Source organism: Bacillus sp. AFS017336, from assembly GCF_002555445.1.
Taxonomy (GTDB): Bacteria; Bacillota; Bacilli; order Bacillales; family Bacillaceae_G; genus Gottfriedia.
The window spans coordinates 57672-281832 of the sequence record NZ_NUCO01000003.1 but is presented as its reverse complement, the minus strand read 5'-3'; the positions used below and the strand labels follow the sequence as shown (position 1 = coordinate 281832).

Sequence of the window (224161 nt, the reverse complement as noted above, 5' to 3'; positions counted from 1 at the left end):
AACTTTATGGGGTCACTTCATTTAGATGTGTTTTTCTAAAACTTTGTTATTTTTCATAAATTATTTAGTGATCTTCCGATTGTTTCCTTCCACAAATAATTCATGATTTGTTTACTTTAAATAGATCTAATTGAAGATCATCTGCTGGAGCAACTTCTAATATATTACCATCACTTATATCAATCGCTAGCTGATCCACATATTCGATTAGATGTTCAGGTTCGCTTTCTTTTATCACATTACTAAAAACTTCAATATTTCCATCCTCATTTAGTACATCCAAGCTTTTAATTTTAACTTCTTCATAAGGCAAAATATTCATTTCATCAAGTTTATCCCACAATGATTCTAAAGCCACTTTAGGATTTGTGTAAAAATCTCTACCTCTTACTCGCCAAAATACCCAACCAAGATTTTCTAAAATAAATTGACGATTCATATCATCTTCCCATTTGTCGATACCGTGGAATCTTTCTCCATCACACTCGACAGCAAGGCGACTTCGCATTCCTTCTATGACTAAATCAATTCGTCTTCCTGCAATTGGTACTTGAGGGACAACTTTATAACCTTTTGCCATTATCATTTTTGCAACTTCAACTTCAAATGGCGATTCGCATTTGCTTAAAATGTCTTCTTTTTCTTGATTAACTCTAGATGGAGATTGACAATATCTTAGTAATTCGTGACGGAAATCTGATTTACTTAAATCTTCTAATTTAACTGAGTGATATAATCTCATTTGATTTCTAGCACGGCTTGCTGCAACGTTAAATATTTGCTTATCGCTATTTTTAGTTCGAGCAGTGTATTTTCTATTTGGTGCGATTACCATAGAAATGAATATAATGTCACGTTCGTCACCTTGGAAAGTATATGCATTACCGCATCTAATTCCACGATTAACAATTTCTCTTTCACCAATCTCATTTCTTAATAATTTTTCTATATATTCCGCTTGCTTCGTTCCTTGTAATGCTATTACTCCGATTGACTGCTTTTTCATTAATGGATCTGCAATTACATCTTTAATATCTTTAACAATTCTTTCTGCTTCAGGAATATTTACTGCTTCAGTTGCATCATTACAGAATCCATTCTGCACTTCAATCGCCATGACTGGAGGATTAATCATTTCATCCGGATTAGGCATTCGTAGAGGTATCATTTTGCCTCCGTAACTAAAATCATTACTAAATTGAATAATTTCAGGTACACAACGGAAATGTTCTTTTAACATTAAGCTACCAGTTTTAGGGAAGATTTGTTCTGCTATTTGATAAAGTGATATTTCTTTGTCAAATAAGCGACTATTTGGTATATCATGTAAATATTGATCTACTAAATTATTTATATCTTCAATCTTACTTCCGATAGCGTATGGGCTAATTTGTTGATCATCACCAACTACGACTACTCTTTTTGCGCGCATTAATATAGGAATTGAGAAAATATCACACTGACTGCTTTCGTCGACAATTACAACATCAAACTTTTCATTTGTTACAGGGAAGTTTTCTAATACTTGTGCGACAGGCATGATCCATACTGGTATAGCAATTTGTGCTTTTTCCATTTCTTTTTGTGCATTTTGTAAATAGAGAGAAGCATTTTTGCCTCCACCCTTACCATATTTCGCAATGTAATTTTTCCATGCAGACAATGCTCTTTTTTGTTCCTCTGTTATATGTTGAATTTGATATTTCCAGCTTGATTTAGCTACAATTTCTTTCGTATACTTTCTTTGCTGTTCTTCTTCTTCTTTAATTTTCTTTTCTACTATTTCTTGATTAAAGTCGTCATACTTATGAAGCCAAGTTTTTAAACCTTTTAATTTCCATGCTTCCAAGAAATCAGTTGGTATATCAATATCGATTCCTAAAAGACCTTCGAAATAATTACATGTTATTGGTGCAACTTGTTCAGCTTTTTCTAGTAAAGCTTTAAGTTTAAAAGCTTTATTCTGAGTATTACGTAAAGTATCTAATTCATTTAAAGAGTTAATCCATTTGTTCTCATCTTTTGTAATTAATGCATCATAAAAACTCTTCCAAATCAAATGCAATGTAGGATTATCACACTTTCCTTTTAGAAATAGTAACTTATCATTATAATCATCTGTCCAATTTTTTAATTCTAAATGTTCAAATGCTCTTTCGACTATGTCAAAACATTTTACGAATCCATTTAAATCCTGGCTTAGTATTAAATTTTTCAGATCAGTTGAATTTACAAACTCTCTTAATAAATTAATTTTTTCTTTTAATTGTAAAACTTTAAAAATTATAGAACAGTTCTGGTCTAATTTATTGATTAACATTCCACTATTTTCTATAAGTGGCCCATTAATATCCTTCATTGTGTTATTCCACTTACGAATAACCGTTTCCATTAACTCTTCGAACTCAATTTTCTTTTCAATAATTTGAACATCTTCAATTGTTGTAATTGGCTTATTATTAATGACATTTTCCTTAAATAAGTACTTAACATCTCTTCCAGATACCATAAAGTATAGAAAATTAGTTTTATTTTGAAGGATTGCATCTTTTGCTTTTATAACATCAGTTTTAATTTGATATAAAGGCTTATTAGGTAACGTAAAATCATATGGTTTTAAGATCTTTGAGATACTTAAAAGATTTTGAATATCTACTTGAAGCTCATCATAAAATTGTTTCCAATTTTCTTCGCGCATCCCACCTGCAAAGATATCTTCTAAAATGATTAAATTTACATTATTTGAGAAAAGATCTTTATCTTTAATAATATCCTCTAACATTTCTTTAGAATTGTTTAGGAATTCTATATCGTATGGGATTTTATAACTTTCCATTAAATCTTGTATATCCTGAACTTTTAATTGAAGTGAATGACCGATTTTAATAAACTCCATAAATTCATTAGAGTTTTGGATTTCATCAACTTGCGGAAGTGAAAATTCAATTAAGTTATAGTCATTTTTTAAAAGTTCGCCTCTTAATCTCCATAATTCTGTGAATTCATTACTATTTAATGGGAATCGTGTATTTAAATCATATTCGTCTAGAACCCAACTTAAATCGACTACACTTTGTTTTAAAATTTTTGCAACATCAGCTCGGTTTACATTCATATCATCAACAACAATTTCTTCGTTTTCTTTAATGACATAGTCTTTAAGCTGATTTCTATAAAGCGCTGCATTTTCATAGCTTTTTTGCAGAGCTTTTTTAAGATTATTAATTTCTTTTTCAAGAGTTTCTACATGTAGATTTCCTAAGTTATCAGAAATCGAACGAATCGATAGTTCAATATCTTTTAAAGAATCCCTCGTCCCACCAAGTACAGATACAGCAAGTGGTTTTATACTATCAGGGAATTTTTGCTTTAATACTTTAAGTGCACTTTCTTTTTGACTAGTAATTAGAACTTTTTTACCATGAGCAAGTAAGTGTGAAACTAAATTCGTAATCGTATGACTCTTACCCGTACCAGGAGGACCTTGTACACTTACACCATATGAGTTTGCTAATCTTCTAGCTATTTCTTTTTGATCTTCGTTTGCAGGTAAAGGGAAAAATAAATTATTATCGATGCTATCCCACTCATGGCTATCTTCATTTTGACTTACTTTTTCCCCTACAATACTTTTAATAGAAGCTGTTGGCTCAATTACACCCTCTTCAATTTTATCGATAATATTTCTTAAGTCATTTTTAAGTACTTTAAAATCTTGTTGTCTTAAATAAACTGACCATGAATCTACAATTTGCGGCACGTCGCCAGCTTTTACAACTTGATTTTCGTTTAGATAAAACCGACCCTTTGAATCAAGTAAATTTACAACTTGTTTTAATGTATCGGTAGCAAAAGAAATATTCTCTAAACTTGGTTTGTGCTTTTGTATTTCATCTACAACATTTTGAATGGAAACACCGTTAGGAATCGTAAACCCACTGAGCAAATCCAATTCCACTTGATACCCCTTGTTTTTAGGGTAAATATTAAAAATTCCTTTTTTTGAATCTAATTCAAGATCAAGGGAAGCTGTAATAAAAGGATGGTTAATCGTAAACTCTTTTTTCCATAATAATTGTCCAATACCAAATACTAATTCAAATTTATCACTTTCACGTTCTAAACTTTGATAAATTTTAAATAATGTATCATAGACTTCTTGGCCCTTTAGTTTACGTAGTAAAACTTCCCTCCATAATTGCCATCTTACATTCCATTCTGCATGGCTTTTTACACGCTCTTTATCGTCACTAAAATTAATTATTCTATCATCTTCTGTGGTAAATGAATCATTAAAATTAATTCTTTCGACTTTTGGGTTATCAATCTTTTGATCCTTTACTAGCCATTCTATTAAATTTTCTGGGATATCTGGTGGCGTTTTTTCCTGTTTAGAGATTGTAATTTTCCGAACTTGTATCCATACCTCTTCATCATCATTTATAAAAGTTTGAACGCCCTCAGCTTCTTTAAAATCACTTTGATTCATAACAATATTGTGTTCAGATACTTGGCGTATTACTTTACTGTTTAGATCGCTTAATTGCATTAAATATTGAAAAAGTCTTTTTACTTTAGTATTTTGCATGCCTTCTCTTTCACCTCAAAACTATTAACTAAAGAATGGACTCCTAAGAGCCCAAACTAACTTTCATACACTATCTTATACAGACTTTTTATTCTTCAGACTTATATTTTCTTCTTCATTGCGAAATGGTGCTTCATTATTTTTAAATATTTTTCTACATCAAATAATAAAAATCTATCCGTTAAGTAATTATCATCAACTAAATAATTTTTTTAGTTCATTAATTTGGAAATTCTTATTTGGATAAATCCATTTGATATCATCTTTATACGAGCATCCTTTTGAATATAAAAATTATTATAATTTATTTGACAAATTGATTTTAACACAGTTAAACGGTTTTAAGTAGGTCAATAGCGCTAATCATTGTGCTAATTAATGGTAAACAAAATAGTAAGCGTATTATACTCTTAATTCGTAAATATAGATTTAAGTCACTTTACTATGGAAACATAAAACCCGTTCAATAAAACGAACGGGTTTTCTTAAAAGGGATTGTCAATATCATTTTTTAATTCTACAAAATCTTCATTTATGCTCCAATACATACTTTAATAATATTCTATCTTTAAACCCTCCACGCTCTTCCTTCTTTTGAAGTCGAACTTTCTCGATTTCTTCCATAGAAATACCTTTCGTTTCAGCTATAGCATAAAGCACTTCCAAAATATCAGCTATTTCTCCAACAGTTTCTTCTGGTGTTGCATTATAAAATTCTTCAAGTTCTTCATTTAACTTTTCATTTAGTTTTTCTATGTATTCTTTTTCACTTAGGACTTCTGTCTCATATGTACTACCTGATTTAGTAATAATGTTTGGAATTTTATCTCTCACTAATTTGTTATAATTTTTTATAGTCATAAAGAACCCTCCTTTTCCACATAATTAGTATAATTTATATTTATATGAAATTATTTCTTTAGCTTTAATATTTTTAGAATTGGTCTTTTAAAAGAGAATTGTCTTAGTTAATAGTAAAAAGCATTGTTTTTTCAAATATTGAAAGATTATGTACAACTTTATTTTCTAGTGGTGATAAAATGAACGATTACTTAAATCAATGGCATAAACTAATACTTAATTGTAATTTCGATAATACTTATAAAATGGTATGGGGAAAAGCATTAGTAGAGTTATCATTAAATGTTAGTGATGACTATGAAAATGATATTGTTGTATTTGACTTCAAAGATATTGCAGTACTTTGCTTAAAATATTATTGGAATCAAATTATATACTTCAACTTAATACAAAGTGCAAATATAAAAAAGCCTCCTGAAATAGTTGGAATAACTAAACAATTAATTAATGTGTATTTTGAAAAAAGAGGCTCAGTTCAACCGGTAAGATTTGAAAAGATAGATTTTGATTCAATCGGTTTAACTAATAATTATTTTACATCAGTTAAAAAAATAATAAAAACGCTAAAACAAGACATATGTTGGCCGTTTATGAATCTTAACAGTAATACTTACGAAATTTATAACTTGGATCGTATTGAAGGAAAAGTATATTTTACTAAACAAAATGCTATTCTACTTAAAATACATAACGATTATTTATTTACAGTAATTAATTACAGATGGACACAAATGTTAGAAGGGTTTAATTATAGCCCACGTATCTCTCGTAAAGTAAGAGCCATTGATGAAGATAAAATTAGAAGATCTTCCTTAAAGAAGTTTCATAAATATATTGATTTAGTATTTGAAGATGGTATCCGTAAGTGTTTTTATTGTGGTGAAGCAATAATTGAAAATGACTTATCAGTAGATCATGTTATTCCGTGGTCTTATATGTTTTCTGATGACTTATGGAATTTAGTTTACTGCCATAAAGGAGAAAATTCTGAGAAGTCTAATTGTATGCCGTTAGAAAATGATATTTTAAGGTTAGAGGAACGGAACAAAGTTTTACTACAAGAAATTGATAAAAATACAAAAGATTTTGATTCAAATTGCAATTGAAAAGGATTACCTAAAACAATTTTGGATTTCATTTAATGAATAAAAAATATATCATAAAAAAACCGTAAATGTTTGGAGTTGTCAAACATTTACGGGGCATTTCCAAAAATAAGTAAAATCCTTAAAAACATACATATTTAAAGGGTAACTTCAATTGAATTAATTATTTACTAATGTTTTATTGCTTGAAGTATCTTTATTACTCATACAGTTTAGAAGTTTATCAATCATATGATAACCAAATAGAATATTAAAAGGTATTTCAATTATTTCTTTTAATAAATTCTGGTACAAATCATGTACATCTGATGATGCTGGTGAATACATCGTCGGAATATCAAAAAGATAAACTACTCCTGGTTTATTATCATAACTTTCCACCTTATGAGTATAATGAGGAGTTACTGCAAAAAATAAAGCCACTAATGCATTGTAAGTTACATCTAATAACCTACTTGGAAACCCTCCATGTTGAGCATCTATAGCAGTTTCAAAGTATGAGACATCTTCTGCATATTTCCTAGAAAACATGGAGTTCAGTATATTAATCTCAATATTTTTTTCATTATCTAAATCAAACATCCTAAAAATATTTGGTTGACAAGAAGTATTCCCAAAATCTTGTGCTTCTCCTCTATAAACTAACAACCCTTTTTTATCCATCTGTTCTTTCAAATCGTATATTTCCGATATGTATGTTGCAACTATTGAACCGCTTACTTTTTCTTTTAATATCTTTTCCATACTACTTCATTCCTTCATAAAAATATAAAAACCAAAATTGAAATATAATTTTTAACACGTAATTAAAAATCGAACTACTCAATTCTACCATTTTTTACATAAATTAACAGTTTTTCCAATTTAAAATTTTCATTTTTATAAATTTACTAAAAATTTTCATAACATGTATTTGTAAAACGCAAATTATTAGTTTAAAATCTATATTTTTCAATGATTGACAGCTAGTTCCATTTTATTCTCTTTGAAGTTCCAACAATCTAGCTCTCAACTTCGAATCACTAGTAGAGACATACAACCCACGTATCCCCCTCTTCATTAGAACATTAAGCGAATTTAAAATAATCTTCTCCTTAATACTCTCACTATCTTCAAACTCATCTTTACCCCTAAAAGCCTCAGTATCCTTATAATTTTCTGTAAGAATTTTTAATTCATCTGTGCGTTCATCATACGAAATTGAAGGTCCAAGAATTACACCAACATAATTTAAATCAAAACCTTGAATTGTATAAATAGATCCTACTTCTCGAATTGTGTCTGCTTCTTCTGCCCATGTAATATTTCCGTAATCACCATTCCAAGGGAGTTTTAAATCCCCCTCTTCAACATAATACTGTTGACCGTCTTTCTTATGTATGAAGTCGAATGTAGATACTATTCTTGCTAAACCAACTTTATTATTCATCTCCTGTATTTTTTCATACATTTTTGCTGCTGACTCAAATATTCTAAAATCATAATTAGGATCGCTTGGTATTTCAGTAATCTTCTTTTCAACAAATTTATCAATCCAATTAACCATTGCATTACTTGCTTTCATTCGGAATTGGTTAGTTAACTTGTAAGTCGGTTCAGAATTAATACCTTTAATAATTGATTGAAGCTTTTCTTCATTCCAGTAGCTCTTCATCTTCAATACTTGTTTATCATCATAAACAGCAATAATAATTTTACTATGGTTAATAATTTCTTGTAATTGATTTTCCTCAACAAAATTATTATATGGATCGGGCTTTGTTAATAATAAATGCGCTTCATCTATTAATACTATGTCTGCCTTTTCCATCGATTTTTTCCGTTGATTAATAAAGGATGTTGGCTTTTCAAAATTTTTCTTAGTGAGAGCTTTCACCTTTCCAGCAATTTTCTTATATGTTTTTAACATTTCTGAATGATTAACTAATAAATAGTTATTCGTATTTTCCAAAACAGACGATTTTTCCCTTGATAACTCTTGAATTTTATTAAAAACTGAACTTAGTACAACACTTTTTCCAACTCCAGCTTCCCCCTTAATTAAGAAAACAAAGGGTTCATTATCAAGTATATGATTTTTACATACTTCAATTATCTTTTGCTGGAGCTCCAATTGTGCAATCGATAATTCTTTAAAGGGTGAGAGCTTGAATAAATCTTTATTTTCAATGGTACTTCTCGAATTATCTACTATTTCTCTAATTAAAAGTTCATCCCAAATGCTATCAAATAATTCCTCATTAAAGAATTTTTTTTCATAATAATTATGAGTTAAACTATTACTTGTTTGACTCTTGTTTTGTAATTTGTATCGTTCATCCGCAAGAAAATAATTGATTAACTTAGTTTCAATATTGTAAGTTGCTGATTGATTAAACCTTTCATGAATAATCAAAGACATCTTAGTTAATGACTTTCTTTCACTATTATTCAGATGATCCCTCATACGATTTCTTACTGCAACTGTTTCACCAATATAGACAGATGTATCGTTATTTAAAAAGTAGACTATTGGATAGTCAATATAGTAATCATTAATATAATCTAACGATGACCTTTTAAAAGGAAATGTTTTTATGTCTACCTTACTCATTATGTATTCTACCTACCTCACACCTACAGGTTTAATGTAGTTTTAATTACTATTATTTTTTCACAGGATATTTAATAGCATTTTTCTCCATTTTCTTAAATGCTTCCTCTTCCAAATCAATGTTTAATTTATCTGCTAACTGAAGTAAATATATAAATACATCTGCCATCTCTTCTTTAATATTTTGCATAGATTCAGTAACGGCATCCTCACTAGTTTTCCATTGGAAATTTTCTAAAAGTTCATTCGCTTCTAAGGAAATGGATATGGCTAAATCTTTTTCATTGTGATAAGCTGCCCATCCTCTCTCGTCTCTAAAATCAATAATTTTTTTCATTATATCCTTCATTAATAGCCCACCTAGTAAAATTCATTTTTTTAAATATAACTTATTTTATCATTTGCATTAATATAAATAAAAGTTGTAGTATCATGATCAAATAGCTAAAAACATGATTCCTTTATTTTAATGCTTTATAATTCTAATCAGAAAAAGGCTATTTTCCGTTAAATATAAAACGAAAAATAGCCCAGTTATTTCATATGCGTAAATTTTATGTTTAAATCAAAATTGATTTAACTTGATTTGTTCTCACATTTATTCCAAATTGCTGTTCATTAACCATAATCATATCTTGTACTTTTTCATTTAAATTAACAGTGTAAACCTGCTCAAATTCACCATTAAATTCAAAAACAACATTCTGTAGTTTTTCCAACGGATTATAAAAACGTAAAACAAATCTATCCTCTCTCTCAGCCTTCTTCAAAGTACTCAAAACCACACCCGAAGACCTCTCCCTCAAAAAACTAAATTCTAAAGGAGTCACCACCCCAGACCCATTCAACTTCATAGCATCAAAAGGAATCTTAATATAACCTACAATCGGAGTTAAATACTCCTTAGCAATCCGAGCAACATTCTCTTCCTTATTATAAGTAGCAATCGCAAACTCCAAAGACAACTTCCCAATCATCTGAGAATCCGGAGTAGCCAACTTAATACCAGAAGGGCGCCCAGGTCTACGAACCATCTCTTCCTTCCCAAGAAAACCAACACTTCTAAACAAAGTAATCGCTATCGTATCAAACTTTCTACCAATAATTTCATACTCTCTCGTACTATTCGTTAATACACTAACTCCATATTCCTCATTCGATAAAGCTACATAGCTTAACATAGGGTAAATTGGATCTGGTCGTTCATCCCAAACCTCTTCCTCCCACACATGAATTGCATGATCTATAACGCCTCGTTTAATTGAACCAAATTGATTATCTGATAGTGAGAAAACTGACGCAATATTAGTTGGAACTAATACTCTAAGTCGATGATCCATTGCTTGATTATCTATTTCAAATTTTACATCGAGTCTAGGTTTATCTTTTGGAACATTCACTACAATATGAACATCTACTTCGCCATCATAAATTTGTTCTTTGCGTTTTTCTAAGTTTGACGGGACAGGTAGTGTATATTTAATATCAATCATTGCCCCATATCTATTTTGCTGAACTTTAATATCCGCGTAAACTGAATAGCTATAAATTAGCCCTTCGTATTGAAGTGGAGAGAAATCATATTCATCCCCATCATCTCCACCGTTTTCTAAAAGTAGAACATTTTTAAAGCTTTGTTTAAGTTGCTTGTCATAGATCTCCAATGTTCCATTTGAATTAACAACGATCTCATAATAGTCTGTTTCGATCTTATTTGTAACACAAGTTACTCTATTTTTGACTTCATCACTTTTCTCTACGAAATATGTCTTATAGCCCATTGATGGAATCGTATCCTTTAATTGAATTGTATATTCAATAAATGGATCATAGTTTCCGTAATGAACAATTTGACGATCTATTAAGCCTGGGTCAATGATCTTTCTTTCGATAATTTCGTAATCTATTACATTAGAATTATGGTCAACTAGCTTAAATGATTTTAGTTTTGTCATAACACTTGTTGTCACAACTTCATTTCGCTCGTAAGGAAGTAAGTTAAAAAGTGTAATTCGATCATGTTCAATAGAAGTATCCATCGAATCAACAATCTTCCGTTTATAAAAATTAATTAATTGATCGACTTTTTCTTCTGCTACATAAAAACGGTTTAGAATTTCTCTGTGTACTTTATCAGAACAACAACAGCCGATACTATCATGTGCATGGTTTTTCAAGATTTCTTTCCAAATTAATTCAATTAAGCCATGATGATATTCAAATCCAAGTCGATAGGCTATCGATGCAAGTGGTTCTAAAATATTGGTAATTTTATTTTCAATTCTTGTATTTGCCGCTTTAATATCCATTCTAGTCGAGTAAATACTGCGATGAACACGCATGTACTTCCCATCTAGAAATTCGCCTTTTAATGTATCAAGTTCTGGTTGCTCTTCAAGATTTCCAAAAATATTTTCATATTTACTTAGGAAGAATTCACGTTCCGGATATAGTTTTTCTAGCTTTTCGATGATCGTAAAAATATTCTTTTGAATGGGCATTTGATCATGCCCATTCGGTAAAATAATATGCTCCGTCGTTGCTCCATGATCAAGTACGGTGAAATACTTATCAATTCTACTTTGCAGTACTTTTTCATCCTCAGGTAAATATTTGCCAATCGCATAACCAAGTGGAAACAATTGAACTAACACCTTTGATCCATCATCTGTCTCCCAATAAAATTCAGTTTTATCAGTTCCATGACGTTCAGAAGTACCGCGCCAAAAGATTGAATATTTAATATCAAAACCATTTAAGATCATCGGCATTTGAGCTGATTGTCCAAAGGAGTCTGGAAGATAACCAATTTTCATCGGTTCTCCAAATTCTTCGCAGTCTTTCATTCCGTATAACAAGTTACGGACGATTGACTCACCACCAACAATCATTTCATCAGTTTGCGTATACCATGGGCCAATAATTAATCGACCTTCTTGAACTAGTTTTTTTACTCGTTCCTTATTTTCAGGCTTTACAGCAAAATAATCTTCTAATATAGCTGTCTGTCCATCTAACACATAGAAAGGATAGTTTGGATTTGTTTCAAGCATCTCCATAATTTCTTCCATATTATTGACTAATAGAATTCTAGATTCTTCAGTTGTAAAATACCATTCTCTGTCCCAATGCATATGTGGAACGATGTGAACTTTTTTCATTTTGCTCCTCCGCTCTTATGCTGCACTTTGTTGTGATGCTTTTACTTTTATGTCTTTTACGATTTTTTGTTTTCTTGTCATGATTAATAGAATTGTTGAAATTACCGCTCCAATTAATGCCGCACCAAGCCAAATACTTGCTGCTACTAAAGCTGGTTTCCCTTGTAGTAAAGCTAATGAGAAAATTCCTGCTCCTGGTACATTCAGTCCAATATTAAAGTAAGCTACAATAGCTCCTGTTACAGCTGAACCAGTAATTAATGATGGAATGACTCGTAACGGATCGTTAATCATAAAAGGAATTGCACCTTCCGTTATTCCCGCTAATCCTAGTAACCATGTTTGTTTACCAATTTCTTTTTCTTGTTCAGAGAAATAGTGTTTACATATAATAGTTGCTCCTGTTACAGAGAAAGCCGAAACCATTTTTACTGATGCAAAGGCTGCGTAAGGTACAATATTTCCACTCGCCATGGCACCAATACAGAACGTGTAAGCTGCTTTGTTTACTGGACCTCCAAGATCAAAAGAAACCATCGCTCCTAAAATTGCACCAAGAATAATTGCATTTGTTCCACTCATTCCATCTAGCCATTCAATTAGTCCCTGGTTTAAGAGAGCTAACGGCTTACCAATTACAAATAACATGATTGAGCCAACAACAAGCGTTCCGATTACAGGATAAAACCAGAAACTTACAAAGCCTGCGAAAGTGCCTTTTGGTTTTACTTTAGCTTTTAAATATTTTAAGAAGTAACCTGCTAGTAAACCGCCTAGCATACCACCTAAAAATCCACTACCAATTAAATTTGCCGCTACCCCTGCTGCAAAACCTGGGCCTAATGCTGGTTTATCAGCAATCGAGTATGCCATATACGCTGCTAAAACTGGAATCATGATTTGTCCTAATAATGATCCACCTAATTGGCGTAATAACCATAACCATGAGCCTTCCGCAGCATATGTATCTTGAAGTCCAAATGCTTGAGCAATAAAGACCGCCGCCGCTAACGTCATACCACCTGCTACAATGATAGGGATGATATGCGAGATTCCTGTTAATAGAGAATCCTTGACTTCTGTTTTGATTGATTTATCTTCGAGTTCATGAACTAATTCTTCTTTATCGCTCATGCCTGTTTTAGGCTTAATTTCCGCTTTTTGCAATGCTTGTTCTAAAATTCCTTTTGCGTTTCGAAGTGGAGATACTACAGATGTTTTAACTTTCGGAAGATGACTAAATCGTTCTTCATCTTTCACCGCAACATCTACCGCAAATACAATCGCGTTAGCCTTCCTTATCAAATCAAAACTATGTCGATCTTCAATTCCATTTGCGCCTTGTTTTTCTACGAATACATTAATTCCTAATTCATTTCCTGCTCTGACTAGCGCTTCCGCTGCCATGTAAGTATGTGCAATTCCAGCTGGGCAAGCTGTTATTGCTAACACAATTTTATTACTTTTTAACGAGATTGATGGAATAGTAGATTGAAATGGCGAATCAAGTCGTTCATATAGTTCTTTATTTGTCCTTGAAAAAAGTAGATTATTTTTATACTCTTCATTTGATAGTCGCGTAACCAATTCAGACAATAAAGTAAGGTGAGTTGTGCCACTCTCCGATTCTGGAATCGCTAACAAAATAACTAACTCAACTTGGTTCTTTGGGTCAGTACTTTCCCAAGAACTTATCGGGTTCTCAAGCGTTACGACTGCAAATGAAGCTTCATTTACAGCAGAAGACTTTCCATGTGGAATCGCAAGACCACCTTCAAACCCAGTTGGAGATAAAGCTTCTCTTTCCATTACTGCTTTATAAAACTCTACTTCAGAATTGATTTTTCCTTCTGATGCTAATTTTTTAACTAAAAATTTTATGATCTCTTCTTTAGATGCAAATCGCTCTTTCGTACTTACTAAACTTTGAGAAGTTAACTTTTTCAACTGCATTTTTGTAACCCCTTTCATTTATTAGTGGACTACTTTGACTTCATGATAGCAAAAAAAAAATAAGAAGATTGATTCTTCTTATTTTTACACAAGTTTTATCAACTTTTTATTTTTCATGTGTATTTATACACATCAATTTGATGCCTTCCAATAAAACTCAGATAATGCTCTCAGGACTAACAACAAAGGAGTTTTATCAGTAATATTGTATTCATTTAATCTTTTATTAGGAGAATAACAATACAAATTCACATCCGCTATTTGTTGTAATGAATTTTTACTAAAATGCGTAAGTGAGATTAATTTTATTCCCTTTTGTTTTGCTAAATTTGCAACATCCAATACTTGGGCCGTTTCCCCGGATAGTGAAATTAAAAACAGTACATTATTTTCGCTCGATTCAAGTTTAGAAAGTTCATATACTACATCGTGACGGTGAAAATAATACTCAGCTTGTTTACCAACTACTTTAAGATTTTTTACCATCATTTCACAAAATGGTGCACTATCCCCTACTCCAAAGAAAAGTACTCTACGTGCTTCTTGAATTAATTTGGTCGTAATAGCTAGCTTACTCTGATCAATTAACCCAATTGTTTTATGAACGTTAAATGTTAGACTATCCTCTTCTGTATATACATTAATAAGTTCCTCTTTCAAACTATTCTTCATTTGAGAAAATCCATCAAAACCTAATCTTTTTGATAATCTCGTAATCGTATTCGGAACAGTGAAAAGTTGAGAAGCCAAATATTGTATAGAGTTGCCTATTACTTTTTCTTTGTTATTAAGAATAAATTCAACGATTTGATCATCAGTATCACTAAGCTTATATTCGTATTTTTGAATCCTTTCTTTGAATTGTAACATTCATCAAACACCTCTTATTTACTAGAATCCACTAAAATGGAAGGTCCTCCTCATCAATCCAACGTTCAGAATCCATCGGTTTTTCTTGATTTTTGGGATCTCTTTTTAATTCTTTAGAGTGGACAGGGTAATTTGTTAGGACCTTATCGAACTTCTTCTCATATAGATCACGAATCCATACTTTTACAGGTGCTTTCCATTGCTGATTAGGCGTAGGGATATTTTTAATTAAGCTCTTGGGTGTCATCCCCAACTCCTTAGCCATTTGTATATCAGTCGCATTCAAACGACATCGTTTTTTAGCCTCTTCCCAACCTAGTATATTCTTTTTTGTTGCCATACCTTTTTTACCATCCTATAAATTATGTATTTTCAGTTAATATTCTTAATTCTATCATATGGCAACTATATTTTATTCTGAATTTATTGAGGGTAAAAACAAAGAAATTACACAGAAACTTAAATATTTTGGTATTTATAGCGATATTGAACGAGGTTATAATTATGGTAATAATGAGAGGATGTGAATAATGACATGAAATGGGAAGATGTAAAAAAATTGTATCCAAATCAATTTGTTAAACTTAAAGTCTTATCGACCTATATTAAAGATCATCAAGAAATTATTGAGGAGGTAGCCATAATAGCACCTGTATTGGACGAGTTGGCAACGAAAGAACTGTTAAAGTCTAAAGGTGATGAATTGGTTTATCATACAATTCATGAGAGTATTATTCTTAAAATCCGGCAAGATGTAGGGTTAAGGAGATTTGACTACCATGTTAATCAAATTTAAATCCAGGTTACTTCTAGTGGGTATCACTTTAACATTTAACGAAAAAGAGTAAAGTAATTGAAAATATTGTGTTGGACACGGGAGCATCCAAAACGCTTTATTCCAACTAAAGATGGACAGACAAGATTAAGAATAACCCCAAAACCCTTCTGCTCCATGAGCCTCATCATAGAATAACCACTTTTTTGTTTATATTTTTTATCGGTTTCAATAATGTATATTTAAACGAAAAACAACAAAAATTTATGTATCCTCGATATTCCCTCTCGACAATACTTAGAAACGACAACGACAAAAAATCACCCGCTCTCCGCCAATTCTGGCTAAACTCTGGTGATTTTTTTATTTTAGTTATTTCGTAAAAGGAATAAGCTAAGATTATTATTTAAAATGAACAAGCGCGCTAAAGAAAACTCGCCGATTGGAAAGAGAACAACCATAAATTGTTCTCTCATTTTTATTTTTTACTTAACAACAAAATAACGTACTCGATATTGTTTAAATTATATAAAGGTTCAATATATGCGGTTTGATTTAGACCTAAATTATCGATTTTAACATCTTTTACTTTACCTATTTCAATATCTGGTAAATAAATCCCACCAAGACCAGAGGTAACAATGATTTTTCCATTTTTTAATTTATCATTAACATTGAAAAGAGTCATTTTTAAATACCCAGTTTTCTCATCTGCGCCCTTGATTAGACCTTGTAATTTATCATCATCTTTTGGTTGAACTGATATATAAGATGTATAATTTGCCGCACTTAATAAATCCACTTTCGAACTATTTTTAGACACTTCAATCACTTTGCCTACTAGCCCTTGAGAGGTAATTACATTTGTATTTATTTTTACGCCATCGTCAGAACCCTTATTAATATAAATAAAGCTATTCCAGCTTTCATTATCTCTTTGTGTAACGACTGCTACAGCAGTATTGTATTTTAGATTCTCTTTATTCAGTCTTTCTTTAAGACTTTTTAACTCTTTATTTTCTACGCCCAATTCAATATTTTTCGCATTTAAAGCTGTTTCATTTCCCATTTTTGCATTTAAGTAATCATTCTCTTTTTCTAAAGTAAGCAAATCATTAATATTACTAGTGTGATTTTTGAATGTACTGCTTTTCGTAAATAAATAGCCACTTCCAATTAGAATAACGACTAAAGCCAGAAATATATATTTTTTCATTATAGTTTATCCTTTGATTTTAATTATGAACTCATTCTCCTACACTTTAGAATAACATGAAAAATATTCCAAAAAATAGAGTTAATATGACAATATTGTGTTTAATATTACGTATTATACTCTGAATTAACTAAAATAAAAAATCAAAGGAAATATAAGTCACTTAATTTATCTTCATTGATCTGTAAAAACGGCACGGAAGTTTGTTTATAGTAGAAGTTTTTCAACTGTTGGAAGATCTGCTGGAGCCCATTCAAGTTCTTTTAAATCAGAAATCTCTTTCCATTCAATTTTTGCATGCTCATTAGCTACAGGAATTCCCCATTTTATTTTCGCTTCATATGTAATTAAATTTACCATTATATTTGGATACTCATGGATTACATCTTCAATCAATTCAGAAACTGTAATTTCACAACCTAATTCTTCTTGTATTTCACGTACTAAAGCTTCTTCAGGTTTCTCACCCTTCTCGATTTTTCCACCTGGAAATTCCCAACTATTTGGTTGGCTCATTTCTGGTGAACGTAAGGCACAAAGTATTTGGTTTTGATCGTTTCTGATTACAGCTCCTACTACTTTTACTTGTTTTTTCAATTTTCTCATATCCTTTTAAATATTTATCTTAAATTGATTATATATTGTTTATGACTTTCATCAATCGGGTTTACTAACATTGATAGTTTTATTAACGAGCTTTATCTACAATCCGAATTGCTTTATCAATTTTAGCTAAAGTCTTTTCCATTCCAAAATTTATTATTTTTGTATTCGGCTGGGTAGATTTCTTCTTTTTCTTTCGTTTTAAACCCATAAAACACACCTCCAACACTTCTGTACTTTTCATCTACTATTTTAACAAAGGAAAAATAAAGATTACTTCTAAAATAAGTAAATAAAAGGAACAATTTATAGATTATATCTTTATAAGAATAAACTGTTCACTCACCCCTATCTAGGCGAATGCATATATTGTTATCCAATATCTGTAACGAAAGGGGGCTATTATCATGCATGTTGATTTAACAGCCATACATTGGCTTTATGTAGCATTTATAGGTTTAATTATTTTATGTTTAATTCTTAGACGTGACACCAGCCTCGTCTGCCTAGTTGGAATTTTCCTACTTGGCCTAGTAGCAACTGAGTCACTTTCAAGTTCAGTTAGTATCTTATTTTCAAGTTTCATATACGCCATCACTCAATTACTTTCCACGATTTAAGTCATCTCGATTATCGTTTCGATGAGTAAAGCATTAACTGTAAGTGGAGTGCATCAGGCGCACATTAGTCCTTTTACAATGGTGCTGAGAAACGCCACTTTATCATTTTGGACAATTGGTATTGTAATGATGGTTGTATCTTGGTTTTTCTGGCCATCTCCTGCAGTAGCCTTAATTGGTGCAGTTTTACTTCCAGTTGCATTAAGAGTTGGGTTGCCTGCGTTGGGAGTTGCGATGGCTAAGAAGTGGGGACTTTCGAAGTTACAAACTGTAAATTCTTTACTAAAGAGATTATTAGAAGAGAAGACTAAAAAGAAATAATTAAACTCACGATTTCTTAACATCCTCTGATGAGACAAAACCAAGAAACCAAGTAGTTATAGTATTTAATCACGGGATTACTGCAAGGCATTGTACACGTATCACACTCTATTGAAATGAAACAAAGAAACTTTAATTGAATCTTTTTAAGAAAAAAAGTATCTACTACTCAACCAACAAAATAAATCGTTGGTAAAATTAAGTCACATACCTTTTAGTTCACAGTTTTTTTAGTTAAACTTTGAAAAAGATATAGGCTGCCCAAAAGACAGCCACTTTTCACTTAATAACATTATGTAATCTGTCGTATTAAGCGTTTATAAACTTCATTATTTCTTCTTTAAGAGTATACTTCTCCACTCTTGCAGTATTATTGAATATCTCTAGAATCTTATTTGCATGATTTTGCATTTGTACTAATTGGAATTCGTATGCGTCTTTTTCTGCTTCAAGACTAAAATATGTATCAAGGTTCCCATCAATCTTACCAATCTCTTTTTCCCCTTGAAATTTACTATTTTTAATTTGCCAAGCATGTCGAACTTCGTGAAATATGTTCCCTATTAAATTAAGAATCTCAAGTGGATCTGAATTTAATTTCTCATAAAAAAACAAAAAGATTTTGATTTTCTTCTTATCACCAAGTGTTAACCCACCTACAACAATATCACCTTTTAGTATTTGATCATACGCTTCTTCTGTTAAATCAGGCTTTTTATCTCGTTCATAGATTAACCTTTCTCGATCTTGATAAGGATCTATTGTAAATCCTAAAGATTTATATTCTTCATCTAACAGATCAATACATCTAATTATCTTTGCGCGCAGTCCTTGATCCAAGTTACTTCTGATATTCACTTAAAATCACTCCTTCTATCTTCATTATAAATTTTCTCTTTATAAAGAAACTCCGTTATTCAGTTTACAATAAATTTTAGCTATTTTAATATTATAGATTTATATATTTTTTTTAGTTAATAAGACTTTTTTTATTTGAGTTAATAAATTTATATTTAGTGAAGCCTTAATATTAAACTGCAATAGAAGCCTAATAAGCCTTAGTAGATAATAAAATCAATTTCTATTCAATATTCAATAAAAAAATGATTAAAAATTTTTTAAACGAGTGTTTTTATGCCAAATGCCTTTACTGTTGACAGCTTGTATTCACGTAAGGGCGTGTATAATGTTATAAATGTACCTGAAGAAAGGCAAAGAGGAATTGGAATACTGGTTACACCACTTTTAATAATGATATTTATATATTTGTAAATTTGGTGATGATCGTGGTTTAGTAAAAATACCCATTCTTTAAGAACCCCTAAAATTCAACCCATGGTAGACCCAAGCTGAGATTTAAATACATAAGCAGCGTTTATCAAAAATAGTCTGCCAGATACTCAATTGAACAAAAATAGGGAAGCAGAAACTTCCCTTCAATAGCTTATTCTATAGAATACCTTTTAACGTATTTCTAAAGTTCGAACTAAATACTTCTTTATTAACAGCATCTATAAATAACTGAAGTAATTCGGTCTCATTCAGATCAAGTGGGCGTAATATTAGTCTTTCGTTATTATTCTTATTTAGTTTATAATAAGCAAACCTAATTTCATTTTGACCTGTTGATTTCACCTTTATTTTTTCAATTGTACTAATTTGATCTTTAGTTACCAATCTACCCTGTTCTAAAAGTTCACAGTATTCCGTCTCCTTAAGTACAGGCTTCCTTTCTTCTATATTCGCTTCATCAAGATTGTCTACAACTTTCATATCTAATAAAAGTTTTGCTATTGCTACATTTATTAAAGAGTTCTTTGGAACATTGATTTGATCACCTAGTACATCTAACCCATCTACTAATGTCTGACTAAGATACATATTGAACCGTTGAGTTTTATCTACATTTGCCATTTTAACAACCCCTTGTGTTAGTTTAGTTCAACGTGTTGATTTAACACCCAATGACACATTAGCACATAATTGGTTTCAAATCAATAATTTTCCAAATAAAAAAAAGAAAAAGGCTATTACCTCTTTCTTAATATTTTGGGTTTTATTTCAAATTTTAAGTTAGTCATGTACTTTCTAAGAATCATAAATATTTTATTATTAAACCTAGTACCAATTCATACTAAACTACTAATTATAATAAAAAGATTTATGTAATTTCAATGTCAATATTTTATGAATAAAAATGTATTCAAAATTGATGATTTTTCATAAGAAATTTTAAAAAAATCTAAAACCCAAATAAACTTTTAAGCAGCGCAAGAAGACCTGTAAGACCCGCAGACACAAGTGCTGCTTCTAAATGGGATGGAAATCGTTCTGAGAAATTATCATCTTCTTTTAGACTTTTTTTTGCTTGTTCAATTGATTCTTCAACGTCTCTGACTTTAGTACTATCCAGCGTTACTCTATCTTCTTTAACTTTTTCTTTTACATCGTTAGTAAATTCTACGGCTTGCTTGGTTACTTCAACAGGTTCTAATAATTTTAAAAAATCTAATAAGCGTTTGTATTTTTTAGCTTTTTCTTTTATAGTATGCTCTGCATACTCACCCCAGTTTTCATCTTTAGATATTGCATATTTACCCCAGTTTTCAACACTATCTAATAATATATTTTTTCTTATATATAGTTCTGATTTTACAATTGAAATTAGTCTAGTTTTTATTTGGACTGTAACTTCTGGTAATGAAGTATGTTCAGTAGTTCGATTTCTAATTACCCTTTCCCAAAGATCAATGAAGTTATCACCACGTAACGTATCAAGTCTATACTTAAATTCATTTATATTATGTTGGCGAAAATCATTATTAGTTGGATAAAAACTTGGTTTGAGAATGTCTTCTCTGGTAAACTTTTTTATTAGATAATTTTGGCTATCAGTTGTATCAAAATTATCAATAAAAGATTCTGCAAATAAATTTTTAAGATCTTTTGTAAAATTACTCATTATGTGACCCCCATTTTTTAATAATTATCAATAAAACGTTACCTTATTTTGGTAAGTAAAGTACAGAGACTAATGAAGGACTTTTACAAAAATTGCAATTTTTTTTAGTTAATCAAGCAGAAAATCACTTAACTTCTCAAATTATAAACTAAGCTTCAAAAAAAATTTTATAATATAGTGTATATTTTACTTCTACTAGCAGGTTATATATATCACCCCCGTCCTCCTATGGAGGCCACTGAAAAACAGTCAATTTTATTTACTGTTATCAACATGTGAAATAAAAAAGGCGATTTTTATTTTTCTTCCTTCATTAAGGTCATTATTCGTTTTAAATTAACTGCGAATATGGCCATTGCCCCTAGCATTTCCAACCCTAATAGACCCGAGGAATTTGCTACATTGTACTCGTGTCTGTGTTTTAATTCACTATTTTTTGCTTCAATTTTATAGCGCTCTTTTGATTTTTCTTTGAAATATTCGCTCTCTTGAAATTGTGCATGTTCTTTGTGTTCAGTTGACTTAATTGTTACACTATACGTTTTACTTTTGGCACCTTCTTTATAACATCCATCTTTAAAGGCACATTTTTTACACTTTTCAATATCAAAGTAATACATATCACGTGGATTTTTTTTCTGATTTTTTCTTTCTAGTCTTCTTTTTCGAATTGCCATATGACCTGCCTTACAAACGTACATCCCCGCAGCCTTATTGTATTGAAATTCGTCTTCTTTTTTACGTGTTCCATGTGTAATCGTTGGGTTTAATTTCGAAACTAATTGTAACTCATTTTTATTTGCGTATTGAAGATTATCAATCTCTGAATAGGCTGTATCACCAATGACTGTATCAATTTGCATTCCTGTTCCACGGCTTTTTTCAATTAATGTTTGTAGGTATTTTCCATCATTTTTTTCACCAGTAGTAACCAATGCAGCTGTAATAAGACGCTCTTCGTTCATCGCAATATGTGTTTTATAACCAAAGAATGAGGTATCAGCTGATTTGTGACCAATTCTTGCGTCAGGATCCTGTGAAAATTCTAGGTTACCTTCGTAATCTTCTACAACTTCTTTTAGATAGTTCAGTTTTTCTTTTACTTTCGGATATTCACGAATCGCTTCTTCTTTTTCAACAGCTTGAATGACTTTTTCACAATAGGCAAGTTCTTCAACAATGTCATCAGTTGTTGGCTTTTGAGGAAATTTTTCTTTCATTCCCTCGTTGATTTGATAGACAGATTTTCGAAGTAGTTTAGATTTCTCCATTAAAAATTCTTTTGGTGACTTTTGATTAAATCGTGATCTTGTATGAGTTGCATCCACTATAATGGAAGTACTATTGATTAGTTCTTTTTCGAGTGCGATTTCGACTGTTTTATTGATCTGCATGTCTAATAATTCAACATCTTTTAGACGAAGCTTACGAAATTTCGTTAAAGAACTTGAATTGATCACTGATTCTTCTGGAGCCATATCAAGGAAATATTTAAAAGACATATCATATTTTGAACGTTCAACAACATCTACGTCTGATAAATCATAGAACGATTTTAGTAACAAATATTTGAACATACGAATAGGCGGCACTGCATTACGGCCGTTATCAAGGCAATATTTATTCTTTAATTCTTCTAAAACAAACGTAAAATCAACTAATTCATTTATTTGACGTAGCATATTATCTTTCGGAACAATTAGATCGTATAAAGCCATGAAAGGGCTAAGGGTAAAAGATTCTTGATTTGAGATCATTCGAGACACCACCGTTACTTGATACAATAATTATACAAGAAAAAAGTGAAGGCTTCCTCGATAAAATCGAGAAAGCCTTCACTTTTTAAACCACGAGGACTTTTTCAGTGGCCTCCCCCTATGGTGGGGGGCTTTATCTGCTATCATACTATTGATCTAATGTCATAGGTCGCAATCTTGAACAATTACCATTCATTACATTTTTATGTACAATTTGCTTTCCGTTGTCGCTGGTATCTTCATTTCATCCTCTTGTCTGTGGTTGTGCCTGCCTTTTTTCTGTCACAGTCACTATGTTAATCTCTGGTATCGTTAGACTGTTTTTCTTTAACATATTCACTCGCTTGATTTAACTTAAAAATATAAATACCCCATCAATGTAAGTAACACTACATTAATGGGGTATTATTACGGCCTTCTTTTTGTTTATTTAAGCACACCTTTTAAAATAAATCCAAAGGCGATTCCAAATAGCATTGGTGTTAACGTTCCAAGTAAAAAATATTCTGCCCAATCTCGATCATCCATTTGCTTAAATCTTGCAATAGATTTCGCTGTTACGATAAATGCAATTGCTGGAAACGCGCCATTATAAGTTAGTAAAACTACTAAAATCCTTTCAATATATCCAATGACCTTTCCTCTTGTTAAATCATGGTTTTTAATAATCATATAGTTATATTCTTCAACTAAACTTTTTGAGAAAATTTGACTCCCTTGTGCGACATCTTCTTTCCTCTCATTTTTAAATAAATACTTCCCCTCAAAAGTCGCTAATTGATTTGGCATACTTCCTAAAAGAAATTTTATAATATGACCACTAACACTTGTAGTTAAAATCAGTATTATTACAATCGTTATAAACGTATTCATTTGATTTAATTGGTACCCATTATTTGTAAATATCTCTATTACTCTATTAATAAAGAAACTAAATTTCATACCAAAATATAGTTTACAAATAACGATTATTGTTAAAAGGTGCAATAATTGATCGATAATAAAAAAATACAAATCGCTATTAAAATGTTCAAAATATTTCCGACTCTTTCCTAAATCTAAAAGTTTAATCTTTATGTAATCTATTAAATAATGCAGTACTACTATTGAAAGAACTGGAAGCAAAAATAGCATCGTGAAATTAGAAAACTTATATTGCAATGACCATATTAAGCCAAGTGTGATTAGCGTTAATATAAAGTGATGCATTATATGAAGGTTTAAATATTTATTCTTATTCCGAACCATTTTATCCGTTTGAAAGTAAAAATCAGCTATTAAATGTGATAGAACTAAGCTTAAAATAATCATATTTTCATTTTCCTTTCTAAAGGTAAACCAAATTACAATAATTCAACAATGTTCTCACTTATTAAACTTTTAATTTTTATATTTAAATCATTGCTAATAGTTTTCAGGTCTTGCGTTTCTTTAGGATTTGTTCGTTTTTGTATCGAATTAAGTACTAATTGAATTTCCTCAAATGTATTCAATATTTCTCCACTATTCCCTTTTCTAAAGTGGCTGGAAATCGTTGCAGGAGTTTTATCTAAAATTGAAGCAATTTTCTTTTGCTTCATAAATATTAAGTACATTGAACAAATAATCCCCTGTATCTCAGTTTGATTCTCAATTAATGTATTTTGTAATGTTAATAACAAATTAAACATCATTTCAAACTCAAAAAGATCGTTCTCATTATTTAAATCGGTTAATTTAAAACTAAACTTAGGTCGATTTGAGATTCTTTTTAAACTCTCATTTGCTAAACGTGCCTTTTTTAACAAAGGATGAATCCATGTTTCTATATCAATTTCATCTAATTCCAAATTTATATCTCCAAACGTTAAACCAAAATACGGTTGATTGTCTTTATATTTCCAAATTCGACTTATATAGAATGCAAGCACATATGCACTAGAATAGTGATTACTAACTAATAATATTTCATCTCCCATACGGTGCTTTACGATTGTTTTTACAACCCCGTCTGTCCACTCGTTAATCATTTCAACTATTTCTTTTAAATACATAGATAATTCTTGACCAAATACCTCATCATAAGATGAATTACTAACATCCATAATAAATATAGACACAGGAGTTTTCATAAAAATTCCATCCTTTTCAAATTAAGCATTAATAATAAATCAAATTAAATGAACTAATTATTTATAAATTAGACTATTTAATCTAATTATATCTTAATAAGATAGTATAACCAAATTTTTCTGGTAGGAATCTATTTAAGTAATTGTGAAATTTCTATGAAACTCGACCAAAATTCATTTGAAAAATAGTCGTAATTGAAATCATAATTATAAAAAAAAGAACTAACCACACAAAAATAATTAATATTTTTTGTTTGATCAGATCTCAATTAAATTTATATTTACTTACTGATAAACCTTCACACAAATCCGACTCCTCAAAACATACTCCTCATCAAAAACACTCAACCTAATAAACTCATTAACAGAAGTAACCTTTTCAATCCACACTTCCTCATGAGTAGCAGCTACCTTCAACTCATCCCCATGCCAATTAAACGAAAACTCTAAGCTCTCCCAATCAACCGGTATCCTAGGTGAAATTCTTAACTCTCCATTCAACATACGGACTCCCCCAAATCCATTTACTACGCATTGCCAAATCCCACCAAGTGATGCTGCGTGAATCCCATGATCGCTCGTTTTCATATTAGGTCCAAGATCTATTTCCGCTGCACGTCTAAACAGCTCATAAGCCATTTGGTCATCCTGCATATCACATGCCAACACACAATGAGTCGATAATGATAAAGAAGAATCATGCAATGTCTTTGGTTCATAATAGTTCCAGTTAGCCCTTTTGACATCCTGATTAAATAAATCTTCCAGCAAATAAAACAAAATCATAATATCAGCTTGCTTAGAAACTTGAATTTGATTTACTTGATCTAGATTGTAATCCTTAAACATTGAACCAATATTTTCTTGATTTTTATATTTTGATAAATCTATTGTTTTTAATGTTAAATATGTATCATCTTGTGGAATTACTTGATCCTCTTCCCGAGGGCTCGGTAAATAAATTTTTCTAGCCTTTGCTTCCCAAATTAAATAGTTCATTCCTAAATCTAGTTTTCTACTAAGCTCAGAAAATAAAATTGGTTCATTTTTCTCAAGTTTATTGTAGTATTCCATTGCCTTTTTTATATTCCAATAAGCCATATAATTTGTAAATGCATTATTGTCCACGTGCTCTTTATATTCATCTGGACCAACAACTTGATTAATATGGTACTCCTCCGTTTCATCATTCCATTCTAAACGTGAAGACCAAAAGATTGCTGTGTCAAATATGATTTCATAACCATATTTCTGCATAAAATCAACATCGTTTGTGATTTGGAAATATTGCCATGTTGCATATGCAATATCAGCTGTAATATGTTGTTCAATAAAACCTGACCAAATTTTTGTAGCTTCACCAGTTATAATATCTGCAGCACCCCAAATTGGCGTTACCTCTCCATCTTCTAACCAGGCAGATTCCCACGGATACATCGCACCTTCATACCCATTGTCCTCAGCTTTTCTACGAGCACCTTCAATCGTATGATAGCGATATTCTAATAAACTTCTCGCTTTCGTTGGGTTCGTATAAATAAAGTATGGTAGGACGAAAATTTCTGTATCCCAAAATGTGTGACCTTTATAGCCTTCCCCTGTTAATCCCTTTGCTCCAATATTCATTCGGTTATCGTGTACAGGTGTTGAAACGGTCAAATGATACTGTGCAAAACGAATCGCCAATTGATCAAAGTCATTATTTGAATTGATCGTAATTGGCGCATTGTCCCAAACTTGTTCTTTCCAAGCTTTTACATGGTATTGAAACAGTTCATCATAACTTTGTGTTCCCAATTCTTTTATATGATTTAAGGATTTAGTCATTAAACGATCCAAGCAATAGGATTCTTCCATCCACTCTCTATCACGGCTTGTGAACACATTCGTAATTTTTTCAAATACGATTTTCTCGCAATTATTCAGCTGTATTGGTTTAAACTCTTGAAAAATCTTCCGCCTTTCCATCGAAATCATTGCATCACTCTCGATGTCTTCATCACCTATTTTCACTGAATGGTAAGTATTGAAAACGAAGTCAATTTCTGACTCGGTTGTTGTTTGTACTAATTGCATATACTTCCCATCGTACAAACGTTTTTGACCTTCAGTAAAATGCTGTGCACCGTTATTTGTCACTTGTGCATTAATCCCAGAAGTGACTACTACCTCAGCACAATTATTCAAAGGAGTAATTTCAACTTTTTGAGCAATTACATGCAGATCATCCAATGAAACAAATCGTCTAAATACTAGATCAAATACACTACCTAATGGTGAAACCCATGTAATTTTGCGAACTAATTCAGCATTTTTTAAATTCAATGAACGTTTATATTCAACGATTTTTCCTTGTTTTAAATCAAACACTTCATTATTTAATTTCAGATCAAACCAAAGAACATCGGCTGCATTTGGAAGCTCGGTCACCTCATTTTCATCAAACTTATTAAACGTACCCGCAACAAATAAATTACGAGTTTCGTTTACATACCGTTCCTCCATCGCCGCACGCTGACCCATATATCCATTCCCTAAAGCAAAAATAGCCTCACATTTCCTTAAAAACTCAGGATGAAATTCCGTCTCCGTAATAATCCAATTTTTGTATTCACCAGAACCGCTTTGATAATCCATAATCTTATTCGTCATCAACATACTCCTAACTTTAAATTAATCGATAAAATCAAATTCATCTTAATCAAAACGTTTTGGAATAACAATGGATATTTATTGAACTTTTTAATTTTTACTGTTATATAATTAAATTATTAACAAACAAAACGTTTTGGGAAAAGGTGAAAAACTATGACTCTACTTGATCAATTTATTGCTAGTTTAGGTTTTCAATTTTCAAAAATAGCAAGTTTTCGATTTCAATCTTTTTGGAAATCTCTGTTCTATTTGCTCATTTTGATATTACTTTCAGGCTCTATTATTGCTACCACAAAACTTTCAAAATCGGAGTCGATTAAAAATCAGATTCAAAATTTGCCGAGTGATTACATCATCAATTCAGAAGGGGCTACATCATTAAACGAAGTTCTTCAAATCAAATTACCTCAAGTCAATACAGTCATTGTCTTAGGAGAAAACTTCTCACAACAAGTCTCTTTACAAGGCTTTAAAAATGTAATTTATTTAGATGCGAAAAGCTGGTCGGTTGGTAGAGTTGGTTATCCAACAAAACAATTGAACTATAAAAACTTCCCTTTTTTGAAAGATAAAGAATTAACTAAAAGTGACCTTATTCAAATTAGTAAAAATCTCGACGAAACAATAATAACTTTTACTCCACTTTATCAATATGTTCATCTATTTTTAAATTTGATTGTTCACTTACTTCTCATCAGCATACTCGCTTTCGCAGGAAGTAGTTTCAAAAAACTTCTTCCAATTACATACAAAGAAGTTTGGATTATTACCTGTTACGGTATAACTGCTCCAATTCTCGTTAAAACTTTCATCGAACTCTTAGGATTTACAATTCCGATGTTAACAACTTTTTACTGGATTGTAGTCGCCCTCTTTTCAATATTGACTATTAGATATATTCATCTTTCAGAAGAAACAGTGAATCAAGCATCATAAAAAAAAGAGATTGATCAAATATCGATCAATCTCCTTTTATTAAAGTCGCAACGGATTCCCTTAAAATCAAATCATTTTTTACTTCAATGACTCTTTCTGAATCTTTCTCTTCAAAAATATCAATTAACAGATTTGCTGCAGCAACTCCCATCTTATAAGGGTATTGCCCTACTGTCGTCAAACTTGGTGTTACGTATTGTGACAATAGAATATTATCAAATCCAATAATCGATAATTGTTCAGGTACAGCTAAATTTAATTCCCTTGCCGCCTGCAGTGCTCCAAGCGCCATTACATCACTTGCACAAAAAACTGCTGTTACTTCAGGAAAATTCAAAAGTAATGTAATCATTGCTTGCTTCGCTTTATCTTCTTCAAAATCTCCGCTTACAATCAATTCTTCACGTAATTCGATACCGTGTTCTTTTATTGCCGCTTCATATGCTTGTTTTCGAACTTTACTAACATGAGCGTGTTCAGTTCCGTTTAAATAAGCAATGTTTTTATGACCAACTCGAAGTAAATATTTTACTGCATTTTTAGCACTTTCAAATTGATTTGATGTGACGTAACCGTTCTGCTCTCCTTCACATGGTATATCAATTAACACACAAGGTGTCGAGCTATTAACTGCTTCTTCCAAATATGGATCATTCATTTTTAACCCTTGAATAATAACTCCATCTAACTGTCTTTCGGCACAAATTTGTTTATACGTTTTATTTCTTTGCTTTGTTGTTGTCGTACTTAATAACACAAATTCGTATTCAGTTTTCGCGAGATAATCCGATACCCCACATAATATTTCAAACATAAATTGATCTTTAATACTCTCACGTTTTATATCCGACACAATGAATCCAATTGTTTTTGATTGTTTCATGACTAAACTACGAGCCAATATATTTGGGCTATATCCTAGTTCATCTGCAACTTGAAATATTTTAATTCTCGTTTCTTCGTTTACATCTGAATAGCCATTTAATGCTCGTGAAACTGTCGTAATTGAAAAGCCAGTTGCTTTAGAAAGATCTTTTAATGTAACTGCCAATGCTAACACTCTCTTTTCAAATTAATCTTGTTATTTTAAGTAAATTTACCTAAAGGTTTTGAACCGAAAATTTTTACTAAATTATCATTTCTATACTTACTAGAATAAATGATTTCATCGTATTCTTCAATGACATCTATTTCATTTTGTAAAAAAATAGACATAAATTCGCGAAATATCCGAAACGTTTTGGATATATAATGAAGTTGCTTAATGACAGTGATTGCGTTTTCAATCCCAGCATTTTAAGCAATTAATTTTTTACTAAAACATATATTTCAGGAGGTTTTTTTAATGAGATTTTGGAAACCTGCAACAACTTTATTAGTATCCTCAATGCTTCTAGTTTCTGCTGGATGTGGTAACAAAAGTGACAACGAAACTAAGGATTCAGGCACCAGTTTAAAAGGGAAGACAATCTCGGTTGGTTCGTGGAAAGGAACGGAAGCCGAAGTAACAACTTGGGATAAAATTCTTAAAGACTTTGAAACAGATACTGGTATTAAAGTTCAAAAGAAAATTTATAACGACTACGCAACTCAATTACAAACTGACTTAATCGGCGGTACTGCTCCAGATGTATTTTATGTTGATTCAATGTTAGTTCCAGAATTATCCGCACAAGGTGTATTCGAACCTCTAGATAGCTACATTGATAAAACAAAAGATTTTAATAAAGATGATTTCTTCAAACCAGCTTATGATGCTTTCACAGGTAAGGATGGAAATCAGTATGGTATCCCGAAAGATTTCTCAACATTAGGCCTCTATTATAATGAAGATTTACTGATGAAAGCTGGTATAACACCTGATGATATTCCAACTGATTATAGTAAATTACCTGAATTCTTAAAAAGCTTACAACAAAAGCTTCCTAAGGGCGTTGCAGCAGGTACAACAGCAGCTGAGTTAGCACGCCATCTATTTATTCTCCAATCAAACGGCACTGATATTACCGATGACAAAGGCTATGCAGTTTTAACAAAACCTGATCAACTCGCTGCAATTGAGCCACTAATTACAGCATACAAAGATGGATCAATTAAACGTCCTGCTGACCTTGGACAAGGCTGGTCTGGTGATTCATTTGGAGCAGGAAAAACAGCTTTAATGGTTGAAGGAAACTGGGCAATTGCTCACTTAAATCAAAACTTCCCTGATGTAAAATTCGGTACAAAAGAAGTTCCTAAAATTAATGATAAAAATGGATCAATGATGTTTACAGTAAGTTACTCGATGAACTCAAACTCAAAAGAAAAAGACGCTGCATGGGAATTCATTAAATACGCAACTGGTAAAAAAGGAATGAAAACTTGGTCTGAAGGTACTAGAACATTACCATCAAGAAAATCAGTTTCAGAAGAACTAAAATTCGGTGAAGATAAAATACTTAGCCCATTTATTGCCGCTGGTACATACGCAACGCCATGGCAAAAAGGTGACACACTTTCAATCATCGCACGCGAATATAACAATATGCTTCCATCTGCTTTAAAAGGTGAAATGACTATGCAAGAAGCTATGAAAAAAGCAGAAGATGCTGCAAATAAAGATATTAAAACACAGTTAAATAAGTAAATTAAAAATCACTTGAGGGGACAGATTTAAAAGTCAGTCCCCTCTCCCTTTATAAGAAAATTTTAGTAAAGGAGTACATTATGTCTAGTACCGAAATCAGTTCACCTAATCGTTCAAGGTCAAGAAAAGCAAAAGTAAAATATAAAGCCCATGAAACAATCCAAGGTTATGGTTTCATGCTTCCAACTTTAGTCGTTTTACTTGTTTTTACTTTATTACCAGTTTTATATTCTCTATTTCTATCCTTCACAAAAGTAAATTTATTCGGCGGAATTAGCTATGATTGGGTCGGCTTTAAGAACTATTCAAATGCTTTAAAAGATGAAAGATTATGGATTGCTTTTAAAAACACTCTACGATATGTAGTGTTCGTAGTACCGATTCAAACCGCAGTTTCACTTGTCATCGCCGCAGTACTGAACTCAGGCATAAAATTTCAAAAAACATTTAGAACAATCTTTTTCTTACCTACCCTTACCTCAAGTTCAGCACTAACAATGATCTTTATGTTCTTATTCAGCCTAAATGGTCCATTTAATAATATACTCGTCAAAATTGGCATTCTAGCTGAGCCAGTTAACTTTATCAACGAAACGAACTTTGCATTAACAACCATTATGATCATGAATATATGGTCAACCGTTCCTTTTTTCATGACGATTTATCTAGCAGGACTCCAAGACATCCCTCATTCACTTTACGAATCAGCAGAGATTGATGGAGCAAACGCGTGGCAAAAACTAATTAAAATTACAATTCCAAACTTAACACCTATCACAAACTACGTGGTATTGATGGGAATCATCGGGACATTCCAGCTATTTGACCAAGCTTATATCATCTCAGGTGGATCAGGTGGACCGAGCAATGCAACACTAACATTTTCACTAATAATCTATCAATATGCATTTAAAACAATTGGCACAATGGGCTATGCATCTACCCTAGCCATCCTATTAACGATCCTTATCTTTGCAGTCTCAATGCTCGCCCGCAAATTAAACAAAGAAGAATCTTTATATTAAAGGAGTGAAAAGTGTTGAAGAAAATGAAATTCACTAGAGTATTAACCTATACCGTTCTAATCATCTATGCCCTAGTCACACTTTACCCATTCCTTTGGGCAGTTCTAGCAGCATTCAAACCATACAAAGAAATCGTCGGTGGAGGTCTAGCCTTACTACCAAACGAACCTACTTTTGACAATTTCAAATATATATTCACAAGAGACCCATTATTTACAAGATGGATCTTCAACTCATTCTTAATCGCTACAATTGGAATGATCGTAAATGTCATCCTAAACACAATGTCCGGCTATGCCCTCGCTAGAATTCGATTCCCAGGAAGACACTATATCTTCCTACTAATCTTAGCCTTAATGATGGTACCCGGACAAATCCTATTAATACCAAACTATCTCATTATGAAATCACTTGGATTACTTGATAACTACTCATCATTAATCATTCCAGGTGCAATTAACTTCGCCTACATATTCATGATGAGACAATTCTTTGTAAACTTCCCAAAAGAAATCGAAGAAGCCGCCTATGTTGAAGGCCTTAGTAAATTCGGTACGTTTTGGAGAGTCGTATTCCCCGTTGCAAGAGCATCAGTTGCAACACAAGCAGTATTCGTATTTTTAGCATTCTGGAACGAATTCATGAAACCATTGCTTTATATTACTTCACCACATAAATACACATTAACTCTTGGACTTCAATCATTTCAGAGTCAAAATGTTACTCAGTGGAATTACATAATGGCTGCTTCGGTAGTTTCAATCATTCCAATTATTATTATTTATATCTTATTAAATCGATACTTTATGCAAGGCTTTAGAGTCGGCAGTGATAAATAAAATGGAGGCATTTTTATGGGGAAAATAGAGGCAGTAATTTTTGATTTGGATGGTGTTATAACAGACACGGCGGAGTTTCATTATATTGCTTGGAAGAAGCTTGCAGAAGATTTAGGGATTTCGATTGATCGGGAGTTTAATGAAACTTTGAAAGGTGTCAGTCGAACAGAGTCTTTGGAGAGGATTCTTGAGCTTGGTAATCGACAGAATGATTTTAGTGCTGAGGAAAAAGATGAGTTGGCGACTAAAAAAAATCTTCATTATGTTGAGTTATTGGAGCAGATTACGCCTGCTGATTTGCTTCCTGGTATAGAGTATTTTTTGAAGCAAATTAGATTAGCAGGTTTGAAAATTGGTATGGCTTCGGCTTCTAGGAATGCTTTTTTGGTTGTTGATAAGTTGGAGATTGGTCATTATTTTGATTATATTGTGGATGCTGCGACTGTGAAGAATTCTAAGCCTGATCCTGAGGTGTTTTTGCGGGCTGCGGAGGCTTTGGGTGTTTCTCCTGATAAGTGTGTTGGGATTGAGGATTCTGTGGCTGGGGTTGAGGCTATTAATAGTGCTGGGATGTTTTCGGTTGGGATTGGAAGTTGGGAAATTCTTAGTCAGGCTGATTTTGTGATTTCTTCAACTATATTTTTAGCTTTCGATAAACTAAAGAAACAGTACGTTTTATTAGAAAAGAATAAAGATTTTTAAATGCTCGAATGAAAATTCGTAAAATTAAGAAGTTTAGTATGTAGATTTAATGTTAAGCACAATGAAAACAAATTTCTATCGATTCCTGTATAGTTCATTCGTAATAGCTTAGTTAATCCATCTGTTACTTCTATTTATTCAAATCATGTATAGCCAAATGAGAAAGATTTGACAGCTGATATAGAATTTTTACCTATAATAAAGGAAGAATATAAAGAAATGCAGAGAGTAAATCAGAGTCCATTTCTTAATATATTAAGTTCAATATTAAGCCTAAAATTAAACAAAAAAAGAAAATAAGAATGCTTTAAAAACTCTGACAACAAAAAGTATGAAAGTGATTGGCACTCCTTGGAATATATGTAAGCTATACTTTTTCTATCCGCCGAATATATAGACAACCGAGTATGCGAAAAAAGAGCGCGTTCCAATTAGGAACTCGCTCTTTTTTTCTAAAATTAATTTTGTAATTATTGAAAGGAATAAAAATAATCATACTACCTATTATAAATAACAAAACTTTATATAATAGATTTAAAGATAATATATTTATATTCCTAGAAATACCCTTGGCCATCCCATTTTAAACCATGATAATCATTGCCAAAATTCCCCATAAGTTTATTTGTTAGTTTACATATATCATCAGTCTCTTTAAAATTGGTTTACTTTCCCAAATATGAGATTCTAAGAAGACTTGACTAATGTAGCTTTAAGAAGTAGGATGTGTTTCTCTTTCATACTTTTCAATTTCTTGTTTAATATGATTAAAACTTTGTTCTATACTATCCTTTTTGGAATTAAAAATTCCTTGGTATTCTTCCATAGACGTATATTTTCTAAAACGTTCTTTAAATAAATTAATTTCCGATATATCTCCACCAGTTCTCATAAGACATTCCATACGAATTAATAATGATTCCATAGTAAATATAAAAAGTTGTGTATTGCTATTAGTAAAATATTGTTCATAATTATTAAGTAACTTTAGTGCTTCTTCTGGCTGATCTTTTTTAAAATACCGCGAAGAATATAAATTAAATTGGGCTCTTAAATAAGAATCAATATCTCTTGGGTGCAACTTTAATATTTCTTTGCATTTATTTATATATTTCAAACATTCTTCTCGATTTTTCCCAGATAAGTCACCAACCTGTTTAGTATAGGAGTTAAACCTTTGTTTAACTAATCTAGGTTCATTATGTGTGAATGAATCAACTTTATCATATTCTTTTAAAATTGTAAGTAATTTACATGCTGCTGTTTTAATATCTATATTTACCTCACCTTTTTTTAATATTGGGATTCTTTTCTCCATATGTTCATAGAACTTAAATAAGTCTCTTTGTCTTATTTTAATTATTTTTCTACTTAGAATTTTTTTATTAATACTTAGTAGAGCGCGTAAAACTATTATTATAATTTGTTCTTGTTTACTCCTTTCACTTTGATTCTTTAATTGATTTTGAACTTTATCCAAATATTCAATATGACTTACTAATTCGGTATCATTAATATTGGTAAAAATTTTAAGAAGTTTATCTAAATCAGGTTCACAAAAGAATGAATTTATTAAATACTTTTTATCACCATTCTTTTTATATATTGAAAGATAAAGTTCTGAGAGTAATTTTCCTAATGAAACTTCTTCATCAAATTGAATTTCAAGAATGCGATCTTTTAATTCCTCTAATTTCGGGTACCATTCCAAATCTTTTAATTTGAAGACATTAAAAATTTCAGTTGAGTAGTTTCCATCCATATATTCAATATATAATTCATTAACATAATATTTATCTGAAGAAGGAATTGGTTGCAAAAATCCGATATTGGTAAAAGTTGTAGATCTTAAATTGTGTTCACCTAGCTTTTTCAAACCTAATTCATTCCGTAGGTATGTAAGAAATTCTTCGTTTATTTCACTTATATTCGCTTCTGAACAAATATAACAAAGAATGGATAAAAATATTTGAGACCCTTCTGCCATACTTTCAATTGTATTTTCAAAACAAAATACTATAAATTCTTCTCTTTGATCATGTAGTTCACTTGATACAGTAGAATACACTGTATCGTATCCTACTCTTATATCTAATAATTCCTTTCTAGTAGATTTTAAAGTATTACAGAAAGCAATAATAAGTCCTGGATTCCCTTCAGTATATTTCTGAATCCACTCCCAATCTTCCAAAGTAATTTTCTTTTCATATAATATTTCTGCATTTAAATAACTCTCAATTAAATCTTTTGTATTTTCAAGATTGAACTGAAATAATGGTAGTTTTGCTTCCCTATCTCCAAGTCCATATCTGCTTGTAATTATTAACCTTGATGGTTTAGTGAAATTATTAATAAATTTTTGAGCGATTCCAGTAAATTCAGATAAATTACTCTTTACAGTCTCAGTTTCTAAATTATCCAATATAAGTAATGATTTTGTGGAGAAAATCTCTTTCCAGACTAATTCTTCTATATCACAAAATTCTTTTTCACTAATGTCAATGTCCATAAATGAAGCCATTCTAAAAATTAAATCTTTATGATTACTTATTACCTTTTCAAACCTACGTATCGCTCCATGTTCAAATACAGTATTTTTAAAACTCATAAAATAGATTTTTTCAAATGGTTGGTCTGGGGAATTTACTAAGTCCTCGATTAATTGAAGTACTAATGCAGTTTTCCCAAGACCACCATGGCCAATTATAGACACAGGAGTAGGTTTTGTTATTTCAAATTTAAGCTCCTTTAGTTCTTTGCTTCGACCTATAAGTCTATCAAAGTTTTTACCTACCGGATATTCAATAAACACTCTAGGAATATTAAATTCATTAATATCATTTGTTAAAAAAATATTCCATTTTGTTTCATAATTACCATCTTCTAATCCTTTGATAAACTTATTACATAAAACAGTAATTTGTTCCATTTCATCTGAAGTGATTGACCTAGAGTGCATTATATTATTTCTATGTTTTATAAGAACAGAAACATTTGTCTTCTCAGTGTAATTATATTTTTTTTGTTTAAACTTTTTACTTTTTACAAAATCGACTAATTCACCAATATGTGAATATTTTAATAGAGTTTCATAACTTTCAACATTATCTTCACCATTTGCTAAAGCTATTTCTTTCAATCTTTCTTTAAACCCAACATTCATATCGTCAATATTAGAATAAAATGATATGTATTCTCTAATTAAATTTTCAAGAAAAAAAATCATTTTGTATCCATCAACATTAATAATCATCTTATATCTCCTTTCAATGGTAAAAATTCACATTCTTATCTAATTCAACATTTTAACACAAAATATTACAACTATTTTAAATTTTTTAAAATTTCATACTATAAATTGTTACAAACGTAACTGCATTTTATAAATTATTATAGGATTTTAAAAACTTTAACAAATGTTAATTTATTTCATTTCAGCGTTCATCCACCTTTTTTAATATTTTACTTAAGTGAAAAAGACTAGCACCCGTATGTGGAAAGAATTCAAATAAGTATATTGCTACCTTGTACAGAGGTATGTATTATTGCAAGAGTAATCGCAACCGGTATTGTAGTGAGAGAATGATTACCAGGGGCATATAGTTGCCGATTGCTAAAATTATCTTGATCGTTTTGAAAAATCAAAAGATACATTAACAGATGCCAAAATTAGAGAGGTTTCTGGAATCGAAGTAGTTTTTGGGGTAACTGGATTTACTTTTGCAAATTACGAAAATGGTTTAAAAGTATGACAATATATAACAAAGCATAATCTTTAATTGGTTTGTTTGCATTAGCTATAAATCTAGTATTTATTTACAATAATAGGCCGAGAATTATTCTTGGCCTCATAAACTTTATCTAGTGTAAAAACGCAATATCCAAACACAAACATAAATTCAAATATTACAAATCAATCTTTAGGAATATATCACCAGAAACTTGCATTACAAAATAAGAAATCAATAAACTAACTACTAAGTGATAAATAATCGACACCAAATTAATATCTGCCTCCGAATATAAAGCCAAATATCCTGGCACCCATTCCTGAATCCCAGAAATTCTAGTACCCAATGACAATATAACAAAAAGAACAATTCTAGAAATCGTCGATACAATTGCACTCTTAGTTACAGAAATACTCATTACTACAAATACCGAAAATATTAGATAAAACAACACCGCTAGACTAGCAACGATTAATGATTTGTTATCACTATTAAGAATGATTCACTCTTTAGTTGCATAGCTTGCCCTTCTTACAAATAGTGCGTAGCTAACTATCGTTATGATTAAAAAGGAGATAAAATAAATTAGAATAATTCCAAGCATCGCCGTAAATTTAGCAAAAATCAATCGTCCCCTATCAGCAACTCTTGTTACCTCTAGTAGTATTTGTCTTTCAATTCGTTACGAGCCAATTAGACTTACTCCTACATACATAAATAATATCAACGGAATTCCAATTAAGAAAAGTAGCTGCCAAATTGCACTAGTATATTGGATCGAGTCAAACTTACAACCAAAGAAGCCCAGCTCCTTCAAGTACCTAAGATATTTTCAAAAACAAAAGTCCTACTTAGTACTCTAGTAGGACTTTTTATTAATAATCTATTTACAAACATCCAAAATTTAGAGTAGTTATCATCGTACGCAATAGTCTTTTTAATTTGTTCTTCTAATATTCCGGTTAATCCATACTATGTTGGGGCTGACCCTAACAAAATACGAGTAACTATTAATATTTAAGAAAGAAAAACCCATCTAATCCCAAATTAAAATATTATGAATTCAATATAAGGTAAAAGATAAGTAATTCCTCCAATTACATAAATACATGCCTTCATAATCTTATTTTCTAAATAGTTATATAGTAAATTTTTCAAAGGTATTAGTATCCAAAGAAGCATAAATGAGATTGGAAATCTGATCATTATTTGGAAACTTAATAAAATAAATATTAGAACTAATATTAATTGGCAAACGTACTTCATCTTAAAATAAATTGATAAATTCACCTTAAACATCAAGTTTTTTTTCAAGAAATCCATTTCATATTTATTCAATTTTGTTAAGATGTTGTCGATTACAAACAAAATAATAAATATTATACCTATTTGATAATATACGTTACTCAATGAAAGAAATAATAGATTTAATATAAGGATAAAAGTAATACCGAAAATAATATCTCTGTGATAGTACCTCATTTTTAATAGTTCTTTTATCAAATAAAATCTATATTCGGGTTCGTAATTCTTATATAATAATTTTGTTTTAGAGGTATTTTTTCTTGTGGAGGATAATAATATTTGTTGGGCTTCTACTATTTTACTAAAATTTTTATTTAATAAACCTTCTCCTACTTTAGACATCAATAGATAGTAATTGTACAATATCGAGTAATTTAGATTATCTATTTTCAACATCTGAATGAATAATAGTAGAGAAATAATTAATGGGATCAAGATAGAATCTAAATACATAGAAAGAAATGAAAGAACGACAGAAATCATTATAAATACAGAGAATATTAAATTTTGATATTTATATCGCATAAAACAAATTAGATTAATCATGCTATTTATCAACAATGCAATGATCATTCCATTACTTATCGTTTTCATAAAAAGAAAATAAATTAACAAAAAGATTAAACTTGGTAAAATCATTTTACTTATTAAATAAAATTTAAATTTATTAAAGTCAAAATATTTATATTGAAAAACATACATAGGTATATTAATAATGGGATTGTTTTGAAATATCTTTAACACACCATATATATAAATAGCAAACGGTAAATATAATTCGATATATGTATCATAATACTTAATTTCATCTCTAATAATTAGACTTAAAATTAATGTACTAAAAACAAATAAAAAAGCATTTAAAGGATACTTTTTTATTGTCCTAACTATCTTTCTTTTTTGATTAAGCAATATGAAGTAATAAGGTGAACTAATCATAGCTATCACCAATTAATTTAGAAATTGTTTGTCGATTCATTTCATTGGGGCTAAAGCTAAGCAACCTCGAATCTTTTATTATCAAATATTCATTACAAATTTCTTCTAAACTATCAATATCATGACTTGAAACGATAATAATTTTATCTTTACTCTTTTGTGAAATTAACATTTCTTCTAATATATTTACTTGTACTGGATCGAGCGTAATAAATGGTTCATCTAATAGCAAAAGTCTACTTTCTCTTAAACAGCCAAAAACAATTGCAAATCTTTGAATAGTTCCTCTCGACAAAGCATATGGAAAATAATTAATATATTCTTCTAACTTAAAAAGTCCAACAATCTCGTCAATTTTTTGTCTTGCAATTTCTTTTTTATAACCCTTAAGTCTACATAAAAATAACATTTGTTCATACATAGTTAAATCTTGAAAAAATGAATGCTCATCACTAATAAATGTAGCGTCCAAGTCAAAATAATCCATATGATTTATTGAAGTATTATCTAATAATAAATCACCTGATGATTCTATTTTTAATCTCATTATTGTTTTAAGTAAGGTTGTTTTCCCTGAACCATTCCTACCTATCAATCCATAAATTTTATTAGTATTGAATTGAAAATTTATTTTATTTAATATGTATTTTTCTTCATATTTTAAGGTAACATCTCTTAACTCAAGCATCTTATCACCATCTTTATTTAATTTTGAAAAGAATACTATTTTTACTTATCCAAAATAAAAAGAACTGCACTTAGAAAAATAATTGGTTAATATCATAACTTATGTTTTTGTTAATCGATGATATTGAACATATATATAATCTCGTGGATTTTTTAGTAAACATTTACATCATTATCTTAACATTTCAAAAGGTAAATATTGCTAATACTCCTTGTCATATTTGTGAATAATTTCACATTATTACTTTCACGCTCTTTCTATTACTTTGCATTGGATTCTAATAAAAGCCCAAGTTCTTTAGAATTTCTTAAGTATTTAACTTTATACTTAATTAATCGAATCTCCATCTTTTTATTTATTATTTTAAAATTCGTATTTTACATAAAGTTTTTTGCCACAAAAAAACAAATTGTTTACAAGTTAGAAACATCCTATGACATAAATAGAGACAATTAAAAAGTACGATACAAATATAAGATTTCAGGAGAGTGATATGAGGAAAAAGAAAGTTGGAGTTCACAGATTTAATAACCTATAAATATATACGTAAATAAGGAGAGAAACCATGTCTAATAAGATTATTTGGGTACTTCTGGGAATGTTTTTAGTTCTCTTACCAACAGCAAATGCAACAACTTTTAAAGTAGGTTTTAACAGTAATAAGTTCTCTCATTATATAGATGATCTAAATTTAAATACTTCCCATTCTACTTATGGTCAGACAATTGATGTAAGTTTAACGACGAAGAAAAATGTTGATACAGTTTCGTTATCATTTTTAAATGGTACGAATCAAAAAAATGTTACTTTATCTAAAACATCCGCGCATCAATTTTCGGGGAAAATAAAGATTACAAGTTCATTTACTAAAGGTGAATATAAACTTAAATCAATTAAATTTGATCATAAAAATCTAGTAATCTCTAATAAAAAAATCAAGTTTGCTATTTTAGATTTACCGACTCCAAACATTGATCCAGTTACAAATCAATCAACAGCCATTAATGGGTCATTTTTATCAAATAGTCATGTAGAAGTGTATAATGATTCTACACTAATTAGCACTGTGAAAACAGACGAAAATGGTGAATTCAATTCTGTAATAAAACCAGTCAAAGAATTTACCAAGTTAACAGTCATTGGTGTTAGCGAAGGAATTCAAAGTAAACCTATTACAATCGATGTAAAGGATACGATTGCACCAATCATTTCTTCTGTTTCACCTTTAACAGATCAATCTCAGTATGTTAATGGACAATCTGAGCCTTCTGCATCTGTAAAAATTTATATGAATGAAACACTAATTGGTGAAAGTATCGTTAATTCAACAGGAAAGTTCAATGTTAATATCGGTAAACAAACAGCGAATTCATCACTTAAAGTAATTGTTGTTGATCAAAGCAATAATCAAAGTAAACCATTTACTGTACGAGTATCGCATTACACCCCACCAGTAGTACAAAATCCGGTGAAAAGTAATTCATCTTTATCAACTGGACAACTGATAATTATCAATTCGCAGACAAATAAGCTAACTTACTATAATAATGGTGAAATTATTAAAACCTTTAATGTTGCAACAGGCAAGTCGGCAACTCCTACGCCTACTGGAAAGTTTACAATCGTAAACAAAATTAAGAACCGCCCATGGTACAAAGGGAATATTCCTGGTGGTGACCCTAGAAATCCACTTGGAAAACGTTGGATGGGATTAAGTGTTGGTGCTGCATATGGAATTCACGGAAACAGTAATGAAAGTTCAATTGGCAATTCAGTAAGTTCAGGTTGTGTTCGTATGCATAATAGTGATATTCAATGGCTATTTGAACAAATTAATGTTGGTACAACAGTTATTATTGCTAAATCTTCAAATTCTAATATGGCAATTGCCCATTTTTATGGTATATCGATTGCATAATAAAGAAGAGGCTGTCTCTTTGGTCGGTTTTGTGACTAAGGGACGCCTCTTTATTTGAATAGCTATGTGTGAAATGTACTAGTAATAGTCGTCATTTTCATAAATTCCAATTACTTTTTGTTTTTCCAAAAAGTATAAAGAAGTTCATTATGCTTTTCTTCTAAGTTCGGAATTTTGTAGGTTTCCTCTGCTTTGTCTGAAAAGATTGAAACTCTAACATCACCTGTTGCATTTTGTCTTTGCCAGTATGATGATTTAATCTCAAACGATTGGAGATGCTCCATTGGTACGAAACGAGTGGTTGTTTGAAAAATATTTGTTTTACGAATGACAGATATTGTATCAGAAAACGTCAGTTGATTTTCTTTTCTTCTATAGAAAGTTTGATAGAAAATTATTACAAGTACGAGTAAGATCAAATGAACGTATTGAAAAAGGTTAATATCTAAAACAGCTACACTAAGCCATCGAACGACCTCAATACAAAATACCCAACTGCTCATATAAAAAAGACCACTACGCCAAGAGTAGGATGTTGAACGACTAGTGATGTGCTGATCTTGAAGGATAAAAGTTGGAAAGTGATCTCTGAGATAATCATTTAAATTATGTTTAGAAAATAAAGGTTCAATTATCAACACTTCTCCACTAGTATTATTAGTTCCCAGCGTTTCAAGCGATAATGAAACTTTCTTAAATATGCGAGTAAACCCATTTTCACGAATTACAATAGAGCGAATCTGGTGTTCTCTCACATGGATTTCTTTAACTTTGTAAATACCTTGGCGAACACTCCAAACGGATTCACTAACTTTTCGTTCATAAAATGCATGATATAAAGTGCATATGACAAAAGCAATTATAAGACTTACTAAAAGATAGAATAGGATTGCAACACCAATTGTCATTATTGAAGAAGGATTTTGAAGCATTTTAAGTAACTCAAGACTAGTCGTTTTCAAGTCTTTTATTCCTCCAGATGAAGAATTCTTATCTGGTTTCCATCGATTATACATATTGGCAATGAAGCCTAGGACTGACCACGCTGTAGATATCCCGACGAGCATCCATTTCCAACTGGAAACTGTTAGTATACAGTATTCTACAAACGAGAAACGATTTAATTGAAAACGCTTAGGCTTAACCTCTGTACGTTCAACAGCATTTATTTTATGATGAATTAATTTTTCAATCCCGTGGAACTGTCGCATTGAGATTGTAAATTGAACCGAATCTTTTCCAACGATTTCAAAGGTAACCGTTTGAAGACCGAAACGTGAGCGTAACAATGTAGTTTCTAAAGACAAACTTTTTATATTTTCATACGGAATAATTTGTTCTTTTTTCACAAAATATCCACTTCGATAATGTAAAGTATTCTCATCGAATGTTCCAGTTGTTGTATACCAATTAAGACCGGCAGTCCAAATTATGAATAAGATATATAAAAGAAACGCTGTAAGAATATAAGGCTTATAATGGGAGCTCGAACTAATTAATCCCAAAATCAGCATGAGTAATGGATAAATTTTATTTTTGATCTGTGAATATGTAAAGTAAACCGATTCAATTGGATGGTTTTTTACAATCATTGCGTTTGTTCTCCATCCTTAGGTAATTCACGAATCTTCTCAAAAATGGCCGAACTAATTCGATCAGCTTCTGTCTCCGTTACAGCACAGATCACATGAACATCCCCAGCTGTATGAATCGTAACTTGATGCAAGGAAAACATTCGAGAAATAAATGTTTGATCGCGCTCAACATGTTGTACTCGATTATATGGAATTAAACATTTAGAACGATACCAACCCTGTTTATTAATTTGAATGGAATCAATATTTAAATTATAGGTAAGATTCTTAAAATGAAGATAATCACTTACAATACTAGATAACAATTTCCACAAAAGATATAGTATAACAATGAAACATACTTTTTTGACGATTGGATAATTAAATTGAATAAAGACTACAACTGTTATCACAAATGGAATGAATTGAATAATAATGGTATGGATTATTTCAATAATCACCGTAAGTGGGTGAACAGATTGAAACGTTTCTTGATTGTTTTTCATGAATAGTTTCCTTTCTATCATTCTTATACCTTAGTATATAAAATTTGTAAAAAAGAAAACATAACCAAATAATGGAGAAAATTCTCTTAAAATATAATATTAGGGGGAAATGTATTCTAGCAATAAAAAAAGAAATATAAATCAAGTATCTTCTTCAACGGACCCCTAACATTCCACTCACAATGCATAAGAGTTAATCGATTTCAATCATCTTTCACCATTTCACCGTTAAGGCCCCCAATTAAACTACTAATAATTTAAAAAATCCACTATCTTCCTATTATTTAACACTGGCTATCCCCCACCAATTCTACTAAAATAGAAATATTGTAATAAAATGTAAACTAGCTATTGGAGGAGTATTGTGTCAACTTATAAATCACAGCTGAAACGCATCGTAGAAGGGTTAAAACATACTGATCCAGCGATTCGTTCCGGTGCAATTCATGACTTAATCGTACTATCAGATGTAGATAACTTACAATTTAATTTATTTACATTAGAATGGTTAGCAAAAGAAGCTGCTTATCCATTTCCAAAGCCAATTCAAGTGTGGGATGAACCAAGTTATCATCTGATCAATTTCATCACTGATTTCCATTTACCTGAATTAACTGAGTGCTTAATCAAATATTATCCTGAATATAGTAAGGCTGCTAAAGAGGAAGTCATTCGATACATAAGCGATTTTGATGGAGAAGAGTATGAAGTTGCTATCTTGGAGTTAATCGAACAAGATATTCAACAAAACCAAGTTGTTTTACCTTTAGAAGTGTTGTACGACAATCCTGGCATTGTTATTAAATTATTAGACAAGCATACTCATTTATTTGAAGTAGAGGAATATAAAACTACTTTTTACCGCCTGCTGTCATTCTGTTTAGATAAAGGTTATTTAGATCGGTTCAAAGTAAAATACATTGCACCATTATTATTAGCAGATTATCAAAAGCTAAAAGAAGAATTTGTAGCTTATCAAAATGATTATGATATTAAGTTTGTGTATGGTTCTTGGAAAGAAACTTACTTACAAATTCGCTCGATCATGTCAATCTATCTTTCTTTAATGGAGTATTATTTTAATGACGAGATGACTCCTGTTATAAAAGAAGCGATGTCATTTCCAGACCCGTTTATTCGAACAAGTGCGATTATCGCCGCTCTTCAAAGAGACATTGACGTAACTGAAGAACTTATGATGGATTGCGCTACAAATATAGAATCGACTGAATATTTCTATTGGGAGTTACTTAGAATTCGAAAAGAACATCTATTCCCTATTAAAGAGAAAAAACAAGAATATTTTGCTAAAAGTCATTTATTCCTACATATCGTGCAAGAACATGATTTCATACCTGAACAAATCGATTTAATCAAAGAGCTTGATATTGAAAACACATATGATCAACCCGTACGTTATTACTTAACTTCAGTTTCATATGATGACCAAATCATTCCAGCTTGGGTAGGTGCTTACTCTTTAGAGGAAGATAATGACTCTATTCATATGTGGGATGGTACTTATATAGAAGATGGACAGTTTGGTGAGAAATCAATTGAAGAGCATGTACAACAATTTATGAACAGAAGAGATTCTGAAAAAGAAGCAGATGCATCCATTGTTTACTATAAAGGGAAACCAAAAACAGGTATATGGATCTACGTTTTGTACGCTATGCTAGCAATTAGAGGTTACCGAGCATTTTCAACAATGGACCCGGTCTATCTCACTTTAGTAAGTATTTTCGCAGTTTTAATCGTTTCATATCATATTTATAAAATCACACAATTAAAAAATAAAATCGAAATCATTGGTGATGTTGTACGCTATACTAAGAAAAATACTTATTCTCAAATTTCACTAGAAGACATTAAAAAAATAGCAGTTCAAAAAGCTGACATGAAAGCAAGATTCCTAGACCGTCGTTCAAAAGTTGTAGTCATTTACAACAAACAAAATAAAGTAGCACTAGAATTCCCATTAGAATGTGTTTCATATGATGAATTCTCATTTGTTATTAATCAATTGACGGATCATTTAAAAGAGCAACCACATATTCAGCAACAATAATTAAAAGAAGAGATGCCGTTTTAATTTAACGTCTTCATATTAAATTGCTAAATGTAGTAAAAGAGGAAGTGAATATGCTTCCTCTTTTTAAATGGTCTCAATATCCACCCCAAAATTGATACTTATACTTATTAAAATCCATTTGATGCTTCAAATATTTTTGGAAAAATCCCATCTGATCTTGATTAATTTCAAAAGTTCCAATAACGGGATGATTGGTCGATAAATTAAAAATTCTACGATACTCATCGAGAGAAATACCTGTAAGTTCTTCGTCTCCCACGATTATTTCATCATCAATTTCATTCCATTCAATCATCCTAGTCGTTTCTTCTTCAGTGAAATAATAAGGTGATTGTTGAATTCGTTCTGCAAACAGTCTATTATTTTGAGCATATTGCATAGCCGATAAACAATCAACATACGAACCAATATACATATAGTAATCCCAACCAAAATGCACAAAAAATTTGTCCTTTAAATACAACTCACAACCTAGGAAATTTCGTAAAACCATTTTACAAATCAGGCGTATCTCGCCAATATTTACCACCATATCTTCATTAAGTATCAATTCGTCAAACTCTGTTTCGTATAAAGAAGATTTCTTATCTTCTTCAGAAATATTCAAGATTGATAGCTTTAAAATTCGCAATGAGTTAATACCACTTTCCTCTAAGAAATTAATAATAGTTTCAACATAGGCAGCTTCAACTTGAAGATATTCATCTAATGTAAATTCTTTCCCATAAATGATTTTTCCAATTTCAGAAAGACAAGTCCACTCTTCTGTTAGGGAATAGGAACCATCTTCATTTCTAAAATCAGGATTGTACTTTGTAACGCGCCACTGATAATTTATTTGATTAGTCAACTTGCTCCTCCTCAATTCATCTTTATTAAATAGTATCATTAATATTAAATTTTTTAAGTTTAATATATTATTACTACTTTAAATAAAATCTTATATATTTATCATTCATTTTCACTATAAAAATAGCAGGTTAATCAGAAGGCGCATTATTTTTAATGCTAGATCTAATCAAAACTCAACAATAGTCTTATTTTAACAATAAAAATAGACAGACCTGTAATTTGCGATTTGGTCTGTCTTTTGACTTAATTTATTCGAAACTCCATTTTCCTATTTTTCGTCGCCATTCCAATTGACTCATAAAAATGGATTGCATTTTGATTACTCTCAGAAACTCCTAACTCAATGCTATCAACATTCAATTCCTTAGCGAAATTAAATACAAATTGCATAAGCTTCCTTCCGATTCCCATTTTCCTTTTCGCATCATCAACACATAAACTATTTACAAGTAGAATCTTTCTCGCATTAACAAATGAATTTTCATGTACTTCTTCTTCCTTTAATACTGCCACTCCTACTATTTCCGCTCCTAAAATGGCCACATAGATATGTTGTTGCTCATCTTTCAGTTGATGATGAAAATCCTCTTCCCCTACTGGAGTCGAGTTCTCTTTGTATAGGTCAGGTCTCTCCAAAACGTGCAAATCATGAACTTGTCTAAATAAAGATAATAATGAATCGTAATCCTCATTTTTAGCATTTCGAATATGAATCTCCATGCTTCTCACCTCTTCAGTTGTTTATCATTTCACTTAAATATTATCTTATCCTAAAGAATTCAAGACAAACTTTTTAGTTTCATTGATCATTCTATTCATTATAAAAGCCTTTAAAGTAACCGTTCCTTTTGAAGTATTTATACGCTTTTTCATGTTTATTTTTCATTTCTTTTAGACCCTTATTTAAGTAATCTAATGTTTGTTTAGCAAATTCTCCATTTCCCTTCGAGTCACTATTACTTGCATTCATCACATCCATTATATAGGCATCTTTAGAAGCAAAAGCATAATTAATCCATAATATCAGACCTTTATCAGGGGTCTTTTTAAATTTGAAATTCTCTAGTAATTCATCTAACTTCCCTAAATCTTCCATCGCTTTTTGTGCCAATTTCTCTTTTTCATTTGATTTATTTAACTGTTTTAAATCAGCTTTTACAAGCAGTAAAGAAGAACTTATTTTTTCTACTTTATTTTCATTCGTTTTTGATATTGGATATGAATTCGATTTTTGATAAATAAAAATACCTATTCCAATCATAATGATCGCAAAAAATATGACAAATATTTTAGTAGTTTTCATGCTACAACTATTCCTCCGATTTTTAATATGACCCCACAAAATACCAATCTTTATCTAACTTTTCAATTTGTTTAAAGTCACCGCCAAAATCATTTAAGGACGGCTTCGCATGTGGAGAATAGACAAATCCAGAGAAATTGTCTAGTACGCCTCGAAAAGTATAGAATAAGATTTTTATATTATTCCCATCTCCTTCAACTACGATATCTCCACCACCTTTAGATAGCGGAGCATATTTCTTTGGAAGGTGGATTAGCGTTTTGTTATATGAGACATTGGGCTTTAGTGATCCATTCGATACCATCTTCACTACTTTTTCTCTTTCAGATTTATGTTCTTTAAATGCTGCGTTTAAAACGATTTGATTAAAAGGTACGAAAATTAATAATAAAATAGTAATAATTTGTACTACTACCGGCTTCCAATTCTTATTTTGAAATAAGACGATGAAACTGATAACTGTAACAAATAAAAAAAATCCAAATACAATTAACAAAACAAAAGGCATTAGAAATACTGTTAAAATGTCCTCTATGTGCCACTGTGTAAATTCAAAAATGATAACGATTATACTACTAATAATTGATAATATTAATAAGAAATTTTTCTTCAACTTCATTAAACCTTCCTCACTTTTATAGGCTTTCATTCTATTAAAAACGCATCAAAAGGAAGAACAATAATGTTCTTCCTACATACACAAGTCTTGATTTTGCAAGCAAACTAATTAGTTGATTTATTTAATTGATCTATTCCCTTTTCAATTGAAGTATATAGCAGACCTGCTACTACTAATCCGATAAAGGAAATTACTGCTACTAATATTGTGTGTAGTATATGATTCTCCACAAAAGTTGCTAAGAATCCAATACTTATAGCGATTAAAATTAAAATTGAAACTTTATAACTTCTTTTTAATTGTTCCAAGAACATTCGCCTCTTTTCTAACGATCAAAGATGCTTGTGTATGTATATGTAGTTTATCTTGTCCTCAAACAAATGGATACATTTTTTTCCAATTTTGTTATTCCTCTAAACCTTCTTCTGAAATTTGCTTACCATTTTTATCAAAGTATTCATAATTAAATTCAAATCCACTGTCTTTTCGTTTAGGCATATTTTTGAATTTAATATTTTTTTCTTTATTTCCTTTCAATTAATGTGACTGATTAATGATTAAGTATAGTGCGAAAAGTATAAGGACTGAAAAGACTAAAACTCCTACTTTGGATTTAAGCATATTACTACTCCTTACTCGAAAAATGAGATTTTGATTTCCCTAATAAGATGACTTCTACAATACTATTCAAATACCCTCTAATACTAAGTTGGCTTATTTTCAGCCTAATATATATTAAAAATTAACTTCCGTACGATAATAGGTATAGTAAAAAGACTGCATTTAAACAGTCCTTTAAAATTAATTATCTTCAATGATGTCCAGAATATGATCTTCCAATATTTCTTTAATTGGTCTAATGAAACTTTTTCCTGCTCCCCAACCAAAATCAAATAATCCTTCTCCATTACCAGAGGAAATACATTTCACATATGTCACACTACTAAAGTCATCAATTGTAACGGTTAAAGTTGCGGTACTATTATTCCTAAAAAAGAATTTCTCGAATACTAGAATTACAATTTCTTTCTCACCAGCTACTTTACGATCCTGAAAAATCAAATTAGATGTTAAATCTGAGTCTTCCAAAATAAATTTAGCCGCTTCATCTGGCTTTACATTTACGGTGAATTCTAAGTAATGTTTCATCGTGTTTCCTCCTATATATAAGATTTAATTTGAAACAGTGACCAAGTCATCCATCGTTAGTAATGAATGAAGAATTAAACCCGCTTCGTATAAATTTTCTTTCCCATTTTGTTGGCGATCAATTACACATAGAACATCTGTTACATTTGCACCAACTTGTTTTAAATCTTCAGCACTAAGTTTAATCTGTCCTCCAGTTGTGACTACATCTTCTATAATACAAACCTTCTTACCTTGTATATCGGCACCTTCTGCAAGTTTACAAGTTCCATAGGCTTTAGCTTCTTTTCGTACAAACACTACTGGAATTCTCGTTTTTAGAGATAAAGCAGTAGCAATCGGAATCCCACCCATCTCTAAACCTGCCAATACCTCAGTTCCTTCAGGTATATAACTTGATAGTTGCTCAGCTATTTCTTTTAAAAGTTTCGGATTCGATTCAAACAAATATTTATCAAAATACTCATTCGATACTAATCCCGACCTTAATGTAAATTCACCTGTTAAATGGGCAATGTTGTAAATTTCCTGCGCTAATTGAGCTTTATCCAATATTGAGTCCCCCTTAAAAGTTAAAACATTTACTTTCATTTAATTTTAGCGATTCTTCTGTCTAAGTTTCAAAAGCAAATTATCCTATTTTAGTTGAAGTGAAAAAGACGAAATTTTCCCAAGTTACAGTTAATGAAGTTGATATATAATTGAGTAATGAACAATATTATTTATTTTTCTTTTCATTTACATTAACTTTTACATTTTAATGTATAAATAAATATAAATTTATGGAGGGATTAGATCTGTCGTTATTAAAGAAATATATAAAATGGCTTTTTAAAAATAATGTTAGAAAATATGATTTAGCTGAATTCCTGACTGAGATGACTTTCCTTTTGATATTTTTTTTGTTGCTTTCGCATATGAAGATTTCTTTTAAATTATTCTTATTACTGTGTTTTTTAATGGTAAATCTAGCTGTATTGTGTGAGGATCATACTAGAAAAATATTAGGTAAATTTAATGTGCCATTTCCAAAATGGATCAGTGCTTTGATGTTTCCAGTATTTTTGATTTTCATTTTTATCTATAGACATTAATTTTAAAAATTATATTTCATAGTTTATTGGACGCATTAGTTACATAGCATGATTGTATAGACACAGACATATTTTTTATTCAGATAGAAGGGATTGCGTTAAATGACATTTAGCAATCGTTTTTTCAAGAACAGGGTAAAGACTATCGTAATTACTCAAATGATATTGGGAATTCTAATCACAGTATTTTTTATTTTTTCTTTAAAATCATATCCAGTTAATTTTTTCTATTCTGGTCTTATAGGAACAACCCTTGCGTTATCTATGTTTTTATCGGGAATAGAGCAATATATTTTAAAAAAGAAAAGTCGGTCAATTGCCTTCTTTGTCTTATCGATAATTATAATTTTAGTTGCAGCACAATCCTTTTACATATCACAACTACATAGGTAACTATTATTATGCTAACACCGTGCGTTAGTTACATAAAATCTAGAATGAATTTACATGATTCAATGCATAACCATGTGCTGTATTAAAACACATAAAATACAAAACAGTGAGAAATGAATGCTTCTCACTGTTTATTAATTAATTCAGCTGTTTTACTCATTTGTAGTCTAGAAAATTTCTTTGATTGATATTCGCTAACAAATGTAGAACCTAGTAGTAATGCCCCACCAATCATTTGAACAACAGTCATTTGTTCTTGTAAGATAACCCCTGAAATCAATATAGCTACAAATGGATCGACATAGCTTAACATAGCAATGCTCTGCCCCTTTAAATTTTGCATCCCCGAGAAAAATAACCAAAATCCAACTCCGGTGTTAATAATGCCTAATAGGATAATAAAGAGTATAGATGATCTTGGTACTTCTAAAATGCCAAATCCCTCCGTAAACAGTACATAAGGCAAAAGAAGTATCGCAGTTATTCCAAGTTGGATGATTGTAATCTCTAACTTGGCTATGTGTTGAATAAATTTATTCAATAACATTAATGCAGCATAAAATGCTGCTGCAACTAATCCAAAAAAGATTCCAAGTAGATCGCCTTTTCCAGATGCACTTATACCGTTTCCAACAATCATTATCATCCCTACTATTGCAACGCCAATGCAAATAACCTTTTTGATAGATAATTGTTCTTTAAGGATTACAGGTGAGAGAATCATAACAAATACTGGTGCAAAGTAGTACGCTAATGTTGCATTTGTGACTGTCGTATAGTCGTATGATTTATAGAGGAAAATCCAATTTCCACCTAGTGCAATTGCAGAAAGCAATATGATGGAAGCACTTGCTTTTACTAATTTCCACGGAATACTTTTTTTCATCACAAAAAATACAAACATTAAAATACACATCCGATTGAACTACTTAGTAAAGCCGTCTCACTTGAAGATAGATCAATAGATTTTACAACTAAACCTATTGTGCCAAAAATAATCATTGATAATATAAACTGTATTTTAGATTTCATCGGTCAATCCAAGTACTTTCCCCATAATCATCACTACCCCATCCCTTTCAAACTTGAATTTTGAATAGGGTTAGCATAGCATAATTATATATATTACAAAATTGAATGTTTATCATGTTATCTATGACAAAATCGAATGATAAGGAGGTCGAGTTATGAATATCCAAAAATATATGGCATTTGTCAAAGCTGTTGAGCATGGAAGTTTTACAGGAGCTGCTGATGCATTAAATTATACTCAGTCTGGCATCAGTCGTATGATTAGCGATTTAGAAGCTGAATGGGAAATTACTCTTTTTGAAAGAGGACGTACAGGGATTACTTTAACATCTGATGGTTTAAAATTATTGCCTCAGTTAGAACGTATCTGTAATGAACATGAAATTTTACGTATGCAGGTTGAAGACTTGCATGATATGAAATCAGGAATGATCCGGATCGGAACTTTTTCAAGCGTGGCAACTCATTGGTTACCCAATATGATTAAATTCTTTAAAAAGGATTATCCAAATATTGATTTTGAACTCCTTTTAGGCGATTATTCTGAAATTGAAAACTGGATTGTAGAAGGACGTGTTGACTTTGGATTTTTAAGGTTACCGACAAAAGTAGAAATTGAAACAATTTTTGTGGAGGAAGATCGTTTGCTTGCAGTAATTCCTAAAGACCATCCACTTGCTAATTGTGACAAGTTTCCACTCAGCGAATTAGAGAACAGTCCATTTATGTTACTAGAAAAAGGAGGAAAAGCAGATATATCGGAAATTTTTGAAAAAAATCAAATATCACCTTTAATACATTTTACAACATGGGATGATTATGCGATCTTATCTATGATAGAAAATGGTTTAGGCATTAGTATTTTACCAGAATTAATTTTACAACGTATCCCTTACAAAGTAATATCGAAAGAGCTAGAAGTACCTGCCTTTCGAAATATTGGGGTTGCTATGCGAGAGGAAAAATCACTGTCACTTGCAGCCAAGAGATTTTTAGAATATTTATCCTATAGAAGATTAACAATTGAACAGTCTGATTAAATCACATGATGCTTATGAAAAGTCAGTTCTTTAGTATAACTAGAAAATCGGCTGAAAAGTCGATTTTTTTATTGAAGTAAATAGTAGATTATCTGAAAGGAGTTTATAAAGAATCTAGCGAATATACTACTATTATTCTATTTCAATTTTGGTTTTAGAAAGAGGGAAAAATTTTGAAACTAAAATACAAACAACATTCAAAAGCAAAGTTGGTTGGATATAGTATTTTATCAAGTATTTTTATATTTTTCTTACTCATAGTATTTTTGGTATATGCAAATTGGGATGTATTCCGTTATACATATCTTTTCTTCTTAATACCTTTAATACCGATCATGATTCTTTTTTTGTTATTTATTCCAAAATCTTTATTTTTTATCAGACTTAATTCTATTGATTATTTGAATTTAGAGAATAATATACTCACGATCCATCATCAAGGTATATTTAGTTCAAGAAAAGAAATAAAAGTTGAAGAAATAGAAAGAGCATATGTTATTAGTGAAAAATTTATCTTAGCAATGCATTCTGAGGAAGAAGTTGTTATTTACATTGATAATCTATTAATGAAAGATTTTGAGAAATTGATAAAGGAATTAAGTAGCTCTTTCACTATTACTAAAAATTTTGATTTATTGTAACTAAAATAAGGATTTGTTGCTCAATCAAGGACTGCTCAGGCGTTTCTAGTTCTTTAGTTGTATAACAATCGACTGCTTCGGGGATCATAGGACATTAAAGTAAATCGTAAAAGGCTGTATCAAAATAAATAGTGACACAGCCTTTTACTTTATTTTACGATACTGATCACAAAACCATCGTACCCTTTAGTACCAACTGTTTGTATAGCCGTAGATTCAATACGAGGTTCATTTTCTAATAGTTCCATAAATTTACGTACACCTTGGACTCGGTCATCCTCACTATTTTCGTCAATAACTTCACCATTTCGAACGACATTATCGCTGATGATTAGTGCCCCATTATTTGCTAATTCTAATGCCCATTTTATGTAATGGGGATTATTTGGTTTGTCTGCATCAATAAAAATTAAGTCAAAAGATTTTCCTTTTTCTTTAAGGGTAGGCAAAGTTTCTAATGCTTTTCCTACTATGACTTCGACTTTGCTCGTACAACCAGCGTTCTCAATATTTTTTTTAGCTATTTTTGCATACTCCGGTTCAATTTCAAGTGTGTATACTTTACCAGTTTCAGGGAGTGCGCGTGCGAGCCATATACTACTATATCCACCTAGGGTACCGATTTCTAATATGTTTTTAGCTCCTTTAATTTTCGCTAATAGGTATAGAAGTTTACCTTGTGTTGGTGAGACATCAATTTCTGGAATACCAGCCTCTTTATTGGCTTTCAATACTCCTTCAAGTGTTGCATCAGATGGTATTAGTTTATCTATAAAATATTCATCTACATCTTTCCAAACATCATTCATCATAATGGTAACCTCTTTTCTATATTTTCTAATTCTTCTAACAAAAGTGTATAATAAAATAAATCATAATAAAAATATATAATTTTTATTTATCCATAACTTTAAGTTATAGGTAGAGGTGAAATGATGAATATACATGGGTTAAAATTATTTTATCAAGTAGCACTCACAGGTAGTTTCACAAAGGCAGCTAAATTGTTGCGTATTAGTCAACCTGCAGTTTCTAGCCAAATTAAAAAGTTTGAACATGAAATTGGCGTTCCTTTATTTAAGCAACAAGGTCGAGGAGTTGTATTAACTGAATTCGGGATCGCATTAGCAGAAAAAGCAAAAAATCTTGTTACTCTTGAAGAGAATATTGAATCATTTATTGAGGATTATAGACTTGCCAAGAAAGGAACAATTAAAATTGTTGCTACGTATCTCCCTGCAAATTTTTTAATTCCTAAATGGGCAGCTACGTTTAAAAGTGCAAATGAAGATGTAAATTTAGTCATTACAACCGCTAATACGAAAGATGCATTTGAGCAACTCATACATTATAAAGCCGATATTGCAATTTATGGTGGTGGGGTATCGGAAAGACCAGAAGAAGTAACGTGGGAAGATTTATTTGAAGATGAACTTTGGTTCGTTGTATCTCCTACTCATCCGTTTGCTAATAAAACTATCTCATTAGTCGAGATGGTTAAAGAATCATTTATTATGCGTGAAGAAGGAAGTTCGATGAGGGATCAACTTTTTTCTTTATGTCAAACTCACCAAGTAAGTCCACCAAAAATCTCCCTTCAATTTAGTGGGATTAATGAAACAATTCGTTCCGTAATGGCTGGATATGGCGCAAGTTTTATTTCATCTCTCGCTGTTAGTGAGTATGTAGATAATGGACAATTGGCACGAGTGTATGTACAGGATATACATATAAAAAATAAAATCGCTATTTGGACAAGAAAAGCTGAGAAGCATAGCTTACTTGTGGAAAAATTCATAGAAATTGTTAAAAATAGTCTGTGAGTTGAAGAATATAAATCCCTTTTTTTGTTTGCAATTTTTCAAAATAAATTGCATCGCTCGAATTGAAAATTGCAATGAAAGGTCGGCCACTAATGATTACTATTTTCGCATCAGTTTGGCTAGACCAAAAGCTGCAGCTGCTTTTAATATAATAAAATCTTGAACAACAAAAAAGCACACCAATTGTTTACTAAAATAAACTTTTGGTGTGCTTGATATTATGAGTTAAATCTTACCCCATTTTTAAATTCCATTTTTGGAAAGCTACTTCCAGCGATTTGGTCTTCAGGTATTGCTTTTTCAATTCTTGCTATATCTTCGGCACTTAATTTAATGTCTACAGACTTTAGAGAATCTCTAAGAGTAGTACGTCTTGATGCACCAACTAAAGTGATAATGTCATCACCTTTTGATGATAGCCATGCAAGTGCCAACTGCGGGATTGTGACGTTTTTCTCATCAGCAATTTTGCGTAATTGTTCTACAAGTTCAAGATTTTTGTCTATATTTCCTTCAGCAAACATCGGGATATATGATTTTGAATTGGTTTTTGAGAAAGTACCACTAAGCAGTCCATGAGCAAGCGCGCCAAATGCTACTACACCCACGCCAAGCTCCCGTGCAGTTGGTAAAATTTCTTTTTCCATACTTCTATTGAAAAGCGAATATTCCGTCTCGATGAAGCTTATCGGATGAACAGAATTTGCTCTTCTTAATGTCTCTGCATCAACTTGCGTAATTCCAATATTTTTTACATAGCCCGCTTTAACCAAGTCAGAAATTTCTCCGATCGTTTCTTCTACAGGAATACCTAAATCAATTCGCGCTGGTTGGTAAAGGTCAATATAGTCTAAATTTAATCTTTTAAGTGAATACGTTAAATAGTTTTTGATTGATAATGGTCTAACATCTAATCCATAGAATGCTCCATTTGGTTCAGCCAATACACCAAACTTAAGAGAAACAAAAGCATTCTCTCTTTTTTGGCCCTTAAGCGCTTCACCAATCACAGATTCACTTTTTCCAAAACCGTAAAAGTCTGCTGTATTTAAATGATTAATTCCGAAATCAAGTGCTTCATGGATGGTAGCGATATTTTCAGACTTATTTTCGTCTTTGATCATCCCGCCACAACCTAATCCAATTTTATGAAGTTCTAAGCCATTATTTTTATAAGTCATTTTAAATTCCTCCGCTTCCTCATCTCTACTCTCGAAATTTGTTTGTACTATTAAATATCTTTTTTAAAGATCTCATCGTAATAAGCAATTCTTCCTCAGTTAATTCTTCAGTAAATAAAGTCACCATTTCCTGAATTTTTTCATGAATTTCAGGCAAAATATCTTTAGCTTTTTCCGTTAAATACAACCGATAAGCCCTACTATTACTTTCATGTTGTTCCTTATATACATATCCTAAGTCGATTAGTTTTTTAATCGTCCTTGCTGACATTGCCTTATCGTGTCCGATTTCTTCACTCAGTTTATTTTGACTAATTCCCTCATTTTTTTCTAAAGAAATTAAATATAAAAATGAGCCACTACTAAGTTCGTACTTTTTGATAACTTTATCTAAATAAATTTGGGTATTTCTAAAAATCTTACTGTTCAGCATAATGAAATGCATCGTTTCTGTTTCGATTGTAATCACCACCAATTTTAACTGTTGACTAATCAACACCTATTGTATAGATTCGTTGTTGATTAGTCAACACTTTTGGTAAAAGAAAGTAGTATCCCTAGTTATGAATAGCTTCTTCAAAACGAATAATCCCTTATATTCCCAATTTTTTTATAGCTATTTTATCTAAAAAATTAGACAAAATAGATGTATTCAATTATTAGATATCGGAGTTGACTTATAGCTGTGAAAAAAGCTTTTTTTATTGTCATTTTGTCACTTGCATTATTTTTCTCTACAGAAATTACATACGCTATGGTTGCTACAACAGACGAAACAGTCCATTGCCCAATTAGCTTTCATATAGAAATTCAAGATTGGGAAGCTGTCAACAAAATAATCCCAAAATACTCATTGTTCACTGTAATCGATGTAGAAAGTGGAAAGAGCTTTAATGTACAACGCAGAGCTGGTAGTAGACATGCAGATGTTCAGCCATTAACAAGGGAAGATACTAGGATAATGAAGGAAATATACGGTGGGGAATGGAGTTGGCGCAGGAGGGCTGTATTAATTTTAGCTCAAGACAACCTAATCCCTGCATCCATGCACGGAATGCCACATGGAGCAGGTTCTCTTCCTAACGGTTTCCCTGGTCACTTTTGCATTCATTTTATGGGAAGCTCAACACATAAGACAGGAAAATCAGACTTATCTCATCATCTGATGGTCCTTAAAGCTGCTGGGAAGTTTGTTGAATATACGAATAACCTCTCACCTTCCCAAATGCTAAATGTAATATTATTTACGATTAAAAACGGAGATAAAGGTTTGATAAAAAAAATTGCCATAAGTGATCAAAAAAATTTCAAAGAAGAACTTAAGAAAATTGAAAAAATAGATGCTATACAGTGGACTTCACCACAAACAAGGGAAGTAGAAACAAACTCTATTGCATCTGAAATACCAGTTGAGCTTAATCTCTTTATAGAAAATAAAGGTCGGGTTAGAACCAATATTACTTTTACATTGGTAAGAACGTCACCTCTATCTCCATGGAAAGTGAATATTGATCCTTTACTTTCAAGAATTAATTAGTTGTTTAGTTACAGGCTCTGAGGAATTACTTGATAATGATTTTTCTGCACATTTAAAAAGAGGCAATTTTTAGTTGCCTCTTTTTTAAATGCTGATGTTTGAACTAAAAAAGTTGTCTAATTAGACAACTTTAGGAAGTCTTATTGAACTAAGATATGCGTTAGTTCAATAAGTAATTTATTTCATTTTTAATCTCTTTTTATTACTGTTTACTTTTAGTAGTATCTATCCAAATTCCAAAAATTTTAATTGCAGATACTTCCATTATTTTTTTATTTGGTTTAATAAAGGTATAATCATAACTTACATAAATAATTCTATAAAGCTCTTCGCTTGAGTCCCAATCAAGTTTTTCGTTATTCGGACCTGTCCATCCTTCTGTATGGTTAGTTCGATCAGAATGAATGTTTTTATTCCTTGCTAAAAAATCCTCAAAAGTTGAACCACCTACAAAAGTCGATATTAAATAAAAAATAAATAATAATACTATTAACCAACTTACACTAATTTTCTTTTTCATTTTAAGTCCCTTCAATAAGGTTAAACTATAATCTCTAACTTACGAATGCTCTAGTTGAACAGCGATAATTCATTTAATCTTAAAGAAACTAAATATTGTATAACTGGCCCAACTACGCATATGCCAAATACAATGGCAGCAAATTTCATTTTTTTACTCAGTTTTAATGAATCATTGAGTTTAAAAATAATAAAAGCTAGAATGGCTCCAAAAAATGAACCAACAATGCCACGCTTTAAAATTAATATTAAGTAATCAAATTTGTTTAAATAAATAATCTCATTTCCTTCAAATGTTGTGGTAATTTCATAATGTTTAATAAATAAAATAGCAATTGCTATACCAAACAAAAAGCCATAAATGAGACCTTTTCTAATAGCTTTTTCCAAATTATTTCCCCCAAGATATCAATATGTATTTACGAACCTATTAATATTATATCAGAATTAAAAATAGAAACTGATTCATTCAGTTCCCATTTTTATAACTAGTGCATGCGTTAGTTGCATTAGTGGAAAATATAATGGCTTAACAATGGAATACCAAAATAGCCTATTAAAATACCAATTAAGATACCAAATATAAAAACTAATATTAAATTTTTGTTATTTTTCATAGATAGAACCTCCAAAAATTAATTACTGGATTAATTTATTTTACCATAAATTGGAATTTATTTCGTTGTTTTTTGAAAGCTCTTATTGAACTAACCTGCCATTTTGTTGAATAAAAAAATCGACTAAATAGCCGATCTTGTTGTTCAACTAATGCACTGCGTTAGTTGCATAAGATTTTTATTTAATTTCATGTATAAACCAAATCTCGCCTCCAAAAATATCTTCATCTACTAATTCTTTATCTTTTATTTCTTCTTTAATTCCAGTTACTTTTAAACCGTTAGGAATAACTAATCCCAATTCATCAACTAAATTCCTATTACTTTTCATTTCAACCCATTTAGTATATTCATCTTCTCTTTCTGGAGAAAAACCTTTATAGTTTTCATCTACTGAACATATTTCGATTTTTGAAGAATACCAGTAATGAAAATCAAGCATTAATAATACCCTTAAATCTTGTCGATCATCAGGTTTATTTTTTATTAGATAATCAGTTTTATCAATCAATTCTTGAATACATTGTTTTTGAACTTTTAATGGGGTTTTTACTGAGTTTAACCATTCTGAACCGTTGCCTGGTAGATGCAATTCCCAATATCCATTAAAAGGTACATCTGGGAATACTAATGCCAAATTACTTAGTTCTTTTTTGAATTGATTAATTCTTCTTTTCAAACCTCTTATCTTTTTTCTACCTTTCATTAATATATATTCACTCACTTTACTGTTATATTGTTGTTGAACTATCGCATTGCTTTAGTTGAATAAGAAAAAACTATATTTAAATTGATTTATTCGAAATTTAAAGGCTATACCAACATTAATCCCAATAATTAAACATTACATCACCAATTGTTATTGGGCCCCAATATTTTACTTGTTCTTTAATAGTACGAACATTTCTTAACTCCTCATGTTCTTCTATATTAAATTGCTTGTTCAATTCTATTACTTTCATAACTGTATAACCCGAAAAATCTTCTGCCAACTCTTCAAAGTCGATAAAATCCAATGGGAATGAGTTTCCAAATTTACCGTTTTCATCAGAAAGACAGAATGCTACAAATGGATGTGCTACATTTACAACTACATATATAGGTTTAGGTTGAAAGAAAAACTTTACTGCATAGAAGTTTTTATAATCTTCTTCTAAATCTCTTAATATCTCATATTTAACATGTTTTTTTAATGCTATTTTTTTACATCTTTCATAAAAATCGAACTTATTTATTGAGGGTGGCTCAGGGTCCTCTCCAGGCATGTAATATCCCCCTGTTATTCCATATGGTAAATTCATTTTAGTCATATTTAACCCCTTTATTAAATTGTATTTTAATTAAAATTAATTCTATATGATTATACCAATTAATTTGGCCTTAATTGATACACAATAGTGAAATATTCTTTTCTCTTATTGAACTATACTGTCATTTTGTAGAATAAAAATAGAGCTACCAAAGTAACTCATGTTGTTCAACTAATGCATTCGTTTAGTTGCATAGCTCAATAAATTAATAGACATCGTCACATTGAACACTAACAGTTTGCAAATTCTTATTTTTGATGGCAATATAATCCTCTGTTCCCCAAATTATTAGTAACAAACATTTGAAACTTTAAGATAATTATCTTTTACATTTTGGATTTAACTTTATCAGTAAACCGTAAATCACTAACACGGTATTTTTTAAAGTTTTCCTTGGCCTGCTTTAAAGATAACTTATTAGCTCCACCTTCATATTCTTCGTCTTCATTTTGAACTATATCATCTTCCCAAAAACATACTTGACATATCTCATAACTTTCACGTTCCTCTTCCTCAAGAGTCTTATTACCACAACATGGACAAGGATACAATTTTTTCATTTGAAATCCCCCTATCAATATTGGCTTATCATATCATATTTATTGAACTGAACTGTCATTTAGCTGAACAAAAAAATCGACTTTTCAGCCGATTGTGTAGTTCAACATATGCATGCGTTAATTGCATAACAAATACGCTATTTTCATTAATTAAAAAAGTTCCATGTAACCCAGTAATACATAAATATAGTTAATGGAATTAAGATTAAATGTGATATAAAAATTGACCAAGTTTGTTTATTATTCCTCGTCAATTTCAGGGAATTCTTAAAATATGAATTCAAAATAATAGCACCTACGATTGTTACTAAAGCGCAAATAATATAAGAAACCACATTTGCTTTACTTTCGCTAAGACTTGCTGTTGCTAAACCAATAATTACGACTAAAGGAAAGCTACAGGGATAAACAAGTAAATAGGAAAAGAAATAAGGTAAATATTTATTTGTCGTAGTTTTTTTATCCATTAAGAATATGCTCCGTTTCTACTTCCTCTTGGTGTTTAAAAATATTACTAATAGTATAACATGTCCTTGTTCAACAAAACTGCCATTTAGCTGAACAAAAAAAACGACTTTTCAGCCGATCGTGGAGTTCAACATACGCATGCATTAGTTACATAAGATTATTTTTACTCAAGATACTCTTGATGCCATGTTTGTTTATCTTCCTTAATTTTTGCCAATGCTTCAACCTTTGCAATATCTTGTAATTTCAATAGATAATGTTAAGCAGTCTGCGGGGGAATCTTTTAGGAGAGTTGAGTAGATTTTATCTATGAGGAGCTCGGCTAGCTTTGCTAAGGGCATGACAAAAGGAGAGAACACAATGTTCTGTCCTTCTATTCTCGTTTAATCAAATTGTTTACTTCTAACCAGAAAAAACACCATTGATCCTATTGTAGTAATTGATAAAATTTCGAATGAAAATAGATTATAATCATAACTCCCATAAAGTGGTTCGTGGAATAACTTTTTAAGGATCAATACACCATATAACAATCCTAACAACACGAAATAATAATATTTAGCAGACTTATTAAAGATAAGGAATAAACCTTCACCTATAGCACATCCACCTAATACAAAAATTAATCCGAATATAGCATATGAACCGGTTGAACCCACAAATTCCGCGTTGTTAAATACTCCATCTGAATCGATAAGATTAGGTATAGAAATACCGATTATTAGAATAAGATAAATGAAAAATGATGAAAAGTAAGCTTTTAAAAAATTCATTTGTACCTACTCCCTTGTAATGATTATTGGTCAAATAATTGTTTTCCATTTGCATCGTAATATCTATAAAGTAATTCATACGAACTAGATGTTTCATGCGAAGTGAGTATACCAGCAGTAGCTTTACCTACGTTAATTTCATTTTCTGTACCACCAAAGGCTGCGTTTTGAAGACTAACACTTAGTTTCGTTGCAATGTTTTTGTGGTTACTTATAACAAGTTGCACAAGCTCTCCATCTTTAGATTCTCTGAATAGTGGATAAACTAAAATGTTGTATTTAAGTTTATTTTGAGGTTGAATACCAATATACCCAAATTCAGCTTCGCCTACATTGTAATTTCCAAGTTCATCTTTTGAAAAGAATACATAAGCAGGTATATCATCATGCAAATAAGCAACATATCGTCTATCTTTAAAATCTAATATTTTAATATTTAATAATTTCGATGGACTGTTGCCGACTATCTAGGGATTTAATTGTTTTTAAGATATTTCGTTTATTGTTCCCATCCGGATGACTTTGACTTTTATCTATTGTTGGTCCACCGTAATAAGTGGCAACGCCTAATACTATTAGGCATAGAAAAACTATGATTAAAGTCAATATCATTCTTAATTGTTTGCTAATCATCACTTATCCTCCTTATATTAATTACAATAAACTTATAAATCTAAAAGCAAGGCATTTTTACTTTGTTTTTTGAAATGCCTTTCATCTATCAGAAATATAGAAAGTAAGTACTCCTGTTGAATGACCGTCCATAGTATGACTAATCTTAACACCTAAATTACCTGAAGTATTATAAACTTAATTCCGGGTTGTGTTACAAGGTTACCCTCCTTAAACACATGAAGTGATCTATACATCCAATAAATAATTCTCCACTGGAAAGCTTCTTTCCTTGTTCAACTAAACTGCCATTTTGTTGAATAAAAATAGAGCTGCTAAAGCAACTCTAGTAGTTCAACTAATGCATATGCTAGTTTAATAGGCTAATCATAGATTAATTGATAGATACACCGTAGAAACTAACTACTTATTTATCATTTTTATATATTTGATCATTAAGACATTAAAATATATTTCTGTTCCAACAGAAGTAACTAAATCGAACCAGTCGGTCTCATCCAAGGAAATTGAAGGATCAATATAAGGTAGAACTAAATAACCAACAGTCATAATAACCGCGATTAGGACAAAAAATCGGAGTGTGAGTGGAAGGTACAAACTAAAATAGCGAAATACAAATTCCTTCTCATCCCCTTGATGATTTATTTTATATGCTATATAAATTCCAATTAGATTGATAACCAGATAGCTAATCAAATCAATAATATCTAAGATGTTAAAAGTTTCAGTTAACAATAATAACGGAAAAGAAAATATTGCGAATAAAGAAATACCTATTATTTTTTGGTATCTTTGTGCCTTACTGGACATACTCTCTTCTTTTAAAGCTTGAACGAGTCCCTTTATATTCCAAATGTACATATGTTAACTCCTTAATGATTTACAAGATAATAGCTATTGAACTAAAGATATTTAATGATATACCTACTCTTTATATTTTTGTTTCCGTATTTGATTTGTGTCCCCACCAAAACCCCAACCATTGCTTTCAAGAAAATCCTCAAATCTATCTAAAAATTCATTCATATCCACAGATTGTTGGAAACCATTCTTTAAAATTATTCCTTCAATTTTTAAATTAATAAATTCGTCTTCATTAAGTGTCGCTTCTTTTTCCCATACAGGTTTCCACAAAGGATCTTTCTCAAAACTCCCATTAACCACTCTACGTTTTAATCTTTTCTCACTTGCCCCAAATGAAATAAAGTTTCTCTGTGCCTGCCTTAAACACACACTATTAGCGCCACCCCAACTATCTGGCTTATCTTCCATTACATTATCTTCTTCCCAAGAACAAACATTGCAGATTTCAAAACTACCTTCTCCTTCTGAAAGTGTTTTAAAACCACAACATGAACAAGTATACATTTTCATCGTTCGCACCTAATTTCTAATTGTTTTTATAGCTTTATCTTAACATTCCTTATTCCACTAATCTGCCATTTTGTTGAATAAAAAAAGCGATCTTCTATTGAAGAATCGCATGTGTTAGTTGTACAACATCACCAATCAAAAAATAAGCAGATCTATGATCGACTTAAGTTTTTATTAAAGCCCCGTTAGTTCAACAAAAAACTATTTTCTCTCTTTTCACGCTTCTCGCTATAATAACTTATATCAATTATTGTGAATATGTAGTGTTACTGTCTCTTTTCAACAAATAACAAAATTAGTGTTGCTAATGGACCTAATACAAGAGAAAGTAAAAACCAATTTAACCCCGTTCTATTCTTCCCTTGAGCTAGTGCAGCATTTATCAATGCCAATGTACCCCAACCTACGAAATATTGGTTATCCATCATTTGACCCCCGCATGCGTTAGTTCATAAAAACTATAAATATTTCTTGTAAATATTACTTCGATTGATTCTTTTTTTTACTAAAAAACATTATGACATCAACAATTAAAAGAACTATAAAATATATCGAAGCTGCTTTTTGGTTAATTAAATATGTAAGAACACACATGACAAATGCTAATATCCCGAGCCATAAGTATAAATTTGAGTTATTATTTTTTTTCTTCATTTTTTCTCCAAGTTAATCCATACAAAATATTTTAATAATAATAATTATTATTAAGTATAACATGTTTTCGGTATGTCTTATTGAACTAATCTTCCATTTTGTTGAACAAGAAAAAACCGCTTCATTTGGCAGCTTCTATTCAACTCATGCATACATTTGTTCATTAAATATCGTAACAACTTATTTGTAAAGGAATTCCTATTCCTCCAATAGTATTAATAGCCTTTGGATCTAAAACAAAATTACACTGCCCTTCATAAAACACTCCAATTACCAAGTCGATATTCTCTGCTCCGCACTTTTTAATTAGTTCGATATGCTTGGACAAATTCTCCGCAAGCCATAGCAATCCGTAATCGTCTATTTGTTTGTGTTTTTCAGGTGGATATAATACCCAATCACCATAAGGAGAAGGTTTATCTTTGTATACTCCTTTTGTTCTTATGTCCCCAATTTCAATCTTATTCATAAGAGTAAGACCAGTTAATTGTTCTACTTTATTAGGCGAAAAATTATTACCGTATAAATGACAAGCAATATCCATTTTATTTATCATCATTAATACCACTTTTCTTATATTTTAAAAATCTTTTATTCAACGAAAGCATGCGTTCGTTGTATAGGCGTTAAAATTTAATTATGTACTTTATTTAATATTCATAAAAAGGTCCGTAATACGTTTCCATACCAAATAAGAACAATAACAAAGCAACAATTGTTAGAATAAAAGAAATTATTGTAATAAAACGAGAAACCTTAATTCCCTTCTTGATTAAATAAAAAACCAAAGCATAAGGTAAACAGGCTACAAAAAAAGGTACTCCTCCAGCGAAAGCGGAAAAGAGAATTAATCCCCCGACGAAATTAACAACTTCATCAACTCCAACTATAAATATAGTTAAAATACTAATTATAAAAGGCAAACATAAAAACAATGTTTTTATACTTATTGACTTCAAACACTCACCCCCAAATATTAATTATATACCTTTTCTAATAGTGCCTAGTAGATGTAATTGACAAAATAAAAAGCTGCATAAATGCAGCTCTGGATCTTCGACAAACTTAATGCGTTAGTTGAATAAGAATTCATTTAAACTCTTATTAAAATTCATTTTTAATTAAACTTATTGCAATTCTTTAGGTGTCGGAATGATGGAGTACTCCCCTGAGGCATTTACCTTAAAAAGGACATTACTATTAAGTTCATCCTCTTTCCAGATATCCCCGTTAATTGTTTCAATTGTAATTCCATAAATGCCTTCTGATAAAACTTTACTATTTTTGTATTCTTCCATTAGTTCATCTGCCTTTGGAACTTTATTTTTATTCTTATTTAAATCGAATTGATAATTAAAATTAATAGTACCGATATGGAAAATGTTTTCTCTAGGTTTGCTTAGCCCTATTGCAGGTAAAATTTTATTTGTATCAATCAGACGTGTTTTTTTAAAATCTTCTACAAGATTTTGCTCTTGAGATTCATTCATATTTACGTTTAAGTAATAATAATAGTTTCTTTTTTTATGAAAATATGGTTCGTCAGACCTTTTTGCTAGTCCAAATTTATTAATTAAATGATTGGAAAAATCGGTTACTTCAGGATGTTGTTCAATATAAGCACCTTTAAACAACTCAAAATATATATTATCACTAGCACTATCATTTCCTTCTATAACGTCTAGCGAATTCCGTTCAATAATTAGATTTATATATGCTAGATATGGTTTTTTTAATTCAATAAAGGTATTATGGTCTAAACCATTAACTGAATCGTTCGTTGTTGACAATATTTTAAAATTCTCTGTTATTCCATAATTCTCAATTAAATATTCTTTGATTGGTTTCCTTAAAACCTCTTTAGAAAAATTGGAATGAGAATTTGTTTTAGAATTGCTACAACCACTAAATATTAGGGTAGACACAATTAATAAAATGATTAGTACTAATTTACTTACTTTTTTCATATTAGCATCCTACTATTCTTAAATTAAAATTATAACATTTCTATTCAACTAATATGCCATTTACTTGGCTATCCTTCCATTTTGTTGAATGAGAAAAAGCCGCCTCAATTGGCAACTTCTAATCAACTCATGCATGCGTTAGTTGAAGAAGGTTCTATAATTGTTGTTTTAGTAAATAACTACTTTGTTTTTAATTTAAAGGTCTCCTCTTGATTATTCCATTTAATTGTTACATCAATAGGCGAGGATTTACTTGTAACAGAACAACCAGAGCAGGCATTAGGAATTGTAATTGTAGTTTCGTTATTTAATTCTTCAGTACGAACAGTTTGACCATTATTGATATTAATTTCTAGGTTCTTTTTTACTTTATTACCTTTTTTAAATTTAAAAATAAATTGACCATCTTCTCTAGTATCATTGGTAATATCAGCGGAGTATTCTCCTTTCCAATGGTCGCTCTCCCCCTTAAAAAGAAGAGATTTATTGGAACATCCGAATAATGATAAAACTAAAAGTGATAAAAGTATTTTCTTCATAAACTCTCTCCCTTGTTATTTCCATAATATGTAAATTCTACATAAAATTGATAATCCCTACTTTATTATAAAGATGCTGAGGATTATTCTAATTATATAAAAACACCTAATTTAATGATTTTAGGTTTTCATCTCGTATTCTTTTATAAAGGGTTTGTTGTTCGTAATTTTAAAGCACAATGGAAATAATTTTTCCATTTAATCCCAATAAATCCTTTTCTTATTAAACTATACTGCCATTTTGTTCAACAAAAAAAATCGACTATACAGTCGATCTTGTTGTTCAACTAATGCACCAGTTAGTTTAAGAAGATTTTTTTTTCTTCTTTCTTCCGTTTCCTCCTGTAGAAAAAACGCCATATATAAAAGATAGCCATAACCGCCAAATAAAGAATCCACTGATAATAACCTCGTTCACTATTATATATAATGATGATTCCTATAATAAACGTAGGTACAGTCAAATAAAGCCGCATTCTGTCTTCCTTGTTTTTAAACATATGCTTCCACCCCTCGTTTATAACTTTCTTAAACTAACCTGCCATTAAGCAGTTTGTGATCTTCAACTAATGCATGCGTTAGTTCTATAACCTTTGTGCATATTCAAAAAAACATTTTTAAATGTCTATTAATTATTTGTTTAAATTTTTCATTATTTCAAAAGTTAAAGATAAGAGTTGATATTCAGGATAGCTGCAAATTAATACAACTGAAATTGTTCCGACTATCCATACCCTACGTTCATATTTTTGGAGTTTGTAACCAACATATAAAGCATATGACATGCCAATTATCAACAAAAATGGTAAACAAGGAACTAGAAATACTGCAAACATTGTAAAAAATCTTCCCCTCGATGTAAATTAATTTTTGATTAGATTTAAATAAATTCGACATTTAATTTACATTTTCCTTGTTCAACTATCCTGCCATTATGTTGAATAAGAAAAAGCGTTCTTCTATTGAAGAAACGCAATGCGTTAGTTACTTAAGAACCATCGTAAATAAATAAATTAATTATTCCTTACTATCTTTTTTAGAGCCATTGTATCTTCTTTATTTAATTCACCATATGATTCGTCTGAATCACTACTTGAAAGTTCTGCCTCTTTACCTGAGAACCAAACACCATATTCTGTTTTACTCGTTTTTGAACCCTGCTTATATGTTACTACGATTTTACAGTCTTCTTCTTTTGCCCAATTTACTTGTGTGTTTGGATTCCATTTAACATTTGTAAATATTGATTCAATTTTATTTATTGCTGTTTCATCAATTGTTTTCACAGGAAGTCCTTCTCTTATTATACTAATGTGAACGATTTCTTTATTTTTCTGACAAGCTGATAACCCAATACATAAGAACACAACTAAAATAGTCATTCTAGAAACGAATTTTTTTTTCAAATTTACGCCCCCTTGCTTGTACTATTTTAATAATGAATTCTGTACTTTATACCAGTTTCTTTATTAAGCTCTCCTGCAAATACTAAATTAAAAAAACAGCCAATGACTGCTCTTGATCTTCAACTTCGCACTGCGTTTGTTGAATAAGAAAAATTGAATGCTCTATTTAAATCCCTAAATGATATAAATAAAAATTACCTTCTGATAATTTCTCTGCCATTGTTATCATTTTTTCTATTTTGTTAATTAATTCGTCTCGATTGATGATTAACTTTTCATATTCTCCATCTTCATCATCTTCCCCATAAACAAAATTACCTCTAAGTTTTAACACTTTAGGTCCATTTCTAAATAAGTCTTTCCATGAAGTAAATATTGCAATTATCTTTTCTGAAGACTGTTGCTCAAATAGGGTCTCTCCATAATAATTAAGACCTTTTCTATTCAGGTTACCACTAGTTGATGGATTTTTACTTGGTATCCAATTTAAAGAGTCCATTATATATTGGATAATATCATCATGTATTCTAACGCTTTCAATTACATTATTGTTTTTTCTCAATTTCCAAATTTGGTTTACGTTAACTGTATCTGGAATAAGATAAAATTCATGCTCTAATCCCATTAATTCCTCCTATAAATAGTCTTTATGTTAATTTTATAATACCATTTATTATTCAACTAATCTGCCATTTTGTTGAATAAGAAAAAGCGTTCTCCTATTGAAGAATCGCACGTGTTAGTTACATAACATAATAAATTAAAGAATCCATAATAAAATAGCAAGTCCTAACATAAATAGTCCAAATGCAAATGAAAATATTTTAAAAATAATAATATGATATCTTTCTGGAAATATTTTTTTTGAGATAAATTCTAAAATTCCAAAGACTAGTTCGTAAAACTCTCCTGTAGCTGTGCCCCCAGAATAATCGTCCTCATCTTCAAACTTCTTAAAAGTAACGTAAAAAGCATTACCACTCAAAAAAAGTAAAAGCAATGTGCATAATATTAGAAAATATATATTCATTTAAAAGCTCTCCTAGATATCTAATAATACAATTTTAAAATACTTGTTACTCAGTAACAATAATTTAATTTCTTACGCTACTAAATCGCAATTATTTGTCTCTCTCTGAGGTTGAACCCTAAATAAATAACATCTAATCCAAAACTTTTAAATTTAAAATGTTGTTATAATATCAAACAATCTAAACTCCTTTCATCAAAAAGGACATTAAGTCTAAGATTCTATTTTTACTAACAATGCCATCCCACTTTAATATACTCTTCGTTTAAACAAATTTTTTTTATTCTTTTTAACCGACTTTTAAATCATTATCTCAATTGACATCCTGCTGAACCGTTACTTATACTTGACACTAATTACAGAGTTTCTCGAATATAAAGGAGGTAAACATGGAAATCAATACACCGAAAAAAGATACTATAGCTGTTGGATATCGTCATACCGTTGGACTTAAATCGGATTGCACTGTCATGGCGGTTGGGGAAAATAAATATGGTCAATGTGATGTAAACAACTGGGACGATATTATTGCAGTTGCAGCAGGTAATGGTCATATTGGTAATTCTCATACGATTGGACTTAAATCGGACGGAACTGTGGTGGCAGTAGGTTGGAATAAGCATGACCAATGCAATGTAAGTAACTGGAGTGGTATTGTAGCAATTGCAGCGGGTTGGCGTCGATCAGTCGGGCTTAAAACGGATGGTACGGTGATGGCTGTGGGTCGAAATAATGATGGCCAATGTAATGTAAGTGACTGGCACGATATTGTGGCAATTTCAGCTGGGGACTGGCATACTGTGGGGCTTAAGTCGGATGGCACAGTAATGAACGTAGGAAATAATCGATATGGCCAAGGTAATGTTAAAGACTGGCAAAACATTGTAGAGGCTGATGCAGGTTATCTTCATACAGTCGGGCTTAAATCAGATGGCACGGTTGTTGCTATTGGTTTGAATAAACATGGCCAATGCGATGTCAGTGGCTGGAGTGATATTGTGGCGGTCTCAGCTGGTAGTAATCATACAATCGGACTTAAATCTGATGGTACAACAGTAGCGGTAGGTCTAGATAAGCATGGGCAATGTAATGTAAGTGACTGGCGCGATATTGTCGCGATTGCAGCGGGTTGCGCGATTTCAATTGGACTTAAATCTGATGGAACCATGGTGGCTGTGGGCGATCATGCAATGGGCCAATGCGATGTAACTAACTGGAGTGAAATCCAACTGCCTAAAGTACAAGTTTAAGAACAATTCTTCCTTACAATAACGAGGCTCCAATAAGTCTTCAAAAAATACATATTCATCTTAAAAAAAGCCTTTGTATCACAGGTTCATCAATTCGTAACATTTTATTAGTGAAATAGTTCGGAAATGCTCCGATTAAATAAATATCACTTATAAGGAAATGGTAACGGAGATTATGAGTAGATTGCAAAGGAAGAAAATTAAAAAGAAGAGATTTATATTAAATTTGAGTTTGATTCTTGTCATTCTATTATTAGGTACTTTGTTTTATGGAATCTATCAATATAAAAAAGGCGTTCAGTTAGGAAATCAGAATCGGAATAACAAGCAATCTAATGTAGAATTTAACGCTAAAAAAATACCAAATAAAACAAATATTTTATTATTAGGAGAAGATGCACATAAAAAAGATGAAAAATCGCGTACAGATTCTATCATGATCTTACAATACAATAATCAAAACGAGACAAAATTAGTTTCAATAATGCGAGATAGCTATGTTTCGATACCCGGTTATGGTCATCAAAAAATTAACGCAGCCTATTCATTCGGTGGCGTTGAACTCCTGAGACAGACGATCCAACAAAATTTTGGAATTGATATTGAGTATTTTGCAACAATTGATTTCAAAGGTTTTGAGGAAATGATTGATGAAATTGCTCCAAACGGAATTACAATAGATGTAGAAAAACCAATGAAAAGTCATATTGGAGTGAGTATTCAACCCGGAGTTCAACAATTAAATGGTAAGGAACTTTTAGGTTATGCAAGATTTAGACACGATGCTAGAGGTGACTTTGATCGAGTAATCCGACAGCAAAAAGTACTTAAAGCGCTTAAATCCCAAGTCCTTACATTTAAAGGAATTGCAAGCCTACCTAAAACACTGGGTATTATACAGCCATACATTCAAACTAATATGTCTACAATGGACATTTTACAATTAGTATCTGATTACTTAGTAAATGGTAAAGATAAGGACTTAGAAACACTAAGAATTCCAGAGGATCATACATTCACCCCAAAAAGAGTTGAAAATGCAGGTGAAGTTTTGGAGTTAGATATTGATAAAAATAAGGAAGCGTTACAGAGGTTTTTGAATTAAATTAAAAAAGGATAGAGATTGTAAAATTTTATTCCACTTTTCTATCCTTTTTTATGTAGCTACCAAATATATATAATAGACTTTTTAATCATTTTCTAAAAACTAATAAAGATCCCCGTCTTATCATCCGAATGAGTCTTATTTTTCAACTCTTCCTTTTCCAATTGCACCGAATAATCCTCCAACCCAATTGCATTGATTAGTTTAAATGCATGTATCAAATCAACTTTAGGATGAAATAAACCATCGCTGATCAGTAAAATGGACTTTAAATCCTTAAAATCTATATATCCCGATTGGATATAACTTCTGACTGCTTCTTTTCCATTTGCAACAGAATAACCATTAACCGTATTAGCCATGCTTCGATTATAAATCAGTTGATTTTTAACCGAATTGAAATGCGATTCTTCTGGTAATATTATTCCTTTCTTTCGATCATTCTCACGTTTTACTTTCGCCCTGCTACTGATTCCCTTTACAGTATCTTTCGTTAAAGTTTTTATATGGCCATTATGGTACTCTGCTAAAATCATACAATCACCAAGTTGAGCAAATGATATTTTTTGTTTATCGACTTTTACAACGGCAGCGCATGTTGTCCACAATTCTTCTGGGCGGGTAATATCTATATTATTTAATATCATTTCTTCCATTAGTCTTCTATTTGCTTGAATAATTCCTTCTGCAAGAGTCAGTTTAGATAGAAAATGATTTTCGAAATACTTTCTAAATAAATTTGAGGCCAAATATGCTCCATTCTTACCATCTGCATTTTTAAATGAACTTATTGGTGTTGCTCCATCAAAAACTCCATAAACATTTAACTTTTTGTTTACTACCATTGCATCCTCGGGTACTTTTTTGGAAAGTGAAACTCTTGCACTAGTTCGAATCTCCATATTTTTGTCACCACCTAAAATGGTTAATACATTAAACGTATTTATTTTTGTATTTCCTACATTTATACGAAACCTCTAGTAAGTAATATGTATTTAAAAAGGTTTAATTCTAAAAAATCATAAATAAAATAACCAAAATAAAAAGATGTCCAATTTGGACACCTTAATACAAAGATTCTCAACCATGACAAGCCCCTTAGCTCTGACTTAAAATGCATTAAAACAATAAATTCTTTTGAACATACTATTCATTATTTTTTTCTAAAAAACCTAAAAGCAATAAATCAACTTTACTTTCTTCGTTTGGAAATTTTATGTTCCAACGTCTCTCCATAAATGAAAGTAACTTTAATCCGCGTTCAAATATGGTAGCTGCATTCCATTCATCGTATTTAGAAACTTCAATCTCACTATGCGATCCTTCAGAATAGCCTCTTCTAATTTTTTGTCCTTGTGCATCAAGTTTTGCAGTTTTTTTATCTGGAAAGCTATCATTTTGTAAACTCGAGTTAATCATACTTGATAATGGGAGAAGATTACCAAGGGAGCCTGTTAAAATAAGCTTCTCTTCCTCTGAGAAATCATTGAACCTCTCTATCCAATAATCATTGTTTGGGGTTTGAGGGTAGATATGTTCTACTGAAACTTTGTCCTTCTCACTTTTAACGAAATACTGCCAGTCGATTTTTTGATTGCCAAATTGGTGAACTTTTTCTACTTCGTATTCATACAGAAAATAGCGAATGCCATTCCAAGCATAGAAACCATGACCATTTTTGTAAAGACGCTGGATATACGTTTTGAAAGACTGATAATCAAAGGCACTTTCTGGTTCAAGCCACCCCTCAATATGCTGGTATAAGGAGTTGCATATTTCATTTATTGTGATATCCCCATTACGCAATTGTCTGGCAGTTTTATAAAACTCATTGTTTCTATATGTCGTAAATGCACGTCCTAACCGGAATGCAATAAATATAAATCTTTCTATTTCTTTAAATAGTAGGATCCTGTCTGTTGATTCCACATCCTTTGCTATAAATGAAACTGTAACGAGTGGTCTAAAATAGGCAATGCCTATCCGGTTGAGGCGATCAATCCATAATCTTTCTTCTGTCGTTAATTGATTATCACCAAAAGGATTGAAAGAATTGTACCAATGTTCAGCTGTTGATTTAAGACTTCCAACATACTCTTCTATTTCTTTTGGGGATAATTTTGATTTTTGTTTAAACATAAGTGGTTGTTCTTCTTCAACCACATCATTCATTTCTTGAGAATTATCTCTTTGTTCCACCACTTGAATGAGAGAGGTTTCTTTTACATCAACCTTTTTATATACATTGTTTGGTGTGAATTTTTCATCAAGTAAGAAACGAATATAATCGTCCCCTTTTTGTCGAGTATATTGGAAATACATAATCCAATGAGCGGTAAGAAAGTCGTCATCGGAAAGCGGTTTTTGTTTATTTCTCCCTAATTGATAATATACTTCTTTCCATGCATCATTAATCTTCTCTCTCAATATCTTTTGATCATCAATTTCAAGTTCTTCATCATCGTAAAGGGTTGTAAGATAAATGAGACGATTCTTTAACAACTCTAAATTAGATAACTTCTTTCCACGGTTATTCATCGTTTCAAACGCGACAAACACATCAAAGTCATCATGAATTTCGTGAAGATTAAACATAAGGTTTTGAGTAACTTTTTTGAACATCTTCTCTATTTCCTCAATACCGTACTCCTGAAAATAATTTGATAAATTTTCTCCAAAAAATCGCTTTGCATTTTCTAAATTGAGAGTATAAAAAGTCTCCTGTATACTTCCTCCATCATTTTCTTCTAAAATACGATGCCTTAAATATTTGAAACTAGGGTTATCTGTTTCATACCCAAACTTATATGTATTTATGATAAATTGAGGTGGTTTCTGAACAACAAGATACTCCTCTTTTATTTGCTTCAGACTAAATGTCCCTATGTAAATGTCTTCATCTTTTTTATCAGGTTGTAAAGATTTAAAGAGACTAAGTATTTCTTGAATTAGAATTACAAAGGTAGTTAATCGTTGTTGACCGTCCACTATGTGAAATGGTTTGAAACCTCTATCTTCTATTAACCAACGTTCTTCGTGCCAGTCTTTCCAACTTTGCTTTTCAACCGCTTTTAAAGAAAGTAAACCAGTATAATGAAATTTTTCAACTGGTAAATTGACAACATCCTCCCAGAAATCCTTTAACTGTTTGTTTGTCCAGGCATAACCTCTTTGATAATCTGGAATTTTAAAAATCCTATCTTTAAAAATACTTTTTAAAGACTCTAATTCATGCATTAATCACAACTCCTTAAATTGGTACATTTGTATAACCATATCTTGCAACAAAGAACTATTGAATATTAGTTTTTTGGAATACATCACAAAAAATGCAAAAAAGCCCTTGAAGAAAATATCCCACTAAAAAAAGTGAGAAAATAAACATCAAGAACTTTAGACCGTTCAAACATTATTTGATTGAACCTTACTATCTATTGAATGAAAACGACCATTTAATTCGTATCTCTAGAGAACATTTCATCTCATAGACTGAAAAGAACTGGAATAAGAACCTGATCCTCACTTTTCAATGTTTCTTTAATTTCAGATATTTACATTACCTTTCTTTTTCTTAGAAGTATGTTCATACGCTACTGAGAAAACTGTAAAAAGGATTTGTTGTAAATATATGGAATTTATTTAGAGAAAATAAAAAGATTGGAGTAAATCATGCTTTCAAATAAATATTTTTTAATAAATTTTTTACTGAGTGTTTCGTTTGTAATTGCTTTTTTGGTGACAGCATATGTTATGATTGATACTTTACGAAGTACTCATTTTGCTACTGCTTTTGGAGGAGGAACCGCACTTTTTCTTTATCTTATATTTAGAAAGAATACTTCTTCTAAGAAATAGGAATTTACTATTACATCAATAGAGCTTATTAAAAAAGCTAGCTTTCTATATCAATTAGAAAAACTAGCTTTTTTATACTCAATATATTTTAAAAATGAAATCTAATCGTCTTAATTCATATGGGCCTTAAACCCAGTAAGCCCATCATCCAGCATTACAGTACTACCATTAACAACATTTGCTTCTTCCATCGCTAATAAACAAACCATTCCGGCAATATCTTCTGGTTCAATAAATTCTTTTCTCATTTGGAAATTTCTATATATTTCTGTCAAACCTTTATCTTTTAATCCATCAATAATTGGAGTGTTAACAAATCCGGGAGCTATGCCGACTACACGAATTCCATGAGGAGCAAGATCTAGTGCTGCAGTTTTCGTCATCATAACAACTGCACCTTTTGAAGCATTATAAGCAAATGCTCCCACATTTGCTAAATATCCGTATACTGAAGCAGTGTTTATAATTACACCTTTCACTCCTAGTTCGATCATTTTTTTGCTCGCACTAGCGATTCCGTAAGCAACTCCATGTTGGTTTACAGCGATTACTTTTTGATACATTTCTTCATTAAATTCATTAATTAAATTCGATCCACCAATACCAGCATTATTAAACATTACGTCAATTGTTCCATAAGTTTCTACTGTAAATTCAACTAATGATTCTACTTCCGCAAATTTTGAAGCGTCAACTTTAAAAACTACACTTTCTCCACCAAGCGCTTTAATTTGTTCAACTGTTTCAGTAGCACCAGCTTCATTAAAATCTGCAACTACAACTTTGGCACCTTCTTTAGCGTACTTCAATGCAGTAGCTTTACCGATTCCTGAAGCTCCGCCAGTAATAATAGCAACTTTATCTTTTAATAACATGGTAAATACCTCCACAATTTATATTTTTACTAAAACTTACACATCATATTTTTAAGCAGTCATTCCGCCATCAGCAACCATTTCAGCTCCAGTTATGAAACTAGATTCGTCAGATGCTAAAAAGACTACAAGGTTTGCGATTTCTTCGGGTTTACCTAGTCTTTTTAATGGAATAGTCATTGCTAATTGTTCATTTGATGCATTATGACTTGATGCTAAATCAGCTCCCATAGCTGTTTCAATGACACCTGGATGAATTGAATTAACACGGATTTGATCAGCAGCAACTTCTTTTGCTAAATCTTTCGTCATGATACGAACAGCACCTTTACTTGCACCATAAAGTGTTGCATTATTAGAGCCTTTTAATCCAGCAACTGAAGATGTATTAATAATTGATCCAGCTTTTTGCTCACGCATAAATGGTACTGTGTGCTTCATTCCAAGGAAGACTCCGGTTACATTTATACTTAGTAAGCGATTCCATTCTTCTGTTTCATATTCTGTAACTGGTTTTGAACTAAAGATACCAGCATTATTAAATAAAATATCAATTGAGCCGAATTTTTCTTTTGTTTCATTTACTACTTTAATCCAATCTGCTTCAAGCTGAACATTATGTTGAATGAAAACAACATAATCAGAAATAGCCTTCATTTCATCTAATGTCTTTTTGCCAGCTTCTTCATTAATATCTGTAAATACTACTTTAGCACCTTGTTCTAAAAATTTCTGAACAGTAGCTTTTCCAATCCCGTTAGCTCCACCTGTTACAATTGCAGTTTTATTTAATAACCTCATTTATAACATCCCCTTTTCTTTTTACACTTTCATTTTAACAACAATGTTTGTTAAGATATATTTAAACATTTTTATTAATCCATTAGCCAAACTAATGGAAAGAGGAGTCAACATGAATATCGACCAAATACAATATATAGTCGAAGTTGCGAAAACGAAATCGATTACGAGTGCCGCAAATAATTTACACGTAACACAATCTGCTATTAGCCAAGCGATATCAAATTTAGAATCCGAATTGAATATTAAATTATTTACTAGATCAAGGCACGGAGCAATACCGACTTCAGAAGGCCAAAACATCATCCTAAAAATGTTGGACGTAGTTTCGAAAATAGAGGAAATTAAGGAAGAAGCAAATAGTCAAAATGATGTAATTGTTGGTGAACTTAGCATTGCTTCGATTCCCATTGGGATGGACATTTTAATTAACACAATTTCAAAATTTAAAAAAGATTATCCAAATGTTCAATTTCAAATTTCGGAAAAAGGCACCAGTGATATCTTAAATGACATTCGTGAAAAAAAAGTAGATATCGGACTTATTGGATTAAATGATGATCAGTTGAAGAAAAATTCAGGGCTTATTTTTAATAAAATCTTTGAAGGCCGAATCGTAGTTTTTGTGGGTAAAAAATCTCCATTATCTTCATTTAAAAATGTTCCCGCAAAGGAATTATTAAAATATCCATTTGTACTTTATAACGAGGATTATGTAAATGAATTCGTTGAACATTTTAATCAATCAATTGGCAAAATTGATGTTTGGTTTAAAACAAATAATACTCGCGCCTTAGTAAGAGCATTAAAAGACGATTTAGCAGTTTCAGCAGGCTATGACCTTTCCTTCCTTGGTTTAACTAGCGATGAAAATTACGAGCTAGCCATTCTTGAAATAGAAGATTTTATTCAAGAACCAAAATCTGTAGGTTGGGTTCAAACTAAAAATAAGAGCCATTCACTAATATCTAAGGAGTTTATTAAGCGATATTTGAATGAATTTCGTGAAAGATATTCCTGATATCAAATTTATTAGAGGTACCTCCTCTTTTTGGAGGTGCCTCTTCATTTTGAATGTGGTTCAAGCATTATATCAACGAAGTTCAGTGATATATCAACGAGGATCAACCATTTATCAACGAAGTTCAGCGTCATATCAACGGAGATCGCAACTTTATCAACGAGGATCAACCATTTATCAACGAAGTTCAGCGATATATCAACGAGAATCAGCCATTTATCAACGGAGTTCACTACTTTATCAATATTGTTCAACTTATGTTCGTGTTTCCGCGACCCCATTTTTAGGTAGATGCCTCTTAAAATTGGTCTAAAGCAATATATCAACAAATATTGCTATTATATCAACAAAAAACATTACTTTATCAATAAAAATCAGCAGTTTATCAACAAAGTTCACTACTTTATCAATAAAGTTCACACTGTGTTCGGAATACTAAACATAAACTTCATTTGTTTGACCCCATTTATAAAGCAAGACGATGTACTTTATGAGCAGACTTCTACCCTTTACGCACAAAAAAAGGCACCCCCAAAAAGAAGGTGCCCCAAAAATCAATATCAAACCAATTCATTAACCTCAACCTGCGCCAAATCCCCAGCAGCCTTCACTCTTACACGAGTCGCATTACCAGGCAAGTAAGCAAGTGGCACATCTTCAATATCAACGATTACCAAATTGTCTGGATCTGCCCCAGCTTTAATTGCTTCTTGTTTTGCTTCATTCTTTGCCATTTCCAATGCTTGTTCACGCGTTAATTCTACTAATTTGTAAATTCGTTCAACTTGACCGCTTACTTGTGAAATGGCCGCTCCAATCGCATTAGCTACGCCAGAATGTTGTGGGCGGATCACTTCTGATGCTCCTTTTAAGTCTTCAGGAAGCAGTATGCTACCGCCACCAACAAGAATAACTGGCACATCTTCAGCGCTAGTTTTCATTTTATCGATTGCTTCTTCAACTAGCTCTACCATTTTTGCATAAACTTTATTTAATATCTCTTTATCTAAATGAGCTACTTTTGATGCGTCGCCTAGATCGACTTTTCCAAGTGCTACGGCCACGTCTGTTGTAGTTAATGTATCCCCACCGAAAATTAAGCTTTTTTCTGGAAGGCGATAGCCGACACTGTCAGGTCCAACTGTGAATTCTCCGTTGTCTTTAATGCGAATAATTGTACCGCCGCCAAGTCCGATTGAAATTAGGTCAGGCATACGGAAGTTAGTGCGTGCTCCACCAATTTCTACTGCCAATGAAGATTCACGTGGGAATGATTGAATTAACACACCAACATCGGATGTAGTTCCACCTACGTCTACAACGATTGCATCTGAGCTTTTAGTTAGGTAAGATGCACCACGTAATGAGTTCGTTGGACCGCATGCGATTGTAAAGATTGGATATTTCACTGCATATTCTACGGACATTAATGTACCATCATTTTGGCCGAAAAATACTTTTGCTTCAATTCCTTCATTTTTTAATGCATTTATGAATCCATCAGCCGCTGTTTTTGCAACATCTACAACTGCGGCATTGATAATCGTAGCATTTTCTCGTTCTAGTAATCCTACAGAACCGATTTCTGATGATAAAGAAACCGCTACATTCTCTCCTAGAACTTCCTTCATAATTTCACTTGCTCTTTCTTCATGTTCTTTCGATACAGGTGAAAATACTGAAGTAATGGCTACAGAGTCAACTTTCCCTTCGATTTCATGCGCAATTTGATACAAATGCGCTTCATCTAAAGAGACGATTTCCCTTCCATCGAATTCATGTCCACCTCGAACTAAATAAATATGCTTACCGAACGCCGCGCGTAGATCATCAGGTACACCGATTAGCGGTTTTACGGCTAAAGTTGCAGGAGCACCGATCCGAATTGCTGCGATTTTATTTAGTCTTTTTCTTTCTACGATTGCGTTTGTACAATGTGTTGTTCCTAGCATTGCGTATTTAATTTGTTCTCTTGGTACATTCGCATCGCCGATAATTTTCTTTAGTGCTGTATAAATACCTGTCGCTACATCTTCTGTAGTAGGTGATTTTGTTTCGGACACTACTTGATTGTTTTCATCTAAAAGTACTGCATCTGTGTGTGTTCCACCAACGTCGATTCCAATTCTGTATGTGCTCATTATAATGTCACTCCTTTTTTAGCAAGTTCTTCTACTGGAATATAGTCAACATCGTAGCCAAAGTATTTTGGTCCAACGGTTTCAATTCCTTTTTCCGTTCTCCATTTTGGATTACAAGGAATGCCAACTACTACGCATCTTGCACCGTATCGAATGCCTTCAGTTGTAATTGGAAGTCCTGTTTCTGCATCAAGCACTGCAATTAAATCAGGAGTTACGCAAAGTAGACGTTGTTCTGTTTGTGCTAGTAAGTGCTCATTTTGGAAACGAACTTCAAGTGTTTCTCCTTTATAATCATTAATGCCTTCGAATGTAGCGATCCCTTTTGCAAATCCGCTTTCAGTTTTTCTATTTATGTCAGTTACTTTTCCGCGGAACAATTCAAAGCCGTTTGCACATTTTAGCGCTTCTGATACTGGATCCGCGTTGTTTTGTTTAGCCAGTCTGATTGCTCTTCCTAAGTTTTCTTCAAGCTGAAGGATGTTTCGAATTCCACTATCTTTTAAGTTTTTTCCTGACATCGGGTAAATGGCAGTCATGACAGAGCCACCCATTTCAATTGTTGCTGCACGGGCAATTCGTTCAGTCCAAAGGTTGTTGATCGTTGAAAGTACCGAAGTATTTCCTTTCTCATCAGCAAGAACCATTGGTGTTGCTGAAACGCCATCAAGGTAAAACGTAACCATTTGTAATTCAGGGAATGCTCTTCCCATACCATCTACATCAACGACAGGTATGCCTAGTCTTGCTGCTAGTGCAAGAGGTAGCATGGAGTTCAGACCACCTGCTTCAATTGGCATCGTTGCATATATTTTTTTTCCTAAATAAGATTCGAGATTTTGAAATGCGACAATTGCCTCTTCTCCACTTGGTGCTTTTTCTAGCATAACAGTTGGAGCCCCCATCATCGCTGATGGTACGACTAATGCATCATCTGGCACTTCATCTACATCTAATAAAGTAATTTCACCATATTCCTCAATTGCTTGAAGAGCCATTAACTTACCTATGTAAGGGTCGCCCCCTCCTCCTGTACCTAGTAAGGCAGCACCTACTGCAATATCTTCAATTTCTTGTTTACCTATCTTTCTCATTTTCAGAATACCCCCAACATTCAGAATTTTTAAGCTGTAATTTTTTCATCCACAACTCGTTTATTTTTAATGGCTTTTAAAATTAAAACACCAACGTAATAAATGATGCCACTTACTACAAGTGAGTTAATCGATGGAATACCAAATTTAACAAAATAGCCAGCTGCAAATCCTGCAGCCCATGCAATGAATGTCACTGGATTAAATCTTTCTGGCTCAGCCGGTAAAGTTCCCTTCTCCCTACTTTCATCCAATGCTTTTCGATGAGTTTTTAACACAAAATAATCAATGACCATAATACCTGCAATCGGTGGAATCATGACGCCAAGGAAAACTAGAAAATCAACGAATCGATCAAGAATACCAAGAATAGATAATAAAGTTCCGATTAAACCAATTACAAGTGTTACAATTCCACGATTTACTTTTACTTTAAAAATCGTATCGATAATATTTGTAAATCCTAGAGATGAAGAATATAAGTTCAAGTTATTGATTTTTACTGTTGAGAAAACAACAACTGCTGCGCCAATCCAACCTGATGTTTGAAGCATTATACTAACAACATCACTAGTTTTTGCTGCGTGAGACATTAATACAGCAATCATACTAACACCTAATTCTCCAACTAAAGTACCAATCGTTGTCATCCAAAAAACATCTTTTCCGCTTCGAGCAAATCGACTAAAGTCTGGTGTAATAACAGCACCAATCATAAATCCTCCGGCAACCATTGTTGCACCAACTCCAATTGATAGTGCACCACCTGGAGGAGGAGATCCTATTAAACTAAAAATCGAATGATCACTAAGAACATTATAAACACCAAATCCTACTACAATTAGAAAAGCTGGAACTGCAACTTTTGCTGTTAGACTTAATAATTTAAATCCAAAAATAACTAAAGCAGTTACGGCTATTCCAGTCAGTGCAGCAGCAACGGGAAGAATTAATTTGCCATTGGTTGCCTCGACTAATCCATTCGCAAAAACAGAGTTCTGAACACCAAACCATCCGATACAACAAATCGAAACGACAAAGCCGATAATACTGGAGCCATATCTTCCGAATCCAGTCCAACGAGATAATAGACTAGTAGAAAGACCTTCACGTGCTCCAGCGTATCCTAATAGGAAACTAACAATTTGTAACAAAACGCTTCCGAACATAGTCGCCCAAAACGCCTGCCAAAATGTCATTCCAAATCCTAATGAAGCACCTAACATAAACTGTGATAATGTTGCTAGAGCACCAACTCGTACAAGCATAATATCCCACATCGGTAAACGCGCCGACTTCGGTACCCTAGATAGTGAATAATCATCTCCAATAGTTGATTTACTTGCCATTTCTCTAAACCTCCCCATTTTTTTAACCAATTTATAAACTAATCTTTATTTTTCAATGCCATTCCAAAATTGATTAAACGTAATATCTAATCTTGCATAAATTTCTTCCTCACTGTGTCGGTGCATTTGCCAAAACAGCCCGTCCATTATGCATTGGAATGACAAGGCTAACGCATGACTATCAGACTCTTTTATTTCGCCATTCTCAATACCTTGTCTAAAAATTTCGGAAAGAATTTTATACTCATTTAATTCCATTGAACCGAATCTTTTAATAATATCTTCCTTTATAATCTCTGGTGGAGATGTCATAAGTCGTACGATAATTTTAGCTTTAAGATCCTCCTTATATTGAAAATCGATCGCTGATTTTAAAATTGAATAAAGCTGAACTTTTTTAGATTGGGTGTTTTTAAGCTGTGATTCAACAATTGATAAATGCCCGTTCAATGCATCCTTATAGACAGCTAGAAAAATATCATCCTTTCCTTCAAAAAAAGCATAAACAGAAGGTGGCTTAATCCCTACTTCATTAGCAATTTCTCTAATTGTCATACCTGAATATCCTTTTTTAGCGAATAACTTTGTTGCTGCTTCTTTAATATTTTCTTTTGTCGATTTTATTGGTTTAGTAGTCATAGTTAATACAGTCCCCCTATTAAACCTAACTAATGTATGTTAGGCAATGAGTTAAAAAAATAAGAATACTTACTTTTCACTCATATTTTTGTATTATCTATAGTTTACAACATTCTCATAACACTTAACTAATGTCCTTTTAGTAATATGAACTCTTTTTCTTTTGCTAGAATAATTTTAAACCATGGCTAAGTTCACCTACCTAACAAGCGTTAGGTAATTGGGTAAAAAAAAATATTTCTTTCGCAGCATGGTGTTAAATGTCATTCCAACAACATCTACCTAACACATGTTAGGTAATAGAATAAAAAAAATATTCACTTGTTAGCATTGAGTTAAGTGACACCTTACAACACTTACCTAACAAACGTTAGGTAAATAGGTAAAAAAAATGATTCCTAAACCAAGTCCTCCATTCTCTAAAAAAATGTATTGTAGCTATATTACCACCATAAAACACAGAATTCAACAATTTTTCTGATAATTTTTTAAATAAAATATTAATATAGTAAAATTAACTATTTTTAATTTATTACGAGCCATTCAAGAAATTGAAAAAGGAAACTCGATTAATCTCCGAATCTCCTTTTTCATCTACTAAAATTTAAACCAATTTACCAATCGTCTCTTCGGTATTCTCTCCAACCCCTACTCCAATATGTCTATAGGTAGGAACAAATACATTCGATTTAATTGGGCTTGCGATTTGTTTTTGATAACCACCGTTGGGCTTTGGAACATCAACAATCATATTTCGCTCAACAATTTGAGGATGCTCACTAGCTTCTTTAAGTGTAAGAACTGGTTCAACACAAGCATCTAAAAGTTCAAAAATTGATTTCCATTCGTTAAATGTTTTTGTGAGAAATGCAGCTCTTACTTCTTCTTTAAACGCATTTTGATCTTCAGATTTTGAACTAAAGCTAAGTTCGATTAGATCCTCTCTTTCGATTCCTACACAAAGTAACTTTCGAAATTGTGGTTCAATACTTCCTACAGAAAAGTAGCGTCCATCTTTTGTTTCATAGTAATCATAAAATGTTCCACCATTTAGCATTGTACTTTCTAACTCTGGGTTTATGCCTCCCATTAAGCAATCTGGACCTGCTAATGCGTTTAATGCAAAGCTACAGTCTGTCATACTAATATCTAACCATTGTCCTTCACCAGTTCGATTACGATAAATAACTGCTGATAATATCCCGATTACACCATGTAATGAACCTCCAGCAACGTCAGCAATTTGTACCCCTGCAGGTGATGGGCCTGTGTTTTTACGTCCAGAATAACTTGCAACTCCTGAAATCGATAAATAATTATTATCGTGTCCTGCGCGATTTCGATAAGGACCCGTTTGTCCAAATCCTGTAATCGAACAATAGATTAGTTTAGGATTAATCAGCTTTAATTCTTCATAGCTTAAACCTAATCTTTCCATTACACCAGGACGAAATTGTTCCATCACGATATCATATTCTTCAATTAATTTTTTTACGATATTAATTGATTCTTCCTTTTTTAAATCCAAAGCAATCGACTGTTTCGATCTGTTTATGTAACCGTGTGCAACTGAATCTTTCCCATCACGAGGGTATCCATCTCGTACTAAATCTGGTCTAGTTGGTGATTCGACGCGTAATACTTCTGCGCCAAGATCTGCAAGCATCATCGTTGCATATGGACCAGGTAGTAAAGTTGAAAAATCTAATATTTTTAATCCATTTAGTAGACTCATAAGTTATCTCCTTTATCTTAATAAAATGTTATTTCTCTTCAAATCTATGATTTACTTACTTTTATGATGATCATCACGGGCATATGTATATGAATGATACGTCTAGTAAGTTTTACTTTATGACTATACTATTTTAAAAGCATCCCCTTTAAAGCAATTAAGCCTTCTTATACATCGTTACAACAACAGCTCCCCCAAGCCCTAAGTTATGTTGTAATGCTACCTTTGCGTTATTCACTTGTCTTTGACCTGCTTGACCACGTAATTGCCAGACTAGTTCTGTACTTTGTGCCAATCCAGTTGCTCCAAGTGGATGTCCTTTTGACATTAATCCTCCAGATGGATTTACTACAAATTTCCCACCATACGTGTTGTCACCATTATTAATAAATGTTTCTGCTTCACCTTCCCCGCAAAGTCCTAAGCCTTCATATGTAATAACTTCGTTTGGAGTAAAACAGTCATGTAATTCAACTACATCAACATCTTGTGGTCCAATACCTGATTTTTCGTATACTTCTTTAACTGCTCTACGGGTCATGTCTGCTCCAACAATTTGAAGTTCATCTTCATATGAATTAAGTGTGTCTGTCGCCATCGCCTGAGCAACTATTTCTACTGCATCTTGTTTCCCATGCTTGCGAGCAAATTCTTCGCTACAAACAATAACTGCAGCAGCTCCGCAAGATGGAGGGCACGCCATAAATCTTGTTAAATATGGTGGATGAATAACTGGTGAGTTCAATACTTCTTCCACTGTTAAAGGCGTATTAAAAATAGCATATGGATTATTCACTGCATGATTTCGTGTTTTAACTGCTACTTTTGCAAAAATATCTGGGTTTGCACCATATTTTCGAACATATGCAGTTCCCGCTGCTCCAAATATTCTTGCCGCTCCAGTGTTTTCAGGTGCTCCAGGATCTAATCCATCTAGTCTTTCTAGGAAGGATTGCAACGGATTAGTCCGATCTCCCCATACATTTCCTAATGCTCCTGGCTTCATTTCTTCAAATCCAAACGCTAAAGCGCAATCCACTACACCCGATGCTACAGCTTGTCTTGCTAAAAATAGTGCTGTTGATCCAGACGAACAGTTGTTATTGACATTAATAATTGGAATACCAGTCATTCCAACTTTGTATAAAGCTGTTTGACCAGATGTGCTGTCTCCATATACATAACTAGCAAATGCTTGTTTAATTTCTTTAAAATCAATTCCTGCATCCTTAATTGCTCCACTAATTGCTTTTGAAGCCATCATTTCGTAAGGCTCTTGTTTACCGGGTTTCGTAAACTTGACCATATCTACTCCAATTACTTTTACATTATTACTCATTACTAAATCCTCCTTTTTATAGACTTCTTTATTTAAACTCTAGCTTTCTTTAAATTCCCAACTTCCCTGCAATAATACTCTTCATGATTTCATTCGTTCCTGCATAAATGGACATGACAGCAACATCTCGATACCATCTAGCAATCTCGTATTCTTCCATATAACCGTATCCACCATGCAACTGTAAGCATTCATTTGCTGCTTTTTTAGCTAGTTCAGTAATCCACCATTTAGACATCGATACTTCTGTTACTACATTTTCTTTCGCGATATGTTTGACTATTAAATCGTCTAAGAATGTTTGACCAATCTTAATTTCTGAAGCAAGCTCAGCTAATTTAAACTGCGTGTTTTGGAACGATCCTACAGGTTTACCAAACACCTTACGTTCCTTCACATAGTTCAGAGTTATATCGAGAATTCTTTTTGCACTATTTAATGCAGTAATTGAAATCATGAGTCTTTCTTGTTGAAGTTTTTCCATTAAATAATAAAAACCTTTATTTTCCTCACCAAGTAAATTTTCAACTGGAACTAAAGCATCCTCAAAAATAAGTTCTGCCGTATCTTGTGCATGCATGCCTATTTTATTTAGCTTTTTACCTCTTTTAAAGCCTGGAGTTCCTTCCTCAACGACAATTAAACTTATTCCTTTATGTCCAGGTACTGCTTTTTGATCTGTTTTAACAGCCACTATAATTAAGTTTGCTAAAATACCATTTGAAATGAAGGTTTTCTCTCCATTTAATACAAAATAATCACCTTGTCTCACTGCTGTCGTTTTAATCGCAGCAAGGTCAGATCCCGTTCCAGGTTCTGTCATAGCAATCGCTGACATAATTTCTCCGGATACTGCACCCGGAATCCAGCGTGATTTCTGTTCTTCATTTCCGTAATTTTGAATATAGGGCATAATAATATCATTATGAAGACCAATAGCCGCTGATTGGCCAATACCAATATTGACTAGCTCTTCTGCCATCACAACACTGTATCCAAAATCTGCGTTTAACCCACCGTATCTTTCATCAGCCCACGGACATAAAAATCCTTGTTCACCAAGTTTTTTCCAAAAAGTTAACGGAACTAGTCGATTTTCTTCCCATTGATCAATATAAGGATCTGCCTCTTTCTCTAAAAACTTTTTAAAAGCTTGTCTAAAAATTTGATGCTCTTCTCCTAAAAATCTTCTTGTTGTTTGTTTTCCTTCTGATGCTACTTTTGACATTCAAACTACCTCCTAGAAATTCAAGTTAAGTTCCTCTATAAAGATAATTAGCAAAATGTATGCCAAACTAAAAATCTTAGTTAATATTGCTCCGACCGTTCATGTTGCATATTTTTGTCTACAATCTAGGACATCCTCTTTAATTAATGTCCATTTTTTTCGTAATAGTGTCCGATTTTATGAACAGTTGTTTTTTATGGATCGATGAGTCGTTTATTAATGATTTTCTTCTATTATTCCAAGTAGTCATTTTCGCCCAATTACCAATTTTATCTGACTAATTTTGTTTATAAATTAAGACAGTTGTTTTCTAAAAAACACAAATAAACTTAAAATTTGTAAAATTTCGAAGGATTTTGATGTCTAATATTGAATAATGTAATCAAATGAAAAACTGGGAGAGAGATAAATATGTTGGTTAGAGAGGCAATGACACATAAAATAAAAACGCTTACACAAGCAAGCACCCTTCGTGAAGCTATCCAAATATTTCATGATCTTAAAATTGGTATTATTCCTGTTGTAGATGAAAACAATCGACTTTTAGGAGCTTTTTCACGCTCCTTGCTATATCGTGCCTTATTAGAAGATTTTCCATTAAACGAAAAGATTGAGTCATTATTCTTAAGAGATGTCATTACAGTGTTTGAAAATGAAAGATTAATAGAAAGTACAAAAGTCTTAAAGGAGCATCAAATAGCTAATACAATCGTCGTTTCAGAAAAAAATGATGTATTAGGTATCCTTTCCCAAGCGGACATTAATCGTTCCTCTCGGTTAGGCTTTGATGCATTTGGAGATACGATAAATTCCTTACTGAGGCATATGCACACAGGGGCATTGGCAATTGATCATGAAGGATTGATTTCGGTAATGAATTCAGCAGCAGAAACAATGTGTGGCCGTTCATGTGAGACTTCTATTGGTATGCCGCTCGAAAATATATTCCCTGATTTACACGATATTTTATCATCTTTAGAGTTTACTACTGAGAAGTTTGTTCTCCGTCATGTTACGATTAATGAAAAAAAATTACTTGTTACTTGTAACATACTTTCCGCTTATGATTATTCTTGGGCAGGGCTAATTTTAATTCAAGAATTAACAGAATACGAAACAATTGCGGACGAACTTGAAATAACAAAAAGATTAGAACAAACATTACAAACGATTACAGAATCCTCTAATGACGGATACATTTTAATCGATCATAAAGGAACTATTCGATTAGCAAATAAACATGCTTGTGAGGTCTTCAACACCACTCAAAAGGCCTTGCTAAATCAGCCAGTTCAAGAACAAATTCCTGAAATGAGATTGGAGACCGCATTAACTGGTGAATTTACAGGCGAACAAATTGAAGCAGTTAAAATCGGCAAAACTCAATGCCTTATTGGAAAAATACCACTTGTTTATAAAGATCAAGTTGTTGGTGCTGTCGGGAATATACGCTATAGAAATTTAAACAATTGGAAAAATGTCATGAAGCGTCTTGATTCTTTAGAAAAAGAAGTTTCATATTATCGAACTGAGCTTTCCAAATTTAATGGAACGGAATTTGATCTTGAAGATATTATTTCTCAAAATAAAAGTATGTCAGAGTTAAAACAGTTTGCAAGACAAGTAGCAAATGGATTTTCTAATATACTCCTACTAGGAGAAAGTGGTACTGGTAAGGAACTTTTCGCTCGCGGAATTCATAACTCTTCGAATAGGCGCGGAAAATTCGTAAAAATAAATTGTGCTGCTGTGCCGAGTGACCTTTGGGAATCTGAATTTTTTGGTTATGCAGATGGTGCCTTTACAGGTGCAAAGCGCGGAGGAAAAATAGGAAGATTTGAACAAGCAAATAATGGTACTTTATTTTTAGATGAAATTGGTGATATGCCATTATCAATGCAGGTCAAACTACTTCGAGTACTTCAAGAGCGTGAATTCGAGCGTGTAGGTGGTACTGAGACAATCAATGTAAATGTTCGGATCGTTGCGGCTACGAATAAAAACCTTGAAGAAATGGTAGCTTTAGGAGAATTCCGTGAAGACCTTTATTATCGACTAAATGTCATTGCGATTCAAATTCCATCGTTAATCAACCGAATTGAAGATATCCCTCTACTTGCTAATTCAATTTGCAAAAAGTTTAGTCATTTAATGGGGATAGACAATATTACGATTTCTCCAGAAGTAATGAAAAAACTAAAAGCATATAAATGGCCAGGAAATGTTAGGGAATTAGAAAATATCATTGAGCGTGCAATGAATTGTTTATACGGTAAAGTCATCGAGTTAAAACATCTACCCGAGCATATACGGAACATTGATGAAATAGATGAAGTCAGTGAAATACAAATTCAATCGAATCTTGGTCAGGAATCAAAAGAAGTGCTGAAAACTAATTCTACAACAATTCAATATAAACAAAAGATTAATGATGCAGAAAAAGAAGCAATTGAATCGGCATTACAATTAGCAAATGGGAATCGAACAGAAGCGGCTAAACTATTAGGAATTAGTCGCTCACAGTTTTATAAAAAAATGAATTTATATTGTAAAGCATAAGAAATATAAGGACTAAATAGTAATGAGGAATTGTTCACTACAACAATTCCTCTTTTCTTATAACATGAAATCATTTATTTATATCGTAATGTTTCATATTAACCTCTAAGTCTTAACTCTCTTTTTAATATTTTTCCAGATGGGTTTCTCGGTAATGAGGAGACAAATTCGATATATTTAATCCGTTGGAATTTTGCTAGTTTCTGATTACAATATTCCATCAAATGTTCTTCATCAATCTGTGATCCTTCTTTTAAAACAACAACCGCTTTTACGGCTTCTCCCCACTTCTCATCAACAACGCCGATTACTGCCGAGTCCATTACCGAATGATGTGTAAAAATAATTTCCTCAATATCTTTTGGATAAATATTCACGCCTCCGCTAATAATCATATCCTTCTTACGATCAAGCAAATAATAAAAACCATCTTCATCCACTTTCCCCATGTCGCCAGTTTTAAACCAACCATCGGCTAAAAATGAATTCTGCATTACTTCAGGTAGTTTGTAATACTCTTTAAATAAACTTTTTCCCTTAACAACAAACTCCCCTTCTTCTCCAATCCCAACATCTAGCCCCTCATCATTTACAAGACGCACCTCAAAATCCTCTAATTGATGACCTATACTGCTCGTTTTATGTAAAATGTCACGAGGGCGAAGCTGAAGAAAGAAGCTTGTTTCCGAGCAGCCAAAGTATTCCGTTAAACTTGTTTTAAATTTTTCTAAAATACGTTTTTTTACGGATTCTGCTAATGGTGCCGCTGCTGATAACAATAGTTTTAGAGATGATAGATTATAATCATCAAAGTCTGGAACCTGCAACATCACGACATACTGTGTCGGTACAAAGAATGCCACTGTAATTTTTTCATTCTGTATGATATTTAATATTTTACTTGGTTCAAATTCTCTAGTTAATACTAGTTTACAACCCGTTACCCCTATGTAAAATGAAGCTAAATTTCCGACACTATGGTATAACGGTACGGATATTAGCCAAGTATCTTTGTAATTGAAATTCCACTCCGTTGCCGACATTAAGGCGCGATAAATCATAATTTCATGTGTAATCATAATCCCTTTTGGTAAGGACGTAGTTCCAGATGAATAAATCATAGCGGCAACGTCTTTACCAGTCACATCAACATTAGGTGGTTCGATCCAACCGTGCTCAACTAAAAGCTCGTAGCTATGGTATGATGGATAACTACGACTTCCACCGACGATGATTGTGGAGCTACTAGTGACCGTATGTAAAACATCCAGAACATTTTCAAATGCTTCTAATCGTTCAGCTTCAACAATTACATGTGTAGCATCTGAACTATTCACTAATGTTCGTAAATCATTTCCTTCGATCATATAATTGATTGGTACTGCTACTGCTCCAGCAGTTGAAAGCGCATAAAAAATTTCGATCATCTCTATTCGGTTCCTCATATATACAGCTACATGTGAACCCTTTTTAACTCCTACCTCTATAAGAGAATTAGCTAAAGCATTTACTCTTTCATAAAATTCCTTGAATGTTCTTCTAGTATCCTCGTAAACTACCGCGATGTCATTTGGCTTATTTTTCGCATATATAGGTAATCGTGAATGTAAACAACCTAGCTCCATTTTCCATGTCACCCTTTACAAATGCATATTATTTTTTACTAAATTATTTTCCTTGATACTGTGGTCGTCTTTTTTCGATGAATGCTCCAACACCTTCTTTAGCATCCTCCGTTAGGAAAAGCTCTTGGAATAATTCAGCCTCTCTTTCCAATGCTTTTTGAAATGGTAATTCCAATCCTTCATCGACTGCCTTTTTAATATTTCTAACAGCGACAGGTCCATTTTTACAAATTTTCTTCGCAAGTTGAAGACCCGCTTCTAAACCTTGACCTTTAGGTACTACTCGGTTTACAAGTCCAATTTTCATCGCTTCATTAGCCGTAAGATGTTCCCCGGTGAAAAGTAATTCCTTCGCTCTTCCTTCTCCAATTAAACGCGGTAGCCTTTGAGTACCTCCCGCTCCTGGTAATAATCCTAGTGTACACTCCGGAACTCCAATCATTGCTTGCTCTTCAGCAACTCGAAGATCACATGCGATGGCTAATTCACAACCGCCTCCAAGTGTATATCCATTTAAAATGGCAATCGTTGGCTTAGGAGAAAAATCTATGCTATTAAGCACCTTATGTGTTTCCATAAACGATGCTATTAAATTTGCATTCCCTATTTTTTGTGGGAAACCTTTTATATCCCCACCTGCCACAAATGCTTTCTCACCTGCACCTGTAATCAAGATTGCTAATATACTGCAGTCAGCATTAAGTTCTGAAAATGTAGTACCTAATTCGGTAATTACCTCTGGACTCAACGTGTTCATTGGAGGATTATCAATCATTACAATCGCAATTTGATTTTGCTTTTCTACTTTAACTAATGTCATTTTTAATCACCTCATAAAATGTAATTTATTAAAATTGAATCGTTACTAATTACTTAGGTTGCATACGAATCGCACCGTCTAAACGAATAACCTCACCATTTAACATTGGATTTTCAATAATTGATTGAACAAGATGAGCATACTCACTAGGATGACCTAAACGTTTAGGGAATGGTACCATTGCACCTAATGCTTCTATTACATGGTCAGGAGCGCTATCAAGTAATGGCGTTAAAAATAACCCAGGTGCAATCGTTAAAACTCGAATCCCATAACTTGCTAGATCACGTGCTATTGGAAGTGTCATCCCAACAATTCCGCCTTTAGACGCACTATATGCAGCTTGTCCAATTTGTCCCTCGAATGCAGCAACAGAAGCAGTATTCACGATCACGCCTCTTTCTCCACTTTCATTCGGTTCGTTTTGCGCAATAATTTCTGCTCCTAAACGAATAACATTAAACGTTCCGATTAAATTTACATCGATTACCTTTTTAAAGACTGCTAATTCAAATGGCCCATTTTTACCAAGCGTCTTTTGAGCAGGTCCAATTCCAGCACAGTTTACTACAGCAGTAATTTTCTTAAACTTTTCTACAGCTTGATTTAAAGCAAATTTTACTTCCTCTTCCTCAGCAACATTCGTTTTTATAAAAAGGACATTATCAGAACCAAGCTCTTCAACTAAGCTATTTCCTCTTTCAACGTTCAAATCAAGAATTAGCGCTTTACCTCCATTTGCTACCGTATTTCTTAATGTCGCTTCCCCTAAACCTGACGCTCCACCTGTAACCGCAACAACACTATTTAATAAATCCATATTTACACACTCCATTTTTGTATTTTTTACTAAACCCCTCTGACCAATAAAGAAAACCCTCCTACAAAAAAGTATCAAGCTATACTAAACTTGATAGCAATAAGTGTGCCAATTAATGGAATGGTAAAAATAGTGATGTTCCGTAATATCCATTTGCAATTTTGTCTAATTTTCATGACAAAACCTGAATTTTTGTCTCAATAAATACATATCTGTCTTTTTTTCAATACAGTCGCACGTTATTTAATAAAAATTAACAAATAATTTATTTATAGTTTCAATCAAAAAGGATATACTTAAATTATCAAATCCCTATAATAGGAGGAATGAAAAATGAACGAAACAGAATTAAAGGAATATCGTACAAATGTCATTTCATCACTAGAGGAAGAAATTGTTTACTATCAAAATCTAATTAAACTAACAAGACATAGCAGACTGAAAGAAAGCCATACATATAATCTTAAATTCATGCAAGAATTATTGGATGCTGAAAAAGCTGACCAAGGTATTTAATTATTACGGGGCACCTTCTACTTGGAGGGTGCCTTTTTTATGTGGGGAATATCGTGTTATTTCGAGTTTCTTCGTTTATTTAGGTGGTTTGATGGGGCACTTTGATCATAACTGAGCCGTTTCACTCGTTAATTGTGCAGATTTCATTGATAATTAAGCCACTTCGACCGTTTTTCATGCCATGTTTACATACTATTTATGGTTTTATCCCTTAATAAACTCCGTAAAAGTAATTTATCAACGGCTATTAGCAATATATCAACGAAGAATAGTATTATATCAACGAGTTTTATTGTTATATCAACGAAGTTCACAACTTTATCAATATTGTTCAAATAGTGTTCGTAATTTTTATTCAACGTAAAAGAAAAGCACCCCCCTAAAATAGGAAGGTGCCCTCTCACATTCTACTTATTTCAATCCAAAAGCCTTAATTACATCTTGATTAATACTATTACCTGCATCATCCCAAGCGCTAGCTCTTAAAGATACAGATGTTGCCTTTTTACGATTTTCGATTCTTGCTTTCCATCCATCTTTTTCACGATTTAGATCAACAATTTCCCAAGTCTTGCCTTCGTCATATGAAACTTCTAGCGTTGCACCTTTGATTTTACCGTTTCCTGGTGCACCTGCTACAGGGACTGCTTTTAAGTCTAAATCGATCCAACGACCTGATTTTGCATCTCCATTCATGTCAGTATCTACGTTATAATCTAGTGAGATTAATGGAAGATCTGTTTTATATTCTTCTTGTTGCTTAGACCAGAATGTCCACTCTGTATGTGTTTTAACAGATTTATCGAAACGTGCTGGGTCGCGCCAAGCATCACTTACTACTTTATACTGAGTATTTGCAGTTGGGAATTCAGTAAATGCGTAAATTGCTTGTCCATCTGCTGCCTTAATCAGTTTAGAACCTTGATATAGTTTTAGAGTTTGTGAACCTGGATAATTTGTTTCTGAACCTGTAGTTCCTACTCCAGAATCAGCCCATGCAGGAATGTTGATGACTAAGTTGTTTCCTGTACGATACGGCTTCCAGAAACCATCACCTAAACGCGGACGAGCAACTGGCGAGAACCAATCTTCATCAAGTGTTTGTCCTGGTTTGTATGTTGCTAGTGGTTGACGTACTTCCCAAGCAGCATCTAATACGCTAGCTTGATGGTACCATGATGTACCTTTTTGAGTAGAAACCCATTCAGTTCGAACTGATGGTAAGTCTAATTTAAATTGGTAACCAACACCATTTGTTCTGTAAGATGGGATATCCCAACGGAATTCCCCGCCTGCTGTCGGACGATCTGATTTATACTGAGCATTAATTTTTGCAAGTTCATTTGCTTTAGGTGAATAAGTTAAATCATTTGGAATTGCATTGTCATGGTTATCAACTAGATCGTAAACGTATTTCGTATTAGGAGTACCCTTTACGTCAATTTTCGCTTTTTTAGATTTAGCAGCTTCAATCAGTTTTTTACCTTCTGTTTGACTAATTGCTACAACCGAAATAGGAGAATCTGAAAGTGAAAAATCTTCATTTTCAATACCGACATATTCACTAAGTTCTTTCGGCCCATCATTTACTGTAATAACTAATTTTGCACCTGCTGCGTATGCTGCTGCAGCACGCTCTGAACCAGTTACTTCATCACTTCGATCAACGATAACTGCTTTCCCTTTAACATTTAATCCTTTATAGTCTGCTGGTGCACCTTTACCTGCATAAACAGCGTCTAAGTTGTATTTTCCATCTAGTAATGTACTTCCAGCTTGTGGAATTTCGTCTAATTCATTGCCTTTGAAATTAATTGTCATGTAAGGTTCAATCAATCTCCAGCGAGTGTTAAATGCAAATTTTCCATTTTTAACTTTCTTAGTTGGCTCAGCATACATCTTATCAACTGTAACTGGCATCACATAAATATCGCCAACACTATTACCATCTACTTCACGGTAATATTCCATTTTTCTAAAGCTTGCTTCTGTTTTATTTGGTACGTTTGCTGTAATTTCATTCGCTTTACGTGCATCCAATGTAACAGTTTGAGGTCCATTTAAATTAATTTCTGGGTTACCGACAAGAGCAACACCAGCATGATCTGTTTCAGTATCAACATCCATCATTGACATTGCAGAGTAAGTTCCTGGTTTTAGACGTAATTCTGTAGTACCGTCAATTGCAACAACCTCTGGAACTCCATCTGGGCCAAGTAGAGTAATATACGCTAGAGTTGGGTTACCATCGCGACCAATTGCTTTTAAAGTAAGTGGATATCTTTCCTCTTCTTTAATCATAGCTAATTGTGTATGCACAACTGTTTTACCATCAACATTTGCAGAAATTTGACCTTGGTAACGAGAACCACTAGCACCAGCATTCGGATCAAGTGTTACTGTCACTTTTGCACTACCTTTTGCTGGAACAGTAACCTTATTTGTTGAAAGTTTAAACAAACCACCAGGAGCATCTGCATCGTTATTATCGGTAATCTTCGCTGAAAGATCTAACGTTACTGCCTTATCGCTATCATTTGTGTACGTAATTGTTTTCTCTTTCGATGCATCATTATCATGAGGCCAAGCATAGAAACCAAAATCAAGTGAACCTGTCGCCCGTAAATCACCTAAAGTTGCTGCTGCAACATCAAGTCGTCCAGTACCACCTTCAAATGGCTTAATATAATCAAGTTTTTTAGTTGTACTCATTAATGCATCTTTCAATTGAGATCCCGACCAATCAGGATGACGTTGTGAAAGAATTGCAGCTGCCCCAGCCACATGTGGTGTTGCCATCGAAGTACCACTCATAGAAAGATAAGATCCACTACCTTGAGTTGAATACTGAGAACGTGCAGCAGTTATGTCTACACCCGGTGCTGTTAAATCAGGCTTTAACCCGTCACTTCCAAAACGTGGACCTTGTGATGAGAAATAAGCAAGATTATCAGACTTATCAACTGCTCCAACCGTAAGTGCCGCATCCGCTGCTCCTGGTGCCCCTATTCCTTCGCGACCCGTATTACCTGCCGCAATAACAAACAGTGAGCCCGTCTCAGCACTTAAATTATTAACAGCTTGAGACATCGGATCAGTGCCATCACTCGACTGATCACTACCTAAACTCATACTTACAACCTTGGCATTATGTGCTGCCCATTCCATCCCATCAATAATCCATGAATCAAGACCATAACCATCATTACTTAACACTTTTCCTACTAGTAAGCTTGCTCCTGGAGCTACACCTTTATATTTTCCGCCTGATGCCGCACCTGTACCTAGTACAGTCGATGCAACGTGAGTTCCGTGTGCATGAAAATCGCGAACATCTTCACCAGGGACAAAGCTTTTTGTTTCTTTTATTTGACCTGCTACATCAGGATGCTGAGCATCGATCCCTGTGTCAAGAACTGCTACTTTTACACCTGCTCCATTGTATCCAGCATTCCAAGCAGTAGGTGCTCCAATTTGTGGAACACTTTGTTCAAGAGTAGCCTTAACACGTCCATCTAACCAAACTTTTTCAATTCCCGGTGTAACTAATGATTTTGTAGATTTCGTAGAACTTGCAGATGGTATATTTTTCTTAACATCTTGCCAGAACTCTTTCGAATCCTTCTTATCAGCAGATAGTGCTGCTCCATTAATACTTTCAAGTTCATGTGTTTTCTTTGAAGCTTTTAAAGTTGGCTTCACTGCAGAACGAGCTTTTGACTCTGAGTATTGTACAATAACAGGTAAAGTCTTTTGAGAAGCATCGTCAAAACCTTCCGCAATTAATTCAGTAATATTGAATAAATTTCGATCCAATGCACCAGAAGCTAAATAAGGCATTGCTTGTTGCGGAATTACATATGTATCCTTGTTAATCGTCATGATGTGCGAACCACCACTAGCTTTATCTGCTGGCTCAACACTAATCACACTTTTTCCATCCGCAAACTCAGTTACAGTTACAACATCTCCAGTAATAAGCGTAATCACATGTTTCCCCGTACTTGCTTTTGCGTTAATCCCTTGAACATTCGTTTCAACAGAACTACTATTTGCTGAATTTAAACTCACATTGCTTGTCCCAGCAGCAAGCGCTTGAAAAGTCGGAACAGCAATAAGGGCTGTCGTCATCATCGCAGTAACATACTTATTTAACTTAGGCTTTCCTGTCATCTTACACTCTCCTATTCTGATAAAATAAAAAAAGCGACTTCTAATATGAATCTATTAAAAACGATTTTAATGTTCATATTTAAACCACTCTCAAAAAGCACTCTACATTATCAAAATATAAAGAATATTCAATTATTGGTCAATTGGGTTATTAGCGTCCTGATTTATCAACGTTTTATTAAAACACTCTAACAGTTTTAATCATTTTCAAATGTAATTAACCCAATTTTTTTCTCAAAATAAATTGATAGAAATTAACTTTTCAAATTCATATTTAGTTAAATACACCTACAAATAGATCACTTAGAATACTATTAATAGAAAATATATACCTACAACCATTTTACTATGATTAATAGGAAATCACCAAAATACCATAAGAATTCATGAGTAAATATCTAGAATATAATGCTTTTAGCAATTATTAGTGCAAATTAAAAAGCCAAGGTTCTCCCTGACTTTTGGCCTTCCAATTAGACTACTTATTTCAACTTTCTCTTAAAAGTAAAACCCGTAGTTATTAAACACGAAATAAAAGCTACTACCGAAACTATTATCCCCATTAATAATCCTATTGAACTCATAATCAGATCTTCACCTTCATATGAAGGTTTTAGAGTTACTAACCAATAAATAAACAAAAATGACAATACTGCATAAAAACTACTTCCGATTATACTCATTTTTAAACGGTTTCCATTTGTACCCTGATATGCTTTATTCACGATCATCCACAAAAGAAAACTTCCGACGACAGCCAAAACCATAACTAGCAAATGCATAAAAGGAATTATGAGAAACCCTAAAATGAAGTGAATAAGCAGTGTAATGAAAAACAATGCTGCATTCATAACAAATAAGAAAAATCCTGCTTTCCAATAGTTTTGAAACCAACTAGAATTTTTCAATTTTATGACCAGTTTTTGATTTTCGTCAATTATAACTGATAGTTGATCCTTCTTAAACTGAATTATGATCACGCCAATTAAACCCATTAATAAAAATAAAGTCAATGACACTTTACCTCCAAATTTGCGACTTCTTTTACATAATCATAAAATGAAATATATTCCAGAAGTTAAGCAAACTATGAATTTAATGTGAAAAATAAAAATAGTTAAAACCGCGATTGTACCGGTATAACATAATTCTTTCACAAAAATATAACAAACATAAAAATTAAGCTCTAATAATTCGACTATGATAAAATATAAACATCGTTTTGATTTAGAATAGTAGAAAGGAAATTATTTGATGGAATACAAAACATGGCTCATTTTTCACCGATCCGTTTTTTATTTCTGAGTTCATTATTGATGTCTATAACCACATACACATTAATTTACTTCGAGCCAAATCAACCACCAGAAACTATAGGATTCTCTACTTTTGAAAAAGTAATTTCTTTACCTCTCTTCTTTACTTTATTATTATTTCCCATCGCTTTAATTGTTTGTTTATCCTCTTACATGCTCTGTTCTATAATCAAACATCTTGTAAAAAAGAAAAATATTCTACTTGATATTTTCTTAACGAGTATCATTTCATCAATTATTCTATTACTATTGTCAAAAAGTATATTTCATATATTTTTAGATACAAATTATGATTTTATCGTTAATCCATACTTTTCAGTTGTGCCGTTTATTGGTGCAATTACAATGGTATTTTTTGAGAATTTGAAGTTCATACTAAAGCAATAAAATTTCTCACATCATATTATTAAGGAGTGGTATTTATGAAAATAAAAATACTAGTTTTATTCATGACAATACTGTTTACTCTAACAGCTTGTAATAATCAAAAGAAATACGATGCCCAAATCAATCAGGTTATTAAGCTCGAAAACATTTATCAACATAATGAAATGAAATTAAAAGATACAAAAAAAATAAAGAGATCAGAAATTGCTATTGTATTCTATAAAAATGGAAAATATATAAATCTAATTTATGATTTAAATAAGTCGAATCAAATTGATTGCTTTTACAAAAAAACAAATGGTTCAAATTATATACGCTATTTGAATACTGATAAAGAGATTGAGAAGGCAGAAAAGGATTTACGAAAAGATGATTACCTTGAAAATACTGGAAGAAAGTAGTTTATAAACAAATAGAAGTACAAAATAAGGAATGAAGATAAACAAGTACTGCCCTGTTATCTTCATTCCTATAATTTTAGTATTCTATTCTTAATCTCCATCACTCAATATTACTAACCTCCAACACAATCTCAATCTTTCGCTTCTTTTTTTCAATCATTTTAGAAATAAAGTCACTAAAATCCTCTTTATTATTCTTTTCGTTTTTTCTTGTCTCTCCACTAATTGCAGCGATTCGGTAAAGAACTTTCAATTGTTCCATATGTTCATTTAGACTCATGTTTGATAAATCTTCATACTGCTCAATTAACCTTTTTCTAAAAATAATTTCTAAGTCATCGCTAGTGGCAGTTTCATTTGAAGTGTTTTTTCTAATATAGATTTTATCTGTAAATAATTTATCTGAACCTCTTTTAGCGATAAAAGGAATATAACGATTTTGTTCGGGGATGTAAATAATGAAGAAGGTTTTGCCACTAAAGTATCCGTACATTTCATTTTCGTCGTAATCAATTTGTTGAAGGTGATAAGTTAAAATAGAAGGTAAATAACCATTTAATTTTCTTTGAAAATCAGTTGGGTCCTTGATCTCTTCTTTGAGAATTCCTACTGGATGATTATCGTCATTTACGCCAAAAATGATTGATCCTCCACCAGAGTTCGCCATTGCGATAATTAATTTAGCGATTTGATCCTCTCTAACGAATGTTTCTTTAAAGTCTAATGCATTATTTTCGCCAAATGATTGTTCAATCAGATTTTTAAGCGAAGCAATATCGAAATTCTTATCAGCATAATTAAACGTATTTAGAAATTCCTGCTTATAAATCGGCCTTTTAACCATCATTCCACCTAGTCTCATATTTTTTAAAATCTAAACTAGACCTGTTATTACATTTAATGTTAGAAAAAAAGAAATGGCACCTATAAATTCCAGAAATTTTTTGGTAAATGAATACAAAAAAACCAAAGCATTTTAGCTTTGGCTTTAAAAGTCACTAGGAAATATTCTTTGTTTGAAATGATATTCAACCGAACGATTATTGAACAGATTACTATAATTTACTTTAATCTTCTTAACTTCTAATTGTTTAATTTTCTCTTCTAATGAAAGCTTATCCGATTCGGTTAATTTTCCATCTTCAGACAAACTAGTAATTTCATCTAATAATTCTTGAATTCTTTCATCACGATATTCTTTTTCTTCGTTTTGTTGGTATATCGTCATTTTAGTATGAAGGATTGAATTGACTAATTCATCTGCTCCACCCGAAAGCCTATTTAAGATTAATAGCTGTTCATTTAAAATTGCATTATCCAAGTCATAAGGATACCTTAATTGATGATCAATTTCGCTCCAGCCTTCTTCAAAAATCGTTCTTACTTGAATTTCAGCTAAATAGTTTACTTTAGTCATCTGCGACTTGATCACATAATGCCATGAGCGATATCCGGCATCATGAACTAAAAACTGAAACTTTTCTTCTTCAATATGCTGCTCACTCGTCATATCGCCCAAGCGATGGTAAATGGTCGCTTTTTCATGTAAATTCCAATTTTGCCTAATTGTTTTATCTATATCCGCTGCTTGATATTTATATAAATGTAATGCTCTTATTCCAATCAAATCCGTAATTTCAGATTTATAATTCGAAACATTTATTTCATATGCAGGATCAGATTTCTTACCTTTTATCGTCTTTCGAATAATTTTCTCAATTAAATGGTCAGGATATTTAATTCTTGATTTAACTGTATGTATTTCAGGATTTTTACGAAGTATTTCTGAAATAAATGTAGCCACAGTCTCAAGATTCGGTATTTCTGATATGTATTCTTTGTATATTTCAGTATATGTAGACCAATCCAAGCTATAATGTTCAAAATCTTGTTCATCTATTTTATATTTTTCAAAGAAATGTTTTTGATTATCTATTAGGCCCATTCATTTTCTCCTTCTAACATTGCATAACCATATCCTACCATATTTATGACAGAATCATACTTTTTCGATTTAATTCTCTGTTAAAAAACCCAAAGACATAATCCGCCCAAATTACGCGTGAAAACGATGTAGATTTTTGTTTTATTTTGTCGATTAAAGTCTACGAACTATGAAATCATTGATTTAATAAGAGCAAAATAACCCGGTTGACCATGACGTTGAGCTAATAGATAATATTCCTTAGATGTGGCCCATTAACATTAAAGTATACAGTAGTTTTGCATCAGGAAATGCATAGTTACTTAGTTGGAAATATAACTTTAATTTAAAGACATTTGATATGAAAGGTGAATACTAATAAAATTTAAAAATGATGTAGAAGTTCAATAATATTTTAGAATTAACCTGTTACTATTTTAAAACGATAAACTTAGAAAAGGATTATTTTTCTATTATTTTAATCCTTTATAAGCTAATACATACTTTAGATACATAATCGACTATTTGGTCGATTTTTTATTGTGGAAAACGGCGATACAACTCATTTTTAATCCGATAGACCATATTTAATTTATTATTTTAACTGATTAATATTATGTCTTTTTAGGCTTATCCAATGACTTTCTATATTCTAGCATTATATTTAGTGTAACAAGCATTTGATCATATTCATTTCGCATCCGTTCGATCTCTGCTATTTTTTGAGAAATCCATTCAATTCGCTCTTCATTAGTGCGAGTATTTTCATCCTTATCCTGTAATACTTCCTTTAATTCAATTAAAGAACAACCCACATTCTGAAACTTTTTTATGAGTTTCAGCCGTTCGATCGCTTCGTCTGTATAGTTACGATAGTTATTATCTTCTCTTTGTACGTGACGATTGTCCAACAATCCTTCCTTTTCATAAAAGCGAATAGTGTGAACTGTTAAACCCATTTTATTAGCTAACTCATTAATCCTCAATTTATTTCCTCCTAAACGTCTTGCCTTAGAGTCAACTCTATAGTTTATACTACATTTGTTCAATCGATACTACAACTCAACAATTTAAGGAGGATCATCTTATGAAAATATTTGTAACTGGAGCAACAGGCTATGTCGGTACTGCTGTTGTACAAGAACTAATTAGTGTAGGTCATAAAGTTGTCGGGTTAACTCGATCTGAAAATGGTGCGGCGAAGCTAAAAGAAGCTGGGGCTGAAGTGCATCGAGGTGATCTTAACGATCTTGAAAGCATTTATAGCGGTGCCGTTGCTTCTGACGGTGTAATCCATCTAGCGTTTAATAATGACTTCACAGATTTTGCTAACTCGCTAAAAACTGATTTAAGCGTCATCGAGACAATCGGAAAAGCATTAGAAGGAACTGGAAAGCCATTTGTGACCACTGCTCACTTCAACGGAACTGCATCGGATAATGCAGTGATTGCTCTAGGAAATAGAGGTGTAAGATCTTCAGTCGTGTCACTTGCTCCTTCCGTACATGGTATTGGTGACAAGGGCTTTGTTCCTGGTTTAATCAATATTGCACGCGAAAAAGGTTTTTCTGCCTATATCGGTGAGGGATCAAATCACTGGACAGCTATTCACCGACTTGATGCCGCACGTCTGTACCGCCTTGCATTAGAAAAAGCTCCTGCCGGTATACTTCTAGATGGAGTGGCAGATGAAGCAGTGCCATTTCGTGACATAGCAACTGTCATCGGTAATAAACTAAATCTACCAGTTGTCAGCATTTCACCAGAAAAAGCAATTGAGCACTTTGGATTTCTAGGTACGATCGCTTCTGTCGACATCCCTAGATCAAGCGTACAAACTCAAGAACTTTTAAATTGGCAACCAATTCATCCAAGTTTACTAGATGATCTTGAAAATGGTCACTATTTTAAAAATTGAACGATATAAAATAGATAAAAACTCGCTAGATTGATAAGCTTTCTAGCGGGTTTTTTTATCTTGAATTGCAACCTATTATGTTCGAAATACAATCCCCAATACGAACAAACGAGCTACCATCCAGAGATTCTCCAAAAAAATTCATAAATTTTCAAAAAAAACTTCTTTTAATAGAATAAGTGTTCGTGTATAATAAAAACATCCAAACAAAACAGAACATACAATCCTAATAAAAAGTGGAACAAAAATCGAACAAAAGGAGATGTGACAAATGGAAATTATCATTTTATGTAGTGTCTTATTATCTTGGTGCATTTTAGAAGGTTTTAACAAATTTGTAGTAAATCGATGAGAACGAAGAAAGGAAAAAAGTTTGAATATTACTGCCTAAACAGAATCAATTAAAAAAGTGCTCTTCATCTTTGAATAAAGAGCACTTTTAACGTTTTTTTATTTAGCTATGAATTCTTGTAATTCTTTAATAAGTATTTCTGCACCATTTTTACTAACTATAATCTTGCCGCTATCAAACGAAAAATTATTTTCATCAACAACACCAGTTACCATACAAGCATTAGATGCAACAAATTGTTTAAGGATAATTTTATCTTCATCTACGAACACCTCAAAGGGTTCATATTTATTTAGGTTTAACATATTTCTTAATTCTTTTGGTAGGACAATTCTTCCTAAGTCGTCAAGTCTTCTGACGATACCACTTAGCCCTGAAGTTTCATCATACTTCGTAAGAATAATCATCCCGTCTTCAAAATGAATTTCAAATGGAGCGTTATTCCCTAAATTCATTGTAATTCTCAGTTCTTTTGGTAGAACGATTCTACCTAGATCATCTAGCTTTCTAATAATTCCAGTTGATTTCATACTTGCAACTCCCCATTTATTTCTCTCTCTATTTTTATATGCTCAATATAATTATTGAGTTTAGTATAATAATACCAAATTATTTTAATTTTCTCTCTACTTATATCGACTCATTTTTTTTAATATTAATACAAAATAGAAAATATTTCATTGATTTTTTAATAATTCTGTCAAACTCTTTTATTATTAACAAATTATGGAAAAAACTTAAGAATTAACTCATTAAATCACATAAAAAAAGAGTTAATCAATGAGTAATGAATTACCCCTAATCAACTCTTCCTTAATTTAATACTATTATCTTGAATATCCACCGAGACTTTGTTCAGCCATTTGAACTAAACGTTTTGTAATCTCTCCACCTACTGAACCATTTGCACGAGACGTTGAATCTGGACCTAAATGTACTCCAAATTCTGTTGCAATTTCATATTTCATTTGCTCAATTGCAGATTCAGCATTTGATGAAACGTATTGATTTGAAGATCTGTTTGCCATGATATGTAGCCCCTTTAATTAATATATTTTCTGATATATAAACTATCAGATTGCTGTTAGTATTTCATATTGAATTTAAAATATTCATCAAATACTTATTTCTATAACTTATTGAATGTTTCAACCTAAATTAAGCATTCATCTAAGACTTGAGATATTAAATTACACTGCAAAGATTGTCATTTTATTTCCCAAAAAATAAAATGATTGTTAATTGTCATTGAATCTATGATTTATCACATTAAATAAAACTTTCCATATATTATATTAAGATATTTTATATTTTCTGAAAGGTAGGTGTAACAAAATGAAATTAGATGGCATCTTTGAAGGTGGAGGAGTTCGAGGTATTGGACATGTTGGTGCTATTTGTGCATTAGAAGAATCAGGATATGAATGGGCACGTTTAGCTGGTACTTCTGCAGGCGCAATTGTAGCTGCTCTTCTAGCAAGTGGTTATACTGGAAAAGAATTAAAAGTAATTATGGAAAGCCTTGATTATAAGAAATTTATTACAAAAACATGGTTACACTATTTACCCTTAATAGGATTAGCTTTAAATGTCTTATTTAAAAATGGATTATATAAAAATGACTTTGAAGAAGAATGGTTGGATTCTTTATTATCTAGAAAAGGTATTCGCTTTTTCGATGATCTAGAAGAAGGAAAACTAAAAATCATTATCTCTGATATTAGTAATGGCAAAATGGTAGTTTTACCTGATGATCTACCTGAATATGGCTTAACTACGAAAGATATTACGATCGCTCAAGCAGTTAGAATGAGTGGTACAATCCCCTTTTTCTTTCAACCAATTAAATTAAAAACTCCTAACTTTAATTACCCAATTTTACTCGTCGATGGCGGTATACTAAGTAATTTTCCAATTTGGATTTTTGACGACCATCAAGATTGGCCAACATTTGGTTTTCGTTTAATAGATGATGAAATTATCGGTAAACCGCTAGAAGGCCATAACCCTATCTCTTTTTACAAATCTATCTTTGTAACGATGAGACAAGCACATGATCTACGACATCTAACAGCAGAAGTAAACGAACGAACAATAAAAATCCCTACAGGTGACATCTCAAGCACTGATTTTTATTTAACAAAAAAAGAAAAAGAAGCACTTTTCACAAACGGTTACCAGGCAGCTAAAAAATTTCTTACTACTTGGGATTTTGAAAAGTTTAAACACGTTTATCCTTCCGAGCCCATTTGTAATAAAGTAAATAGTTTTTAATATCTAAAAAACGTAATCCTTTCTAGATATTCATAGAAAGGATTACGTTTTTATTTTATTATTTTAGTTAATTTATTTAACTCTGATCTTAGTTTTGCCTTTAATGTATGAAGGGAAAAAATCCAGTTTTATTTTAATCGGATTCGTATACTTTTGACTAGAAGAAATCTTAAAACCCGCTATTTGCTTATTATCCTCTGAAAACCCTGAATAGGATTCGTTAAAATCAATCTCTTTTCCTTTTGCATCAATGAAACTTCCACCAATCATTGAGTAATTAAATTCCTTTTTTGTATTTAAAGTGAAAAACATAGTTTCTCCTTCTTTTTTTAAGTCAGTTAAATAATTACCTTTTGGCTGTTTCAGAATTTGTTGTTTCTCAGTATCAACTACAAGATAATCATCTCCCTTATCAATAGCCTGAAGCCCATTTATGACCAAATATAATTCTTTTGGTTCCTTAAAGTAATTACTTTGAAGATAGTAAATTTCTTCTTTATTACTATCTCCTCCTCGAGAAGAGGTACCATTTCTTATTTTAGACCACACTTCACCATTTTGATCGACAAGTCGAATGTCTGGGAAGTCTAAAATTTTCTTAGTATTTGATGAATCCATTTCAACGTTCATAGCTACTCGAAGTGGAAAAATTGTAAGTTTCTTTATTTTAATTTTTTGTCCATCAATTACGACGGTTTTATTTAAATTGTATATTTGATTCGTTTTTTCATGTTTTTTTATTGAAAATGGAATAGAAAACTCTTCTGTTTGTTCTTCACTCTTAACTTTTAAAAATAATTTAAAATCTTTTTGCTCATAAGGTTGATTAAATTCGCATTCAACTGTGCTAGTATGTGAGCCTTTATATTTATTAGGACCTTCAAACGATAAACCGTTTATAGGTAATTTTTTTCCATCTGCCGCTATAAGGTTCGCTACATTTATTTCAAAATTTTGCTTTTTTGATTTACCGTTAATCGTATAAAACACCACAATTTGTTGCTCATCAGCAATAACTGAATCAATTGTAACTTTAACACCGTTCTTTTCTTGAGATACATTCATCTTTTGAGCATATTTATTTTCGACAGCTGCTAGTAATCCTTTATCATCTCGTTCACGAATCATCTCAACGATTTTCTCCATACCTGGAACTTTCGTAATATAATCAGCAAAAGTAGGAGATACACGAATACCAGCGAGAATTCCAAATATAAAAATCGAAGCAGCAAGAATAGACCAAATCTTAGTCATTCGCTTTTGTTTATGTATTCTATTATTAGCTTTACCTCTTTGAAAACCAATTTGTATAGCTTCATCAATTTCATCAATCGGTAGATCAATGTTTTCGTATTTTTCTTTCCAATTTTTCAGTTCATTTTCTTCTTTTTCAAACACGGCCATTTTCTCCTTTCTCTTCAAGGATTCCACGTAATGAACTCAATGCTTTATTTAACCAGGTTTTCACTGTACCTTCTGGGCGATTCCACAAAATAGCAATATCTTTTATTTTGACATCGTGAAAATATTTTAAATGTAATAGCTGTCGCTGTGTTTCATCGAGCTTGGACATTGCTTCTTCAATCTCAATAGATTGATAGTCCTCGTTCGTACCTTGCTGCAAAATATATTCATCGTCGAAAGTTACTCTTTTATTCTTCTTTATATAATCCTGACAATAATTAATCATAATTCGAATAAGCCATGTTTTTACATAACTTGGTTCTCTCAATGTTTTAATATTTTGATAAGCGCGGAACGTTACTTCTTGAATTGCTTCAATCGCCTCATCTTTATTTTTCAAATAAGCAAGCGCAGTTTTATATAATGACAATTTATGCTCATGCATAATTGATAAAAATGCCTCTTCATCGCCTTTGATAGCCCTTTTCACTAGACTATAATCCTGCAATTTCAATCCCTCCATCTCGCTGTTCTATACATTAGACTCCTGAGAGCTAAAAAAGTTTTAATTTTTTTATAAAAATTAAAATTTCTTAAAAAAATCGACATATCTTGTAATTATACATACTTCTCTTTTTTATTGAGTGTTACTTTCTACCTATGTATGTAATTCATTCTGAAATAAAGAAAACACCAGCAACTTATTTGTGCGGGTGTTTGAGTTGAAGATTTTCCAATTTCAAATGCAGATCTCCAACTTAAAAACATTCAAATAAAAAAGACATGAGCACTATACTCATGTCTTTTTCTCCATCTATTAATCTATCTAGATCTGTTTTTTCGATTGCGTAAGAAAGCCGGAATATATGAAGTTGAATCTTCCTTCTCTTTGTATCGGCCATATTCTTGTTGCTCGTTATAGCGATTATAGTCTTGTTGCTCGGTGTAACGGTTATTGTCTTGTTGCTCCGTGTAACGATTATTGTCTTGACGTTCAGAGTAACGGTTGTAATCTTGCGGTTCAGAATATCGACCGTAGTCTTGTTGTTCGTTCAATCGGTTATATTCTCGTTGCTCATTATTACGATTATAGTCTTTTTGTTCATTGTATCGTCCATAATCTTGTTGTTCTGAGTATCTACCGTAGTCTTGTTGCTCAGTGTATCTTCCATATTCTTGCGGTTGATCTACTCGATATCTTTGTTCCTGTTGGAATCTTTGCTCTCTATTGTATAAGCTAGGTGCTTCTTCTATCGGTCTAGAAGGCGTTCTTACCATTTTATCTTCTTTATCCGCAAATCCCGTAGCAATAACAGTTACAATAATTTCATCTTTTAAGCTTTCATCGATTACCGAACCGAAAATCATATTTAATTCTTCATGGGACGCAGAAGCAACGATATCTGCAGCTTCTTGTACTTCAAATAGACTTAAATTACGTCCACCTGTGATATTCATGATTACACCGTGAGCTCCATTAATTGAAGTTTCTAGTAAAGGAGAATTTAATGCCTTCTGAGCAGCGATCGTAGCACGGTCCTTACCTTTTGCAATCCCAATTCCCATAAGGGCTGTCCCTTTATGAGACATAACTGTTTTTACATCGGCAAAGTCAAGATTGATTAATCCTGGTACTGCGATTAAGTCAGAAATACCTTGAACACCTTGTCGAAGTACGTTATCCGCTTCTCGGAATGCCTCTAGCATCGGTGTTTTTTTATCAACAAGCTCTAATAATCGATCATTTGGAATAATGATTAATGTATCAACAGCTTCCCTAAGCTCTTTAATTCCACCTTCAGCATTTGTTGCACGCTTTTTCCCTTCAAATTTGAATGGACGCGTTACTACTCCAATTGTTAATGCGCCAAGCTTACGAGCAATTTTCGCAACTTCAGGTGCTGCCCCTGTACCTGTTCCGCCGCCCATTCCGGCTGTAACGAAAACCATGTCCGCACCTTTTAATACATCCTCTATTTGCGACTTACTCTCTTCTACAGCTCTTCTTCCAATTTCAGGATTTGCACCCGCTCCTAAACCACGCGTCAAAGCTGCGCCGATTTGCATCGTAATTTCCGCTTTTGACTGCTTCAATGCTTGTGCATCTGTATTAAAGGCAATAAATTCAACGCCCTCTACTCCATCTTCAATCATGCGGTTAACGGCATTGTTCCCACCGCCGCCAACTCCAATAACTTTTATCCTTGCAAACTGTTCTATATTTTCAAATTCAAACATGATCATTCCTCCTCGTCATTCCGATTACATAATTTCACGTTTTTCAAAGAACCATTTATTTTCATTCTATGATTTTTCTTTTATGTACTGTATTATGCTTTAGTAGTTTAAAATTAAACAATTCGCTACTGGACATAGAATTGTCCTAATTCCCCTAACCCTACTATACTAGAAAACTACTTGTTATCTTTTTGATAATTTTTCCTTAATATACCTTTAACTAAATCATGTATTTTAACATCTTAATGTAATATCTCTCTTATCTTCGTAATAAAACATCAATCAAAAGATACGTACAAATTATATAATTCTTTTCTTTTTAAGCGAAATCCTCTATGAATAGAGAGCATAATCAAAGAATTCAAAATTAAATATGTGATTTTTTTCACAAAATTTCCATTTTCTTATTAACTGTTAAAATTTTCTATTGATAAAATATATGTATAAAATAAAAAAGTAAAAAGTGAGGGCTTATGAAAAAAGTTTTTATATGTTCACTAATTTTTATCGTAGTCTTAATAAGCTTATCAATTTACTCCATGAATTCACAAAATTTAAACCTAAATACAAAAAATAATTCTTCCAATGCAATCAAAGAAGTTGAAAGAGAAGATAATGATACAGAATTGAAAAAGACTAACTCGACTTCTAATCAAACAAATAACCCCAGAAAAGAAGTCATCAAAACTAGCGGATTACTTTTTGGTCATTTTGATTCTGTTGAAGATTTAACGAAAGACTCTGATTTAGTTGTTCAAGGTACAATTATCGCAGCTGAGCCATACGTTTATAAGGATCCGAATACTCATGGTACAGCATATACAAAATTAACTTTAAAAATAAGAAATGTTATATCAGGTGATAAGAATTTCAAAGGTAAAGCAATCTCGATTTTAGAATTCGGGGGTGAAATCTCAAAAAAAGACTTCGGTCTAGATCAGAAGTTTAAAAATTTATCTAAAGAAGAATTAGAAGAAAAGCTTGTCATATTATTTGAAGGTATTCCAAATTCAAAAGTCGGACAAAATATTGTAGCTTTTTTATCAAGTGATATGGGCAACATGGATACAGGATTTAAGTTTTATTCATTTAGAGGAGCGTATAAGGGTAGATTTACTCAGGACAATAACACGGGCAAATATATACGAGGTATACCTAATAATTTAACCTCAGAAATGAAAGAAATAGAATTAAAAATAAATAATGAAGTGACAGAATTAACTAATCAACTAGAAGGCTAATTTCATATCGTTTCATATAAAAAGGACTTGAAATAACCAAGTCCTTTCCCCTTTAAACACTCTATAAATATGATTTCGTTCTCTTCATATCTGTATTCTTCATATTTTCTAAAAGAAGTTCTACTTTCGTACGATCTATAATAAAAAACTGGATAATCATATTTGACTATCCAGCTAAAAAGTAAATTGTCGCTTTTAATGTATTCTATTTCTCAATTAAATCTGACTTCTTATGATCTTCAGCCCACTTCTGAATCCCGTCGTCCTCATCTAATTCAATAATTACGTCAGTTACCCCGTTTTCTTGCATAATTTTTTCTTCTAATCTGTCTTTTATGTCATCGGCTTGTGCAACAGTTAAACTAGGGTCAAGTTCAATTTCCAATTCAACATGTAAATCTTCGCCTTCTTTTACAACTGTTAGAGCTTGAATATCTTTTACGTCTGGATCGTTCATTACCATTTCGCCGATTTTGTCTTCCATTTCTTCGTCGGATTCTCCAATTACACCAGCAGCATTATCAAGAAATACCTTTCCAACAACCATGAACATTAAAAGGCCGATGATCACGGAAGCAATACCTTCAGCTTGATGAAATGGTGTAAAGTAAGCAATGATAACTGCAACCATTGCTAGTAATCCGCCTAGCGTTGCAACAGTATCTTCTAAGAACACTAATTTTGTAGCTGGTTTAGCCTTTCCCATATTAGCCATCGCTTGGGTAACTACTGCAAAACCCGTTGGTTGAATTCCTAGTTCATGATTAATTTCCTTCATCGCTTTATATAATACAAATGATTCAAGAACTGTTGAAGCTGCTAAAATAACAAGAGTTATGGTTAATCCTGAAGAATGTGTCGGATGGATGATATGATGAATTCCTTCGACAATCGTTTCATATGCCATAATTCCTACTATTAATACTGCTCCAAGTAAAACTAGATTAACTAGTCGGCCAAATCCATTTGGAAACCGATCTGTTGGTGCCTTTTTACTTAGTGCAGAGCCACTAAATACAAAAAGTTGGTTTGCTGTATCAGCAGCACTATGCATCGTTTCAGCAAATAGTGCCACATTTCCTGTCATACTAAAACCAATTCCTTTAATGATGGCGATTACCGCATTAACTATAGCTGCTAATAATGCAGATTTATTCCCTTTCTTTAAAAGCAGTAAAAATTCTTTCATTATCTTCTCCTCTGTTTTCGTAATTCTATATTATGTATTTTGATAACTTTTTATTAGCTAACTGCTGTAAGTTCAAATTAATTCAAAGATGTTTTCAAACTAAATTGGAAAGTTATGTAATTTAATTTTACCATAAGTTCTTATCATTCTTTTTGTTAATGCCATTTAAAGTCGGAAAAATAAATAGAAATCTAATAGATATATCGAGAAAATTCCCAATGTTATTCCTAAAAACAAATAAAATAACCTACTTAATATATGCTTTTTTTTATTAAATATCGAAACCCACAAACAAATTAATCCTAATATCATGACTGGAACTGTAAGTAACAGAATCAACATCCTCGATCACATCCCTAATTGAGATTTCTCATTTTTAATCGAATGGTTTCTGTTTGTTTAGAAAACCCTTTATTTATATGTGTATTACTATAGAAAAATTCTAATCGTTTTAATCGGTAGTTGATCTTTTCAAATAAAAATATCATTTAATTTTATATAAAATATTGACTCCAACCTTAGGTCATATCCCATAGTAAAAGTCGAAAGGGGGAAATTATGAGACTTACAGTTAAAGATTTATCAAGTATCGCTGGTATTTCCATTAAGACACTATACCATTATCACAAGATTGGATTACTAATTCCTTTTGAAATCGGAGAAACAGGCTACCGTTACTATTCTTTAAATGATCTAGATCGCTTACAGGAAATTCTTTTTTATAAAGAATTAGACTTTCCATTGTTAGAAATTAAAAATTTGTTAGTTGAAGAATCAAATAGGTCAACTACTCTAGAAAAACAATTAGCTCTTTTTGAGAAAAAAATTAACCGATACGAGCAATTAATACAAACGGTAAAAACGTCATTAAATCATGTAAATAAGGGAGAAAAAATGGAGAAAAATTTAATGTTTAAAGGATTTGAAAGAGAAGAAGATTGGAAAAATGCGCTCGAAGAACAAAATAGTTATTTAGAGGAAACATATAATGTTGAACTGGATGTAAGTACGATTGATGTTGAAAGAATGAATTTAATGGCAATCGAAGCACAAAATTTCCAAGTCAAAATTGCAGATTTTCTAAAAACAGGAGTAAAGTTTAACGATCCGATTGTTCAGAAAGTTGCTTCTACACATATACAATTTTTAAATAAAAATGGACATGTAATTAGTAAAGAGGATTTCGTTAATCAAACAAAGTTTTTCCTGCATGATAATTTTCATAGAGATTTATTGGAAAATCAACAGGTTGGTTTGTCATATTATTTAGTAGCCGTTGCAGAAAACTTATAAGGATACTTTAGACAGCAAGAATATTACTCTTGCTGTCTTATTTTTTCAAAGCTTTCTATTTTAGTTAAAATCACATTATTTTAGCAACGCTTCATATACGGCAGTCGCTACAGCTTTGTATTGTCCTGTAGCAAAGTCATCCCCTTCAAACTTGTTCGGATTTGTTGCTGGATCAATGACTGGTGAATGTTTTTTGTTCGTCAATAAAACAATACCTAAGTCATTATCTGGATCGATGATTGTCAGAGTACCAACCCATCCAGTATGACCAATCGCATTTGGACTTGCGTACAACCCAAATGTAGATGCCATACTAGAAGAACCATTTCTTCTCCATCCTAAACCGTAAGTTGGATTTAAATCAGAAGGTGCTGTAAACTGATCAACCGTCTTTTGATCAAATAGTTTTACTTTGCCATATCCACCTCCGTTTAACATTACTTGTAATAGAACAGCTAAATCGTTTGTCGTGGAGAAAAGTCCCGCGTGACCAGAGACACCGCCCATTGAATAATAAGCTTTTTCATCGTGAACTTCTCCCTGTAAAGTGTATGTACGAATATTTGGGAAGGAGATGACACCATCACCAGTATTCCCTTCTAACTCTGTTGCCGCGAAATCTTTCGGTTTGAATCCTTTTTGCAATGGATTGAACATAGTGTGTTTTAGACCTAGTGGTTTATATATCGTATTTTCAACATAATCGTCAAGTCGTTGACCAGTTACTTTTTCAATAATAAAACCAAGGATCATATAATCTACATCACTATAAATATTTTTCGTACCAGGTACGTATTCAAGTGGTGTTTCAGCGATTTTCTCAAATGTTTCATTACGGTCTTGTGTATATAAAGATCCGGCTACAGATAGATTATGATATTGTGGATCAGCAGGGAAGCCTGCAGTGTGATGTAAAATATCAATTAAGCGTAAAGTATCCTTCCCTTTAATTACATCAGTTGGTTTGTCTTTAAAATTTGGAAAGTATGATTGTACAGTTGCATTTAGGTCTATTTTCCCTAAACTAACAAGATGTTGTAAAGCGAAGTTAACCGCATACATTTTTGTGTTTGACGCTAAATCAAACATTGTAGAAGTCTTCATTTTCTCTGGATGTTTCAGTGGTGTTAGTCCATCATATTTTTTCGCATAACCATAGGCAGTGTTTTTTACGATTTTCCCATCTTTGATAATCATTAAAACTGCACCAGGAAAACCATTGTCTACGTCTTGTTGGATTAATTCATCTACTTGTTTTAATTTCTCAGATGAAAACCCAACCTCTTCAGGACGTTTAACTTTCTTTAATACAGGGAAGTTCTCACTGTTTTTTGTTTGTTTCATTCCATTCACCTCTGCATGAATTGAGGTTTTCTCTGAAATAGTTTGTGCAAAGCTGGCAGAACCTGCTGAGGCTACTAAAGCAAGCGTTAAAGTTGATGTTACAATACTTCGAGTTATTCGAGTCAAATAAACTCTCCTCCCATTAATATATTTACCAAAACTTAAACTAGTCTATTTGTTGGAAATACAATTGAAAATAAATTTCAAATTTAATGATTATTCAATTGAAATAAAATTCCAACAATTTCAGTATAAATTCGAGATTTATAGTTTGTAAAGTCTCGGTAAACGGCTAACTTTATATAGGATTCTAAAGTACTACATAACTAAAATAACTTCTCAACAAAATAATTTCCAAAGTACGATTCAACTTTTGATCAATCGATTATTAAAGTATATATGAACCTATTTTGCATTATCTCTTATTAATACATTACAACTATTTTTACTATTTTTTATGATCAGATTTCATACATCATACGATAAAAAACTAGTCCTAAATTTTAGGACTAGTTCTTCTTTTTATATTATTAATTTAGACGATCAATAATACTTTAGGTAAAAGGGTTTCAACGTTCAAAAATAAATTTTCGTGAACAACCGAATCATTCTTCGCAAATAAAACACTAGTTAAGCATGATCCTAATGAATGAAATAAAAGACAAACTAGCTGTTATAATATAAAGTTTTTTCTTTAATGGCTTGTCCTTTACTTTCAATCCATTCACAAAAATCGTAATTCCTACTATTAAACTTAAATATGGCAATAATTCCAAAAACAGAGTCGTAAAATATCCATAAATAGTCATTACTACTAAAATTAGTAAAGTGATAATTGATAATTTTTTAAACATATTTTCATCCTCCTAATGAAAAAAATCTACTATTTCATTTTAACGAGGATTGATCCTATCTATATATTGTAAAACTTCATCAATCTAAATTTTTTTAATTAATGTGTTGAATTCTATAAAGAAACTAAAAAAGAGTCCCAAATGTATTTTTACATGGGACTCTTTATTTTTTAATTTATTAAATTATGCTTCTACAACATCCGTTTGTTGGTAAACTTCTGATTCGAATTCTCCTGTTGCTTTGCTTGTTAGAATACCTGATGTCATTGCTCCACTAACGTTTAGAGCTGTACGACCCATGTCAATTAAAGGTTCGACTGAGATTAGTAATCCAACGATAGCAATTGGAAGATTCATAACTGATAATACGATTAGAGCCGCAAAAGTTGCTCCTCCACCGACACCAGCTACACCGAATGAACTGATTGCAACGATTAAAATTAGAGAGATGATGAATGAAAAGCTTGTAGGATCAACTCCAGCTGATGGAGCAACCATTACAGCTAACATTGCTGGATAAATACCAGCACATCCATTTTGACCGATTGATAGGCCAAAGGAACCAGCGAAGTTTGCAATTCCTTCTGAAACTCCAAAATCTTTTGTTTGTGTTTTGATTGTCATTGGCAATGTTCCAGCACTTGTACGTGATGTGAAGGCAAATGATAGAGTAGGTAATGCTTTCTTCACATATCTTACCGGGCTAAGTTTTGCAAATGATAATAATAATAAATGCACAATAAACATTACGATTAACGCCACGTATGATGCGATTACAAACTTACCTAATTTTACGATTGCATCATAATCACTTGTTGCTGTAACTTTTGTAATGATTGCTAAAATTCCATAAGGTGTTAAACGAAGAATTAAAGATACAACTCTCATTGTGATTGTGTAAAGCGTATCAATTATTTTTGCAAAAAACTCAGCATGTTCAGGTTCTTTACGTTTTACGCCTAGGTAGGCAATACCGATTAGAGCCGCAAAGATTACAACTGCGATTGTCGATGTTGCACGTGCACCAGTTAAATCTAAAAATGGATTACTTGGAATTAACTCAAGAATTTGTTTTGGAATTGTCATAGCTTCTACAGTAGGAACACGCCCCTGTAACTCTGTAATTCTAGCAGTCTCTGCAGCACCAGCAGATATCTTTATGCCATCAAGTCCAAATCCTAAAGCAGAACCGATTCCAATTGCTGCTGAAATAGCAGTTGTACCTAGTAGAATTCCAATAACTAGGAAACTAATTTTCCCGATATTTTTAGTCAACTTTAATTTTGTAAATGCTCCTACAATTGATACGAATACTAGTGGCATAACAATCATTTGTAATAGTTTTACATATCCACTACCAACAATGCTAAACCAATCAATTGTTCCAACTGTTACTTCATGTTCAGTTCCATAGATTAAATGAATAATATAACCAAAAATAAGACCTAAACCTAAAGCCGTGAATACACGTTTTGAAAACGATACATGTTTCTTTTGCATAAAATACAATCCATAAATAAGTACTAATAAAATAACAACATTAACGCAAATAAGAAATGTATTCATTTTTCTCCCCCTTTTATTTAATAGTTTAATTTACGAAAATATTAATACAAGTATTCCTATAAATCAAGTAGGAATTATATTTTTTTTGTAAAATTCCTACTTATTTATCATTAAAATGCTATTAATGTAAAAATCTACCTTTATTTAATGACAAAAGGTTCACCTTTCTCATCAAATGCATTTTTAAAATCAAACGCAAAAGGAGATGATCCATTTTGAATGTAATCTTCATATCTCTTAAATGCCTCTTCCCATGAAACCTCACTTAATTTCTCCGTCCACCATAATACGTATGAAAGATGTTTCTCTTTATATTGCTCCATCCATTTACTCCGATCTCTCAACGCTTGTTTATGTTGACCTGAGTAGGTAAATTGGTACAAAGATGCTAGATTCCTCCATACTGTTAGTGTAAGGATAGGATGACCGTCCCCTGTTGTCACTTCTTTAGGTAGTGATATTCCATCAGATGAAAATGCATCAATCATATGTCCTGATTTCGTTGCCTGGCGAAATACATCATTACCTACACTAAAAAATTCCCGGGAGGCAGAGTGGTCATATGGGTGTTTTAGCCTACCAACTGTATAGATTGCAACAAAAGCCATAAATAGTCCTCCACATACAGTTTTTATTAAATTTATATTCAAGTATGTGTACATCTATTCAAAGTAGTGATAACCAGAAAATACGAATATTTTGTGTACTTTTTGCATTTAATGGGTGTTCGCTTATTTTTGGTAGCTGTGCATTGAGTTTTGCATCCTCTCTTAATGGAAAAGCCGAACACTTTGTGTACTTTATTGATAAAGCTGTGAACTTCGTTGATAAACAGCTAAATCTCGTTGATATATCACTAATTTTCGTTGATAAACAGCCAAATCTCGTTGATATATCACTAATTTTCGTTGATAATCGGCCGTATCCCCTTCATATACCACTTATCTTCGTTGATAATCGGCGATATCGTTTCAAATATTAAGTAAATTACCCACGATTTCATGAATCTAGCTGAATCTTTCAAAAAACAACGAAAAAAAGACAATCATTCAGGATTCTCCCGCTTGATTGTCTTTAAAAAAATGATTCTAGTTAATGCCTAATTGAGTCTTAACAAGGTCAATTGTTATTCCTTGGTATTTCTTAACTGGTTTTGGTGCATCGGTTACGGTTGGATTTTTCATCATATAGTTTTGCTCAATGAAGGCAAAATCTTTTTCGTCCGTTGTTCCGTCGAAATTTATATCAGTTGCACGGTTGGTTGTACCCCAGTTGGATTTCATCGCAATTGCATCTTTTACATCAATTACATCGTCATTATTGACGTCTCCAGCAATTAGACTTACTCCACCAATTAATTTTGCTTCTCCAAGTACACCATGACCTGTAACTTTTCCAATTGTAAATATACCTTTAGTTGTGAAATGACCAGGTACAGCCAATTCGAATGTAAATGGTTTATCTGACAATGGAAGATTGAAGACTTCAAAGAACGCATCAGGATGAACTGTTACATTCGTATAAACATTATTTTGATCATCCATTACTTTGATTTTAGCTCCAATTTTTGTGTAATCGTAAGGGGCAATCTGCATTCCTTGTGGCGTAAAGTAACCTTCCGGAATTAATTTGGCAGCCATTTGAGAGAAAGTTGGTAATACACTGAATGACTTCATAAATCCAGGTGCACTTTCAGTTGTACCGGATTTATTTGTAACACTTGCTTTTAAGTCTTGTAGCTCATACCAGCCTTTATTAAAGTTATCACTCTTAGCTTTTACTTGAATATCAAGAAGTGGTGCTTCGCCAGTAATTGGCTTAGCTAACTCTACTGTTACTGTTACATGTTTTCCACTTGTAGATGCTGTCTCTACGGTTGTAACCGAGCTAATTTGATTTTTCGTTTGTGAATTTTTCAATACATCAACAATTTCAAAATTGTATGGTGCGTAGTCAAATTCAAATGATACTTTATTAGTTTTATTTAAGTTGTTAGCAGATAGAGTAGCTGTAATTGTGTCACCCATTTTAATCGTTTCTTTATTCAAGCTACCTGTTACATATGGACTACCTTTTTTCACAAAAAGTGTTTCATTCATTCTACCAAAATCACCATTTGACGCTGAGTCCATCGCAAATGAGTAATATCTTGTGAAATTAGCATTTGGATTTAGTTTAACTTCACCTTTATAGTTACCGTTTTCGTCAACATTTAAAGTTTCTGAAGGTGATGCGACCCACCCATATGGACCCATGAATGTATCATAATATCCTACAACTGAGTTATATGACTGATCGATATCGAATCCCATTGTTTTCATATCCTCAATATCTTTATCAAAGACTTTACCTGAGAATGGTATTGATTGCTGACCGTCTTCGTACTCATAAACGCCAAATGGAAGGCTATGTTGAACAGTAGGGTTATTGTCTTCAATATAGACTTTTGTTTCAGATGTGAACGTTTTTCCTTGGTCATTTCGTCCGATAAATTTAATTTTATATAATCCTGGTTTTGCTTGAACATACTTGTAAACTAGTGGACTATTAGGATCAGCAGAGAACGGAATATAGATTCCACCAAATCCATTCGCAACACGGTACAACATATTCTCATCTGCAGCGATTCCATCAAGTGTTCCAATAATTCCAAGGTCTTCATTTGTTTTTGCATCCGTCAATACAACATCGATATATCGCATATGAGACTTCAATTGGAAGTATAAATCTGTACGCGGTCTCGTAAATGGATGATTATCATACGTATTACTTGTTAATGCATATGGAAATGCTCCAACCTCTTCAATACCTTCCTCTACGAAACGCGCAGCGAACGGAATTTGATATGTTTCATCAGGATTTTGTTTATTCGTGTAAACGATATATCCTTCATATGTTCCTTTTTCAGCATTTGCTGGAATATCAATAAATACCGCATGTTTCTTTTGTTGACCTGGTTTAACCTTTAGCTCTGAATCTACTGTTATCTTTACATTATTGGCCACAGCATCTTTTGAAATTCTTGAAGATTGGTAAACTACTTTTACGTCAAAAGTTTTCGTTTCCTTGCTATCATTTCTTAACACTACATTACGGTAATCTTCCCTATTTACTCCAGTTGAGGTAAATGTACCGAAACTAATTGCTCCTGTAGTTTCTTTAATTGTTTTCATTTTATTGCCGATCATTGTATCCGTCGTATCTAAAACCTCTAAATTCGCTCCTGCATGTACTGCTTCATACGCATCAACTCGTCCTGCCCCTACTTCAAAAACGCTGTATTTATCGTTTAGTGGGTCTGCTGTGTTCATTAATGTAGCCTTTACATCTAAAGGCGAATAATTCGGATGAGCTTGTAATAGTAATGCTGCAATACCAGCTACATGCGGGCTTGCCATTGATGTTCCAGATAATCGTGCATATGCATGCTTATAGTCACCAAGAGATGCACTACCAGCGAAATGCGTTGGTACTGTAGAAAGAATATCTACACCCGGTGCTGTAACTTCAGGCTTAATGTCATATGTTACACGGGCAGGTCCACGTGAACTAAACGGAGCTAGTTTGTCACCTTCTGTTTTTACATTACCTAATTTTTCAAATGAATAAGTAGTATCGCCAGCTGTTACTTTTTGTAATAAGTCTAGCCCTTGTGCATTTGTTAAAGAGAAAGTTGGAATATTTGCAACTCCTTCACCTAAATAATTCGGTACATACCCTTCTTTCGGATCAGTATTGTAGATAAATAGAGCCGCTGCTCCCTTAAGCTTTGCAAATTTAATTTTATCGTTTAGCGTAATACTGCCGCGCTGAACTAGAGCAATTTTTCCTTTAACGTCTTTACCATTGTAGTCCGCAAAAGCTCCAATACCTGCATCTACTACTGGTAAGTTTTTTCCTATAAAATCTTGAATTTGATCCGTAAAGCTCTTAGCCATTAAGCGTATATCAGACGCCGTTTTTCCAACGCTAGTTTGAACTGAACCTTTAAGTTCTGCGATCGTTGTCGGTACACTGCTTGCCCCTACTGCTAATCCTAATGGCGCATTTCCTGGAGTTCCAACAGTATACATACCGTTTCCAGCATTTCCTGCAGCTAACACAGCTGTAACACCTGACAGTACTGCATTATTAATTGCAAAAGCAATTGGATTCATTGGGTCATTGTAATCAGATCCAAGTGATAGATTGATAACATCCATTCCATCACTTACAGCACGATCGATTCCAGCGATAATGGCTGCAGACGATCCTCTTCCATATGGACCAAGTACACGATACACATATAAATCAGCACCAGGAGCAATACCTGTAACTGAATATTCGGAGTCAGCAGTACCTTGACCAACGATCGTTCCAGAAACGTGAGTTCCGTGTACCGTGTAATATGTTGCCCCTGCATTAACTTCTAGCTGTTTTGATTTTTTCCAATCATCATAAGTTGCTTCCATCGGATCATTATCATTATCGACGAAATCATAGCCACCTTTATATGCTGCTTTAATGTCTGGATGATTGTAGTCTACTCCCGTATCGATTACTCCAACTTTAATTCCTTTCCCCGTAAATCCTTCTTCATGCAGCTTGTCTACTCCTAAAAATGGATTCACATCTCCTTCAGGAAAATCAGAAGCAGTTTTAGTACTTTCTTCTTCAACCGGTGGATCTACTGTTACCTCTTTACTTTCCCACACAGTTTTAACAGCCTTTGATTGCATTAATGCTTCAACTTTATTAGCTGGTAATTGCATTGATACACCATTAAAAGCATACTTGTACTTTTGCTTTATTGTGTATGGCGTTTTATTTTTATCATTTTTAAAAATTGACGTTAAATCTTTTTGGAAATTTGCATGAGAATCTTCAACTTGTTGATTAGCCTGTGACGCACTTAAAGTCTTCCCTTCAGCTTTAGCAGACATGATCGCAGTTTTAGATGGCAATGTTTTAAACTGGACGATTACCGTGATTTTTTCATCACTTTGCAAATTAACATCCGGACTAATTTGCAGACCAGATTGATCGCTCATTTTCAATTGAGTCAAAGCTTTTCTTTGCTCTGGTGTAAGCTTAGCTAAGATTGATTCTGTATTCATGGCAGCTTGTACATTACTTGGTTTGATCACAGGTGAGGATACAAAGCCTCCAGCAATTAAACTAGTTCCTATAGCAAGTGCAGTAATTGATCTCGTAATGTTTTTTCTCATCTCTTTCTCCTTTTTTCCTTTTAAGTAAGTAGATTTGATTCGAACCATCATTCAAAGATTGCTATTTTATTACTGGATATTAAGTGCTTTTAGCACACTTTCTAAATTTTGACCTTTATAGTTCTTTTTAGGAGTAGGTGCATTTGTAGAAGTTGGATTTTTCATTAAATAATTTTTCTCTACAAAAGCCATGTCCCGTGCATCAACTTTTCCGTCAAAGTTAATGTCAGCTTCGCGTTTAGTTGATCCCCAAAATGTTTGAATATAAAGTGCATCAAGCACATCAATCGCATCGTCTTTATTTACGTCTCCAGCAATTGCGGTATTATAAGTCATTAACATACGTTGTCCTATTAAACTACCATTGTCGTTATCACTAATTATTAACGGTTTTCTTACTGTAAAGTGACCAGGGATGTCCATGATGAATGTTAATGGCTTATTTGTAATTGGTAGTTTTGATAGAGTAAACGATGGTGCCTTTGAAATTACACCGCTATAAGCGACTCCATTCTCATCAACTGCTTTAACTGTTCCTCCAACTAAAGTATGATCAATCCCGAAGTATACCGCTCCGTTTTTCATTAAACCTTCTGCCTTCACATCACCAAACGTTTCAGAATAAGTCGGACTCATCGAAACATTGAAACCTGCACATTGTAATTGAGTTACATTGTTAGATGAATCTGTATACGATGTACTTGTATAAGCAAGTGTAGTAGGCTCTTTAATGAATTTATCATCTCGAACCTTTAGAGTAATATCTACTAAAGGAATATTGCCTGACACATTTGACTGTTCCGGTAAAGTGGCAGAGATTTTCATGTTTCTTAAAGTACCGCTATCTGATATTTCTTGATTAATTTTTATATCTCCATATTTACTTGCTTCTGGATTTGGCTTAACATCAACTAAATCAAAATAAGTTTTTAAATATTTAAAAGCCAGGTCAGCTTGATGTAGATTTTTTACATTATTCATAGACAATGTAAATTTAAAAGTTTCACCCATTTTGACATCTTTTTTATCCGGCATCGATATTGCATAAGGCGTTCCTTTTTTCGCAAAGAAGAATTGTTTAGCGCTACGGAAATCTTTGTTTGTCGCTGCATCTAGGCCATACATCTGAACCAATAATAGTGGATTGGATTCGTTCATAGGGACATCAACTGAGAAAGTTCCATCACTAGCTACTGGCATTGATGTATAAGGTGATGATCCATAACCATACATCAACTTATTAGCGGCTTGTGTATAACTCATCCCGTTTGCATTCATGTCAGCAATCTCATTATCAATAATTGAACCTTTTAGTTGGAATGTCTTTTGACCAGGTTCGTATTCATATACCCCATCTGGCTTATCTACATTGACAGTAGGCTTCTCATTATCAATATAGACTGGTTGTTCTTTTACGTAAGTAGTTCCATCATCTTCAGTTGAAACTAATTTAATTTTATATGCTCCTTGTGGTGCTATGACAGATTCATCTGCAATCGGATTTTTATCATCACCAGTAAGCGGGTAGTATGATCCATTAAATGCCTTTTGTAAGTAGTAAGTTACGTTCTCCATTAAAGGTATACCGTCTACTGTACCTATATATCCTAATTCCTTATTTGTTTTTGCATCTTCTAAAATAAGGTCAACATATCTCATATGAGATTTAAACTCGAACATAAGGCTCGCACTATTATTTAATGCCAAGTGGAAGCTATCAGTTTCTGTTGTAAAGACATTTGGTGAGACAATCATTCCATTAATTCCTTTTTCAACTAGTCGAACTGCGAAAGGTACTTGATAGGTTTCATCTGGATTCGATTGATTCGTGTAGGTTATATACCCTTCATATGTTCCTAGTGAAGCAGTTTTTGGAATAAAAATAGATACAACAGATTGCTTTTTAGAAGCTGGATTTACTTTGATTGTTTTATCCGTTACAATTCCTACTCCGTTTGCATCTGCATCTAAAGATCCTCGTCGATCTGTTTGGAACGCTACTTTTACATTAAACGTTTTAGCTTGTTTACTATTATTAAAGATTGTAAGAGTTCGTTTATCCCCTACATTTTGACCATTAGGTGCCATCGTACCGAAGCTAATCGCCCCTGTTTTTTCTTTAATTTGCTTTTCCTTACCATTTTTAATCGTAGGTGTTTCATCTGAAACTTGAACTTCAACATCAGAATGAATCGCCTCATAAGGATCAACTCGACCTGCTCCTACTTCATACACACTGTATGCATCCTTTAATGGGTCAGCAGTATTCATTAAAATTGATTTGATATCGGCTGGTGTGTAGTTCGGATTTTTTTGAAGTAATAAAGCTGCAATACCAGCAACATGAGGTGTCGCCATTGATGTTCCTGAAAGTTGTTGATATGCATAGTTATAGTTCCCAATATAATTCGGACCGTTAATATAAGATGGTACTGTTGAAAGGATTTGTACACCTGGTGCAGTTATTTCCGGCTTAATATCATAAGTTACTTTTGTCGGACCCCTTGAACTGAAAGCTGCTAAATGATCACCGTCTGATGAAACTACCTCTTTTACATCATCAAAAGTGAATGTTGCCTCTCCTTGTTTTACTTGATTATAAATTGCATTCCCTTCCTGTTTTGGTATGAAGAAGGTAGGAAGATAATTAGGATTTTTACCTAATGAACCTAATGCGGTATACGTTTGGTCAGGATCATAAAGAATAACAGCTTTAGCACCATATTTTTTTGCTGTTGCAATTTTTGTACTTACATTTGCATAATAAATATTCGTAAGGACAATCTTTCCAGCAACATTTTTGCCTACATAATTCGCTTCAAGGCCTTTATCTACATCAACAATTTGTAGAGATTGTCCTTTAAAAGCAGAAATAGGATTGTCATAATCCTCTGCGTTGATCTCCAACGTTGAAGCAGGAAAGTCACCCGTATTTGTATGAAGTGTACCTTTAGGCTGTAATACTGTTGTACGAACATCGCTTGCCCCAACTGTTAAGGCTAAAGCCGCTGCACCAGGAGAACCAACCGTATATGAATTGCTGCCTGCATTGCCTGCTGCAACAACTGCCGTCACACCTTGAAGTACCGCATTGTTAATCGCAACACTTGTCACAAAAAGCGGATCGTTGTAATTTGTTCCAAGTGATAAATTTATGACATCCATTCCATCTTGAACGGCCTTATCAATCCCGGCCATTATTGCATCCAATGTTCCTGAGCCATATGGACCTAAAGCTCGATACATATATAAGTCCGCGTCAGGCGCAACTCCTACTAGCGCATTTGGAGAATTGTTTTTTCCTGTTGCCGCAATTGTCCCCGACACATGTGTCCCATGTTCAGTGTAATAAGTATTACTACCATTTGCCGCTGGTTTCCCAGCCTTCACCCAATCATCGTACGAAGTCTCCATTGGATCAGAATCATTATCTACAAAATCGTATCCACCTTTATAGGCATCTTTTAAATCGGGATGATTATAGTCAATACCTGTATCAATTATGCCTACCTTAACTCCTTTACCTGTGTATCCTTCATCGTGAAGCTTATCAATTCCTAAAAATGGCATACTACTTGGCAATTTTGCATCAGTATTGGATGATCCATTTGTACTATTTGATTTCATTTCTACAGGCGGATCTATATGTACTTCACTGTCGCTCCAAACAGCTTTTACGGTATTAGATTTCAACAACGATTTAACTTGATTCGCTGGAAGTGTCATCGAAACACCATTAAAGGCTGTTTTGTATGAACGTTTAATTTTATATTTCTTTAACATCTTACTTGCATCTTGTTTAAAATTGTCATGTGAAACCTCAACTAATTGATCTGCACTTGATGAAGATAAACTTTCACCTTGAAGCTGTGACTCAAGCATCGCAATCTTGGATGGTTTCGTCTTAAACTCAACGATGACAGAGATTTGTTTATCGGTGTCTATATTGACATCCGATGAAATTTGTAATCCAGTTTGATCACTTGTTTGAAGTTGTTTTAAAGCTTGTCTTTGAGCCGGAGTAAGCTTCGATAGTACTTGCTCGATTGATGAAGTAGTTTGAGCATGTACATTTGAAACAGCAGATATCGGTACAAATGTACTGCAAACTAGCCCCATACTTAGCGTCAACGGAGTAATACGTTTTGTAATCTTTTTTCTCATCTTTCTCTCCCCTTCAATTAGATAGTCCTACGGGTTTATTATAAAAAGGCTTTATGGAATTTTATTGTTTTGAAAATTCTGTCAAATTTATAAAGATGTTATTTTTGGGAAGTTTATGTTTTTGGGGGATTATGGTGTCTGCTGTTCTATTGAGGGGCTGTTAGCTATGATTGCGAACACTAAGTGAACTTCGCACATAAAGTTGTGAACTTTGTTCATAAAGTGATGATATTTGTGCGTAAAGCAGTGATTTTTGTTCATAAAGCGCGGGTTTTTATGCGTAAAGCTGGTGGCCTCTTTTTCATGGGAGCAGTGCATTGATTTTTACAGCCTAGCTTAATGAAAAAGACGAACACTTTGTGGACTTTATTGATAAAGCTGTGAACTTTGTTGATATAATGCTGATATTTGTTGATATAGCACTACTTTTTGTTGATATATTGCTAATAATTGTTGATATAGTACTTTCCCTTGCTGATGTCCCCCGTATTACGACCACAAAAAAGTAGAATACGAAACCAATTCAAGAAAAAAGCACAAAAATAACCACAAGGACTATGAACCCTTGTGGTTATTCTTAATTTATACTAATTAACCAATTACCTGCTAAGTATTTGTATATATTTTCGTTCATGCTCATCGTTAATTTTTTGTCTATGTTTCCAAAAAATCATTAGACATTTAGCATACTCTTTTGATATTCGTAGTTCGATTGCTGTTATGGCGACATCTAAAATTTCATGTATACCTTCTGTAATTTTATTTCTAGCGCACTGATATAAAGCATGGGAATATCGGAATTTTAAGTGAATTTGATTTCTATATGGTTCCTTACTTAAAGCTACTTCCTCAAAAATATGAAGATATCGATTTAACAAACTTTCAAAATCATTGATCCGACCAAGCTTTGCATATACTTCTAAAACTTTTGGCAATCCAACAAACTTGTCATCTCTATCTTCCAACCATTCGAGGTAGCCATCTACATATTCATATTGTTCAAATTCCAAGTAAGCGACATATCTATTTCCAACAGCCAACTCCTTGTAAAATTCATTTACTTTTGAATAACGGTCTATTATACATAATATTTCTTCTAATGTTCCACCTAATCGAAGTAATGCAAATCCTTGATAAAGAAGTGCCCTTCCATAAAATTCTCCGTCAACTGCTAATTTCTCTATTTTCTTTGCATAATACATTACCTTTTTCCAATTCTGGCGTATATAGCTTGTTGCCATAATCCATAAATAAGTAGACAGTTGTAACTCATTAGTCAATTTAGGTAAATATCTCAAGACATGAACCTCGGCTTCGTGGCCCTTTTCGGTCAACCTGACTATGTAATATTTACGATAGTAGCTTTTTGCTAACTGTAGAGATTGATGTTCAGGCATGCTTTCAATGATACACTCATATAGCGGTAATGCTTGCCACTGATTATTCTCTTCAAAAAGCTTTTCAGCAACTAAAAAAATAATATTTAAATTCTTCTTAAGAATCGCTTTTGCACTTTCATCTAAGACTTTATTAAAAAACATTTTAAGTTCTTCATTACAACCAAGCACTGCACATTTATATAAAAATTCCATACTTCTTCGTTTATCTAAAATCCCATTTTCATTAAAACATTCTTCAATATAATTTAAATAGAAGCAATCTTCCTTCAGACCGAGGGCAGTAGTAATAGCATCTAAATTACGTAAAGAAAGGGCTTGTTTATGATTGATAATACGGCTAATTTCAGTCAAATGAATACTAGAATTTTTCGCGAGTTGAGTTAGATTCATGCTTTGTTCTTGCATACGATCCATAATTTTATGGCACAACTTTAAATTCAGCTTCCACACCTACTTTCTTTAGATTATTTAGAAAATCTATCGTTTCTCCCTTAATTTTAAAATACTATTATATTAATTAGAAAACTCTAACGAAAAACTGTCAAGGTGACTTATGAACTAATCTAAGACAAGCATGTGACAAAAAGCATAACCAAAAATAAAAACGACTGTTCTCATACAGTCGTTTTGGAATCAACCTTATTTAATTTTAAACTAGTTCAAAATAAATGCTTCACCACTAAATCTTGCGCAAAAATATAGACTACCCATCCTGCAATTCCAAGCCCAATTGAAGCAACCAAATGCATAGAATGCTGAAGCGCTACACCAATAATGAGCAACATAATGACTGTACCTGGTATCCCTAAGACAACTCCGTAAGCAAATTTACTCAATGTTTGCACTTGTTCACCTTGGACGTTAAGCCAAATTAAGCTTAACAAACTAACGATCGGCAAAGCTGCAATCAGTCCACCTTGTGTAGGAAATCGACGTGCTATTTCAGTTATAACTCCAATGATAATTGCTGATGTAAATATTTTAATAATCGCGTACATTTTGAGCTCTCTCTTTCATCAAATTAAAAGCTGTTAAGATCGTTTCTCTTTCTTGGTCAGTCATTTGTTCAAATAAAAGCTGTTGAAGTTTTTCTTCGTTTAAACTTGAATTTTGTAACAAAACTTCTTTCCCAAAATTAGTAAGCTTTAAAATAACTTTTCGCTGATCATTCTCACTTGGAGTTTTATAGACATATTCTTTTTCAAGTAAACGTTTTACATGCTCTGATGCTGTATTTTGGGAGACTTGAATCCCTTCAGCTATATCCTTTATCCCTACTTCATCTTCTTTATCAATAATTTGTAAAATCCTAACGCTTTGGTGAGTAATGTTTTCTTTATGCTTGTATCGTAAAAGATAGTATATATCGGTCCATAATTGATTCAATTGTTTAATTTCTTTATTCATTTTGATTCTCCCTATATATCGTATAATACGATTATATCTTATAATACGATATAAGTAAAATATCAATAAATAATTAAGTTAACTTAGAAAAAAACAACAAAAAAGAGCCAAATAAAAAATGGCTCTTTTCAATCAAATATATCTTTGCTAAATCGAAATTGGTGGTAATGTTTTTCCTGTTTCAAGTAAGCTTTTTAAGTTGCTTATAATTGCTGGCCAACCATTGTTTAATCCTTCAAAAGTATCCTCACGATCTACTAAATCAGTTGGCTCAATATTTTCATGCTTTAGGGTTAATCTGACTGTCTCCTCTAATTCTGTCAGCGCAAATGTGACGATTGAAGGTTCTTTACGATTTGTCGGATCGTTTGTATGATTCCATGTAAATGAAAGTAAACGATTTGGTTCACATTTTAAAATCGTTCCGTAATCTGTGACTTCTCCATTTCGTAAATATGAAACAGTTGATCCCACTTGCCAATCAGATTCGATTGCAGTTCCAAAAAAGTATTTTTCGGTAAATTGAGTATTGGTTAATGATCCCCATAATTTTCCAGGTGTAGTTGCAATGTATGTAACATAAACAAATTGTGGTTTATTCATTGTTTTACTCCTCCTCAACTTTTAGTAAAATATCGAAACAATGTTAATAAGACTATGCAATAAGATTGGAACAGCAAGTGAACCCGTTCGTTTATATAATAAAGCTAAGAATATTCCGATGATGAAAATAGTTATATGATGAGCAATTGTTGTATTAGTATGGACTAAAGAAAAGATTACAGATGATAGAATAGCACTAAAAATCAGTGGAAACTTCTGTGTAAGTTTTTGAAATAGGATTCCTCGAAAATAAAGTTCTTCCCAAATCGGTGCAAATATTGAGATATTTATGCCGTATATTATTATATTTGAAATACTACGCGGAATAATTTTTATATCTCCACTAATATAGTTTATCACTTGGATTTTACTTAAAATATAGGATAAGAAAACGGTAATCATCAAAAGAATTGCAATAGATATGTAACTTGAAAGCTGTCTTAATGGTTTCAAATTAATTGATTGGAAACAGTAGATTCGAATTTTAGGAAACAATGTGATTACTATACTAAAAAACAAAAAAAACAATAATGCACTGTTAAGATAAGAATAAATAATGACATTAGACGATTGCTTTGGAACTACATAAAAAATAAAAATCTCAAAGGCAAATATTAGTGTGAAGAATAGTATTTGTTTCCAACTTATACTATTTATTTTCTCTGTCGCTATTTGGGGTCCCACTTCGGTATTTCCATCCATTTTCAATCACCCCTATCCAACTCCTGACCTCGTTTAAATAATTCTAGATTTGTCTGGTTAACCCTTCTAGACTTATGAAGAATCGGCAAAATAGTTGAGGTGGAAAAACAGAACTCTTTACCTAAACAAAAAATAGCCGCATTAGCGACTAAAGTTTTATCTATTAACTTTCTAATTTATCATTTTTCCCCTTTTTAAGTTCATCAAATTGCTCGTCTTCTAGATCTTCTTGGTTATCACGCGTAACTTTTGCGACCATAAATGAAGATACAATAATACCGAGAGCTCCCATTAAATAATAACCTTTTACATACAATGGTTCTTCTAAATGATAAAGTCCAATAAACGTTAAAATACTAAAAATAGAGAAAGATGCCCAAGCCAAAAACGTAAAATATGGCGTATTTCGTCTTCTTTTTTTCAAAGATAATCCCCCCTATTTTTAAGGTATTACTATTTTAATAATTTTTAATAATTGTTAGAACATAAAGTTCTTTATATTAGTTGGATTTCCTATACCAATATGTGGAAAAATATTCAGTCTGATACTCATCTAATCCATAATGCTTGTCACTTTCAAATCTTGAATCGTTAATTGATCTCTAATTTTCTTTTTTATGACACCAAATAAAAAAGAGAAATTGCCTAAGCAATTCCTCTTTTTTGATGAACTTATTGTACTTTTATACCTTTTTTCCAAACAGATTTGACATGGTTAACGCCAAATAAGTATTGTAATTCTTGATAGTTTTTAACATTCCATAATACTATATCTGCTTGTTTTCCAACTTCAAGTGAGCCGATTTGATCTTGACGATTAATTGCACATGCAGCATTGTAAGTAGCTGCTGTTAAGCTTTCAGCCGGAGTCAGTCTCATTGAAATACAAGCTAAGTTCATTACAAGTGGCATAGAAGTTGTTGGTGAAGAACCTGGATTGCAATCAGTTGAAATTGCTACAGCGACACCTTCATCAATCATTTTTCTACCTTTTGCAGCATCTTCGCGTAAATAAAGTGCAGTTGCTGGAAGAAGGCAGGCAATTGTTCCTGATTTAGCCATTGCTGAAATACCTTCATCAGATGCTTTTAATAAATGTTCCGCTGAGATTGCGCCAACTTTAGCTGCTAATTCCGCTCCGCCATACGGTTCAATTTCATCTGCATGGATTTTTGGAATTAGATCATATTGTTTACCTGCTTCTAAAATTCGCTCTGATTGTTCTGGTGTAAATACACCTTTTTCACAGAAAACGTCATTAAATTCTGCAAGTTTTTCTTCAGCAATAATTGGTAGCATGTCATTAATTAAATGATCAACAAACTCGTCTTCTCTTCCTTTAAACTCTTTTGGAACTGCATGAGCACCCATAAAAGTAGGAACTAATTCTACGGCATGCTTATCTTTTAATTTTTTCATTACTCGTAACTGTTTCATTTCGGTTTCTAAATCCATACCATAACCGCTCTTACTTTCAACAGTTGTTACACCGTGTGCGATGAATGAATCTAGACGGCGCATCGTTTGCTCCATCAATTCTTCTTCAGTCGCTTCACGAGTCATGCGAGCAGTGGCATGAATTCCGCCACCCTCATTCATAATATCCATATATGTTGCACCTTCAAGACGCATTTCAAATTCACGCTCGCGGCTTCCACCATACACAACATGTGTATGTGGATCTACTAGACCAGGAGTAACAAGATGGTTTGAAGCATCTACTACTTCGGCTTCATGAATTTTTTCTGCATAGCGATCTTGAATTTCATTTGTTGTACCAACAGCTTGGATTACTCCATCTTCAATCCACAAGCTGCCATCCTCTATTAAACCAAGAATTGACATTGCTTCCTTTGCGCGAGGACCTTTCACTTCTGAAGCAAGTGTTGCTAATTGAGCTGCATTTTTAATCCAAATTGGTTTTGTCATTACTTATCAGTTCCTTTATCAAGCATTGGGATGTTTACTCCTCTTTCACGAGCAGTTTGTTTAGCTAACTCGTAACCTGCATCGGCATGACGAACTACACCCATTCCAGGGTCAGTAGTTAATACGCGCTCAATACGTGCTTCTGCTTCTTTTGTACCATCAGCAACGATTACTACACCAGCGTGTAATGAGTAACCCATTCCTACTCCACCACCGTGGTGAACAGAAACCCAAGTAGCTCCACCAACAGCATTAATCATTGCATTTAAGATTGGCCAGTCAGCTACTGCATCTGATCCATCCTTCATGCTTTCAGTTTCACGGTTTGGAGATGCTACAGAACCTGAATCTAAGTGGTCACGTCCAATTACGATTGGCGCTTTTAATTCACCGTTTGCAACCATGTCATTTAAAATTTTACCGAAACGAGCGCGCTCGCCGTAACCTAACCAGCAAATACGAGAAGGTAAGCCTTGGAATTCAATTTTTTCTTGTGCCATACGAATCCAGTTACATAAATGCTCATTATCAGCAAATTCACGTAAAATAGCTTGGTCAGTTTTGTAAATATCCTCAGGATCACCTGATAATGCTACCCAACGGAAAGGTCCTTTACCTTCACAGAATTGTGGACGGATATAAGCTGGAACGAATCCTGGGAAATCAAATGCATTTTCTACGCCTTCATCTTTTGCAACTTGACGGATGTTATTACCATAGTCAAATGTCACAGATCCTTTTTCCATCATTTCAAGCATTGCTTTTACATGTGTTGCCATTGAAGCTTTTGAGCGTGCAACATATAATTCTGGGTTTGAAGCTCTTAATTCTGCAGCTTCTTCTAAAGACATACCAGATGGAGTATAACCGTTTAATGGATCGTGCGCTGATGTTTGGTCAGTTAATACTTCCGGAATAAAGTTTCTAGCGATCATTTCTGGTAAAATATCAGATGCATTTCCGATTAGACCGATTGATAATGCTTTACCTTCTTTTTTCGCTTCTTCCGCAAGACGAATTGCCTCATCTAATGAATCTGTTTTTACATCTGTATATCTAGTTTCAATACGACGGTCGATTCTTGTTTCATCTACATCGATACCGATACAAACTCCACCATTCATAGTAACAGCAAGTGGTTGAGCTCCACCCATTCCACCAAGACCAGCAGTAACTGTAATTGTACCTGCAAGTGTACCGTTGAAATGTTGTTTTGCTAATTCAGCGAATGTTTCATAAGTCCCTTGAACAATACCTTGAGAACCGATATAAATCCAGCTACCTGCTGTCATTTGACCGTACATCATTAAACCTTTTTTATCTAATTCGTGGAAAGTATCCCAGTTTGCAAAAGCAGGAACAAGATTTGAGTTTGCAATTAATACACGTGGTGCATCAGTATGCGATTTGAAAATTGCTACTGGTTTACCAGATTGAACTAATAATGTTTCATCATGTTCTAAATTCTTTAATGACTCAACAATTGCATCAAAGCACTCCCAGTTACGAGCTGCTTTACCAATTCCACCATATACGACAAGATCTTCTGGACGCTCTGCTACATCTGGATCTAAATTATTCATTAACATACGAAGAACTGCTTCTTGTTGCCAACCTTTTGTATTTAATTCTGTACCTCTATATCGAACAACTTTATCTTGTGTAACCGTATTCATCATTAATTACCCCCTAGATGTGATGTTTTCAGTCTAACACGAATTTTCCGAAATCTAATTATAAAATAATGATAATTTTATAATTTGTTTCATTTTACTTATCTTTCAATTTTATTTTTATAAACTATCTCAAAATCGATTAATTAATTGGCTCTATTTGATTTTTAAACTAAAAAAGAGGCTGCCTCAATAGACAACCTTTAGGAACAAAGCAATTATAAAATTCATTGTTAATATGATCGATTCAGTCTAAAATTTTCAGTTTCCACTAATATCTATTCAACTAAATACTTATAGAATTTTTTATCAACCTTCATAACTGGAAAATTCTCAGGCAAATCTGTATGTTCTAAACTTGTAAATCCATTTTTTTCATAAAATCTATGAGCAGCTAAAAATTGAGGAGTTGTCCCAAGATAAATTGCTTTTATTGATTTTTCTTCTGCCCATTTAATAGCATTATTTAATAAGAGACTGGCAGTTTTATATTTTGCACCTCTATATTCTTTGTCTACAAACATCTTTCTTAACGCAACTTCTTGATTCCCTATGTCTAAAAGACTAATAGTACCAACTACTTTATCGCCGTATAGAGACATCCAAAAGTTCCCGTTTCCATTCTGATAAAACTCTTCGATCGTAAACAAATCAGGCTGGTCATCTTTGGTGATTTTAATATTGTATTCTTGTTGTTGAATAGCAAGAATTAAATCTACTACTTGAGCTTGATAATCATTAGAGTATTCTTTCACAATAGGATTACTGTTCATCACTTTACACCGCCTTTAAAATTTTTACACTTACTGTTTTCAATATAGAGACCGAGATGTCCTTTTTCTTATTTAACTATACAGCTTAATTTGTAAAGTTTCTAACTACACCTATCATCTTCGCCTCAATATTTTTGTGCTTCCTTAATTTAAATACCTGCATCAGCGATTCATTTCAAACCGTTGATACAGGCTATTTTTAAGTATTCTTATATAATTTACGAATCATTCTTATTTGGCCACGATGATTGATTTCGTCCTCAAATACATGAAACCATTTAAAGTAGTTAGTAGCTTGTGATCTTCCAAAATCTGATTTTTCATATAACCACTCATCTGAAAGTGTATTAAATTTTGCATATGTATCTTCTCGAATCTCATCTAAAAGATTTATATAATAGTTTGCATCTTTACCTTTAATACTTTCTCTAGCCCCTTCATCTAAATCTAAACCAGGTAACCATTTTGCTTCTTCTTCTGAATTCAAATCACGATTTTCAAATGTATTAAGTTGATACCAATACTCAACCCCTGCCATATGAGTTAATAGCATTCCAATTGTATTACCTGTTGGAGAGTGCAAATAATCTAGTTCTTCAACTGTAATATCTTTAATTGCTTCTAGAGTCGTATATCTTACATAATTCATCATTGAAATTAATGTATTAAAATCTCCTTTTACTCCATCTTGTTCTCCGACTAGTAATAAATTTTTCATTTCGATCATTGCTGCATCCCCTTTCGTTTTTTGACCAGTCTATTTATTTCTATATAATTAGGAAAAATTCCTATACAATATACAATATTTTTTCAATTTAAGTAACAAGTAACTGCGCAGAAAAAGAACGCACTAATAATTATGCGCTCTTTTAATTTAGTATATAGCAATATTTATTTTATATTTTATAAGGAATTAACTCAAAGCTAAAAATTTTATTCTGATTATCAAACATTGCAAACCGGCTTAATAATATCCGTTTAACAAAAAAAGAAGATATCTTAGATATCTTCCTTTTTTTACTAGTATTCTATCAATAATTTTAGTTCTGTAATTCTTTTAAGATCTTTTCTAATGTAATGTTTTTTAATTTTTTCTGAGGAGATGGTGGGTTCATTACACTTACATTTTGACGTAAGTAGTTTTGTTGCACAAATGCTAAATCTTTCTCATTTACAGTTCCGTCAAAGTTAATATCTGCACTACGTTTATTTGTTCCCCAATAAGTTTGAATCATCAAAGCATCCATGATGTCAATCACATTATCTTTGTTTACATCCCCTGCAACCACCGGACGAACAAAACCTGGGCGGTTTGTTCCAACATACTGATCGTCAATATATCTTCCTGCCTGAATTTGTTTGATAACAGTAAAGTGACCTGGAATGTCTTCCACAAAAGTAAATGGCTTATCTGTTAATGGCAAATTATTAAAAGTAACATTTCTTTGTGTGCCATTTGAATCAAATACTCCTTTATATTCTTTTCCCGTATAATCAATTAACTTAACGGAAGCCCCAATGTTATTATAATTTGTCACTCCAGCCATTAAGCCTTCTGGTACTTGTGTATAGAATGTTTGAATAGAGTAACCTAAACGCACATAAAATTGTGCTGCACCCGCTGCGCCTAAGTCTCGTACTACTGAAACTTTCTTGCCGTCGATATTTAATCCATATGCCTCTGTAACATTGACCGCAAATGGTGTGGAAAGATTACCTGTTGGAACATCATTAGGTACTTTTAACTTTACATCCACTAATGGAAGTTCTTCTTCTGGCATTAATTGATCTCCATTTTGCTTTACGTTGATTGTTAAATAATTATAGCTACTGTCGCTTGTCTGTGAAGTTACGTTCACTTGGCCTATATTGGCAAAATTCGAATTTGCTTTTATATCCTCTATTATCATAGGTTTTGGAACCCGAACCTTAAACTCGCTACCAACAAAGTTCTTCATATGTTTAGAACTTAACGTAACAGTTACGTTTTCATTAGTAAAAACAGATTCTTTATTTGCTGACGCTTTTATATAAGAGGTCCCTTTTGGAATAAATGTGAATGTATTATTTAGAAAGTACTCTCCGTTTTTTGCATAATCACCGAAGAATAAGGATGTTCGTTTGATCGATTGTCCATTAATCGGTAAGTCGTATTTGAAATTACCATTCTCATCTGCATTAACAAATACTAAAGGATATGCTGGATAAACATTATTTTCAAGAATATTATTAATTCTTATGCTATATAAAAAATTATTAGTTAGCCCATTAAGTAGACCATCTGCTTTCATTTCTTCTACTTCTTTGTCAAATACATGACCAGAAAAAGTATAGCTTGTTTGATCTGGCTCAACCTCTATAATTCCTGGTTTTTGATTTAGAGTGTATTCAGTAGGTGAATTATCAATCCGAAAATTACTGTATCCAGTAAAGGTTTTACCGCTATCACTCGTTGCGATAAACTTCAAATGATACTTACCAGGGGGTGCCAATGTTGGTTCTTTTATGATTGGTTCATCTGGATTATTCGAAAACGGATGATAATATCCGTTACCATACAACCCTGGAACCATAGCCATGAATGGCCCCATAGGATAATAGCGATTTTCAACTACTCGTGAGACATCCAAAGACCCAACAAAACCTAACTCTTTATTTGTTTTTGCATCAACTAATACAACATCAAGTGACTTCATAGGTGATTTCAACATGACCCAAGAAGCAGTTCCTGTAAAGAATTGTGGTTGATAAGATTCAGTAAATGGATCGAGTGTATTAAAAACTACATTAATTGGTGTATTATTATCAACTTCAATTCCATCTTCAACATAACGAACCGCAAACGGTACTTGATAAGTTTCAGAAGGGTTATCTCGATTTGTATATACAATATAACCTTCATATGGTCCTTTTTCTGCTATTTTAGGAATGATGAGAGATACGGTTGTATTCTTACGACTACCTCCTTTTAGTTTAATAGAAGAATCTGTAATAATCTGCACATCATTTTTTACGTCATCCTTTGCTTCTTTTACATTTGTTTGAAAGTGTACCTTTACGTCAAATGTTTTTTGTTGCTTGCCACTATTATTTAAAGTAATTTTTCGGGTTTCTACTAAATCTTTTCCAGTGTATGTTAATGCTCCAAAGCTAATACCACCCGTTTGTTCTTTGATTTTCTTGTATTTTCCATCAAGAAGAGTTGTTGTTTGATCTTCAACTTGAATCTTCATATCTGAATGAACTGCCTCGTAAGCGTCCACTCGTCCTGCACCTTCTTCATAAACACTGTAAGGCTGAGCTAATGGATCAGCAGTATTCATTAGGATCGTTTTTATATCTTCTGGCGTTAATTTCGGATTAGATTGGAGCATAAGTGCTGCAACTCCTGATACATTAGGAGTTGCCATAGACGTTCCAGAAAGTCTTGCATATGAATACTGGTAATCGTCAATATGTGATGGTCCATTTTTATAACTCGGAACCGTAGACATGACAGCAACGCCTGGTGCAGTTATTTCTGGCTTTACATCAAATGATGGACGGGCAGGCCCACGTGAACTGAAATCAGCGAGTAGATCTCCTGCTGTCTGTACTGCTCCCATTTCTTCAAAAGTAAAGACTGCATTTTGAGAAGCTGATTTTTCTTTTAAATTTAGTCCTTGTTTATTATTAACTGAAAAGACCGGAATAAAATCGTAATTATCAGCTATAAATAAGGGTATTTGCCCTTCGTTTGCTTTCGTGTTCCAAACGAAAACAGCTGCCGCACCTTTGGCTTTTGCGCGTAAAATATTTTGTGCAAGAGCTCCATCATTCCTCTGTAAAATAACTATTTTTCCCGTCACATCTTTATTAGTATAATCTTGCTCTAAACCTGAGCCAACATCTACAAGCGGAAGTGATTTACCTTTCAAATTCTCAAGATGGTCAGAGAATCCTTTAGTAATTAAATTTAAATTAATTTTCTCTGTCTCTTCTCCTGGTTGCAATTTGCCTATGAATGTTGGAATTTTTATAGGAGCGTTACTTGCCCCAACTGTTAGTGCCAATGCCGCTGAACCAGGTGTTCCAAGTGAATAAAAATCATTTCCTTGGTTACCCGCTGCCACTACAGCTACAACTCCACTCAAGACAGCATTATTAATCGCTATACTAGAAGGATCCATTGAATCGTTATTATTACTACCAAGTGACAAGTTAATAACATCCATACCATCATTCACTGCCTTATCAATTGCAGCAATAACATTTTCCGTTGAACCACTTCCATATGCCCCCAAGACACGATAAGCATATAGATCTGCCTCAGGCGCAATACCAGTTACTGCATAGTCCGATTTATTTGCTCCACGACCTGCAATAATTCCTGCTACATGAGTACCGTGTACAGTATAATACGTACTTCCACTGGAAACTTCCGCTTCACCAGATTTTTTCCAATCATCATAAGTTGTCTCCATAGGATCATTATCGTTGTCAACAAAATCATATCCGCCTTTATATGCAGCCTTTAAATCTGGATGATTATAATCGATCCCAGTATCAATTATTCCGACTTTGATTCCTTTTCCTGTGTATCCCTCTTGGTGAAGCTTATCCACTCCCATAATAGAGCTACTTTCGGACACACCAGTTGTTAAAACACTTTCAGTTTCTTGATTTTCAACTGGCGGTTCGGCCTGTACTTTAGTATTAGTCCATATGGATTTAACCACATTAGATTTAAGTAAGTCCTTTACCTTATTTGCGGGAATGCTCATCGAAACCCCATTAAAAACTCTTTTAAATGATTTTTTGATTTTATATGGTAATTTTTTTTGTGCCAATTCAGTTTGAAATTGTTGATGATCATCATTTACATCATCCTCTGCCTCTACAGTTGAAAGAGTATTCCCTTTTAGACTTTCCATTAAAACTGCAGTTTTAGCTGGATACGACTTAAATTGGACAATGACAGATACTTCCGCTCCGCTATCTAAATTTGTTTCCGGCGACAGCATCAACCCAGTATCTTCCATTGTCTCCAGTTTGTTAATCGCTTGTTTTTGCTCTTGAGTCATACTTGCCAAAATGGTCTCCGCACTTGAATTAGCATACACTTTACTAGGAGCATTACTATGAGAGAAATATAAATTACTAGCTAGAAATCCAATTCCTAATGTAAGTGTAGTTGCTTTTTTAATAATTTTTTTACTCATTTTCTAACATCCTTCCAAAGTAGTAAAGCAATTAAAATGTAACTTTTTTAAAATAGAAAATCCTTAAAAAGTAGAGTTTGAGCTATTTCTTTAGCCCATCAATCATTCCATCTTACTGCCTTCTATTTTTTAGTATAGTTACAGTTTATGTATTTTTACTATTTTGAAAATTATGTCAACTTCACTTGCTATAAAGTATAGTAAATAAAATATTACTTTACTCACAATAAGACTTATTTAAAATATTACTCAAATTATTTCTTTAAAACCTCTTTTCATTAAATAAGATAAGCAAATACCTTTGAAAAACAATTAAATAAAAAATAAAGGAGGGAAATCTCTTACGAGATTTCCCCCTTATCAAACTGTAAGTGTCCTATTAAGGAATTGACTACTCTAGTTTTCTCTTTTGAAATCTCTAATCCTCATTATTTTCAACTTTTCTTTAGATAAGGTCGCTGCTTTTTCGATTGATTCTTTTGATTTTGCAAATAAAAGAAAATCATCCGCAAAACGTACGAAGCGAATACCATTCCCAATCCAATTCATTAAGATGTACATTTGCTAGTGATGGTGAAAGGACTCCACCTTGAGGAGTCCTTTTTCACAGTCAATATCTGTTCATTCTTCTATATTATCGAAAGTATTAGTTTTAAGTATTTTGGATCTTCCTCTTTAAAAATCTCCCCAGCCTTTAGCAAATATGCTCTCAATAAACATTCTTTTGCTTTTTCTACATCATTTGTTTCAAATAAGACCTGTCCTAATCTCAATAGAATATATGGATTGTTCATGCCTCCAGGACAATTAAATGCATCATAAAAATAATTCTTTGCTTGGGAATAATCGTTTAAATAAAAATAAACATCTCCGATTGATGTTAGAACCCTAGTACTAGCTTCCCATGTAAATTTAGGCTCAGGTATTAATTCTAACGCCTCTTTCAATTTTTTAATGGTACCATCAATATCTTTTGCTTCAAATAAAGCATCGGCTTCCTCATAAAGTTCTACTATATATTCATAAGTTACTTCTTTAAGTTCCATAAGCTCTCCTTTATTTTTTAATATCGTTTGATGGTAATTGATTACAGTTTTCCTAAAAGAAATACCATAACAATCAAGCGTATTCTCCTTACTTCTTCTAATAAAAGACTTGCTTTAATCCTATAAACCAGATCGATAAACTAAAGGAGTACATCCTTCAAGCTGTTTAAATTTCGCATTAAAATATGATTGATGCGAATAACCAATTAATCTTGAAATCTCATCTAATGGCAGGTCTGTTTCATCTAATAATCGTTTAGCTTCCCTAATTCGTACTTCGTGAAGTGTATCCCTGAATGAATGATTTGATTCAGCTGCGAATCGGCGGCTAAGAGTACTTTTATTGATTCGAAGTGCTTCTGCGCAGTCAGTTAGACTCCAACTTGCATTCCAATAATTCGATTCAATTAGCTCCCTCGTTTTCTCAACTAATGTACGATGACCCTCTTGGGAAAAATCATTTCCATGCACTAATAGATTTGTAGTAAAATCTAGTAATTCTTGAACAATTCGATAAATAATTGGTCCATGCACAATTTTTTGGAAAATATCATAATAGATCCCTTCCCATGATACATTTTGAAGATTATTCGATTTCATATATCTCCTAATTTGTGCAAGTACGCTTGTTAATCTTATTCGAACAATTTCTGGATCTGGATAAGGCTGTTCAAAAGTTAAAAATTCCCGTTCCATCCAATCCCGAATTGCTTTTGCATCTCTTTTTTCCAGCATTTCAATCCAATGACGTTGCTCTAAAGGTGTTAAGAATGGATCCTTTTCTTGATACGGCATTGGTTCATTTTCCGCCAAAATAATATCGTAACCTTCAAAGAAGATTCTCCGTGTAAGCTGAAGTGTTTGTTCATAAATATCTTTTAATGTTTCTTCTGGCGCACCGACTTTCATGACAATTGAAAGTGGCTCGTCCATCATTTCTTTCCATCGAGAAAGAAATGCATTATATTCATCCTGCAATAACACTTCTTCATCTACTTCGTGAACACATAGTATGAAATCAGATAATACGAATAAACGATTATTCCCAGTAAAAGGATTTCGTTCCAATGCTGTATACACAAGCGGAAGTGTCCCAGAATTTGGTGTCAAAAAGGCAACCATCGTAATCGGACCATCATACTTCCGTTCATTCAAAAAAAGATCAGGATAATCTATGTTAAATGAGTTGATTTCTTCACTATTTTTTATATTAAAATATCGCTCTTTATTACGAATTTGATAACGTAACTGCTGAATATGCTTAATTAAATCGGTAGGAGAAAATGGTCGAAATAATACATCCTCCGCTCGATATTGTAATGCAAGATACGCCGTTTGGAAGATTCGCTCAGATGAAATACCTAACCAACGAATTGAAAACTTTTGAATTAAATCACCAAATCTTTCACTCTCATTTTTCCAATTGTCCATATCAAATATAACAAGGTCTGGCTGTTGCTTTTGAATTGCATTTTCAAATTCCACCATTGTTTTCCATAAAACAAGGTTAATACCAGTAAAGTGCGATTCCACGACCCACCGAATCCCCGAAGCCTCTAACTCATCTTTTGCAACTAAATGAATCTCCATCGCCTTTCACCTTCACTTCTTACTTTTTTTACTATAATAGCAAATTTATTTTGATTTTGTAGAATAAAAACAATTCACATTTCAAATTTTTTTATTTTTCAGTCTAAAAAGTAAAAAAATTTGAAATATGAAACCCGTATGAGGAACATTTTTTCTGATTTTGTGCTCTTTTTCTTGCTCATGAACCTTCTATGAGTAACCATTTTGTGGATTTCTTCCCTTTTACTTACTCATGAACCTTCTATGAGTAACACTTTTGTAGATTTCTACCTTTTTACTTACTCATGAACCCTCTATGAGTAACACTTTTGTAGATTTCTACCTTCTTACTTACTCATGAACCCTCTATGAGTAACACTTTTGTAGCTTTCTACCTTCTTACTTACTCATGAACCCTCTTTGAGTAACACTTTTGTAGATTTCTACCTTCTTACTTACTCATGAACCCTCTATGAGTAACTATTTTTCAGATTTCTGCCCTTTTACTTACTCATGAACCCTTTATGAGTAACTATTTTTCAGATTTCTGCCTTTTTACTTACTCATGAACCCTCTTTGAGTAACACTTTTGTAGTTTTCTGCCCTTTTACTTACTCATGAACCCTCTATAAGTAACACTTTTGTGGATTTCTTCCCTTTTACTTACTCAGAACCCTTTATGAGTAACCATTGTTGATATTTCTACCTTTTTACTTACTCATGAACCATGCATTAGTTGAATAAAAAATCGAACCTATAAAAAAGAGACTACACACAAGGTATAGTCTAAAAGAATTTATAAAAACCATTTTTTACGTGGGACGGCATAATACTCCCCAGCAACACTCTCCTGCGGTACAGCATTTTCAATCCGTACTAAATCTTCTGGACTTAAATCTAGATTAGTCACGCCTAACATTTCTCGGAGCTGCGTTCTTTTTCTAGCACCAACTAATGGAATAACGTTTTCTTGTTTGGAAAGGACCCACCCTATTGCAAGCTGGGAAACAGGTATGTGTTTCTCAAGTGCGATTTCTCGTAAGGCTTCAACAAGCTTTAAGTTCTTTTCTAGATTTTCGTTTGTGAATCTAGGGGCCTTCATTCTCTTATCATTTGAACTGAATATACGATCTTTTGTCCATGCTCCACTTAATAACCCTCTTGAGAGTACTCCGTAAGCAGATAATGTTATTCCCAATTCTCTTAGAGTAGGTAAAATTTCTAACTCGATTTCCCGATTAAATAACGAGTATTCGGACTGTACCCAGCTTAGTGGATGAATCGCGTGTGCACGGCGTATTGTTTTAGCTCCTACTTCAGATAGACCTATATGGCGTACATAGCCTTCTTTTACTAAATCACTAATTGCTCCAATCGTTTCTTCAATTGGGATAGATGGATCGATCCTTGCAGGTTGATATAAATCTATATAATCTGTACCGAGCCGTTGCAACGTATATTTAAGAAAATCTTTAATCGCTTCTGGTCTGTTATCTTCTACTCCAAATTTGTCACCAGGTGAGCTGTGTTTACTATCAAACTTTACTGATATAAACATATTCTCTCTACGAAACCCTCGAAGAGCTTCTCTAATTAATACTTCATTATGACCATTACCGTAAAAATCTCCTGTATCAAAAAGTGTTATTCCACTTTCTAGTGCTTCTTGAATTGTCGCTATACTCTCATTACGGTCAGTTTCCCCGTAAAGCCAAGACATTCCCATACATCCGAGACCAATCTCAGAAACTAAAGGACCATTTTGTCCAACTATCCTCTCTTTTATAAAAATCCTCTCCCATTTTAATTTACTTCTGATTAAACGGTGTAACTGGAGGCATAATATGCACTTTTTTATTTGGATAAATTCTTGCAATTACAGTTGATTGAGATAATCGCTTAATATCTTTTCCTGGTATTTCCATAGATACACCATTAAGTGCAGTCTTATAAACATGCCTAATCTTATATGGTACCTGTTGATCCTCTAAGAGCGTTTTTAATTCCTCTTGAAATTTTGCGTGACTCTCTTCCACTTGTTTTGTCGCTTCTTCTAAAGTAAGTTGCTCTCCCGCTGCCTCTGCTACTTTCACTGCTACAGCTGCAGGTTTTGTTTTAAATTCAATAATAATTGAAGTCATTTCGTTTGTTGAAAAATCAATTGATGGATCAACATAAAAAGAAGGGTTCATTGTTTCATTCTCCACCTTTATCTCATCATTATTTTTTGTAGTATTCATGGTATTTCCATTACATGCGCTCATAATAAAAAGCATTGCTATAAATAATATACTTCCTCTATAAAACTTCTTCATATTTACTACATCCCCTTCAAGAACTGATTAATAAAAAAAGACAATCTATCAGGATTTTGTCCTTTAGAGTGTCCTTTCAAACATATTTCTGCCGTTAAAATATGTCATCTGTATGAATCGTTTAAAAATTCAATATGATAATTGATTGTTCTTAAATAATGTTTAGTCGTATCCTTAGAAAGGCTCTTAATCCTTTTTAACATGTGAATACTTAAAACTTTTTCATTATTATAGATTCTATATTTTTTTAAAGTTGAAAGTCTATGATTATATTGACTAGCTTTTACTTCGTTCAGTTTTTTTACATTTATCAAATAATCTGTAAAGTTCATAATTGCTCCTCCTACTTGTATAGAACAACGAATTTTAGTAAAAAGAACTAGTCCTACTATTAAAACCTTTCTTAGGACCAGTTCTTTAATTCATTCTATTTAGCATGTCTACATTTTATTCACTTTAATGTTTTATAAATATAAAAATCCTTCTAGCAGACTACTGTTACTATCTACTAGAAGGGTTTGACTTATATAACTATTTAATTAATCCCTAACTCAACCTTAATCTCATCAATTGTTTTACCTTTATATTTTTTAACTGGTTTTGGCGCATCCTCAACCGTTGGATTTTGCATTAAGTAATTTTTTTCAAAGAAAGCAAAATCTTTTGCATCAACGATATTATCAAAATTAATGTCTGCGCTTCGTTTATTCGTACCCCAATATGTTTCGATGTATAGTGCATCCATTATATCGATTACATCATCTTTGTTTACGTCTCCTGCGATTGCAGCTTTAAAGCTTATTTCAGGATTCCAGTGTGCTGCTTTCGTACCTTCATCATTTAAAAAGCCCACGTGGAATGGCACATACATTGTAAAATGACCAGGTAGATCAAGTGCAGCTCTCATCTCTTCAATTGTAACTGGTAGTTTTTCTACTGTTGGTGAGCCAGATGAAGAGATTACCCCTGGATAAGTAGTTCCACTTTGGTCTTTTACAGAAAGAACTGCACCAATTTTTGAAGGATCTACTCTCCAAGTTTCCCTACCTTCTCTTTTCAATGATTCTGGAATTCCAATACCTCCAGTAATTTTCGAATGAATCGGTTGGCTCCAAATTGGCGTAATCGCAGATACCATTGTAACGGTTTGGTTCATATCATTTACGTATGAAGCTGTAGGTGTTCTGAAAGTTGATAATATATTATATGAATCATTTTTTACATTTAATGTTACTTCTGCAAACGGTACATTACCTGTAACTTTTCCATCAATCATATCTACATTTACATTCAAATTAGTATAAGAGCCTGATGGCACTGTAGTGGTTGTAAGCTTAGCAGTTCCAAATTTTTCGATTGCCGGATTCAGTTTTACATCGACAATCTGTAGTTGATTACTAGTAAACCCAAAGCTAGTCGCTAGTTTTTTCGCATCTGTTAGATTACTAGCTGTTAAAGTTAATTTAACATTTCCACCTTGATTGACCATTTTTTGATCAACACTTCCATATACAATTGGAGTGCCTTCTTGAATAAATGTATAGTATTTATATCGGTCACCGTTCGCCGCTGAATTATATCCACCAAGTTCAACATTGAAACTTTTTGCAGTAATTGGAATATTGTACGAGAAATTACCGTCCGCATCAGCATAAAACGCATTTGTAAAAATTGAACTATTATTTTTTTCCAATACAAAATTGCCAGATTGATCAATTGAAATGCCTTGCTTTCTATAGTCATCCTGTGTTTTATCAAATACTCTGCCATTAATTGGATAAGAAGTCGTACCAGGCTTGTACTCAATAACACCTTCTTCTAAATCTGTTGTAAATTTAGGACCTGTAATATCAATCATAGAATGGTCTTCCATCGTAAATGTTTTACCTTCTCGATTTGTACCAATTATTTTAACTTTATAATGTCCTGGGCCATACGGTATTTTTACTTTTGTAGATGAAATAGGTTGCTTTGGATTTCCTGTGAACGGTAAATAATATTCAGTAAATGCTCCATCAATATAATAATCTGTGTTTTCATTGTACTGAGCTGTATTTAATGCTCCTAAATAGCCAATCTCTTTATCTGTTTCACCATCGAGTAAAACAAAATCAATTGTTTCCATACTGGATCTTGCATTAAAAACAACACCAGTTGCAGAATTTAATAAAGGATAATAAATATTATAATCAGAAGTCATCATCTTGTTGTAAGTCGCCATTGAATTAAAGCCTTCTTCTACATAATGAACGCCAAATGGGATTTGATAATGTTCAGTTGGATCCGCATTATTTGTAAAAACGATATAGCCTTCGTAATTTCCTTTTTCTGCAGTTTTTGGGATGTTTAAATTCAATTTTATTGATTTTGAGCTAATGCCATTTATTTTGACTGAAGTTGGCCCTGAAATCGTCACATTATTTTTTGATGCATCTTTTGAATTTCTAAGTCCAGTGTTAAATTTGGCTTCAATGCTAAATGTTTTCGATTTTTCACTTCTATTTTTCAATATAATATTACGCGCAGAAGCTTGATCCTTCTCACTAAAACTAATCGAACCGAAACTCATTGCACCTGTTAACTCACTAATTGATTTTTCTTTTCCGTTAATTAATGTTGGCGTTTTATCTACAACACTAAGTTCAACATTTGAGTGAATTGCTTCATAAGCATCTACTCTTCCACTACCAATCTCATAAACACTGTAATCTTTCGATAATGGATCTGCCGTATTCATTAAGATTGATTTTATATCTGCTGGTTGTAACTCTTTATTCGATTGCAGTAATAATGCAGAAACACCTGCGACATAAGGAGTTGCCATAGATGTACCAGATAAACGTTCATATGCTATTTTATAATCTTCCGGTTTTGTTCCATCGCCTGTTTTGTTATTAATATAAAAAGGAACAGTTGAAAGGACTGCAACTCCTGGCCCAGTAATCTCTGGTTTAATATCATAATTTACTCTTGAAGGACCTCTTGAACTAAATACTGCTAGCTCATCATCTGGCGTCTTTATTTTTGTAAAATCACCAAATGTAAAATCAGTATCTCCCGCTTTCATTGCTGCTAAGATTGACAAACCGTCTTCATATGAAACTGAGAAACTAGGAATTGAGTTAATCGACTCTCCCAAATATCCTTGAATAAGTCCTTCTGATTTATTTACTTCATTGTTATAAATAACAACACCAAGCGCGCCTTTACTTTTTGCCAACTTAATTTTATCTACGAATACAGTGTCTCCACGAGAAATAAAAGCAATTTTGCCATTTACATCTTTTCCGTTATAATCTGCTGCTTTACCAAGCCCAACATCAACTAATTTATATGTCTTGCCTTTTAATGATGGTAAGTCATCCGTATAATTTCTTGCCATCTCTCTTACATCATAATTTTTGCCATTTTGTAATCCAGTAAATTGATACATATTAATGGCAGTTGATGAAGCACCAACAGTTAATGCTAAAGCGGCAGCACCTGGAGAACCTAAAGTATACATTTGATTCCCACTATTACCTGCAGCTACAACAGTTGTTACTCCACTTAATACTGCATTGTTAACCGCCACTGATGTAGCATAAAGAGGATCATTCAAAGATGCACCTAAAGACATATTAATGAGATCCATACCATCCGCTACAGCTTTGTCTAATGCCGCAATAATATTAGCAGTTGTCCCACTACCATAAGGTCCTAGTACTCTATAAGAATAGATATCTGCTTCCGGAGCTGTACCTACCGTTTTATATTCACTTTCAGCTACGCCACGACCGCCGATGATTCCAGCAACATGCGTCCCGTGTTCTGTATAATATGTACTTGAGTTAACAATTTCTTGTTTCCCCGATTTTTTCCAATCTGCATATGTTGTCTCCATCGGATCATTATCATTGTCTACAAAATCATATCCGCCTTTATAAGCATCCTTTAAATCTGGATGGTTATAATCAATCCCTGTATCTAGTATTCCAATTTTGATTCCTTTTCCCGTATAGCCTTCAGTGTGTAAACGGTCTAAACCGTCATATGGCGAATAATAAGCGACATCAAACTCATCAGCTTTTAATTGAATATTTTCATCAGATTGTTTTGGTGGATCAATCGAAAACTTTTCATTGTTCCAAATCGTTTTAACAGCTTTTGATTTTAATAGGTTCTTAATTTGATTCGCTGGTAAACTCATCGCCACGCCATTAAACGCATGTTTATATGAACGATTAATTTTAAAGTTTACTTTTGATCTTTTTTCATCAACTAAAACCTTACTTACATCTGCCTGGAAATCCTCATGATTCTCATCTACTAGTTTAGAAGCTTCAGTTTCAGAAAGCTGTTTTCCTTCAATACTTGCTTCAATTTGTGCAATCTTCGCAGGTTCATTAGCAAACTCAACGATTACGTTTGTTTGTTCATTCGAATATAAATCTACATCTGACGAAATTTGCAGTCCTTTTGACTCATTTGTTTTTAACTCATTTAATGCTAATCTTTGCTGCAGTGTTAAATTTGCAAGCATGTCTTCTACTTTCGTGTAACTGACAGCTTTTGTGGCGTGACCTACATTGCCAAATGATGTTAAAATCACACTCGATGATAATGCAACGACTGTTATCCCCTTTAGCAAACTTTTTTTCTTTAAACTTATTTTCATCTTCTTCCCCCATAATTTAGCTTTTTTCGACTAAAAACAGCCTACACGAATAATTATTCAGAAAATTCACATTACGGTCAACCGGGTTATTTTATTGTGATTAAATCAATGGATTAGAAGACAAAAGATAGTTTTCGACTGATTTTGACAGAGAAAATGGGAGGAATTTGCGCAACTTTATAAGTACATGAATAAAGCCCCTTCAGAATTCAGAAGGGGCTTTTACTAGATCATTTAATTTAGTTGATTCATTGTCACTGAAAATACATAGCTCTGGAACTTATCGCAGCCTTCATATCTATATCTCTTTCCGTCTTTACTAAATTCCCTTCCATTCTCTTGGAAACCTAAATCATGTAAAACATCTTTTATTGAACCGTTTTCGTAGTCTTTTCCAACCTGAAATTCGATACTCAAAATAATCACCCTTATATTTGTTTTTTATTTATTTTGGTAATTCTTGGGTGATTTTATACTTATGGAGCACATTATAGGGAATGTATTTAATATGAAATGCGAACAAAATTTGTACTTTGTTCATATAACTTTGTACTTTGTTCATAATGTACTGAATATTGTGCATATATGGTAGAGTTTTGTGCGTAAATCAAAGTGTTTTGTTCATAAGCAATTCAATGCTGCTTTTATGTGTTGAAAGATAGCGGATTCGATCGTTGAAATACGAACATAATGTGAAGTATATTGATAAAGTAGTGAACTTCGTTGATATATTGGTGGTTCTCGTTGATATATCACCAAATTCCGTTGATATTTAGCTCTTGTTCGTTGATATAGTGTTAAAGCTTGTTATTGATCCCTTATATTTGACTCTATTTTTGCCAAGAGTGTCCATATTTTGCAAAGACCGGCTTGATTTTTGCCAAAACCGACTCATTTTTACTCAACAGCGGCCTAATTTTTGCCTAACCCACCCATTTTCGCCTACACCAGTTCATTTTTCCCCATCGCCTGCCCAGCTATCTCAAATCCAAGCTCATATAATATGAAATCTGCTCAGAACGAACAAAAAAGCGCTCGCTTCTTCATAGAAATAACTCCAATCAAATAAAAATCCACAAGGAAAGTTAACGTCCTTGTGGATTATCATACTTATCTTAAAATTACTTCAATCCTAAATCAGTCAAAATGCTATCCAAAGTAGCTCCCTTATAAGAAGTCTTAGCCTTCGGTGCATTCGGTACAGAACTATTTCTCTTTCCGAAGTTTTTCACTACGTAATTCATATCTTTTGCATCAACAACTTTGTCGAAGTTAAAATCTGCTGATGATTTATTAGTACCCCAGAAAGTTTGTACTTGAAGTGCGTCCATTATATCGATTACATTATCTTTATTTGCATCTCCAGCAGTTAGTAGTGGCGTTACGTAACGCAATGTTCTGCCTACTGTTTCTCCACGAACTTGATCGGATAGTGTAAATTGTACATATTTTGTGAAATGGCCTGGTACATCGACTTTAAATGTGTATGGTTTATTATCAGCTCTTACCCAGTCAATTGCGAAAGCTCCATTTTTAGAAGTTAGTGGTAGATCATAATTTGTTTTCCCATCATATGAAGTAAGTGAAACTTTAGCACCAATCTGAGTTTGATCAATAGCATAGTTCATTTGATTTGTTGTTGGATTGATTACTCCTTCTAGCTGCATGTTTCCATTGAAGTAAGATACTTTTGATGTGTAAAGATAATTTTCAACATAAGAATTAATATTTTTTGTTTCCACACCAGCTTGATCGATAAAGTTTGCTGATGCTACTCCAACTACTCCTCCAATTGAAGCGGCTTGATCTAAAGTTTTTAGATCGAAATTAAATAACGGTAAATCCTCTGGTAATTCTTTATCACCTAAATAAGTAAAGTTCACAGTATACGCCGTTGTATAAGCAGAAATTTGTGCAGTTGATACCGTAATTGTTGCATCTCCATATTGTTTTACTGCATCGTTTAATTGAATGTTTTGAACTTCGCCTTGTTTTGTAGGAGCATTAAGTACGATTGTTGTTTGCTTTAATTTTTTAATATTATTCGAACGAACTGTGTAATTTACAGAATCACCTGTTGTTGCTTTCTTATCATTTGCTTTGAAATAGTAATAAGGTGTTGTATTTTTCGTAAAGACTACGTGGTCGTTTGGAGTCTGATTTCTTGCTGTATCAAAAGTGTAATAGCTTACATCTAGCCATTTAACTTTATTAGAAACATACATTTGCTCTTTAAAGTTTCCATCTTTATCTGTAAAAACTGGTGCGTTAGGGAATGACGAATTATAGAAAAAGACAATTCCATTTTGAGACTGGTCAACATTTATTCCATAACGTTTTGCTTCATCAACTTCAGGATCATATACATTAAATGTGTAATCATAAAGCATTTCTCCATTTGAATCTAGTTGATCATCTGAATATTCTACTACTTTTTGATCTAATGAATCGAAACTAGTTTTTACGATCGGATCACCAGATTCAAATAATAAGTCAGGAGATGATGAGAATGTTTTACCTGAAGCATTCGTTCCAATAAAACGTAATTTATAATGTCCCTTTGGAACTAGTGCATTTTCAGAGCTAATTGGGTTACTTGGATCTCCTGTAAATGGATAATACACACCTTTAAAGACTTGTTGTGCTAAATATTCTACATTTTCTTTTAATAGACTACCGTCATATGTTCCAATGTATCCGACATCTTCTCCTGTCGTTGCATTTTGTAGTACGATATCAATCGTCTTCATATGAGATTGTAATGTTAAATATGCAGTTACCGATGGAAGTGCTGTAGCTGGGAAACGGATCTTATCTGTAAAGATAGGATTATATAGTCTTGCAGTTAGACCTTCTTTAACAACTCGTCCACCAAATGGAATTTGATATGTTTCAGTTGGATCTACATTATTTGTAAAAGTAATATATCCTTCATAAGTTCCTTTTTCAGCTGTTTTTGGAATGTTTAAGTTAAATTTAATTGATTTTTGGCTAATTCCATTTAACTTTACTGATGTAGGACCTAATAAAGTTACATTGTTTTGTGCCGCATCTTTAGATCCTCTTAATCCAGTTTGGAATTTCACATCTACATTAAATGTTTTTGCCTTTTCACTACGATTCTTTAATGTAATTGAACGTGAGTCAGCTATATCTTGATCATTAAATGCAAATGAACCAAAGCTCATCGCACCTGTTCGTTCTTTAATTGATTTTAGTTTCCCATTAATAATCGTAGGAGTTTGATCATCGACCTCAAGCTCTACATTCGAGTGAATTGCTTCATATGCATCAACTCGTCCACTTCCTACTTCAAATACACTATAATCTTTTGATAACGGATCGGCAGTATTCATTAGGATTGATTTGACATCTTCTGGTTGTAAGTCTTTATTAGATTGAAGTAATAATGCCGAGACACCTGTTACATATGGTGTTGCCATCGATGTTCCTGATAATCTTTCATAAGCGTATTTATAGTCTTCTGGTTTTGAACCATCGACTGTTTTATCATTTACATAAAATGGGACTGTTGAGAGAATTGATACACCAGGTGCAGTTACTTCTGGTTTAATATCGTAATTTACACGAGATGGCCCTCTAGAACTAAATGATGCTAATTCATCAGAAGCTGTTTTTAGTTTTGTGAAATCACCAAAAGTGAAGTCTGTTTTTCCAGCTTTTATTGCCGCTAAAATTGTATTACCTTCATCATTTGATACAGAGAATGATGGAATCGCATCCATCGACTCACCTAAAAATGTTTGAATTGCACCTTCCGCTTTATTTGTTTCATCGTTATACATTAAGACCCCGATTGCACCTTTTGCTTTAGCATTTTTGATTTTGTCTATTAACGCAATTGTTCCACGTTTAACAAACGCAATCTTACCGTTTAGATCTTTTCCATTAAAGTCCGCTGGATTCGCTAAACCAACATCAACCAACTGATAGGTATTTCCTTTTAAAGTTGTTAAATCGTCTTTATAATTTCTCGCTAACTGTCTTACAGAATAATTTTTTCCATCCTGCACACCTGCGTATTGATATACATCAAGTGCAATCGATGACGCACCAACTGTTAAAGCTAATGCTGCAGCACCAGGTGAACCTAATGTGTCCATTTGGTCTCCACTATTACCTGCAGCAACAACAGTAGTTACGCCACAAAGTACAGCATTATTAACAGCTATTGATGTTGCATAAAGTGGATCATTTAATACATTTCCAAGTGACATATTAATGACATCCATACCATCACTTACTGCTTTATCTAATGCAGCAATTATATTTTCAGCTGTTCCACTACCATATGGTCCCAGCACTCGATATGAATAAAGATCAGCTTCTGGTGCCGCTCCAAGCATTTTATATTCGCTATTACCAACGCCCCGACCACCAATTATTCCTGCTACATGTGTACCATGTTCTGTATAATATGCACTTCCACTTACAATCTCTGTTTTTCCTGATTTTTTCCAATCTGCATATGTAGTTTCCATTGGATCATTATCATTGTCGACGAAATCATATCCACCTTTATATGCATCTTTTAAATCTGGATGATTATAGTCAATTCCTGTATCTAAAATACCTACTTTTATTCCTTTGCCGGTGAAACCTTCTGCATGTAAACGATCTAAAGCATCATAAGGTGTATAGTCTCCTACTTTTGCCTCATCGGTTTTTAATTGATCGTTTTCTTTTGGTGGATCGATTTTATACGTCTCATTGCTCCAAACTTTTTTAACTGCTTTTGATTTTAGTAGATTTTGAACTTGATTTGCTGGTAATGTCATCGAAACACCATTAAATGCACGTTTATATGATCGATAAACTTTATAGTTCACCTTTTTTGTAGTTTCGTTAGTTAATATTTCTGCTACATCTTTTGTAAAAGTCGTGTGATCTTGATCAATTAAATCTGACGCTTTTGATTCAGACAATTCCTTTCCTTCTATAGCCGCCTCAAGTCGAGCTATTTTTACTGGTTTATTTGCAAACTCAACGATCACATTGGTTGGTTCATTCGATGATTGATCAATCTCTTCTGAAATTTGCGGTCCTGTTGAATCACTAATCTTAATTTTGTTAAGTGCATCTCTTTGTTCAGGTGTTAATTTAGCGAGCAAATCCTCAGTTTTTGTGGTGCCTACAGCTTTCGATATAGAGACACCATGTCCAAGTGAGCCAATTACAAAACTAGTGGATAAAGCAAATACAGCTAACCCTTTTCCTATTTTCCTACGCTTCCCCATTAAACCCTTCCTTCCGCTTACTTAAAAGTTGTTTGAAAAGAGCTATTTGATATACAAACGTGAACTTTGTATTTGTTATGAAAGTATTCATTTAGTGATCTTTACAAACTTTATTATTAAGACTATTCAGAATTCGGTCAATTGGGTTAAGCACTTCGCTTTATCACAATATCAGTGTCCTTCAGAAAGAATATTCGACTATTTTCGGCACGAATGTTTATAAACTTATAAGATTTTTTAATAAAAATATAAGATTTAAGGCTAATGCTTAGAAATAATTTCTTCTATAAACTTCCAAATTCGAATAGTATTCATGTTCAACGCGCAAATTAAGACTAGTAAACTAATGTGATTTTTAAAGAGGTGAGAAACATTGAAGGAAACAAATGGACGTCAATCTAACTTCATTGACCCAGATGGACATTTAAATTCAAATATTGAATTACTTTTCTCTTTGTTTCCTACTTCTGATTTAAAAGTAAAGAATGTTTCAATAGGTGGTAAAAAAGGTGTAATCATTTATTTTAGTAGCTTAGTAAATGAAGAAAAAATAGAGCAGTTTGCAACTAATCTTCTTGAATATAAAGAAGATCTATTTCAATTTTTTTATAGCCACACAACAGCTACAAAAATAGTTGAAGACATTGAGAAATCATTACTCGCGGGAAAAAGTGTTGTTTTAATTGAAGGGGAAGTTAAAGCGTTTATCTATTCTGTTGAAGATTTTCCAAAGCGTACATTTACTCCACCAAGTATAGATAATTCAATCAAGGGGTCAAAGATTTCATTTGTAGAGACACTTGAACTTAACATGGGCTTGCTACGAAAGTTTATTCAAAGTCGTAATTTATTATTCAAGGAAACTAAAATTGGGACTGATAATAAAACCCTTGTTAATCTCGCTTATATCGATGGGGTTGTAAAACCTGAATTAGTTGCTGAGATTGAGTCAAAGCTTGCTACAATTAAATTCGATTCAGCTCTTAACGCAAGTCAATTAGCACAAATGCTAGAAAAGTATCCACTTTCCCTTTTTCCCCAGCTTGTTACAACAGAGAGACCTGATATTGCTGCAGAATCGCTCGAAAATGGAAAAGTCGTAATACTATTAGATCGTTCGTCTGAAGTTGTGATTTTACCTGGTTCATTTATCTCTTTTTTTAAAAGTATTGATGATTCTTCAACTAGGCCAGCTATCTCATTATTTTATTTCTTTTTGCGGGGTATCGCTCTATTCATTACACTCTATTTACCTGGTATTTATATTTCAATCGTCTCTTTTAACTATGATGTAGTTCCGTTAAAATTAATTATTTCAATTGGAGAATCACGTGCGAATGTACCTTTTGACCCACTTGTTGAAGCGATAATTATGGAGATTACACTTGAAATGTTAAGAGAAGCAGCTATTCGACTTCCTACTCCAATTAGTACAACTGTAGGAGTTGTAGGAGGAATTGTTATCGGCCAAGCTGCCGTTCAAGCTGGAATTGTGAGCAATATTATGGTTATTGTTGTTGCCATTACCGCAATTTCATCATTTATTATTCCGAATTATGACATGGCTTCAAGCTTACGTATTTTACGATTCCCAATTATGATAATGGCTTCTGTATTTGGCATTATCGGGATCATTGCAAGTACGATGATTATTATCGCTCATGCATTGAAATTATCAAGCTACACTGAATCTTACAGCCAACCAGTTTCACCCTTTGATTTTAAAGGATTAAAGAAGAAATATAAAAATAGTGCATTATCACTATTATTTAATCAACACATTACGAATCTAAAAAAGAGGAAATAATTATGAGACAAATCGTACCGAGAATTACATTTGTTCAATTTATTTTATTAATATTTGGAGTACAAGTTGGGATAGGTGTGATTTCCTTGCCTCGGGTATTAGAACAGAAAGCTGGAACGAGTGGCTTGATTTCACTTTTAATCGGAGGAACACTCTCTTTAATTATAAGTATTTTGATTGTAAAAGTTCGTGAAAAAGACCCTTCTTGTTCATTCTATACTTACTTTACTCATTGTTTTGGGAAAGTACTTGGTACGATATTTTCCCTTTTCTTTACGCTTTACTTTCTTGGAACTGGTTTTACAGTTCTTTTAAGATCCATTTTATTTATCCAGTCATATATTTTACAAGATTCTTCGATACCTATCCTTTTAGTAGTGTTTTTAATTCCGACTTATCAATTCGTCACAGGTGGCATTCAAATTATTGGTAAATATGTCGAAGTTATTTTTCCGATTGTTATCTTTTTTTTAGTTATGCTACTTTTCACTTTGAAGCAAAGTAATATTCACTTTATCTTTCCAATCATTAAAGATGGTTGGACACCAATTATTAAGGCTGTCCCTTCAACCATTACATCTTTTTTAGGAATTGAAACTATTTTTGTTTTGTATCCTTACTTAGAAGAAAAAGAAAAAGCTCTTAAAGGCGTTATGATAGCAAATGGTATGATAACCTTTCTTTATTTATACGTTACAATTATTTGTTTTGTCGTTTATAGTCCTGATGAAATCGGCAAGATTTTTGAACCGGTTTTAGATATTTTAAGTGTAATTGAATTTCAATACGTGGAAAGATTGGATTTCATTCTTTTTTCACTTTTTCTAATGGTTATATCTAAAACTTGGATTATGTATATTTGGATTAGTGTTACTAATCTTGCAGAAATGTTTCATCAAAAAAGGATTGATTATATATTCATTGGATTATCATGTGTCTTTTTAATTTTTACAACTTTTTTCATACAAACCTTCAAACAAAATGATCTTTATATGAACTTATTATCTACATATGGTTCGATTGGCATGATGACGATTCTACTTCTAATTTGGATTCGCTCATTAGGGAAAAAGGTGATTGGATGAAAATTTTAAAAATCACAATTAGCTGCTTACTTCTATTGGAAATTTTAACAGGCTGTAAAAAGAGCGTTAATATTGAAGATATAACGATGGGGTTAGTATTAGGAGTAGAAATTGATCAACAACAGAAAAACCTCAATGTCTTTATGTCCAGCCCTGTTTTTAGTGAAGAAGCAGAAGAAAAAAATGAACAAATCGTCGTAGATGCTTCATCCGTTCGGGAAGCCCGCAATTTATTTGATTCGAGAGTAACAGGGGTTTCCTCGGGAGGAAAATTACAAGCTTTTTTAATCGGAACCAAGTTGGCTAAGTACCCAACGTGGACGGCTGTATTAGACTTGTTCTATCGTGATCCAAAACTAAGACAAAATGCAGATATTGTATTATTTGATGGCTCTTTGTCAGAGTTAAGTAATCTTAAACCAAAAGATAAACCGAGATTATCTATTTTCATCCCTCAACTAATTGAAACAGCTGATATTCGAAATATTACAATTCGAACATCGATTCGAATGTTTCATTTAATGAAGTACGAAAAAGGTATAACACCATATTTTCCAAAAATGGCAATTAAAAATGGGGATCTTGAAGTTAATGGGGAAGCATTATTAGACCGCAAATTTCTCTTAAAAAGGACTTTATCAATAAAAGAAACACAACTATTGCGCATACTTCAAGGTAAAAAATATGGTCAGTTAGGGCCGAATACTTCTATACATATAAAGAAAAAGAATGAAAAGGAACCCCTAATTAACTTAAAGCAAGCTAGTTATAATGTAAAAGATATAAAAAGAAAAGTAGATTGTAAATTCGAGAATAACCATTTTGATTTTACTATTTCCTTAAAGATACCCGTTATGATCATACAATCACCTTATACGTTAAATGATAAAACATCTGAAAAATTAAGTAAGGAACTCAGTTCTTCTATGGAGAATGATTTAAATAAATTTATCCAAACGCTACAAGCCGATGAACTTGACCCGATTGGCTTAGGCATATTAGCAAGCTCATACGAACATCAGCAATGGAAAAAGGTAAAATCAAAATGGCCTGAGGCTTTAAAGGGCGCAAAAATACATGTAAAAGCAAAAATTATCATTGTCGATAAGGGAATTACAATGTAATAGGAGCAATTTCAAGGTTATCGCTAAAAATACAAATATAAAGTATTTTCTTAATTTTTGGCAGGAAATTCATCTTCCTGCCCTTTTTTTATTAATATTCCAGTTCAATCATTACTTTTTATGTTGAAATATATTTTTATCTCGCAAGTCATTACTTTAAAATAATTTTTTAACCATTAATCGTACTGTCATTAAATTAAAAAGTTAGATTAGCAGTTTGCTTTAATCTTAACTGTACAAACTTCCCTTATTTTGATTATAAAACGAAATTAAAACTTTACTAAAATAACAAACTCATAAATTTTTCTCCCTTAAAACGGCTTTTATTTGGGTTCAAATTAACTAAAATAAAACGTGTTCTTAATATAATTCGAGTATTTTTTACCGTTTTTTAACTAAAATTGGTACAATTTTACTATTTTAAAACGCAATTGGATATTTTTTCCTCGATAAATCAGCTTATTTTTTCCTCACAAAATGCGAGAATTGCAGAATTTTGTAGTTTGTAAAACTAGATTAGTAGATGTTACGATGAATTCCTCAATACCACATATGTTAACCAAGGGAGGAATTTTAGTGAACAAGAAAGTTTTAGCGGTTGGATTATCTGTAGGTTTGGCAGCAAGTAGTTTATCGGTGACTAATACATACGCTGCACCAAAAAATGTATTATCGAAATACAAGTACAACAAATCAGTAGGATCACCTGAGTTTGTTTCAGGTCAGTTGACTAAGCCATCAGTTAAGAGCCCTTTAAGCGTTGTCCACAACTATGTCAATGCTAACAAGGATAAATTCAAGCTTGGATCTAAGTCTTCTGAAAAATCATTTGTCATTCAATCGAGTAAAAAAGATTCTTATGGTACTAATCTTCGACTACAACAAGTTTACAACGGTGTTCCTGTATGGGGATCAACTCAAACTGCAGTAGTTGGAGCCAATGGATCTCTAAACGTTTTCTCTGGTACAGTTATTCCAAACTTAGATACTAAAAAAGGACTAAAATTAGCTAAAAAAGTTAACGCATTTAAATCAATCAAAATCGCAGTCGCAGACCTCGGATACACTCCTATATATGAAAAAGACCCTACAGCTGATCTAGTAGTTTATACAAATGGTAATGATGCTACGTATGCATATCATGTAAACTTAAACTTCCTATCTCCTAAACCTGGTAACTATAATTATTTCATTGATGCATCAACAGGCAAAATCTTAAATAGCTATAATAGTATTGATACAATGGACAGCATCCATGCTGCTAGTAAAACCGTTGGAGCATCGGTTGCTAAACCATCAATTACTGGTACAAATGTCACAGCAACAGGAAAAGGTGTTCTTGGTGATACAAAAACACTAAATATGACTCAATCTGGTTCAACTTATTATTTACAAGACAATACTAGAGGAAATGGTATTTTCACATATAATGCAAATTCTCGTACTACTTTACCTGGTACGCTTTGGACAAGCACTGACACACTACTAAATAGTACAACTGAAGCTGCAGCAGTTGATGCTCATTATTATGCTGGAAAAACATATGACTACTATAAAACTGTTTTTGGACGTAATTCATATGATGGTAATGGTGCTGCTTTAAAATCAACTGTCCATTATAGCCGTAGTTATAACAATGCGTTCTGGAACGGTTCTCAAATGGTATATGGTGATGGTGATGGAACAACATTCACTTATCTTTCAGGCGGACTTGATGTAGTAGCGCATGAATTAACTCACGCAGTTACAGAAAGAAGCTCGAACCTAATCTATCAAAATGAATCTGGTGCATTAAATGAAGCTATTTCAGATATTTTTGGAACTGTAATTGAGTTCTATAATAATAACAATCCAGATTACGAGATTGGTGAAGATATTTATACGCCAAAAATTGCAGGCGATTCACTTCGTTCTATGAGTGACCCAGCTAAATATGGTGATCCAGATAACTATTCAAAACGTTATGTAGGAACTGCTGATAACGGTGGCGTTCATACAAATAGCGGTATCATCAATAAAGCAGCTTACTTAATTTCAGCAGGTGGAACTCATTATGGTGTAACTGTTTCAGGCATCGGTATTGATAAACTAGCTAAAATTTTCTATCGTGCGAATACAGTTTACTTAACTTCATCTGCAACGTTTAGCCAAGCTCGTGCAGCAGCTGTACAATCTGCAGCTGACCTATATGGTGCAAGCTCTGCTGAAGTAACAACAGTAAATAAAGCATTTGATGCGGTTGGTGTAAAATAATTTCTCTGTTAAATAAAAAGAGTGCCTCAATATATTTGAGGCTCTTTTTTTGAAGATAAATTTGCGAGTGATGGTGAGAAGCAAGAAATACGAACATAAAGTGAACTTTGTGCATAAAGATGTGAACTTTGTTCATAAATTAGTGGTTTTCATGCATATAGTCATGGTTTTTGTTCATATTACAATTTTTTTCGTGCATAAACGGCTAAGGTGCGCTTCATGGTGCAGAAATATAGCCTACTCAGTACCTAAAACACGAACACAATATGAACAATATTGATAAAGCTGTGAACTCGGTTGATATATCATTCATTCTCGTTGATATATTGCTAAATTCCGTTGATAAATCACTTAAACTCGTTGATATATTGCCAAATTTAGTTGATAAATCACCTGAATTCGTTGATATATTGTTAAATGGAACAGTAAATCCCCTCCAAACCTACCAATTTATAGATTAATTCAAATAAAAACAAAGAAACCACAAGGAAAATTAATTCCTTGTAGTCTTTTGAGTTAAACTGATTATAAACCTAGCTCACTTTTTACAATCTCTAATGTTTTTGTTTTATATTTACTTTTTGGTTTTGGTGCAGTTTGTACTGATGGATTTTGCATTAAATAGTTCTTTTCAACGAATGCAAGATCTTTAGCATCTACTTTACCATCTACATTTATATCTGCACTTCGTTTGTTTGTTCCCCAATATGTTTGGATGTATAGTGCATCCATTACATCAATTACATCGTCACCATTTACGTCTCCACCAAGCAATTTAGGTAGATTGATTTTTAAAGATTGACCGCTCAATTCCCCCTTATCATTTTGCATTCCAATTTTGAAGTTATATAGACTTCTAAAATGTCCTGGTACTTTTACTGATAGTTGGAGCGGTTTATTAGTAAGAGACAAGTGTAACGCTTCAATTTTACCTAACTTAGTAAAGATTTGATCATACTTATTTCCAATAGCATCTTGGATTGAAACATCAGCTCCCACTAAACTATAATCTCTTTTACTATCAAATGCTCCACTACTATTTAATAAGCCTTCCGCATATAAAACAGATTTCATTTTAGAATACGTTGGGACTAAATCAACATAAGGTGAATTTGTAATAAGTGACGTCGTTTTCCCAGATCGATTTACATAGGTGCTTGATGCATATACGAGACTACTATCAGGTCGGATTTCAAAATTATAGTCTTTTACTTTATACGTAACTTCTGCTATTGGGATCTCTCCATTTAAAGTTTGGGTATTATTATCAGTAGTTTCTACGGTTATACTATTTGCTGTTTTAGTAAATTTAACTTCTCCAAGTTTACTAGTATCTGGGTGTAGTGCAATATTTTCAATCGATAAAAAGTCTGAAGCAACGCTTAAGTTGACTGTACCCTTTTTAAAATCAGTAGCGTTTTTTATGACGATTTTTGCTTTCACAATATCATCAGGTTTCGCAGTATTTTTATCAACGATTGTAGTCAAATATGGTGTACCTTTTTTTACGATTTTAATTGTTTTAGGTATGATACTTCCGTTTCCTGCAGAATCGGTTACAACTAGGTTAACAAGCTTTGCCCCCGAACCAATCGGTACTTCATATTTAAATGTACCGTCCGTATTAACTGGAATTTCAACAGGAATTTCCCCTTGTGCTGTATCGTAGACCTTATTAGCTGATTGATCTATTTTCATACCTGCCGCTTTATAATCTTCAATATCTTGATCAAATACGGAGCCAGTTATTGTAACTGATTTTTGCCCATCTTCATATTCAATGATATCCCCTACTGGCACATCAAATGTATATTTAGGCTTCCTGTTATCAACTACTAAATTACGATATTCTATGAATTGCTTACCAGTATCAGATGTTGCAAGCATTTTAATTTTATAAAAACCTTCATCCAATACGACATTTGTAGAACTTATACCGCTCGGTGATGTATTATCAAATGGATAATACGTACCATTAAAGAGACTCAAATTGATTAAATCACCTTCATTTAAGCTAAAACCATTCACTGTTCCAAGATAACCTATTTCTTGATTTGTCTTTCCATCTTCTAAAATGAAATCGATATTTCTAACATTTGATTTCATTTGAACTTGTGCGGATATCGTCTTAATCGTGTTCGGACTCGAATATGCATCTCTATAACGGTCTTCTGATAAACCTAGTGATGATGTTTCAAAAACCCCTATTCCTTCTTCAACAGCATGCACTGCAAAAGGAATTTTATATGTTTCATTAGGATCATTCTGATTCGTATAAACAATATACCCCTCATAATTACCTTTTTCTGCTGTTTTCGGTATGAAAATGGAAGCTTTCGTATTTTTTTGTGAATTTGCAGGTAGTTTAATAGTTGGTTCAATTAAAACCTTTACTCCATTTTTATCAGCATCTTTAGATCCACGTAAGCCTGTTTGATAGTGAACTGCTACATCAAAGGTTTTTGGTTCAATACCAGTATTTTTAACGATAATTTTGCGCTCTTCATTCACGTCCTCACTTAGATTGACTGAACCAAAACTCAGCGCACCTGTTTCATCTTTAATGTTTTTTTCTTTGCCATTTTTTAAAATAGGTGTTTCATTTTGAACTTTCATTTCAATCGATGAATGAACTGCTTTATAAATATTAACTCGGCCTGCACCTGTTTCAAATACACTATAATCCTTACTTAAAGGACTCGCTGTATTCATTAGTATCGCCTTAACATCACTTGGTTGTAAGTTTGGTTTAGCTTGGAGTAAAAGTGCTGCCATGCCCGTAACATTTGGTGTTGCCATCGATGTACCTGAAAGACGTTCGTATGCGTATTGATAATCATTTGGCGTATTTTTATTGATCATATAAGCTGGAACTGTAGAGAATACGCCTACACCTGGAGCTGTAACTTCTGGCTTTATATCGTATGTAATACGCGCTGGTCCACGGGAGCTAAAATCCGCTAACTCGTCTGATTTAGTTTGGAATTCTCCAAGTTCATTAAATGTAATTGTGCTTGTTGAATTGATCTTTGATTTCAATGCTAATCCTTGAGTATTCGTTAAGGTGAATGTTGGAATATAGTCTAAACCTTCACCTAAGTATGCAGGTATTAATCCCTCATCAGGATTATTATTAAAAAGTAGAGCTGCTGCTGCACCATTTTGTTTTGCAAATTTTACTTTATCACCTAATGTAATATTATTCCCTCGACTAATTAATGCAATTTTCCCCTTTAGATCTTTATTCTTATAATCTGACTGTGCGCCATAACCTACATCAATTATTGAATAAGATTGACCCTTCAATTGATCTACATGATCTGAATATCCTTTAGCCATTTCTTGCAAGTCAGTTGATATTGACTCAGTACCTGATTGAAGTACACTCTTATATGTATGTACAATATTTGGTTCATTACTTGCACCTACAGTTAAAGCAAGTGCAGCTGTACCAGGAGAACCTAAAGTATATAAATCATTTCCGCTGTTTCCAGCTGCGATTACAGCTGTAACTCCGCTTAGTACAGCTTGATTGATTGCTATACTTGTTGTATAAAGAGGATTATTAATTCCTGCACCTAAGGATAAATTAATGACATCCATTCCATCTGCTACTGCTTGATCAATCCCAGCCAAAACAGTAGAATCTGTACCAGAACCGTATTGTCCTAATACTCGATAAGCATGTAACTCGACATCAGGGGCAATCCCTTCCATTTTAATATCACCGTCATTTTTTCCTTGTCCGGCGATAATTCCAGCAACATGAGTTCCATGTTCAGTATAAAAAGACGCTCCTGTTGCCCAGAAAAATTCGGCAAAACCAGATTTTTTCCAATCTTCATATGTAGTTTCCATCGGATCATTATCATTATCGATAAAATCGTATCCACCTTTATAAACATCTTTTAGATCTGGATGATTATAGTCAATCCCTGTATCAATGACCCCTACTTTAACTCCTTTTCCAGTAATTCCCTCATGATGAAGTTTGTCCACTCCTAGAAAAGAAAGGGTTGATTGATTACTCGATGCTCCAGATTGCATTTCTTCTTGAGTTGTATCAGCCTCAGCATGAACTTCTTCATTACTCCAAACTGCTTTAACAGCTTTCGATTTTAGTAAGTTTTTAATTTGATTTGCTGGTATACTCATCGAAACACCATTAAACGCATGTTTATAAGATCGATTTACTTTATATTTCACTTTATTATTATTGTCTTCTGTTAATACCCTTCCTAAATCCTTAGAAAACGTTGTATGATCTTGATCAACTAAGCTAGTCGCTTCAGTCTTTGTTAACTGTTTGCCATTTAAAGATGATTCGAGCTGAGCGACTTTTGCCGGTTTATTATTAAACTCAACAATTACGCTCGTTTCGGTTGCGGCATCTAAATCAATATCAGGATTAACTTGAAGCCCAGTCTCATTACTCGTTGAAAGCTGATGTAGTGCCGCCCTCTCGGCTGTTGATAGATTAGCCAGCATATCATCTATTTTCGAGTATGTTGCAGCTTTTGATGAAATTGTTACATGACTCAAGGATCCAAGAATAAAGCTCGAAGACAATGCTAACACAGAAAAGCCTTTGACAAACTTACTTCCAAAAATGTTTTTCCCCATCTTCTACCTCCAATTATTCAAAAATAAAATTCACCTTTATTATTTATTATTCTGAATTTTCGGTCAATTGGGTTATTCATTTCCTATTAAATCAACTTTCACATACTATTCGACGTAAACCATCAAAAAATTTATAAAAAGTTAATTAACTTCTTTCCTTTTAGCACGAGGAAAACAAAAAAAAGAGACCTCAAAAAAATTGAAATCTCTTCTAACTTATCTATTTTGTATTTCAGAAACCTTCGTACCGTTCAAAAAATTGAGTAATTCATTAAATGTATTTTGGGCTGCTTTTGTATTCATTTGAAACTGGTATTCATGTCCGATCTTACCTTCTGATTTAGGATAAAAGACTTGCTTTACACCTGTTCTTTTTTCTAGTAAAGTTGCAAATCGTTTCCCCTGTGATTCAAATGAATCAGTATTTCCATCTGTAATAAATGTTGAAACGAAATGATCTGGTACATTTCTTAAAAGTGATGATTCTTTTGTCATCTTTTCATTTTCCCAATTATATTTTCCAAAATATGCCCAACCAACGCGTTTAAATACAAATTTCATCAGCCTTGAGGAAGCGTGTGTCTGAACTTCTTTCATATCATATGGCCCACAAAGTAGGATTGCACCCCGTATTGTTTTCGGATCAACACTTTGACCTATTTTTGCTGTGTTAGAATAGTTTTTATTCATTTGAATGCTAATGAATTGTGCCGCAAGTTGCGCACCAGCAGAATCTCCAGCTAAATAAACATTGTTCAAATCCAGTCCATATTTATGTGCATTCATTTTGATAAAGCGATAAGCTTGATCAATTTGTTGGAAAGGCATCGGATAATTTACACTTGGTGCCAAGCCGTAATTAATATTTACTACATTATATCCATGACTAGCTATATAAGTAGCATATTTACGAACATCATTTTTATCTCCTGCTACAAAAGCCCCCCCATGAATCCAAAAAATAGTAGGTACATATTTCAAATCACCTTTATATTTAATTAAATCAAACGTACTATTTTCAAATTTTGAAGTATAATTGATATCCGTTTTCATTGTTGTTTTCTGCTTTGCAATCCCATAATCAGCCGCTTCAACTTCCATTCCACCTGCAAATGATTTTTTCAATAACCAAGTAACAGGTCTTGGAGATAGAAAAACTGATCCCACTCCAATTACTATGATTAATAGTAAACATATACCAATTATTTTGAATGTACGCTTCATTTTTTTCCTCCTGATAAAGAGCTTACTGAAGCTTATTATTCGATTTTCCAGAAAATATCATACATGGAGCAACGGATGCACTTTTACCTTCAAAATAAAAAAAGAACTTCTTCTAAAAGAAAAAGCCCCTTCTATTTCAGATTGCCCCGTATTATTTTGTAATCGTAACAATAACTCCATCTTTATTATTTCCCGATAGTTCGTACGAAGCTTTTTCGGGTAAATAAATATCTGTTGTTTTATTTTTAATAGGATAATAATAAATCTCATATTTTTTTGAACCGATGTTTACTAATAAACTCTTCTTTTTTTTCAAGAAATCTAAATACTCTTCTAATGTAAAATTATTTTCTTTCATTATGGCACTATGAGGTAAGCCAACATAACGAAAATGCCATGGTTCAAATTGTATTCCCGTAATGTCTTCTTTTCCTTTCGGATAACGTAAAATAAATCCATATTTCCATGAATTTTGTTTTAACCACTTGCCCTCAGGTGCATAGTCCATTTTTGTTAAAGTCGAGCCTATATCTAAAGATAATCCTGAGTTGTGTTCACTAAAACCAGCTGGTAATGCTATATCTGAACCTTTTTCCTCATAAAGTTTTTCTTGTTTACTATTATTACGATATCCGCTCGAAATCATAAAGTGATTAATACCTTTTAATTCAGCTGCGTCGATCATTTTAGAGAGATTTAGCGCTACATCTTTTGAAAGGCTCATAGAATTATCTGATAATACCATATTATCGGGTATTTTATTTTGAAATAAATTGATGATATCTGATTTTACACCTTGTTCTCGAATTTTAAGTTTTTTATTAATTAATATTAAATTCCCTTGATAAATTTCCTCTTTTGAAACTTTTAATATGTGACTATACTTCTGTGTTGGCTTATTTAAAGTTTTATAGTTAACATCTTGATTGATTTTTTCTTGGAATAGTAGATAACAAATTAAAAGTGAGATCAAAAATAAAAAAAACTTCTTCATACCATAATTCCCCCTGATTCGTAATGTAACATTAGAATAGGAAAAACTGTTTAAGAAGAAGTGGTGGAAAATCTTAAATTTTTCTTAAGTTTCGTTTGAGATTGGCAATCTTACTTCAAAAATCGTTCGGATTAAACTACTTTCTACTGAAATTGTTCCTTTATGTTGCTCAACAATATTTTTAGAAATGAACAAGCCCAGTCCCGTACTATCCTCTTGTCCTGTTCTCGATTTATCGCCAGTATAAAACATTTCAAAAATATTCGGTAAATCCTCGGGAGGAATATGATCCCCATAATTTATGACTTGTACAACAGCGATTTCATTTTCAATTAAGCAATTAATATCTACATATTGCCCGTCACTTCCATAACGTGCTGCATTCATTAGTAGATTTTCAAATACACGCGCTAATAGTGCACCATCAGCTACCATTTCTAATTTTGAAATGATATTTGTTCTTGCAATTAACTCGTTATTTGCAAAAACTGGATATAACTCTTCAATCAACTGGATAAGTAGTTTACTTAAATCAATTGTTTTATAGTCAAGTGGCAGCATTCCATAATTCATTCTAGTTACTTCAAATAGTTCATTAATCAACTGCTCTAAACGTTGCGATTTCTTAAAAGCAATCGACGTAAAATGTTTAACTTGCTCCTCCGTCAGTTGATCATCTTGAAGTATAAAATCTAAATAACCTAAAACTGAAGTTAAAGGCGTTCGTAGATCATGAGCTAAATTCAAAACTAACTGATCCTTGCTACTTTCTGCAAATTCTCCACGTTCGATTGCTTGTTTAAGCTTCTCATTCGCCATGTTCATATCCTTTGCAATAAGCTTAAATTCATCATTCGATGAAATTTGAACACGACCTGTAAAGTCTCCAGTTGCAAGTAAATGAATCCCTCTGGAAATCTCTTTAAAATAGGAGTCATATGGCTTAATTAGAAAATAGAAAATGATAATTGCGATTATGAAAAAAATGATTAATATGAAATAAATGTCGCCAATATTTCTTATTAATTGACGTATTTGTGCTAAAGTTGAACCGAATGTAGCATTATTTATGTAATAGAGTTGTAAGAACCTATAAAATATAGACGAAATCAACCCGGATATAAGCATACTTATACAGACTAAAAATATCATTTTCGTTCTGAATTTTATATTAACCATGGAATTTATACCCTACGCCCCATACTGTTTTAATCCAACTATTTTTACTTTTTTCTTCTCCTAACTTTTTTCTCAACGTACGAATGTGCACCATTACTGTATTTCCACTTTCGTAATACTGTTCTCCCCAAACTTGTTGAAATATATTTTCTACACTGAATACTTTTTGAGGATGACTCGCTAAAAGAAATAGAATATCAAACTCTTTAGGAGTCAATTCAACAATTTGACCATATAAAGTTACTTCTCTATGATCATGATCGATTTGTAACCCACCTGATTCAATAACAGATTTTTTACCTTTATCAGCCTGGTTTAACTGCATCGATCTTCGGAGTTGAGCCTTTACTCTAGCAACTAATTCCATTGGATTGAATGGTTTTGTTAAATAATCATCTGCTCCCATAACAAGACCTGTAATTTTATCTAAATCACTTGTTTTTGCGCTCAAAAAGATGATTGGAAAATTAAAGTTTTCACGTAATTGTTTTAATACCTCATAGCCATCTAACTTTGGCATCATGATATCTAAAATGGCTAAATCAATGGATTGTGAATTGATGACTTGAATAGCTTCATGTCCATCAAATACTTTGATTGCTTGGTAGCCCTCTTTTTTTATATGTAATTCAATGAGATCTGCAATCTCCCGTTCGTCATCAGCAATTAATATTCTAATAGGTTTCATCATTATTTCTCCTGTAAAAATTTAGCACTCTCATTATAGTATCAATTATTTTAATACTCAAGTTATGCTTTAGTAATAACCTTTTACAAAGTAATTTCTCAAATTAAAAAGATATTATGCGAATTATTATAGCATCTCGATCTCAACTAATCCGTGAAAGGTGCCAAAAAACTAGAAGCCTGATTAGACTTCTAGTTTTAACTAACCATTCGCTGTGTATTATTTCTCGAGATAATATTTTATAAATTCCTACCAAGCGCTCTACCAGCTTGCCTTCCTGAAAATAAACATCCACCTAAAAATGTTCCTTCCATTGCGCGATAACCGTGTACACCGCCACCGCCAAAGCCAGCAACTTCACCAGCTGCATATAATCCAGGAATTGCTTCACCTAAAGCATTTAATACGTTACCATCTAAATTTGTTTGTAATCCACCAAGTGTTTTACGACTTACAATGTTTAAACGCACTGCTATTAATGGACCATTTTTAGGATCTAAAATTTTATGAGGAGCTGCAACTCGAATTAATTTATCGCCAATGTAATTTCTAGCTCCTCTTAAAGCAGTAATTTGTAAGTCTTTCGTAAATTTATTATCCATTTCTCGATCTCGAGCAACTAATTGACGTTTAATTTCATCAAATTTTAGTAAATTTTCACCAGTTAAATGATTCATCCCTTCAACAAGCTCTTCAAGTGTATCTGCTACAATAAAATCTTCACCCTTCTCCATAAAAGCTTTAACAGGTGCTGGAACTCCTGAGGTAGCCCGTTTTAAAACTTGTTTTACACTTTTCCCTGTTAAATCAGGATTTTGCTCTGAACCGGATAATGCAAACTCTTTTTGAATAATTTTTTTCGTTAAAATAAACCAAGAATAATCAAAACCTGTTTTTTGAATCGCTTGAAGTGTTCCTAATGTATCAAAACCTGGGAAATTTGGTGCTGGAAATCGTTGTCCACGTGCATCTAACCAAATTGATGATGGCCCTGGAAGGATACGGATACCATGATTACTCCACACTGGACTCCAGTTCTTGATGCCTTCAGTATAGTGCCACATTCGATCGCGGTTAACAATACGTCCACCAGCATTTTCAGTGATAGAAAGCATGCGACCATCTACATGAGCTGGTACACCCGATATCATCTTTTTCGGTGGGGTTCCAAGTCGACTTGGCCAATTTTGGCGTATTAAATCAAAGTTCGCTCCAATACCACCACTTGATACTAATACTGCCTTTGCTCCATATTTAAATTCACCAATTATTTCGCGAGAGCTATCTTCTCCACGTTCAACATTACTTGGCTCTAGTAAAGAACCACTCACTCCGACGACGGCACCATCTTGTGTTAATAGTTCATCAACACGATGACGAGATCGAAATTCAACTAATCCCTTTTTCATATGCTCACGTACTCTTCGTTCAAAAGGTGCAACAATCCCTGGCCCAGTACCCCAAACAACATGGAATCTTGGTACCGAGTTCCCATGTCCTTCTGCTAGATATCCACCACGCTCAGCCCAACCGACAATCGGAAAGAAACGCACTCCCATATCATATAGCCATTGCCTTTTCTCACCTGCTGCAAACTCAACATAAGCCTCTGCCCATTTCTTTCCCCAATAATCTTCATCATCTTCTCGATCGAAACCGGCTGTTCCGAGCCAATCCTGCCAAGCTAATTCCTTCGAATCTTTAATTCCTAATCGACGTTGCTCAGGAGAATCTACCAAAAACAATCCACCAAATGACCACCAAGCCTGTCCACCTAATGATGCTTTTGGTTCCTGATCTAACAACAGCACACTCTTTCCTGCATCAGCAATCTCAGCAGTTGCAACTAAACCAGCCAATCCTGCGCCAACAACGATTACATCAAATTTCTCCATTTTAAAATCCCCTCCTTCTTAACCTTCTAATCTATCAAATGAAAGACAAATAATTATCTAAATTTTCAGTTATCAATTAAATAATACAGCAAAAATAAAAAGAATAAAAGGACAGAAAGCCCGGTTCCACAGAACTTCCATCCCCTTACTCTATTACTGTTTATCCCCTGAACTAATGTACATTTTTCTTTTTAAATCTTCCACCACGTACTTCAGCTATATCTGAAATTGCTAAAAATGCGTTTGGATCGATGTCATCGACAATCGTTTTAAGCTCTGCTTCTTCTAGTCGAGTAATAACACAATAAATTACTTTTGTTGTTTCTCCGGAATATGCACCAGAGCCATTTATGTATGTAACACCACGGCCCATTCTAAATAGAATTGCTTCGCCAATATCATCACTTTTATCACTAATAATCCACGCTGATTTTGATTGTTCCAGACCTTCTACTACAATATCAATCGTTTTAAATGCGACTAAATAGGCAATTATTGAGTACATTGCCCGATCCCAAGAGAAGATAAAGCCAGCTGCACCTAAAATAAATAGGTTGAAGACCATTATGATTTCACCAACGGAAAAAGGGATTTTACTATTAATAATGATCGCAAGAATTTCAATTCCGTCTAGTGCTCCACCAAATCGAATCGCTAATCCTACTCCTACACCTAGAACCATTCCACCGAAGATTGTTGCAAGTAGAATATCTTCTGTAAAAGCAGGAATATGATGAAACATACTTGTAAGGTATGAAAGTACCGTAATACCTAGAATCGTTGAAATTGCAAAGGTTTTCCCTATTTGTTTATATCCTAAATAGAAAAAAGGTAAATTTAGCACAAAGAGAAATACTCCAAGTGGAAGACCAGTAAGATGGGAAACCATAATTGAAATACCTGTTATTCCACCATCTATAACATCATTGGGAACTAAAAAAATTTCAAGACCAGTCGCAACAAGCAACGATCCTATAAGCATAGCGATTACTCTTTGTAAAATTTTCATTTTATGCGATTTTCCATTTGTTGTATGTACCGCTTCTGCCATCTCGAATACCGTCCTAACTTTAATGTAAAATTTTTCTACATTTTAATATTTGCTCTTAAGCCCAATTTATACCCATAAGTTTATTACTAGACATTCACAATTTGTTCAAATATAATTAGCTAGACAACTATTTTAATTAGCTAGCTAACTAATTTTTAGGGGAGACTTTTTTATGCGCAAAAAACAGCCTTTCTTTTTTTTATTAAATCAAACTACACGTCAGTTTTCGAAATCATTTAATGAGCATCTAGTTCCTACAGGATTATATTTAGCACAATGGTCCGTTATTCACTATATCCATTTACATGGGCCATGTACGCAGCGAACAATTTGTTCCAATTTAAATATTGAGCCACCAACGCTAACACGTACACTTCGTAGGATGGAAACTTTAAATTTAATCGTACGAAAAGAAGGAACTGATAAAAGAGAAAAAATGATTCAATTAACTGAAAAAGCTATAAGCCAATTCGATGATTGGAAAGAAAAAATCATCTCTTTTGAGGATGAAGTAATTAAAGATATACCTGATGAAGAGCTTGATATTGCACTTCAAGTTTTTCAAAAAATGATGAACAATATGAAAGCTTCGGAGGTTACTAAACAGGGGGAATAAGTTTGGAAAACGAACGTTTATGGACAAAGGATTTTATTAGTGTTAGCTTAAGTGGTTTTTTTGTATTTTTAGTATTTTATACGTTAATGGCAACATTGCCAATTTTTGTTATTGATAATTTAGGTCAAGCAGATAGTAAAGTCGGACTGGTCGTTACATTTTTCCTAATTGCCTCAGTCGCAATTCGCCCTTTTGCCGGGATATGGCTTGATACAATTGGTCGCAGAAAAATATTGATCATTTCATTAGTTTTCTTTACAATAACTACATTTATCTATCCATTTATAAATAATTTTGCACTATTACTATTACTACGATTTGCCCAAGGGATTGCTTTTGGTCTTGGAACTACTGCAACAGGGACAATTGTTGCAGAAATAGTACCAGTTTCACGCAGGGGCGAAGGTATGAGTTATTATAGTTCTTCAATGATCCTTGCAATGGTTTTTGGTCCTTATCTTGGTATTAACTTAATGAATCATTTCACCTTCCATATTTTGTTTTTTGTTTGTGGCTTTTTTGCAATTATTTCACTAATTTTAGGTTTACTTATTGCAATTCCTAAACAAACATTAAAAGCAAAAACTCGAATCAAACCATCACAATTAATTGAGCGTTCAGCATTACCAATCTCAATTACCGCAGCAATAATCTCTTTCGGTTACAGTGGTATCATTTCATTTATCACATTATACGCAAAGAAGTTAGGTTTTGTAGATGTTGCTAGTTTCTTTTTTATTGTTTATGCAATTTTCATTTTAGGTTCTCGACCTTTTACGGGGAAACTATTTGATCAAAAAGGTGCAAATATTATCGTCTATCCAGGTATAGTATTATTTACAATCGGATTAATTGTCCTAAGTTTTTCAACTGTACCAACAATCTTTTTAGCTTCAGCTGCTTTAATCGGTCTTGGATACGGGTCAATCGTACCAAGTTTCCAAACGCTTGCGATTAACACAGCAGCCCCAGCTAAAAAAGGTATGGCAACTGCAACATTTTTTATGTTTTTTGATGTAGGTATGGGTATTGGCTCATACGTTCTTGGAATTGTATCAGCAAAAACATCATTCCATCTAATGTATGTAGTAACTGCGATTGCTGTATTATCGACGATCGTAATCTACTATTTACTACACGATCGTCATCAAAGAAAAACTTTAAATGTTGAAAAAACAGCCGCATAAAAATATAAACCCACCAAAATTTGGTGGGTTTATATTTTTTACATCGTAATTCCTTTATCGATCACAATAATTTTAACTTTTACTTTTATATTTGATTTTTGATATGTATCTATCCAATTATTCTCAACTTTTTCCCAATCTGAGTACTGAAATGAATGAGCAAGTATGCCAAATCCAACTGGATCGACTTTATCTTTCTGAAAAGATTGGACTAGATTATTCAATTGTTTTTGTAGCTTTTTTTCAATTTCTTTTTTTAGAATCAATTCTGTACTGTTCGTCAATTCAATTGGTGATTCAGTAATCATAATCGGCAATGTCAAATTTACTTTAAAGCTATATTTACCGTTTGAATATTTTTTATCGATTTTTCTCTCAACATCTTTAACATAAAAACTAGTTTCTTCATCAGTAAAAATATCATCATTATCTTTTTTAAATTTTTTTAGTTTTAATGCAAGGACTATTTGCCCTTCTAAATGATCTTTTAAGATTTTTAGCAGTTGCGTTTCTTTTAATGACAAGCTTCGTTTATACAGATTATTTTTCGTTAACAAAGCCGTTCCATTAACTACTAAATGATCACCTTCTACTATTAGTTCAGGTGCAAAAGGAGTAATTCCCTTTTCAAAATACATCTGATGAAGTTTTCTTACAGTAGTCCGAAAAGCAACATTTCGAAAGTCAGCCGTTTGTAGTAATTGTGGAATATAGATTGGTAATTCTGGTTTATCCTTTGGCTTTAAATCATAAACTTTTGAAAGTGGACCATCTACAAAAATAATATCTGCATTTAATCTAAATTTTGGGTCTCGAAAAAACATATCTAATATCGAAAACCAATTTTTATGCTCAAGTACTTTTGATCCGATTAGAATCGCTTGAATTTTCCCTCCTGCAGTAACACCACTAGCTTTCGCATCAAAATAATTTCGAGATTCCTTTATAGATAACGTTTGTACATTAAAATGTTCCGTTTTCGCTTCAGTTTGTCCACTAAAGACTGGGCTTGCCATATATACTTCGACTTTATTTTGATCATTTACATCAATGCCCAATATCATTGATAGTGTGACATCTTCAATATTAATTTTCCCTCTACAACCAGATACACCAATTATTAAAAAAATACTAAGTAAACATACTTGAAAATATTTCAATTGATTTTCACCTTACTTAACCTATTTTTAATTAGACCGCCGACCAATAAGAGTATAGGGATACCTATAGTAATGTATAACCCAGAAATTGTAATCGTATGTAGATGCTTAGCCGTGTTCGTAAACGTAGGCATTTGTATCCACGCAAAGACAATAATGAAAATAAAAAGGATGATTATGAAAATTGGTAATAGTTTAAATTTAAATAACTCTGATAAACTATTCAATCCAGCCCAAATATAAGTAACCCATGTTTTGGATATAATCATTAAAAATAATGAGAATAAAATAAAATCTAGTCTTTCTACATATTGAAATTCCATAATACTTAAAATATCGATTACTGGCTCAAATGTCATATGGATTTCATAGGGACTATAGATAACAAAGCAAATAATCGTGACAAATATATACGTAAAGGTCGTCAAAATATTTCCAATAATAACTCCTTTTATCGCCTTATCTTTTGACTTTAAATACGGATAAAAAAGGATAATTAATTCAATACCTAGAAATGAAGTTGTCGTTAAAGGAATTGTCTTAAAAATTGGCATCCAGCCATTCTTAATAATCGGTAAAATAAAATTTATATCAGCATCTTTAAGGGTGAATAGTAGCATAAATAAAGTAAAAAGGGCTATTGGAAAAATGGCTTCGATATATTTGGCAATTAAATGAATCCCACCCCTCGTTAGCTGATAGGTAGGAAGAAGAAATAAAACTAATAAAATATAAGTTTTCTCTTCTTGAAGTATGTAGGATTGAATATATAAAATCGCTCTAACTAATACTAGATAACCTACATAAAGGAAATAAATTGCCTGAAAAAAGACAATAATAAAGCCAATAATCTTCCCTAAGTAAAAAGTAAAAAAACTAACATAATTTAAATTAGGTGCTCTCTCTCTTAATTTAACAAATAAAATACTAAAACAAGTTGAAATAATCCCTCCAAAAAGAATGCCAATCCAACTACTAGTCCCTGCTTTCATAGCTAGTTCTCTTGGAAGTGACAACATTCCAACCCCTACTTGAATCCCAAAAATCATTAAAATAAATTGAAATTGTGTAATTTTCGACTTCGTGATTACCATGAAAGAATCCCTTCTACCATTCACTCTTCATTACGATTATTTTGTTTTTTCCAAAGATAGCTTAAAGGTACTCTTATAAATGTATCTTTAAATGCATCACGATTGATTGGGGAAAATGGTGATGTATAAGATTTGTTATAACTCGATAAACCCAAACCATGGATCATGAGAACCATTGTACTTACAATTAAACCGATTAAACCAAAAAGTGAAGCCATAATCATAATTGGAAAACGAATAACCCTTAAACTAGATGCCATTTCATAGTGAGGGATAATAAATGAAGAAATAGCAGTTAAAGCTACAACGATTACCATAATATTACTAACGATTCCAGCTTGAACCGCTGCTTGACCAATTACAATCCCGCCTACAATGCCAACTGTTGTACTGATAGGGGCTGGTAGTCTAATAGCTGCTTCTCTTAACATTTCTAAAGTGATCTCCATAACAATTGCTTCAAATAAAGGATCGAATGGAACCTTTGCCCTAGATTCCCCAATTGATAGAAGTAATTTTAAAGGTACTATTTCATAGTTGAATGAAATAATCGCAATATAGATTCCTGGCAAAAAGATTGTTAAAAAAAATGCAACAACTCTAAGCATACGATTAAATGAAGCTACCATTGATCTTGCTGAATAATCATCAATCGTTTTAAAAAATATTGCAAAATTTATCGGTAAAATAATAACATCAGAAGACCGGTCCACGATTAAAACTATTTTCCCTTCAAGTAATGTCGTAGCAGCAACATCCGGTCTTTCAGTTGTTAAATATTGCGGAAATGGCGAAAATGGATTCCTTTCCAATAATTGCGCTAAATGGTTTGCATTTAAAATAGAATCAATTTTTATCTTTGAAATATTTTTCTCTACACCAGATAGTAAATCTTCATCTACTAATCCATCTATATATGCAATTGATACAGTATTTTTATTTTCATTCCCAATTTCAACTTGCTTAACTTGAAAATCTCGGCTTTTAATAAATCTACGAAGCAAAGCGATATTAGATTGAGCGATTTCAACAAATGATATTTTTGTACCTCTTAAAGAATTATCAATACTTGGAGGAGTATAAGATCTTTGTGGCAATTTTCCAGTAGAATAAATAAATGCCACTGGCTCGCCTTCTACTAAAAGAATACTGTTACCATCTAGTACCGTTTTTTCTATTTCCAAGATTTGATTTGTACGCGTAGTATTATTTGTAATGTACAAATCTATTTCTTCTGTATAAGAACTAATTGTATTTATAAATTGAGATATTTTTTGTTCATCGACTAGACTGGACAAATAAATTAACATAGCTTGTTTATCTTTGATTATTAAATCTTTTCTTATAAGGTCAGCTGTCGGAAATATTTTCTGAATAATATTGAGGTTTTCGATTAAATTTCCTTCTGTATGAATAACGGAAGAACGTAAATTAAATTTTCTTAAACGGCTTTTTTTCTCACTAGTATGATCCATTTAGTCTTCCAGCCTTTCAAAAATTCCCTAATTACTTTCAGCTAATCAGTTTTAGCTTAAATGAACTAATTTATACTTAAACAGCTGGTTTATAGATAGTTGGATTTAATCGGTGATATTCGATAAAATGAACTTAAATTGTTTTGCGATGGAGGAAAAAATGGCGATCTTAGCTAACTCAAAATTTAATAAATATAAGAGCTTAATATCTTCTTTATCTCCTACACTTGAAACGAATACATTAAAAAGTGAAAAATTTCTAGTGGATCAAGATGATCAGAAAAATTTAGAAATTTATTATGCTCCTTTTGAGTATATAAACGAACATGCTAGAGTCATAATTGTAGGAATTACTCCCGGCTTACATCAAATGAAACAATCATACTCTACGGTGATTCGATTAAAAGATGAACCAATCGACGATGAAGAAATTTTACATGAAGTTAAAAAGAATTCAAGCTTTGAAGGTCCGATGAGAAAGAATTTAATTGCTATGTTAGATGAATTAGAATTACATAAATACCTTGGATTAAATTCAACTAGCAAACTCTTTAGTACAGCTAGTCACTTAGTTCAAACAACCTCCGCTATTAAATACCCTGTTTTCTATAAAGGGAAAAATTATAATGGTTCAACACCTGATATTTTAAAAACAGAAATACTTAAAAAGTACATAATTGAAAACTTTGCCCCGGAAATCATAAGACTAAATCATCCCCTTATTATTCCGTTGGGAGTTAATGTTTCAAAAGTTCTAACCTATCTGACAGCAAATGATTATTTAAATTCAGACTCAATATTATACGGCTTTCCTCACACTTCTGGCGGAAATGGGCACCGACATAAGCAGTTTGCGGAAAATAAAGAAGACATGAAAAGAAAAATCAAATTATATTTTGAGGAGTAATACTATGATTTTGCATATTATTGAAAACAAAGAGTGGCAAAATGCAATTAATGAGGGAGAATATTCACCTGCTAGTTTAAATACTGATGGCTTTATCCATTGTTCGACCTTAAAACAAACTGCTGAAATCGCAAACTTATTCTTTAAAGGTGCAACTGATCTAAAAATACTATGCATCGATGAAGAAAAAACAAAAGCTAAAATCGTCTATGAAGATACTGAAAACTTCGGTCAATTGTTTCCTCATCTATACGGTGTGCTAAACTTAGATGCTGTTTTTAAAGTTGTTGATTTTACTTCAAACGAAAATGGGGAATTTGTTTTACCTGGTGAATTAGTGGGGTTGGGATAATTGGTAGATATTACGTAGTAGACAAAAGCTCAGTGCCCCTTAGGTGCACTGAGCTTTATTTATAGTCTTCCTCATCATCATCACTCAACAAATCATTTAAAAACTTCTCCCTGTTTTGTAAAAAGTATTTTGTGATTTGATAATGATCTGTACTTTCATAATCAATTCTCGAAATCTCCCCATGATCAAAACTTAATATATCGGCATCTGGGTATCCAAGTAGAATTGGAGAATGTGTGGCAATAATAAATTGAGAGTTTTCTATTTCTACCAAATCATGAATTATTTTTAAGAATGTTAATTGTCTAGCTGGCGAGAGCGCTGCCTCTGGCTCATCTAGTAAGTAAATCGCCGTTTCATTAAATCGATTTAGAAATAAGGATAAAAACGATTCCCCGTGTGATTGCTTATGGAGAGACTCGCCGCCATATCCGCGATACTTAAGTGGATCATCGATCTGGTCCAAATATGTAGCAAAATTGTAGAATGACTCCGCTCGCAAGAAAAATCCATTCGAAATTTTTGGCAACCACGAAAGTCTTATGTAATTACCAAGCTGCGACTCAGATGCAAAAACCTCATAATTATTATTACGTCCCCCACCCGCTGTATTAAAATCACATTTATCAGCAATTGCTTCCAATAAAGTAGACTTTCCAGATCCATTTTCACCTACAAAAAAGGTAACATTGCTTCTCAAATTAATTTCATCAAATGATTTAATCGAAGGAATGGAAAAAGGGTATTGACTAAAGCTCGTTATTTCATCGCGTAAAAGTGTAATTTTTTTTAAAAACATTCTCATCACCTAAGAAGATTATACATCGAAAATATATGATGTTTAAATGTGAAAAACGCGAACACTGGGTGAACATTATTGATAAAGCTGTGAACTTCGTTGATATATCACTAAATCTCGTTGATATATCACTAAATCTCGTTGATATAACGCTGAACTTCGTTGATATATCACTAAACTTCGTTGATATATCACTAAACTTCGTTGATATAACGCTGAACCTCGTTGATATAACGCTGAACCTCGTTGATATAACGCTGAACCTCGTTGATATAACGCTAAACTTCGTTGATATAACGGTGAACCTCGTTGATAATCCCGAAATTTCATTAATCTATCGCTGAATCCCGATGATATATCCCTAAATCTAATAAAATAGCGTTAAACTTCGTGGTTTAACGATATAACCCGATACTCCATCACTAAAACTGATTAAATGCGTGCCCTGATCACCCAGCTCTTTCTTGAAATTGAAAAAATCACAAGGAAAAGTAGATTCCTTGTGATTTTTCTTCATTATTATTAAAATACCGTACTAAGTGCATCCTTATAAATTACAATCGCTCTTCCAACGTGAAAAATTGCTACTAGAATAATAGTTACTTCATAAGCTGATACATTAACTAATTCGAATTTCTTACGCAGTACAAATTTCTGAAAAAGTGCTGGGAATCCTTCATTTAATTTTAAGCAAATAATATAGAAAACTAGAATGACAAAGTATAGAAAGAATCCCATGTCAGCATACTTCCAGTTTACTAGATCAGCAAATACGCTACATAACCAAATAATTAATCCATTAACAATAAAGGCAAAAATCCAATTGGAGAAAGAGGATGTTGTATAGATCGTTTTCATCAAGATCACTTCTCCTTCGTATCATCTGTAGTCAATTTTTACGCGGGTAGTCGTTGTTTTATGCGTGTATTAAATACTTTAAATTATTTTTTTTATATAAAGTTTTGTTTACGTTTTTTTCACATAATTGTACTGACTGTTAATTCAATACTCATGTTAAAATGAAAATATACTGACTAGAAAAAGGATGAACCACTATAAATCTACAAGAAAAGGTAAAAAACCTGCCGTTATCTCCTGGCGTATATTTAATGAAAGATTCAAAAGGGCAAATTCTTTATGTAGGAAAAGCAAAAAGCTTAAAAAAGCGAGTGCAATCTTATTTTCAAAATTCAAAAGGACATTCTCCAAAAGTGAAAAAACTTGTCACTCATTTAAAGGATTTTGACTATATTTTGACTGATACCGAATTTGATGCTTTTATGCTTGAGTGTCATTTAATTAAAGAAATTAAACCGATGTATAATCGAATGATGAAAAGTCCACAATCATTTATTTACTTGGCAATCAACGTAAATAAACAATTACCTTCATTTGAAATTAGTTATGAACCTAATGAAAGTGAAAATCGATTACTATTCGGCCCTTTTACAAGCAGGGGCACTGTTGAACGAGCAATTACTGGCATTAAAGAATGTTTTAAAATTAACTGTGGCCATTCGAGCATTAAAAATAGCGCTTGTTTAAACTATTCACTGGGAACATGTAACGGTGTTTGTTTAGGTGGCTCAGCTATTGATGAATACAATTTGGTTATTGATCGGGTTATTCGATTTCTTAGTCGAACTGACATTAATCTTCTTGAAGAGATGGAGGCCATGATGTTAGTGGCATCTGAACAATTTGATTTTGAAGCTGCTGCTAAATATAGAGATTGGATTGACATGGTTAAATCACTTCTTAATAAAGAAAAAGTGATTGAATTTACTGAGGAAAATAATCATATTATTACAATTGAAAAGCTAGAAAACAACCAATTCAAATACTTTCTTATTAACCGTACTCAAATATTGCATAGTGAATTAGTTCAAATTGACGACGATTCATTTGATCAGCTCGTTGATCAAATACATTCCAATGCTTTAACTAACTTCAAAAGCGTTAATGATCCCTCGTCATTAGATGTGAGCCGTGACGAAATTGATGAGGCCCAAATTATTTACAGTTATTTAAAAAGCAATAATTGCAAATATCTAATTATACCTAAAAGATGGCTAAGCCCTAAAAGTACTAAATTACCAAAAGAACTTCAAACATTAATTAATTCCTTTAAATAAAAAATAGGCTCGGGCATATTTTACCCGAGCCATTTTTTATGCTTTTACCTTCTCAAACTGATTCCAGTTGATTGATTTCTCTAACAAAATTGAAAGTATAACGCCCATTATTAGTCCATTTGTTAAAAATGGTTGAATAATCATTGGGAGATTTCCAAATGTTCCAGGAGCAATATTCATCAAACTTACTCCAACTAAAACTGGGGCTGCAAGCCTAAAGATTGTATCTGATGTAAAAACTTTTCCATTCGTACTACTAAATGCTGTCCCAAATAATTGAAGATATGCGACAAATAGTACTGCATTTCCAACAGTTACAGGCATTGTAGCTAAGAATGAAATTAAAGGTGGAACAACTCCAATTATTGCTAATAATGCTCCTCCATAAATAAATGGTTTTCTTTCGTAAATTTGCGTACTTTGTAAAAATCCAAGTGATGATGTAAATGGAGTATATGGAACGATTCCAAATAATGCAGCAATAATTGTAAAACTACCAGTTATTAATAATGAAAAGCGATAATGTTTTGTTCCTGCTTCTTCCTTTAACAAATCTGATGCAGCTTTTATTGATGCAAATGTATTGCTTAAATTCATAATTCCCGCAAAAAATGAGATAGCGATTATTCCAATTTGTAAATTAGGTGCTCCTATTGGGAATAAAGAAAAATGAGCACTTGCTGAACCTACTTCTTTTGCATCTGATCCAAATAAAATCGCGTAGAAAAACCACCCTACTATTATGCCAATTAATATTGAAAAATTGCTGATTATTCGTGATCCTTTTAATTTTAAAATGCTAACAAATAACACGATACATATAGAAAGTAAACTGACCGACAGAGTGATTTGACCTTTATTCGTAATTCCAAGCATACCTTTAAAGAAAACGAATATAAGCTGAAATGAAAGTAGGAATAAATAAACTGTCATAACCATTGGAGTAAAGATTTTTTGGAGAAATGAAATCATATTAAATGCAGATAAAAGTAATGTTACAATTCCCGCTGCAATAAATCCTGTTGCCATGCCTCCCCCAATTTCGGTATAACTTAGTCCAAACGCCGAAGCGGATAATCCTAAATTCAGCATTACACCCCATAATAATCCAGAATGTCCTTCCATAACTGGATACTTATGACCAATCCATCCTTGTAAGACAGATGCAATACCAGTGAAGATTAGTGAACTTCTGATTGTGCTTTCAATAACATCTGAAGGCAAATGAAATGCAGCTCCTATCGAAATAGGGACTACAATTGTATTCGCAAAAATAAAAAATAACCATTGAACCGATGAAAAAAGAGTAGTAGAAACCCTCAGGTTTTTCATAGTTTCCTCCTCCTCTTGCTTAAAAATTCTTTGTTTCTTTTATATAAGATGGTTCTTTAATCGCCCTTTTCCATTTTAAAGAAGTTGAAAGAAAAACTCCAATAATAATGAGCGCTCCACCTGAAAATTGAGGTCCTGTTATATTATTTTTTAAAACAATCAACCCAACTAGCATAGCAATAAATGGTTCTAAATTAAGAAACATAGCTGCTTTTGATGCCCCTACAATTTGTATTTGATGGTTCCAAATTAATGTACAAATCCCATGCATTATTATTGCTGTTACAATTAATAGTATCCAAGGTAGAGCTTGATTACTCATAGTATGAGTTGTTCCTGAAAAGAGAACAATCGGTAATAGACCACCAAAACCGATTAAATTTGAGTATAGTGTAATCGTTGTTGAATCATAGGTTTCAGTTAGCTTTTTAATCATAATAATTGAAATAGAAAACGTAAGCATAGTTAAAAAAATCCAAATCAACCCAATTGTAATTTCAAGCTTTTGTCCGTTTGTAATGACAAAAAATACACCTATAAAAGCTATAATTGAGCCTATTACAAAACCTTTTGTTAGTCTTTCCTTTAAAAATATTGAAGCTAAAAAAGATGTAGTAAGAGGAGCAAGAGCAAGTATTAATGCAGAAGTTGTTGGATGGGTTGTTTCTAAAGCGGAATAAAATGACCATTGGTTAATACAAGTACCAATTAACCCTAGTAAAATAATCATAAACAAATCTTTTTTCTGAACCATTTTCCACTTTTTCTTCACTAGTGCATAGAAAGCGATAAAAAGTAATATAAAGCATAATCTTAACGCTGACAATAAAATTGGTGAGAATTCTTTTACTAGCAATGCGCCAAAAATAAATTTACTCCCCCAACAAATTACACAAAATAGTAATAATAGATAAGAGCGAACCATTTTACAGCCTGCTTTCTCGATAATATTAACGATCCGATTGGTGGAAAAAAGAGACGTAGTTGCACTTATACGTAAAATTGGAAAATACGTCGATTTTTCTTCACCATTACAAATGTTTACTTTCTTAATGTAAAAATGGAAAAGGAAATCTAGAAGATTCTAGAGTTCCTTTTCCCGATAGGCATTTTACTAAATTTGTTCTAATTTTTACCGGACAGGTTAATATTTAAGTGTAATGTTTGGATGTTTATTTCCTTGGGGAGGCTTTTGGCATCCTTTTTCGTGTTGAAAAAACTAACCTGTTTTTTCTTCTCCAAATTACCCTTACAATACGCAGTCTATTTTATTTATGAATTAATCTCTCTTCGCTTAATGAACCGCTCACAATATTTCCACTATAAATTACTGCTTTACGTTCTGCTCGTCTTGCAACAGCCTCTGCAGAACAGCTTGCTTCTACTAAAACTAGATTTGCAGAATCACCTATTTTTGGCCAAACTTGATTTCCGTTTGTATCTATCGGAGTTTTTCCACCTGTAATATATTTTAATGTTTGACCTAATGAAACTTCATCAATCCATCTAAATCGTTCAGCAAGTCTTCCCGCTCTTTCAAGAATATCGCCTGTTCCTAGTGGTGACCAAACATCAAAAATATTATCATTACCAACTGCTACTTCCACACCTCGTTCATTTAATAAATCAACTGGAGGCATTTGTCTATTAATTGGTACACTTGTGACAATCGAAATTCCTGCGTCTCTAAAGCTATTTGCAAGTTCGTATGCTTCCTGTCTTGGAACATCACCTATTCCAAATGCATGACTGATTGCTACTCTGCCTTCCCAACCTGCTTGCTTAGTAAATTCTACAATACGTTTCATCGTAAATGCACCTAGATGACCTGGATCATGTAAATGAATATCGATGTCTGCATCAGCTTCAACCGCTAAATTATATAGTTGATATAATGACTCTTCAATATTTTGGTCTACAACTGCAGGGTCAACTGAACCAACAATTCCTGCTCCGTTTCTTAATGCTTCTCTCACATAATTGAAAGCATTTGATCTTAATAAACCATGCTGAGCAAATGCAACAACTTCGGAGCTAAGACGGTTAGAATAATTAGTTAATGCTTGTTCAACTTGTTCTAAATTTCTGATCCCAACTTCTGGATAAATATCAACATGTGTTCTCACATGTGTAGAACCAGAAGCTAAAAGGATTTCAAGTAAAGCCTCAGCGCGCTCCTTCGTACTTGAAGCGATCGTCGGTAAAGCCATTTTTTCATATTCAAATCGTTCAATTACACTAGAAGTTGGCGTGCAAGCTCTCCACACATCTCCCATTAATGTCTTATCAAGATGTACATGCTTTTCAATAAAAGATGGTAAAACAAGTAATCCACCTGCATCACGAACTGCAGAGTCATTTGTAATCGACGTTTCATCTTTTGTTATTTTAGTAATTTTTCCATTTTCAATTAATAGATGAAATAATTCAGTAGCAGTACCTACTACTATATCGTTTTCTTTTTCATAGCCAATTTCTAATCGAGCATTCTTTAACCAATAGCTAGATTTCATGAAGTTCACTCCTTCTTGTAATTCTTCCATTTACTTCAAAGCAGATTCATAATTCAGTCCACCGTAAACAATATTTCCATTCGCAATTACAGCAGCACGTTTTATTCGTCTTGCTACAGCTTCAGCAGAACATGATGCATCTACTAAAACTAGATTTGCTTCATCTCCAACCTTTGGCCATAACTGGTTACCCTTTTCATCAAGAGTTTTTAAGCCACCAGTAATAAATTGCAATGTTTGAGATAGCCCGTATTCATCTTTCCAATTGTATCTCTCAGCTAGACGGCCAGCTTTTTCTAACATATCTCCTGTTCCATGAGGAGACCAAGAATCATAGAAACCATCACATCCTAAAGCTACATGTACACCTTTAGAATGAAGTAGATCAACTGGAGGCATTACTCTGTTAATCGGCACAGTCGACATTATCGACATACCTAAACTTGCTAGCTTACTAGCCATTTCAGTAGATTCATTTAAAGGTACATCACCAATTGCAAATGCATGACTTACAGCTACACGATTATGCCAACCGGCTTGTTCAATAAATGAAACTAATTTTTGTATTGTATAAAAACCAAGATGACCTGGGTCATGTATATGAATATCTATATCAGCATCAAACTGTACCGCAAGATCAACCATCTCAAATAATGAAAGCTCAATATTTTGATCAATGCCACCAGGATCTAGCCCACCGACAATAGTCGCTCCCTCTCTCATCGCTGTTTTCATGAATGACATACTATTTGTTCGAAGTAATCCGTGTTGAGGAAATGCAACAATCTCGTGCGTCATTTTATCCTTATACGTAAAAAGTGCTTTTTGAATTTCTTCTAAATTTTTCAAGCCGATATACGGATCAATGTTTACATGAGTTCGAACATGAGTTGCTCCACCTTTTAATAGTAGATGAAGCATATGTTCAGCACGATGCTGCCCCGTTTCCGCTAATTCAACTAATTCCGCAGCTTCCAAATTTAATCTCTCAACTAAATTTGCAGCAGGAATACACGCCTTCCAAGGTAATCCAAGATAAGTCTTATCCAAATGATTATGCATTTCTTTAAATGCAGGTAGAGCAAGTAAATTCTTTGCATCCTGCACAGGAAGATCCGTTTGTAATGGAAAATCAGCTAATTGTAATCTTTCAATTTTCCCATCAGTAATCAGTAAATTGTAAAGTGTAGTCTCAGTACTTTCGACTCTTCCATTTTCAAAAACAAAACCGCTATCAAGTTTTACATTCTTAAGCCAATATGATTGATTCATCTCATCACTCTCTTTAGTCAAGCTTAAACTGTTGTTGATTCAAGATTAGAAATTGAACCACTTACAACATTACCTTTGAAAATAACAGCAGCACGTTTTGCACGTCTCGCTACAGCTTCTGCACTGCAAGTAGCTTCTACAAGTACGATGCTTGCTTCATCACCAACATTCGGCCATGCTCTTTCCCCTTCATTATTTAAAGGAGTCACGCCTCCTGTAATAAATCCAAGACTATTATGAAGTGATTTTTCTTCAATAAACCTAAAACGCTCAGCAAGTCGTCCAACTTTTTCAAGATTATCGCCTATTCCAAATGGAGACCAATGATCTGTAATGCTGTCATTTCCTAATTCGACTTTTACACCTTTTTCACTTAGTAAAGGAATTGGAATTGTTCTAAAAATTGGTACAGTCGAAGTAATCGAAATTCCTAAATCAGCAAATCGCTCAGCAATCGCAGTAGCATCTGGAACAGAAAGGTCTGCTAAACCACTCGCATGACTTACTGTAACTCTTCCTTGCCATCCTGCTTTTTCAGTTAATGTTGCTAATCTTTGCATTGTAAATAATCCAAGATGATCTGGGTCATGTAAATGAACATCGATATCAGAATTTGATTCAACTGCTATGTCCATAATCGTCTCAAGAGAGCGTTCGATATTTTCATCGATTGAAGCTGGGTCAACTCCACCTACTAGATTTGCTCCATATTTCATCGCTTCTCTAACTAGTTCAACAGAGTTACTTCTTAAAAGTCCATGCTGCGGAAATGCAACAATTTCATGTGTTAATTTATCTTTATATCCTTCTAATGCTTGTAAAGTAGCTTCTAAGTTTTTTAATCCGATAACCGGGTCAATATTACAATGTGTACGAATATGCGTCGCACCGTGACTTAGTAATAAATCAAGCATCTTTTCTGCTCTATCTTTAGCAGTTGGTAATAATTTTGGTAATAAAATTTGTTCTTCTTCAATACGTGTTCTCACACCATTAGTTGCAGGCATACACGCTTTCCAAGGTCCACCATAATAAGTTTTATCAATGTGGATATGCATCTCTTTAAATGAAGGAACCATTAGAAGGCCTTGCACATCATATTGCGGTAATTGATCAGTTATTACTTCACTAGCTAATTGAATAGCAGCGATTTTTTCATTTTCAATTTTCACATTGTACTTTCCAGTTGCCGTTCCGTTAATTACTTCATTGTCATTATAAGTAAAACCATTTTCTAGACTCACATTTGTTAACCAATATACTTTTGACAATCTACTCACCCTTCCATCCCACTTTAAATTTTGATTCTATTTTCATTATAAATCTGTTTAGAATATTTTGATTTTAGTATGTTTACATATTTTTAAAGTATTTTTACTAGTTGGTTTATATTGATTAAAAAGTAGCGTAGGAACTAATTACTCAGTTGAACTAGGAATTTTCAATTAAATAAGTAAACTCAGGTTGATTTCCACTACAGGATACTCTTTCAAGGGAACGAGCTTGCCTCATCTTCAAAAACATTAGGAGTGGGGGTATATCTGATGGTCTTTTTATTTGCAGTTGATTTTATTGATCTTTTTCCATAGATAATTACAGTGTTCTATCTATTTTTCATTCGTTTTGGCACAGATTGAAACAGATTTGCTATTTTTTCATTTATAAATCTATAAATTTATGGAAGTTTTATTGCCTAATACCCTACCTGGTATAGGTAATCTCCTATTTTATTTGCGATTATTGGAACTTTATTTGCAGTTTTGCCGATTTTATTTGCGATTTTCGAATTTTATTTGCAGTTTTGCTGATTTTATTTGCGATTTTCGAATTTTATTTGCAGTCCGTTGTTTATTTGCGATTTTCCTTTTTTATTTGCAGCTCTGCCTTTCTTATTTCGGTTTTTCGTATTTTATTTACTGTACGTTGTTTATTTGGGTTTCTCCCTTTTTATTTGCAGCTCTGCCTTCTTAAAACTACTGTTACCATAAAAAAGAGAGAATCCCATAATTTATCGGGATCCCCTCTTCTCATATAAACAAAAAATATTACTTAAGTGTCACGTCATTAATCTCTAAGTAACCTGAAGGACTAATCGAGAATCCTTTTACATTTTTTGAGATTGCTGCGACATTTTCGATTACTCTTACTGGAATATATGGAGCGTCATCCATTTCGATTTCTTGCGCTTTTGCATAGATTTCTTTGCGTTTTGTTTCGTCTTTTTCTTTTCGACCTTCATTAATTAGTTCATCTACTTTTGGATTGCTGTAGAAGAATGTGTTTCCAGCCGCTCCGCGTGAGTCTGAGTGGAATAGGTTGTACTGATTGTAATCAGCATCTCCTGTTGCGTTTCTCCAGCTAATGATAAACATTTGTGATTGACCTTTATTTGCTTTTTCAACGAATGAACCGTATTCCATTACTTGTACTTTTAAATTAATGCCGATTCCTTTTAATTGCGATTGAAGTACTTCTGCTAAATTTACTCGTTCTTTGCTATCCATTGTAAGAATTGTAGCTTCAAATCCATTTGGGTAGCCTGCTTCTGTTAATAGTTTTTTAGCTTCTTTTAAATTGTAGTCATAGGCTTTTAATTGATCATCGTATCCGAATACTTTTGATCCCATTGCGGAGTTTGCTTGTTTACCGACGTTATTAAATACTCCTTTAATAATTGAATCCATTTCAACCGCATGAGCAATTGCTTTACGAACACGTACATCATTGAATGGTTTTTTCGTTACGTTGAAACCGATGTATTCTGTACCGTATCCTTCACTTCGATAGACTTCCATAGCAGAAGATGATTCAACTTGGTCCATTACTGCTACTGGGAGAGGTTCGGCAATTTGAGCTTCTCCTGTTTCAATCATTGAAATTCTTGTTGAGTCTTCTGGAACTACTTTGAATTCAACTTTATCGATCTTCGGTTTAGTGCCCCAGTAATCTTCATTTTTAACTAATGTAATTTCTTGACCAGGAGACCATGATTTAAATTTAAAAGGACCGGTTCCGTTTGGCTCTTGGATAATATTTTTTCCATATTTATCAATCGTTTTAGGACTTATAATGCCACCTTCATGGTTTGCTAAAATCGAAAGAAGTGGTGAAAAGGGTTCACTTAAAATAAATTGAACTGTATATTCATCAACTACCTTCACTTCTTTTACCATTTTGAATACAACTGCTCTTGGCGATGCTACTTTTGGATCTAATAAACGATCAAACGTCTTTTTTACTGCTTCTGCATTAAATGCCGTACCGTCGTGAAATTTTACACCATGTCTTAATTTAAATTCCCATGTTGTGTCGTCGATTTGTTTCCATGATTCTGCTAACATTGGTTGAATTTCATTGTTACTATCGCGCTGTACAAGACCTTCATAAATTTTATGATGGGTAATACTCGCAGCATTTATGGTAGACATAAATTGTTGATCTAAATTTTCTGCATCAGACTGCCGAGCAATTACTAGCGTATTTCCTCCATTTGAATCATGTGCTTGTCCATTTGTTTTTGTCCCAACATCTTGATTAGATGAACATCCTGTAATTGTCACTGCAGAAAATAATACTAGAAAAAATTTACCGAATCCCGATTTTAATTTCAATGGCATTGCCTCCCAAGTATTAGTTTGTCTTACAAATATTTATCTAATTATATAAAATATTCTGATAATTATTTTTGAATATCTTTACCTGTTTTTTCAGTATCTTTACTAGTTTTTCAATTCTGTTGCTTCTGATTACTCTAGTGAATTAACTAATTTAAAAGATGATGGAAGTAGTTCATTTTCAGGAAGTTGCTCGTAATCCCTTTCCATATAACCTTTTCTCATCTTATTAAAATAGAATTGAGCTTTTTGCTTTAAATCTTCCATATCAAGATTAGGAATCACTTGATCTTCCATCACGATTTTTCCATTTATAATTGATAGTTTTACATCTCTACCTGAACCACTTACAAACATTGTTCGAATTGGATCATCCATTACGCCCATGTGAAATCCATCTAAATCAATCGCAATAATATCCGCTTTTGCACCAACAGCAATTCTTCCTAAATCTTCCCGATTAAGAAATGCTGCTGCTCCTAAGGTAATAGAATTGAAGAAATCAGCGTATGTAGATCCTTCGACTTCTTTTTCAACAAATCTTGAAAGCATACTACCAGTACGTACATTTTGAAATATGTCTGGTGGGAAAGTATCAGTACCTAGTGCAATATTAATACCTTCTTTTCTATATTTTGCAAATGATTCAAGCCCTTCTCCATGTCTTCCTATAATAAGAGGACAATGGATGACAGTAGTATTTGTTTCTTTCAGAAGCGAAATATCATTATCAATATTGTAATTCGCTCCACTATAGCCTGATACAAAATGAGCGTGTGGAATGCCTGTATTTGGGCCTAAAAATCCAAGATTATATAAATATCTAATTGGTGTAACGCCGTGTTCTTTTAAAATTGTATTAAACTCAAAACTTCCTTGCGCAGCATGAAGCTTGATAGGAACATTTAATTTTTCACTGTAATATTTTGTTTTTATTAAAATTTCTTCAGTCTGTGTTTCAATTCTTTCTGGGGCTAACATCCCTCGGATTAATCCGTCAAATGCGCCATCGAAGGTTTCAACAAACCTTATTGCTCTGTCTAATCCTTCCTCGCCCGCTTTTTCATCCCAATGCATTTTAATCTTCCCATCCGGCTCGACTACTCGAATTCCTGCTTGATAGCTTGGTCCAAGATAAATTCTCAAACCTAGTTTTCCGGCATGGTTCGCTGCGGCTTCTAACTCTTCAAAAGTTTCAGCCCAATTTTTATAAAAAACGGATGTAATCGGCATGGCCGTAGTAATTCCATTTAAGATTAGTTGGGAATAAGCATATAAAGATTTAAATGCTTCCTCCTCTTCACTCATTAGTTCATGATGTCCTTCTTTTACGTATTGTTCAGACCAAAGGAGATTTTTTTGTCTATTTGATTTCGCCTCTAAGTGCAAAATATCATGATCAATATCACCTAGAGCGTTTAAATCAATAAAACCAGGACTAAGGATCGCATTTCCTACGTCAATTACTTGATCTACTTCTTCTAAATAGTTTTTTCCTACATATAAAATCGTGTCCTTTTCATAAACAACTTCTGCATCTTCCAATATGACATGTTCACTTCCATTAAAACCAATTACGTATCTTCCTTTTAGCTTCGTTTTCATTCTTTTCTCCCTTCAAAAAAAGATTATTTTAGTTTTCAACATATCTCATCTCGTCAACATAGGCACGAGCATGACCCCAGAAATACTTTGTCGGCTGCATATACTTTTCTAGTCCAGCGCGTTTAATTGTTTCAAAGGCTTCTTCATTTGCTTCATTTAACACTGTACTTTCGTGAACTGTATGTACATTTCTACCTTCCATAATTAGCTTTCCATCAACAATCACATGATCAACATCATTTGCGACTGCTTGAAAAACCAATCGATGAACGTGCATAAACTCAGGTGTCAAATGTGGTTGATGGAGATTAACTGTGATGACATCTGCTTTTTTACCAATTTCAAGTGAGCCAATTTCATCGTCCCAACCGATACATTTTGCTGCATCAATTGTAATCATTTCTAAAAGCTTTCCAGGCGGTAAATAATAATAATCTCTAAGTGCAGCCTGATGTACAAACTGAGTTTTCCTCATTGCTTGGAATAAATCAAAGCTTGTTGACGGGGAAGTACCATCAGTTGAAATTGCAACTGTTGCTCCCATTTCAATTAATTCTGTAATTGGAGTACGTGCATTTACTTGGCCAAAACCTGGAGAAGCACTAATATTCGTTCCAGTTTCAGCTAAAATTTTCGCTTCATCGAATGAAATTCCTCGACAGTGCTGAAGATGGACATCTGGGCCTAATAAAGCATTTACCTTATCTTGAATTGCTAAATGAATCATTCCTCCAAATGCATCTGAATGAATTCTTGTATTATATTTTCTAGCTATCTCTCTAATTTTTTTCGCTTGGTAAAGATCATGCTGTGTTAAACCGTAAAGTCGATCTGGAGATGTTGGATTTGAAGGGTCAACAGACGTTACAATGACAAATGGCGTTATAAAGGCTCTCGTTTTGTCTCCATTTGCATGATTCAAAGCTTCAATAACCGCTTCTGCTCCTTTTAAAACTTCTTCGTAAGTCACTTCTTTTTCAATTCTTTTTCCATCAACCCATCTACTAAATGAATGTGGCCAAGGTGGGTTACATGGACCTGTACAAACTACTTCGCGGACTCCTACTTCGTTGTATGCTTTCGCATGATTTATCGCAAATATTGGATCATCAGATCTCGGCTCTGAACCTAACACACTAACGCCTGTTGTAATACCTGCTTTTAATCGTTCAAGTGCTGATAGCTTTCCTTCGTAATACCAAAAATCATCTGTCACGAAATGTTTATACGTATTCGTCATAATTGGCATCCAAAAATCGATATTTTCCATTGCAATTGTTTTAAACATTGAATGACCACCATGACCATGTACATCTATTAATCCAGGTAAAATACATTGATGACTACAATCAATTACTTTTTTCGCCTCATATTTAGTTTTCAAGTTTTCAGTCAAATCAATGTCCACAATTCTTCCATTATGAATCGCAACGGAGCCATTTTGGATAATTCTTCTTTCTGTATCCATTGTGATTACAGTCCCATTTATTAATAACAAATCAATCATATTTTCTCCTCCTACCTACAAACTTCTCTTTAAAAACTGAAACAGCATAATTTAATTATGCTGTTTCATGGAATTACTTATTTCACTGTTACATCGTCAAGCATTAAATAACTTGCTGGGTTTAACCATAGTCCTTTAACCGAAGAGCTAGTAACTGCTAAATGCTCGTAGTTACGAATAGGAACATATGGTACATCTTCACTTTCAATTTTTTGTGCATCAGCATATAGTTGTTTACGTTTTTCGCTATCTGGCTCCTGTCTTGCTGATTCAATTAATTTATCTACTTCTGGGTTACTATAGAAAGAACTATTTCCTGCTGCACCTTGGGATTGACTATCAAATAAATTAAATTGATTATAGTCCCCATCACCAGTAGCATTACCCCATCCACCAATTGCAACTTGATGTTCACCTTTTGCGATTGTATCGATATAAGCTCCGTACTCAAGAACTTGGATTTTAACATTGATACCAATACCTTTTAATTGTGATTGGATTACTTCAGCCATATTTATTCTTTCTTTACGATCACTAGTTGTTAGAGTAAATGTTAGTCCATCTTTAACTCCGGCTTCTTTTAATAGCTTTTTAGATTCATTAATATCGTAATCATAACCTTTAATGTCAGGATCATATCCAAATACTTTCGGACTCATCGTTGAGTTCGCTTTTGTTCCAACGTCGTTGTATACACCTTTAATGATTGAATCTACTTCAATTGCATGTGCAATTGCTTTTCTAACACGCACATCATTAAACGGCTTTTTCTTAACATTGAAGCTTAAGTATTCAACAGCTAGTCCATCTGTGCGATATAAGTCCATTGTGTCTGATGCTTCAATTCGATCAATTTCTGTTACTGGTACTTGGTCAGTTACTTGTGCTTCACCAGTTTCGATCATTGCTAATCTTGTAGCATCTTCAGGAACTACTTTAAAGACTACACCATCAATCTTAGGTTTATTTCCCCAGTAGTCATTATTTTTTGCAATTTTTATTTCTTCACCTGATTTCCAAGATTTAAATACATATGGACCAGTTCCTACTGGATTTTGTCCAATTTTATCGCTATTATCTTTTATTGATTTTGGACTAAGAATACTACCTTCACTACTCATTAAAATTGATAAAAGTGGTGCGTATGGGTATTTCAAAATAAATTGTACAGTCGTATCGTTAACTACTTTAACTTCTTTAATCATTGCAAACTTACCCGCTTGTGGTGATGCAGTTTTTGGATCAAGCACTCGATCAAAAGTAGCTTTTACTGCATCTGCATTAAATGGTGTACCATCATGGAATTTAACGCCTTCTCGAAGTTTAAATTCCCAAGTCACGTTATTTACTTGTTTCCATTCTGTTGCTAAAAGAGGCTGCGGCTCCATATTTTTATCTGGTTCAACTAATGTTTCATAAACCTTTTCATACACTACATTTGCTGATGGTATATCAGTAATAAATTGTGGATCTAATGTAGTTGCATCGGATAATCTAGCGACAACTAAAGTTCCCCCTGCTTTCGCTTTTGTTCCTGTTGCACTACTGCTTGTTGAGTCAGATGTACATCCTGCTAGAACAGTTGAGATTGTAAATAATGATGCAAATAGTACTCCAGCTGTTTTTTTCTTCATTGTTTTCTTCCCCCTCTTTTTAATTGCCCTATCATTCTCTAGTTCATCATTTATTCGAATACGTTAGGCTTAATCAAATTATAAAAAAAAATAAAATTTTATATTTTCAGAATCTTTACTCGTTTTTTAATTATCTTTACTGCTTTTCCGCATTATATTTACTTCAATTCCAATTTTGAATAAATTTAAACAAAGAAAAGGGGGAAGAAATATGAAAGCAGAGACAGTATTAAGTAATACTGAAATAAAACTAGAAAAAAGAAAATCTCAAAAACTTAAAAGATGGAAAGTATTCTATAGGAAGTTTAAAAAAAATAAATTGGCACTAGTTGGAGGATATATTGTACTTTTTTATATTTTAGTAGCAATTTTTGCACCATTAATTTCACCAAAGGATCCTTTTGCAATTGATTTAATGCACAAACTACAGACGCCATCGATGGAACATTGGATGGGAACTGATGATAAAGGAAGAGATATTTTAAGTAGGATAATATATGGAAGCCGTCTTTCAATTTCAGTAGGTTTCGTATCAGTCTTATTTGGAGCCGTTTTCGGAATCACACTCGGTTTGATCGCAGGTTATTACGGAAAATGGATGGATACGATCATTATGAGGGTTGTTGATGTTTTACTTGCATTCCCAGGTATTTTATTAGCACTTGCGATTATTAGTGCACTTGGTCCTAGTCTAATTAATGTTATGGTTGCTGTCGGTATCTTCTCAGTTCCAATGTTTGCACGAATCGTTAGAGGATCTACGTTATCCGTCAGAAAACTTGAATATATTGATGCAATCCGCGCTTTAGGTGCAACTGATGCAACAATTATTTTCAAACATATTTTACCGAATATTCTTTCACCAATAATTGTCCAAGCTACGTTAAAACTTGCTACAGCTATTCTATCAGCAGCAGGCTTGTCATATCTCGGACTAGGCGCACAGCCACCGTCTCCAGAATGGGGAGCGATGTTAAGTAGTGGACGTGATTATTTATTTACTGCACCACATATTGCCTTATTTCCGGGTATCGCGATTTCAACACTTGTATTAGGATTTAATATTTTCGGGGATGGACTAAGAGATGCACTTGATCCAAGGATGAAAAAATAAGGAGGAAAGTATATGTTTCTATTTATTGTCAGAAGAATTATACAAACTATTCCAGTTTTAATTGGTGTAAGTTTAGTCGTTTTTTTAATTATGCAGATGGTCCCTGGTGATCCAGCAACTCTACTTGCTGGGGAAGGTGCTACGAAACAAACAATCGAAATGATTCGTCACCAACTTGGCTTTGATCGACCGGTCATTATTCAGTATTTCGATTATATTGCTCATGTACTACAAGGTGATTTTGGCGAATCTATTCGAAATAATCGTCCAGTATTAGATGAGATTATGATTCGTTTGCCAATTACAATTGAACTTGCACTGGCTAGTATTTTCATTACAGTCGTACTTGGTATGCTAGCAGGAATTATCTCAGCGACTAAACAGTATTCCGCAGCTGATATTACAATTATGATTATCGCTTTACTAGGAATCTCTTTACCAAGTTTCTGGTTTGGTTTAATGCTGATCTACTTCTTTTCAGTTAATCTTCATATATTTCCAGTTGCTGGCTGGGGAACGTTTAAACATATGGTACTACCAGCATTAACTTTAGGTGCTGGTGGTGCTGCAATTGTAGCTAGAATGACTAGATCAAGTATGTTAGAAGTTGTTCGTCAAGACTATATGCGTACGGCAAGAGCAAAAGGTTTAAAGGAACATGTCATTATTTACAAACATGGTCTAAAAAATGCATTAATTCCAGTTATTACTGTTGTTGGTCTACAATTTGGTGCATTACTTGGTGGTACCGTTTTAACCGAGTCAGTTTTTGCAATTAATGGACTTGGTAGATTAATTGTTGATGCAATTAGAACAAGAGATTTACCTATGGTTCAAGGTGGCGTATTAATCGCTTCAATAATCTTCGTATTTATGAATCTAGCTGTTGATATTCTCTACCGTTACTTTAATAAACGAGTTGACTTGAATTAAGGAGGTCCTACTATGAAAAAACAATTTGATGAAACAATTCTTGAGGTTAAAAATTTACAAACCCACTTTTATACAGATGACGGTGTTAGTAAAGCAGTTAATGGAATAAGCTTTAATTTAAAAAAAGGTGAGACACTTGGAATTGTAGGAGAGTCTGGTAGCGGTAAGAGTATTACTTCCTTGTCCCTATTACGATTAATCCCCTCTCCTCCAGGAAAAATAGCTGGTGGTAGTATTCTTTTTAAAGGTGAAGACTTACTTGCAAAAACTGAAAAACAGATGCGTTCAATACGAGGTAATGAAATTTCAATGATCTTTCAAGAGCCAATGACATCTTTAAACCCTGTTTATTCAGCTGGCGAACAAATTGCAGAAGCGATTCGTCTTCACCAAAAATTAAACAAAAAGGAAGCTTGGGATAAAGCAGTTGAAATGCTGCGACTTGTAGGAATCCCCTCTCCTGAAAAACGTGCAAAACAAGAACCACATGAGCTTAGTGGTGGCATGCGACAAAGGGTTATGATTGCAATGGCACTTGCTTGTCATCCAGAAGTGCTAATCGCAGATGAACCGACTACTGCTCTTGATGTGACAATTCAAGCTCAGATTCTGGAATTAATTAAATCACTCCAAAAGGATTTCGGTACAGCCGTTATCTTAATCACGCATGATTTAGGTGTTGTTTATGAGACTTGCGATCGAGTGGCTGTAATGTACGCCGGAAGAATTGTTGAATATACTTCAGCAAAAGAACTATTTAATAGCCCTAAACATCCATACACGATCGGTTTATTAAACTCTCTTCCACGTCTGGATATGGACCAAGATGAATTAACTACGATACCTGGTACAGTACCGAGCCCATTCAATATGCCTAAAGGCTGTAGTTTTGCTCCCCGCTGTGCACATGCTAAAGAAATTTGCCATACGTCAGTACCAGACTTAAACACAATTGACAAAAATTCGGAAGTTAGTTGTTGGATGTACACATCAAAATGGGAAACAGATACACTTCAAGAGAAAGTAGGGATTGAATAATGGCATTACAACTAGTGGATAAAAAAATACTACTTAATGTAGATCATTTAAAACAATACTTTCCTATTAAGGGTGGCATTTTAGGAAGAACAGTTAATCATGTAAAGGCTGTAGACGATATTAGTTTCCATATTTATGAGGGCGAAACATTAAGCATTGTAGGAGAATCCGGTTGCGGTAAATCTACTACCGGTAGAGCGATCTTAAGATTAGACGAGCCTACAAGTGGAAGCATTCATTTTAAAGAAAAAGATTTATTAAGCTTAGGAAAAAAAGAAATGCGCAAAATAAGAAAGGATTTACAAGTAATCTTTCAAGATCCATTTGCTTCTCTTAATCCTAGACAAACGATTGGACAAATTTTAAGTGAAGCATTAGCTATTCAAAATGTTGTTCCAAAAGAAGAACGTAGAGCTAGAATTGAAGAATTACTTGAACATGTTGGTTTAAGACCTGAAGCGATGGATCGTTATCCTCACGAATTTAGTGGAGGACAGCGCCAACGTGTCGGAATTGCTCGTGCACTTGCGGTCGATCCAAAACTAATTATTTGTGATGAAGCTGTTTCTGCGTTAGACGTTTCAATTCAAGCCCAAGTACTAAACTTACTTAAATCATTACAGAAAAAATTCTCTCTTACCTTTCTTTTCATCTCGCATGATTTAGGTGTAGTAAGGCATATCTCAGATCGTGTGATGGTAATGTATTTAGGAAAAGTAGTCGAGATAGCCGATAAAAAATCAATATTTGACAATCCACAACACCCATATACACGTGCACTGTTATCAGCAATTCCAGTTCCAAATCCAGTGCAACAAAGAGAAAGAATTATATTAACAGGAGACGTACCTTCTCCGATCGATCCTCCAAGTGGCTGCCGTTTCCACACAAGATGCCCTTTTGCGATCGATATTTGTAAAACAAGAGTACCTGAATTAAAATTATCCGAGCAAAATCATCAGGTTGCTTGCCACATTGTAGTATAATTGAGGAATGAAATCAAAGAATCCCCATCGGGGTTCTTTGATTTTAAGAAAAAAACGGGAAGCCTCATTCCCTTATACCTGCCCTATTGGAGGTTTTCATGCTTAGCTACGAGGGATTTACTTTACTAATTATGCTATTTATTTTAGCTCCTATTATGGGAGCTATTGCTTTATTATTTTTATTTATTTTTGAAAAAAGGATCGACTTACTTGAAAATAAGAATAGAGAGATTCGTTTAGAACACGCACTCCAAGAAGCTCAATATAACAAGTTGAATCAGCAAATTCAACCGCACTTTTTGTTTAATACACTAAATGTCATACTTAGCTTAGCTCGTTTAAATCGAACATCGGAATTAATCAGGGCACTTGAAACATTCTCTCAATTTTTAAAATTTAAATATAAGTCTTCAGAGCCCTTAATTCCGCTAGCGCAAGAAATACAATATACTCAATATTATTTAGATATACAAACTCTACGGTTTGGTGAGCGACTTAAAACTCAGTTAGATTGTCCAAATGAATTATATGATGCTTTAGTTCCTCCATTTATTTTGCAAACCTTAGTAGAAAATTCTTTTAAACATGGTTTAGAAAAAAAAATTGGTGAGGCTTTACTTCATATTCGTTTTTATCAAGATTCTGAACTAGTTTGCTTAGAAGTAATCGATAATGGCTTAATGGGTATGACAAACTCATTTTCAAATAATGAAGGTCACGGGCTAGACAATATAAAAAAGAGGCTAAAACTATATTTTGGTAGCAATGGACATGTATTAATTGCCTCAAATGAATTAGGAACAAACGTTAAGGTCGTTTGGCCACTAATATATGACTCAAATGTAAAGGAGGGAGCTTTAAAATGAATGTCTTATTAGTAGATGATGAACCCCTAGAGCTTGAACAAATGGAATATATGATTAAAAATATATTTCCACTTTGGAAATTCTATAAAGCTGCTGATGCTTGCCAAGCAATTACAATTAATCAAAATCATAAAATTAACATCGCATTTCTAGACATTAATCTTCCAGGACGTTCTGGTCTTGAGTTTGGAGAAGAGCTACGAGCACAGAATAAAGATGTCGATATTATTATGGTCACAGCATATCAAAGTTTTGATTATGCCCAACAGTCAATCCGAATCGGAGTTTTAGATTATTTAACAAAACCAGTTATTGAAAGTGAATTGTATAAAGTTCTCTCAAAATATAGTGAAACCGACACATCAAATCAGTATTCTAGTTTAATCCATCAAACGCTTTTATATATTCATGAGCATTTCGCTGAAAAACTATCACTTTCAGACGTCGCTCGCGAAGTACACACAAATCATACTTATTTAAGTAGGAAATTTCATGAAGAAGTTGGCATTTCATTTTCAGAATATTTAATAGATTTCAGAATCCAAGCAGCTAAGCGATTCTTAACAAATAACTCAAACTGGAATATATCTGATGTTGCAGAAAACTCAGGCTTTAATAGTCAACATTATTTTAGTACTTTGTTCCGCAAAATTGAGGGCATTACTCCAAAAGAGTATCGTGAGAAAGGAAAATAAACAGTGAATTCACGTTCATTTAGAGAATACGTGCAAGGCTCTATTCAAATTGGAATGGGAATGGGAATCATTTCTCTCTTGGCACGTTGGGTAACAGGTACTACAATTTTATCTTCGCCAGAATCTATGATTAAATATGGCGTATTTGGTGGAATTGGTTATGCATTTTTAGGAGCTATTGCTTTGTTTGTATTTAGTTTTATTGGGAAAAAAGTTCGTGGAGAATTTCCTGATTGTTTAACAATAGGAGATTATTTGAAGAAAAAGCTCCATCCATTTGGTTATTGGATTATGATTGGTATATTAATCTTAACTAGCCTGCACATATTATATATTCAATCTATGTCAGCATCTACTTTATTTCATTTTTTATTTAATTTACCATTGTATATTGAAATTTTCATTTTTATTTGTTTTTGTGTCCTATTTGCTGGTTTTGGTGGATTAAAGATGATACATGGATTAGCAGGATTTCAAGTGATCACAATGTTTGCAGCTGCAATCTTAATCCCTTTATATTTTTTCGTAAAAGAAGGCGTTCAACCTGTTTATGATGGAATCAAATTATATCATCCATACATGTTAGTCATTGATCATTACGATTTATGGGGATTTCTATTTTCAGGTCTGTTAGTAGGATTTGGTCAGTTTTTCTTCGACATAACTTCATGGCATCGATTATTTATGATTGAAGCTAAGAAAATTCCGCTGACTTTTTCGTTAACTGGACTAATATGGGGGATTTTCCCACTTTCATTTTCGTGTCTTTTTATCATTGTCATTTTTACAGGTGGATTTACAGATATTCAATCAATATTAGTTGGTTTAGCAAATAAAATTACAACACCATTCTTTTTCATTCTTTTTGTTTTATGCGCATTTAATGCGATTACCTCAACATTCGGTGCAGTACTTCACTCACTTACTAGCTTAATCGTTCTTAATATAATTGAGCCATTAAAAAAAACAAAAAGCGATCAACAAAAATTAAGAATGGCCTATCTTTTGTCGGTCGTTATCGGAGTTATTATATTTTTCTCAACAGTTATTCAATCAAAAAATATTATCGAACTATTATTTTACTCAGGAAATGTCTATTCAGCATTGTTGTTTCCAATTTTGGTTATTGTCTTTAGTAAAGGAAAGACAGCTAATTACGTACCTTTAAGTATCATAATAAGTATTGTACTTTCTTATGTTGTTCAACCGTATGTAGGCGAATTTCAAAGTATTTGGTTAAGTTCATTATTTTCTATTATTATTATAATGATTTGTTTTGCAATCAGCTTATTTACTCATAAAAAAAACTTAACGATTTCGGAAAAATAGGGGCAGTCCTAAATGTCAGCATAACTGGCGAATAGGAGGCCCCTTTTTCCATTAAGATTCTTATTTTTTTATTTGTGTGAGGGCTTTTATTTGAAGTTTTTGGCTTCTTTATTAGACTACTCTTCTTTTAACTATTTTCGATCAATTTAAAAATGAGGATGCACCTAAAAGTTAGACTTTTGGTGCACCCTCTTCTAATCGATTATACGATCATTATTTCAACTATAAGCTTCTTAATTTCCACCTTTACTTGGTGGAGGATTTTCATTGCCACCTTTTTCTGGCTCAGGTTGTTCATTTCCACCTTTACCTGGTTGAGGCTGTTCCGTTCCGCCTTTACCTGGTTGTGGCTGTTCTGTTCCACCTTTACCTGGTTGAGGTTGTTCTGTTCCGCCTTTACCTGGTTGTGGTTGCTCTGTTCCGCCACCTTGGCCGCCACCTTGGCCGCCGCCTTCACCTGTGCCACCACCAGTTCCTCCACCTTGGCCACCGCCTTCACCTGCGCCGCCACCAGCTCCTCCGCCAGCACCGCCGCCTTCACCTGCGCCACCACCAGCTCCTCCGCCAGCACCGCCACCTTCACCTGCGCCGCCAGTTCCTCCGCCGGCTTTTACTGATTCATATGAGTGCATGATTGATGAAAAAGTATTCGGATCTACTGCACCAGTAACTGGTAATCCATGTGTCTTTTGATAATATTTTACACCTTTAATCGTTAAATAATTATAATGTCCAGTAATCTCACCTGAGTAACTACCGATCGATTTCAACATACCTTGTACAACATATACATCTGGACCTTCTGAACCTTTACCAAATGCATAACTAGTAGAAGACATACCTAATGCAAGCATTGATGAAAGCACAATCGTCCCTAAACTTTTTTTACCGTATTTTATTATTTTAAATTCCTTATTCTTAGCAGAATAAGACTTGTCCCACTCGAATTCCTTCATTAATGACACCATCCTTCTAAATAATAAGACTTTTGAAACTACAAATTTTACTATTCCCTAATCACATTCGATAATTCATCTCAATTAGAAACTAACCACTTCTTTTATTAGTATTTTTTAATGTTTTTCTACATAATCTAAATAATCATTTTTCGGCTTTAAAATTGACTATAAATGAATAATCATTTATTATTTGCTCATGAGACTTAGAGATGAGAATAAAACAGAAGCAATTTTTAACGCTACGATTCAACTTGTAAATGCAATTGGTTTTTCAGAAATATCTATTTCAAAAATCGCTAAAAAAGCAAATGTATCTGCTGCAACCATTTATATTTATTTCGAAAATAAGGAGGACATGTTAAAAGAGTGTTATCTAAAATCCAAACGATTAATGAGTGACTCCGTTATTAAAGGCGTTGACAATACTGGATCTACTAGACAACAATTTGAAAATTATACAAGAAACTTCGTTGAATTTATTATGAAGAATAGTGATTACTTCCTCTTTATAGAACAAGTATCTAACTCACCTTTACTACAAAATTGGTGCCTTGATGAAAGCTCTAATCTGTTTACCCCAGTCTTTGACATGTTTGAAAACGGAAAAAAACAATTATTAATTAAACAAGAAGACATTAATTTACTAATTATGTATTCGATGTTACCGATCTCACAATTAGCAAAGAGTCATATTAAAGGTCAATTCAACCTTGATGAAAGTACTCTTAATAAAGCTATACAGATGAGTTGGGATGCTATTAAAGCATAACCCTCATCTTCTTCACTAATAAATGAATGTTTATTTATTAATAAAATATGGGAGGTTACGTTATGAAAGTTATACTTTTTGGAGCAACTGGAATGGTTGGTCAGAGTGTTTTAAAAGAATGCTTGCAAAATTCAACTGTCAATTCGATTTACTCAGTTGGTCGCAGTGTGACTGGAATTCAACACGATAAATTTCATGAAATTAAACAGAATAATCTGTTGGATTTATCTCAAATTGAAAATCAGTTAACAGGATTTGATGCTTGTTTCTTTTGTCTTGGCGTATCATCCTTTAGGATGTCAGAGGAAGAATATCGCAAAATTACTTATGATCTTACAATCTCAATCGCGCGCACATTATCGAAATTGAATCCGCAAATGACTTTTATTTACGTTACAGGTTCTGGCACTGATAGCACGGAAAAAGGTCGCACTATGTGGACAAGAGTAAAAGGAAAAACAGAAAATGACTTATTAAAATTACCGTTTAAGGGTGCATATATGTTCCGTCCCGGCGCAATTATTCCACATAAGGATATAAAATCAAAAACAAAATTATATCAAGGCATTTATGACATAACAAAACCGATTTATCCTGTTCTAAAAAAACTCTTCCCGAACTCGATAACAACTTCCGAACAAATTGGTCGAGCAATGATCAATATTGCAAAGGATGGGTACCCTAAACCATTTATTGAGGTTGAAGATATTAATAGAGCAGCATTAGATTAAGGAGCAGGGATAGGGAAAAAACCAAACCTTACCGTAATGGGAATGTTTGGTTTTTTTAGTTCCTATACCCTAAGCTCGATTTGCTATTATCATGTATTCAAATATGGAGCACCGCGTCTTGTGTTTGCTGCGGATGATGCATCATCACTTGTATCTAAGTATGGGCTACCACCATCGTCATAATTAATTTTATTAGAATCATTCTCACTCGTATCTAAGTATGAGTTAGTAGCAACATGGATATGGTTATCGTCAGTATCTCTTGATCGTTTGTGTTTTGTCATATGAATCACCTCCGTATTTATATTTTGTATGGATGTTTGGAATACATACTAAATAGTTCGGCCATTTTTTATCAAGCCAAAATAAAAAAGGATAGATGCCCTAGATTTTTACTAGAATATCTATCCTTTTATTTATATAGTTCTTAGTTAACAGTAACGTCTTCTAAAACTCGGACAAATTCACCTTTATTTACTGGATAACCAGCTTCGGCGATTTTGACTTTTACAATTTTACCGATCATGTCTTCTGTTCCTTCGAACACGACTTTTAGATAATTGTCTGTGTAACCAATCAATTGTCCTTCAGTACCATTTTCCGTATATTTTTCTTCCGGAATAACTTCTAAAACATCTCCATCAAACATTGATGCGTATTCTTTTGCAAGTTGATTTGATAATTCAATTAAACGGTGTACGCGTTGATTTTTAATTTCTTCGTCAACTTGATCTTCCATACGTGCAGCTGGTGTACCAGTACGTTTTGAATATGGGAATACGTGTAATTCTGAGAATTTATTGTCTAGAATGAAGTTGTATGTTTCCATAAACTCTTCTTCAGTTTCACCTGGGAATCCTACGATTACATCAGATGTAATTGAACAGTTTGGTAATACTTCACGTAATTTTTCAATTCTTTCAGCAAATTCAGCCATAGTATATTTACGACGCATACGTTTTAAGACAGTATCAGATCCTGATTGTAAAGGTACGTGTAAATGACGTACTACAATATTTGAATGACGAAGTACTTCGATTACTTCATCTGTAATTTGACTAGCTTCGATTGAAGAAATACGAACACGCTTTAAGCCTTCAACTGCTTGTAGATCTTTTAATAGCATTGATAAGTTGTAATCCTTCATGTCTTGACCGTATCCACCAGTATGAATACCAGTTAAAACGATTTCTTTATAGCCTGATTCAACTAATTGAGTTGCTTGTTTAACAACTTCCTTTGGATCACGTGAGCGCATTAAACCACGAGCCCAAGGAATAATACAGAACGTACAGAAGTTATTACAGCCCTCTTGAATTTTTAAAGAAGCACGCGTACGATCTGTAAAAGCAGGCACGTCTAACTCTTCATAAACTCGAGCTTTCATAATATTTCCTACGCCATTAATTGGTTGACGTTCTACGCGAAATTGTTCAATATAATCAAGCATCTTAGTACGATCCTGTGTACCAACAACAATATCCACCCCAGGAATCGCCATGATTTCCGCTGGAGATGTTTGTGCATAACATCCAGTTACACAAATTACTGCATCTGGGTTTTTACGCACAGCACGTCGTATTACTTGTCTACTTTTTTTGTCACCTGTATTTGTAACTGTACACGTGTTAATTACATAAACATCAGCTTTACTTTCATATTCAGTACGATCATAGCCCGCTGCTTTAAACAGCTGCCAAATTGCTTCTGTTTCGTAATGGTTAACTTTACAGCCTAATGTATGAAAAGCTACTTCTGGCATTTCTTCACCTCATTAATTCAAAATGAAAGGAGGCAGCAGCTAAAACATAAAATGGTGCAGTTTCAGTACGTAAAATTCGTGGCCCAAGTCCACATAACATAGCACCTTTTGCTTCTAGCTGATCAACTTCTTTATCAGACAAACCACCCTCTGGGCCGAACACGACTAATAATCGCGAGCCTTCTTTTAATGACTGGAATGTTTGAACAAGCCCTGCTGATTCTCCTATTTTTGCACTTTCTTCATATGCAACAATACACGCATCATAATGCTGTATTGAGTTAAGTAATTGTTGAAAAGAAACTGGTTGTTCAACAGTTGGCACTATAAATCGGTAAGATTGTTCAGCCGCTTCCTTTGCAATCTTTTGCCATCTTTCAACTTTTTTACCAGCTTTTTTATCGTCTAGTTTAACAATTGATCTAGCTGCAGCAAATGGTAAAAAACTACTTGCTCCAAGTTCTGTACTTTTTTGTATGATCAATTCTAGTTTATCACCTTTTGGTAGACCACTAGCAATCGTAATTGATATTGGTAGTTCATTAGTATTCTCAACATATTCTACAACAGCAGCAGTTATTTGTTCACTAGAAATATTTGTAAGTGAACAACGAACAGTTGAAGATCCTTGTACTGTACAAATAATTTCTTGTTCTGGTTTCATGCGCATTACATTTGCGATATGATGTGCATCATCACCAGTTATTGTAACAGTATCATTCTGAAGTTGCGTTTCTTCTATAAAATATCTTTGCATATTACATTCCTTGAGCTGGTTTTTTTGCAATAATTGCAACCCAGTCATCTAAATGTAATACTTCCAACACTACAAAACCAACACGTTTTAATTCATCTTCAATATCTTGAAGCTTAGCCCCAATTATGCCTGAAGAAATAAATGTTCCACCTGGTTCTAAAACATTATATACATCGTCAACAAAACGAAGGATAATCTCAGCAAGTAAATTAGCAACCACAACTTGGAACGGTCCTTCAATACCTTGTAGTAAGTTACCTTGTCCAACTTTTACTACATCATCTACTTTGTTTAATTGAACATTTTCCCTAGCACTTCGAACTGCCACATCGTCTAAGTCATAAGCTTCGATATTTGAAGAACCAAGTTTAGCCGCTGCAATACTTAATACTCCTGAACCTGTCCCAACATCGATTACTCTGTCTGTTGATTTTACAACTTTCTCAAGGGCACGTATACACATTACTGTTGTAGGATGTGTACCAGTACCAAAGGCCATTCCAGGGTCTAACTCGATAATTAACTCGTCCGATGATTTTGGTACATACTCTTCCCAAGATGGTACAATTGTAAAACGATCTGAAATTGCGATTGGATGATAATACTTTTTCCAAGCAGTAGCCCAATCTTCTTCATTTACTTCATGAACAGCAAATGTATTTTTACCTAAATCAATATCAAACGCTATTAAATTATTAATTGCTTCTTTAATTCCATCGATCGTATCGTTTAAAAAACTATTCACAGGAAGGTAAGCTTTAACGATTACACCTTCCTCTGGATAATCTTTTGGGTTAAGTTGGTAGATTTCACCGTAAACCTGTGCTCGCTCCTTCGTCAAATCAAACACATCCTCAATGACAACACCACTTGCACCAGCTTCGTGTAAAATATTAGAAATCGGTTCAACCGCATCCTGTGTAGTGTGAATACTTAACTCTGACCATTTCATTAACTACCAACTCCATTCATACTCTCTTCTATACTTGGCAATACCCTCTAATCATAATCAGATTTAGAGGGTGCCATTTTATAACTTCTTCTATTTAGTGTTTCCACTTTTTACCTATACTAACGTACTGAATTAATAACTTATTTTACTGTTCGCCAAAATTCTTTACTGCACGTTTTAACTTTGTAAAGAAAGAATCATGTTTATCGTCTTTTTGACCTTTACCAATATTATAAAACTCTTCAAGCAATTCTTTTTGACGGCTTGTTAGTTTTGTTGGTGTGATAACTTTTACGATAACGTGCTGATCACCTTGACCATACCCACGCACATCTTTAATTCCTTTACCTTTTAAACGCATTCTTGTACCAGTTTGCGTTCCAGCAGGAATTTTTGTTTTAACTTTACCATGTAATGTTGGAACCTCAACTTCATCACCTAATGCAGCTTGTGCAAAAGTTAATGGAAGTTCACAGTAAACATCATTTCCATCTCTTTCGAAGAATTCATGCTCACGTACATGGAATGCAATATACAAGTCTCCAGCAGGACCACCATTTTTACCTGGTTCTCCTTGACCTGAAAGACGAATTTGTTGTCCGTCATCAATACCAGCTGGTACTTTTACCATGATTTTCTTACGAGTTTTCACTCGACCAGCACCATGACAAGTATTACATTTATCTTTAATCATCTGTCCAGTACCTTGACAGTGTGAACATGTCGTACGATTTACAATACGTCCAAATGGCGTATTTTGTTCAACACTCATTTGACCTGAACCATGACAATGATTACATGTTTCTTTTGACGTACCAGGCTTCGCACCTGATCCGCTACATGTATTACAAGTTTCTTCAGTTGGAATTTCAATTTCTCTTTCCATTCCAAATGCCGCTTCTTCAAACTGAATTGTCATTGTATATTGTAAATCAGCTCCAGCTCTTGGTGCGTTCGGGTCACGACGACGTCCACCGCCACCACCACCAAAAAACTGACTGAAAATATCTTCAAAGCCACCGAATCCGCCGCCGCCAAATCCGCCACCACCGAATCCTTGGTTTGGATCTGTATGACCAAACTGATCATAATGAGCGCGTTTTTGATCGTCTGATAAGTTTTCGTATGCTTCTTGTACCTCTTTAAACTTTTCAGGTGCATCAGGATCCTTATTAACATCCGGATGATATGTTTTTGCTAATTTACGAAACGATTTTTTTATTTCATCTTGTGATGCACTTTTACTCACGCCAAGCACATCATAGTAATCACGTTTACTCATAGTGTTTCAATCCGCTCCTTTCACATAAAGAATATTTTAACATATCCTAAGCTTTTCTTAAAGAAAAAGAAAAAGTCAAAGCCAAGGCTTCCCTGACTTTGACTTCCCTCTTTTTTTAGATATATATATTGTCTAGTTCCAAGCGTTAGCCCCTCGAGGTCATAAGCCCAAGTATGATAAAAGTAAAAACCAACTTTTCTCATACTTGTTCTTATGCTTTTTTTGGGCTGACCAAACGCCTTCCACTTTTCTTTATTTCTCGTCCTTAACTTCAGTAAACTCAGCGTCTACTACATCGTCTTGTTTCGCTTGGCCTTCAGCGCCACCTGCAGCTTGCTGTGCAGCAGCAGCTTGCTCATAAAGCTTCACTGTTAAAGCTTGAACAATTTCAGAAAGAGCATCTTTCTTCGTACGGATATCATCTAAGTTACCAGCTTCTAAAGCAGCTTTTAATGCGTCTTTAGCTTCGTTAGCTTTCGTAACTTCAGCTTCTTCAACTTTACCTTCAAGATCTTTTAAAGTTTTCTCTACTTGGAATACTAGTTGATCCGCTTCGTTTTTAAGATCTACTTCTTCTTTACGTTTTGCATCAGCATCAGCATTTAATTCTGCTTCTTTTACCATGCGTTCTACTTCTTCGTCACTTAAACCTGAAGAAGATTGAATTACGATATTTTGTTCTTTTTGAGTACCTAAGTCTTTTGCACGTACAGTTACGATACCATTTTTGTCGATATCAAACGTTACTTCAATTTGTGGAATTCCACGTGGTGCTGGTGGGATATCCGATAATTGGAAACGACCTAATGTTTTATTGTCACTAGCCATTGGACGCTCACCTTGTAGAACATGAATGTCTACAGCAGGTTGATTGTCAGCAGCTGTTGAGAATACTTGAGATTTACTAGTTGGGATTGTCGTGTTACGGTCGATTAATTTCGTGAACACACTACCCATTGTTTCAATACCTAATGATAATGGAGTTACGTCTAGTAATACTACGTCTTTAACATCACCTGTTAATACTCCACCTTGGATTGCAGCACCTAATGCTACTACTTCATCAGGGTTAACACCTTTATGTGGTTCTTTTCCAGTTTCTTTCTTGATTGCTTCTTGAACAGCTGGAATACGAGTTGATCCACCTACTAAGATTACTTTATCAATTTGGCTAGCAGATAAGCCTGAATCCTTCATTGCTTGACGAGTTGGGCCTAAAGTTCTTTCTACTAAGTTGTGAGAAAGCTCTTCGAATTTTGCACGAGTTAAGTTTAACTCTAAGTGTAATGGACCAGCTGCACCCATGCTAATGAATGGTAATGAGATTTGAGTTGCAGTAATACCTGATAAGTCTTTTTTCGCTTTTTCAGCAGCATCTTTTAAACGTTGTAAAGCCATTTTATCTTGGCTTAAGTCAACGCCATTTTCTTTTTTGAATTCAGCTACTAAATGGTCGATAATTACTTGGTCAAAGTCATCTCCACCAAGACGGTTATCACCAGCAGTTGCTTTAACTTCGAAAATACCATCTCCTAATTCAAGGATCGATACGTCGAATGTACCGCCACCTAAGTCATAAACTAGGATTGTTTGGTCTTCATCCATTTTATCTAAACCGTATGCTAATGCAGCAGCAGTTGGTTCGTTGATGATACGCTCTACTTCTAAACCTGCGATTTTACCAGCATCTTTAGTTGCTTGACGCTCAGCATCGTTGAAATATGCAGGTACTGTAATAACTGCTTTCGTTACTGCTTCACCTAAATAAGCTTCAGCTGATGCTTTTAAGTTTTGAAGAATGATTGCAGAGATTTCTTGTGGAGAAAAATCTTTGCCTTCAATGTTTTCTTTATGAGTAGTACCCATATGACGTTTAATTGACATGATTGTGTTAGGGTTTGTAATAGCTTGACGTTTTGCTACTTCCCCAACTTGGCGCTCACCATTTTTAAACGCAACAACTGACGGAGTTGTACGTCCACCCTCTGGGTTCGGAATTACTTTTGGCTCTCCACCTTCTAATACTGCTACACAAGAGTTCGTTGTACCTAAGTCAATACCAATAATTTTACTCATTGCATGTTCCTCCTAAAATCTACAAAAGTTATCTTTTAGTATTTTAATTTTATATTTATATTAGCGTCTAAATAGACGCAAGTATGATTACTCGTTTACTTTAACCATTGATGGACGGATTACTCGATCCTTTAGTTTATAGCCTTTTTGAAATTCTTGTAGAACTTCATTAGATGGTTTAGAAGCATCACTTTCTTGCATAACAGCTTGATGGAAATTCGGATCGAATTGTTCACCAAGTGCTGGGATTTCTTCTACTCCTTCTTTCTTAACAGCTTCAACTAACAAGCGATAAACCATTTCCATACCTTGTTTTAAAGAAGCGGTTTGCTCTTCTGTTGCTTCAACTTGTAATGCGCGTTCGAAATTATCTAGTACTGGTAATAAATCAGATACTAAGCTTTGAGCACGATAAGTCATTAAAGCTTGTTGGTCTAAAAGTGCACGACGCTTATAATTTTCGAAGTCAGCATGTAGACGTAAGTATTTATTTTCCTTCTCATCTACTTCAGCACGAAGCTTTGAAAGCTCATCATCAATCGAATCAACTACTTCAGATTGTTCTTCTGTTTTTTCTTCTGTAAAGATTGAAGGCTCTTCAACAGTAGTTTCTTCATTCACTACTTCATCATTTACAGCTTCATCATTTAAAAGTTCTTCCTGACGTTCTGTCATGTCACCTTCACCTCCTAATTTTTTATATGTAATCCATTGTTTCTTTTCACAATGGATTTATTCAACATCCTTAGATGAAAATAATAAATTCAATTGTCCTGTGATTAAATGCATTAATGAAATTACTCGAGAATACTCCATTCGAGTTGGGCCTAATACTGCAATTGTACCAATTTGATCTTCACCTAAAGAGTAGGTTGCGCTAATGATACTTACATTTTCTAATCCAGACTTTTCATTTTCTTTACCAATCTTGACACTTAAACCCATCTGTTCAAACGGAATAATACTTTTTAGTTCATCTTGCTTTTCGATCATGTTTAACAATGCTTTCATTGTCTCAACATTATGAAATTCAGGTTGTGCTAAAATATTTGTTTTTCCACTTAAAAACAGTTTTTGTTCAATCGGTACGTCAATAGTGCCACCAATCATCTTAATAACACTTTCATAATTTGAAATATGCGAACGTAAGATCATTGCAATTTCCTTATAAAGCTTGTCATTTATTTGATGAATTGGAACATTTACTAGTCGCTCATTTAAAATATTTACCATTTTTTCAATATCACTCATCGATACACCAGGTGGTATTGTAACTGTTCGATTTTTAACAATCCCTGTGTCAGTTACAATAATTGATACGGCTGTATTAGGTCCTATTGGAATTAGCTGAATATTTTTAACCCTATTTTCAGTAACCTTTGGACCGAGTGCAATTGTTGTGTAATTTGTTAAATCAGATAATATATCAGCCGAATTTTTAACTAGCTTTTCTATTTCAAAAATACGCTCGGCAAAAATACCTTTTATCGAACGAACTTCATCGTCATTAACAAGCTGTGGTGATAACAAATGGTCTACATAAAAACGATACCCTTTTTCAGAAGGGATTCGACCCGCAGAGCTATGAGGCTTTTCAATATATCCAAGTTCCTCCAAATCAGCCATCTCATTTCGTATCGTCGCTGAACTAAATGAAATACCTTCTTTTTTAGATAAACTTCTTGAACCTACAGGTTGTGCCATGCGAATAAAGTCATCGATAATAATTTGTAGTATCAATAACTGTCTTTCAGTCAACATGTTTATCACCTCTATTAGCACTCTTGTCTAGTGAGTGCTAAATATATTATTAACTTAACAAATCCTTTTTACTATGTCAAGAGAAGTGCAAAGGATTAAAAAGGAACTGAGGAAAAGTTAATTTCCTACCTTTCCCAACGTCCACCTAAATTAAAAATGCTTGAAATACTTCATTTCCTAGAAGTTTTCCTTTATGAGTTAGTCTAAGGAATTCTCCATTCATCTCAACTAATCCATCTTTATTTAGTTTTTCTATTACATTCGGAAATACTTCATTAAAGTTTGAACCAAATTTTTCTTGGAATTTTCTTTCCGATACTCCTTGCATTTTTCGCAAACCTAAAAACATTTCTTCTTCCATTTTTTCTTGCTCAGTTACTGTATGTTCATGTACAATCGGCACACCAGCCTCATCAATCAATTGAAAATATTTCTTTAACGGACCAGCATTTGAATATCGAATTCCATTTATATATCCATGTGCACCAGCACCAAATCCAAAATATTCATCATTATTCCAGTAAACAAGATTATGCTTACTTTCAAGGCCATTCTTTTCAAAATTGCTGATTTCATATTGATGAAAACCTTTTTCTTCTAAATACTTCATTAAAAAGTCATACATAGCTGCTTCATCTTCTTCAGGAGCCGGCTTAAGCTTGCCCCTATTCATTTCTATGTAAAAAACTGTTTTCGGTTCAATAATTAATGAATACGCTGAAATATGCTGAATTGGTAACTCCATCGCTTTATCCAATGAATCAACGAATTGTTCCATCGTTTGACCTGGCAGGGCATACATTAAATCAAGATTAATATTATCAATTCCAACCGCTTTCGCTGTTTGAATGGCTTCTTCTATTTCATTAGGTGAATGAGTTCGTCCAATTTTTTTAAGTAGACCTTCATCAAATGTTTGTGCCCCAAAGCTAATTCGATTCACTCCACCATCTTTTAAAATTTGTAGCTTTTCTTTTGAAATTTCATTAGGATTACTTTCAAAAGTCATTTCAATTCCTTTTTTTCCTTTTATGATATGGTTGTTAATCATATCAACTAACACTTGAGTTTGATCTAATGTTAATGCAGTTGGCGTACCTCCGCCTACAAAAACTGTTTTCAAGTCAGTTATCGGATTTCTATTTAAACTTTCAATAATTTCTTTCTCCAGATATTCTAAATATTGATCAACCGGCTGACGGTCCATCATAAATTTATTAAAGTCGCAGTAGTAACAAATCTGCTGACAAAATGGTATATGAATATAAACGGAAGATGCCATACCTTCTCCTCTTTTCTATGTAACGAAAAGCCCCTGATCCGATACCATCTTAGGTGCAGATTCAGGGACTTTTGCTGATTTTAACTTTTTTGATTGTATATCTTCTTAAAATATTTGTCTAATTAATAGCTTTAGTATCATTAATCAGTATTAATTGTTTTTTTGTTTTTATTCACTTCTTACGTTCTGTTAAAAAATTAAATATTATTACAAGCTGTTTTAAAAAAATTGTCAATTATTCAACCATATTTCCAATCAAGGAAGCTGTTTGATGTTGATTTCCACTACAGGATTCTCCCTTTCCATGGGGCGAGATTCTTGAGCCTTCTCGGCGGCACCTGCGGGGTCTTTAGCCTTCCCACATCTCCCATAGGTCGAGAACCCCTCCGTTCCAATCAACTTATTCAAAATAAAAAAGCATGGAATAACGAACCATACTAACTCTAAAAAAGCCCAATAACCGAATTTGGTTATTGGGCTTTTCTCAAGAAATCAATTATAAATTGTTTCCTTAGTCATCCATACGTAAAACAGCCATAAACGCTTCTTGTGGAACTTCAACAGATCCAACAGCTTTCATTCGCTTTTTACCTTCTTTTTGCTTATCTAATAGCTTACGTTTACGTGAGATATCCCCACCGTAACATTTAGCTAATACGTTTTTACCCATTGATTTGATTGTTGAACGAGCAACAATTTTTTGTCCGATTGCCGCTTGAACTGGTACTTCGAACTGTTGTCTTGGGATAAGCTCTTTTAGTTTTTCAACGATAATTTTACCACGATCGTAAGCAGAATCTCTGTGAACGATAAATGATAAAGCATCTACTTGCTCACCATTTAATAAAATATCCATTTTCACAAGTTTAGACTCTTTATATCCAATTAATTCATAGTCAAATGACGCATAGCCTTTTGTACTTGATTTTAATTGGTCAAAGAAATCATAAACAATTTCAGATAATGGAATTTCATAAGTGATTGAAACACGATTTGCATCTAAATACTGCATATCGATAAAGTTTCCACGTTTCTTTTGGCAAAGCTCCATGATTGCCCCAACATAATCATTTGGCACCATGATTTTTGCTTTTACATATGGCTCTTCCACTCGATCAATTGATTGAGGGTCAGGCATATGTGCCGGGTTATCAACTGTGATTGTTTCACCTTTTGTTGTGTAAACACTATATATAACACTTGGTGCTGTTGTAATTAGGTCAATTTTAAATTCTCGTTCAATACGCTCTTGAATGATTTCCATGTGTAATAATCCTAAGAATCCACAACGGAAACCAAAACCTAAAGCTTGAGAAGTTTCTGCTTCAAATTGAAGTGCTGCATCATTTAATTGAAGTTTTTCTAAAGCATCACGTAAGTCATTGTATTTAGCAGTATCAATTGGATATAAACCACAGAATACCATCGGGTTCATTTTACGGTAACCAGCAAGTGGCTCTGTTGCAGGATTTTCTGCTAAGGTAATCGTATCACCAACACGTGTATCTCCAACATTTTTAATTGAAGCAGTAAGGAAACCTACATCCCCAACTGTTAGTTCTTCTCTTTGAGTTGTACGTGGAGTGAACACACCAGCTTCAACAACTTCAAACTCTTTTCCAGTAGCCATCATCTTAATTTTTTGACCAACCTTAACCGTTCCTTCGACGATACGAATATACGCTACAACTCCACGGTATGGATCGAATAATGAATCAAAAATAAGTGCTTTTAATGGTGCATCTGGATCACCAGTAGGAGCTGGTACTTTTGCAACTACTTGCTCTAAAATTTCTTCAATACCGATTCCAGCTTTTGCAGAAGCTAATACCGCTTCAGAAGCATCTAAACCAATTACTTCTTCAACTTCTTGGCGTACTCGTTCTGGATCAGCACTTGGTAAGTCAATTTTATTAATAACTGGTAAGATTTCTAAATCATTATCTAATGCTAAATATACGTTTGCTAATGTTTGAGCTTCGATCCCTTGTGCAGCATCTACTACTAAGACTGCCCCTTCACATGCTGCTAAACTACGAGAAACCTCATAAGTAAAGTCTACATGTCCTGGAGTATCGATTAAATGAAGAATATACTCTTCACCATTTTTCGCTTTATATTGTAACTGCACAGCATTTAATTTTATGGTAATTCCACGTTCACGCTCTAAATCCATTGAGTCTAATAGCTGAGACTTCATCTCACGCTGAGTTAATGCATTTGTTTTCTCAAGAATTCTATCTGCTAATGTAGATTTTCCATGGTCAATGTGTGCGATGATTGAAAAGTTTCTAATTCTCTTTTGTCTTTCTGACCTTGACTCTTTATTCATTTCATCACTCCTAAATTTCTCGACAGCATAGATAGTTTTGATTATATCAAAAAAACAGGGCAATATTCAATCTCTATTAGCAGTATATGTCGAATGAAGTTTAGAAGGTCTAATTAAAGCTATCAATAATTGAAGGAATTTTTTCAACAATCTTTACCCCTTTTTCAGTTACATACGTAACAAAACGGGAAAGTCCTTTACCAACAACTGTAAAGTAATTAAATGCTCCTAATCTTTCTAAATGATCTTCTCTAACTGCTAGTCCATCCTTTGTATAATCTTTTCCAAACAGTACTGGACCAGCCTTTCCATCTTCTTTTGAAATTTTTACCACATCATCGACATGATAGTAATCTGTCGATGTTACTTTACTAATTCCGCCTTTTGCAATTTGCATACAAGTTATAATCGTAATTGAAAAAATAATGATTAATGAAAAATACCTAAACGCATATCTCATTTGCTTCTCCTCATTTATGAAATATTAATGAGTATATGAGCCAATATTGTCTTGATTAATTTTAGAATGTAGTGCCGCATTCATACCGCCAGCAATTATATTTGCCATATCCTCTATAAATGTATCCACTTCTTTTGGTGTAACCATTAGGTTATGACCAAGTGGTGATAGTACTTCATGAATTAATTTACGTTTTTCATTTTCTTCAAGTGTTCCTACAATCCCCATAAATGCCATTCGTTCTTTTTCATTAGGCATATCTTCCTCGGTATACTTCTTCTTTTCACCAAATGCCATTCCTGAAGGGATTAGCGCTTTCGCTGGCTTGTCTCCTTCTTTTATCTCTCGTCCAAAATGTTTTAAAATGAAGTCAATTGTGTCACTTGTAATTGCAACAGCATCAACAACCGTCGGAACACCTATAGCAATTACGGGAATACCTAATGTTTCCTTACTCAATTCCTTGCGTTTATTTCCGATTCCAGAGCCTGGATGAATACCATTATCTGTTATTTGAATTGTTGTATTAACTCGTTCAATAGATCTTGCTGCAAGTGCATCAATTGCGATTACAAAATCTGGCTTAACTTTATCAATGACTCCTGATATGATATCGCTCGTTTCAATACCTGTGATTCCCATAACTCCTGGAGATAAGGCACAAACTGGACGATATCCATCTTGAACACTTTCTGGCTGCAATTCAAAAAGATGCTTTGTAACAACTAAATTTTCTACAACCATTGGCCCGAGTGCATCAGGTGTTACATTCCAGTTTCCTAACCCAACAACTAAACATGTTTGATCTTCTGTAATACCTAAATTTTTAATAAAAGCCGAAAACTCGTTTGCAAAAACTTTTTCAACCTTGTCTTGAAGATCAGTATCTTGCTCACGAATACCTTGAACTTGTAATGTTAAATAATTCCCTGGCTTCTTCCCGATTCTTTCAGATGCAGATTCTTTAATATGAACATGAGAAATACTCACACCATCAACTTCACGTTCTTTAACGATTAAGCCGGTAATTTCTTCCTTTGTTTGTTCACGCTCCTCAAGCATCTCTTTTGCTTCTACTGCTAAATCTGTTCGAACACTATATTGACTTAAATCTAACTCGCTCATCTATCTAGCCTCCACAATACTCATCGAAATTTAACAAGTCTTTTCTTAACTAGTTTAGCTAGATGTTACCATTTCTAAACGAGTAGTTTAATTTTCTTTTAAAAAGGCGAAAATAGCTTTATGAATTTCTATTGCCAAATGAGACTTGTTTTGATAAAATAAGTTTTGTTCTATTTGTGTTCGAGGGCAAATTTCTCGAATGCATTCGGGAGGTGAAAGGTATGCCAAATATTAAATCAGCTATTAAACGTGTAAAAACAGCTGAGGCTCATCGTGCTCACAACGCATCTCTTAAATCAGAAATGCGTACTGCTGTGAAAACTGTTGAAGCTTTAGTTACTAATAACGAAACTGAAAAAGCGCAAGAAGCTTTATTAAACGCTTCTAAAAAATTAGACAAAGCTGCTAACAGCAATCTAATCCATAAAAACGCTGCTTCACGTCAAAAGTCTCGTTTAGCTAAACAAGTTAACGCTATGAACGCGTAATGAATTAAATGGTGTCTCATTTGAGACACCATTTTTTCGTACAATTTTTAATTTAAAATAGCTTGTTACATTCTTCAATCATAAACTCCATATAACCTATTGCATCTTTTCTTCTTTTCAAAATCGATTTGTAAAAAGATTTTTTATTGTCGTTTCGTAATCTCATTGCCTCTTTAATAATCTTATGCCATCTATGTGGCACAGTCTTCAAAGCATATTCACCCGCTCCGACTTTCGAGGTAATATCTTTTTCTTTAAATGTATAATAAAGACGAGACACACCTAAAACGCCCCACTCAATACTCCTAACACTAACAAACAAACTTAAATAGTTTATATTAGTGAACTTCTGACTGTTTTTTACCCAATTAAGCCAATAAGAATTTAGATTTTCTCTCATATCAAATTGTAAGATTTCCCAGTTTATCGAAAGATCTAACTCTTCAATATTTATACCTTTTACTGTAATGCTGTATTTTTTTAATTGAAAAACATCTATGGAGTTCTTTTCAAACTTTTTAAACCCATGACACTTCCCATCATTGAATCGAATACTTAAAACTCCATCTTCATTTAAGGAAAGAAAATCTTTTGTACTTATATACCATCCGTCCAAAATGGTTTTAGAGTACTTTCTTTGCATATCCCGATGAATTTCTTTTAGGATTTTCAAATCTTTTTCAGTTACTTGACGATTTACAACAGCAATAAAATCGATATCGCTAATCCCATTCTTAAATGCACCTAATGTAGACGAACCATAAAGATAATACGAATGAAGAAAATTAGGTAATTTCAATTCAACGGTATCTAAGTATGTATTTAACACTCTATTTATATCATTAGGAATTCCCTTCATTCACCCTACCCTCCATAAATTTTTATTATTTTTAAGAATTTGTTCACTATATAAAAAGGCAGTCCAAATTTAATAAAAATGGTCTGCCATATTTTGCTATATATTTTTATAAACGATTATCAATTATTATTCCGGTTTTATTTATTTAACTGAAGAATCAACATTTCAAGGATCAAAATTTTATCACCTTGACCAGTCTTCATTTTATAATCAACTTCAGCAATTAATCTAATTGCTTCTTTCAACTCACTAACTTGGAAGTTATTTGCTTGCTTTTGTCCATAAAATACTCTACCAGGTGATACTCCAACTGATGAAGCAATTTGATTATTGGAATATCCGCTACTTGAAAATTGTTTTATTCCGTACAACAATCT

The 224161-nt window shown here is 33.0% G+C and carries 184 protein-coding genes and 4 pseudogenes (1 of these 188 running past the window's edge); 44 read left to right on the top strand and 144 right to left on the bottom strand.

Going from position 1 to position 224161, the window contains the following annotated elements; genetic code table 11:
• Positions 1 to 100 precede the first annotated feature (100 nt).
• Both CN601_RS01890 and CN601_RS01885 read right to left on the bottom strand, forming a co-directional pair.
• Positions 101 to 4588 carry an AAA domain-containing protein gene (locus CN601_RS01890; protein ID WP_098169820.1) on the bottom strand — a complete coding sequence of 1496 codons (4488 nt, stop codon included), beginning with the start codon at positions 4586 to 4588 and terminating at the stop codon, positions 101 to 103.
• Positions 4589 to 5116: 528 nt separating this feature from the next.
• Complete coding sequence (locus tag CN601_RS01885; RefSeq protein ID WP_306659812.1) at positions 5117 to 5449, bottom strand: nucleoside triphosphate pyrophosphohydrolase; 333 nt, start codon at positions 5447 to 5449, stop codon at positions 5117 to 5119.
• Between the two features lie 179 nt (positions 5450 to 5628).
• Here CN601_RS01885 and CN601_RS01880 point away from each other — a divergent pair, with 179 nt between their 5' ends.
• Positions 5629 to 6555 (top strand): HNH endonuclease domain-containing protein, encoded by a 927-nt coding sequence (locus CN601_RS01880; RefSeq protein WP_218923226.1) that lies wholly within the window; start codon positions 5629 to 5631, stop codon positions 6553 to 6555.
• A 159-nt stretch (positions 6556 to 6714) separates the two neighbouring features.
• Here the strand turns inward: CN601_RS01880 and CN601_RS01875 are convergent, their stop codons facing one another.
• The 7 genes from CN601_RS01875 to CN601_RS01845 form a co-directional block, all read right to left on the bottom strand.
• On the bottom strand, positions 6715 to 7299 hold the full coding sequence (locus CN601_RS01875) for an FRG domain-containing protein (RefSeq protein WP_142317292.1): 585 nt from the start codon (positions 7297 to 7299) through the stop codon (positions 6715 to 6717).
• 232 nt (positions 7300 to 7531) lie between these two features.
• A complete protein-coding gene (locus CN601_RS01870) occupies positions 7532 to 9148 on the bottom strand; it encodes a DUF2075 domain-containing protein (RefSeq protein WP_098169819.1) in 1617 nt (538 codons plus the stop codon).
• A 52-nt stretch (positions 9149 to 9200) separates the two neighbouring features.
• Complete coding sequence (locus CN601_RS01865) at positions 9201 to 9497, bottom strand: nucleotide pyrophosphohydrolase (protein WP_098169818.1); 297 nt, start codon at positions 9495 to 9497, stop codon at positions 9201 to 9203.
• Between the two features lie 211 nt (positions 9498 to 9708).
• Positions 9709 to 12309, bottom strand: a complete 2601-nt coding sequence (mngB, locus tag CN601_RS01860; protein ID WP_098169817.1) for a mannosylglycerate hydrolase — start codon at positions 12307 to 12309, stop codon at positions 9709 to 9711.
• Positions 12310 to 12324: 15 nt separating this feature from the next.
• Positions 12325 to 14262, bottom strand: a complete 1938-nt coding sequence (gene mngA / locus CN601_RS01855; protein WP_098169816.1) for a PTS 2-O-a-mannosyl-D-glycerate transporter subunit IIABC — start codon at positions 14260 to 14262, stop codon at positions 12325 to 12327.
• 132 nt (positions 14263 to 14394) lie between these two features.
• On the bottom strand, positions 14395 to 15132 hold the full coding sequence (locus CN601_RS01850; RefSeq protein ID WP_098169815.1) for a MurR/RpiR family transcriptional regulator: 738 nt from the start codon (positions 15130 to 15132) through the stop codon (positions 14395 to 14397).
• A 31-nt stretch (positions 15133 to 15163) separates the two neighbouring features.
• Complete coding sequence (locus tag CN601_RS01845; protein ID WP_098169814.1) at positions 15164 to 15472, bottom strand: hypothetical protein; 309 nt, start codon at positions 15470 to 15472, stop codon at positions 15164 to 15166.
• Positions 15473 to 15667: 195 nt separating this feature from the next.
• Between CN601_RS01845 and CN601_RS01840 the strand changes: the two genes are divergently transcribed.
• Positions 15668 to 15928, top strand: a complete 261-nt coding sequence (locus CN601_RS01840) for a hypothetical protein (protein WP_098169813.1) — start codon at positions 15668 to 15670, stop codon at positions 15926 to 15928.
• Between the two features lie 457 nt (positions 15929 to 16385).
• Here CN601_RS01840 and mreC read toward each other — a convergent pair whose 3' ends face one another.
• The 3 genes from mreC to CN601_RS27335 form a co-directional block, all read right to left on the bottom strand.
• A complete protein-coding gene (mreC, locus tag CN601_RS01835) occupies positions 16386 to 17123 on the bottom strand; it encodes a rod shape-determining protein MreC (RefSeq protein WP_098169812.1) in 738 nt (245 codons plus the stop codon).
• 207 nt (positions 17124 to 17330) lie between these two features.
• Positions 17331 to 17720, bottom strand: coding sequence for an 8-oxo-dGTP diphosphatase MutT (mutT, locus tag CN601_RS01830; protein WP_179865395.1), 390 nt, complete (start codon positions 17718 to 17720; stop codon positions 17331 to 17333).
• Positions 17721 to 17811: 91 nt separating this feature from the next.
• Positions 17812 to 17937: a hypothetical protein gene (locus tag CN601_RS27335; protein WP_257131578.1), complete on the bottom strand. Its 126-nt coding sequence runs from the start codon at positions 17935 to 17937 to the stop codon at positions 17812 to 17814.
• Between the two features lie 196 nt (positions 17938 to 18133).
• Between CN601_RS27335 and CN601_RS01825 the strand changes: the two are divergent.
• Positions 18134 to 18586 (top strand): annotated as a pseudogene (locus tag CN601_RS01825) (hypothetical protein); the annotation flags it as partial.
• A gap of 390 nt (positions 18587 to 18976) precedes the next feature.
• Here the strand turns inward: CN601_RS01825 and CN601_RS01820 are convergent.
• From CN601_RS01820 to CN601_RS01790, 7 genes are all read right to left on the bottom strand, one after another.
• Positions 18977 to 19525 carry a hypothetical protein gene (locus tag CN601_RS01820; protein WP_098169810.1) on the bottom strand — a complete coding sequence of 183 codons (549 nt, stop codon included), beginning with the start codon at positions 19523 to 19525 and terminating at the stop codon, positions 18977 to 18979.
• 591 nt (positions 19526 to 20116) lie between these two features.
• Positions 20117 to 20581, bottom strand: a complete 465-nt coding sequence (locus tag CN601_RS01815) for a hypothetical protein (RefSeq protein WP_098169809.1) — start codon at positions 20579 to 20581, stop codon at positions 20117 to 20119.
• Between the two features lie 328 nt (positions 20582 to 20909).
• Positions 20910 to 21629: a hypothetical protein gene (locus CN601_RS01810; RefSeq protein WP_098169808.1), complete on the bottom strand. Its 720-nt coding sequence runs from the start codon at positions 21627 to 21629 to the stop codon at positions 20910 to 20912.
• 296 nt (positions 21630 to 21925) lie between these two features.
• A complete protein-coding gene (locus CN601_RS01805; protein ID WP_098169807.1) occupies positions 21926 to 23386 on the bottom strand; it encodes an IS1182 family transposase in 1461 nt (486 codons plus the stop codon).
• Between the two features lie 426 nt (positions 23387 to 23812).
• Positions 23813 to 24697, bottom strand: coding sequence for a DUF3307 domain-containing protein (locus CN601_RS01800; protein ID WP_098169806.1), 885 nt, complete (start codon positions 24695 to 24697; stop codon positions 23813 to 23815).
• Positions 24698 to 24729: 32 nt separating this feature from the next.
• The gene (locus CN601_RS01795) at positions 24730 to 25497 is read right to left on the bottom strand and encodes a hypothetical protein (RefSeq protein ID WP_098169805.1); all 768 of its coding nucleotides are present in this window, start codon (positions 25495 to 25497) and stop codon (positions 24730 to 24732) included.
• A gap of 285 nt (positions 25498 to 25782) precedes the next feature.
• Positions 25783 to 28149 carry a glycoside hydrolase family 65 protein gene (locus CN601_RS01790; protein ID WP_179865394.1) on the bottom strand — a complete coding sequence of 789 codons (2367 nt, stop codon included), beginning with the start codon at positions 28147 to 28149 and terminating at the stop codon, positions 25783 to 25785.
• A 156-nt stretch (positions 28150 to 28305) separates the two neighbouring features.
• On the opposite strand from CN601_RS01790, the gene CN601_RS01785 reads away from it, so the two are divergent.
• A complete protein-coding gene (locus CN601_RS01785; RefSeq protein ID WP_098169804.1) occupies positions 28306 to 29088 on the top strand; it encodes a DUF1189 family protein in 783 nt (260 codons plus the stop codon).
• Between the two features lie 25 nt (positions 29089 to 29113).
• Here CN601_RS01785 and CN601_RS01780 read toward each other — a convergent pair whose 3' ends face one another.
• Positions 29114 to 30139 (bottom strand): LacI family DNA-binding transcriptional regulator, encoded by a 1026-nt coding sequence (locus CN601_RS01780; protein ID WP_098169803.1) that lies wholly within the window; start codon positions 30137 to 30139, stop codon positions 29114 to 29116.
• 294 nt (positions 30140 to 30433) lie between these two features.
• Between CN601_RS01780 and CN601_RS01775 the strand changes: the two genes are divergently transcribed.
• From CN601_RS01775 to pgmB, 4 genes are all read left to right on the top strand, one after another.
• Positions 30434 to 31717, top strand: coding sequence for an ABC transporter substrate-binding protein (locus CN601_RS01775; protein WP_098169802.1), 1284 nt, complete (start codon positions 30434 to 30436; stop codon positions 31715 to 31717).
• Positions 31718 to 31893: 176 nt separating this feature from the next.
• The gene (locus CN601_RS01770; protein WP_257131582.1) at positions 31894 to 32742 is read left to right on the top strand and encodes a carbohydrate ABC transporter permease; all 849 of its coding nucleotides are present in this window, start codon (positions 31894 to 31896) and stop codon (positions 32740 to 32742) included.
• Between the two features lie 23 nt (positions 32743 to 32765).
• Positions 32766 to 33581 (top strand): carbohydrate ABC transporter permease, encoded by an 816-nt coding sequence (locus CN601_RS01765; protein ID WP_098169831.1) that lies wholly within the window; start codon positions 32766 to 32768, stop codon positions 33579 to 33581.
• Positions 33582 to 33596: 15 nt separating this feature from the next.
• A complete protein-coding gene (gene pgmB / locus CN601_RS01760) occupies positions 33597 to 34283 on the top strand; it encodes a beta-phosphoglucomutase (RefSeq protein WP_098169800.1) in 687 nt (228 codons plus the stop codon).
• A 712-nt stretch (positions 34284 to 34995) separates the two neighbouring features.
• On the opposite strand, the gene CN601_RS01755 is transcribed toward pgmB, so the two are convergent.
• Both CN601_RS01755 and CN601_RS01745 read right to left on the bottom strand, forming a co-directional pair.
• Entirely contained in the window at positions 34996 to 37536 is a 2541-nt protein-coding gene (locus CN601_RS01755; protein WP_098169799.1) for an NACHT domain-containing protein, read from the bottom strand.
• 2714 nt (positions 37537 to 40250) lie between these two features.
• Positions 40251 to 40946, bottom strand: a complete 696-nt coding sequence (locus tag CN601_RS01745; RefSeq protein ID WP_098169797.1) for an ATP-binding cassette domain-containing protein — start codon at positions 40944 to 40946, stop codon at positions 40251 to 40253.
• 565 nt (positions 40947 to 41511) lie between these two features.
• Here CN601_RS01745 and CN601_RS26450 point away from each other — a divergent pair.
• On the top strand, positions 41512 to 42864 hold the full coding sequence (locus CN601_RS26450; RefSeq protein WP_142317290.1) for a L,D-transpeptidase family protein: 1353 nt from the start codon (positions 41512 to 41514) through the stop codon (positions 42862 to 42864).
• 110 nt (positions 42865 to 42974) lie between these two features.
• Here the strand turns inward: CN601_RS26450 and CN601_RS01735 are convergent, their stop codons facing one another.
• The gene (locus tag CN601_RS01735; RefSeq protein WP_098169796.1) at positions 42975 to 44456 is read right to left on the bottom strand and encodes a PH domain-containing protein; all 1482 of its coding nucleotides are present in this window, start codon (positions 44454 to 44456) and stop codon (positions 42975 to 42977) included.
• Positions 44453 to 44944, bottom strand: coding sequence for a PH domain-containing protein (locus tag CN601_RS01730; RefSeq protein ID WP_179865393.1), 492 nt, complete (start codon positions 44942 to 44944; stop codon positions 44453 to 44455). The genes CN601_RS01735 and CN601_RS01730 overlap by 4 nt, the downstream gene beginning before the upstream one ends.
• 364 nt (positions 44945 to 45308) lie before the next feature.
• Between CN601_RS01730 and CN601_RS01725 the strand changes: the two genes are divergently transcribed.
• On the top strand, positions 45309 to 47015 hold the full coding sequence (locus tag CN601_RS01725) for a hypothetical protein (protein ID WP_098169794.1): 1707 nt from the start codon (positions 45309 to 45311) through the stop codon (positions 47013 to 47015).
• Between the two features lie 97 nt (positions 47016 to 47112).
• Here the strand turns inward: CN601_RS01725 and CN601_RS01720 are convergent, their stop codons facing one another.
• From CN601_RS01720 to CN601_RS01685, 9 genes and pseudogenes are all read right to left on the bottom strand, one after another.
• Positions 47113 to 47889, bottom strand: coding sequence for a DUF7683 domain-containing protein (locus CN601_RS01720; RefSeq protein WP_098169793.1), 777 nt, complete (start codon positions 47887 to 47889; stop codon positions 47113 to 47115).
• 245 nt (positions 47890 to 48134) lie between these two features.
• A complete protein-coding gene (locus CN601_RS01715) occupies positions 48135 to 48611 on the bottom strand; it encodes a GNAT family N-acetyltransferase (protein WP_098169792.1) in 477 nt (158 codons plus the stop codon).
• A 91-nt stretch (positions 48612 to 48702) separates the two neighbouring features.
• A complete protein-coding gene (locus CN601_RS01710; RefSeq protein ID WP_098169791.1) occupies positions 48703 to 49194 on the bottom strand; it encodes a hypothetical protein in 492 nt (163 codons plus the stop codon).
• A 22-nt stretch (positions 49195 to 49216) separates the two neighbouring features.
• The gene (locus CN601_RS01705) at positions 49217 to 49813 is read right to left on the bottom strand and encodes a hypothetical protein (RefSeq protein ID WP_257131577.1); all 597 of its coding nucleotides are present in this window, start codon (positions 49811 to 49813) and stop codon (positions 49217 to 49219) included.
• Positions 49814 to 49917: 104 nt separating this feature from the next.
• Entirely contained in the window at positions 49918 to 50121 is a 204-nt protein-coding gene (locus CN601_RS01700; protein ID WP_098169790.1) for a hypothetical protein, read from the bottom strand.
• A gap of 97 nt (positions 50122 to 50218) precedes the next feature.
• Positions 50219 to 50350, bottom strand: a complete 132-nt coding sequence (locus CN601_RS27330) for a hypothetical protein (protein ID WP_257131576.1) — start codon at positions 50348 to 50350, stop codon at positions 50219 to 50221.
• A 264-nt stretch (positions 50351 to 50614) separates the two neighbouring features.
• Positions 50615 to 50962: a DUF6054 family protein gene (locus CN601_RS01695; RefSeq protein WP_098169789.1), complete on the bottom strand. Its 348-nt coding sequence runs from the start codon at positions 50960 to 50962 to the stop codon at positions 50615 to 50617.
• A gap of 24 nt (positions 50963 to 50986) precedes the next feature.
• On the bottom strand, positions 50987 to 51514 hold the full coding sequence (pyrE, locus tag CN601_RS01690; protein ID WP_098169788.1) for an orotate phosphoribosyltransferase: 528 nt from the start codon (positions 51512 to 51514) through the stop codon (positions 50987 to 50989).
• Positions 51515 to 52573: 1059 nt separating this feature from the next.
• Positions 52574 to 53481, bottom strand: a pseudogene (locus CN601_RS01685) (DMT family transporter).
• Between the two features lie 155 nt (positions 53482 to 53636).
• On the opposite strand from CN601_RS01685, the gene CN601_RS01680 reads away from it, so the two are divergent.
• Positions 53637 to 54521 carry a LysR family transcriptional regulator gene (locus CN601_RS01680; protein ID WP_098169787.1) on the top strand — a complete coding sequence of 295 codons (885 nt, stop codon included), beginning with the start codon at positions 53637 to 53639 and terminating at the stop codon, positions 54519 to 54521.
• Between the two features lie 173 nt (positions 54522 to 54694).
• Positions 54695 to 55162, top strand: coding sequence for a hypothetical protein (locus CN601_RS01675; RefSeq protein ID WP_098121245.1), 468 nt, complete (start codon positions 54695 to 54697; stop codon positions 55160 to 55162).
• Between the two features lie 149 nt (positions 55163 to 55311).
• On the opposite strand, the gene CN601_RS01670 is transcribed toward CN601_RS01675, so the two are convergent.
• Entirely contained in the window at positions 55312 to 55974 is a 663-nt protein-coding gene (locus CN601_RS01670) for an O-methyltransferase (protein ID WP_179865392.1), read from the bottom strand.
• 123 nt (positions 55975 to 56097) lie between these two features.
• Between CN601_RS01670 and CN601_RS01665 the strand changes: the two genes are divergently transcribed.
• Positions 56098 to 56985 carry a LysR family transcriptional regulator gene (locus CN601_RS01665; protein WP_098169785.1) on the top strand — a complete coding sequence of 296 codons (888 nt, stop codon included), beginning with the start codon at positions 56098 to 56100 and terminating at the stop codon, positions 56983 to 56985.
• Between the two features lie 218 nt (positions 56986 to 57203).
• Here the strand turns inward: CN601_RS01665 and CN601_RS01660 are convergent, their stop codons facing one another.
• Both CN601_RS01660 and CN601_RS01655 read right to left on the bottom strand, forming a co-directional pair.
• Positions 57204 to 58166, bottom strand: coding sequence for an aldo/keto reductase (locus tag CN601_RS01660; RefSeq protein WP_098169784.1), 963 nt, complete (start codon positions 58164 to 58166; stop codon positions 57204 to 57206).
• 25 nt (positions 58167 to 58191) lie between these two features.
• Positions 58192 to 58599 carry a MarR family winged helix-turn-helix transcriptional regulator gene (locus tag CN601_RS01655; RefSeq protein WP_179865391.1) on the bottom strand — a complete coding sequence of 136 codons (408 nt, stop codon included), beginning with the start codon at positions 58597 to 58599 and terminating at the stop codon, positions 58192 to 58194.
• A gap of 252 nt (positions 58600 to 58851) precedes the next feature.
• Between CN601_RS01655 and CN601_RS01650 the strand changes: the two genes are divergently transcribed.
• Entirely contained in the window at positions 58852 to 59703 is an 852-nt protein-coding gene (locus tag CN601_RS01650) for a hypothetical protein (RefSeq protein WP_098169783.1), read from the top strand.
• A gap of 202 nt (positions 59704 to 59905) precedes the next feature.
• Here the strand turns inward: CN601_RS01650 and CN601_RS01645 are convergent, their stop codons facing one another.
• The 21 genes and pseudogenes from CN601_RS01645 to CN601_RS01555 all read right to left on the bottom strand — a co-directional run bounded on the left by CN601_RS01645 (position 59906) and on the right by CN601_RS01555 (position 71553).
• Positions 59906 to 60223, bottom strand: a complete 318-nt coding sequence (locus CN601_RS01645) for a hypothetical protein (RefSeq protein WP_098121240.1) — start codon at positions 60221 to 60223, stop codon at positions 59906 to 59908.
• A 50-nt stretch (positions 60224 to 60273) separates the two neighbouring features.
• On the bottom strand, positions 60274 to 60612 hold the full coding sequence (locus tag CN601_RS01640) for a hypothetical protein (protein WP_098121239.1): 339 nt from the start codon (positions 60610 to 60612) through the stop codon (positions 60274 to 60276).
• 405 nt (positions 60613 to 61017) lie between these two features.
• A complete protein-coding gene (locus CN601_RS01635; RefSeq protein ID WP_257131575.1) occupies positions 61018 to 61518 on the bottom strand; it encodes a DUF3916 domain-containing protein in 501 nt (166 codons plus the stop codon).
• Between the two features lie 145 nt (positions 61519 to 61663).
• Complete coding sequence (locus CN601_RS01630) at positions 61664 to 62149, bottom strand: hypothetical protein (protein ID WP_142317288.1); 486 nt, start codon at positions 62147 to 62149, stop codon at positions 61664 to 61666.
• A gap of 326 nt (positions 62150 to 62475) precedes the next feature.
• Positions 62476 to 62709 (bottom strand): CPCC family cysteine-rich protein, encoded by a 234-nt coding sequence (locus tag CN601_RS01625; protein ID WP_098121235.1) that lies wholly within the window; start codon positions 62707 to 62709, stop codon positions 62476 to 62478.
• A gap of 146 nt (positions 62710 to 62855) precedes the next feature.
• Positions 62856 to 63176 carry a hypothetical protein gene (locus CN601_RS01620; protein ID WP_098121234.1) on the bottom strand — a complete coding sequence of 107 codons (321 nt, stop codon included), beginning with the start codon at positions 63174 to 63176 and terminating at the stop codon, positions 62856 to 62858.
• 384 nt (positions 63177 to 63560) lie between these two features.
• Complete coding sequence (locus tag CN601_RS01615) at positions 63561 to 63950, bottom strand: hypothetical protein (protein ID WP_098121233.1); 390 nt, start codon at positions 63948 to 63950, stop codon at positions 63561 to 63563.
• Positions 63951 to 63973: 23 nt separating this feature from the next.
• Entirely contained in the window at positions 63974 to 64342 is a 369-nt protein-coding gene (locus CN601_RS01610) for a hypothetical protein (protein ID WP_098169781.1), read from the bottom strand.
• A gap of 37 nt (positions 64343 to 64379) precedes the next feature.
• Entirely contained in the window at positions 64380 to 64586 is a 207-nt protein-coding gene (locus CN601_RS01605) for a hypothetical protein (RefSeq protein ID WP_142317287.1), read from the bottom strand.
• Between the two features lie 399 nt (positions 64587 to 64985).
• Positions 64986 to 65444, bottom strand: a complete 459-nt coding sequence (locus tag CN601_RS01600) for a hypothetical protein (RefSeq protein WP_098121231.1) — start codon at positions 65442 to 65444, stop codon at positions 64986 to 64988.
• Between the two features lie 258 nt (positions 65445 to 65702).
• Positions 65703 to 65957 (bottom strand): annotated as a pseudogene (locus CN601_RS27970) (CPCC family cysteine-rich protein); the annotation flags it as partial.
• A gap of 266 nt (positions 65958 to 66223) precedes the next feature.
• Positions 66224 to 66382 carry a hypothetical protein gene (locus tag CN601_RS26730; RefSeq protein ID WP_167395904.1) on the bottom strand — a complete coding sequence of 53 codons (159 nt, stop codon included), beginning with the start codon at positions 66380 to 66382 and terminating at the stop codon, positions 66224 to 66226.
• Positions 66383 to 66774: 392 nt separating this feature from the next.
• Complete coding sequence (locus CN601_RS01590) at positions 66775 to 67170, bottom strand: hypothetical protein (protein WP_179865390.1); 396 nt, start codon at positions 67168 to 67170, stop codon at positions 66775 to 66777.
• Positions 67171 to 67261: 91 nt separating this feature from the next.
• Positions 67262 to 67570 (bottom strand): hypothetical protein, encoded by a 309-nt coding sequence (locus CN601_RS01585; protein WP_098121228.1) that lies wholly within the window; start codon positions 67568 to 67570, stop codon positions 67262 to 67264.
• 168 nt (positions 67571 to 67738) lie between these two features.
• Positions 67739 to 68578 carry a hypothetical protein gene (locus CN601_RS01580; protein ID WP_098169779.1) on the bottom strand — a complete coding sequence of 280 codons (840 nt, stop codon included), beginning with the start codon at positions 68576 to 68578 and terminating at the stop codon, positions 67739 to 67741.
• A gap of 179 nt (positions 68579 to 68757) precedes the next feature.
• Entirely contained in the window at positions 68758 to 69117 is a 360-nt protein-coding gene (locus CN601_RS01575) for a hypothetical protein (RefSeq protein ID WP_098169778.1), read from the bottom strand.
• A gap of 228 nt (positions 69118 to 69345) precedes the next feature.
• Complete coding sequence (locus CN601_RS26725; protein WP_179865389.1) at positions 69346 to 69516, bottom strand: hypothetical protein; 171 nt, start codon at positions 69514 to 69516, stop codon at positions 69346 to 69348.
• A gap of 233 nt (positions 69517 to 69749) precedes the next feature.
• On the bottom strand, positions 69750 to 69953 hold the full coding sequence (locus CN601_RS01570) for a hypothetical protein (RefSeq protein WP_098169777.1): 204 nt from the start codon (positions 69951 to 69953) through the stop codon (positions 69750 to 69752).
• 177 nt (positions 69954 to 70130) lie between these two features.
• Entirely contained in the window at positions 70131 to 70523 is a 393-nt protein-coding gene (locus tag CN601_RS01565) for a hypothetical protein (protein ID WP_098169776.1), read from the bottom strand.
• Positions 70524 to 70689: 166 nt separating this feature from the next.
• Positions 70690 to 71148 carry a hypothetical protein gene (locus CN601_RS01560; protein ID WP_098169775.1) on the bottom strand — a complete coding sequence of 153 codons (459 nt, stop codon included), beginning with the start codon at positions 71146 to 71148 and terminating at the stop codon, positions 70690 to 70692.
• Positions 71149 to 71283: 135 nt separating this feature from the next.
• Positions 71284 to 71553, bottom strand: a complete 270-nt coding sequence (locus CN601_RS01555) for a hypothetical protein (RefSeq protein ID WP_098169774.1) — start codon at positions 71551 to 71553, stop codon at positions 71284 to 71286.
• A gap of 389 nt (positions 71554 to 71942) precedes the next feature.
• On the opposite strand from CN601_RS01555, the gene CN601_RS01550 reads away from it, so the two are divergent.
• A complete protein-coding gene (locus tag CN601_RS01550) occupies positions 71943 to 72803 on the top strand; it encodes an RCC1 domain-containing protein (RefSeq protein ID WP_098169773.1) in 861 nt (286 codons plus the stop codon).
• A 175-nt stretch (positions 72804 to 72978) separates the two neighbouring features.
• Complete coding sequence (locus tag CN601_RS01545) at positions 72979 to 73908, top strand: LCP family protein (protein WP_098169772.1); 930 nt, start codon at positions 72979 to 72981, stop codon at positions 73906 to 73908.
• Between the two features lie 95 nt (positions 73909 to 74003).
• Here the strand turns inward: CN601_RS01545 and CN601_RS01540 are convergent, their stop codons facing one another.
• Together CN601_RS01540 and CN601_RS01535 are read right to left on the bottom strand one after the other, a co-directional pair.
• A complete protein-coding gene (locus CN601_RS01540) occupies positions 74004 to 74810 on the bottom strand; it encodes a protein phosphatase 2C domain-containing protein (RefSeq protein WP_098169771.1) in 807 nt (268 codons plus the stop codon).
• Between the two features lie 244 nt (positions 74811 to 75054).
• Positions 75055 to 77145 carry a DUF262 domain-containing protein gene (locus CN601_RS01535; RefSeq protein ID WP_098169770.1) on the bottom strand — a complete coding sequence of 697 codons (2091 nt, stop codon included), beginning with the start codon at positions 77143 to 77145 and terminating at the stop codon, positions 75055 to 75057.
• 432 nt (positions 77146 to 77577) lie between these two features.
• Here CN601_RS01535 and CN601_RS01530 point away from each other — a divergent pair, with 432 nt between their 5' ends.
• On the top strand, positions 77578 to 77763 hold the full coding sequence (locus CN601_RS01530) for a hypothetical protein (protein WP_098169769.1): 186 nt from the start codon (positions 77578 to 77580) through the stop codon (positions 77761 to 77763).
• Between the two features lie 110 nt (positions 77764 to 77873).
• Here CN601_RS01530 and CN601_RS01525 read toward each other — a convergent pair whose 3' ends face one another.
• Positions 77874 to 78638: an SDR family NAD(P)-dependent oxidoreductase gene (locus tag CN601_RS01525; protein WP_098169768.1), complete on the bottom strand. Its 765-nt coding sequence runs from the start codon at positions 78636 to 78638 to the stop codon at positions 77874 to 77876.
• 51 nt (positions 78639 to 78689) lie between these two features.
• Positions 78690 to 79439, bottom strand: a complete 750-nt coding sequence (locus CN601_RS01520; RefSeq protein ID WP_098169767.1) for an SDR family NAD(P)-dependent oxidoreductase — start codon at positions 79437 to 79439, stop codon at positions 78690 to 78692.
• A 112-nt stretch (positions 79440 to 79551) separates the two neighbouring features.
• Between CN601_RS01520 and CN601_RS01515 the strand changes: the two genes are divergently transcribed.
• Entirely contained in the window at positions 79552 to 80460 is a 909-nt protein-coding gene (locus CN601_RS01515) for a LysR family transcriptional regulator (protein ID WP_179865388.1), read from the top strand.
• 560 nt (positions 80461 to 81020) lie between these two features.
• Here the strand turns inward: CN601_RS01515 and CN601_RS01505 are convergent.
• The 7 genes from CN601_RS01505 to CN601_RS01475 all read right to left on the bottom strand — a co-directional run bounded on the left by CN601_RS01505 (position 81021) and on the right by CN601_RS01475 (position 89985).
• Positions 81021 to 82601, bottom strand: a complete 1581-nt coding sequence (locus tag CN601_RS01505) for a hydantoinase/oxoprolinase N-terminal domain-containing protein (protein ID WP_098169764.1) — start codon at positions 82599 to 82601, stop codon at positions 81021 to 81023.
• Positions 82601 to 83695, bottom strand: coding sequence for an S-methyl thiohydantoin desulfurase family protein (locus CN601_RS01500; RefSeq protein WP_098169763.1), 1095 nt, complete (start codon positions 83693 to 83695; stop codon positions 82601 to 82603). The genes CN601_RS01505 and CN601_RS01500 overlap by 1 nt, the downstream gene beginning before the upstream one ends.
• Positions 83696 to 83724: 29 nt before the next feature.
• The gene (locus CN601_RS01495; protein ID WP_098169762.1) at positions 83725 to 85044 is read right to left on the bottom strand and encodes a purine-cytosine permease family protein; all 1320 of its coding nucleotides are present in this window, start codon (positions 85042 to 85044) and stop codon (positions 83725 to 83727) included.
• A 45-nt stretch (positions 85045 to 85089) separates the two neighbouring features.
• On the bottom strand, positions 85090 to 85683 hold the full coding sequence (locus CN601_RS01490; RefSeq protein WP_098169761.1) for a TetR/AcrR family transcriptional regulator: 594 nt from the start codon (positions 85681 to 85683) through the stop codon (positions 85090 to 85092).
• Positions 85684 to 86287: 604 nt separating this feature from the next.
• Entirely contained in the window at positions 86288 to 87418 is a 1131-nt protein-coding gene (locus tag CN601_RS01485) for a CaiB/BaiF CoA transferase family protein (RefSeq protein WP_098169760.1), read from the bottom strand.
• A 157-nt stretch (positions 87419 to 87575) separates the two neighbouring features.
• The gene (locus CN601_RS01480; RefSeq protein ID WP_098169759.1) at positions 87576 to 88757 is read right to left on the bottom strand and encodes a lipid-transfer protein; all 1182 of its coding nucleotides are present in this window, start codon (positions 88755 to 88757) and stop codon (positions 87576 to 87578) included.
• 49 nt (positions 88758 to 88806) lie between these two features.
• A complete protein-coding gene (locus CN601_RS01475) occupies positions 88807 to 89985 on the bottom strand; it encodes an acyl-CoA dehydrogenase family protein (protein WP_098169758.1) in 1179 nt (392 codons plus the stop codon).
• Positions 89986 to 90396: 411 nt separating this feature from the next.
• Between CN601_RS01475 and CN601_RS01470 the strand changes: the two genes are divergently transcribed.
• The gene (locus CN601_RS01470; protein ID WP_098169757.1) at positions 90397 to 92544 is read left to right on the top strand and encodes a sigma-54-dependent Fis family transcriptional regulator; all 2148 of its coding nucleotides are present in this window, start codon (positions 90397 to 90399) and stop codon (positions 92542 to 92544) included.
• Between the two features lie 98 nt (positions 92545 to 92642).
• Here CN601_RS01470 and CN601_RS01465 read toward each other — a convergent pair whose 3' ends face one another.
• From CN601_RS01465 to CN601_RS01455, 3 genes are read right to left on the bottom strand one after another with little or no spacing between them, the layout of a single operon-like run.
• Positions 92643 to 94169 carry a class I adenylate-forming enzyme family protein gene (locus CN601_RS01465; protein WP_098169756.1) on the bottom strand — a complete coding sequence of 509 codons (1527 nt, stop codon included), beginning with the start codon at positions 94167 to 94169 and terminating at the stop codon, positions 92643 to 92645.
• Positions 94170 to 94212: 43 nt separating this feature from the next.
• Positions 94213 to 94989 (bottom strand): enoyl-CoA hydratase/isomerase family protein, encoded by a 777-nt coding sequence (locus CN601_RS01460; RefSeq protein WP_098169755.1) that lies wholly within the window; start codon positions 94987 to 94989, stop codon positions 94213 to 94215.
• A gap of 49 nt (positions 94990 to 95038) precedes the next feature.
• Entirely contained in the window at positions 95039 to 95809 is a 771-nt protein-coding gene (locus tag CN601_RS01455) for a 3-hydroxyacyl-CoA dehydrogenase (RefSeq protein WP_098169754.1), read from the bottom strand.
• Positions 95810 to 96142: 333 nt separating this feature from the next.
• Between CN601_RS01455 and CN601_RS01450 the strand changes: the two genes are divergently transcribed.
• Positions 96143 to 96325 carry a hypothetical protein gene (locus tag CN601_RS01450; RefSeq protein ID WP_098120342.1) on the top strand — a complete coding sequence of 61 codons (183 nt, stop codon included), beginning with the start codon at positions 96143 to 96145 and terminating at the stop codon, positions 96323 to 96325.
• A gap of 411 nt (positions 96326 to 96736) precedes the next feature.
• On the opposite strand, the gene CN601_RS01445 is transcribed toward CN601_RS01450, so the two are convergent.
• Both CN601_RS01445 and CN601_RS01440 read right to left on the bottom strand, forming a co-directional pair.
• The gene (locus CN601_RS01445; protein ID WP_257131574.1) at positions 96737 to 100498 is read right to left on the bottom strand and encodes a S8 family serine peptidase; all 3762 of its coding nucleotides are present in this window, start codon (positions 100496 to 100498) and stop codon (positions 96737 to 96739) included.
• A gap of 482 nt (positions 100499 to 100980) precedes the next feature.
• The gene (locus CN601_RS01440; RefSeq protein ID WP_098169753.1) at positions 100981 to 101517 is read right to left on the bottom strand and encodes a hypothetical protein; all 537 of its coding nucleotides are present in this window, start codon (positions 101515 to 101517) and stop codon (positions 100981 to 100983) included.
• A gap of 719 nt (positions 101518 to 102236) precedes the next feature.
• Between CN601_RS01440 and CN601_RS01435 the strand changes: the two genes are divergently transcribed.
• Positions 102237 to 102602, top strand: a complete 366-nt coding sequence (locus CN601_RS01435) for a hypothetical protein (RefSeq protein WP_098169752.1) — start codon at positions 102237 to 102239, stop codon at positions 102600 to 102602.
• A gap of 100 nt (positions 102603 to 102702) precedes the next feature.
• Here the strand turns inward: CN601_RS01435 and CN601_RS01430 are convergent, their stop codons facing one another.
• The 3 genes from CN601_RS01430 to CN601_RS01420 all read right to left on the bottom strand — a co-directional run bounded on the left by CN601_RS01430 (position 102703) and on the right by CN601_RS01420 (position 105512).
• Positions 102703 to 103446, bottom strand: a complete 744-nt coding sequence (locus CN601_RS01430) for an AlbA family DNA-binding domain-containing protein (protein ID WP_179865387.1) — start codon at positions 103444 to 103446, stop codon at positions 102703 to 102705.
• Positions 103447 to 103590: 144 nt separating this feature from the next.
• Positions 103591 to 104547: a nucleotidyltransferase family protein gene (locus CN601_RS01425; protein WP_098169751.1), complete on the bottom strand. Its 957-nt coding sequence runs from the start codon at positions 104545 to 104547 to the stop codon at positions 103591 to 103593.
• A 593-nt stretch (positions 104548 to 105140) separates the two neighbouring features.
• On the bottom strand, positions 105141 to 105512 hold the full coding sequence (locus CN601_RS01420; RefSeq protein ID WP_098169750.1) for a MerR family transcriptional regulator: 372 nt from the start codon (positions 105510 to 105512) through the stop codon (positions 105141 to 105143).
• 101 nt (positions 105513 to 105613) lie between these two features.
• Here CN601_RS01420 and CN601_RS01415 point away from each other — a divergent pair, with 101 nt between their 5' ends.
• Positions 105614 to 106444, top strand: a complete 831-nt coding sequence (locus tag CN601_RS01415) for an SDR family oxidoreductase (RefSeq protein WP_098120347.1) — start codon at positions 105614 to 105616, stop codon at positions 106442 to 106444.
• A gap of 450 nt (positions 106445 to 106894) precedes the next feature.
• On the opposite strand, the gene CN601_RS01410 is transcribed toward CN601_RS01415, so the two are convergent.
• Positions 106895 to 107326, bottom strand: a complete 432-nt coding sequence (locus tag CN601_RS01410) for an AbrB/MazE/SpoVT family DNA-binding domain-containing protein (RefSeq protein ID WP_142317286.1) — start codon at positions 107324 to 107326, stop codon at positions 106895 to 106897.
• Between the two features lie 297 nt (positions 107327 to 107623).
• Positions 107624 to 107824, bottom strand: coding sequence for an alpha/beta-type small acid-soluble spore protein (locus CN601_RS01405; RefSeq protein WP_098120348.1), 201 nt, complete (start codon positions 107822 to 107824; stop codon positions 107624 to 107626).
• Positions 107825 to 108131: 307 nt separating this feature from the next.
• Here CN601_RS01405 and CN601_RS01400 point away from each other — a divergent pair, with 307 nt between their 5' ends.
• Positions 108132 to 109070 (top strand): patatin-like phospholipase family protein, encoded by a 939-nt coding sequence (locus tag CN601_RS01400; RefSeq protein WP_098169749.1) that lies wholly within the window; start codon positions 108132 to 108134, stop codon positions 109068 to 109070.
• Positions 109071 to 109142: 72 nt separating this feature from the next.
• On the opposite strand, the gene CN601_RS01395 is transcribed toward CN601_RS01400, so the two are convergent.
• From CN601_RS01395 to ftsZ, 3 genes and pseudogenes are all read right to left on the bottom strand, one after another.
• Positions 109143 to 110468, bottom strand: coding sequence for a DUF4179 domain-containing protein (locus CN601_RS01395; protein WP_179865386.1), 1326 nt, complete (start codon positions 110466 to 110468; stop codon positions 109143 to 109145).
• Complete coding sequence (locus tag CN601_RS01390) at positions 110461 to 110982, bottom strand: sigma-70 family RNA polymerase sigma factor (RefSeq protein WP_218923225.1); 522 nt, start codon at positions 110980 to 110982, stop codon at positions 110461 to 110463. The genes CN601_RS01395 and CN601_RS01390 overlap by 8 nt, the downstream gene beginning before the upstream one ends.
• A 746-nt stretch (positions 110983 to 111728) precedes the next feature.
• Positions 111729 to 112712: pseudogene (gene ftsZ, locus CN601_RS01385) on the bottom strand (cell division protein FtsZ); the annotation flags it as partial.
• 473 nt (positions 112713 to 113185) lie between these two features.
• On the opposite strand from ftsZ, the gene CN601_RS01380 reads away from it, so the two are divergent.
• Positions 113186 to 113953, top strand: coding sequence for a hypothetical protein (locus CN601_RS01380; protein ID WP_098169747.1), 768 nt, complete (start codon positions 113186 to 113188; stop codon positions 113951 to 113953).
• Between the two features lie 205 nt (positions 113954 to 114158).
• Here CN601_RS01380 and CN601_RS01375 read toward each other — a convergent pair whose 3' ends face one another.
• Positions 114159 to 115142 (bottom strand): cation diffusion facilitator family transporter, encoded by a 984-nt coding sequence (locus tag CN601_RS01375; protein ID WP_098169746.1) that lies wholly within the window; start codon positions 115140 to 115142, stop codon positions 114159 to 114161.
• 558 nt (positions 115143 to 115700) lie between these two features.
• Here CN601_RS01375 and CN601_RS01370 point away from each other — a divergent pair.
• Positions 115701 to 116435 (top strand): MerR family transcriptional regulator, encoded by a 735-nt coding sequence (locus tag CN601_RS01370; RefSeq protein ID WP_098169745.1) that lies wholly within the window; start codon positions 115701 to 115703, stop codon positions 116433 to 116435.
• 75 nt (positions 116436 to 116510) lie between these two features.
• Here CN601_RS01370 and pbp4b read toward each other — a convergent pair whose 3' ends face one another.
• From pbp4b to CN601_RS01240, 25 genes are all read right to left on the bottom strand, one after another.
• Entirely contained in the window at positions 116511 to 117779 is a 1269-nt protein-coding gene (gene pbp4b / locus CN601_RS01365) for a penicillin binding protein PBP4B (protein WP_098169826.1), read from the bottom strand.
• 626 nt (positions 117780 to 118405) lie between these two features.
• A complete protein-coding gene (locus tag CN601_RS01360) occupies positions 118406 to 118633 on the bottom strand; it encodes a hypothetical protein (protein ID WP_098120356.1) in 228 nt (75 codons plus the stop codon).
• A 183-nt stretch (positions 118634 to 118816) separates the two neighbouring features.
• Complete coding sequence (locus tag CN601_RS01355; RefSeq protein WP_098169744.1) at positions 118817 to 120199, bottom strand: L-cystine transporter; 1383 nt, start codon at positions 120197 to 120199, stop codon at positions 118817 to 118819.
• Positions 120200 to 120339: 140 nt separating this feature from the next.
• Positions 120340 to 120807, bottom strand: coding sequence for a DUF3291 domain-containing protein (locus CN601_RS01350; RefSeq protein WP_098169743.1), 468 nt, complete (start codon positions 120805 to 120807; stop codon positions 120340 to 120342).
• 480 nt (positions 120808 to 121287) lie between these two features.
• Positions 121288 to 125406: a S8 family serine peptidase gene (locus tag CN601_RS01345; protein WP_179865385.1), complete on the bottom strand. Its 4119-nt coding sequence runs from the start codon at positions 125404 to 125406 to the stop codon at positions 121288 to 121290.
• Positions 125407 to 125475: 69 nt separating this feature from the next.
• Complete coding sequence (locus tag CN601_RS01340; RefSeq protein WP_098169741.1) at positions 125476 to 129570, bottom strand: S8 family serine peptidase; 4095 nt, start codon at positions 129568 to 129570, stop codon at positions 125476 to 125478.
• A 599-nt stretch (positions 129571 to 130169) separates the two neighbouring features.
• On the bottom strand, positions 130170 to 131384 hold the full coding sequence (locus CN601_RS01335) for a helix-turn-helix domain-containing protein (protein ID WP_098169740.1): 1215 nt from the start codon (positions 131382 to 131384) through the stop codon (positions 130170 to 130172).
• Positions 131385 to 131629: 245 nt separating this feature from the next.
• Positions 131630 to 131968, bottom strand: a complete 339-nt coding sequence (locus CN601_RS01330; RefSeq protein WP_098169739.1) for a DUF3147 family protein — start codon at positions 131966 to 131968, stop codon at positions 131630 to 131632.
• The gene (locus tag CN601_RS01325) at positions 131952 to 132377 is read right to left on the bottom strand and encodes a MarR family winged helix-turn-helix transcriptional regulator (protein ID WP_098169738.1); all 426 of its coding nucleotides are present in this window, start codon (positions 132375 to 132377) and stop codon (positions 131952 to 131954) included. The genes CN601_RS01330 and CN601_RS01325 overlap by 17 nt, the downstream gene beginning before the upstream one ends.
• Positions 132378 to 132524: 147 nt before the next feature.
• Entirely contained in the window at positions 132525 to 132980 is a 456-nt protein-coding gene (locus CN601_RS01320; protein ID WP_098169737.1) for an SRPBCC family protein, read from the bottom strand.
• Between the two features lie 21 nt (positions 132981 to 133001).
• On the bottom strand, positions 133002 to 133682 hold the full coding sequence (locus tag CN601_RS01315) for a CPBP family intramembrane glutamic endopeptidase (RefSeq protein WP_098169736.1): 681 nt from the start codon (positions 133680 to 133682) through the stop codon (positions 133002 to 133004).
• 163 nt (positions 133683 to 133845) lie between these two features.
• On the bottom strand, positions 133846 to 134106 hold the full coding sequence (locus tag CN601_RS01310; RefSeq protein ID WP_098120366.1) for a YiaA/YiaB family inner membrane protein: 261 nt from the start codon (positions 134104 to 134106) through the stop codon (positions 133846 to 133848).
• Positions 134107 to 134354: 248 nt separating this feature from the next.
• A complete protein-coding gene (gene hutI, locus CN601_RS01305) occupies positions 134355 to 135611 on the bottom strand; it encodes an imidazolonepropionase (protein WP_098169735.1) in 1257 nt (418 codons plus the stop codon).
• Positions 135611 to 137287, bottom strand: coding sequence for a urocanate hydratase (gene hutU / locus CN601_RS01300; RefSeq protein ID WP_098169825.1), 1677 nt, complete (start codon positions 137285 to 137287; stop codon positions 135611 to 135613). The genes hutI and hutU overlap by 1 nt, the downstream gene beginning before the upstream one ends.
• Positions 137288 to 137562: 275 nt before the next feature.
• The gene (locus tag CN601_RS01295; protein ID WP_098169734.1) at positions 137563 to 138057 is read right to left on the bottom strand and encodes a GNAT family N-acetyltransferase; all 495 of its coding nucleotides are present in this window, start codon (positions 138055 to 138057) and stop codon (positions 137563 to 137565) included.
• A 199-nt stretch (positions 138058 to 138256) separates the two neighbouring features.
• Entirely contained in the window at positions 138257 to 138775 is a 519-nt protein-coding gene (locus tag CN601_RS01290; protein ID WP_098169824.1) for a DinB family protein, read from the bottom strand.
• 322 nt (positions 138776 to 139097) lie between these two features.
• Positions 139098 to 143258, bottom strand: a complete 4161-nt coding sequence (locus tag CN601_RS01285) for a S8 family serine peptidase (RefSeq protein WP_098169733.1) — start codon at positions 143256 to 143258, stop codon at positions 139098 to 139100.
• Between the two features lie 629 nt (positions 143259 to 143887).
• The gene (locus tag CN601_RS01275) at positions 143888 to 144304 is read right to left on the bottom strand and encodes a tetratricopeptide repeat protein (protein ID WP_098169732.1); all 417 of its coding nucleotides are present in this window, start codon (positions 144302 to 144304) and stop codon (positions 143888 to 143890) included.
• 120 nt (positions 144305 to 144424) lie between these two features.
• Positions 144425 to 145894: a response regulator transcription factor gene (locus CN601_RS01270; RefSeq protein WP_098169731.1), complete on the bottom strand. Its 1470-nt coding sequence runs from the start codon at positions 145892 to 145894 to the stop codon at positions 144425 to 144427.
• 775 nt (positions 145895 to 146669) lie between these two features.
• Positions 146670 to 147614, bottom strand: coding sequence for an aldo/keto reductase (locus CN601_RS01265; RefSeq protein ID WP_257131580.1), 945 nt, complete (start codon positions 147612 to 147614; stop codon positions 146670 to 146672).
• A gap of 67 nt (positions 147615 to 147681) precedes the next feature.
• Positions 147682 to 148188: a protease inhibitor I9 family protein gene (locus CN601_RS01260; RefSeq protein WP_257131572.1), complete on the bottom strand. Its 507-nt coding sequence runs from the start codon at positions 148186 to 148188 to the stop codon at positions 147682 to 147684.
• 104 nt (positions 148189 to 148292) lie between these two features.
• Positions 148293 to 148520 carry a hypothetical protein gene (locus CN601_RS01255; protein ID WP_098120371.1) on the bottom strand — a complete coding sequence of 76 codons (228 nt, stop codon included), beginning with the start codon at positions 148518 to 148520 and terminating at the stop codon, positions 148293 to 148295.
• A gap of 203 nt (positions 148521 to 148723) precedes the next feature.
• Complete coding sequence (locus CN601_RS01250) at positions 148724 to 152845, bottom strand: S8 family serine peptidase (RefSeq protein WP_098169730.1); 4122 nt, start codon at positions 152843 to 152845, stop codon at positions 148724 to 148726.
• 234 nt (positions 152846 to 153079) lie between these two features.
• Positions 153080 to 153262, bottom strand: a complete 183-nt coding sequence (locus CN601_RS01245; protein WP_098120373.1) for a hypothetical protein — start codon at positions 153260 to 153262, stop codon at positions 153080 to 153082.
• 704 nt (positions 153263 to 153966) lie between these two features.
• On the bottom strand, positions 153967 to 158103 hold the full coding sequence (locus CN601_RS01240; protein ID WP_098169729.1) for a S8 family serine peptidase: 4137 nt from the start codon (positions 158101 to 158103) through the stop codon (positions 153967 to 153969).
• Between the two features lie 373 nt (positions 158104 to 158476).
• Between CN601_RS01240 and CN601_RS01235 the strand changes: the two genes are divergently transcribed.
• The 4 genes from CN601_RS01235 to CN601_RS01220 all read left to right on the top strand — a co-directional run bounded on the left by CN601_RS01235 (position 158477) and on the right by CN601_RS01220 (position 164372).
• Positions 158477 to 159910: a spore germination protein gene (locus tag CN601_RS01235; protein ID WP_098169728.1), complete on the top strand. Its 1434-nt coding sequence runs from the start codon at positions 158477 to 158479 to the stop codon at positions 159908 to 159910.
• A 2-nt stretch (positions 159911 to 159912) separates the two neighbouring features.
• Positions 159913 to 160995, top strand: a complete 1083-nt coding sequence (locus tag CN601_RS01230) for a GerAB/ArcD/ProY family transporter (protein WP_098169727.1) — start codon at positions 159913 to 159915, stop codon at positions 160993 to 160995.
• Positions 160992 to 162119 carry a Ger(x)C family spore germination protein gene (locus CN601_RS01225; RefSeq protein ID WP_098169726.1) on the top strand — a complete coding sequence of 376 codons (1128 nt, stop codon included), beginning with the start codon at positions 160992 to 160994 and terminating at the stop codon, positions 162117 to 162119. The genes CN601_RS01230 and CN601_RS01225 overlap by 4 nt, the downstream gene beginning before the upstream one ends.
• 576 nt (positions 162120 to 162695) lie before the next feature.
• A complete protein-coding gene (locus tag CN601_RS01220) occupies positions 162696 to 164372 on the top strand; it encodes a M4 family metallopeptidase (protein ID WP_098120378.1) in 1677 nt (558 codons plus the stop codon).
• Between the two features lie 525 nt (positions 164373 to 164897).
• On the opposite strand, the gene CN601_RS01215 is transcribed toward CN601_RS01220, so the two are convergent.
• The 7 genes from CN601_RS01215 to CN601_RS01185 all read right to left on the bottom strand — a co-directional run bounded on the left by CN601_RS01215 (position 164898) and on the right by CN601_RS01185 (position 176026).
• Entirely contained in the window at positions 164898 to 168995 is a 4098-nt protein-coding gene (locus tag CN601_RS01215; RefSeq protein WP_098169725.1) for a S8 family serine peptidase, read from the bottom strand.
• A gap of 216 nt (positions 168996 to 169211) precedes the next feature.
• Positions 169212 to 170219, bottom strand: a complete 1008-nt coding sequence (locus CN601_RS01210) for an alpha/beta hydrolase (RefSeq protein ID WP_098120501.1) — start codon at positions 170217 to 170219, stop codon at positions 169212 to 169214.
• 151 nt (positions 170220 to 170370) lie between these two features.
• Entirely contained in the window at positions 170371 to 171213 is an 843-nt protein-coding gene (locus CN601_RS01205) for a M15 family metallopeptidase (RefSeq protein ID WP_098169724.1), read from the bottom strand.
• An 84-nt stretch (positions 171214 to 171297) separates the two neighbouring features.
• On the bottom strand, positions 171298 to 172392 hold the full coding sequence (locus CN601_RS01200) for a HAMP domain-containing sensor histidine kinase (protein WP_257131571.1): 1095 nt from the start codon (positions 172390 to 172392) through the stop codon (positions 171298 to 171300).
• Complete coding sequence (locus CN601_RS01195) at positions 172385 to 173080, bottom strand: response regulator transcription factor (RefSeq protein WP_098120499.1); 696 nt, start codon at positions 173078 to 173080, stop codon at positions 172385 to 172387. The genes CN601_RS01200 and CN601_RS01195 overlap by 8 nt, the downstream gene beginning before the upstream one ends.
• A gap of 239 nt (positions 173081 to 173319) precedes the next feature.
• Entirely contained in the window at positions 173320 to 174975 is a 1656-nt protein-coding gene (locus CN601_RS01190) for an FAD-binding dehydrogenase (protein ID WP_098169723.1), read from the bottom strand.
• A gap of 172 nt (positions 174976 to 175147) precedes the next feature.
• Positions 175148 to 176026, bottom strand: a complete 879-nt coding sequence (locus tag CN601_RS01185; protein WP_098120497.1) for a YitT family protein — start codon at positions 176024 to 176026, stop codon at positions 175148 to 175150.
• A 172-nt stretch (positions 176027 to 176198) separates the two neighbouring features.
• On the opposite strand from CN601_RS01185, the gene CN601_RS01180 reads away from it, so the two are divergent.
• Together CN601_RS01180 and CN601_RS01175 are read left to right on the top strand one after the other, a co-directional pair.
• Positions 176199 to 176642, top strand: a complete 444-nt coding sequence (locus tag CN601_RS01180; protein WP_098120496.1) for a MarR family winged helix-turn-helix transcriptional regulator — start codon at positions 176199 to 176201, stop codon at positions 176640 to 176642.
• A gap of 2 nt (positions 176643 to 176644) precedes the next feature.
• Positions 176645 to 177829 (top strand): MFS transporter, encoded by a 1185-nt coding sequence (locus tag CN601_RS01175; protein ID WP_098169722.1) that lies wholly within the window; start codon positions 176645 to 176647, stop codon positions 177827 to 177829.
• 38 nt (positions 177830 to 177867) lie between these two features.
• Here CN601_RS01175 and CN601_RS01170 read toward each other — a convergent pair whose 3' ends face one another.
• The 3 genes from CN601_RS01170 to CN601_RS01160 are packed head-to-tail and all read right to left on the bottom strand — an operon-like array spanning position 177868 to position 181558.
• Entirely contained in the window at positions 177868 to 178989 is a 1122-nt protein-coding gene (locus CN601_RS01170) for a Ger(x)C family spore germination protein (RefSeq protein ID WP_098169721.1), read from the bottom strand.
• Complete coding sequence (locus tag CN601_RS01165) at positions 178986 to 180083, bottom strand: GerAB/ArcD/ProY family transporter (protein ID WP_098169720.1); 1098 nt, start codon at positions 180081 to 180083, stop codon at positions 178986 to 178988. Before CN601_RS01165 ends, CN601_RS01170 begins: the two co-directional genes overlap by 4 nt.
• 20 nt (positions 180084 to 180103) lie before the next feature.
• On the bottom strand, positions 180104 to 181558 hold the full coding sequence (locus tag CN601_RS01160; RefSeq protein ID WP_098169719.1) for a spore germination protein: 1455 nt from the start codon (positions 181556 to 181558) through the stop codon (positions 180104 to 180106).
• Between the two features lie 160 nt (positions 181559 to 181718).
• Here CN601_RS01160 and CN601_RS01155 point away from each other — a divergent pair, with 160 nt between their 5' ends.
• Both CN601_RS01155 and CN601_RS01150 read left to right on the top strand, forming a co-directional pair.
• Positions 181719 to 182465 (top strand): hypothetical protein, encoded by a 747-nt coding sequence (locus CN601_RS01155; protein ID WP_098169718.1) that lies wholly within the window; start codon positions 181719 to 181721, stop codon positions 182463 to 182465.
• Between the two features lie 4 nt (positions 182466 to 182469).
• Positions 182470 to 182817 (top strand): DUF952 domain-containing protein, encoded by a 348-nt coding sequence (locus CN601_RS01150; RefSeq protein WP_179865384.1) that lies wholly within the window; start codon positions 182470 to 182472, stop codon positions 182815 to 182817.
• 55 nt (positions 182818 to 182872) lie between these two features.
• Here the strand turns inward: CN601_RS01150 and CN601_RS01145 are convergent, their stop codons facing one another.
• The 3 genes from CN601_RS01145 to CN601_RS01140 all read right to left on the bottom strand — a co-directional run bounded on the left by CN601_RS01145 (position 182873) and on the right by CN601_RS01140 (position 184477).
• Positions 182873 to 183616, bottom strand: coding sequence for an AAA family ATPase (locus CN601_RS01145; protein WP_098169716.1), 744 nt, complete (start codon positions 183614 to 183616; stop codon positions 182873 to 182875).
• Between the two features lie 75 nt (positions 183617 to 183691).
• Positions 183692 to 183946, bottom strand: a complete 255-nt coding sequence (locus CN601_RS26445) for a hypothetical protein (protein WP_142317285.1) — start codon at positions 183944 to 183946, stop codon at positions 183692 to 183694.
• 192 nt (positions 183947 to 184138) lie between these two features.
• Entirely contained in the window at positions 184139 to 184477 is a 339-nt protein-coding gene (locus CN601_RS01140; RefSeq protein ID WP_142317284.1) for a hypothetical protein, read from the bottom strand.
• Between the two features lie 194 nt (positions 184478 to 184671).
• Here CN601_RS01140 and CN601_RS01135 point away from each other — a divergent pair, with 194 nt between their 5' ends.
• The gene (locus CN601_RS01135; RefSeq protein WP_179865397.1) at positions 184672 to 185751 is read left to right on the top strand and encodes a GIY-YIG nuclease family protein; all 1080 of its coding nucleotides are present in this window, start codon (positions 184672 to 184674) and stop codon (positions 185749 to 185751) included.
• A 36-nt stretch (positions 185752 to 185787) separates the two neighbouring features.
• Here CN601_RS01135 and CN601_RS01130 read toward each other — a convergent pair whose 3' ends face one another.
• The 9 genes from CN601_RS01130 to CN601_RS01090 all read right to left on the bottom strand — a co-directional run bounded on the left by CN601_RS01130 (position 185788) and on the right by CN601_RS01090 (position 199228).
• Complete coding sequence (locus CN601_RS01130) at positions 185788 to 187083, bottom strand: uracil/xanthine transporter (RefSeq protein WP_098120486.1); 1296 nt, start codon at positions 187081 to 187083, stop codon at positions 185788 to 185790.
• A gap of 19 nt (positions 187084 to 187102) precedes the next feature.
• Positions 187103 to 188008, bottom strand: coding sequence for a DMT family transporter (locus tag CN601_RS01125; protein ID WP_098169714.1), 906 nt, complete (start codon positions 188006 to 188008; stop codon positions 187103 to 187105).
• 343 nt (positions 188009 to 188351) lie between these two features.
• Positions 188352 to 189596 carry an amidohydrolase gene (locus tag CN601_RS01120; protein ID WP_098169713.1) on the bottom strand — a complete coding sequence of 415 codons (1245 nt, stop codon included), beginning with the start codon at positions 189594 to 189596 and terminating at the stop codon, positions 188352 to 188354.
• 30 nt (positions 189597 to 189626) lie between these two features.
• Complete coding sequence (locus CN601_RS01115) at positions 189627 to 190868, bottom strand: amidohydrolase family protein (protein ID WP_098169712.1); 1242 nt, start codon at positions 190866 to 190868, stop codon at positions 189627 to 189629.
• Between the two features lie 23 nt (positions 190869 to 190891).
• A complete protein-coding gene (locus CN601_RS01110) occupies positions 190892 to 192139 on the bottom strand; it encodes an amidohydrolase family protein (protein WP_098120482.1) in 1248 nt (415 codons plus the stop codon).
• Positions 192140 to 192913: 774 nt separating this feature from the next.
• Complete coding sequence (locus tag CN601_RS01105) at positions 192914 to 194479, bottom strand: glutathione ABC transporter substrate-binding protein (RefSeq protein ID WP_257131570.1); 1566 nt, start codon at positions 194477 to 194479, stop codon at positions 192914 to 192916.
• A 135-nt stretch (positions 194480 to 194614) separates the two neighbouring features.
• A complete protein-coding gene (locus CN601_RS01100; protein WP_098169710.1) occupies positions 194615 to 196087 on the bottom strand; it encodes an amidohydrolase family protein in 1473 nt (490 codons plus the stop codon).
• Between the two features lie 28 nt (positions 196088 to 196115).
• Positions 196116 to 197594 carry an amidohydrolase family protein gene (locus tag CN601_RS01095; protein ID WP_098169709.1) on the bottom strand — a complete coding sequence of 493 codons (1479 nt, stop codon included), beginning with the start codon at positions 197592 to 197594 and terminating at the stop codon, positions 196116 to 196118.
• Between the two features lie 77 nt (positions 197595 to 197671).
• Positions 197672 to 199228 carry a glutathione ABC transporter substrate-binding protein gene (locus tag CN601_RS01090; protein WP_098120478.1) on the bottom strand — a complete coding sequence of 519 codons (1557 nt, stop codon included), beginning with the start codon at positions 199226 to 199228 and terminating at the stop codon, positions 197672 to 197674.
• Positions 199229 to 199439: 211 nt separating this feature from the next.
• Here CN601_RS01090 and nikC point away from each other — a divergent pair, with 211 nt between their 5' ends.
• From nikC to CN601_RS01055, 7 genes are all read left to right on the top strand, one after another.
• Positions 199440 to 200342 (top strand): nickel transporter permease, encoded by a 903-nt coding sequence (nikC, locus tag CN601_RS01085; protein ID WP_098120477.1) that lies wholly within the window; start codon positions 199440 to 199442, stop codon positions 200340 to 200342.
• A gap of 12 nt (positions 200343 to 200354) precedes the next feature.
• A complete protein-coding gene (locus CN601_RS01080; protein ID WP_098120476.1) occupies positions 200355 to 201275 on the top strand; it encodes an ABC transporter permease in 921 nt (306 codons plus the stop codon).
• Positions 201276 to 201287: 12 nt separating this feature from the next.
• Positions 201288 to 202313: an ABC transporter ATP-binding protein gene (locus tag CN601_RS01075; RefSeq protein WP_098120475.1), complete on the top strand. Its 1026-nt coding sequence runs from the start codon at positions 201288 to 201290 to the stop codon at positions 202311 to 202313.
• Positions 202313 to 203299, top strand: coding sequence for an ABC transporter ATP-binding protein (locus tag CN601_RS01070; RefSeq protein WP_098169708.1), 987 nt, complete (start codon positions 202313 to 202315; stop codon positions 203297 to 203299). The genes CN601_RS01075 and CN601_RS01070 overlap by 1 nt, the downstream gene beginning before the upstream one ends.
• A gap of 98 nt (positions 203300 to 203397) precedes the next feature.
• Positions 203398 to 204165 (top strand): sensor histidine kinase, encoded by a 768-nt coding sequence (locus tag CN601_RS01065; protein ID WP_098120473.1) that lies wholly within the window; start codon positions 203398 to 203400, stop codon positions 204163 to 204165.
• A complete protein-coding gene (locus CN601_RS01060) occupies positions 204162 to 204860 on the top strand; it encodes a response regulator transcription factor (RefSeq protein WP_098120472.1) in 699 nt (232 codons plus the stop codon). The genes CN601_RS01065 and CN601_RS01060 overlap by 4 nt, the downstream gene beginning before the upstream one ends.
• Before the next feature lie 3 nt (positions 204861 to 204863).
• Positions 204864 to 206189, top strand: coding sequence for an SLC5/6 family protein (locus CN601_RS01055; protein ID WP_098169707.1), 1326 nt, complete (start codon positions 204864 to 204866; stop codon positions 206187 to 206189).
• A gap of 233 nt (positions 206190 to 206422) precedes the next feature.
• On the opposite strand, the gene CN601_RS01050 is transcribed toward CN601_RS01055, so the two are convergent.
• On the bottom strand, positions 206423 to 207145 hold the full coding sequence (locus CN601_RS01050; protein ID WP_179865383.1) for a peptidoglycan-binding domain-containing protein: 723 nt from the start codon (positions 207143 to 207145) through the stop codon (positions 206423 to 206425).
• Between the two features lie 199 nt (positions 207146 to 207344).
• Here CN601_RS01050 and CN601_RS01045 point away from each other — a divergent pair, with 199 nt between their 5' ends.
• The gene (locus tag CN601_RS01045; protein ID WP_218923224.1) at positions 207345 to 207917 is read left to right on the top strand and encodes a TetR/AcrR family transcriptional regulator; all 573 of its coding nucleotides are present in this window, start codon (positions 207345 to 207347) and stop codon (positions 207915 to 207917) included.
• Between the two features lie 62 nt (positions 207918 to 207979).
• On the top strand, positions 207980 to 208648 hold the full coding sequence (locus tag CN601_RS01040; protein ID WP_098169705.1) for a Rossmann-fold NAD(P)-binding domain-containing protein: 669 nt from the start codon (positions 207980 to 207982) through the stop codon (positions 208646 to 208648).
• 89 nt (positions 208649 to 208737) lie between these two features.
• On the opposite strand, the gene CN601_RS01035 is transcribed toward CN601_RS01040, so the two are convergent.
• The 12 genes from CN601_RS01035 to gpr all read right to left on the bottom strand — a co-directional run bounded on the left by CN601_RS01035 (position 208738) and on the right by gpr (position 222437).
• The gene (locus CN601_RS01035; protein ID WP_098120467.1) at positions 208738 to 208932 is read right to left on the bottom strand and encodes a hypothetical protein; all 195 of its coding nucleotides are present in this window, start codon (positions 208930 to 208932) and stop codon (positions 208738 to 208740) included.
• A 143-nt stretch (positions 208933 to 209075) separates the two neighbouring features.
• Positions 209076 to 210410, bottom strand: a complete 1335-nt coding sequence (mtaB, locus tag CN601_RS01030) for a tRNA (N(6)-L-threonylcarbamoyladenosine(37)-C(2))-methylthiotransferase MtaB (RefSeq protein ID WP_098120466.1) — start codon at positions 210408 to 210410, stop codon at positions 209076 to 209078.
• Between the two features lie 4 nt (positions 210411 to 210414).
• Positions 210415 to 211167 (bottom strand): 16S rRNA (uracil(1498)-N(3))-methyltransferase, encoded by a 753-nt coding sequence (locus CN601_RS01025; RefSeq protein ID WP_098120465.1) that lies wholly within the window; start codon positions 211165 to 211167, stop codon positions 210415 to 210417.
• Between the two features lies 1 nt (position 211168).
• Positions 211169 to 212119 carry a 50S ribosomal protein L11 methyltransferase gene (gene prmA / locus CN601_RS01020; protein WP_098120464.1) on the bottom strand — a complete coding sequence of 317 codons (951 nt, stop codon included), beginning with the start codon at positions 212117 to 212119 and terminating at the stop codon, positions 211169 to 211171.
• Positions 212120 to 212264: 145 nt separating this feature from the next.
• On the bottom strand, positions 212265 to 213401 hold the full coding sequence (gene dnaJ, locus CN601_RS01015; protein ID WP_098120463.1) for a molecular chaperone DnaJ: 1137 nt from the start codon (positions 213399 to 213401) through the stop codon (positions 212265 to 212267).
• A 252-nt stretch (positions 213402 to 213653) separates the two neighbouring features.
• Entirely contained in the window at positions 213654 to 215477 is a 1824-nt protein-coding gene (dnaK, locus tag CN601_RS01005; RefSeq protein WP_098120461.1) for a molecular chaperone DnaK, read from the bottom strand.
• Between the two features lie 87 nt (positions 215478 to 215564).
• Entirely contained in the window at positions 215565 to 216152 is a 588-nt protein-coding gene (gene grpE, locus CN601_RS01000; RefSeq protein ID WP_098120460.1) for a nucleotide exchange factor GrpE, read from the bottom strand.
• Positions 216153 to 216209: 57 nt separating this feature from the next.
• Complete coding sequence (gene hrcA, locus CN601_RS00995) at positions 216210 to 217238, bottom strand: heat-inducible transcriptional repressor HrcA (protein ID WP_098120459.1); 1029 nt, start codon at positions 217236 to 217238, stop codon at positions 216210 to 216212.
• Positions 217239 to 217383: 145 nt separating this feature from the next.
• Positions 217384 to 218520 carry a radical SAM family heme chaperone HemW gene (gene hemW, locus CN601_RS00990; RefSeq protein ID WP_098169703.1) on the bottom strand — a complete coding sequence of 379 codons (1137 nt, stop codon included), beginning with the start codon at positions 218518 to 218520 and terminating at the stop codon, positions 217384 to 217386.
• 511 nt (positions 218521 to 219031) lie between these two features.
• Positions 219032 to 220852 (bottom strand): translation elongation factor 4, encoded by a 1821-nt coding sequence (gene lepA, locus CN601_RS00985; RefSeq protein WP_098120457.1) that lies wholly within the window; start codon positions 220850 to 220852, stop codon positions 219032 to 219034.
• 109 nt (positions 220853 to 220961) lie between these two features.
• Positions 220962 to 221312, bottom strand: coding sequence for a DUF3679 domain-containing protein (locus CN601_RS00980; RefSeq protein ID WP_098169702.1), 351 nt, complete (start codon positions 221310 to 221312; stop codon positions 220962 to 220964).
• A 24-nt stretch (positions 221313 to 221336) separates the two neighbouring features.
• Positions 221337 to 222437, bottom strand: coding sequence for a GPR endopeptidase (gene gpr, locus CN601_RS00975; protein ID WP_098120455.1), 1101 nt, complete (start codon positions 222435 to 222437; stop codon positions 221337 to 221339).
• Positions 222438 to 222658: 221 nt separating this feature from the next.
• On the opposite strand from gpr, the gene rpsT reads away from it, so the two are divergent.
• On the top strand, positions 222659 to 222925 hold the full coding sequence (gene rpsT / locus CN601_RS00970; protein WP_098120454.1) for a 30S ribosomal protein S20: 267 nt from the start codon (positions 222659 to 222661) through the stop codon (positions 222923 to 222925).
• A gap of 52 nt (positions 222926 to 222977) precedes the next feature.
• Here rpsT and CN601_RS00965 read toward each other — a convergent pair whose 3' ends face one another.
• Together CN601_RS00965 and holA are read right to left on the bottom strand one after the other, a co-directional pair.
• The gene (locus CN601_RS00965; RefSeq protein ID WP_098169701.1) at positions 222978 to 223784 is read right to left on the bottom strand and encodes an aminoglycoside adenylyltransferase domain-containing protein; all 807 of its coding nucleotides are present in this window, start codon (positions 223782 to 223784) and stop codon (positions 222978 to 222980) included.
• Between the two features lie 137 nt (positions 223785 to 223921).
• Positions 223922 to 224161: the final stretch of a DNA polymerase III subunit delta gene (gene holA / locus CN601_RS00960; RefSeq protein WP_179865382.1), read on the bottom strand. The gene runs 765 nt beyond the window's last position; only the last 240 of its 1005 coding nucleotides appear in the window; the start codon falls outside the window, past its right edge; it ends in the stop codon at positions 223922 to 223924.

Excerpts from the sequence above, each read along its gene's own strand:
- CN601_RS01890 (WP_098169820.1), bottom strand. The coding sequence starts at position 4,588 with ATGCAAAATACTAAAGTAAAAAGACTTTTTCAATATTTAATGCAATTA.
- CN601_RS01885 (WP_306659812.1), bottom strand. The coding sequence starts at position 5,449 with ATGACTATAAAAAATTATAACAAATTAGTGAGAGATAAAATTCCAAAC.
- CN601_RS01880 (WP_218923226.1), top strand. The coding sequence starts at position 5,629 with ATGAACGATTACTTAAATCAATGGCATAAACTAATACTTAATTGTAAT.
- CN601_RS01875 (WP_142317292.1), bottom strand. The coding sequence starts at position 7,299 with ATGGAAAAGATATTAAAAGAAAAAGTAAGCGGTTCAATAGTTGCAACA.
- CN601_RS01870 (WP_098169819.1), bottom strand. The coding sequence starts at position 9,148 with ATGAGTAAGGTAGACATAAAAACATTTCCTTTTAAAAGGTCATCGTTA.
- CN601_RS01865 (WP_098169818.1), bottom strand. The coding sequence starts at position 9,497 with ATGAAGGATATAATGAAAAAAATTATTGATTTTAGAGACGAGAGAGGA.
- mngB (WP_098169817.1), bottom strand. The coding sequence starts at position 12,309 with ATGAAAAAAGTTCACATCGTTCCACATATGCATTGGGACAGAGAATGG.
- mngA (WP_098169816.1), bottom strand. The coding sequence starts at position 14,262 with ATGCAGTTGAAAAAGTTAACTTCTCAAAGTTTAGTAAGTACGAAAGAG.
- CN601_RS01850 (WP_098169815.1), bottom strand. The coding sequence starts at position 15,132 with ATGTTACAATTCAAAGAAAGGATTCAAAAATACGAATATAAGCTTAGT.
- CN601_RS01845 (WP_098169814.1), bottom strand. The coding sequence starts at position 15,472 with ATGGCAACAAAAAAGAATATACTAGGTTGGGAAGAGGCTAAAAAACGA.
- CN601_RS01840 (WP_098169813.1), top strand. The coding sequence starts at position 15,668 with ATGAAATGGGAAGATGTAAAAAAATTGTATCCAAATCAATTTGTTAAA.
- mreC (WP_098169812.1), bottom strand. The coding sequence starts at position 17,123 with ATGAAAAAATATATATTTCTGGCTTTAGTCGTTATTCTAATTGGAAGT.
- CN601_RS27335 (WP_257131578.1), bottom strand. The coding sequence starts at position 17,937 with ATGGGTTTAAAACGAAAGAAAAAGAAGAAATCTACCCAGCCGAATACA.
- CN601_RS01815 (WP_098169809.1), bottom strand. The coding sequence starts at position 20,581 with ATGGCAAATGTAGATAAAACTCAACGGTTCAATATGTATCTTAGTCAG.
- CN601_RS01810 (WP_098169808.1), bottom strand. The coding sequence starts at position 21,629 with ATGAGTAATTTTACAAAAGATCTTAAAAATTTATTTGCAGAATCTTTT.
- CN601_RS01805 (WP_098169807.1), bottom strand. The coding sequence starts at position 23,386 with ATGATCTCAAATCAAGAATCTTTTACCCTTAGCCCTTTCATGGCTTTA.
- CN601_RS01800 (WP_098169806.1), bottom strand. The coding sequence starts at position 24,697 with ATGATTATTTTAAGCTTAGTTCTATCACATTTAATAGCTGATTTTTAC.
- CN601_RS01795 (WP_098169805.1), bottom strand. The coding sequence starts at position 25,497 with ATGAAAACTCCTGTGTCTATATTTATTATGGATGTTAGTAATTCATCT.
- CN601_RS01790 (WP_179865394.1), bottom strand. The coding sequence starts at position 28,149 with ATGACGAATAAGATTATGGATTATCAAAGCGGTTCTGGTGAATACAAA.
- CN601_RS01785 (WP_098169804.1), top strand. The coding sequence starts at position 28,306 with ATGACTCTACTTGATCAATTTATTGCTAGTTTAGGTTTTCAATTTTCA.
- CN601_RS01775 (WP_098169802.1), top strand. The coding sequence starts at position 30,434 with ATGAGATTTTGGAAACCTGCAACAACTTTATTAGTATCCTCAATGCTT.
- CN601_RS01770 (WP_257131582.1), top strand. The coding sequence starts at position 31,894 with ATGCTTCCAACTTTAGTCGTTTTACTTGTTTTTACTTTATTACCAGTT.
- CN601_RS01765 (WP_098169831.1), top strand. The coding sequence starts at position 32,766 with ATGAAATTCACTAGAGTATTAACCTATACCGTTCTAATCATCTATGCC.
- pgmB (WP_098169800.1), top strand. The coding sequence starts at position 33,597 with ATGGGGAAAATAGAGGCAGTAATTTTTGATTTGGATGGTGTTATAACA.
- CN601_RS01755 (WP_098169799.1), bottom strand. The coding sequence starts at position 37,536 with ATGATTATTAATGTTGATGGATACAAAATGATTTTTTTTCTTGAAAAT.
- CN601_RS01745 (WP_098169797.1), bottom strand. The coding sequence starts at position 40,946 with ATGCTTGAGTTAAGAGATGTTACCTTAAAATATGAAGAAAAATACATA.
- CN601_RS26450 (WP_142317290.1), top strand. The coding sequence starts at position 41,512 with ATGTCTAATAAGATTATTTGGGTACTTCTGGGAATGTTTTTAGTTCTC.
- CN601_RS01735 (WP_098169796.1), bottom strand. The coding sequence starts at position 44,456 with ATGATTGTAAAAAACCATCCAATTGAATCGGTTTACTTTACATATTCA.
- CN601_RS01730 (WP_179865393.1), bottom strand. The coding sequence starts at position 44,944 with ATGAAAAACAATCAAGAAACGTTTCAATCTGTTCACCCACTTACGGTG.
- CN601_RS01715 (WP_098169792.1), bottom strand. The coding sequence starts at position 48,611 with ATGGAGATTCATATTCGAAATGCTAAAAATGAGGATTACGATTCATTA.
- CN601_RS01710 (WP_098169791.1), bottom strand. The coding sequence starts at position 49,194 with ATGAAAACTACTAAAATATTTGTCATATTTTTTGCGATCATTATGATT.
- CN601_RS01705 (WP_257131577.1), bottom strand. The coding sequence starts at position 49,813 with ATGAAGTTGAAGAAAAATTTCTTATTAATATTATCAATTATTAGTAGT.
- CN601_RS01695 (WP_098169789.1), bottom strand. The coding sequence starts at position 50,962 with ATGAAACATTACTTAGAATTCACCGTAAATGTAAAGCCAGATGAAGCG.
- CN601_RS01680 (WP_098169787.1), top strand. The coding sequence starts at position 53,637 with ATGAATATCCAAAAATATATGGCATTTGTCAAAGCTGTTGAGCATGGA.
- CN601_RS01670 (WP_179865392.1), bottom strand. The coding sequence starts at position 55,974 with ATGATGAATGATGTTTGGAAAGATGTAGATGAATATTTTATAGATAAA.
- CN601_RS01665 (WP_098169785.1), top strand. The coding sequence starts at position 56,098 with ATGAATATACATGGGTTAAAATTATTTTATCAAGTAGCACTCACAGGT.
- CN601_RS01660 (WP_098169784.1), bottom strand. The coding sequence starts at position 58,166 with ATGACTTATAAAAATAATGGCTTAGAACTTCATAAAATTGGATTAGGT.
- CN601_RS01655 (WP_179865391.1), bottom strand. The coding sequence starts at position 58,599 with ATGCTGAACAGTAAGATTTTTAGAAATACCCAAATTTATTTAGATAAA.
- CN601_RS01645 (WP_098121240.1), bottom strand. The coding sequence starts at position 60,223 with ATGAAAAAGAAAATTAGTGTAAGTTGGTTAATAGTATTATTATTTATT.
- CN601_RS01630 (WP_142317288.1), bottom strand. The coding sequence starts at position 62,149 with ATGACTAAAATGAATTTACCATATGGAATAACAGGGGGATATTACATG.
- CN601_RS01625 (WP_098121235.1), bottom strand. The coding sequence starts at position 62,709 with ATGAAAAAATTGTATCCTTGTCCATGTTGTGGTAATAAGACTCTTGAG.
- CN601_RS01620 (WP_098121234.1), bottom strand. The coding sequence starts at position 63,176 with ATGGATAAAAAAACTACGACAAATAAATATTTACCTTATTTCTTTTCC.
- CN601_RS01615 (WP_098121233.1), bottom strand. The coding sequence starts at position 63,950 with ATGAATTTTTTAAAAGCTTACTTTTCATCATTTTTCATTTATCTTATT.
- CN601_RS01600 (WP_098121231.1), bottom strand. The coding sequence starts at position 65,444 with ATGTACATTTGGAATATAAAGGGACTCGTTCAAGCTTTAAAAGAAGAG.
- CN601_RS26730 (WP_167395904.1), bottom strand. The coding sequence starts at position 66,382 with ATGGATAACCAATATTTCGTAGGTTGGGGTACATTGGCATTGATAAAT.
- CN601_RS01590 (WP_179865390.1), bottom strand. The coding sequence starts at position 67,170 with ATGATGATAAATAAAATGGATATTGCTTGTCATTTATACGGTAATAAT.
- CN601_RS01580 (WP_098169779.1), bottom strand. The coding sequence starts at position 68,578 with ATGAAAAAAGTAAGTAAATTAGTACTAATCATTTTATTAATTGTGTCT.
- CN601_RS01575 (WP_098169778.1), bottom strand. The coding sequence starts at position 69,117 with ATGAAGAAAATACTTTTATCACTTTTAGTTTTATCATTATTCGGATGT.
- CN601_RS01570 (WP_098169777.1), bottom strand. The coding sequence starts at position 69,953 with ATGTTTGCAGTATTTCTAGTTCCTTGTTTACCATTTTTGTTGATAATT.
- CN601_RS01560 (WP_098169775.1), bottom strand. The coding sequence starts at position 71,148 with ATGGGATTAGAGCATGAATTTTATCTTATTCCAGATACAGTTAACGTA.
- CN601_RS01555 (WP_098169774.1), bottom strand. The coding sequence starts at position 71,553 with ATGAATATATATTTTCTAATATTATGCACATTGCTTTTACTTTTTTTG.
- CN601_RS01550 (WP_098169773.1), top strand. The coding sequence starts at position 71,943 with ATGGAAATCAATACACCGAAAAAAGATACTATAGCTGTTGGATATCGT.
- CN601_RS01545 (WP_098169772.1), top strand. The coding sequence starts at position 72,979 with ATGAGTAGATTGCAAAGGAAGAAAATTAAAAAGAAGAGATTTATATTA.
- CN601_RS01540 (WP_098169771.1), bottom strand. The coding sequence starts at position 74,810 with ATGGAGATTCGAACTAGTGCAAGAGTTTCACTTTCCAAAAAAGTACCC.
- CN601_RS01535 (WP_098169770.1), bottom strand. The coding sequence starts at position 77,145 with ATGCATGAATTAGAGTCTTTAAAAAGTATTTTTAAAGATAGGATTTTT.
- CN601_RS01530 (WP_098169769.1), top strand. The coding sequence starts at position 77,578 with ATGCTTTCAAATAAATATTTTTTAATAAATTTTTTACTGAGTGTTTCG.
- CN601_RS01525 (WP_098169768.1), bottom strand. The coding sequence starts at position 78,638 with ATGTTATTAAAAGATAAAGTTGCTATTATTACTGGCGGAGCTTCAGGA.
- CN601_RS01520 (WP_098169767.1), bottom strand. The coding sequence starts at position 79,439 with ATGAGGTTATTAAATAAAACTGCAATTGTAACAGGTGGAGCTAACGGG.
- CN601_RS01515 (WP_179865388.1), top strand. The coding sequence starts at position 79,552 with ATGAATATCGACCAAATACAATATATAGTCGAAGTTGCGAAAACGAAA.
- CN601_RS01505 (WP_098169764.1), bottom strand. The coding sequence starts at position 82,601 with ATGAGCACATACAGAATTGGAATCGACGTTGGTGGAACACACACAGAT.
- CN601_RS01500 (WP_098169763.1), bottom strand. The coding sequence starts at position 83,695 with ATGAGAAAGATAGGTAAACAAGAAATTGAAGATATTGCAGTAGGTGCT.
- CN601_RS01495 (WP_098169762.1), bottom strand. The coding sequence starts at position 85,044 with ATGGCAAGTAAATCAACTATTGGAGATGATTATTCACTATCTAGGGTA.
- CN601_RS01490 (WP_098169761.1), bottom strand. The coding sequence starts at position 85,683 with ATGACTACTAAACCAATAAAATCGACAAAAGAAAATATTAAAGAAGCA.
- CN601_RS01485 (WP_098169760.1), bottom strand. The coding sequence starts at position 87,418 with ATGAGTCTACTAAATGGATTAAAAATATTAGATTTTTCAACTTTACTA.
- CN601_RS01480 (WP_098169759.1), bottom strand. The coding sequence starts at position 88,757 with ATGAGTAATAATGTAAAAGTAATTGGAGTAGATATGGTCAAGTTTACG.
- CN601_RS01475 (WP_098169758.1), bottom strand. The coding sequence starts at position 89,985 with ATGTCAAAAGTAGCATCAGAAGGAAAACAAACAACAAGAAGATTTTTA.
- CN601_RS01470 (WP_098169757.1), top strand. The coding sequence starts at position 90,397 with ATGTTGGTTAGAGAGGCAATGACACATAAAATAAAAACGCTTACACAA.
- CN601_RS01465 (WP_098169756.1), bottom strand. The coding sequence starts at position 94,169 with ATGGAGCTAGGTTGTTTACATTCACGATTACCTATATATGCGAAAAAT.
- CN601_RS01460 (WP_098169755.1), bottom strand. The coding sequence starts at position 94,989 with ATGACATTAGTTAAAGTAGAAAAGCAAAATCAAATTGCGATTGTAATG.
- CN601_RS01455 (WP_098169754.1), bottom strand. The coding sequence starts at position 95,809 with ATGGATTTATTAAATAGTGTTGTTGCGGTTACAGGTGGAGCGTCAGGT.
- CN601_RS01450 (WP_098120342.1), top strand. The coding sequence starts at position 96,143 with ATGAACGAAACAGAATTAAAGGAATATCGTACAAATGTCATTTCATCA.
- CN601_RS01445 (WP_257131574.1), bottom strand. The coding sequence starts at position 100,498 with ATGACAGGAAAGCCTAAGTTAAATAAGTATGTTACTGCGATGATGACG.
- CN601_RS01435 (WP_098169752.1), top strand. The coding sequence starts at position 102,237 with ATGAAAATAAAAATACTAGTTTTATTCATGACAATACTGTTTACTCTA.
- CN601_RS01430 (WP_179865387.1), bottom strand. The coding sequence starts at position 103,446 with ATGGTTAAAAGGCCGATTTATAAGCAGGAATTTCTAAATACGTTTAAT.
- CN601_RS01425 (WP_098169751.1), bottom strand. The coding sequence starts at position 104,547 with ATGGGCCTAATAGATAATCAAAAACATTTCTTTGAAAAATATAAAATA.
- CN601_RS01415 (WP_098120347.1), top strand. The coding sequence starts at position 105,614 with ATGAAAATATTTGTAACTGGAGCAACAGGCTATGTCGGTACTGCTGTT.
- CN601_RS01410 (WP_142317286.1), bottom strand. The coding sequence starts at position 107,326 with ATGAAATCAACTGGAATTATTAGAAAGCTAGATGATCTAGGTAGAATC.
- CN601_RS01405 (WP_098120348.1), bottom strand. The coding sequence starts at position 107,824 with ATGGCAAACAGATCTTCAAATCAATACGTTTCATCAAATGCTGAATCT.
- CN601_RS01400 (WP_098169749.1), top strand. The coding sequence starts at position 108,132 with ATGAAATTAGATGGCATCTTTGAAGGTGGAGGAGTTCGAGGTATTGGA.
- CN601_RS01380 (WP_098169747.1), top strand. The coding sequence starts at position 113,186 with ATGAAAAAAGTTTTTATATGTTCACTAATTTTTATCGTAGTCTTAATA.
- CN601_RS01375 (WP_098169746.1), bottom strand. The coding sequence starts at position 115,142 with ATGAAAGAATTTTTACTGCTTTTAAAGAAAGGGAATAAATCTGCATTA.
- CN601_RS01370 (WP_098169745.1), top strand. The coding sequence starts at position 115,701 with ATGAGACTTACAGTTAAAGATTTATCAAGTATCGCTGGTATTTCCATT.
- pbp4b (WP_098169826.1), bottom strand. The coding sequence starts at position 117,779 with ATGAAACAAACAAAAAACAGTGAGAACTTCCCTGTATTAAAGAAAGTT.
- CN601_RS01360 (WP_098120356.1), bottom strand. The coding sequence starts at position 118,633 with ATGTTTAAAAAATTATCAATTATCACTTTACTAATTTTAGTAGTAATG.
- CN601_RS01355 (WP_098169744.1), bottom strand. The coding sequence starts at position 120,199 with ATGAATACATTTCTTATTTGCGTTAATGTTGTTATTTTATTAGTACTT.
- CN601_RS01350 (WP_098169743.1), bottom strand. The coding sequence starts at position 120,807 with ATGGCTTTTGTTGCAATCTATACAGTTGGTAGGCTAAAACACCCATAT.
- CN601_RS01345 (WP_179865385.1), bottom strand. The coding sequence starts at position 125,406 with ATGAGAAAAAACATTACGAGATCAATTACTGCACTTGCTATAGGAACT.
- CN601_RS01340 (WP_098169741.1), bottom strand. The coding sequence starts at position 129,570 with ATGAGAAAAAAGATTACAAAACGTATTACTCCGTTGACGCTAAGTATG.
- CN601_RS01335 (WP_098169740.1), bottom strand. The coding sequence starts at position 131,384 with ATGGATCGTATGCAAGAACAAAGCATGAATCTAACTCAACTCGCGAAA.
- CN601_RS01330 (WP_098169739.1), bottom strand. The coding sequence starts at position 131,968 with ATGTACGCGATTATTAAAATATTTACATCAGCAATTATCATTGGAGTT.
- CN601_RS01325 (WP_098169738.1), bottom strand. The coding sequence starts at position 132,377 with ATGAATAAAGAAATTAAACAATTGAATCAATTATGGACCGATATATAC.
- CN601_RS01320 (WP_098169737.1), bottom strand. The coding sequence starts at position 132,980 with ATGAATAAACCACAATTTGTTTATGTTACATACATTGCAACTACACCT.
- CN601_RS01315 (WP_098169736.1), bottom strand. The coding sequence starts at position 133,682 with ATGGATGGAAATACCGAAGTGGGACCCCAAATAGCGACAGAGAAAATA.
- hutI (WP_098169735.1), bottom strand. The coding sequence starts at position 135,611 with ATGACAAAACCAATTTGGATTAAAAATGCAGCTCAATTAGCAACACTT.
- hutU (WP_098169825.1), bottom strand. The coding sequence starts at position 137,287 with ATGAATACGGTTACACAAGATAAAGTTGTTCGATATAGAGGTACAGAA.
- CN601_RS01295 (WP_098169734.1), bottom strand. The coding sequence starts at position 138,057 with ATGAACAGTAATCCTATTGTGAAAGAATACTCTAATGATTATCAAGCT.
- CN601_RS01290 (WP_098169824.1), bottom strand. The coding sequence starts at position 138,775 with ATGAAAAATTTATTACTAGTCGGAGAACAAGATGGAGTAAAAGGAGAT.
- CN601_RS01285 (WP_098169733.1), bottom strand. The coding sequence starts at position 143,258 with ATGAGTAAAAAAATTATTAAAAAAGCAACTACACTTACATTAGGAATT.
- CN601_RS01275 (WP_098169732.1), bottom strand. The coding sequence starts at position 144,304 with ATGGAACTTAAAGAAGTAACTTATGAATATATAGTAGAACTTTATGAG.
- CN601_RS01270 (WP_098169731.1), bottom strand. The coding sequence starts at position 145,894 with ATGGAGATTCATTTAGTTGCAAAAGATGAGTTAGAGGCTTCGGGGATT.
- CN601_RS01260 (WP_257131572.1), bottom strand. The coding sequence starts at position 148,188 with ATGAAGAAGTTTTATAGAGGAAGTATATTATTTATAGCAATGCTTTTT.
- CN601_RS01255 (WP_098120371.1), bottom strand. The coding sequence starts at position 148,520 with ATGAACTTTACAGATTATTTGATAAATGTAAAAAAACTGAACGAAGTA.
- CN601_RS01250 (WP_098169730.1), bottom strand. The coding sequence starts at position 152,845 with ATGAAAATAAGTTTAAAGAAAAAAAGTTTGCTAAAGGGGATAACAGTC.
- CN601_RS01240 (WP_098169729.1), bottom strand. The coding sequence starts at position 158,103 with ATGGGGAAGCGTAGGAAAATAGGAAAAGGGTTAGCTGTATTTGCTTTA.
- CN601_RS01230 (WP_098169727.1), top strand. The coding sequence starts at position 159,913 with ATGAGACAAATCGTACCGAGAATTACATTTGTTCAATTTATTTTATTA.
- CN601_RS01225 (WP_098169726.1), top strand. The coding sequence starts at position 160,992 with ATGAAAATTTTAAAAATCACAATTAGCTGCTTACTTCTATTGGAAATT.
- CN601_RS01215 (WP_098169725.1), bottom strand. The coding sequence starts at position 168,995 with ATGGGGAAAAACATTTTTGGAAGTAAGTTTGTCAAAGGCTTTTCTGTG.
- CN601_RS01210 (WP_098120501.1), bottom strand. The coding sequence starts at position 170,219 with ATGAAGCGTACATTCAAAATAATTGGTATATGTTTACTATTAATCATA.
- CN601_RS01205 (WP_098169724.1), bottom strand. The coding sequence starts at position 171,213 with ATGAAGAAGTTTTTTTTATTTTTGATCTCACTTTTAATTTGTTATCTA.
- CN601_RS01200 (WP_257131571.1), bottom strand. The coding sequence starts at position 172,392 with ATGGTTAATATAAAATTCAGAACGAAAATGATATTTTTAGTCTGTATA.
- CN601_RS01195 (WP_098120499.1), bottom strand. The coding sequence starts at position 173,080 with ATGAAACCTATTAGAATATTAATTGCTGATGACGAACGGGAGATTGCA.
- CN601_RS01190 (WP_098169723.1), bottom strand. The coding sequence starts at position 174,975 with ATGGAGAAATTTGATGTAATCGTTGTTGGCGCAGGATTGGCTGGTTTA.
- CN601_RS01185 (WP_098120497.1), bottom strand. The coding sequence starts at position 176,026 with ATGGCAGAAGCGGTACATACAACAAATGGAAAATCGCATAAAATGAAA.
- CN601_RS01180 (WP_098120496.1), top strand. The coding sequence starts at position 176,199 with ATGCGCAAAAAACAGCCTTTCTTTTTTTTATTAAATCAAACTACACGT.
- CN601_RS01165 (WP_098169720.1), bottom strand. The coding sequence starts at position 180,083 with ATGGTAATCACGAAGTCGAAAATTACACAATTTCAATTTATTTTAATG.
- CN601_RS01160 (WP_098169719.1), bottom strand. The coding sequence starts at position 181,558 with ATGGATCATACTAGTGAGAAAAAAAGCCGTTTAAGAAAATTTAATTTA.
- CN601_RS01155 (WP_098169718.1), top strand. The coding sequence starts at position 181,719 with ATGGCGATCTTAGCTAACTCAAAATTTAATAAATATAAGAGCTTAATA.
- CN601_RS01150 (WP_179865384.1), top strand. The coding sequence starts at position 182,470 with ATGATTTTGCATATTATTGAAAACAAAGAGTGGCAAAATGCAATTAAT.
- CN601_RS01145 (WP_098169716.1), bottom strand. The coding sequence starts at position 183,616 with ATGTTTTTAAAAAAAATTACACTTTTACGCGATGAAATAACGAGCTTT.
- CN601_RS26445 (WP_142317285.1), bottom strand. The coding sequence starts at position 183,946 with ATGAAATTTCGGGATTATCAACGAGGTTCACCGTTATATCAACGAAGT.
- CN601_RS01130 (WP_098120486.1), bottom strand. The coding sequence starts at position 187,083 with ATGAAAAACCTGAGGGTTTCTACTACTCTTTTTTCATCGGTTCAATGG.
- CN601_RS01125 (WP_098169714.1), bottom strand. The coding sequence starts at position 188,008 with ATGGTTCGCTCTTATCTATTATTACTATTTTGTGTAATTTGTTGGGGG.
- CN601_RS01120 (WP_098169713.1), bottom strand. The coding sequence starts at position 189,596 with ATGAAATCTAGCTATTGGTTAAAGAATGCTCGATTAGAAATTGGCTAT.
- CN601_RS01115 (WP_098169712.1), bottom strand. The coding sequence starts at position 190,868 with ATGAATCAATCATATTGGCTTAAGAATGTAAAACTTGATAGCGGTTTT.
- CN601_RS01100 (WP_098169710.1), bottom strand. The coding sequence starts at position 196,087 with ATGAAAACGAAGCTAAAAGGAAGATACGTAATTGGTTTTAATGGAAGT.
- CN601_RS01095 (WP_098169709.1), bottom strand. The coding sequence starts at position 197,594 with ATGATTGATTTGTTATTAATAAATGGGACTGTAATCACAATGGATACA.
- CN601_RS01090 (WP_098120478.1), bottom strand. The coding sequence starts at position 199,228 with ATGAAGAAAAAAACAGCTGGAGTACTATTTGCATCATTATTTACAATC.
- nikC (WP_098120477.1), top strand. The coding sequence starts at position 199,440 with ATGAAAGCAGAGACAGTATTAAGTAATACTGAAATAAAACTAGAAAAA.
- CN601_RS01080 (WP_098120476.1), top strand. The coding sequence starts at position 200,355 with ATGTTTCTATTTATTGTCAGAAGAATTATACAAACTATTCCAGTTTTA.
- CN601_RS01075 (WP_098120475.1), top strand. The coding sequence starts at position 201,288 with ATGAAAAAACAATTTGATGAAACAATTCTTGAGGTTAAAAATTTACAA.
- CN601_RS01070 (WP_098169708.1), top strand. The coding sequence starts at position 202,313 with ATGGCATTACAACTAGTGGATAAAAAAATACTACTTAATGTAGATCAT.
- CN601_RS01065 (WP_098120473.1), top strand. The coding sequence starts at position 203,398 with ATGCTTAGCTACGAGGGATTTACTTTACTAATTATGCTATTTATTTTA.
- CN601_RS01060 (WP_098120472.1), top strand. The coding sequence starts at position 204,162 with ATGAATGTCTTATTAGTAGATGATGAACCCCTAGAGCTTGAACAAATG.
- CN601_RS01050 (WP_179865383.1), bottom strand. The coding sequence starts at position 207,145 with ATGAAGGAATTCGAGTGGGACAAGTCTTATTCTGCTAAGAATAAGGAA.
- CN601_RS01045 (WP_218923224.1), top strand. The coding sequence starts at position 207,345 with ATGAGACTTAGAGATGAGAATAAAACAGAAGCAATTTTTAACGCTACG.
- CN601_RS01040 (WP_098169705.1), top strand. The coding sequence starts at position 207,980 with ATGAAAGTTATACTTTTTGGAGCAACTGGAATGGTTGGTCAGAGTGTT.
- CN601_RS01035 (WP_098120467.1), bottom strand. The coding sequence starts at position 208,932 with ATGACAAAACACAAACGATCAAGAGATACTGACGATAACCATATCCAT.
- mtaB (WP_098120466.1), bottom strand. The coding sequence starts at position 210,410 with ATGCCAGAAGTAGCTTTTCATACATTAGGCTGTAAAGTTAACCATTAC.
- CN601_RS01025 (WP_098120465.1), bottom strand. The coding sequence starts at position 211,167 with ATGCAAAGATATTTTATAGAAGAAACGCAACTTCAGAATGATACTGTT.
- prmA (WP_098120464.1), bottom strand. The coding sequence starts at position 212,119 with ATGAAATGGTCAGAGTTAAGTATTCACACTACACAGGATGCGGTTGAA.
- dnaJ (WP_098120463.1), bottom strand. The coding sequence starts at position 213,401 with ATGAGTAAACGTGATTACTATGATGTGCTTGGCGTGAGTAAAAGTGCA.
- dnaK (WP_098120461.1), bottom strand. The coding sequence starts at position 215,477 with ATGAGTAAAATTATTGGTATTGACTTAGGTACAACGAACTCTTGTGTA.
- grpE (WP_098120460.1), bottom strand. The coding sequence starts at position 216,152 with ATGACAGAACGTCAGGAAGAACTTTTAAATGATGAAGCTGTAAATGAT.
- hrcA (WP_098120459.1), bottom strand. The coding sequence starts at position 217,238 with ATGTTGACTGAAAGACAGTTATTGATACTACAAATTATTATCGATGAC.
- hemW (WP_098169703.1), bottom strand. The coding sequence starts at position 218,520 with ATGGCATCTTCCGTTTATATTCATATACCATTTTGTCAGCAGATTTGT.
- lepA (WP_098120457.1), bottom strand. The coding sequence starts at position 220,852 with ATGAATAAAGAGTCAAGGTCAGAAAGACAAAAGAGAATTAGAAACTTT.
- CN601_RS00980 (WP_098169702.1), bottom strand. The coding sequence starts at position 221,312 with ATGAGATATGCGTTTAGGTATTTTTCATTAATCATTATTTTTTCAATT.
- gpr (WP_098120455.1), bottom strand. The coding sequence starts at position 222,437 with ATGAGCGAGTTAGATTTAAGTCAATATAGTGTTCGAACAGATTTAGCA.
- rpsT (WP_098120454.1), top strand. The coding sequence starts at position 222,659 with ATGCCAAATATTAAATCAGCTATTAAACGTGTAAAAACAGCTGAGGCT.
- CN601_RS00965 (WP_098169701.1), bottom strand. The coding sequence starts at position 223,784 with ATGAAGGGAATTCCTAATGATATAAATAGAGTGTTAAATACATACTTA.